Origin of the sequence: Bordetella genomosp. 1, from assembly GCF_002261335.1 — a bacterium.
Taxonomy (GTDB): Bacteria; Pseudomonadota; Gammaproteobacteria; order Burkholderiales; family Burkholderiaceae_B; genus Bordetella.
Map to the genome: position 1 here is coordinate 168,474 of NZ_NEVL01000001.1, position 222,848 is coordinate 391,321.

The 222,848-nt window shown below is 68.2% G+C and carries 206 protein-coding genes, 1 tRNA gene and 2 pseudogenes (1 of these 209 only partly in view); 93 read left to right on the plus strand and 116 right to left on the minus strand.

Annotated elements, in window-relative coordinates; genetic code table 11:
- The 4 genes from CEG14_RS00750 to petA form a co-directional block, all read right to left on the minus strand.
- Nucleotides 1–569, minus strand: the 5' portion of a protein-coding gene (locus tag CEG14_RS00750; RefSeq protein WP_094824447.1) for a glutathione S-transferase N-terminal domain-containing protein. Its footprint begins 43 nt before the window's first position; 569 of the gene's 612 nt are visible here — the first part of the coding sequence; its start codon is at nt 567–569; the stop codon falls past the left edge of the window.
- Nucleotides 570–725: 156 nt separating this feature from the next.
- Entirely contained in the window at nt 726–1,577 is an 852-nt protein-coding gene (locus CEG14_RS00755; protein ID WP_094824448.1) for a cytochrome c1, read from the minus strand.
- A 24-nt stretch (nt 1,578–1,601) separates the two neighbouring features.
- Nucleotides 1,602–2,993 (minus strand): cytochrome b, encoded by a 1,392-nt coding sequence (locus CEG14_RS00760; RefSeq protein ID WP_094824449.1) that lies wholly within the window; start codon nt 2,991–2,993, stop codon nt 1,602–1,604.
- 95 nt (nt 2,994–3,088) lie between these two features.
- Nucleotides 3,089–3,730 carry a ubiquinol-cytochrome c reductase iron-sulfur subunit gene (gene petA, locus CEG14_RS00765; protein WP_094824450.1) on the minus strand — a complete coding sequence of 214 codons (642 nt, stop codon included), beginning with the start codon at nt 3,728–3,730 and terminating at the stop codon, nt 3,089–3,091.
- Nucleotides 3,731–3,869: 139 nt separating this feature from the next.
- On the opposite strand from petA, the gene mscL reads away from it, so the two are divergent.
- The gene (gene mscL / locus CEG14_RS00770) at nt 3,870–4,337 is read left to right on the plus strand and encodes a large conductance mechanosensitive channel protein MscL (protein WP_094824451.1); all 468 of its coding nucleotides are present in this window, start codon (nt 3,870–3,872) and stop codon (nt 4,335–4,337) included.
- A 31-nt stretch (nt 4,338–4,368) separates the two neighbouring features.
- Here mscL and CEG14_RS00775 read toward each other — a convergent pair whose 3' ends face one another.
- Nucleotides 4,369–5,145: a Nif3-like dinuclear metal center hexameric protein gene (locus CEG14_RS00775; RefSeq protein WP_094824452.1), complete on the minus strand. Its 777-nt coding sequence runs from the start codon at nt 5,143–5,145 to the stop codon at nt 4,369–4,371.
- A gap of 20 nt (nt 5,146–5,165) precedes the next feature.
- Here CEG14_RS00775 and CEG14_RS00780 point away from each other — a divergent pair, with 20 nt between their 5' ends.
- A complete protein-coding gene (locus tag CEG14_RS00780) occupies nt 5,166–6,305 on the plus strand; it encodes a trypsin-like peptidase domain-containing protein (protein WP_094824453.1) in 1,140 nt (379 codons plus the stop codon).
- Between the two features lie 124 nt (nt 6,306–6,429).
- Here the strand turns inward: CEG14_RS00780 and CEG14_RS00785 are convergent, their stop codons facing one another.
- The 26 genes from CEG14_RS00785 to CEG14_RS00910 form a co-directional block, all read right to left on the minus strand.
- Entirely contained in the window at nt 6,430–6,894 is a 465-nt protein-coding gene (locus CEG14_RS00785; RefSeq protein WP_094824454.1) for a helix-turn-helix domain-containing protein, read from the minus strand.
- 129 nt (nt 6,895–7,023) lie between these two features.
- Nucleotides 7,024–7,788, minus strand: a complete 765-nt coding sequence (gene tatC / locus CEG14_RS00790) for a twin-arginine translocase subunit TatC (RefSeq protein WP_373454177.1) — start codon at nt 7,786–7,788, stop codon at nt 7,024–7,026.
- Between the two features lie 26 nt (nt 7,789–7,814).
- Nucleotides 7,815–8,384 (minus strand): Sec-independent protein translocase protein TatB, encoded by a 570-nt coding sequence (gene tatB, locus CEG14_RS00795; RefSeq protein ID WP_094824456.1) that lies wholly within the window; start codon nt 8,382–8,384, stop codon nt 7,815–7,817.
- Between the two features lie 97 nt (nt 8,385–8,481).
- Nucleotides 8,482–8,706 (minus strand): Sec-independent protein translocase subunit TatA, encoded by a 225-nt coding sequence (gene tatA / locus CEG14_RS00800; protein WP_094824457.1) that lies wholly within the window; start codon nt 8,704–8,706, stop codon nt 8,482–8,484.
- Between the two features lie 16 nt (nt 8,707–8,722).
- Nucleotides 8,723–9,091, minus strand: a complete 369-nt coding sequence (locus CEG14_RS00805) for a histidine triad nucleotide-binding protein (protein WP_094824458.1) — start codon at nt 9,089–9,091, stop codon at nt 8,723–8,725.
- Between the two features lie 14 nt (nt 9,092–9,105).
- Nucleotides 9,106–9,456, minus strand: a complete 351-nt coding sequence (locus CEG14_RS00810) for a phosphoribosyl-ATP diphosphatase (RefSeq protein ID WP_094824459.1) — start codon at nt 9,454–9,456, stop codon at nt 9,106–9,108.
- Nucleotides 9,453–9,857, minus strand: coding sequence for a phosphoribosyl-AMP cyclohydrolase (gene hisI, locus CEG14_RS00815; protein ID WP_094824460.1), 405 nt, complete (start codon nt 9,855–9,857; stop codon nt 9,453–9,455). The genes CEG14_RS00810 and hisI overlap by 4 nt, the downstream gene beginning before the upstream one ends.
- Nucleotides 9,858–9,864: 7 nt before the next feature.
- Nucleotides 9,865–10,668 (minus strand): imidazole glycerol phosphate synthase subunit HisF, encoded by an 804-nt coding sequence (gene hisF, locus CEG14_RS00820; protein ID WP_094824461.1) that lies wholly within the window; start codon nt 10,666–10,668, stop codon nt 9,865–9,867.
- Complete coding sequence (gene hisA / locus CEG14_RS00825; protein ID WP_094824462.1) at nt 10,665–11,405, minus strand: 1-(5-phosphoribosyl)-5-[(5-phosphoribosylamino)methylideneamino]imidazole-4-carboxamide isomerase; 741 nt, start codon at nt 11,403–11,405, stop codon at nt 10,665–10,667. The genes hisF and hisA overlap by 4 nt, the downstream gene beginning before the upstream one ends.
- 64 nt (nt 11,406–11,469) lie before the next feature.
- Entirely contained in the window at nt 11,470–12,156 is a 687-nt protein-coding gene (locus tag CEG14_RS00830; protein ID WP_094824463.1) for an imidazole glycerol phosphate synthase subunit HisH, read from the minus strand.
- Between the two features lie 82 nt (nt 12,157–12,238).
- Nucleotides 12,239–12,826, minus strand: a complete 588-nt coding sequence (gene hisB / locus CEG14_RS00835) for an imidazoleglycerol-phosphate dehydratase HisB (RefSeq protein ID WP_094824464.1) — start codon at nt 12,824–12,826, stop codon at nt 12,239–12,241.
- 1 nt (nt 12,827) lies between these two features.
- Nucleotides 12,828–13,943 carry a histidinol-phosphate transaminase gene (gene hisC / locus CEG14_RS00840; protein WP_094824465.1) on the minus strand — a complete coding sequence of 372 codons (1,116 nt, stop codon included), beginning with the start codon at nt 13,941–13,943 and terminating at the stop codon, nt 12,828–12,830.
- Nucleotides 13,940–15,244: a histidinol dehydrogenase gene (gene hisD / locus CEG14_RS00845; RefSeq protein ID WP_094824466.1), complete on the minus strand. Its 1,305-nt coding sequence runs from the start codon at nt 15,242–15,244 to the stop codon at nt 13,940–13,942. The genes hisC and hisD overlap by 4 nt, the downstream gene beginning before the upstream one ends.
- Nucleotides 15,245–15,267: 23 nt before the next feature.
- Complete coding sequence (hisG, locus tag CEG14_RS00850) at nt 15,268–15,942, minus strand: ATP phosphoribosyltransferase (RefSeq protein ID WP_094824467.1); 675 nt, start codon at nt 15,940–15,942, stop codon at nt 15,268–15,270.
- Nucleotides 15,939–17,207: a UDP-N-acetylglucosamine 1-carboxyvinyltransferase gene (gene murA, locus CEG14_RS00855; RefSeq protein WP_094824468.1), complete on the minus strand. Its 1,269-nt coding sequence runs from the start codon at nt 17,205–17,207 to the stop codon at nt 15,939–15,941. Before murA ends, hisG begins: the two co-directional genes overlap by 4 nt.
- On the minus strand, nt 17,207–17,452 hold the full coding sequence (locus CEG14_RS00860) for a BolA family protein (protein ID WP_094824469.1): 246 nt from the start codon (nt 17,450–17,452) through the stop codon (nt 17,207–17,209). Before CEG14_RS00860 ends, murA begins: the two co-directional genes overlap by 1 nt.
- 5 nt (nt 17,453–17,457) lie before the next feature.
- Entirely contained in the window at nt 17,458–18,261 is an 804-nt protein-coding gene (locus tag CEG14_RS00865; RefSeq protein ID WP_094824470.1) for an ABC transporter permease, read from the minus strand.
- Nucleotides 18,258–19,070 (minus strand): ABC transporter ATP-binding protein, encoded by an 813-nt coding sequence (locus CEG14_RS00870; protein WP_094824471.1) that lies wholly within the window; start codon nt 19,068–19,070, stop codon nt 18,258–18,260. The genes CEG14_RS00865 and CEG14_RS00870 overlap by 4 nt, the downstream gene beginning before the upstream one ends.
- 130 nt (nt 19,071–19,200) lie before the next feature.
- Nucleotides 19,201–19,830, minus strand: coding sequence for an MlaC/ttg2D family ABC transporter substrate-binding protein (locus CEG14_RS00875; protein ID WP_094824472.1), 630 nt, complete (start codon nt 19,828–19,830; stop codon nt 19,201–19,203).
- Nucleotides 19,831–19,865: 35 nt separating this feature from the next.
- Entirely contained in the window at nt 19,866–20,654 is a 789-nt protein-coding gene (locus tag CEG14_RS00880; protein ID WP_094824473.1) for an MlaA family lipoprotein, read from the minus strand.
- 96 nt (nt 20,655–20,750) lie between these two features.
- Complete coding sequence (gene mlaD, locus CEG14_RS00885) at nt 20,751–21,296, minus strand: outer membrane lipid asymmetry maintenance protein MlaD (RefSeq protein ID WP_094824474.1); 546 nt, start codon at nt 21,294–21,296, stop codon at nt 20,751–20,753.
- A 12-nt stretch (nt 21,297–21,308) separates the two neighbouring features.
- The gene (gene mlaE / locus CEG14_RS00890) at nt 21,309–22,097 is read right to left on the minus strand and encodes a lipid asymmetry maintenance ABC transporter permease subunit MlaE (protein WP_094824475.1); all 789 of its coding nucleotides are present in this window, start codon (nt 22,095–22,097) and stop codon (nt 21,309–21,311) included.
- Entirely contained in the window at nt 22,094–22,930 is an 837-nt protein-coding gene (locus CEG14_RS00895; RefSeq protein ID WP_094824476.1) for an ABC transporter ATP-binding protein, read from the minus strand. The genes mlaE and CEG14_RS00895 overlap by 4 nt, the downstream gene beginning before the upstream one ends.
- Nucleotides 22,931–23,134: 204 nt before the next feature.
- Nucleotides 23,135–24,118 carry a Bug family tripartite tricarboxylate transporter substrate binding protein gene (locus tag CEG14_RS00900; protein ID WP_094824477.1) on the minus strand — a complete coding sequence of 328 codons (984 nt, stop codon included), beginning with the start codon at nt 24,116–24,118 and terminating at the stop codon, nt 23,135–23,137.
- Between the two features lie 86 nt (nt 24,119–24,204).
- Entirely contained in the window at nt 24,205–24,849 is a 645-nt protein-coding gene (locus CEG14_RS00905; protein WP_094824478.1) for an OmpW/AlkL family protein, read from the minus strand.
- Nucleotides 24,850–24,969: 120 nt separating this feature from the next.
- Nucleotides 24,970–25,887, minus strand: a complete 918-nt coding sequence (locus CEG14_RS00910) for a LysR family transcriptional regulator (protein WP_094824479.1) — start codon at nt 25,885–25,887, stop codon at nt 24,970–24,972.
- A gap of 257 nt (nt 25,888–26,144) precedes the next feature.
- On the opposite strand from CEG14_RS00910, the gene CEG14_RS00915 reads away from it, so the two are divergent.
- The 6 genes and pseudogenes from CEG14_RS00915 to CEG14_RS00940 all read left to right on the plus strand — a co-directional run bounded on the left by CEG14_RS00915 (nt 26,145) and on the right by CEG14_RS00940 (nt 31,928).
- Nucleotides 26,145–26,915: a 5-oxoprolinase subunit PxpA gene (locus CEG14_RS00915; protein WP_094824480.1), complete on the plus strand. Its 771-nt coding sequence runs from the start codon at nt 26,145–26,147 to the stop codon at nt 26,913–26,915.
- Between the two features lie 37 nt (nt 26,916–26,952).
- Entirely contained in the window at nt 26,953–27,195 is a 243-nt protein-coding gene (locus CEG14_RS00920) for an acetyl-CoA carboxylase (protein ID WP_094824481.1), read from the plus strand.
- Nucleotides 27,196–27,204: 9 nt separating this feature from the next.
- Nucleotides 27,205–28,587, plus strand: coding sequence for an acetyl-CoA carboxylase biotin carboxylase subunit (locus CEG14_RS00925; RefSeq protein ID WP_373454158.1), 1,383 nt, complete (start codon nt 27,205–27,207; stop codon nt 28,585–28,587).
- The gene (locus tag CEG14_RS00930) at nt 28,584–29,459 is read left to right on the plus strand and encodes a 5-oxoprolinase subunit B family protein (protein WP_094824483.1); all 876 of its coding nucleotides are present in this window, start codon (nt 28,584–28,586) and stop codon (nt 29,457–29,459) included. The genes CEG14_RS00925 and CEG14_RS00930 overlap by 4 nt, the downstream gene beginning before the upstream one ends.
- A pseudogene (locus CEG14_RS00935) lies at nt 29,449–30,436 on the plus strand (biotin-dependent carboxyltransferase family protein). The gene CEG14_RS00930 and the pseudogene CEG14_RS00935 overlap by 11 nt, the downstream one beginning before the upstream one ends.
- Before the next feature lie 154 nt (nt 30,437–30,590).
- Entirely contained in the window at nt 30,591–31,928 is a 1,338-nt protein-coding gene (locus CEG14_RS00940; protein WP_094824484.1) for a purine-cytosine permease family protein, read from the plus strand.
- A 58-nt stretch (nt 31,929–31,986) separates the two neighbouring features.
- Here the strand turns inward: CEG14_RS00940 and CEG14_RS00945 are convergent, their stop codons facing one another.
- The 3 genes from CEG14_RS00945 to CEG14_RS00955 form a co-directional block, all read right to left on the minus strand.
- A complete protein-coding gene (locus CEG14_RS00945; RefSeq protein WP_094824485.1) occupies nt 31,987–33,453 on the minus strand; it encodes a glutamate synthase subunit beta in 1,467 nt (488 codons plus the stop codon).
- A gap of 8 nt (nt 33,454–33,461) precedes the next feature.
- Complete coding sequence (locus CEG14_RS00950) at nt 33,462–38,201, minus strand: glutamate synthase-related protein (protein WP_094824486.1); 4,740 nt, start codon at nt 38,199–38,201, stop codon at nt 33,462–33,464.
- Nucleotides 38,202–38,546: 345 nt separating this feature from the next.
- Nucleotides 38,547–39,377 (minus strand): hypothetical protein, encoded by an 831-nt coding sequence (locus tag CEG14_RS00955; RefSeq protein WP_255032062.1) that lies wholly within the window; start codon nt 39,375–39,377, stop codon nt 38,547–38,549.
- Nucleotides 39,378–39,782: 405 nt separating this feature from the next.
- On the opposite strand from CEG14_RS00955, the gene fghA reads away from it, so the two are divergent.
- Nucleotides 39,783–40,634 carry an S-formylglutathione hydrolase gene (fghA, locus tag CEG14_RS00960; protein WP_094824487.1) on the plus strand — a complete coding sequence of 284 codons (852 nt, stop codon included), beginning with the start codon at nt 39,783–39,785 and terminating at the stop codon, nt 40,632–40,634.
- A gap of 62 nt (nt 40,635–40,696) precedes the next feature.
- On the opposite strand, the gene CEG14_RS00965 is transcribed toward fghA, so the two are convergent.
- Nucleotides 40,697–41,305, minus strand: coding sequence for an FMN-dependent NADH-azoreductase (locus CEG14_RS00965; protein WP_094824488.1), 609 nt, complete (start codon nt 41,303–41,305; stop codon nt 40,697–40,699).
- A gap of 13 nt (nt 41,306–41,318) precedes the next feature.
- Complete coding sequence (locus tag CEG14_RS00970) at nt 41,319–41,753, minus strand: GNAT family N-acetyltransferase (protein ID WP_094824489.1); 435 nt, start codon at nt 41,751–41,753, stop codon at nt 41,319–41,321.
- Between the two features lie 157 nt (nt 41,754–41,910).
- On the opposite strand from CEG14_RS00970, the gene pdxR (CEG14_RS00975) reads away from it, so the two are divergent.
- Nucleotides 41,911–43,365, plus strand: coding sequence for a MocR-like pyridoxine biosynthesis transcription factor PdxR (gene pdxR, locus CEG14_RS00975; protein ID WP_094824490.1), 1,455 nt, complete (start codon nt 41,911–41,913; stop codon nt 43,363–43,365).
- A gap of 58 nt (nt 43,366–43,423) precedes the next feature.
- Here pdxR (CEG14_RS00975) and CEG14_RS00980 read toward each other — a convergent pair whose 3' ends face one another.
- Nucleotides 43,424–43,900, minus strand: a complete 477-nt coding sequence (locus CEG14_RS00980) for a carboxymuconolactone decarboxylase family protein (protein WP_094824491.1) — start codon at nt 43,898–43,900, stop codon at nt 43,424–43,426.
- A 251-nt stretch (nt 43,901–44,151) separates the two neighbouring features.
- Between CEG14_RS00980 and CEG14_RS00985 the strand changes: the two genes are divergently transcribed.
- Together CEG14_RS00985 and rpoH are read left to right on the plus strand one after the other, a co-directional pair.
- Complete coding sequence (locus CEG14_RS00985) at nt 44,152–44,838, plus strand: hypothetical protein (RefSeq protein ID WP_094824492.1); 687 nt, start codon at nt 44,152–44,154, stop codon at nt 44,836–44,838.
- A gap of 163 nt (nt 44,839–45,001) precedes the next feature.
- Complete coding sequence (gene rpoH, locus CEG14_RS00990) at nt 45,002–45,889, plus strand: RNA polymerase sigma factor RpoH (protein ID WP_094824493.1); 888 nt, start codon at nt 45,002–45,004, stop codon at nt 45,887–45,889.
- A gap of 422 nt (nt 45,890–46,311) precedes the next feature.
- Here the strand turns inward: rpoH and CEG14_RS00995 are convergent, their stop codons facing one another.
- Nucleotides 46,312–47,163, minus strand: coding sequence for a phosphodiesterase (locus CEG14_RS00995; protein ID WP_373454159.1), 852 nt, complete (start codon nt 47,161–47,163; stop codon nt 46,312–46,314).
- Nucleotides 47,164–47,336: 173 nt separating this feature from the next.
- Between CEG14_RS00995 and CEG14_RS01000 the strand changes: the two genes are divergently transcribed.
- Nucleotides 47,337–50,048: a cation:proton antiporter gene (locus CEG14_RS01000; protein WP_256985541.1), complete on the plus strand. Its 2,712-nt coding sequence runs from the start codon at nt 47,337–47,339 to the stop codon at nt 50,046–50,048.
- 70 nt (nt 50,049–50,118) lie between these two features.
- Here the strand turns inward: CEG14_RS01000 and CEG14_RS01005 are convergent, their stop codons facing one another.
- Complete coding sequence (locus CEG14_RS01005) at nt 50,119–51,147, minus strand: substrate-binding domain-containing protein (RefSeq protein ID WP_094824495.1); 1,029 nt, start codon at nt 51,145–51,147, stop codon at nt 50,119–50,121.
- A 158-nt stretch (nt 51,148–51,305) separates the two neighbouring features.
- Between CEG14_RS01005 and CEG14_RS01010 the strand changes: the two genes are divergently transcribed.
- The 4 genes from CEG14_RS01010 (at nt 51,306) to CEG14_RS01025 (ending at nt 56,087) form a co-directional block, all read left to right on the plus strand.
- Entirely contained in the window at nt 51,306–51,857 is a 552-nt protein-coding gene (locus tag CEG14_RS01010; protein ID WP_256985542.1) for a TRAP transporter small permease, read from the plus strand.
- A 24-nt stretch (nt 51,858–51,881) separates the two neighbouring features.
- Nucleotides 51,882–53,162, plus strand: coding sequence for a TRAP transporter large permease (locus CEG14_RS01015; RefSeq protein WP_094824497.1), 1,281 nt, complete (start codon nt 51,882–51,884; stop codon nt 53,160–53,162).
- Between the two features lie 49 nt (nt 53,163–53,211).
- Nucleotides 53,212–54,228, plus strand: a complete 1,017-nt coding sequence (locus CEG14_RS01020) for a TRAP transporter substrate-binding protein (RefSeq protein WP_094824498.1) — start codon at nt 53,212–53,214, stop codon at nt 54,226–54,228.
- A gap of 71 nt (nt 54,229–54,299) precedes the next feature.
- Nucleotides 54,300–56,087 carry an IlvD/Edd family dehydratase gene (locus CEG14_RS01025; RefSeq protein ID WP_094824499.1) on the plus strand — a complete coding sequence of 596 codons (1,788 nt, stop codon included), beginning with the start codon at nt 54,300–54,302 and terminating at the stop codon, nt 56,085–56,087.
- Between the two features lie 33 nt (nt 56,088–56,120).
- Here the strand turns inward: CEG14_RS01025 and CEG14_RS01030 are convergent, their stop codons facing one another.
- Complete coding sequence (locus tag CEG14_RS01030) at nt 56,121–56,951, minus strand: NUDIX hydrolase (protein ID WP_094824500.1); 831 nt, start codon at nt 56,949–56,951, stop codon at nt 56,121–56,123.
- A 279-nt stretch (nt 56,952–57,230) separates the two neighbouring features.
- Here CEG14_RS01030 and coxB point away from each other — a divergent pair, with 279 nt between their 5' ends.
- The 5 genes from coxB (at nt 57,231) to CEG14_RS01050 (ending at nt 61,391) form a co-directional block, all read left to right on the plus strand.
- Nucleotides 57,231–58,388: a cytochrome c oxidase subunit II gene (gene coxB, locus CEG14_RS01035; protein ID WP_094824501.1), complete on the plus strand. Its 1,158-nt coding sequence runs from the start codon at nt 57,231–57,233 to the stop codon at nt 58,386–58,388.
- A 96-nt stretch (nt 58,389–58,484) separates the two neighbouring features.
- Complete coding sequence (gene ctaD, locus CEG14_RS01040; RefSeq protein WP_094824502.1) at nt 58,485–60,092, plus strand: cytochrome c oxidase subunit I; 1,608 nt, start codon at nt 58,485–58,487, stop codon at nt 60,090–60,092.
- Between the two features lie 19 nt (nt 60,093–60,111).
- Nucleotides 60,112–60,237, plus strand: coding sequence for a cytochrome oxidase small assembly protein (locus CEG14_RS26195; protein WP_217904374.1), 126 nt, complete (start codon nt 60,112–60,114; stop codon nt 60,235–60,237).
- A gap of 1 nt (nt 60,238) precedes the next feature.
- Nucleotides 60,239–60,463 (plus strand): DUF2970 domain-containing protein, encoded by a 225-nt coding sequence (locus CEG14_RS01045; RefSeq protein ID WP_094824503.1) that lies wholly within the window; start codon nt 60,239–60,241, stop codon nt 60,461–60,463.
- 52 nt (nt 60,464–60,515) lie between these two features.
- Entirely contained in the window at nt 60,516–61,391 is an 876-nt protein-coding gene (locus CEG14_RS01050) for a cytochrome c oxidase subunit 3 (RefSeq protein ID WP_094824504.1), read from the plus strand.
- 12 nt (nt 61,392–61,403) lie between these two features.
- Here CEG14_RS01050 and CEG14_RS01055 read toward each other — a convergent pair whose 3' ends face one another.
- Nucleotides 61,404–61,604, minus strand: coding sequence for a twin transmembrane helix small protein (locus CEG14_RS01055; RefSeq protein WP_094824505.1), 201 nt, complete (start codon nt 61,602–61,604; stop codon nt 61,404–61,406).
- Nucleotides 61,605–61,638: 34 nt separating this feature from the next.
- On the opposite strand from CEG14_RS01055, the gene CEG14_RS01060 reads away from it, so the two are divergent.
- From CEG14_RS01060 to CEG14_RS01080, 5 genes are all read left to right on the plus strand, one after another.
- A complete protein-coding gene (locus CEG14_RS01060) occupies nt 61,639–62,415 on the plus strand; it encodes an SURF1 family protein (RefSeq protein ID WP_094824506.1) in 777 nt (258 codons plus the stop codon).
- Nucleotides 62,416–62,577: 162 nt separating this feature from the next.
- The gene (locus CEG14_RS01065; protein ID WP_094824507.1) at nt 62,578–63,189 is read left to right on the plus strand and encodes an SCO family protein; all 612 of its coding nucleotides are present in this window, start codon (nt 62,578–62,580) and stop codon (nt 63,187–63,189) included.
- 3 nt (nt 63,190–63,192) lie between these two features.
- A complete protein-coding gene (locus CEG14_RS01070) occupies nt 63,193–64,221 on the plus strand; it encodes a COX15/CtaA family protein (protein WP_094824508.1) in 1,029 nt (342 codons plus the stop codon).
- A gap of 25 nt (nt 64,222–64,246) precedes the next feature.
- A complete protein-coding gene (cyoE, locus tag CEG14_RS01075) occupies nt 64,247–65,143 on the plus strand; it encodes a heme o synthase (protein WP_094824509.1) in 897 nt (298 codons plus the stop codon).
- A gap of 27 nt (nt 65,144–65,170) precedes the next feature.
- Nucleotides 65,171–65,782 carry an SCO family protein gene (locus tag CEG14_RS01080; RefSeq protein WP_094824510.1) on the plus strand — a complete coding sequence of 204 codons (612 nt, stop codon included), beginning with the start codon at nt 65,171–65,173 and terminating at the stop codon, nt 65,780–65,782.
- 116 nt (nt 65,783–65,898) lie between these two features.
- Here CEG14_RS01080 and CEG14_RS01085 read toward each other — a convergent pair whose 3' ends face one another.
- Entirely contained in the window at nt 65,899–66,135 is a 237-nt protein-coding gene (locus tag CEG14_RS01085) for a DUF3717 domain-containing protein (protein WP_094824511.1), read from the minus strand.
- A gap of 157 nt (nt 66,136–66,292) precedes the next feature.
- On the opposite strand from CEG14_RS01085, the gene CEG14_RS01090 reads away from it, so the two are divergent.
- The 6 genes from CEG14_RS01090 to CEG14_RS01115 all read left to right on the plus strand — a co-directional run bounded on the left by CEG14_RS01090 (nt 66,293) and on the right by CEG14_RS01115 (nt 73,195).
- Entirely contained in the window at nt 66,293–66,988 is a 696-nt protein-coding gene (locus CEG14_RS01090) for a glycine zipper 2TM domain-containing protein (protein WP_255032064.1), read from the plus strand.
- Nucleotides 66,989–67,040: 52 nt separating this feature from the next.
- Entirely contained in the window at nt 67,041–67,883 is an 843-nt protein-coding gene (locus tag CEG14_RS26200) for a PhaM family polyhydroxyalkanoate granule multifunctional regulatory protein (protein WP_094824512.1), read from the plus strand.
- 67 nt (nt 67,884–67,950) lie between these two features.
- A complete protein-coding gene (gene glmU / locus CEG14_RS01100; protein WP_094824513.1) occupies nt 67,951–69,321 on the plus strand; it encodes a bifunctional UDP-N-acetylglucosamine diphosphorylase/glucosamine-1-phosphate N-acetyltransferase GlmU in 1,371 nt (456 codons plus the stop codon).
- Nucleotides 69,318–70,700, plus strand: coding sequence for an MFS transporter (locus CEG14_RS01105; RefSeq protein ID WP_255032065.1), 1,383 nt, complete (start codon nt 69,318–69,320; stop codon nt 70,698–70,700). The genes glmU and CEG14_RS01105 overlap by 4 nt, the downstream gene beginning before the upstream one ends.
- Before the next feature lie 105 nt (nt 70,701–70,805).
- Nucleotides 70,806–72,128, plus strand: a complete 1,323-nt coding sequence (locus CEG14_RS01110) for a UDP-glucose dehydrogenase family protein (RefSeq protein WP_094824514.1) — start codon at nt 70,806–70,808, stop codon at nt 72,126–72,128.
- Nucleotides 72,125–73,195, plus strand: a complete 1,071-nt coding sequence (locus CEG14_RS01115) for a glycosyltransferase family 4 protein (RefSeq protein ID WP_094824515.1) — start codon at nt 72,125–72,127, stop codon at nt 73,193–73,195. Before CEG14_RS01110 ends, CEG14_RS01115 begins: the two co-directional genes overlap by 4 nt.
- A gap of 58 nt (nt 73,196–73,253) precedes the next feature.
- Here the strand turns inward: CEG14_RS01115 and CEG14_RS01120 are convergent, their stop codons facing one another.
- The gene (locus CEG14_RS01120; RefSeq protein ID WP_094824516.1) at nt 73,254–73,775 is read right to left on the minus strand and encodes an Lrp/AsnC family transcriptional regulator; all 522 of its coding nucleotides are present in this window, start codon (nt 73,773–73,775) and stop codon (nt 73,254–73,256) included.
- Nucleotides 73,776–73,925: 150 nt separating this feature from the next.
- Between CEG14_RS01120 and glmS the strand changes: the two genes are divergently transcribed.
- Nucleotides 73,926–75,758, plus strand: coding sequence for a glutamine--fructose-6-phosphate transaminase (isomerizing) (glmS, locus tag CEG14_RS01125; protein ID WP_094824517.1), 1,833 nt, complete (start codon nt 73,926–73,928; stop codon nt 75,756–75,758).
- A gap of 379 nt (nt 75,759–76,137) precedes the next feature.
- Here glmS and CEG14_RS01130 read toward each other — a convergent pair whose 3' ends face one another.
- From CEG14_RS01130 to CEG14_RS01145, 5 genes are all read right to left on the minus strand, one after another.
- On the minus strand, nt 76,138–78,546 hold the full coding sequence (locus CEG14_RS01130) for a TonB-dependent siderophore receptor (RefSeq protein ID WP_256985543.1): 2,409 nt from the start codon (nt 78,544–78,546) through the stop codon (nt 76,138–76,140).
- 86 nt (nt 78,547–78,632) lie between these two features.
- Complete coding sequence (locus CEG14_RS26205) at nt 78,633–78,779, minus strand: hypothetical protein (RefSeq protein WP_179280520.1); 147 nt, start codon at nt 78,777–78,779, stop codon at nt 78,633–78,635.
- Complete coding sequence (locus CEG14_RS01135) at nt 78,752–79,717, minus strand: FecR domain-containing protein (RefSeq protein WP_256985544.1); 966 nt, start codon at nt 79,715–79,717, stop codon at nt 78,752–78,754. The genes CEG14_RS26205 and CEG14_RS01135 overlap by 28 nt, the downstream gene beginning before the upstream one ends.
- A gap of 67 nt (nt 79,718–79,784) precedes the next feature.
- Nucleotides 79,785–80,312 carry a sigma-70 family RNA polymerase sigma factor gene (locus CEG14_RS01140; RefSeq protein ID WP_094824520.1) on the minus strand — a complete coding sequence of 176 codons (528 nt, stop codon included), beginning with the start codon at nt 80,310–80,312 and terminating at the stop codon, nt 79,785–79,787.
- A 157-nt stretch (nt 80,313–80,469) separates the two neighbouring features.
- A complete protein-coding gene (locus CEG14_RS01145) occupies nt 80,470–81,756 on the minus strand; it encodes a hypothetical protein (protein WP_094824521.1) in 1,287 nt (428 codons plus the stop codon).
- Nucleotides 81,757–82,011: 255 nt separating this feature from the next.
- On the opposite strand from CEG14_RS01145, the gene CEG14_RS25610 reads away from it, so the two are divergent.
- The 5 genes from CEG14_RS25610 to CEG14_RS01170 all read left to right on the plus strand — a co-directional run bounded on the left by CEG14_RS25610 (nt 82,012) and on the right by CEG14_RS01170 (nt 88,899).
- Nucleotides 82,012–82,230, plus strand: coding sequence for a hypothetical protein (locus CEG14_RS25610; protein WP_143277156.1), 219 nt, complete (start codon nt 82,012–82,014; stop codon nt 82,228–82,230).
- 103 nt (nt 82,231–82,333) lie between these two features.
- On the plus strand, nt 82,334–83,218 hold the full coding sequence (locus tag CEG14_RS01155; protein ID WP_256985546.1) for a transporter: 885 nt from the start codon (nt 82,334–82,336) through the stop codon (nt 83,216–83,218).
- A gap of 30 nt (nt 83,219–83,248) precedes the next feature.
- Nucleotides 83,249–84,718, plus strand: coding sequence for a DUF1254 domain-containing protein (locus tag CEG14_RS01160; RefSeq protein ID WP_094824524.1), 1,470 nt, complete (start codon nt 83,249–83,251; stop codon nt 84,716–84,718).
- 125 nt (nt 84,719–84,843) lie between these two features.
- Complete coding sequence (locus tag CEG14_RS01165) at nt 84,844–86,316, plus strand: DUF1254 domain-containing protein (protein WP_256985547.1); 1,473 nt, start codon at nt 84,844–84,846, stop codon at nt 86,314–86,316.
- Nucleotides 86,317–86,454: 138 nt separating this feature from the next.
- The gene (locus CEG14_RS01170; RefSeq protein WP_094824526.1) at nt 86,455–88,899 is read left to right on the plus strand and encodes an arylsulfatase; all 2,445 of its coding nucleotides are present in this window, start codon (nt 86,455–86,457) and stop codon (nt 88,897–88,899) included.
- A gap of 528 nt (nt 88,900–89,427) precedes the next feature.
- Here CEG14_RS01170 and CEG14_RS01175 read toward each other — a convergent pair.
- The 4 genes from CEG14_RS01175 to CEG14_RS01190 all read right to left on the minus strand — a co-directional run bounded on the left by CEG14_RS01175 (nt 89,428) and on the right by CEG14_RS01190 (nt 92,045).
- Entirely contained in the window at nt 89,428–89,682 is a 255-nt protein-coding gene (locus CEG14_RS01175) for a hypothetical protein (protein ID WP_373454160.1), read from the minus strand.
- A gap of 52 nt (nt 89,683–89,734) precedes the next feature.
- A complete protein-coding gene (locus tag CEG14_RS01180) occupies nt 89,735–90,082 on the minus strand; it encodes a YidH family protein (protein WP_094824528.1) in 348 nt (115 codons plus the stop codon).
- A gap of 73 nt (nt 90,083–90,155) precedes the next feature.
- Nucleotides 90,156–91,040, minus strand: a complete 885-nt coding sequence (locus tag CEG14_RS01185; protein WP_094824529.1) for an MBL fold metallo-hydrolase — start codon at nt 91,038–91,040, stop codon at nt 90,156–90,158.
- A 15-nt stretch (nt 91,041–91,055) separates the two neighbouring features.
- Entirely contained in the window at nt 91,056–92,045 is a 990-nt protein-coding gene (locus tag CEG14_RS01190) for a Bug family tripartite tricarboxylate transporter substrate binding protein (protein ID WP_094824530.1), read from the minus strand.
- 104 nt (nt 92,046–92,149) lie between these two features.
- Here CEG14_RS01190 and CEG14_RS01195 point away from each other — a divergent pair, with 104 nt between their 5' ends.
- Nucleotides 92,150–93,094, plus strand: a complete 945-nt coding sequence (locus CEG14_RS01195) for a LysR family transcriptional regulator (protein ID WP_094824531.1) — start codon at nt 92,150–92,152, stop codon at nt 93,092–93,094.
- Between the two features lie 18 nt (nt 93,095–93,112).
- On the opposite strand, the gene pdxR (CEG14_RS01200) is transcribed toward CEG14_RS01195, so the two are convergent.
- Entirely contained in the window at nt 93,113–94,603 is a 1,491-nt protein-coding gene (gene pdxR / locus CEG14_RS01200) for a MocR-like pyridoxine biosynthesis transcription factor PdxR (protein WP_094824532.1), read from the minus strand.
- A 193-nt stretch (nt 94,604–94,796) separates the two neighbouring features.
- On the opposite strand from pdxR (CEG14_RS01200), the gene CEG14_RS01205 reads away from it, so the two are divergent.
- Complete coding sequence (locus CEG14_RS01205; RefSeq protein WP_094824533.1) at nt 94,797–96,005, plus strand: benzoate/H(+) symporter BenE family transporter; 1,209 nt, start codon at nt 94,797–94,799, stop codon at nt 96,003–96,005.
- Nucleotides 96,006–96,007: 2 nt separating this feature from the next.
- On the opposite strand, the gene CEG14_RS01210 is transcribed toward CEG14_RS01205, so the two are convergent.
- Both CEG14_RS01210 and CEG14_RS01215 read right to left on the minus strand, forming a co-directional pair.
- A complete protein-coding gene (locus CEG14_RS01210; RefSeq protein WP_094824534.1) occupies nt 96,008–97,318 on the minus strand; it encodes a sigma-54-dependent transcriptional regulator in 1,311 nt (436 codons plus the stop codon).
- Entirely contained in the window at nt 97,311–98,891 is a 1,581-nt protein-coding gene (locus CEG14_RS01215; RefSeq protein WP_256985548.1) for a sensor histidine kinase, read from the minus strand. Before CEG14_RS01215 ends, CEG14_RS01210 begins: the two co-directional genes overlap by 8 nt.
- Nucleotides 98,892–99,037: 146 nt before the next feature.
- Here CEG14_RS01215 and CEG14_RS01220 point away from each other — a divergent pair, with 146 nt between their 5' ends.
- From CEG14_RS01220 to CEG14_RS26210, 4 genes are all read left to right on the plus strand, one after another.
- Entirely contained in the window at nt 99,038–99,526 is a 489-nt protein-coding gene (locus tag CEG14_RS01220; protein ID WP_256985549.1) for a tripartite tricarboxylate transporter TctB family protein, read from the plus strand.
- Nucleotides 99,526–101,046 carry a tripartite tricarboxylate transporter permease gene (locus CEG14_RS01225; RefSeq protein ID WP_094824536.1) on the plus strand — a complete coding sequence of 507 codons (1,521 nt, stop codon included), beginning with the start codon at nt 99,526–99,528 and terminating at the stop codon, nt 101,044–101,046. Before CEG14_RS01220 ends, CEG14_RS01225 begins: the two co-directional genes overlap by 1 nt.
- A gap of 68 nt (nt 101,047–101,114) precedes the next feature.
- Nucleotides 101,115–101,600 carry a hypothetical protein gene (locus CEG14_RS01230; protein ID WP_094824537.1) on the plus strand — a complete coding sequence of 162 codons (486 nt, stop codon included), beginning with the start codon at nt 101,115–101,117 and terminating at the stop codon, nt 101,598–101,600.
- Nucleotides 101,601–101,663: 63 nt separating this feature from the next.
- Entirely contained in the window at nt 101,664–102,089 is a 426-nt protein-coding gene (locus tag CEG14_RS26210) for a hypothetical protein (protein WP_179280521.1), read from the plus strand.
- 93 nt (nt 102,090–102,182) lie between these two features.
- Here the strand turns inward: CEG14_RS26210 and CEG14_RS01235 are convergent, their stop codons facing one another.
- The 9 genes from CEG14_RS01235 to CEG14_RS01275 form a co-directional block, all read right to left on the minus strand.
- Nucleotides 102,183–103,442 (minus strand): cation:proton antiporter, encoded by a 1,260-nt coding sequence (locus tag CEG14_RS01235; protein WP_094824538.1) that lies wholly within the window; start codon nt 103,440–103,442, stop codon nt 102,183–102,185.
- A gap of 65 nt (nt 103,443–103,507) precedes the next feature.
- On the minus strand, nt 103,508–104,425 hold the full coding sequence (locus CEG14_RS01240) for a hypothetical protein (RefSeq protein WP_094824539.1): 918 nt from the start codon (nt 104,423–104,425) through the stop codon (nt 103,508–103,510).
- A 97-nt stretch (nt 104,426–104,522) separates the two neighbouring features.
- Nucleotides 104,523–105,290: a bestrophin-like domain gene (locus CEG14_RS01245; protein WP_094824540.1), complete on the minus strand. Its 768-nt coding sequence runs from the start codon at nt 105,288–105,290 to the stop codon at nt 104,523–104,525.
- 69 nt (nt 105,291–105,359) lie between these two features.
- A complete protein-coding gene (locus CEG14_RS01250) occupies nt 105,360–106,844 on the minus strand; it encodes a GGDEF domain-containing protein (protein ID WP_143277157.1) in 1,485 nt (494 codons plus the stop codon).
- Nucleotides 106,845–106,983: 139 nt separating this feature from the next.
- Nucleotides 106,984–108,465 carry a DUF1254 domain-containing protein gene (locus CEG14_RS01255; RefSeq protein WP_094824542.1) on the minus strand — a complete coding sequence of 494 codons (1,482 nt, stop codon included), beginning with the start codon at nt 108,463–108,465 and terminating at the stop codon, nt 106,984–106,986.
- Nucleotides 108,466–108,546: 81 nt separating this feature from the next.
- Nucleotides 108,547–110,007: a DUF1254 domain-containing protein gene (locus CEG14_RS01260; RefSeq protein ID WP_094824543.1), complete on the minus strand. Its 1,461-nt coding sequence runs from the start codon at nt 110,005–110,007 to the stop codon at nt 108,547–108,549.
- 69 nt (nt 110,008–110,076) lie between these two features.
- Nucleotides 110,077–110,829 (minus strand): DUF2950 family protein, encoded by a 753-nt coding sequence (locus tag CEG14_RS01265; protein ID WP_094824544.1) that lies wholly within the window; start codon nt 110,827–110,829, stop codon nt 110,077–110,079.
- On the minus strand, nt 110,829–112,106 hold the full coding sequence (locus CEG14_RS01270; RefSeq protein ID WP_094824545.1) for a DUF3300 domain-containing protein: 1,278 nt from the start codon (nt 112,104–112,106) through the stop codon (nt 110,829–110,831). The genes CEG14_RS01265 and CEG14_RS01270 overlap by 1 nt, the downstream gene beginning before the upstream one ends.
- A gap of 112 nt (nt 112,107–112,218) precedes the next feature.
- Nucleotides 112,219–113,319 carry a hypothetical protein gene (locus CEG14_RS01275; protein WP_256985550.1) on the minus strand — a complete coding sequence of 367 codons (1,101 nt, stop codon included), beginning with the start codon at nt 113,317–113,319 and terminating at the stop codon, nt 112,219–112,221.
- A 298-nt stretch (nt 113,320–113,617) separates the two neighbouring features.
- Between CEG14_RS01275 and CEG14_RS01280 the strand changes: the two genes are divergently transcribed.
- The 5 genes from CEG14_RS01280 (at nt 113,618) to CEG14_RS01300 (ending at nt 120,276) form a co-directional block, all read left to right on the plus strand.
- Nucleotides 113,618–114,553, plus strand: coding sequence for a helix-turn-helix domain-containing protein (locus CEG14_RS01280; RefSeq protein WP_094824547.1), 936 nt, complete (start codon nt 113,618–113,620; stop codon nt 114,551–114,553).
- Between the two features lie 607 nt (nt 114,554–115,160).
- Entirely contained in the window at nt 115,161–117,179 is a 2,019-nt protein-coding gene (locus CEG14_RS01285) for an alkyl/aryl-sulfatase (protein WP_256985580.1), read from the plus strand.
- A gap of 416 nt (nt 117,180–117,595) precedes the next feature.
- The gene (locus CEG14_RS01290; protein WP_094824549.1) at nt 117,596–118,582 is read left to right on the plus strand and encodes a DUF1852 domain-containing protein; all 987 of its coding nucleotides are present in this window, start codon (nt 117,596–117,598) and stop codon (nt 118,580–118,582) included.
- A gap of 22 nt (nt 118,583–118,604) precedes the next feature.
- Nucleotides 118,605–119,630: a methionine synthase gene (locus CEG14_RS01295; protein WP_179280522.1), complete on the plus strand. Its 1,026-nt coding sequence runs from the start codon at nt 118,605–118,607 to the stop codon at nt 119,628–119,630.
- Nucleotides 119,631–119,763: 133 nt separating this feature from the next.
- Nucleotides 119,764–120,276, plus strand: a complete 513-nt coding sequence (locus CEG14_RS01300; RefSeq protein WP_094825238.1) for a flavin reductase family protein — start codon at nt 119,764–119,766, stop codon at nt 120,274–120,276.
- A gap of 94 nt (nt 120,277–120,370) precedes the next feature.
- Here CEG14_RS01300 and CEG14_RS01305 read toward each other — a convergent pair whose 3' ends face one another.
- From CEG14_RS01305 to CEG14_RS26730, 6 genes are all read right to left on the minus strand, one after another.
- A complete protein-coding gene (locus CEG14_RS01305) occupies nt 120,371–122,827 on the minus strand; it encodes a TonB-dependent siderophore receptor (RefSeq protein WP_094824551.1) in 2,457 nt (818 codons plus the stop codon).
- 116 nt (nt 122,828–122,943) lie between these two features.
- The gene (locus CEG14_RS01310) at nt 122,944–123,945 is read right to left on the minus strand and encodes a FecR domain-containing protein (protein ID WP_179280523.1); all 1,002 of its coding nucleotides are present in this window, start codon (nt 123,943–123,945) and stop codon (nt 122,944–122,946) included.
- 11 nt (nt 123,946–123,956) lie between these two features.
- The gene (locus CEG14_RS01315; RefSeq protein ID WP_256985551.1) at nt 123,957–124,451 is read right to left on the minus strand and encodes a sigma-70 family RNA polymerase sigma factor; all 495 of its coding nucleotides are present in this window, start codon (nt 124,449–124,451) and stop codon (nt 123,957–123,959) included.
- 100 nt (nt 124,452–124,551) lie between these two features.
- Nucleotides 124,552–125,448: an oxidoreductase gene (locus tag CEG14_RS01320; RefSeq protein ID WP_094824553.1), complete on the minus strand. Its 897-nt coding sequence runs from the start codon at nt 125,446–125,448 to the stop codon at nt 124,552–124,554.
- 45 nt (nt 125,449–125,493) lie between these two features.
- Complete coding sequence (locus CEG14_RS01325; protein WP_094824554.1) at nt 125,494–125,919, minus strand: hypothetical protein; 426 nt, start codon at nt 125,917–125,919, stop codon at nt 125,494–125,496.
- Between the two features lie 161 nt (nt 125,920–126,080).
- Complete coding sequence (locus CEG14_RS26730) at nt 126,081–127,418, minus strand: methyl-accepting chemotaxis protein (RefSeq protein ID WP_094824555.1); 1,338 nt, start codon at nt 127,416–127,418, stop codon at nt 126,081–126,083.
- A 399-nt stretch (nt 127,419–127,817) separates the two neighbouring features.
- On the opposite strand from CEG14_RS26730, the gene CEG14_RS26215 reads away from it, so the two are divergent.
- The 9 genes from CEG14_RS26215 (at nt 127,818) to CEG14_RS01375 (ending at nt 136,545) form a co-directional block, all read left to right on the plus strand.
- Nucleotides 127,818–128,294 (plus strand): type III secretion system chaperone, encoded by a 477-nt coding sequence (locus CEG14_RS26215; protein ID WP_179280524.1) that lies wholly within the window; start codon nt 127,818–127,820, stop codon nt 128,292–128,294.
- A 34-nt stretch (nt 128,295–128,328) separates the two neighbouring features.
- Entirely contained in the window at nt 128,329–128,739 is a 411-nt protein-coding gene (locus tag CEG14_RS01340; protein ID WP_094824557.1) for a CesT family type III secretion system chaperone, read from the plus strand.
- A gap of 33 nt (nt 128,740–128,772) precedes the next feature.
- A complete protein-coding gene (locus CEG14_RS01345; protein ID WP_094824558.1) occupies nt 128,773–129,198 on the plus strand; it encodes a type III secretion system chaperone in 426 nt (141 codons plus the stop codon).
- Between the two features lie 16 nt (nt 129,199–129,214).
- On the plus strand, nt 129,215–131,680 hold the full coding sequence (locus tag CEG14_RS01350; protein WP_094824559.1) for a hypothetical protein: 2,466 nt from the start codon (nt 129,215–129,217) through the stop codon (nt 131,678–131,680).
- A 263-nt stretch (nt 131,681–131,943) separates the two neighbouring features.
- Nucleotides 131,944–132,372 (plus strand): DUF2231 domain-containing protein, encoded by a 429-nt coding sequence (locus CEG14_RS01355; RefSeq protein WP_094824560.1) that lies wholly within the window; start codon nt 131,944–131,946, stop codon nt 132,370–132,372.
- On the plus strand, nt 132,369–133,658 hold the full coding sequence (locus CEG14_RS01360) for a PQQ-dependent sugar dehydrogenase (RefSeq protein WP_094824561.1): 1,290 nt from the start codon (nt 132,369–132,371) through the stop codon (nt 133,656–133,658). Before CEG14_RS01355 ends, CEG14_RS01360 begins: the two co-directional genes overlap by 4 nt.
- Before the next feature lie 650 nt (nt 133,659–134,308).
- The gene (locus CEG14_RS01365) at nt 134,309–134,623 is read left to right on the plus strand and encodes a DUF4148 domain-containing protein (protein ID WP_094824562.1); all 315 of its coding nucleotides are present in this window, start codon (nt 134,309–134,311) and stop codon (nt 134,621–134,623) included.
- Between the two features lie 69 nt (nt 134,624–134,692).
- On the plus strand, nt 134,693–135,706 hold the full coding sequence (locus CEG14_RS01370; RefSeq protein ID WP_094824563.1) for an alpha/beta hydrolase: 1,014 nt from the start codon (nt 134,693–134,695) through the stop codon (nt 135,704–135,706).
- Nucleotides 135,707–135,948: 242 nt separating this feature from the next.
- A complete protein-coding gene (locus tag CEG14_RS01375; protein WP_256985552.1) occupies nt 135,949–136,545 on the plus strand; it encodes a hypothetical protein in 597 nt (198 codons plus the stop codon).
- 117 nt (nt 136,546–136,662) lie between these two features.
- On the opposite strand, the gene CEG14_RS01380 is transcribed toward CEG14_RS01375, so the two are convergent.
- On the minus strand, nt 136,663–138,240 hold the full coding sequence (locus tag CEG14_RS01380; RefSeq protein ID WP_256985553.1) for a sensor domain-containing diguanylate cyclase: 1,578 nt from the start codon (nt 138,238–138,240) through the stop codon (nt 136,663–136,665).
- 237 nt (nt 138,241–138,477) lie between these two features.
- On the minus strand, nt 138,478–139,884 hold the full coding sequence (locus CEG14_RS01385) for a GntP family permease (RefSeq protein ID WP_094824565.1): 1,407 nt from the start codon (nt 139,882–139,884) through the stop codon (nt 138,478–138,480).
- A gap of 563 nt (nt 139,885–140,447) precedes the next feature.
- On the opposite strand from CEG14_RS01385, the gene CEG14_RS01390 reads away from it, so the two are divergent.
- Nucleotides 140,448–140,855: a tautomerase family protein gene (locus CEG14_RS01390; protein ID WP_094824566.1), complete on the plus strand. Its 408-nt coding sequence runs from the start codon at nt 140,448–140,450 to the stop codon at nt 140,853–140,855.
- Between the two features lie 266 nt (nt 140,856–141,121).
- Here the strand turns inward: CEG14_RS01390 and CEG14_RS01395 are convergent, their stop codons facing one another.
- Nucleotides 141,122–141,433, minus strand: a complete 312-nt coding sequence (locus CEG14_RS01395; RefSeq protein WP_094824567.1) for a hypothetical protein — start codon at nt 141,431–141,433, stop codon at nt 141,122–141,124.
- A gap of 287 nt (nt 141,434–141,720) precedes the next feature.
- Complete coding sequence (locus CEG14_RS01400; RefSeq protein ID WP_094824568.1) at nt 141,721–142,551, minus strand: hypothetical protein; 831 nt, start codon at nt 142,549–142,551, stop codon at nt 141,721–141,723.
- Nucleotides 142,552–142,688: 137 nt separating this feature from the next.
- Between CEG14_RS01400 and CEG14_RS01405 the strand changes: the two genes are divergently transcribed.
- Complete coding sequence (locus CEG14_RS01405; RefSeq protein ID WP_094824569.1) at nt 142,689–142,952, plus strand: hypothetical protein; 264 nt, start codon at nt 142,689–142,691, stop codon at nt 142,950–142,952.
- Between the two features lie 4 nt (nt 142,953–142,956).
- Nucleotides 142,957–143,430: a YaiI/YqxD family protein gene (locus CEG14_RS01410; protein WP_094824570.1), complete on the plus strand. Its 474-nt coding sequence runs from the start codon at nt 142,957–142,959 to the stop codon at nt 143,428–143,430.
- Between the two features lie 6 nt (nt 143,431–143,436).
- On the opposite strand, the gene CEG14_RS01415 is transcribed toward CEG14_RS01410, so the two are convergent.
- Nucleotides 143,437–143,889, minus strand: coding sequence for a DUF6386 family protein (locus tag CEG14_RS01415; protein ID WP_094824571.1), 453 nt, complete (start codon nt 143,887–143,889; stop codon nt 143,437–143,439).
- A 210-nt stretch (nt 143,890–144,099) separates the two neighbouring features.
- Between CEG14_RS01415 and CEG14_RS01420 the strand changes: the two genes are divergently transcribed.
- Nucleotides 144,100–145,137 carry an alpha/beta fold hydrolase gene (locus CEG14_RS01420; RefSeq protein ID WP_094824572.1) on the plus strand — a complete coding sequence of 346 codons (1,038 nt, stop codon included), beginning with the start codon at nt 144,100–144,102 and terminating at the stop codon, nt 145,135–145,137.
- A 141-nt stretch (nt 145,138–145,278) separates the two neighbouring features.
- Here the strand turns inward: CEG14_RS01420 and CEG14_RS01425 are convergent, their stop codons facing one another.
- On the minus strand, nt 145,279–146,217 hold the full coding sequence (locus CEG14_RS01425; protein WP_094824573.1) for a LysR substrate-binding domain-containing protein: 939 nt from the start codon (nt 146,215–146,217) through the stop codon (nt 145,279–145,281).
- A gap of 175 nt (nt 146,218–146,392) precedes the next feature.
- Here CEG14_RS01425 and CEG14_RS01430 point away from each other — a divergent pair, with 175 nt between their 5' ends.
- From CEG14_RS01430 to CEG14_RS26525, 5 genes are all read left to right on the plus strand, one after another.
- A complete protein-coding gene (locus CEG14_RS01430) occupies nt 146,393–147,622 on the plus strand; it encodes a metal-dependent hydrolase family protein (RefSeq protein ID WP_094824574.1) in 1,230 nt (409 codons plus the stop codon).
- 32 nt (nt 147,623–147,654) lie between these two features.
- Nucleotides 147,655–149,007, plus strand: coding sequence for an MFS transporter (locus CEG14_RS01435; RefSeq protein ID WP_094824575.1), 1,353 nt, complete (start codon nt 147,655–147,657; stop codon nt 149,005–149,007).
- A complete protein-coding gene (locus CEG14_RS01440) occupies nt 149,007–149,546 on the plus strand; it encodes a GAF domain-containing protein (RefSeq protein ID WP_094824576.1) in 540 nt (179 codons plus the stop codon). The genes CEG14_RS01435 and CEG14_RS01440 overlap by 1 nt, the downstream gene beginning before the upstream one ends.
- Before the next feature lie 150 nt (nt 149,547–149,696).
- Nucleotides 149,697–153,440, plus strand: a complete 3,744-nt coding sequence (putA, locus tag CEG14_RS01445) for a trifunctional transcriptional regulator/proline dehydrogenase/L-glutamate gamma-semialdehyde dehydrogenase (protein WP_094824577.1) — start codon at nt 149,697–149,699, stop codon at nt 153,438–153,440.
- 181 nt (nt 153,441–153,621) lie between these two features.
- A complete protein-coding gene (locus tag CEG14_RS26525) occupies nt 153,622–153,744 on the plus strand; it encodes a hypothetical protein (RefSeq protein ID WP_255032069.1) in 123 nt (40 codons plus the stop codon).
- A 71-nt stretch (nt 153,745–153,815) separates the two neighbouring features.
- Here the strand turns inward: CEG14_RS26525 and CEG14_RS01450 are convergent, their stop codons facing one another.
- The 6 genes from CEG14_RS01450 to CEG14_RS01475 all read right to left on the minus strand — a co-directional run bounded on the left by CEG14_RS01450 (nt 153,816) and on the right by CEG14_RS01475 (nt 158,774).
- Complete coding sequence (locus CEG14_RS01450) at nt 153,816–154,541, minus strand: amino acid ABC transporter ATP-binding protein (protein ID WP_094824578.1); 726 nt, start codon at nt 154,539–154,541, stop codon at nt 153,816–153,818.
- Complete coding sequence (locus CEG14_RS01455) at nt 154,538–155,254, minus strand: amino acid ABC transporter permease (RefSeq protein ID WP_094824579.1); 717 nt, start codon at nt 155,252–155,254, stop codon at nt 154,538–154,540. The genes CEG14_RS01450 and CEG14_RS01455 overlap by 4 nt, the downstream gene beginning before the upstream one ends.
- Before the next feature lies 1 nt (nt 155,255).
- Entirely contained in the window at nt 155,256–155,957 is a 702-nt protein-coding gene (locus CEG14_RS01460) for an amino acid ABC transporter permease (protein ID WP_094824580.1), read from the minus strand.
- A 25-nt stretch (nt 155,958–155,982) separates the two neighbouring features.
- Nucleotides 155,983–156,801, minus strand: coding sequence for an ABC transporter substrate-binding protein (locus CEG14_RS01465; protein ID WP_094824581.1), 819 nt, complete (start codon nt 156,799–156,801; stop codon nt 155,983–155,985).
- 90 nt (nt 156,802–156,891) lie between these two features.
- Entirely contained in the window at nt 156,892–158,103 is a 1,212-nt protein-coding gene (locus CEG14_RS01470; protein ID WP_094824582.1) for an aminotransferase class I/II-fold pyridoxal phosphate-dependent enzyme, read from the minus strand.
- On the minus strand, nt 158,100–158,774 hold the full coding sequence (locus CEG14_RS01475; RefSeq protein ID WP_094824583.1) for an RraA family protein: 675 nt from the start codon (nt 158,772–158,774) through the stop codon (nt 158,100–158,102). Before CEG14_RS01475 ends, CEG14_RS01470 begins: the two co-directional genes overlap by 4 nt.
- Before the next feature lie 181 nt (nt 158,775–158,955).
- On the opposite strand from CEG14_RS01475, the gene CEG14_RS01480 reads away from it, so the two are divergent.
- Both CEG14_RS01480 and CEG14_RS01485 read left to right on the plus strand, forming a co-directional pair.
- A complete protein-coding gene (locus tag CEG14_RS01480) occupies nt 158,956–159,846 on the plus strand; it encodes a LysR family transcriptional regulator (RefSeq protein ID WP_094824584.1) in 891 nt (296 codons plus the stop codon).
- A 139-nt stretch (nt 159,847–159,985) separates the two neighbouring features.
- Nucleotides 159,986–160,960, plus strand: a complete 975-nt coding sequence (locus CEG14_RS01485) for a Bug family tripartite tricarboxylate transporter substrate binding protein (protein ID WP_094824585.1) — start codon at nt 159,986–159,988, stop codon at nt 160,958–160,960.
- Nucleotides 160,961–161,006: 46 nt separating this feature from the next.
- Here the strand turns inward: CEG14_RS01485 and CEG14_RS01490 are convergent, their stop codons facing one another.
- The 3 genes from CEG14_RS01490 to CEG14_RS01500 form a co-directional block, all read right to left on the minus strand.
- Complete coding sequence (locus tag CEG14_RS01490; RefSeq protein ID WP_094824586.1) at nt 161,007–162,005, minus strand: 3-hydroxybutyryl-CoA dehydrogenase; 999 nt, start codon at nt 162,003–162,005, stop codon at nt 161,007–161,009.
- Nucleotides 162,002–163,105: an NAD/NADP octopine/nopaline dehydrogenase family protein gene (locus CEG14_RS01495; RefSeq protein WP_094824587.1), complete on the minus strand. Its 1,104-nt coding sequence runs from the start codon at nt 163,103–163,105 to the stop codon at nt 162,002–162,004. Before CEG14_RS01495 ends, CEG14_RS01490 begins: the two co-directional genes overlap by 4 nt.
- Before the next feature lie 105 nt (nt 163,106–163,210).
- Nucleotides 163,211–164,194: an AraC family transcriptional regulator gene (locus CEG14_RS01500; RefSeq protein WP_094824588.1), complete on the minus strand. Its 984-nt coding sequence runs from the start codon at nt 164,192–164,194 to the stop codon at nt 163,211–163,213.
- 132 nt (nt 164,195–164,326) lie between these two features.
- Here CEG14_RS01500 and CEG14_RS01505 point away from each other — a divergent pair, with 132 nt between their 5' ends.
- Both CEG14_RS01505 and CEG14_RS01510 read left to right on the plus strand, forming a co-directional pair.
- Nucleotides 164,327–165,775, plus strand: a complete 1,449-nt coding sequence (locus tag CEG14_RS01505) for a spinster family MFS transporter (protein WP_094824589.1) — start codon at nt 164,327–164,329, stop codon at nt 165,773–165,775.
- Nucleotides 165,776–166,105: 330 nt separating this feature from the next.
- A complete protein-coding gene (locus CEG14_RS01510) occupies nt 166,106–167,281 on the plus strand; it encodes a GGDEF domain-containing protein (protein ID WP_094824590.1) in 1,176 nt (391 codons plus the stop codon).
- A 28-nt stretch (nt 167,282–167,309) separates the two neighbouring features.
- Here the strand turns inward: CEG14_RS01510 and CEG14_RS01515 are convergent, their stop codons facing one another.
- The 3 genes from CEG14_RS01515 to proP form a co-directional block, all read right to left on the minus strand.
- Nucleotides 167,310–168,011, minus strand: coding sequence for a hypothetical protein (locus CEG14_RS01515; RefSeq protein ID WP_094824591.1), 702 nt, complete (start codon nt 168,009–168,011; stop codon nt 167,310–167,312).
- 151 nt (nt 168,012–168,162) lie between these two features.
- Nucleotides 168,163–168,582, minus strand: coding sequence for a hypothetical protein (locus CEG14_RS01520; protein ID WP_094824592.1), 420 nt, complete (start codon nt 168,580–168,582; stop codon nt 168,163–168,165).
- Between the two features lie 123 nt (nt 168,583–168,705).
- Complete coding sequence (proP, locus tag CEG14_RS01525; RefSeq protein WP_094824593.1) at nt 168,706–170,241, minus strand: glycine betaine/L-proline transporter ProP; 1,536 nt, start codon at nt 170,239–170,241, stop codon at nt 168,706–168,708.
- A 293-nt stretch (nt 170,242–170,534) separates the two neighbouring features.
- On the opposite strand from proP, the gene CEG14_RS01530 reads away from it, so the two are divergent.
- The 3 genes from CEG14_RS01530 (at nt 170,535) to CEG14_RS01540 (ending at nt 174,335) form a co-directional block, all read left to right on the plus strand.
- Complete coding sequence (locus CEG14_RS01530; protein WP_094824594.1) at nt 170,535–171,464, plus strand: LysR substrate-binding domain-containing protein; 930 nt, start codon at nt 170,535–170,537, stop codon at nt 171,462–171,464.
- A gap of 269 nt (nt 171,465–171,733) precedes the next feature.
- Nucleotides 171,734–173,278 (plus strand): acetolactate synthase large subunit, encoded by a 1,545-nt coding sequence (locus CEG14_RS01535; protein ID WP_094824595.1) that lies wholly within the window; start codon nt 171,734–171,736, stop codon nt 173,276–173,278.
- Between the two features lie 64 nt (nt 173,279–173,342).
- On the plus strand, nt 173,343–174,335 hold the full coding sequence (locus CEG14_RS01540) for a Bug family tripartite tricarboxylate transporter substrate binding protein (protein WP_094824596.1): 993 nt from the start codon (nt 173,343–173,345) through the stop codon (nt 174,333–174,335).
- Here CEG14_RS01540 and CEG14_RS01545 read toward each other — a convergent pair.
- Genes CEG14_RS01545 through CEG14_RS01555 form a run of 3 tightly spaced genes read right to left on the minus strand, consistent with a single transcriptional unit; the run spans nt 174,322 to nt 180,131 of the window.
- Nucleotides 174,322–175,776, minus strand: coding sequence for an efflux transporter outer membrane subunit (locus CEG14_RS01545; RefSeq protein WP_094824597.1), 1,455 nt, complete (start codon nt 175,774–175,776; stop codon nt 174,322–174,324). The two genes, CEG14_RS01540 and CEG14_RS01545, sit on opposite strands and share 14 nt — an antisense overlap.
- Nucleotides 175,773–178,943, minus strand: coding sequence for an efflux RND transporter permease subunit (locus CEG14_RS01550; RefSeq protein ID WP_094824598.1), 3,171 nt, complete (start codon nt 178,941–178,943; stop codon nt 175,773–175,775). The genes CEG14_RS01545 and CEG14_RS01550 overlap by 4 nt, the downstream gene beginning before the upstream one ends.
- 15 nt (nt 178,944–178,958) lie before the next feature.
- Entirely contained in the window at nt 178,959–180,131 is a 1,173-nt protein-coding gene (locus CEG14_RS01555) for an efflux RND transporter periplasmic adaptor subunit (protein ID WP_094824599.1), read from the minus strand.
- Nucleotides 180,132–180,203: 72 nt separating this feature from the next.
- On the opposite strand from CEG14_RS01555, the gene soxR reads away from it, so the two are divergent.
- Nucleotides 180,204–180,680, plus strand: coding sequence for a redox-sensitive transcriptional activator SoxR (gene soxR / locus CEG14_RS01560; RefSeq protein WP_094825241.1), 477 nt, complete (start codon nt 180,204–180,206; stop codon nt 180,678–180,680).
- A 14-nt stretch (nt 180,681–180,694) separates the two neighbouring features.
- Here soxR and CEG14_RS01565 read toward each other — a convergent pair whose 3' ends face one another.
- From CEG14_RS01565 to CEG14_RS01575, 3 genes are all read right to left on the minus strand, one after another.
- Nucleotides 180,695–181,174 (minus strand): copper chaperone PCu(A)C, encoded by a 480-nt coding sequence (locus tag CEG14_RS01565; protein WP_094824600.1) that lies wholly within the window; start codon nt 181,172–181,174, stop codon nt 180,695–180,697.
- A gap of 19 nt (nt 181,175–181,193) precedes the next feature.
- On the minus strand, nt 181,194–181,808 hold the full coding sequence (locus CEG14_RS01570) for an SCO family protein (protein ID WP_094824601.1): 615 nt from the start codon (nt 181,806–181,808) through the stop codon (nt 181,194–181,196).
- Nucleotides 181,809–182,008: 200 nt separating this feature from the next.
- Nucleotides 182,009–182,413, minus strand: coding sequence for a DUF2946 domain-containing protein (locus tag CEG14_RS01575; protein WP_094824602.1), 405 nt, complete (start codon nt 182,411–182,413; stop codon nt 182,009–182,011).
- A 225-nt stretch (nt 182,414–182,638) separates the two neighbouring features.
- On the opposite strand from CEG14_RS01575, the gene copC reads away from it, so the two are divergent.
- From copC to CEG14_RS01595, 4 genes are all read left to right on the plus strand, one after another.
- A complete protein-coding gene (gene copC, locus CEG14_RS01580; RefSeq protein WP_094824603.1) occupies nt 182,639–182,992 on the plus strand; it encodes a copper homeostasis periplasmic binding protein CopC in 354 nt (117 codons plus the stop codon).
- On the plus strand, nt 182,989–183,843 hold the full coding sequence (copD, locus tag CEG14_RS01585; RefSeq protein WP_143277159.1) for a copper homeostasis membrane protein CopD: 855 nt from the start codon (nt 182,989–182,991) through the stop codon (nt 183,841–183,843). Before copC ends, copD begins: the two co-directional genes overlap by 4 nt.
- A gap of 73 nt (nt 183,844–183,916) precedes the next feature.
- Nucleotides 183,917–184,666 carry a fused MFS/spermidine synthase gene (locus CEG14_RS01590; RefSeq protein ID WP_255032070.1) on the plus strand — a complete coding sequence of 250 codons (750 nt, stop codon included), beginning with the start codon at nt 183,917–183,919 and terminating at the stop codon, nt 184,664–184,666.
- 363 nt (nt 184,667–185,029) lie between these two features.
- Nucleotides 185,030–186,640, plus strand: a complete 1,611-nt coding sequence (locus CEG14_RS01595) for a methyl-accepting chemotaxis protein (RefSeq protein WP_094824606.1) — start codon at nt 185,030–185,032, stop codon at nt 186,638–186,640.
- 141 nt (nt 186,641–186,781) lie between these two features.
- On the opposite strand, the gene ttcA is transcribed toward CEG14_RS01595, so the two are convergent.
- From ttcA to apaG, 6 genes are all read right to left on the minus strand, one after another.
- Entirely contained in the window at nt 186,782–187,690 is a 909-nt protein-coding gene (gene ttcA / locus CEG14_RS01600) for a tRNA 2-thiocytidine(32) synthetase TtcA (protein ID WP_094824607.1), read from the minus strand.
- Nucleotides 187,691–187,864: 174 nt separating this feature from the next.
- Nucleotides 187,865–188,827, minus strand: a complete 963-nt coding sequence (locus tag CEG14_RS01605; protein ID WP_094824608.1) for a D-2-hydroxyacid dehydrogenase family protein — start codon at nt 188,825–188,827, stop codon at nt 187,865–187,867.
- A 92-nt stretch (nt 188,828–188,919) separates the two neighbouring features.
- Nucleotides 188,920–189,750, minus strand: coding sequence for a DsbC family protein (locus CEG14_RS01610; RefSeq protein ID WP_094824609.1), 831 nt, complete (start codon nt 189,748–189,750; stop codon nt 188,920–188,922).
- A 73-nt stretch (nt 189,751–189,823) separates the two neighbouring features.
- Nucleotides 189,824–190,993, minus strand: coding sequence for a UbiH/UbiF family hydroxylase (locus CEG14_RS01615; protein ID WP_094824610.1), 1,170 nt, complete (start codon nt 190,991–190,993; stop codon nt 189,824–189,826).
- The gene (mltA, locus tag CEG14_RS01620) at nt 190,990–192,282 is read right to left on the minus strand and encodes a murein transglycosylase A (RefSeq protein WP_094825242.1); all 1,293 of its coding nucleotides are present in this window, start codon (nt 192,280–192,282) and stop codon (nt 190,990–190,992) included. The genes CEG14_RS01615 and mltA overlap by 4 nt, the downstream gene beginning before the upstream one ends.
- Nucleotides 192,283–192,326: 44 nt before the next feature.
- Nucleotides 192,327–192,701: a Co2+/Mg2+ efflux protein ApaG gene (apaG, locus tag CEG14_RS01625; protein WP_094824611.1), complete on the minus strand. Its 375-nt coding sequence runs from the start codon at nt 192,699–192,701 to the stop codon at nt 192,327–192,329.
- A 128-nt stretch (nt 192,702–192,829) separates the two neighbouring features.
- Between apaG and rpe the strand changes: the two genes are divergently transcribed.
- From rpe to trpC, 6 genes are all read left to right on the plus strand, one after another.
- Nucleotides 192,830–193,555 (plus strand): ribulose-phosphate 3-epimerase, encoded by a 726-nt coding sequence (gene rpe / locus CEG14_RS01630; RefSeq protein ID WP_373454161.1) that lies wholly within the window; start codon nt 192,830–192,832, stop codon nt 193,553–193,555.
- 19 nt (nt 193,556–193,574) lie between these two features.
- A complete protein-coding gene (locus CEG14_RS01635; protein ID WP_255032071.1) occupies nt 193,575–194,300 on the plus strand; it encodes a phosphoglycolate phosphatase in 726 nt (241 codons plus the stop codon).
- Between the two features lie 240 nt (nt 194,301–194,540).
- Nucleotides 194,541–196,061, plus strand: coding sequence for an anthranilate synthase component I (gene trpE, locus CEG14_RS01640; protein WP_094824613.1), 1,521 nt, complete (start codon nt 194,541–194,543; stop codon nt 196,059–196,061).
- A 55-nt stretch (nt 196,062–196,116) separates the two neighbouring features.
- Nucleotides 196,117–196,680, plus strand: coding sequence for an anthranilate synthase component II (locus CEG14_RS01645; protein WP_094824614.1), 564 nt, complete (start codon nt 196,117–196,119; stop codon nt 196,678–196,680).
- 19 nt (nt 196,681–196,699) lie between these two features.
- Complete coding sequence (gene trpD / locus CEG14_RS01650; protein WP_094824615.1) at nt 196,700–197,731, plus strand: anthranilate phosphoribosyltransferase; 1,032 nt, start codon at nt 196,700–196,702, stop codon at nt 197,729–197,731.
- Complete coding sequence (trpC, locus tag CEG14_RS01655; protein WP_094824616.1) at nt 197,728–198,519, plus strand: indole-3-glycerol phosphate synthase TrpC; 792 nt, start codon at nt 197,728–197,730, stop codon at nt 198,517–198,519. Before trpD ends, trpC begins: the two co-directional genes overlap by 4 nt.
- A 55-nt stretch (nt 198,520–198,574) precedes the next feature.
- Here the strand turns inward: trpC and CEG14_RS01660 are convergent, their stop codons facing one another.
- Nucleotides 198,575–200,452, minus strand: a complete 1,878-nt coding sequence (locus CEG14_RS01660) for a sigma-54-dependent Fis family transcriptional regulator (protein ID WP_094824617.1) — start codon at nt 200,450–200,452, stop codon at nt 198,575–198,577.
- Between the two features lie 277 nt (nt 200,453–200,729).
- Here CEG14_RS01660 and adh point away from each other — a divergent pair, with 277 nt between their 5' ends.
- From adh to CEG14_RS01675, 3 genes are all read left to right on the plus strand, one after another.
- Nucleotides 200,730–202,259, plus strand: coding sequence for an aldehyde dehydrogenase (gene adh / locus CEG14_RS01665; protein WP_094824618.1), 1,530 nt, complete (start codon nt 200,730–200,732; stop codon nt 202,257–202,259).
- Nucleotides 202,260–202,367: 108 nt separating this feature from the next.
- Complete coding sequence (adhP, locus tag CEG14_RS01670) at nt 202,368–203,402, plus strand: alcohol dehydrogenase AdhP (RefSeq protein WP_094824619.1); 1,035 nt, start codon at nt 202,368–202,370, stop codon at nt 203,400–203,402.
- 53 nt (nt 203,403–203,455) lie between these two features.
- The gene (locus CEG14_RS01675; RefSeq protein ID WP_094824620.1) at nt 203,456–203,827 is read left to right on the plus strand and encodes a DUF779 domain-containing protein; all 372 of its coding nucleotides are present in this window, start codon (nt 203,456–203,458) and stop codon (nt 203,825–203,827) included.
- Between the two features lie 5 nt (nt 203,828–203,832).
- Here CEG14_RS01675 and CEG14_RS26220 read toward each other — a convergent pair whose 3' ends face one another.
- The 4 genes from CEG14_RS26220 to CEG14_RS01690 are packed head-to-tail and all read right to left on the minus strand — an operon-like array spanning nt 203,833 to nt 205,677.
- A complete protein-coding gene (locus tag CEG14_RS26220) occupies nt 203,833–204,000 on the minus strand; it encodes a hypothetical protein (protein ID WP_176461349.1) in 168 nt (55 codons plus the stop codon).
- Nucleotides 203,997–204,752: an SDR family oxidoreductase gene (locus CEG14_RS01680; RefSeq protein WP_094824621.1), complete on the minus strand. Its 756-nt coding sequence runs from the start codon at nt 204,750–204,752 to the stop codon at nt 203,997–203,999. The genes CEG14_RS26220 and CEG14_RS01680 overlap by 4 nt, the downstream gene beginning before the upstream one ends.
- A 38-nt stretch (nt 204,753–204,790) precedes the next feature.
- On the minus strand, nt 204,791–205,384 hold the full coding sequence (locus CEG14_RS01685) for a 2-hydroxychromene-2-carboxylate isomerase (RefSeq protein WP_094825244.1): 594 nt from the start codon (nt 205,382–205,384) through the stop codon (nt 204,791–204,793).
- A gap of 26 nt (nt 205,385–205,410) precedes the next feature.
- Nucleotides 205,411–205,677, minus strand: coding sequence for a DUF2917 domain-containing protein (locus CEG14_RS01690; RefSeq protein WP_255032072.1), 267 nt, complete (start codon nt 205,675–205,677; stop codon nt 205,411–205,413).
- Nucleotides 205,678–205,807: 130 nt separating this feature from the next.
- Here CEG14_RS01690 and CEG14_RS01695 point away from each other — a divergent pair, with 130 nt between their 5' ends.
- The gene (locus CEG14_RS01695; RefSeq protein ID WP_094824622.1) at nt 205,808–206,719 is read left to right on the plus strand and encodes a LysR substrate-binding domain-containing protein; all 912 of its coding nucleotides are present in this window, start codon (nt 205,808–205,810) and stop codon (nt 206,717–206,719) included.
- Nucleotides 206,720–206,768: 49 nt separating this feature from the next.
- On the opposite strand, the gene selD is transcribed toward CEG14_RS01695, so the two are convergent.
- A complete protein-coding gene (gene selD, locus CEG14_RS01700; RefSeq protein ID WP_094824623.1) occupies nt 206,769–207,839 on the minus strand; it encodes a selenide, water dikinase SelD in 1,071 nt (356 codons plus the stop codon).
- 179 nt (nt 207,840–208,018) lie between these two features.
- On the opposite strand from selD, the gene CEG14_RS01705 reads away from it, so the two are divergent.
- Both CEG14_RS01705 and CEG14_RS01710 read left to right on the plus strand, forming a co-directional pair.
- The gene (locus tag CEG14_RS01705) at nt 208,019–209,128 is read left to right on the plus strand and encodes a transglutaminase-like domain-containing protein (RefSeq protein WP_094824624.1); all 1,110 of its coding nucleotides are present in this window, start codon (nt 208,019–208,021) and stop codon (nt 209,126–209,128) included.
- On the plus strand, nt 209,128–209,748 hold the full coding sequence (locus CEG14_RS01710) for a TlpA family protein disulfide reductase (protein WP_094824625.1): 621 nt from the start codon (nt 209,128–209,130) through the stop codon (nt 209,746–209,748). Before CEG14_RS01705 ends, CEG14_RS01710 begins: the two co-directional genes overlap by 1 nt.
- A gap of 6 nt (nt 209,749–209,754) precedes the next feature.
- Here the strand turns inward: CEG14_RS01710 and CEG14_RS01715 are convergent.
- The 7 genes from CEG14_RS01715 to fdnG form a co-directional block, all read right to left on the minus strand.
- Nucleotides 209,755–209,850: transfer RNA gene (locus CEG14_RS01715), tRNA-Sec, on the minus strand.
- 66 nt (nt 209,851–209,916) lie between these two features.
- A complete protein-coding gene (selB, locus tag CEG14_RS01720; RefSeq protein ID WP_094824626.1) occupies nt 209,917–211,842 on the minus strand; it encodes a selenocysteine-specific translation elongation factor in 1,926 nt (641 codons plus the stop codon).
- The gene (gene selA, locus CEG14_RS01725) at nt 211,839–213,281 is read right to left on the minus strand and encodes an L-seryl-tRNA(Sec) selenium transferase (RefSeq protein WP_094824627.1); all 1,443 of its coding nucleotides are present in this window, start codon (nt 213,279–213,281) and stop codon (nt 211,839–211,841) included. The genes selB and selA overlap by 4 nt, the downstream gene beginning before the upstream one ends.
- Before the next feature lie 4 nt (nt 213,282–213,285).
- Nucleotides 213,286–214,227 carry a formate dehydrogenase accessory protein FdhE gene (gene fdhE / locus CEG14_RS01730; RefSeq protein WP_094824628.1) on the minus strand — a complete coding sequence of 314 codons (942 nt, stop codon included), beginning with the start codon at nt 214,225–214,227 and terminating at the stop codon, nt 213,286–213,288.
- A 103-nt stretch (nt 214,228–214,330) separates the two neighbouring features.
- Entirely contained in the window at nt 214,331–215,032 is a 702-nt protein-coding gene (locus CEG14_RS01735) for a formate dehydrogenase subunit gamma (RefSeq protein ID WP_094824629.1), read from the minus strand.
- Complete coding sequence (fdxH, locus tag CEG14_RS01740; protein ID WP_094824630.1) at nt 215,025–215,924, minus strand: formate dehydrogenase subunit beta; 900 nt, start codon at nt 215,922–215,924, stop codon at nt 215,025–215,027. Before fdxH ends, CEG14_RS01735 begins: the two co-directional genes overlap by 8 nt.
- A gap of 16 nt (nt 215,925–215,940) precedes the next feature.
- Nucleotides 215,941–219,009 (minus strand): formate dehydrogenase-N subunit alpha, encoded by a 3,069-nt coding sequence (gene fdnG, locus CEG14_RS01745; protein WP_141243273.1) that lies wholly within the window; start codon nt 219,007–219,009, stop codon nt 215,941–215,943.
- 262 nt (nt 219,010–219,271) lie between these two features.
- On the opposite strand from fdnG, the gene CEG14_RS01755 reads away from it, so the two are divergent.
- Entirely contained in the window at nt 219,272–219,784 is a 513-nt protein-coding gene (locus CEG14_RS01755; protein ID WP_094824633.1) for an acyl-CoA thioesterase, read from the plus strand.
- Nucleotides 219,785–219,875: 91 nt separating this feature from the next.
- Here CEG14_RS01755 and CEG14_RS01760 read toward each other — a convergent pair.
- From CEG14_RS01760 to CEG14_RS01770, 3 genes and pseudogenes are all read right to left on the minus strand, one after another.
- A pseudogene (locus tag CEG14_RS01760) lies at nt 219,876–220,826 on the minus strand (sterol desaturase family protein); the annotation flags it as partial.
- 8 nt (nt 220,827–220,834) lie between these two features.
- On the minus strand, nt 220,835–221,641 hold the full coding sequence (locus CEG14_RS01765) for a polysaccharide deacetylase family protein (protein WP_094824635.1): 807 nt from the start codon (nt 221,639–221,641) through the stop codon (nt 220,835–220,837).
- Nucleotides 221,625–222,614: a YVTN family beta-propeller repeat protein gene (locus CEG14_RS01770; protein WP_094824636.1), complete on the minus strand. Its 990-nt coding sequence runs from the start codon at nt 222,612–222,614 to the stop codon at nt 221,625–221,627. Before CEG14_RS01770 ends, CEG14_RS01765 begins: the two co-directional genes overlap by 17 nt.
- Nucleotides 222,615–222,848: the final 234 nt, after the last annotated feature.

The window sequence follows — 222,848 nt, forward strand, 5'->3', positions numbered from 1 at the left end:
TAGGCCGGGCGCGAGAAGATGCGTTCGGCGTACTTCTGCAGCGGCGCGGCGTTCTTGGGCAGTTCGATGCCGTAGTGATCCAGGCGCCACAGCAGCGGGGCCACGGCCACGTCGAGCATCGAGAACTCTTCGCCGAGCATGTACTTGTTTTTGAGCAGCAGCGGGGCGAGCTGGGCCAGGCGGTCGCGGATGGCCTGGCGGGCCAGCACCATCTTCTTGTCGTCCGGCTTGGCGCTGCGGTCTTCGAGCGTCGAGACGTGCACGAACAGCTCTTTCTCGAAGTTGTACAGGAACAGGCGGGTGCGCGCGCGCATGACCGGATCGGCCGGCATCAGCTGCGGGTGCGGGAAGCGCTCGTCGATGTACTCGTTGATGATGTTCGACTCATACAGGATGAGGTCGCGCTCGACCAGGATGGGCACCTGGCCGTAGGGGTTCATCACCGCGATATCTTCCGGCTTGTTGTACAGGTCGATGTCGCGAATCTCGAAATCCATGCCCTTTTCGAACAGCACGAAGCGGCAGCGTTGCGAAAACGGGCAGGTGGTTCCGGAGTAGAGCACCATCATGGCGATAAGTCCTTCGTATTGAAATGCGAAAGGCCAGCGCTGCCTCGAGGGCGGGCGCTGGCCCCGGTTGCCAGGCGACGACAGGGGTGTAGCTTGCCGGTTTCGTCCGGCCTAATTAGGGACGGACGATGCTGGCCGGGCGTTGCGGTTTATAGGTCAGCGTACATGTTTCCAGTAGGCGGCGTTCAGGCGCCAGGCGACGACCAGGAACAGCCCCAGGAAGATCAACACGCCCACGCCGAGCTGGATGCGGAACCGCTGGACCGGCTCGGCCATCCAGGCCATGAACGCGGTCAGGTCGGCCACGTCGCGGTCGTAAGCGGTGGATTGCGCGGGGTTCAGGGCCTTGAAACGGGCCTCCGGCTTCTCGCTGCGCCCCGGGGCGGCGGTGGTGGATTCGGTCTTCGTACTGGAAAAACCTTGAGCATCATACAACGTCGTGGTCTTTTCCCATCCCTCTTTGCCGTCCGAACCCTCGGTTTTGTGGTAGCTGACGCGGGTCAGCTCGCGCGGACCCTGGCGTTCCCAGAGGGCGTGCGGCATGCCGACGCTGGGGAAAACCAGGTTGTTCCAGCCCGTTTTGGTGCTGGTGTCGCGGTAGAAGGTGCGCAGATAGGTGTAGATGTAATCGGCGCCGCTGGGGCCGGCGTTGACCGACTTGGCCCGCGCGATCACGGACAGGTCGGGCGGCATGGTTCCGAACCACTTCTTGGCGTCCGCCGGCGTCATGGCGACCTTCATCAGGTCGCCCACCTTCTCGCCCGTGAACAGCAGATTGTCGAGGATCTGCTTGTCGGTCAGGCCGATCTCCTGGAGCTTGTTGTAGCGCATCGACTGCGCGCTGTGACAGTTCAGGCAGTAGTTCACGAACAGCTTGGCGCCGTTCTGCAGCGACGCCAGGTCATTGACCTGGTTGGGCGCGCGGTCGAGGGGGAAGCCGCCCTCTGCGGCGTAGGGGGCGGTGCACGTGAGCATCAGGGCCACGGCGCCGATCAGCTTTTTGATCATGGTCGTTCCGTTTGCGTGTTGGGCTCAGTGGGGATGGAAGGTCACGCGGGCGGGCACCGGCTTGAAGGTGCCCAGGCGGCTCCACACGGGCATCAGGAAGAAGAAGCCCAGGTAGATCACCGTGCCGATCTGCGACGTGAGGTTGAACGCGTCGCTCGGCGGTTGCGTGCCCAGATAACCCAGCACCAGGAAGTTGACGATGAAGATGCCATACAGCCATTTGTGCCAGCCCGGCCGGTAGCGGATCGACTTGACCGGTGAGTGGTCGAGCCACGGCAGGAAGAACAGGATCACGACCGCGCCGCCCATCGCCACCACGCCCCAGAACTTGGCGTCGATGGTCTTGAGCAGCACCGCCACCACGATCAGCACCGCCGTGGGCAGCACGCGCACCAACAGGTTGCGCGAGCGGCTGGTGATGAACAGCGCGATGGCCCCGAGCACCGCGGCACCGGCCAGCACCCAGGTGAACTCCGAGGTGGTGGCGCGCAGCATCGAGTAGAACGGCGTGAAATACCAGACCGGTGCGATGTGCGGCGGCGTCTTGAGCGGATCGGCCGGGATGAAGTTGTTGTACTCGAGGAAGTAGCCGCCCATCTCGGGCGCGAAGAACACGATGGCGAAGAAGACGATCAGGAATCCCGCCACGCCCATGATGTCGTGCACCGTGTAGAACGGATGGAACGGGATGCCGTCGGCGGGCCGGCCGTAGCGGTCTTTCGGGCCTTCCTTGATCTCGATGCCGTCCGGGTTGTTCGAGCCGACCTCGTGCAGCGCCACCAGGTGCGCGGCCACCAGCCCGATCAGCACCAGCGGAATCGCGATCACGTGGAACGAGAAGAAGCGATTGAGCGTGGCATCGGACACGACGTAGTCGCCGCGGATCCAGATCGAGAGGTCGGGGCCGATGAACGGGATGGCGGAGAACAGGTTCACGATCACCTGCGCGCCCCAGTACGACATCTGGCCCCACGGCAGCAGATAGCCGAAGAAGGCTTCCGCCATCAGACAGAGGAAGATCGCCACGCCGAAGACCCACACCAGCTCGCGCGGCTTGCGGTACGAGCCGTAGAACAGGCCGCGCAGCATGTGCAGGTAGACCACGACGAAGAACATCGAGGCGCCGGTCGAGTGCATGTAGCGCACCAGCCAGCCCCACGGCACTTCACGCATGATGTATTCGACCGACTGGAACGCGCGTTCGGCGTCGGGCTTGTAGTGCATCACCAGGAAGATGCCGGTGACGATCTGGATCACCAGCACCAGGAGCGCGAGCGAGCCAAAGAAATACCAGAAGTTGAAATTCTTGGGGGCGTAGTACTCGGACAGGTGCGCTTTCCAGGTGGAGGTCACCGGGAAACGCCGGTCCAGCCAGCCCAACAGGCCTGTTGTCTCGACTGTTTTATCGCCAGCCATAACGGCTCCTTCTCTATTCTCTTGTACGTGGCGTATTTGCTGCGATTACGGCAAAGGCCCGATCGGATTCCGGTCGGGAAGACGGCGGAACGCGCTCAGGCCTTGTTGTCTTCGTCGACACCCACGATCAGGCGTGTGTCGCTCAAATACTGATACGGAGGAACTTCGAGATTGTCTGGCGCAGGCTTGTTTTTATAGACGCGGCCAGCGAGATCGAACGTGGAGCCATGGCAGGGGCAGAGAAAGCCGCCCTGCCAGTTGGCGGGCATGCCCGCACCGGCGCCGGATTCGAAGTGAGGGGTGGGTGAACACCCCAGATGGGTACAGATGCCGACACAGACGAACAGGTCGGGCTTGCGTGACCGGTATTCGTTCTTGGCGTAGGCGGGAGTGAAGTCGGGGCGATCGGAATCGGGATCGGCCACCAGGGCGTTCTGCGACGCGATGCTCTTGAGTTGCTCATCGGAGCGGCGCAGGATCCAGACCGGTTTACCGCGCCACTCGACGGTGCGCATCTGGCCGGGGGCCAGGTCGCCGACATCGACTTCGACGGGGGCGCCCGCGGCGCGGGCTTTTGCGGACGGAGCGAAAGTACTGACGAAGGGCACGGCCGCTGCAGCTCCGGCTACACCCCCCACCGCACAGGCGGTGGTCACCCAGAAACGTCGGGAAGGATCGGGCGGCAGATTGGGATCAACTGCACCGTCCTCGTCGTGCAACAGCGTATCCTGACTCATTTCCTATCCTTGTTGGCGCAGCATGCCCTGGAATAGCATCAGGGTTGCCGCGTCCGTTTTGCGGGGAAGATGTACAGCATAGCAACCGCGTATTATAGCCTTAGCCCAAGCCCGGGCGTGTTGTTATTAGGGGGTATGCATGAGTAAAGCCACAGGTTTCCTGAAGGAATTCCGCGATTTTGCCGTCAAGGGCAATGCTGTCGACCTCGCAGTCGGTGTGATCATCGGCGCTGCGTTCGGCAAGATCGTCGACTCGATCGTCAGGGACATCGTCATGCCGCTGGTGAGCTGGATCCTCGGCGGCCAGGTCGACTTCACCAACAAGTTCTGGGTCTTGCGCCTGCCCGAGGGCTATACCGGACCGATGACCTATGCCGACCTCACGAAGGCGGGCGCCAACGTGCTGGCCTGGGGCAACTTCCTCACGATCCTGATCAACTTCATCCTGCTGGCGTTCGTGATCTTCTGGATGGTCAAGGCCATCAACGCCGCGCGCCACAAGCCCGAGCCGGTGAAGGAAGAGAAGCCGGCCGCCCCGCCCGAAGACGTGGTGGTGCTGCGCGAAATCCGCGACCTGCTGCAGCAGAAGAAAGACACCACGCTGTAAGCACGGCGGGCCGCCCGCGCGGCCCGCGCGTTCAGACCGGGTTGTCGATGTCGACGAACTCGACGCGCACGCCGAAGGCCTCGGCCACGGCATTGCCCAGGGCCTGCACGCCGTAGCGTTCGGTGGCGTGGTGGCCGGCGCCGATGAAGCCCGTGCCCGTCTCGCGTGCGAGATGGGTGGTGGGCTCGGACGCCTCGCCGGTGATGTACACGGTCGCGCCGGCGTCGACCGCGTCGGCCATCATGCCCTGTGCCCCACCGGTGCACCACGCGACGCGCCCGACCTGCTGGTCAGGCTCGCCGACCAGCAGGGGCGCGCGGCCCAGCCGCGCCTGCACCTGTTCGGCGAGCTGGCCCAGCGTCTGCACGCCGGGCGCGCCGCCCAGCCACACCAGGTTGTCGTGGCCACAGGTCAGCGGCGTGCCGTCGTCGCGGCGCGCGGGTTCGAGCCCGAGCACGCGCGCCAGCTGTGCGTTGTTGCCCAGCGTGGGATGCGCGTCGAGCGGCAGGTGGTAGGCGAACAGGTTGAGCTCGTGCGCCAGCGTGAGCGCGAGGCGGGTACGCTTGGGCCCGCGCACGCGCGCGTCTTCGTTTTTCCAGAACCAGCCGTGGTGTACCAGCACCGCGTCGGCGCCGCGCGCGATCGCGGCGCGCAGCAAGGCCTCGCTGGCCGTCACGCCGGTGATAATGTGCTTAATTTTGTTCTTGCCCTCGACCTGCAGGCCATTCGGGCAGTAGTCGCGAAAGCGGCTTGCCTGCAGGGTGTCGTCCAGCCAGGCGGCCAGTGCGCGGGTCTCGATCGTCTTCATTGCTTGCCCTGTGGAAAGTTATGCGTCGCCTTTGGCTGATATTCGCTCAGGCCGTCACGGTCAGTCTGGCCATTTTATTCGTCGTCACCACGCTGCGCCCCGATTGGCTGCAGTTGTCGGGTCCGGGCAAGTCGGCGCCCGCCACACGGCCCAATGGCGCCGCGCCGCTGAGCTACGCCGATGGCGTGGCGCGGGCCGCGCCGGCAGTGGTCAACATCTACACCACCAAGCACGTCGACGTGCCGCTGGTGCCGCTGCCCGACGATCCCAATCTGCGCCACCTGCTCGGCCAGGTGCCGGGCTTCTCGCGGCGTGAGTCCAGCACCAGCCTCGGCTCGGGCGTGATCGTGAGCCCGCAGGGCTACGTGCTGACCAACTTCCACGTGGTCGACGCCGCGGACGCGATCGAGGTGGCGCTGGCCGATGGCCGGCAGATGGGCGCCAAGGTGGTGGGCGCCGATACCGAGACCGACCTCGCCGTGATCAAGCTCGAGGGCAAGCTCGACGCGCTGCCGGTGGCCGCCTTCTCGAGCGGGCGCCTGCGCGTGGGCGACGTGGTGCTGGCGATCGGCAATCCGTTCGGCGTGGGCCAGACCACGACCCAGGGCATCGTTTCGGCGCTGGGCCGCAATGGCCTGGGCATCAACACCTACGAAAACTTCATCCAGACCGATGCCGCGATCAACCCGGGCAACTCGGGCGGCGCGCTGATCGATGCACAGGGCAACCTCGTGGGCATCAACACCGCGATCTATTCCGAGACCGGCGGCTCGCTGGGCATCGGCTTCGCGATTCCCGCCGACAGCGCGCGCCGCGTGCTCGATGAAATCATCAAGACCGGCAAGGTCAAGCGCGGCTGGCTCGGCGTCGAGCCGCAGGACATGACGGCCGACCTGGCGCGCGCCTTCAACCTGCCGCCCGATGCCCAGGGCGTCGTGATCGCGGGCGTGATGCGCGACGGCCCCGCGGGGCGCGCCGGGCTGAAGGTGGGCGACATCGTGCAGATGGTCGACGGCCAGCCGGTGCGCGACACGATGAGCCTGCTGGGCCAGATCGCCAACCTGGCGCCGGGCCACCAGGCCACGTTCAAGCTGCTGCGCGGCGGCAAGCCCATGGAGCTCTCGGTCACGGTGGGCACGCGGCCGTCGCGGCCGCGCTGAGACAGCGACCGCGCTGCGCGGCCAGCAGAGGCCGCTGGCGCGGCGTTCGGACGCGCGGCGGGGGCGTGGGTGGGTCCAGGCGCGCGCGGTGCGCAGCGGGCCGCTGGCGGCTTCGGCGGTGGATTCAGTGCCGGGCGGGCCCGGCCGGTGCGCGTGGCGGGGCGGCGGCGTGCGTGAGCGGCTCAGCGCCCGCCTCGGCATCGCCCTGGGCGGCAGGCGGCGTGCTCACGCCATGCACCAGCATTCTCACCACCGACACCACGCGGCGCTTCGCGGCCAGGTCGAGCGGGGCGGTGAGCGCCAGCAGCTCGCGCTGGTAGCCGTCGGCCTCGGCCGCTTCGGCGGGCGAGGGATCGTGGGGCAGATCGGCAGGCGTGAGCGTGCCGACCAGGCCTTCGGCCAGCCACGCGGTGGTGGTGTCGAGGGCGGCGGCGAGGCGCTTGAGGGTATCGGTGCGCGGCGCGTAGCCGCTGCGCATGAGGATTCGGTGTATCGATGCTTGCGGCACGCCCGAGATCCGCGCCAACTGGCTCTGGCTGTGGATCCCGCGCCATCGCATCTGCTTGCGTAATCGGTCGGCCAGGCTCATGTCGGCGACTCTACGTCCGCCGGCGGGTCCGTGCGTGTGGGAAATTTCCGAAGCAAGCGTGGGACGGCGCCGAAGCGATATCCGGCCCGACCGGCCGTCCTCCGCGCAGCGCGGCGACGGCCCGTGGAATCAGTTGCGCTCGGTGAGCGAGCCGTCGGCGCTGTCGGCGCCGCCGCGTGGCGTGGGCTTGATCATGCGTGCGACCAGCAGCCCGAGCTCGTAGAGCAGGCACAGCGGCACGGCCAGCATGAACTGGCTCACCACGTCGGGCGGCGTGACGATGGCGGCGATCACGAACGCGCCCACCACCACATAGCCGCGCGCGGCGCGCAGCTTGGCCACGTCGACCAGGCCCGTCTTCACGAGCAGCACCACCGCCACCGGCACCTCGAAGGTGATGCCGAAGGCGAGGAACATGGTCATGACGAAGCTGAGATAGGCCTCGATGTCCGGGGCCGGCGTGATCGATTGCGGCGCGAAGGTCGCAATGAAGTGGAACACCGTGCGGAACACGAAGAAGTAGCAGAACGCCATGCCCAGGATGAACAGCAGCGTGCTCGAGATGATGAGCGGCATCGCCAGGCGCTTTTCGTGGCGATACAGGCCGGGCGCCACGAAGGCCCAGGCTTGGTACAGCACGATCGGCAGCGCCAGCACGAACGCCGCCATCATCGTGACCTTGACCGGCACCATGAACGGCGTGATCACGCCGGTGGCGATCATGCGCGTGCCTTCGGGCAGCGAGGCCAGCATGGGCTGGGCCAGCACGTCGTAGATGGCCGAGGCGCCGGGATAGATGAACAGCACGATGAACACGGCCAGCACGGCGCCCGCGGCGCGCAGCAGCCGGGTGCGCAGCTCCACCAGGTGGGAGATGAAGCTGTCCTGCTGCATCTCTTCTTCGTTGTTGACCTGCTGGTTCACGATTGCGTACCGGAAGACGGGTTCTTGGGCGGGAGCGCGGGCGAGGGTTCCGGCGCGGGCGTAGGTGCGGGGGCGGGCACCGGCGCCGGTGCAGGCGTAGGTGCGGGGGCAGGCACCGGCGCGGCGGCCGGCGCCGGGGGCGGCGCGATGCGGCGTTCGGGCTCGACGGCCGGGGGCGCCACGGCGGGGCTCGGCTCGGAGCTCACGATGGGACTGCCGGCGGCGGTGCCGGGCGCGGGCGTCGCGGCGCCGCTCTGGGCCACGGCGCGGGCGGTATCGTCGAGTTCGGCGCGCAGCGAGTCGCTGGTGGCGCGGAACGAATCGGAGGCCTCGCGCACCGACGATTGCACGTCGTGGGCGGCGTCGTCCATTTCGCGCTTGAACTTGCGCAGCTCGTCGAGCTCCATCTCGCGCTGGATGTCGGACTTGACGTCGTTGACGTAACGCTGCGCGCGGCCCAGCAGGTGGCCGACGGTGCGGGCCACTTTGGGCAGGCGTTCGGGGCCGATGACGACGAGCGCCACGACGCCGATCACGAGCAGTTCGGTGAAGCTGACATCAAACATGCGAGGGCCGCCAGAATGAAAGAATGCGTCCGGGGCGAAGCGTGCGCGGCGCGCTCCCTCTCACGAGGGGCGCGCCGGTGCGCACTGCGTCGGGCGATCAGGAGTTGTGCTTTTCCTTGGCCTGCACGTCGATGGTGTCGTCGGCGCGCTGCTGGGTGACCTGCTCGGCGGGCTTGTCGGCGTTGGCGTCTTTCATGCCTTCCTTGAAGCCCTTCACGGCGCCACCGAGGTCGGTGCCGATGTTGCGCAGTTTCTTGGTGCCGAAAATCAGGGCAACGATGACCAGGACGATCAACCAATGCCAAATGCTGAAGCTACCCATGTGGGATCTCCGTGGTTTACGCGTTGGGGGCCGTGCGTCCCTGCCAGGGACGCGAACCGCCGATGATGTGGAAATGCAGGTGCGGAACTTCCTGGCCGCCTTCGATGCCGGAATTGGCCAAGACACGGAAGCCGCCCTCGGGACCGGGGTTGCAGCCGTTTTCGGCTGCGAGGCGGGGAACCAGCGTCATCATTCTACCCAACCACTCCGCATCCTGCGGCGTGATGTCCTGCATCGACACCACATGGCGGCGCGGAATCAGCAGCAGGTGGACGGGGGCGGCCGGATTGATGTCCTTGAAGGCGACGAATTCGTCGTCTTCGTAGACCTTGGTGGCCGGAATGTCGCCGCGGGCGATCTTGCAGAAAAGACAGTTATCGCTCATTTCGGGTTCCGTGCTCAGCCGGCGGGACGCCGCGCTTTCTCTTCGAGCCCCGACAGACCTTCGCGCCGCGCCAGTTCGGCCAGCACGTCCTCGGGACGCAAATTGTAATGAGTCAGGGCCACCAGGCAATGGAACCACAGATCAGCGGTTTCACTGATGATGCGGTCGGGCTGGTTGTCTTTCGCGGCCATGACCAGCTCGGTGGCCTCCTCGCCGATCTTCTTGAGGAACGCGTCCGGACCCTTGGCCAGCAGCTTGGCCACGTAGGAGGACTGCGGATCGCCGCCGTTGGCGGGCCGGCGCGACTCGAGGGTGTCGGCCACGCGGGCCAGCACGTCGCCGGTGGTGAGAGGGGTATCGCTCATTTGTAGATCAGCTCGGGGTCTTTCAGGACCGGATCGACGGTGGTCCAGGCGGCCTCGCTGCCCTCGCCGTCGAGACGGCGATAGAAGCAGCTCGCGCGGCCGGTGTGGCAGGCGATGCCGCCGGCCTGGTGCACCTTGAGCAGGACCACGTCGCCATCGCAATCGAGCCGCAACTCGTGTACCTGCTGTTGGTGGCCGGATTCCTCGCCCTTGCGCCACAGGCGCTTGCGCGAACGCGACCAATACACCGCGCGGCCGGTGGCGGCGGTTTCGGCCAGGGATTCGGCATTCATCCAGGCCACCATCAGGATCTGGCCGTTTTCGGCGTCCTGGGCGATGGCGGGGATGAGGCCGTTGTCGTCGAACACGACGTCCGACAGCCAGCTGGGGGCGGTGGTCATGGGAATCTCAACAGTCGAGCCGGACTTCGATGCCGCGGGCGGACATGAATTCCTTGCATTCGCGTACGGTGTGCTGGCCGAAGTGGAAGATGCTGGCGGCCAGCACGGCGCTCGCGCGGCCGGTGGTCACGCCTTCGGCCAGGTGATCGAGGCTGCCCACGCCGCCGGAGGCGATCACGGGCACGGGGACCGCGTCGGAGACGGCGCGGGTCAGTTCGAGGTCGAAGCCGGATTTGGTGCCGTCGCGGTCCATGCTGGTGAGCAGGATCTCGCCGGCGCCGTAGGCGGCCATGCGGCGCGCCCAGGCCACGGCATCGAGGCCGGTGGCCTTGCGGCCGCCATGGGTGAACACTTCCCAGCGCGCCGGCTCGCCCTCGCCGCTCACGCGGCGGGCGTCGATCGCGACCACGATGCACTGCGAGCCGTGGTAATCGGCCGCGCCGCGCACCAGCTCGGGATTGGCCACGGCGGCGCTGTTGATGCTGATCTTGTCGGCGCCCGCGTTGAGCAGGCGCTGCACGTCGGAGACCTGGCGCACGCCGCCACCCACCGTGAGGGGGATGAACACCTGCGAGGCGACCTGCTCGATGATGGGCAGGATCAGGTCGCGGCCGTCGCTGGTGGCCGTGATGTCGAGGAACGTGAGCTCGTCGGCGCCCTGTTCGTTGTAGCGGCGCGCGATCTCGACGGGGTCGCCCGCGTCGGTGAGATTGACGAAATTCACGCCCTTGACCACGCGCCCGGCGGTCACGTCCAGGCAGGGAATGATGCGGCGGGTCAGCGCCGTGGCGCTGCTGGCGGGGAGGGTCATTGCGTCAGTTCGTCGGCCCGGGCCTGGGCGGCCTGGAAGTCGAGCGTGCCTTCGTAGATGCTGCGGCCCAGGATGGCGCCTTCGACGCCCTCGGACTCGACCGCGCACAGCGCTTCGATGTCGGGCATGCCGGCGATGCCGCCGGAGGCGTAGACGGGGATGCGGACGTGCTGGGCCAGGCGCACGGTGGCGTCGACGTTCACGCCCGACAGCATGCCGTCGCGGCCGATGTCGGTGTAGATGATGGCTTCGCAGCCGTAGTCTTCGAACTTCTTGGCCAGGTCGAGCACGTCGTGGCGGGTGAGCTTGCTCCAGCCGTCGGTGGCGATCTTGCCGTCGCGGGCGTCGAGGCCCACGATGATCTGGCCCGGGAACGCGCCGCAGGCATCGTGCAGGAAGCCGGGATTCTTCACGGCGGCCGTGCCGATGATCACGTACGAGATGCCGGCGTCGAGATAGCGCTCGATCGTGTCGAGGTCGCGGATGCCGCCGCCGATCTGCACCGGGATGTCGTCGCCCACGGCGTCGAGGATGGCCTTGATCGGGGCTTCATTGAGCGGCTTGCCGGCCACGGCGCCGTTGAGGTCGACCAGATGGAGGCGGCGCGCGCCCTGGTCGAGCCAGCGGGTGGCCATGGCGGCGGGGTCTTCGGAGAACACCGTTGCATCGTCCAGGTCTCCCTGGCGCAGGCGCACACAGCGCCCGTCTTTGAGATCGATGGCGGGGATCAGCAGCATGGTGGTCGTGAGCGTAAAAAATCGGGTTGGAAAAAAGGCCGGCCAGGGCTACGTCTTGGGACGGTTACGGCTGCCAGTCTACAAAATTGCGGTACAGGCGCAAACCGTGCGCGGCGCTCTTTTCGGGGTGGAACTGCACCGCGAAAATGTTACTGGCGGCCACGGCGCAGGTAAAGGCGAGCCCATAATCGCTTTCCCCCACGGTGAGCGCCGGATCGGCCGGCACGGCGTAATAGCTGTGGACGAAATAGAAATGGGTGTCGTCGGGAATGCCGTCCCACAGGGGATGAGAGCGCGTCTGGCGCACTTTGTTCCATCCCATGTGCGGAACCTTCAACCGCTCGGGCGCGCCGGGGGCCGGCAACGGGCCGGTGGCGCCGTCGGCATCGGCCTGCACCACGTCGGCGAACTCGGCGCCCGCGAAGCGGCGCACCTCGCCCGGAAACACCGACAGGCACGGCGTGTCGCCTTCCCGGCTGGATTCGAACAGCATCTGCTCGCCCACGCACACGCCCAGCAGCGGCTTGCTGCGGGCGGCGGCCAGCACGGCGTCGCGCAGGCCCGATTCGTTGAGGGTGCGCATGCAGTCGGGCATGGCGCCCTGGCCCGGGAACACCACGCGGTCGGCGGCGGCGATCTGGTCGGGACGATTGCAGATACGGATGTCGGCGTCGGGGGCGGCGTATTGCAGCGCGCGCGCCACGGAATGGAAATTGCCCATGCCGTAGTCGACGATGGCGATAGTGCTCACTTGGGTCTGCCTGGTGAGGAGTGGCGCTCGATGACGCGAAAGAATGGCGGCGGACGGGCGCCGGCGCGGCGCCCTGCCCCGATTACAGCACGCCCTTGGTCGACGGGATCACGTCGCCCATGCGCGGATCGACTTCCATGGCCATGCGCAGCGCGCGGCCGAAGGCCTTGAACACGGTTTCGCACTGGTGGTGGGCGTTGAAGCCGCGCAGGTTGTCGATGTGCAGGGTCATGAGGGCGTGGTTGACCAGGCCCTGGAAGAATTCGCGGGTGAGGTCGACGTCGAAGTTGCCGATGCGGGCGCGGGTGAAATCGATGTGGTATTCGAGGCCGGGACGGCCCGAGAAATCGATCACGACGCGCGACAGCGCTTCGTCGAGCGGCACGTAGGCGTGGCCGTAGCGGCGCAGGCCTGCCTTGTTGCCGATCGCCTGGGCGATGGCCATGCCGAGCGTGATGCCGACGTCTTCGACGGTGTGGTGCGCGTCGATGTGCAGGTCACCCTCGGCCTTGATGTCGAGGTCGACCAGGCCGTGGCGCGCGATCTGGTCGAGCATGTGATCGAGGAACGGCACGCCCGTATCGATGGTCTGCTTGCCGGTGCCGTCGAGGTTGATGGCCACGCGGATGCGCGTTTCGTTGGTGTTGCGGATGATTTCTGCGGTACGCATGTCAGGGCTCGGAGCTCAGGATTTCTTGCAGAGCGGCCAAGAGGGCCGCGTTCTCGTCTGGCGTGCCGACCGAGATGCGCAGGCATCCGGCCAGTAGCGGATGCGCCGCCGAGAAGTTTCTAACCAGTATTTTGCGCGTTTTCAGGGCGAGATGCACGGCGTTGCCGTCGCTGTGACCGGAAAAGCGCGCAAGAATGAAATTGCCCCCGCTCGGATACACCGTCACGCCCGGCAGCGCGGCCAGCGCGGCGGCCAGCGGGGCGCGGTCGGCGCGCAGCCGCGCGGCCTGCGCGTCGAGCACGGCCTTGTGTTCGAGCACGGTGCGCAACACGGCCTGGGTCAGCACATCGAGGTTGTACGGCGGGCGGACCTTGTCGATCTCGGCGATCCAGGCGGGATGGCCGGCCAGGTAACCGAAACGCAGGCCGGCCAGGCCGATCTTGGAGACCGTGCGCATCACCACCAGGTTGGGGTGCGCGAGCAGCTCCGGCATCCAGGTGCCGTCGGCAAACGGCTGGTAGGCCTCGTCGACCACCACCAGCCCGGGCGCCGCGTCGAGGATGGCGCGCACCTGCTCGCCGGTCCAGGCGCCGCCGGTGGGGTTGTTGGGAATGGCCAGGAACACCAGCTTGGGCTGGGTGCGGGCGATCGCCTCGAGCATGGCCGGCAGGTCGAGCGCCAGGCTGGCGGTGAGCGCCACCGGCTCGAAGCGGGCGTGGTCGAAACGCGCCGCCATGTCGAAATACACGAACGAGGGCCACGGCGACAGCACCGTGTCGCCCGGCGCGCAACAGGCCTGGATCAGCAGGTGGATCAGCTCGTCCGAGCCGTTGCCGAACAGCAGGCCGGCGCCGGCGGGCACGCCGAACGCCGCGGCCACCTGGGCCTTGAGCGCGCGCTGGTCGGCGGCGGGATAGCGGTTGAGCTCGACCTCGCGGACGGCGGCGGCGATCGCATCTCGCACGGTGTCGGGCAAGGGATAGGGGCACTCCATGGCGTCGAGCTTGATACAGCCCTCGGCCGGCGTCACCGGATAGGCCGAGAGCGCGCGGATGTCGGCCCGCACGGTGCGGGCGATGCGCGCGGCGACCGCCGTGTCGGCGGCGCCGGTGCTCATGGCTGGTCGAGCCGGTATTGGGCGCTGGCGGCGTGCGCCTGCAGGCCCTCGCCCAGCGCCAGCTCGGCCGCGATGCGTCCGAGGGTCTGGGCGCCGGCATGCGACACCTGGATCAGGCTGGAGCGCTTCTGGAAGTCGTACACGCCCAGGGGCGACGAGAAGCGCGCGGTGCGCGAGGTCGGCAGCACGTGGTTGGGACCGGCGCAGTAGTCGCCCAGCGACTCGGAGCTGTAGCGGCCCATGAAGATCGCGCCGGCGTGGCGGATCTTGGCGGTCCAGATCTCGGGGTGTTCGGTCGAGATCTCGAGGTGCTCGGGCGCGATGTCGTTGGCGATGGCGCAGGCTTCGTCGAGGTCGCGCACCAGGATGAGCGCGCCGCGGTTGGCCAGGCTGGTGCGCAGGATGTCGGCGCGCGGCATCTGCGGCAGCAGGCGCGCGATCGAGGCCTCGACCTCGGCGATGAAGTCGGCGTCGGGGCACAGCAGGATCGACTGGGCCAGCTCGTCGTGCTCGGCCTGCGAGAACAGGTCCATGGCGATCCAGTCGGCCGGCGTGTTGCCGTCGCAGATGACCAGGATTTCGCTCGGGCCGGCGATCATGTCGATGCCGACGGTGCCGTAGACGCGGCGCTTGGCGGCGGCCACGTAGGCGTTGCCGGGGCCGACGATCTTGTCGACCGCGGGCACCGTGGCGGTGCCGTAGGCCAGCGCACCCACGGCCTGGGCGCCGCCGATGGCGAAGGCGCGGTCGACGCCGGCAATGGCGGCGGCGGCCAGCACGATGGGGTTGCGCACGCCGTCGGGCGTGGGCGTGACCATGATCAGCTCGGGCACGCCGGCCACCTTGGCCGGAATCGCGTTCATCAGCACCGACGAGGGATAGGCGGCCTTGCCGCCCGGCACGTACAGGCCCACGCGGTCGAGCGGGGTGACCTGCTGGCCCAGCGTGTTGCCCTCGGGATCGGTGTAGGTCCAGGTCTCGATGCGCTGGTGCTCGTGATAGGCGCGCACGCGGTCGGCCGCCGCTTCCAGCGCGTTGCGCTGGGCGGTGGGCAGCGCGGCCAGCGCGGCCTGCCATTCGCTGCGCGGAATCTCCAGCGCGGTCACGTCGGCGGCCGGCACGCGGTCGAAGCGCTGCGTGTATTCGAGCAGCGCGGCGTCGCCGCGGCCGCGCACGTCGGCCAGGATCCCCGCGACGGCGCGGTCGATGGATTCATCCTGCGAGGCCTCGAAGGCCAGCAGCTGGGACAGGGCGGATTTGAAACCCGGGTCGCGGGAGTCGAGACGATTGATCAGAGCCATGATGTGTTCGTTCGGACGTGGGGTCAGTCGTTGCGCGCGGCGGCGCGCTCGAAGGCATCGAGCAGCGGCTGCAGGCGGTCGCCGCGCGTCTTGAGCGAGGCCTGGTTGACGATCAGCCGCGAGGAGATCTGCATGATGTCTTCGACGGCCACGAGCCCGTTGGCCTTGAGCGTGCCACCGGTCGAGACCAGGTCGACGATGGCGTCGGCCAGGCCGACCAGCGGCGCCAGCTCCATGGAGCCGTACAGCTTGATGATGTCGACGTAGACGCCCTTGCTGGCGAAGTGTTCGCGCGCCGACTGGACGTATTTGGTGGCCACGCGCAGGCGTGCGCCCTGGTGCACGGCGGCGGCGTAGTCGAAGTCGTGCCGCACGGCCACGGCGAGGCGGCACTTGGCGATGTTCAGGTCGATCGGCTGGTAGAGCCGGCCGGGCTGCTGGGCCGCGTGCTCGATCAGCACGTCCTTGCCCGCGATGCCGAAGTCGGCCGCACCGTACTGCACATAGGTCGGCACGTCGGAGGCGCGCACGATGATCAGCTGCAGGCCGGGATCGCTGGTCGGCAGGATGAGCTTGCGCGAGCTCTCGGGGTTTTCGGTGACCTCGATGCCGGCCTCGGCCAGCAGGGGCATGGTTTCTTCGAAGATGCGACCCTTGGACAAGGCCAGGGTCAGGGGACGGGCAGTCGCTTGGCTCATGCCGATTCCTTACCGGTGATACGTTGAATCCGGGCACCCAGGCTCTGGAGTTTCACTTCCATGCGGTCGTAGCCGCGGTCCAGGTGATAAATGCGTTCGATCAGGGTATCGCCCTCGGCCGCGAGGCCGGCGATCACCAGGCTGGCGGAGGCGCGCAGGTCGGTCGCCATCACGGTGGCGCCCGACAGTTGCGCGACGCCGCGCACCACGGCCGTATGGCCGTCGATGTCGATGTCGGCACCCAGGCGCACCAGCTCCTGCACGTGCATGAAGCGGTTCTCGAAGATGTTTTCGACGATGACCGCGGTGCCGGTGGCGAGCGTGTCGAGCGCCATCAGCTGGGCCTGCATGTCGGTGGCGAAGCCGGGGTATTCGTGGGTGCGCAGGCCCACCGCGCGGGGCCGGCCCGACATGCGGGCGCGGATCCAGTCGGGGCCGGTTTCGAGCTGCACGCCGGCCTCGGCCAGCTTGTCGAGCGTGGCGCCCATCGCCTCGGGCGCGGCGTCGCGCAGCAGGACGTCGCCGCCGGCAGCGCCGACTGCGCACAGGAAGGTGCCGGCCTCGATCCGATCGGGCATCACGCGATGACGGGCGCCATGCAGGCGCTCGACGCCTTCGATCACGATGCGGTCGGTGCCATGGCCGCTGATGCGGGCGCCCATCTTGATGAGCAGCTCGGCCAGGTCCACCACTTCGGGTTCGCGCGCGGCGTTCTCGAGCACCGTGGTGCCCTCGGCCAGCACGGCCGCCATGAGCAGGTTTTCGGTGCCGGTCACGGTGACCATGTCGGTGCGCACCGAGGCGCCCTTCAGGCGCTTGGCGCGGGCCACCACGAAGCCGTGCTCGATGCTGATCTCCGCGCCCAGCGCGGCCAGGCCCTTGATGTGCTGGTCGACCGGCCGCTGGCCGATCGCGCAGCCGCCGGGCAGGCTGACGCGCGCCTCGCCGTAGCGGGCCACCAGCGGGCCCAGCACGAGGATGGAGGCGCGCATGGTCTTGACCAGCTCGTACGGCGCTTCGAGGCTGTCGACCCGGTCGGCCTGCAGGATCACGGCGCCGGGGCCGGTCTGTTCGCTGCGCACGCCCATCTGGCCCAGCAGGCGCAGCATGGTCGAGACGTCGTTGAGCTGCGGCACGTTGGCCAGCTCGAGCGGCTCGGCGCTGAGCAGCGCCGCGCACAGGATGGGCAGCGCGGCATTCTTCGCGCCCGACACGGCGATCTCGCCGTGCAGCGCTGCGCCGCCCGTGATCCGGAGCTTGTCCATCAGGCGCCTGCCTTGGCGTACTCGGCGGGCGTGAGGGTGCGCATCGACAGCGCGTGGATTTCGGCCTTCATGCGATCGCCCAGCGCCGCGTACACGAGCTGGTGGCGCGCGATCAGGCGCTTGCCTTCGAAGGCCGGGCTGACGATGACCGCGTCGAAATGCGAGCCGTCGCCCTGCACCTCCAGATGATCACAGGGCAGCCCATCCGCGATGTACTGACGGACCTGTTCGGGGGTGGGTAGCATGGGGGTCAGTTCCTGAGTTTGTAGCCGCGCGCCAGCAGGCGCAGGGCGTAGAGCGACAGCACGACGAACACGCCCGCCACGACGGCGAGGCTGCGCCAGGGCGAGACATCCGAGACGGAGAAGAAGCCGTAGCGGAAGCCGTCGATCGTGTAGAAGATCGGGTTGTAGTGCGACACCGCCTGCCAGAACGGCGGCAGCGTGTGGATCGAGTAGAACACGCCCGACAGGAAGGTCGCGGGCATGATGAGGAAGTTCTGGAAGGCGGCGAGCTGGTCGAACTTCTCCGACCACAGGCCCGCGATCACGCCCAGCACGCCCATGATGCCGCAGGCCATCACGCCGAACACCAGCACCCAGAGCGGGTGCTGCGGCACCAGCGCGGCGAAGTTCAGCGCCACCAGCCAGACACAGACGCCCACGGCCAGGCCGCGCACGATCGCGGCCAGCACGTACGCGGCGAAGATGTCGCGATGCGAGAGGGGCGGCAGCAGCATGAACACCAGGTTGCCCGTGATGCGGCTCTGGATCAGCGACGACGAGGGGTTGGCGAAGGCGTTCTGCAGCATGCTCATCATCATGAGCCCGGGGATCAGGAACGCCGTGTAGGGCACGGTGTCGTAGACCGTGACCCGGCCTTCGAGCACGTGCGCGAAGACCAGCAGGTAGAGCAGCGCGGTGATGACGGGCGCGGCGATGGTCTGGAAGCTGACCTTCCAGAAGCGCAGCAGCTCCTTGCGCAGCAGGGTCGGGAACCCCGAGCCCGCATCCAGGCGCGGCTGCACGCGTTGTTCGGCGACGGGGGCGGTCACGAGCGCTCCTCCTCGGCGGTGAGCTCGGCGACCTTGGGGTCGTCCTGGTGCATGATGCGCACGAACGCGTCTTCGAGGTCGACGCCGCCCACCCGCGCGAGCAGCGCCTGGGTGGTGTCGAGCGCCACGACGCGGCCGCCCTTGAGCATGGCGATGCGATTACAGAGCGCCTCGGCCTCTTCGAGATAGTGCGTGGTGAGCATGATGGTGTGCCCCGCGCGGTTCAGGCGCGAGATGAATTCCCAGAGCGTGCGGCGCAGGTCCACGTCGACCCCGGCGGTGGGCTCGTCGAGCACGATCACCGGCGGGCGGTGCACCAGCGCCTGGGCGACCAGCACGCGCCGCTTCATGCCGCCGGACAGCGCGCGCATGTTGTTCTCGGCCTTGTCGGACAGCCCGAGATTGAACAGGATCTCGTCGATCCAGTCGTCGTTCTTGCGCAGGCCGAAATAGCCCGACTGGATGCGCAGGGTCTCGCGCACCGTGAAAAAGGGGTCGTATACCAGCTCCTGCGGCACCACGCCCAGCGAACGCCGGGCCTCCTTGTATTGCGTGACCACGTCGTAGCCGCACACGCTGGCGCTGCCGCCGCTGGCGCGGGCCAGCCCGGCCAGGATGGAGATGAGGGTGGTCTTGCCGGCGCCGTTCGGGCCCAGCAGGCCGAAGAACTCGCCGTGGCCGATCTCCAGGCTCACGTCGTTGAGCGCCTGGAAGCCGGGCGTGCCGGCGCGGCCGAACAGCCCGCGCCACCCGGCGCTGCGGGGCGGATAGGTCTTGGAGATGTGCTGGAGACTGACGGCGGCTGACATAGATGGGGCGCGGACGGCGCGGCGCCCGCAGGGCGCCGAATCGACCATTATATAAGGCGCACCCTTGCAGCCGCCTCAAAGCCCCGCCGGTCGGCAGGGGTGGCGGCCCGCGGGCGGGCCGCCGGGGGAATCAGCGGTTGCGCTGGTTCAGGGCGGCGATCAGCCCGTCGATGCCGTTCTGGTTGATCTGCTGGGCGAACTGGTTGCGGTAGTTCTCGATCAGCCAGATGCCTTCGACGTTCATGTCGTAGATGCGCCAGCCTTCGGGCGTTTTCTCGAGGCGGTAGTCGACGCCGACCGGCTGGCTGTTGCCTTGGCTGATCAGGGTGCGCACGACCACGTCGTTGGCGTTGGGATCGCCGCGCTGCGGCTGCAGCGAGACCTTGGTGTTGGCGTCGACCTTGGCGAGCGCGCCGCTGTAGGTGCGGATCAGCGTGCCGCGGAAGGCTTCGGCCAGCGCCTGCTTCTGCGCATCCGAGGCCTGGCGCCAGTAGCGGCCGGCGGCCAGGCGGGTGGTCTTGGTGAAATTGACGTACGGCAGGATGTGCTTGTCGACGACCTCGTTGATGCGCGAGAGGTTGCCGGCGCGCACGGCGCCGTCGGACTTGATGACGTCGAGCGCCTCGTTGGCCGCCTGCAGGACGAACTCGCCCGGCGCCGCCTTGGGGTCGGGCTTGGCCACGGCGATGCCGCTGGCGCCCGCCAGCAGGGCGCTGGCCAGGGCAACGCGGGACAGCAGGGCAGAAACAGAAAACCGCATGAAAACTCCTTCTTGCTACGGCGATCCGCGCCGTCTTACTTGGCGGGCGGGGTCGCCTTGTCGGCGGCCGGTGCCGTGGTGTCGGCCTCGTCGTCCTCGTAGTTCGGCAGCGAACCCTCGGCATCGACGCGGTCGCCGCGCACCATGGCGGCCCGGCGTTGCAGATAGGCATCGCGCACGAAGCTGTACGGATCCAGCGCCACGCGATCGACCGTGTCGGTCACGTCCAGCAGGCTGGCACGCGTGTCGACCACTTGCAGACCCCAGAGGGAGTTGCGCAGACGGATGTTGTCGATCGCGCCCACCGAGACGAACTGGCTTGCCTGCCAGTCGCCGGCCAGGCCGACGCCGTCGCGGATGGTGCTCGAACCGTAGATCGGCAGCACCAGGTACGGACCCGAGCCGATGCCCCACACGCCCAGCGTAACACCGAAGTCGTTAGGAATCTTTCGCGCTCCGTTAGCAGAAGCAACGTCGAAACAGCCGCCCACGCCCATGGTCGTGTTGAACAGGAAACGGCCCAGCGTGTTGATGAAATCATGGCCGCGGCCCTGCAGCATGCTGTTGGTGCCGGCCCAGATGTCGTTCACGTTGCTGAACATGTTGTGCACGCAATCGCGCACGGGCTGGGGCGTGACGTAGGTGTAGGCCTGGGCCACCGGCTTGAACAGCGCACGGTCGACCGTGTCGTTGAACTTGTAGACGCCGCGGTTGAAGCCTTCCCAGGGATCGCGCGGGTCCGGGTTCTGCGGCGCGGCGCAGCCCGCCAGGAGCGCGGTGGCCGCCGCGACGGTGGCGAATCGGGAAAGGGCTTGCTTGGTCATGGTGTCAGGCCTTCGCTTGAATACGGATCTTTTTGTGAATATCGGATGCATGCGAGAGGGCCCCTCCCTCCCCGCATGATGGCCGCGCTGCGACGCTTATTGCGCAGGGGCCGGTGCAGGCGTCTGGGCCGGCGCGGCTGCGGGCGCCGGCGCGGCAGGGGCATTCTGCGTGTCGGCGGCGCTGCCCTGCTTCTCGGCCGAGCCGTACAGGAACTTGCTGATCAGCTGCTCCAGCACGACGGCGCTTTGTGTATAGCGGATTTTGGCACCGTCGGCAAAATTTTCTTCCTCGGCGCCCGCGGTCAGGCCGACGTATTGCTCGCCCAGCAGACCCGAGGTGAGGATCGCGGCGGACGTGTCGGTCGGGAAGTGGTAGGCGTTTTCCATGTTGAGCGTGACGACCGCCTGGAAATTCTGGTCGTCGAACGCGATGTTGGACACGCGGCCCACGACCACGCCGGCGCTCTTGACCGCGGCGCGCGGCTTGAGGCCGCCGATGTTGTCGAAGTTCGCCGTCAGGGTGTAGGTGGGCGCAAACGAGAAGCTGCTGAGGTTGCCGGCGCGCAGCGCCAGGAACACCAGCGCCACCGCGCCCAGCAGCACGAACAGTCCAACCCAGAAATCGGTTTTTTCACGAGACATGATGAATCCGTATCAATTGCCAAACATCAGGGCGGTGAGCAGGAAGTCCAGGCCCAGCACGGCGAGCGAGCCCACCACCACCGTGCGTGTCGTGGCGCGCGCCACGCCTTCCGGCGTGGGCCGCGCCTGCCAGCCTTCGTAGAGCGCGACGAGCGTGACGGTGATGCCGAACACCACGCTCTTGATGACGCCGTTGGCCACGTCTTTCCAGACGTCCACGCCGCCTTGCATCTGCGACCAGAACGCGCCGGCATCGACGCCGATCATCACGACGCCGACCACCCAGCCGCCCAGGATGCCGACCATCGAGAAGACGGTGGCCAGGATCGGCATGGCGATCACGCCGCCCCAGAAGCGCGGCACCAGCACGCGCCGCATCGGGTCCACGGCCATCACTTCCATGGCCGAGAGCTGTTCTCCCGCCTTCATCAGGCCGATCTCGGCGGTGAGCGAGGTGCCGGCGCGGCCGGCGAACAGCAGCGCCGTGACCACGGGGCCGAGCTCGCGCACCAGCGACAGCGCCACCAGCAGGCCGAGCGCCTCTTCGGAGCCGTAGCGGTTGAGCGTGTAGTAGCCCTGCAGGCCCAGCACGAAACCGACGAACATCCCCGAAACTGCGATGATCAGCAGCGAATAGTTGCCAATGAAATGGATCTGTTGCGAGACCAGCCGGGGGCGTTGGAACGCCACGCCACTGCGGGCCAGCAGGCCGCCGAAGAAGCGGGTGAAGTAGCCGACCTCGCCGACCAGGCCGCGCAGCCAGCCGCCCGCCCGGGTGATGGGATTGGAGGTCGCGCTCATGGCTTGCGTCCTTCGTGTTTGGCCAGCCACGCGCGGAAGGCCGGCGTTTCGGGGTATTGGAAGGCCACCGGGCCGTCGGGTGCGCCGTCGAGGAACTGGCGCACGTAGGGATCCTGCGACGCCGACAGCTCGGCCGGCGTGCCGGCCATGGCCAGCTCGCCGCGGCCCACCAGATATACCTGGTCGGCGATGGCGAACGACTCCTGCACGTCGTGGGTGATCAGCACCGAGGCGCAGCCCAGCCGGTCGGAGAGGTGGCGGATCAGGCGCGCGGTGATGCCCAGCGAGATCGGGTCCAGGCCCGCGAACGGCTCGTCGTAGAGGATCAGCTCGGGCTCCAGCACGACGGCGCGCGCGAGCGCGACGCGGCGCGCCATGCCGCCCGAGATCTCGGCCACGCGCAGATGCGCGGCGGCGCGCAGGCCCACGGCGTCGAGCTTGTCGAGCACGCGGGCGGTCAGGGTGGCTTCGTCGTCGTTGGTGTGTTCGCGCAGCGGGAACGCCACGTTTTCGAAGACGTTGAGATCGGTGAACAGCGCGCCCTGCTGGAACAGCACGCCCATGCGCTTGCGCAGCGCCTGCAGGCCTTCGCGGTCGGTCTGGCGCAGGTCCTGCCCGAACACGCGCACGACGCCGCCCTTGGCGGCCAGCTGGCCGGTGGCCGCGCGCAGCAGCGTGGTCTTGCCGGAGCCGGAGCCGCCCATGACGGCCACGACCTGGCCGGCCTTGACCTGCATGGAAATGCCACGCAGCACCGTAAAGTCGCCGTAACCCAGGGAGACGTTCTCCAGGGATAGGGCAAGTTCCGAGCTGTTGCGGGTGGATGCAGGCATAGGCGGCGGCAGGTGCGCGCGCCCCGCTATATATAGGGGACGCTGTTACGGCGAGCGGCCATTGTAGCCCGGCGCGCAGGCGGCGCCACTATGGGCGGCGCCATGGGACAGTGTGTTCGCCCCGGCCGGAAAATCCGGCCCCGCCCCGGGGCGGATGCGCCGGGCCGGGGCGGGCGCGCGCGGCGCCCCGCCCGGCCCGGGGTTTTACTGCAGCGTGATGTTGCCGGCCTTGATGACCTGGGCCCACTTCGCCTTCTCGCTCTTGATGAAGTCGGCGAACGCCTGGGCGCTGCCGCCGCCGGCCTGGCTGCCGGTGTCGGCGATGGCCTTGACCACCTCGGGATCCTTGAGGATCTTGTTGAATTCGGCATTGAGCCGGTCGATGATGGGTTGCGGCGTGGCGGCCGGGGCGATGATGCCCTGCCAGTTGTACGACTCGAAGCCCGGCAGGCCCGATTCGGCCAGGGTCGGCACGTCGGGCAGCACGTCGAGCCGGCGCGCCGAGGTCACGGCGATCGGGTGGATCTTCTTGCCCTGGATGGCCGGCAGCGCCGAGTAGCCCATCTCGAACATCATCGAGATGTGGCCGCCCATCAGGTCGGTGGCGGCCAGGCTGCCGCCCTTGTAGGGCACGTGCACGATATCGATGTGGGCCTGCTCGCGGAACATCTCGCCCGACAGGTGATGCGCGCCGCCGACGCCCGACGAACCGAAGGTCAGCTTGCCCGGCTCCTTCTTGGCCAGCGCGATCAGCTCCTGAAGATTCTTCACCGGCAGCGTGTTGTTCACGCTCAGCACCAGCGGGCTGTTCTCGATCAGCACGACGGGCGCCAGGTCCTTGAGCGGATCGTAGGGCATGTCGGGCATCAGCGAGGGATTCACGGCCATCGGGGCCAGGTTGCCGGTGCCGATGGTGTAGCCGTCGGGGGCGGCCTTGGCCACGAGGTTGGTGCCGATCACGCCACCCGCGCCCGCCTTGTTCTCGACCACGATGGTCTGCTTCAGGTTGTCGCTGAGCTTGCGCGCCAGCAGGCGCACGCGGGTATCGGCAAAGCCGCCCGGCGCATACGGCACGATCAGGGTGATGGGCTTGCTCGGCCAGTTGTCGGCGCCTTGGGCGCGGGCCGTGCCGGTCAGGACGCAGGCGGCGGCAAGCACGCCCGCCATCAGGGGGATCAGGGGTTTCATGCGCGGACTCCTCTATACGTATTGTGTTGCGCGGCAAGACAGGCATTATGCCTCGCCGCGCACGGGAATCCGCGCCGTGCGCTCGCTCAGAAGCGGTAGCCCACCGCCACCGTCGCGACCCAGGGGTCGATGCGCGCGGTGCCGATGCGCTGGCCGTCGAGCTTCACCTTCGACGAGATGTCGATGTAGCGCAGGTCGGCGTTCATGAACCAGCGTTCGCTCAGCTTCACGTCCACGCCGAGCTGGCCGGCCAGGCCCCAGGAGTCCGACATCTTGATGTCGGAGCCCGACAGTGCGCCGTGCGTCTTGGTGTCGAAGAAGTGGGTGTAGTTCAGGCCGATGCCGACGTACGGCTGCACCGTGCTGTCGGGCAGGAAGTGGTATTGCAGGCTCAGCGTGGGCGGCAGCTGCTTGGCGCTGGCGATCTTGCCCAGGCCGTTGTTGCCGCGCACCTCGTGCTCGAAGGGCCAGGCGCCCAGCAGCTCGATGCCGATGTTGCGCGTCGCCATGTAGGTGACGGTGAACGAGGGGCGCACGTTGTTGTTGACGTCCAGCTTCACGGTGCCGTCGAGCACGCTGCCATTGTTGGACTTGGGCCGCACCTGGGTCGCGCCGACCTTCAGCAGCCAGTCGCCTTCTTCGTGGGCGACGGCGGGGGCGGCGGCCATCAGGGTGGCGCCGCAGGCAGCGGCCAGGGCCAGGGCGCGGGCGCGCCGGTACATCGCGAACATATCTTCTTCTCCGTGTTGCGTGACGATAGGAAGTCAGGTTCGCAGAGGCGGGAAAAGCGGGTCTTGACCTGCATCAAGCGGGGCGGGCCGGCGTGGCCGCGGCGCCACAGTGGCGCGCGTCTAGCGCAACGTGTCGGTGCCGCGCGGCACGGCGTAGGCGTGGCGGAAGTAGTCGCGCACCGCGCGCATGGGGCCGGTGATCTCGGCGCCCTTGCGCCATGCCAGGCCCACGTTCATGGGCGGGATCGGATCCTTGAGCTGGATGGTCTCGATGCGCCGGCCTTCGAGCGACCAGGGCCGGTAGACCATGTCCGACAGCACCGCCACGCCGCTGCCGTTGGCGACCATGCTGCGCACCGCCTCCACCGACGAGGTGCGCAGCCGCACGTCGGGCCGGAACGGGGTTTCGCTCCAGTAGCGCAGCGCCGTGTGCGCGGCCTCGTCGACGGTCAGCATGATGAAGGGCTCGCCCGCCACGTCTTCGAGCGTCACGGTGTCGCGCGCGAGCAGGGGATGGCGCGCGGGCACCCAGAGCCGGCGCGGCGAGCCGAAGAAGTGTTCGACCGCGAGCTCCGGATTCACGACATTGGAGGTGAGCAGCACGGCCATGTCGTAGCGATGCGCGATCAGGCCTTCCTCGATGGCGTTGCGGTTGAGCTCGTGCAGCTGGATGTCGAGGTTGGGATAGAGCTGCGACAGGCGCTGCAGGTGATAGGGCAGGAAATAGCCGATGACCGTGTACGAGGCGGCGAGCAGCAGCCGGCCGCTTTCGCGCGCCGCCGCGCCCGGCATGCGCAGCGCCTCGTCCACCGACGACAGGATGTTGTAGGCGTGATTGAGAAAGCCGCGGCCGGTTTCCGTGAGCGCCACGCCGCTCGCGCTGCGCACGAACAGCGGCGAGCCCACGATGTCCTCGAGCTCGCGGATGGCGGTCGTGACGGCCGATTGGGAGATGGCGAGCTGGATCGCCGCCTGGGATATCTGCCCGAGTTCGGCGGCCGCGACGAAGTATTTGAGCTGGCGGAGGGTCAGGGACATGCGCTGCGTATCTGATTAATAGATAGTTTGACCACAGGATATCTGTTTGTCCGCACCACGCGCGCGCATGGCGTTTGAGGGAAATCCCTGAACCCTCATAGAAATGGCGCGCGTGCGCCAAGTCGGTGCATCGGCATCTGTATCTGAATTTCAGATATCACCCGATCCAAAAAAAGAACTTTTTATCCCTCTGCGCCCTCGCTACTGTGCAGGCATCGAGCAGGTCATCGGCCTGCCAGCAGAGGAGACCCCGTTACATGACCCAGGCCACGATAGACCTCAACTCCGACATGGGCGAAGCCTTCGGCCCGTGGAAGATCGGCGACGACGTCGACGGCGACATCATGCCGCTCATCAGCTCGGCCAACATCGCCACCGGCTTCCATGCCGGCGATCCCAACATCATGAACCGCAGCGTGATGCTGGCGCGCGAGCACGGCATCGGCATCGGCGCCCATCCCGGCTTTCGCGACCTGGTCGGGTTCGGCCGCCGCGACCTGAACGAAAGCGCCGAGGGCCTGGTCAACGACATCGTGTATCAGCTCGGCGCGCTGCGCGAGTTCGCCCGCCGCCACGGCGTGCGCCTGCAGCACGTCAAGCCGCACGGCGCGCTCTACATGCGCGCCGCCCGCGACGAAACCCTCTCGCGCCGGCTGGTGCAGACGCTGCGCGAACTGGAGCCCACGCTGCTGCTCTACTGCATGGAAAGCTCCATCACCTGCCAGGTCGCGCGCGAGCTGGGCCAGCCCGTGGTGCGCGAGTTCTACGCCGACCGTGACTACGACGCGAGCGGTTCCATCGTGTTCACGCGCTACACCCAGGCGCTCGACCCGCAGCAGGTCGCCGACAAGGTGCTGCGTGCCTGCACCGAGGGCAAGGTGCGCACGGTGGAGGGCCGCGACATCGCCATCGGCTTCGATTCGGTCTGCATCCACAGCGACACCCCCGGCGCGCTGGCGCTGGTCCGGGCAACGCGCGCCCGGCTCGAGGGCGAGGGCATCCGGATCGCCCCGCCCCAGCTGTTCTGAACCCCCGCGAGTCCCATACCATTCCAAGGAGAAAATCATGTCGCAGCAAGAGATCCGGAGCCCCCTGCCCGGCACCTTCTATCGGCGCCCGAGCCCCGACGCCGCTCCCTTCGTCGAGGTCGGCGGCAGCGTGAAGCCGGGCGATGTGGTCGGCATCGTCGAGGTGATGAAGCAATTCAACCAGGTCGAGGCGGACGTGGGCGGCGTGGTGACCGACATCCTCGTGACCGACGGCGAGCCGGTGGATCCGGGCCAGGTCCTGATGCGGCTCGAGGGCTGAGGCATGCGCGTGACGCCCTACTATCAGCCCCGCAGGATCCGCACCCTGCTCGTGGCCAATCGCGGCGAGATCGCCGTGCGCATCATCCGCGCTGCGCGCGAGCTCGGCATGCGCACGGTGGCCGTATACAGCGACGCCGACCGCGATGCCCTCGCCGTGCAGCTGGCCGACAGCGCCGTGCACATCGGCCCCGCGCACGCCACGCGCAGCTATCTCGACATCGGCGCGGTGCTTGCCGCGGCACGCGACAGCGGCGCCGACGCGATCCATCCGGGGTATGGCTTTCTGGCCGAGAACGCCGGCTTTGCCCAGGCGGTCGCCGATGCCGGCCTGATCTTCGTCGGCCCCGACGCGCAGACCATCCGCAGCATGGGCGACAAGGCGGCGGCGCGCGCCAGCGCCCAGGCCGCCGGCCTGCCCACCGTGCCCGGCAGCGAAGGCGTGGTGGCCTCGCTCGACGAGGCGCTGAGCCATGCCGCGCAGATCGGCTATCCGCTGATGATCAAGGCGGCGGCCGGGGGCGGCGGGCGCGGCATCCGCGTGGCCGTCGACGAGGCCCAGCTGCGCGAGGCGATCCCGCTGGCGCAGGCCGAGGCCCGCGCCGCATTCGGCGATGACGGCGTCTATCTCGAACGCTACCTGCCCCGCGCGCGCCACATCGAGGTACAGGTGCTCGGCGACGGCGAGCGTGCGGTGCATCTGTTCGAGCGCGAATGCTCGCTGCAACGGCGGCGCCAGAAGATCTTCGAGGAAGCGCCGTCGCCCGCGCTCAGTCCCGCGCGGCGCCAGGCCCTGTGCGAGTCGGCGCTGCGCCTGACCGAATCGGTGGGCTACCGCGGCGCCGGCACGCTGGAGTACCTCTACGACGAGGCCAACGAGGCGTTCTACTTCATCGAGATGAACACGCGGATCCAGGTCGAGCACCCGATCACCGAGGCGATCACCGGCATCGACCTGGTGCGCGAGATGCTGCGCATCGCCGACGGCGAGCCGCTGCGGCTGCGCCAGGCCGACATCGTGATGCGCGGCGCGGCGATCGAGTGCCGTCTCAATGCCGAGGATCCGGCGCGCAAGTTCGCGCCCGGCCCCGGCACGGTCGCGCACGTGCGCTGGCCCGCGGGCCCGGGCGTGCGCATCGACTCGATGGTGTACGCCGGCAGCGTGGTGCCGCCCTACTACGATTCCTTGCTGGCCAAGCTGATCGTGTGGGACGAGGACCGGGCCGGCGCGCTGGCGCGGCTGGCCCGCGCGCTCGACGAGACCCGCTTCGAAGGCGTGCCTTCGACGCTGGCGCTGCACCGTGCGCTGGTGGCCGACCCCGGCGTCGCCGCGGGCGACTACCACACCAACTATCTCGAAACCTGGATGCAGCAGCGGGAGGCAGACCTATGAGCGTGCGCTACACCTACGGCGGCGACGAGTTCATCTTTGCCGAGATCAGCGAGTCGATGTCGCTCGCGGCCTTCTTCAAGGGCATGGCGATCACGCGGGCGCTGCGCGAGCGGGCCGTGCCGGGCGTGTCGGAGATCTGCCCGGCCAATGCCTCCTACCAGATCCGCTACGACCCGGAGCAGGTGGCGCCCGAGGCCATGCTGGCGATCCTGCGCGAACTCGAGGCGGCCATCGACCTCGACAACCTCACGCTCGATACCCGCATCATCGAGGTGCCGGTGCTCTACAACGATCCCTGGACCCACGAGACCCTGATGCGCTTTCGCGAGCGGCACCAGGATCCGGCGTCCACCGACCTGGAGTACGCGGCGCGCCTCAACGGCTATGCCGGCATCGACGAGTTCATCGGCGCGCATTCGGGCGCGCCCTGGTTCGTGTCGATGGTCGGCTTCGTGGCGGGCCTGCCGTTCATGTTCCAGATGGTGGAGCGCGAACGCCAGCTCGAGGTGCCGAAGTATCTGCGCCCGCGCACCGACACCCCCAAGCACACCGTCGGCCACGGCGGCTGCTTCGCCTGCATCTATTCCGTGCGCGGGGCCGGCGGCTATCAGATGTTCGGCGTGACGCCGGCGCCGATCTTCGAGCCGGCGCAGCGCCAGGCGCACCTGCGCGACTCGATGGTGTTCTTCCGGCCCGGCGACATCGTCAAGTTCAAGCCGATCACGCGCGCCGAGTACGACACGGCGGTGGCCGAGGTGGAGGCGGGCACGTTCCAGCTGCGCATCCGGCCGGTGTCGTTCTCGCTGTCCGAATTCCTCGCGGCGCCCTCGCAGTACAACGCCCGCCTTCTGGAGACGCTCCATGTCGCATGACGCACCGCTCATCGAAGTGATCAAGCCCGGGCTCGCCACCTCGGTCCAGGACCGCGGCCGCCAGGGCCACTACCACCTGGGCATTCCGCCCTCGGGCGCTCTCGACCAGTTCGCGCTGGCCGCGGCCAATCTGCTGGTGGGCAATGCCGAGGATGCCGCCGTGCTCGAATGCACGCTGCTCGGCCCCACCCTGCGCTTCGAGCGCGGCGCTGATCGCCGTGACCGGCGCGACCATGGTGCCCAAGATCGATGGCCAGGCGCAGGCCTGCAACACGGCGCTGGCCGTGCCCGCGGGCGCCACGCTGTCGTTCGACTTCGTGCAGGCCGGCGCGCGCGCCTGCCTGGCGATCGCCGGGGGCATCGACGTGCCCGAGGTGCTGGGCAGCCGTTCCACCTACACCCTGGGCGCGATCGGCGGCCTCGAGGGCCGCAGGCTGCAGGCGGGCGACCGCCTTCGCGTAGGCCCGCCCCGGCGGCCGGTGCGTGCGGGCCTGGCGCTGGCGGGCGAGCTCGCCGCGCCGTGCCCGAAGGAGCAGGTGCTGCGCGTGCTGCCCGGCCTGTACGACCATCGCCTCGCGCCGGAATCGGCGGCCTCTTTCTATGAAGACAGCTGGACCGTCACGTCCGAGGCCGACCGCATCGGCTATCGCTACAAGAAGGGCCGGCCGCTGCGGTTCCAGCCGCGCGAGCAGCCGTTCGGCGCCGGCGCCGATCCGTCGAACATCGTGGACGCCTGCTACCCGATCGGCTCGATCCAGGTGCCCGCCGGCGTCGAGCCCATCATCCTGCACCGCGACGCCGTGTCGGGGGGCGGCTACGCGATGATCGGCACCGTGATCAGCGCCGACCTCGACAAGGTCGGCCAGATGCAGCCCAACCAGCAGGCCCGTTTCGAGCGGGTCTCGATGGAGACGGCGCTGCAGGCCCGTAAGGATTACCGCGCCCGGCTCGAGCGCCTGCGCGCCGCGCTGGGCTAGCCCCACCCCTTCCCTTCGATCCGCCGTTGTTCTGCCTCCCGCCCGATGCCGCAGGCGGGGCGGGCGCCCCTGCGCCCGTGCCTTACGCGATGTACCCGCATTACGCCGTACTCGTCCGCACTTCGCGGTTCTTCAGCACGTCAGGAGAGCCTCCATGGCCAACCTCACCCGCAACGACTCCTCTTCCGATCGGGATACTTCCCTGAGCACCGTGGCCGATGCCGACCGCATGGGCCGCTTTCCGCTCACCATGGCCTGGTGGGCCGTCTGCAGCGCCATCTTCTACATCGTGGTGGGCGCCACGCTCGCGCTCAACTACGGCGCCCGCAACGCCATCATCGGCATGGTGCTGTCGGTGATCTCCTATGGCCTCGTCAACAGCGTGATCTCGCGCTACGCCATTCGCACCGGCCAGTCGGTGGCGCTGTTCTCGCGCCGCGTCTTCGGCACCTCGGGGGCGGCGCTCGCCACGCTGATCTTCTTCGCCACCGCGATCTACTACGCGGTATTCGAGGGCTCGGTGATGGCGGTCGCCGCGCACCACATGTTCCCGGCCGTGCCCTACTGGGCCTTCGCGCTGCTGGTGGTGATCTACAGCGTGCTGCTGATCTTCGGCAGCGTGCAGCGCTGGCTCGACAAGTTCAACGGCGTGCTGCTGCCCTTCTACCTCGGCGGGCTGCTGCTCGCGGTGGTGCTGGCCACGCGCGAGTACGGCTACAGCGACGCCTGGCTCGCATTCGGGCCGGCAAGCGGGCCGGTGGCGGGCGGCTGGTGGGACGCCTACGTGTACTACATGGGCGTCTGGATCCTGATGATGTTCACGTTCGACTACGCCCGCTTCGGCCGCCCCGAGGATGCGCGCTATCACGGCCGCTACAACTTCGGCATGCCGTTCTACCTCGTCACCTTCCTGCTCAACGGCGTGGCCGGCATCTATCTGGTGAGCGTCATCCCGGGCGACGGAGCGTTGAGCGAGGTGTCGGTGGTGCTGGCCCTGCTCAAGCTGATGGGGCTGGGCGGGCTGTTCTTCGTCTGGGTCACGCAGACCCGCATCAACACCGCCAACTACTACCTCGCCACGATCAACATGCAGGCCTTCTTCGCGCGCTTCGGCCAGACGCGCTGGCCCAAGGCCGCGTGGGCGGTGATCGTGGGGCTGGTGTCGTATGCGCTGATGCTGTTCGACGTGTTCGCCTACCTGCTCCAGGCGCTGGCCTACCAGGGCATCTTCGTGGTTGCGTGGGTCGCCGTGGCGCTGGTGCACATGCTGGCGGTTGGGGAGGGTCCCGAGACGCAAGGGCCGGTGAGCGCCTACAACCGCAGCGGCCTGAGCGCCTGGTTCGCCGGCGCGATCAGCGGCCTGGTGCTGATGCAGGTCGAGGGCGTGGCGGCCACGTTCGCGGCGCCGGCCAGCTTCGTGGTCGCGGCGCTGGTGTACTGGGCCGGCCAAGCCGCGATATCCGGTCCGCGCATGGAGGGCGACGGCGCCTGAACGAAAAAACGGCCGGCCCCTCGCGGGTGCCGGCCGTGCTTGCCGAACGCTGCGCGGATCAGCGCGGCAGTTCGGAGCTGCCCATCAGGAACTCATCCACGGCGCGGGCGCACTGGCGGCCTTCGCGGATGGCCCAGACCACCAGCGATTGACCGCGGCGCATGTCGCCGGCGGCGAACACCTTGTCGACGTTGGTGCGGTAGTCGTCGGTGTTGGCGCGGGCATTGCCGCGACCGTCGCGATCCACGCCGAAGGCGTCGAGCACGGTCTGCACCGGCGACACGAAGCCCATGGCGAGCAGCACCAGGTCGGCCTTGATCTCGAACTCGGAACCTTCGACGTCGCGCATCTTCATCTGGCCGGTGGCTTCGTCCTTGAACCACTCGACGCGGGCGCCGACCAGCTTCTCGACCTTGCCATTGCTGCCCTTGAAGGCCTTGGTGGTGACGGCCCAGTCGCGCTGGCAGCCTTCGTCGTGCGACGAGGAGGTGCGCAGCTTCAGCGGCCAGTACGGCCACACCATCGGCTTGTTCTCGCTTTCGGGCGGCTGCGGCAGCAGCTCGAATTGCGTGACCGAGGCGGCGCCGTGGCGGTTGCTGGTGCCGACGCAGTCGGAGCCGGTGTCGCCACCGCCGATCACCACCACGTGCTTGCCCTTGGCCAGGGTCTGGTCGACCAGGCGGTCACCGGCCACGGCCTTGTTCTGCTGGCGCAGGAAGTCCATGGCGTAGTAGACGCCCGACAGCTCGCGGCCCGGCACGGGCAGGTCGCGCGGGGTCTCCGAGCCGCCGCTCATCACGATGGCGTCGAAGTCGGCCTGCAGCGACTGCGGCGTGCGCACGGTCAGGCCGTCGGCGGCCGCGTCGCCCGGGTTGCCGATGTAGGTCGACGGCTGGAACTCCACGCCCTCGGCTTCCATCTGCGCCACGCGGCGGTCGATCTGGGCCTTTTCGAGCTTGAAGTCGGGGATGCCGTAACGCAGCAGGCCGCCGATGCGATCGCTCTTCTCGAACAGGGTCACGCTGTGGCCGGCGCGGGCCAGCTGCTGCGCGGCGGCCATGCCGGCCGGGCCGGAGCCCACCACGGCGACCTTCTTGCCGGTCTTGCGTGCCGGCAGTTGCGGCACCACCCAGCCTTCGGCCCAACCCTTGTCGATGATCGCGTGTTCGATCGACTTGATACCGACAGCGTCGCTGTTGATGTTCAAGGTACAGGCGGCTTCACACGGCGCCGGGCAGATGCGGCCGGTGAATTCCGGGAAGTTGTTGGTGGAGTGCAGCACGTCGAGCGCGGCACGCCAGTCCTGGCGATACACCAGGTCGTTCCAGTCCGGAATGATGTTGTTGACCGGGCAGCCGTTGTTGCAGAACGGGATGCCGCAGTCCATGCAACGCGCGGCCTGCTGCTTGGCCTGGTCGTCGCTCAGGTGCAGCACGAATTCGCGCCAGTGCTTCAGGCGCTTCGCGGGGGCTTCAGACGCCTCTTGCAGGCGCTGATATTCCATAAAGCCAGTGATCTTTCCCATGTCTTTCCTCACGCAGCCATTTGTTGCGGGTTGGCTGCACGCCACATTTCACCCAGTGCGCGGCGGTATTCCGTCGGCATGACCTTGACGAACTTGCCGCGCGACGCTTCCCAGTCGCCCAGGATCTCGCGGGCGCGGAAGCTGCCGGTGTAGCGGAAGTGCTCTTCCACCAGGCGGCGCACGATCGCCTCGTCGGTGTCGCGCTCGCCGCCGCGTTGCGCGCTGTGCCAGGTTTCCAGATTGTTCTGCGCCTGCTGTTCGGCGTGCGGCAGAATGCTTTCGAGTTCGACCATCGACAGGTTGCAGCGATGCTTGAACGTGCGGTCCGGATCGTAGACGTAGGCCACGCCGCCGGACATGCCCGCCGCGAAGTTGCGGCCGGTGCTGCCCAGCACGACGACGGTGCCGCCGGTCATGTATTCGCAGCCGTGGTCGCCGGTGCCTTCCACCACCGTCGCGGCGCCCGAGTTGCGCACCGCGAAGCGTTCGCCGGCCACGCCGTTGAAGAACGCCTCGCCCGACAGCGCGCCGTAAAGCACGGTGTTGCCGGCGATGATGTGGTCGGGGCCGAAGCCGCGGAAGTCGTTGGGCGAGCGCACGATGATGCGGCCGCCCGACAGGCCCTTGCCGACGTAGTCGTTGCCTTCGCCCACCAGATCCATCGTGATGCCGTGCGCCAGGAACGCGCCGAAGCTCTGGCCGGCGGTGCCGTTGCACTGGATGTGGATGGTGTCGTCGGGCAGGCCTTCGTGGCCGTAGCGCGCGGCCACGGCGCCGGACAGCATCGCACCGATCGTGCGGTTGCGGTTGCGCACCGGCACGATGAACGACACCTTCTCGCCACGCTCCAGGGCGGGCTTGCTGCGTTCGATCAGCTGGTGGTCGAGCGCGCCGGCCAGGCCGTGATCCTGCTCTTCGGTGTGGCGCACCGGCTCGTCGGAGACGGCGCGGTGGAACACGCGATCGAAGTCCAGGCCCTGGGCCTTCCAGTGTTCGACGCCGGCGCGCATGTCGAGCAGGTCGGTGCGGCCGATCAGGTCGTCGAACTTGCGCAGACCCAGCTGGGCCATGATTTCACGCACTTCTTCGGCGATGAAGAAGAAGAAGTTGACCACGTGCTCGGGCTTGCCCTGGAACTTCTTGCGCAGCTCGGGATCCTGCGTGGCCACGCCCACCGGGCAGGTGTTCAGGTGGCACTTGCGCATCATGATGCAGCCCTCGACCACCAGCGGCGCGGTGGCGAAGCCGAATTCGTCGGCGCCCAGCAGCGCGCCGATCACGACGTCGCGGCCGGTCTTCATCTGGCCATCGGCCTGCACGCGGATGCGGTTGCGCAGGCGGTTCAGCACCAGCGTCTGCTGCGTTTCGGCCAGGCCGAGTTCCCAGGGCGTGCCGGCGTGCTTGATCGAGGACACGGGCGAGGCGCCGGTGCCGCCGTCATGGCCGGCGATCACGACGTGGTCGGCCTTGGCCTTGGCCACGCCGGCCGCGACCGTGCCGACGCCCAGCTCGGAAACCAGCTTGACCGAGATCGACGACTTCGAATTGACGTTCTTCAGGTCGTGGATCAGCTGTGCCAGATCCTCGATCGAGTAGATGTCGTGGTGCGGCGGCGGCGAGATCAGGCCCACGCCCGGCACCGAGTAGCGCAGCTTGGCGATGTAGTCGGTGACCTTGTGGCCCGGCAGCTGGCCGCCTTCGCCCGGCTTGGCGCCCTGCGCCATCTTGATCTGGATCTGGTCCGCGCTGGCCAGGTATTCGGCGCTCACGCCGAAACGGCCCGAGGCCACCTGCTTGATGCGCGAGCGCAGCGAGTCGCCCTTCTTGAGCGGCACGTCGGCTTCGATGCGGTCGGCGCCGAGCACCGAGGCCAGCGAGTCGCCGTCCTTGATGCCGCTCTTGCCGGTGCGCATCTCGGCGCGGTAGCGCAGCTCGTCTTCGCCGCCTTCGCCGGTGTTGGACTTGCCGCCGATGCGGTTCATCGCGACGGCCAGCACCGAGTGGGCTTCGGTCGAGATCGAGCCCAGCGACATGGCGCCGGTGGCGAAACGCTTGACGATGTCCTTGGCCGGCTCGACGTCTTCGAGCGGGATGGCGCGGGCCGGATCGACGCGGAACTCGAACAGACCGCGCAGCGTCATGTGGCGCTTGCTCTGGTCGTTGATGATCTGCGCGTATTCCTTGTAGGTGCGGTAGTTGTTGGCGCGCGAAGCGTGCTGCAGCTTGGCGATCGAGTCCGGCGTCCACATGTGCTCTTCGCCACGGACGCGATAGGCGTATTCGCCGCCGGCGTCGAGGGCGTTGGCCAGGACCGGATCGTTGCCGAAGGCGGCGCGGTGCAGGCGCAGCGCTTCCTCGGCCACCTGGAAGATGCCGATGCCCTCGATGTTCGAGGTGGTGCCGGTGAAGTACTTGTCGACCAGCGTGCGTTGCAGGCCCACGGCTTCGAAGATCTGCGCGCCGCAATACGACATGTAGGTCGAGATGCCCATCTTGGACATGACCTTGTTCAGGCCCTTGCCCACGGCCTTGATGTAGTTCTTGACCGCCTTGTCGGGGTCCGGCAGGCGGCCCAGCGACTCGAGCGCGAGGTAGGGGTGGACCGCCTCGGCGCCGTAGCCGCCCAGCAGCGCGACGTGGTGCACTTCGCGCACGGAGCCGGTCTCGACGACCAGGCCGGTGTTGGTGCGCAGGCCGGCGCGGATCAGGTGCTGGTGCACCGCCGACGTGGCCAGCAGCGCGGGGATGGCCACGCGCTCGCTGTCGACCAGGCGATCCGACACGATCAGGATGTTGTAGCCGCTCTGCACCGCATCGACGGCGCGCGCGCACAGGGCGGCCACGCGGGCTTCGATGCCCTCGGAGCCCCAGGCGGCGGGGTACGTGATGTCGAGTTCGTAGCTGCGGAACTTCTTGCCGGTGACCTGTTCGATGTCACGGATCTGCGCCATGGCGGCGAAGTCCAGCACCGGCTGCGACACTTCGAGACGCAGCGGCGGATTGACGTTGTTGATGTCGAGCAGGTTGGGCTTGGGGCCGATGAACGACACCAGCGACATCACCAGTTGTTCGCGGATCGGGTCGATCGGCGGGTTGGTGACCTGGGCGAACAGCTGGCGGAAGTAGTTGTAGAACGGCTTGGCGCGGTTCGACAGCACGGCCAGCGGCGCGTCGTTGCCCATCGAGCCGATCACTTCCTCGCCCAGCGTGGCCATGGGTTCGAGGATGAACTTGTAGTCTTCCTGGGTCCAGCCGAAGGCCTGCTGGCGGTCGAGCAGCGGCACCGGGCTCTGGGTGGCCGGCGACACGTTTTTCGGCGCGGGCAGCGATTCGAGCTTGATCTGCAGGCGCTCGATCCACTGGCGGTACGGGCGGCTGTTGGCCAGCTGCAGCTTGATCTCGGCATCGTCGATGATGCGGCCCTGCTCCAGGTCGATCAGGAACATCTTGCCGGGCTGCAGGCGCCACTTCTTGACCACGCGGTTTTCCGGGATCGAGAGCGTGCCGGCCTCGGAGGCCAGGATGACCATGTCGTCGTCGGTGACGAGGTAGCGTGCGGGGCGCAGGCCGTTGCGGTCGAGCGTGGCGCCGATCTGGCGGCCGTCGGTGAAGGCCACGGCGGCCGGACCGTCCCAGGGCTCCATCATCGCTGCGTGATATTCGTAGAACGCGCGGCGGCTCTCGTCCATCTGCGTGTGCTGTTCCCAGGCTTCCGGGATCATCATCATCATCGCGTGGGCGAGCGAGTAGCCCGAGTTCACCAGCAGCTCGAGGCAGTTGTCGAACGTGGCGGTGTCGGACTGGCCTTCGTAGACGATCGGATAGAGCTTCTTCAGGTCGTCGCCGAGCACGGCCGACTGCATCATGCCTTCGCGCGCGCGCAGCCAGTTGAAGTTGCCCTTCACCGTGTTGATTTCGCCGTTGTGGGCGATCATGCGGTACGGGTGGGCGAGCGGCCAGGCCGGGAAGGTGTTGGTCGAGAAGCGCTGGTGCACCAGGGCCAGGGCCGACACGGTGCGCGGATCGGCCAGGTCGAGGTAGTAGCGGCCGACCTGGTCGGCCAGCAGCAGGCCCTTGTAGACCACGGTGCGCACCGAGGCGGACGGCACGAAGTATTCCTTGCCGTGGGCCAGGCGCATGTTCTGGATGGCGTGGCTGGCGGTCTTGCGGATCACGTACAGCTTGCGCTCGAGCGCGTCGGGCACCATCACGTCGGCGCCGCGGCCGATGAACAGCTGGCGGATCACGGGCTCGCAATCGCGCACGGCGGGCGACATCGGCATGTCGCGATCGATCGGCACGTCGCGCCAGCCCAGCACGATCTGGCCTTCGGCACGCACCGAGCGCTCCAGTTCCTGTTCACAGGCCAGGCGCGAGGCGGTTTCCTTGGGCAGGAACACCATGGCTACGCCGTATTCGCCCGGCGGGGGCAGGGTCACGCCCTGCTGCGCCATTTCGTCGCGATACAGCGTGTCGGGGATCTGGATCAGGATGCCTGCGCCGTCGCCCATGAGCTTGTCCGCGCCGACCGCGCCGCGGTGGTCGAGGTTCTCGAGGATCTTCAGGCCCTGCAGGATGATCGCGTGGCTCTTGCGCCCCTTGATATGGGCGACGAAACCCACGCCACAGGCGTCGTGTTCGTTATTGGGGTTGTAGAGACCCTGGGCCGTGGGCAGACCGATGCGGCGAGCATCGATGGGGGCCGTAACGACAGTGCGACAGGATTGGTCTTTCGAAGTTTGGGACATAACGCGCTCCGCAGTGGCCTGCGTCGTGAATGTTGCAGTGCAGGAGGCGACATTACTGCGCGCAGGGTCATCGCGCAACAGGAATTTAGGGGGTATGTCCCCAAATAATCAAATGAGAAGAATTCTTGATTAATATTGGGGCCATAGACAAATGGCTTATAAATCAGGATATTGAGATTTCACGAATTTGAACTTCATGTTGCTTTGGCGGTGAAAGTGCCATAATCCGGTTTATATGTCCCCGTTTTATGGGGCCTTATTTCTGGCCCCGGCGGTGTAAAAAACAACGCAGCAATGACAAAACCCGGCCGAGGCCGGGTTCGAGGGGGACGCGCGAGAAGGAGCTCAGCGGGAGGCGCCGCCGCTGCCGTGAGGTCCGGCACCGCCGTCGGTGGGGGCCACCGGCGGCTCCGCGCCCGGCCGGTCGAGATCGCGCGCCGGGTCGGCGGCGGCGGCGTGTTCCGGTGCGGTGTCGGCCGGGGACGCCGGCTTCTTGCGCGGCCGGCCGCGCTGACCCGGCGCCACGCGTCGGCTGGCGGTGTGGGCCAGGCTGGCGATGAAGTCGGGACCGCCCAAGGCCCATTGGCCGGACACGGCCTGCTCGATGCGCTGCGACTGGTCGCGCGAGAGGCCGTCCTGCAGGCGCTTGCGGTAATTCGCCTGGCGATCGAACGGCGTGTTGCCGCAGGCCCAGTAATCGGCATGATCGGACTGCCATTGCACCGGCGGCACCGAGGTGTTGCCGGTGTGGCTGGCGGCCGACGACCAGGGCCAGGAATCGGGATCCACCGAGGCGCCGCTGCGCACCGGGTATGTTTCGAGCCAGACCAGCGACGGCAGCACCCACACGCCCGGCTCGAGCAGCGCCGAGCGGTAGCGGCCGGCGAATACGCGGCCGCCACGCAGGCGGGCCGCGAGGTTGCGACCCAGCGTCTGCATCAGGCGCGGCAGGCCTTCCTCGTCGGCCGGCGTCGCCAGCAACAGGATGCGATCATTGGCCAGGACCCAGCCATGGACCGCGACTTTGTGGCGCTGCGCCGACTCACCAAGCCAGCCGGCCAGTTGATTCAGGATGTCGCCGGGCGCCGGTTGGGACGGCGCGGCCAGCGACTGCACGAAGTTGGCCTGCACCAGTTGGGGCAGCCCAGGGGCATACAAGCGGGGCAGTCGGGCCATAGTCGGGTCTTGCGGGACGCAAGCTCATGTAGATTGCACACACACTATAAATAGTGCCGGCGTGGTCGGCGGTCAAGCCCGGCAGACCCGAATCAAGGGTCAAATCGGTAACCGTCCTGGCAGGTTAACATCGGGAACCGATTTTCAGTACCCGCACATACACTAGGATTTCCCCGAGCCGCAGCGCTGGCGCGCCCCAGGCGCCCGTCACGGGCCGCAGCCGCGATCCGCGCCGGCCCCCCATGGGGAGGCGTTTTCCGCGTCAGGGCCCGGCAGCATCGCTTGCGTGACATTGCGTGCGCGGCGGCCCGCGGCCGGCGCGCGCGCTTTGGGGACATGTCCGGTAACACACCTGTCGCCGCGCAGGCCTGCCGGCGGTGCCGCGGGTCCCAGGAGCCAAGCAAGATGTCCGCACTCGAATTGCTGTCCCAGCACCGCGCCTTTGGCGGCTGGCAACGTTTCTACCGCCACGATTCCACCGAGATCGGCCTGCCGATGCGGTTCTCGGCCTACGTGCCGCCGCAGGCCGAGCACGGCCCCGTGCCCGTGCTGTTTTTCCTGGCCGGCCTGACCTGCACCGAAGAGACCTTCATGATCAAGGCGGGCGCGCAGCGCCTGGCCGCGGAGCTCGGGCTGATGCTGGTCACGCCCGACACCAGCCCGCGCGGCGCCAACGTGCCCGGCGAAGACGAGGACTGGGACTTCGGCACCGGCGCCGGCTTCTATCTCGATGCCACGCAGGCGCCGTGGGCCAGTCACTACCGCATGGAAAGCTACGTGGCGCGCGAGCTCTACGAGCTGGTGGGCCGCGAGCTGCCCGCCGACCTCGAGCGCGCGGGCCTGTTCGGCCATTCGATGGGCGGGCATGGCGCGCTGGTGCTGGCGCAACGGCATCCGGGCCGCTGGCGCAGCGTCTCGGCCTTCGCGCCGATCGCCGCGCCCACGCAATGCCCGTGGGGCCACAAGGCATTCGCGGGCTATCTCGGCGACGACCGCGCCGCCTGGGCCGCGCACGACGCCACCGAACTGATGCGCAAGCAGCGCGCGGCGCCCTATCCGGCCGGCATCCTGATCGACCAGGGCCTGGCCGACAACTTCCTGCCGACGCAGCTCAACCCCGAGCTGTTCGAGGCGGCATGCCGCGAGGTGGGGCAGGCGCTCACGCTGCGCCGCCACGAAGGCTACGACCACGGCTATTACTTCATCTCGACCTTCATCGCCGACCACCTCGCCTTCCACGCGGAACGCCTGAAGTAAGGTTGCGCGCGCAACAAAATCGCAGGCCCGGCATTGCCGGGCCTTTTTCATGGCTTGCGCGCTCAGGCGTTGAAGTGCGCCCGCAGCTGGTCCTGGCCGTGCGTTCTGGCGGCCTCCAGCAGCTCGGGGCCGCGGGCCGTGCCTTCGACGCTGAACACCTGCACCTGCATGAGCCCCATGGTGGCGAGCGCGTGGCGCAGATAGGGGGTGAGGAAATCGGGCTGGCGCGCGAGCGGGCCCGAGAACAGGCCGCCCGACGACACCGCCACATAGACCGGGCGGTCCGCGAGCGTGCCGATCTTGCCTTGCGGCTCGATGCGGAAGGTATGGCGTACGCGCAGCACGTGGTCGATCCAGGACTTGAGCGCCGACGGCACGGTGAAGTTGTGCATCGGCGTGGCGATCACCAGCACGTCGGCGGCGCGCAGTGCCGCGATCAGCCGGTCCGACACCGCCAGTGCGCCCGCGGCCGTGCCGTCGGGATCGGCGGGCGCGGCCAGCGCGCGCGCGTAGCCGCCATCCACGTGCAGCAGCGTGTTCGTGTCGAAGTCGGTCACCGTGATCGGTGTGCCGGCGTGGCGGCGCGACAGGTGCTCGAGGAGCTGGTCGGAGAGGCGGTGGCTTTCGGAGTCGGCGCCGCGGGCGCTGCACAGCAGTCGGAGAATGTTCATGGCGATGTCCGGGTCAAAGATCCTGGCCGAAGCGGATGGCGCTGGTGAGCAGGCCCTGGCGGAAGTAAAAGCGCTGGGCGAGGCTGTTCGACAGGCCGGTGTCGAGCACCAGCCGGGCGCAGGCATATTCGCGCGCGATGCGGGCCACCACGTCGAGCAGCTTCGCGCCCCAGCCGGCGCCGCGCTGGGGCGCGCTCACGACCAGATCGTCGACGTAGACGAACCGGCCATAGATCATGTTTTCCTGGAAACGATAGCCGGCCAGCGCCAGCGGCGCGCCGTCTTCCCACACCGCCAACAGGTGCCAGTCCTGCGCCTGCTGGCGGCGGCAACGCGCCAGGAACGCATCGGCGTCGTCGAGGTGGGGGCGCAGTTCGCGCATCAGGCCATGGCAGGCCAGCAGGTCGTTGTCGGTCGTCGCATGGACGTAGCGGGGATCGGTGGGCATGTTGCTCCCAGGGGCTCAGGGGATCGGGGCGGCCGCGGGGCCATCGGCGCCGCGGGGAACAGTCGTCATGCTACGGAGCGCATGACATAATCCAAAGGACCATATTCGGTGTTTTTGAGTGGGACATGATTCCCGCGCTCCTGCTGATTCCCCGCCCATGACCCTCGACACTCCCGCCGGCGCAGACGCCGAAGCGCCGCTGTATCGGCAGATCTACTGGCAGGTGCGGCGCGGCATCGAAGCCGGCACCCTCAAGCCGGGCGACCGCGTGCCCTCGGTGCGCGCCCTGGCCAAGGAGCTGGGCATCGCGCGCGGCACCGTCGAAACCGCGTATGCCGTGCTCAACGGCGAAGGCTGGATTCAGTCACGCGGCCAGGCCGGCACGGTGGTGTCGCCCAATCTGGCGCCCCGTCCCGCGCCCGCCCCGGTGGCCGAGTCCGCCGAGGTGGTGGCCGAGTTCGGCACCGCGCCGCCCGCCACGCCCGATGGGCCGCTGTGGATGCGGCCCAAGGTACCCATGCCGCTGCAGATGGGGCTGCCGGCGCTCGACGCGGTGCCGCGCAAGCTGTGGGCGCGGCTGGGTGCGCGCTGCCTGCGCAGCATGCGCCTGCCCGACCTGGCCTACCCGGCGCCCGCCGGCCTGGACGCGCTGCGCGAGGCCACCGCGGCCTATCTGCAGGTCTCGCGCGGGCTGCATTGCACGGCGGCACAGGTGTTCATCACCGGGGGCTATCACCAATCGATCCAGGTCGCGACCGCGACGGTGCTGGCGCCGGGCGATACGGTATGGGTCGAGGATCCGGGATACCCGCCCACGCGCGCCCTGCTGACGCAGTTCGGCATGGCATGGCAGCCGGTGCCGGTCGATGACCAGGGCATCGACGTGGACGCCGGCATCGCGCTGGCGCCGGGCGCGCGCGCCGCCGTGGTCACGCCGGCGCATCAGAGCCCGCTGTCGCTCACGCTGTCGCCGGCACGGCGGCAGGCGCTGCTGGCCTGGGCCGCCGGGCGCGAGGCCTGGCTCATCGAAGACGACTACGACGGCGAGTACCGCTACGTCAGCCGGCCGCTGCCGGCCCTGGCGAGCCGCGATACCGCCGGCCGCGTGCTCTATGCCGGCACTTTCTCGAAGGTATTGTTTCCCGGCATGCGCCTGTCTTATCTGGTGGTGCCGCCCGCGCTCGTGGGTCGCGCCGAGCGCTTGCACGCGCTGGTCGGCGCCGGGGCGCCGTGGCTGACGCAGGCGACCCTGGCGCTGTTCATGAACGAAGGGCATTTCGCGCGGCACATCCAGCGGATGCGCCGCCTGTACGCCGAGCGCCGCCTGTACCTGGCGGCGGCGCTGGACGCGGCGCTCGGGTCCACGCTGCGGGTCGAGCCGCAGCCCGGCGGCATGCACCTGGTGCTGCGCCTGCCGGCCGGCTACGACGATCGCGCGCTGGCCTCGCGGCTGCGCGAGGACGGCCTCTACATGCAGCCGCTGTCGGGCTGGTCGAGCCGGCCCGATGCGGCGCCGGGCCTGTTGATGAGCTTCACCAATGTGGCCGATCAGGAGCAGGCCGATGCGCTGGCGGCCCGCATCCGGCGCGTGTTGCGGCCAGAGGTGGTCTGAATCGGCGGGCGATGCCCGGCCGGGCGTGGTCCGAATCCGCGCCCGCCCGCGGCCGGCCTCAGGACAGGTTGGCCTTGTCCAGGCCGTACTCGGCGTCGAGCGAGCCGGGCACCGGCAGGAAGGCCACGCTGAGGCGGTTCCAGCCGTTGATGGCCACGATGGCGAACGACAGCGCGCTGAGTTCGGCTTCGGAGAAGTGCTCGCGGGCAGCGGCGTAGTCGGCATCCGAGACGCCGTGGGCCGGCAGGCGGGTCAGCAGCTCGGTCCAGGCCAGCGCCGCACGTTCGCGCGGCGAGAACAGCGGCGATTCGCGCCAGATCACGACGTGGTGCAGGCGCAGTTCGCGCTCGCCATGCAGCTTGGCCTCCTTCACGTGCATGTCCACGCAGAACGCGCAGCCGTTGATCTGCGAGGCGCGCAGCGTGACCAGCACGCCGAGTTCGCGGGCGATCGGATCCTTGTTCAGGGCCATCTGGAAGTCGCGGAACTTCTTCGCGAGTTCGGGGGCGTTTTGGTAGTAATTGACGCGGGACATGAGGCTTCCTTGTGGTGTCGGGGGCCGCGCCGGGGAGCTTGCGCGCGGTCTGTGGCAGGAATGATGCGGGAATGTGTCCTAGCCAGATAGCGGCAAGAATGGTGTTTGCGGGTGGGACATGATTTACTTCCGCGCAAGCGGTGGCGCCGGAACACATCCGGTTTCCTCCGGAATAGACGGCTTAACGTCCCGTCCCCTGCACCCTTCTATACTGCGGCTGACCCGCCAGCCTCGAAGGAGCGTCGTCCCCGATGGATGCGTTTGCCCCGTTTCTCTGGATCGCCCTGGGGGCGATCGTGGTTCTCTTGATCGGCCTGCCCCTGTTGCTCGGGCGCGGCGGCCCGCGCGACGAGATGGGCCGCAAGGTGTTCCGGCTGCGGCCGGTGCGCCGCCTGTTCGGCCTGATGCTGGTGGCGCTCGCCTGCGTGACGGGCCTGCTGTCGCTGTCGCTCGTGCAGTTCTTCCGCCTGACCGACGACGTGCCGATCGCCTCGGTGCAGGTGCGCAAGCTCGCCGAAGGCCAGTTCGACGTCGTGGCGCAGGCGCCCGGCCTCGCCGGCAAGACCTACACCCTGTTCGGCGACCAGTGGCAGATCGATGCCAAGGTGGTGCGCTGGCGCCTGCCGGCCTTGCTGGCCGGCGCGCCGCCGCTCTACCGGCTGGAGCGCCTGTCGGGCCGCTATGCCGACGCCGCCCGCGAGCAGACCGCCCAGCGCTCGGTGCACGTGCTGGACGACTGGCCCGCGCCCGACATCGGCGAGGTCAAGCGCCTGATTCCCAACTGGCTGCCCTTCGTCGACGTGCAGTTCGGCAGCGCCGCCTACATGCCGCTCATCGACGGCGCGCGCTACGAGGTGCTATTCGACCGGCGCGGCGCGCTCTTCATCCGCCCGGCCGACGACGCCACCCGCGAGGGCCTCAAGCAGGCGGGCTGGTAGGGGGAGCGCCCTCTGGAAACAAAAGGGTGACGCATCCATATCCTCGTATGACCCAGGGCGATACCGGGAACTCTGTGGCGGTGCAGCAGTCGAATTAGCACTCTCCTTGTTGGAGTGCTAAGATCAACGCATGTCTGTTCCCCGTACCCTGGAGGTCGCCCATATGATGCAAGCCAGTTCGTCTGCCCTTTCCGGCAATGCGTTGGCCCTGGCAGTGGCCAACCCCGGTGCGCTGGGCACCATCGACGCCTATATTTCGACGGTCAATCGGCTGCCGGTGCTTACCGCCGAGCAGGAATCCGCATTGGGCCGCCGTCTGCGCGACAACGACGACCTCGAAGCCGCGCGGGAACTGGTGCTGTCGCACCTGCGCCTGGTGGTTTCCGTGGCGCGCCAATACCTGGGCTATGGTCTGCCGCACGCAGACCTGATCCAGGAAGGCAATGTCGGCCTGATGAAGGCCGTCAAGCGATTCGATCCCGAGCGCGGCGTGCGCCTGGTGTCGTTCGCCGTGCACTGGATCAAAGCCGAGATCCACGAATACGTCATCCGCAACTGGCGCATGGTCAAGGTCGCCACGACCAAGGCCCAGCGCAAGCTGTTCTTCAATCTGCGCAGCATGCGTCCTGACGGCCATTCGCTGGATCCGTCGCAGGTCGATCACATCGCCGAGCAGCTCAACGTGCGCCGCGAAGACGTGAGCGAGATGGAAGTGCGCCTGTCCGGCCGCGACCTCGCGCTCGAAAACCAGGACGAAGACGACGACGCCTACGCGCCGATCGCCTACCTGTCGGACGAAGGCCGCGAAGAACCCACGCGCGTGCTGGCCCGCAAGGCCCATGATGCGTTGCAGAGCGAAGGCCTGAACGGCGCCCTCGAAGCGCTCGATGCGCGTTCGCGCCGCATCGTCGAGGCCCGCTGGCTGCAGGACGACGGCGGTTCCACGCTGCATGAGCTGGCCCAGGAGTTCGGCGTGTCCGCCGAGCGCATTCGCCAGATCGAAGCGGCCGCGTTGAAGAAGATGCGCGGTTCGCTGGCCGCGGCCGCCTGAGTCCGGCCGATGTCTCTCCAAAACGCGCCGCTTATGCGGCGCGTTTTTCTTTGTGCGCCGGGCGGCCGGGGCGGCCGTCATGAATTAATACAAATTTGTGGCAAACGCGCCCGGATTTTCCGAAACTTCAGCCGCGCCTGCCTGACTAAACATACGTAGACCGCAACTTTGGTTCTTCCAGGTCGCTGTCTTGACGTCCGTCTCGGCTTCTCCTCTTTCCCCTCCCCTATGAGACGGACGCTTACGGGGCATCTCGCATATCGATGCCCCGTTTTTTATTCTCACGCGTTGCGCCGCCTGCGCAGCGTGTACCAAGCCAGCGGGCCCGGTGATGCTTCACCGGGCCCGCTGGCTTTTGTGCGTGGATGGGGCGCCTGCGCCGCCGCGCCGACGCAGCCCGCGGGCGGGGGAGCCGCGCGCGCTCAGGCCGCGCGGGCGTCGGTCCGGGGCTGGCACACGGCCTGCCAGGCCGATGCGTCGAGGCGGCGCACGCCGCTGGCGAACGAGCCGTCGCCGTAGAGCTTGATCCAGCGATAGCCGGCCGGCTGCGGATCGATCGCGTGGCGGCCGTCGCGGATGGTGAACTGGAAGCAGGTGGACGGCGTGGCCAGCATGCGCAGGTTGTGGCGGCGGCAGTCGAACTCCTGGTGCACGTGGCCCCACAGCACCAGCCGCACGTGCGGCGAGCGCTCGACCCGGCGGAACAGGGCCAGGGGGTTGTCCACCATCATCGGATCGTGCCAGTTGGCATCGATCTGGACCAGGTTGTGATGCAGCGCCACCAGCACATGGCGGCCCTCGGCCTGGGCCGACTCGACCGCCTCGCTCAGCAGGTCGAGCTGCGTGTCGTCGAGATGGCCGCCGTCGGCGCCCGCTATCGTGGAATCCAGCGTGACGACGCGCCAGTTGGCGATGTCGGTGATGGGCGAGGTCCAGTCGCCGAGCGACTGGCGCAGCACCTCGGGGGCGTCGTGATTGCCCGGCAGGCAGCGCACCGGCCAGCCGGTGGCGGACAGATGCGCGCGCAACCGTTCATACGAGGCCGCGCTGCCGTCCTGCGACAGGTCGCCCGTGGCGAGCAGCAGGTCGGGCGTTTCGGGCTCGGCGCCGATCTGCGCCAGCACTGCGCGCAGACTGGCGTCGGTGTTGACGCCGAGCATCACGGCGGCGGGATCGTCGTACAGGTGCGCGTCGGTGAGTTGGACGAGCCGGACCGGCGCGTCGGCGGCGCGCGGCGCATGCAGCGGCAGCGTGGTGCTTCGCAGGGACGGCAAGGATCGGCTCCAGAGATCAGATGGCTGTACGTCACAGTAGCGAACAATGATGGCACACGCGCGCATGCCTTCCTAGCCATGCGTAACCAAGTGTGCGGCCATTCAGGCGGCGCGCGGGTAAAAGACGCTATTCTTTGCCTCTTTCCCGCACTGGCTCTGCCCCTCGCTGTCCCATGGATATTGGTTTGATCGTCTTCGGCCTGGCCGGGCTGCTCACGCTGGTCTGTTTCATGCCGCCGCTCGCCGGCCGCCTGAAGCTGCCCTATTCCGTGCTGCTGGCCATCGTGGGGTGTCTGCTCGGCATCGCCATCCACCTGCACGGCTGGGCGCCGCCGGTGCTGGGCGATCTGCTCGACACCATCGAGCGGTTCGAGATCTCATCCGAGACCTTCCTGATGGTGTTCCTGCCGGTCCTGCTGTTCGAGACGGCGCTGTCGATGAACGTGCGCCGCCTCATGAACGACGGCGGTCCCATCCTGATGATGGCCATCGTGGCGGTGGTGGTGTGCACCGCGGTGGTGGGCCTCACGGTCAATGCCGTGTCGCACTACGGCCTGATCGTCTGCCTGCTGCTGGGCGCCATCGTGGCCACCACCGATCCCGCGGCCGTGATCGGCATCTTCCGCGACGTGGGCGCGCCCAAGCGCCTGACCACGCTGGTCGAAGGCGAGAGCCTGTTCAACGACGCGGCCTCGATCGCCCTGTATTCGGTGCTGCTCGCCGCGCTGGGCGGCAGCGGCGAGCTGTCGTTCTCGGCGGTGTTCAACGACTTCATCGTGCACTTCATCGGGGGCGGCATCGCCGGCTACCTGATGGGCCGGCTGGCCTGCTCGCTATTCATGTGGCTGCGCGGCTTTCCCGCCGCCGAGATCACGCTCACGCTCACGCTGGCCTATCTGTCGTTCTTCATTTCCGAGCACTACCTCGGCGTGTCCGGCGTGGTGGCCACGGTGGTGGCGGGGCTGGTGGTGGGCTCGACCGGGCGCACCCGCATGTCGCCCACCACCTTCGAATACCTGTCGAGCTCGTGGGGCCAGTTCGGCTTCTGGGCCAACTCGCTGATCTTCCTGTTTGCCGCCATGCTGATCCCGCGGCTCATGGAGGCGGCCGACTGGCAGGAGCTGCTGCTGGTCGTGGTGGTGTTCTTCGCCACGCTGTTTGCGCGCGCAATCGTGGTGTTCGGCCTGTTGCCGCTGCTGCGTGTCTTCAACATCGGTGCCGAGGTCAGCAACCCCTACAAGACCGTGATGCTGTGGGGCGGGCTGCGCGGCGCCGTGTCGCTGGCGCTGGCCCTGGCCGTGACCGAGCAGACGGCGGTGCCGGAAGAGGCGCGCCAGTTCATCGCGGTGGCCACCACCGGCTTCGTGCTGGCCACGCTGTTCATCAACGGCATCACGCTGCGGCCGCTGATCCGGGTGCTGGGCCTGAACGAGCTCTCGCCGGTCGAGCGCACCATCCGCAACCAGGCGCTCGCGGTGGCGCTCGAGAGCCTGCAGGGCAAGACCGACGAGATCGCCAACGAAGACCGCGTGGCCAGCGAGGCGCGCGACCGCATCCACGCGGTGTTCGACGCCAGCATGGCGAGCGTGCACGACAGCCAGGTCGGCCGCATGAGCGTGGAGCAGCGCACCGCGGTGGGCCTGGCGATCGTGGCGCGGCGCGAAGAGGAAATGTTCTTCGACATCCTCAAGGCGCAGATCGTCGACTGGCGCATGGCCGAGGCCCTGCTGGCGCGCTCCGAGCGCCTCGAGGAAGCCATCCGCCAGGGCGGCATCGAGGGTTTCGAGCGCGGCATCGTGGCCGACGTGCGCTATTCCCGCGCGTTCCGCCTTGCGCTGCGCATGCACTACACCTTCGGCTTCCAGAGCTGGCTGGCGCGCGAGCTGTCGCAGCGTTTCGCCAATCTGCAGACCAAGCGTTCGGTGGCGCAGCGCCTGATGCAGTTCGCCAGCGACCAGATCGGCCCGCTGCTGGGCGATGACGCGGCCGAGCGCATCGTGGTGGCCCACCGGCGCCGTCTCGACCTGATCGACAGCGCGCTGCAGGCGCTCAACCTGCAATACCCCTCCTATGCGCTGTGGCTGCAGGAAAGCTATCTCGGCCGCGTCGCGCGCGAGCTGGAGCGCAATCGCTACCGCGACATGCTGGACCAGTCGCTCATCAGCGGCGAGGTCTATGCCGACCTGCTGCAGCAACTCAAGCAGCGCTGGGCCCACATCGACCGGCACCCGCCGCTCGACATCGAGCTGGGCGCGGCCGAGCTGATCAAGCGCGTGCCGCTGTTCGAGGGCCTGAGCCCCGATTCGCTGCGCGCCATCTGCAAGCTGCTCAAGCCCCGCCTGGCACTGCCCGAGCAGCCCATCCTGGGTGCCGGCCGGCATGGCGAAGAGATGTGCTTCGTCGCTTCGGGCGCCGTGACCGTGCATCTGCCCGACAGCACCACCATCGAGCTGGGCAGCGGCGAATTCTTCGGCGAGCTGGCGTTGCTGGGCGAGTCGCAGCTGACGCCGGACGTGACCTCGCTGGGCTACAGCAAGCTGTTGATGCTGTCGTCGCGCGATTTCCATGCCCTGCTGGCGCGCGATCCCGACCTGCGCGAACGCATCGAGGCGGTGGCGCGCCAGCGCCTGCGCGCCATCGAGGTGTGGAAGCAGTTTTCCGAGACCGGCGAGGTCTACCCGCCGCGCAACGGCCCGGCCGCGCCCCTGCCGCCGGCACCCGGCGTCGTGATGCCAGGCGCTGCCGCGCCGGGCGTCGCCACGCAGGGCAACGTCGCGCCGGGCGGCACCACGCCGGGCGTCGCCACGCCCGCCGCCGACGCTGCGCAGGAGAAGGACAGGCCCGGTCCGGCGGGCACGCCCGCGCCGGGCGACGTCGGCATCTGAGGCCGCATCGCACGCACGAACATCCAGGCCCCGGGCGCGACGCACCCGGGGCCTTGTCTTTTGTGAGGCCTCAGGAGGTCTGGCGCCGCACCAGCGTGAACCCCAGGTCGATGTGCGGAGACACGATGGCCGTGCCGGCCAGGTGGCGCGTCAGCAGCGTGGCGGCGGTCTTGCCGATCTCGTAGCGCGGCGTGGCGATGGTGGACAGGGGCGGCGTGGTCCAGGCGCTGCCGGCCAGGTCGTGAAAGCCCACCAGGCCGAGCTTGGCGGGCACCCGCACGCCCAGGCGCGCGCTCTGGAACACGGCGCCCTGCGCCAGGTCGTCGTTGCAGAAGAACAGGGCGTCGCAGTCGGGATGGCGGGTGAGTTGCTGCGCCAGCAGGTCCGCGCCCAGCGCGATCGAGGACTTCTGCGGCGTCATGATCTCCAGCGCCGGATCGTAGAGACCGGCCTCGCGCAGGGCCTGGCGGCAGCCCTCGCAGCGGCGCAGCGAGCGCGGATCGAGCTGCGCGCCGATGATGCCGATGCGGCGGTAGCCGCGTTCGATCAGGTGGCGCCCGGCCGCATGGCCCGAGTCGAATTGCGAAAACCCCACGCTCATGCCCGGCTCGCCGTCGGGCAGCGTCTCGATCGTGTGCACCGCCGGGATGGCGCGGCTCGCGAGCAGCTCCCACACGCCGGGGTTGTGGTCGACCCCGGTGAGGATCACGCCGTCGGGCGCGTGGCGCAGGTAGGTGCGCAGCAGCGTCTCCTCGGCATCCTGCGAATAGCCGGTCACGCCCACGAGCAGGTGGTAGTTGTGCGCGTCGAGCTGCTCCTTGATGCCCGCGATGATGTCCACGAACACCACGTTGGACAGCGACGGGATCAGCGCCACGATGATGCGTGAGCGCGCCGAGGCCAGCGCGCTGGCCGCGTGGTGCACGACGTAACCCATCTCCTTGCACAGGGCCTCGATGCGCTCGCGCAAGGCCGGCGCGACCTTGTCGGGATCGCGCAACGCGCGCGAAACCGTGATGGCGGACACGCCCGCGCGGCGGGCCACATCCTGCATGGTGACGCGGCCGTGGGGCGCGCTGCGGGGTTTGCGTGACGACATGAAAGAAAAAAGCGAAACCGGCAAAGGGGCAAGTCTGCAACAAATCGGCGCCGGATGGGATGACGCGGCGCCAACCTAGGGGCTTTACTAGGTTTACAGACGAAAAATGTTAGCGCTAACATCGCACGACTTCACAAAAAGATCAATCGGAGAGAGACATGCGGCCAGATTCATCCGCGCGTACACGGGCGCCCTGGCGGGAAGCCCTGGCGCGCGCCGCCCAATGGAGTTTCACCCTGCAGACCTGGCTGATGGTGGCCTGTCTGGTCGTGATGATGGTGCTGCTGTTCGGCAACGTCACCCTGCGCTACGTCTTCAACTCCGGCATCAACGTTTCCGACGAACTGTCGCGGCTGGCGTTCGTGTGGCTGATCTTCATCGGCGCCGTGCTGGCGCTGCGCGAGCACCAGCACCTGGGCGTGACCATGCTGGTGCAGCGCTTCGGGCCGGCGGCGCGCCGCGTCACCCACCTGGCCTGTCAGGCCCTGGTGCTGTGGGTGCTGTGGCTGATGGCCGATGGCGGCTGGCGCCAGACCGTGATCGGCATGAGCACCGACCTGCCCGTCACCGGCCTGCCCATCGCCGTGTTCAACGCCGCCGTGCTGTATGCGGCGGTGGTGATGATGGTGCTCACCGTGCTCGACATCCTCAGCGTGCTCACCGGCGGCCCCGTGCCGCTCGACGCGCAACAGGACGATCCGCTCGCCTGAGCGCCACCCCACACGCCGCAAACCATGACGCTCACTATCTTCCTGGTGGTAATGCTCGGCCTGATCGCCCTGGGCATGCCGATCGCCTTCGCCCTGATTCTTTCGGCGGTGGCGTTGATGTTCCAGCTCAACTTCTACGACGCGCAGATCCTGGCGCAGAACATGCTGTCGGGCGCAAACAGTTTCACGCTGATGGCCGTGCCGCTCTTCATGCTGGCCGGCGAGCTGATGAACGCCGGCGGCATCTCGCGCCGCATCGTCAATCTCGCCACCATGTTCGTGGGCCACATCCGTGGTGGCCTGGGCTACGTGGCGATCTTCGCCAGCGTGCTGCTGGCGGCGCTGTCCGGCTCGGCGGTGGCCGATGCCGCCGCGCTCGGCGCGCTGCTGATTCCCATGCTGCGGCGCAAGGGCTACGACGCCGCCTCGGCCTCGGGCCTGATCGCGGCGGGCGGCATCATCGCGCCCATCATCCCGCCCTCCATCGCCTTCATCATCTACGGCGTGGCCACCAATGTGTCGATCACCAAGCTGTTCTTCGCGGGCATTGCGCCGGGCCTGATGATGGGCCTCACGCTGATGGCGGTGTGGGCCTGGACGGCGCGCCGCCAGGGGCCGGCCGAGCCCGACGAGCGCCAGCCCTGGAGCGCCCGTCTGCGCGCGCTGCGGGAATCGTTCTGGGCCCTGATGCTGCCCGTCATCATCATCGGCGGCCTGCGCGGCGGCATCTTCACGCCGACCGAGGCCGCCGTCGTGGCGGCCGTCTACGCCATGGTGGTCAGCCTGCTCGTGTATCGCGAAATCAAGGTGCGCGACCTCTACAAGCTGTTCGTCAGCGCCGCCCGCACCACCGCTGTGGTGATGTTTCTGGTGGCCGCGGCGATGGTGTCGTCGTACATGATCACGCTGGCCGACGTGCCGCAGGACCTCATCGCCCTGCTCGAGCCGGTGCTGGATTCGCCCAAGCTGCTGATGTTTGCGCTGCTGATCCTGCTCACGCTGGTCGGCACCGTGATGGACCTCACGCCAACCATCCTGATCCTGGCGCCGGTGCTGATGCCGGTGGTCACCAAGGCCGGCATCGATCCCATCTACTTCGGCGTGATGTTCGTCATGGTGGGCTGCGTGGGCCTGTTGACGCCGCCGGTGGGGACCGTCCTCAACGTGGTGTGCGGTGTGGCCCGCATCAACATGGAAACGATATGCCGCGGGGTGTGGCGCTACGTGGTGGCGTACACCCTGTTGCTGGTGCTGCTGGTGATTTTCCCGGAGCTGATCACGGTTCCGGCGCGCTGGTTGCATTGAAGCAGCATCTTACCCAATGCCACGATCACAACATTCCAAGGAGACAGACATGTTCAAGCAATTCAAGACCAGCGTGCTGGTCGTGGCCGCCTTCACGGCCTGCACCCTGACCGGCGCCGCCTGGGCGCAGGACATCAAGCCGCGGCTCATCCGTTTCGGCTACGGCCTGAACGACGACAGCGTGCAGGGCCGGGCCGCGCGCCACCTGGCGCAGGAGGTCGAGAAGCTGTCGGGCGGCAAGATGAAGATGAAGACCTTCGGCTCGGCCAGCCTGGGCTCCGACGAGCAGATGCAGGGCGCGCTCGTGGGCGGCGCGCAGGAAATGATGGTGGGCTCCACCGCGCCGCTGGCCGGCATGGTGAAGGACTTCGGCATCTTCGACCTGCCCTTCCTGTTCGAGAGCGAGAAGGAGGCCGACGCGGTGCTCGACGGCCAGCTCGGCACGCGCCTGCTGGGCAAGCTCGAGCCCAAGGGTCTGGTCGGCCTGGTGTACTGGGAGAACGGTTTCCGCAACATGACCAACTCCAAGAAGCCCATCGTGCGCGCCGAAGACATGCAGGGCATCAAGCTGCGCGTGATGCAGAACCAGATCGCGCTCGGCGTGTTCAACCAGCTCGGCGCCAACGCCGTGCCGATGCCCTTCTCCGAGCTCTTCACCGCGCTCGAAACGCGCACGGTCGACGGCCAGGAGAACCCGGTCACCACGATTCAGAGCAGCAAGTTCTACGAGGTGCAGCCCTACCTCACCCTCACGCGCCACGTCTACACGCCGTGGGTGGTGATGGCCTCGAAGAAATGGTGGGACACGCTCACGCCCGATGAGCAGAAGGTGATCCGCCAGGCCGCCGCCAACTCGCGCGACTTCGAACGCAAGGACAGCCGCGCCGACTCCACCAAGGCGATGGGCGTGCTCGAGAAAGAGGGCATGAAGATCAACACGCCGAGCGCCGAAGAGATCGCGCGCATGCGCGAGAAGGTCAAGCCCGTGGTCGACAAGTACACGCAGGAGCTCGGTCCCGATCTCGTGCGCGAACTCAACGACGAAATCAAGAAAGCGCGCGGCTGAGCGCGTATCACCCCCACCGGGCGCGCCACTTGCTGCGCGCCCGTCTTTGCCCCCGCACCGGAAGCCGCATCATGTCCGACACGCCCACCCCCAAGCGCCTGCGCAGCCAGAAATGGTTCGACGATCCTTCGCACGCCGACATGACGGCGATCTATGTGGAGCGACTGCTCAACTACGGCCTCACGCGCGCCGAGCTGCAATCGGGCCGCCCCATCATCGGCATCGCCCAGACCGGCAGCGACCTCACGCCCTGCAACCGCCATCACATCGAGCTGGCCAAGCGGGTGCGCGAGGGCATCCGCGACGCGGGCGGCATCCCGATGGAGTTTCCGGTCCACCCGCTGGCCGAGCAGGGCCGGCGCCCCACCGCGGCGCTCGACCGCAACCTCGCCTATCTGGGCCTGGTGGAGATCCTGCACGGCTACCCGCTCGACGGCGTGGTGCTCACCACCGGCTGCGACAAGACCACGCCCGCCTGCCTGATGGCGGCGGCCACGCTCGACATGCCCGCCATCGTGCTCTCGGGCGGCCCCATGCTCGACGGCTGGCACGAGGGCGAGCGCGTGGGCTCGGGCACCGTGATCTGGCACGCGCGCAACCTGATGGCGGCCGGCAAGCTCGATTACAACGGCTTCATGGAGCTGGCCACGGCGTCGTCGCCCTCGGTCGGCCACTGCAACACCATGGGCACCGCGCTGTCGATGAACAGCCTGGCCGAGGCGCTCGGCATGTCGCTGCCCACCTGCGCCAGCATCCCGGCGCCGTATCGCGAGCGCGCCCAGATGGCCTACGAGACCGGCCGGCGCGCCTGTGAGCTGGTGCGCCAGGATATCCGGCCCTCGCACATCATGACGCGCGAGGCCTTCGAGAATGCGATCGTGGTGGCCTCGGCGCTGGGCGCCTCGAGCAACTGCCCGCCGCATCTGATCGCGATCGCGCGCCACATGGGCATCTCGCTGGGCCTGGAAGACTGGCAGCGCCTGGGCGAAGACGTGCCGCTGCTGGTGAACTGCATCCCGGCCGGCGAATACCTGGGCGAGGGCTTTCACCGCGCCGGCGGCGTGCCGGCGGTGCAGCACGAGCTGCATCGGGCCGGCCTGCTGCACGGCGCGGCCCGCAACGTCGGCGGCAAGACCATCGGCGAGATCGCCGAGGCCTCGCCCACGCATGACGCCAAGGTCATCAAGCCGGTGAGCGCGCCGCTCAAGGAGCGCGCCGGGTTCATCGTGCTGTCGGGCAACTTCTTCGACAGCGCGGTGATGAAGATGTCGGTGGTGGGCGAGGCGTTCCGCCGCACCTATCTCTCCACGCCCGGCGACGAGAACGCGTTCGAGGCGCGCGCCGTGGTGTTCGACGGTCCCGAGGATTACCACGCCCGCATCGAAGACCCGGCGCTCGAGATCGACGAGCACTGCCTGCTGGTGATCCGCGGCGCGGGCACGGTGGGCTATCCCGGCAGCGCCGAGGTGGTCAACATGGCGCCGCCCTCGCACCTGATCAAGCGCGGCATCGATTCACTGCCCTGCATGGGCGACGGTCGCCAGAGCGGTACCTCGGCCAGCCCCTCGATCCTGAACATGTCGCCCGAGGCGGCCGTGGGCGGCGGGCTGGCGCTGCTGCGCACCGGCGACCGCATCCGGGTCGACCTGAACCAGCGCAGCGTGACGGTGCAGCTCGACGAGGCCGAACTGGCGCGTCGGCGCGAGACCATGCACGTGGACATTCCGCCGGCGCAGACGCCGTGGCAGGAGCTCTACCGCCAGACGGTCGGGCAGCTGTCCACCGGCGGCTGCCTGGAGCCCGCCACGCTCTATCTCAAGGTGATCGAGACGCGCGGCGATCCGCGCCATTCGCACTGAGCGATGCGGCGCGCCGGATCCCGGCGGGGCGCGTCAGGCCAGGCCGTGCGCGCGCCGGTGCAGGATGTCTTCGACGATCACCAGCGCGGCTTCCAGCGTGATCTCGCTGTCTTCGATCAGCTGCACCGCGCGGCCTTCCGGCACGGCGTCGATCTCCATCACCTCGCCGTCGCGGTTGGCCGGCGCCGTGTCGGCATCGAGCACGCAGCTGCTGAGCAGCAGGTCCTCGACCTGATAGCCTTCCGGCAGGCGGCGATGCATGCGCAGCACCGTGCGCATCGGGCCGCGCGCGGTGAGCTGGTGCGGGTCCAGGCCGGCCTCTTCGCCGCATTCGCGCACCAGCGCCACGTCGAGCGGCTCGCCGCTGCCCACCAGGCCGCCCACCAGCGTGTCCCACATGCCGGGGTCGGTCGACTTGCTGAGCGAGCGGCGCGCGATCCAGAGCCTGCCGTCGGGCGTCCAGGCATTGAGATGCACGGCGCGCGTGAGCAGCCCCAGCGGCCGCATCGCGGCGCGCTCGATTACGCCCAGATGATGCTCGCCCGCGCTGACGTCGAGCAGCTCGTCGCGCCAGCCGCGCAGGCAGCGCGCGTCGCGCAGCACCTGGGCCACCTGGGCCAGGGCCGCATCGAGCTCTGGGCCGGGGGCCACGCCCGGGGCGATGCGCAGCCCGTCCGCGTCCAGATGCGCCAGGCCGGTGGGCCGCAGGGCATCACAGGCGGCCAGCGTGGCCCAACCGCAGCAGTGACCTGCGATATACAGCGGGCGGGCCAGCTCGGGCGGCTGTTGCTGGGCGAGGTCCTGCAGACGGGTATAAAGTGCCTGGAGACGCGCCAATGAAACGGAGTCTTGTGCTTCTGACATGGGCGGATTTTAGTGCAGCGCCGCACGGCCCTGCCTCAAAAAATAATCAGACAATACTAGGGGAGACGACACGCGTTAACTGGCAATCATCATAAAGACCATCAGGATTGTGTTAGTTATAATTCTGCGGTTTACGCGTTGTGAATATGTGTGGGAGCGACAGGGTCGTCTTTCCCCTGTTTCGTGACTACCGTCTAATAATTGCGCGTTCCCAGCCTCCATGCGGCCCCCCGGGTCTGCGGTGGCATTGGGCCATCTGCGCCATGTTTCGAGGTAAGCATGAAGAAGTGGAGAGGGTTGCTGGGAGCTTGTGCATTACTGGTTGGCAACGTGGCGTTCGCCCAGGTCCAAGACATGCCTGGGGGCCCGCGCGTCAATCAGCTCAACCTGCATGAAGGCGTCACGCAGATCGCGCGCGATGTCGTCTGGCTGCACTGGATGATGCTCACGATCTGTATCGTGATCTTCGTCGGCGTCTTCGGGGTGATGTTCTACTCCATGTGGGCGCACCGCAAATCGCGCGGGCACAAGCCCGCCACGTTCCACGAGCATCTGGGCGTCGAAGTCGCCTGGACCGTCGTGCCGTTCCTGATCGTGATCGCCATGGCGCTGCCGGCCACCAAGACCGTGGTCGCCATGAAAGACACGTCCAGCCCCGACCTCACCATCAAGGTCACCGGCTATCAATGGAAGTGGGGCTACGAATACCTCGACGGCGAGGCCGCCGGCCTCAAGTACCTGTCCACGCTCTCCACCCCGCGCGCGCAGATCGAGAATCGCGAGCCCAAGGGCGAGTTCTACCTGATGGAAGTCGACAAGCCGATGGTGGTGCCGGTCGGCAAGAAGGTGCGCGTGGTGCTCACCGCGGGCGACGTGATCCACAGCTGGATGGTGCCCGAGCTGGGCGTCAAGCAGGACGCCATCCCCGGCTTCCTGCGCGACACCTGGTTCAACGCCGACAAGGTCGGCACCTACCGGGGCCAGTGCGCCGAGCTCTGTGGCAAGGATCACGCCTTCATGCCCATCGTGGTCGACGTCCTGAGCCAGGCCGACTTCGACAAGTGGGCCGGCGAGCAGAAGAAGCTGCTGGCCGCCGAAGCCGATGATCCCAACAAGGAATGGACCGGTCCCGACCTGATCGCCCGTGGCGAAAAGGTGTTTGCCGCCAACTGCGTGGCCTGTCACCAGGCCAACGGCAAGGGCATCCCGGGCTCGTTCCCGCCGCTCGATGGCGACAAGGTGGTGCTCGGGCCCAAGGCCGGGCAGATCAACACGGTGCTCAAGGGCAAGCCCGGCACGGCCATGGCCGCGTTCGGCGGGCAGCTCAACGACACCGAGATCGCCGCCGTGATCACCTACACCCGCAACGCCTGGAGCAACGAGGGCAAGGGCGAGGATCCCGTGGTGCAACCCAAGGATGTGGCGGCCGCGCGCTAGTCGCGCGCTGTTTGCGAAGCTGTTTCCGTACCAAAAGATACGCCGTCGGCGCCGCGCAGAGCGCGCACCGGCGGCTTCAGCAGGAAGGAGTCGATCATGAGCAGCGTCACTGTAGACCACGTGTCGCCGGGCCAGGGGCACGGTCACGATGACCATCACCACGGCATGCCCACCGGCTGGCGCCGTTGGCTGTTTGCCACCAATCACAAAGACATCGGGACGATGTATCTCATCTTCTCGTTCGTCATGCTGCTGGAAGGGGGCACGCTGGCCCTGTTGCTGCGCACCGAGCTGTTCGAGCCCGGGCTGCAGTTCTTCCGTCCCGAGCTGTTCAACCAGTTCACCACGATGCACGGCCTGATCATGGTGTTCGGCGCGATCATGCCGGCCTTCGTCGGCTTCGCCAACTGGATGATCCCGCTGCAGATCGGCGCCTCCGACATGGCGTTCGCGCGGATGAACAACTTCAGCTTCTGGCTGCTGCCGGTGGCGGGCATCATGCTCACCACCTCGTTCTTCGTTCCGGGCGGCGCCACCGCCGCCGGCTGGACCCTCTACGCGCCGCTGTCGGCGCAGATGGGCCCCGGCATGGACCTCGCCATCTTCGCCATGCACATCATGGGCGCCTCGTCGATCATGGGCGCGATCAACGTGATCGTGACCATCCTCAACATGCGCGCGCCCGGCCTGACGCTGATGAAGATGCCGCTGTTCTGCTGGACCTGGCTGATCACGGCCTTCCTGCTGATCGCGGTGATGCCGGTGCTGGCCGCCGCCATCACGATGGTGCTCACCGACCGTCATTTCGGCACCGGCTTCTTCAACGCCGCCGCCGGCGGCGACCCGGTGCTGTACCAGCACGTGTTCTGGTTCTTCGGCCACCCCGAGGTCTACATCATGATCCTGCCCGCGTTCGGGATCGTGTCGGCCATCGTGCCCGCCTTCGCCCGCAAGCGGCTGTTCGGCTACGCCTCGATGGTGTACGCCACGGCCTCGATCGCGGTGCTGTCGTTCATCGTGTGGGCCCACCACATGTTCACCACCGGGATGCCGGTCACGGGTCAGCTCTACTTCATGTACGCGACCATGCTGATCTCGATCCCGACCGGCGTGAAGGTGTTCAACTGGGTCGCCACGATGTGGCGCGGCTCCATGACCTTCGAGACGCCGATGCTGTTCTCGATCGGCTTCATCTTCGTGTTCACGATGGGCGGCTTCACCGGCCTGATCCTGTCGGTGGCGCCGATCGACATCCAGGTGCACGACACCTACTACGTGGTGGCGCACTTCCACTACGTGCTGGTGGCGGGCTCGCTGTTCGCGCTGTTCGCCGGCACCTACTACTGGCTGCCCAAATGGACCGGCCGCATGTACAGCGAACGCCTCGGCAAGCTGCACTTCTGGTCGTCGATGCTGTCGTTCAACCTGACCTTCTTCCCGATGCACTTCATGGGCCTGGCCGGCATGCCGCGCCGCTATGTCGACTACGCGGCCCAGTTCACGACCTTCCACCAGATCGCCACCATCGGCGCGTTCTGGTTCGGCCTGTCGCAGCTGATCCTGCTGTACGCGGTGCTGCGCTGCTACATGGGCAAGGGCGAGCCCGCGCCCGCCAAGCCGTGGGAAGGCGCCGAGGGGCTCGAATGGACCGTGCCGTCGCCGGCGCCGTTCCACACCTTCGAAACGCCGCCCGAGGTGAAGTGACGCCATGCCCAAGACCGACATGACGCCCGAGCAACGCCGCCGCAACCGCATCGCAGGGCTGATCCTGCTGGTGTTCGTGCTGGCGGTGTTCGGCTGGACCTTCCTGCGCGGCGGGCCGATGCTCTCCGGCATGATGGGCAAATGACATGAGCGACGACCTGCACCGGCTCGCACAGCGCAAGCTGAGCTTCTTCCAGACGGTGCGGGCCGTGTTGTGGGCGTTCTTCGGCGTGCGCAAGGGCAAGGGCTACCAGGAAGACATCGCGCGGCTGAACCCCGTGCACCTCATCATCGCCGGGGTGCTGGCCGCCGCGGCGTTCGTGATCGTGCTGGTGATCATCGTGCGCCTGGTGGTGGCCGGCCTGTCCTGAATTCTTCGATTTCCCAACGCGCTTTCCATCATCGGCATCAGGGAGAAACATCATGAGTGCAAGTCACTCGGTACAACACAAAGAGGCGCCGTACTACTACGTGCCCGCCATGTCGGGCCATCCGGTGCGCATGGCGCTGGCGCTGCTCGCCACCGGCGTGGGCGCGGCCGGCTGGGTCAACGGCGTGCCGCACGCCATGTGGCTCACGCTGGTCGGCCTGCTCTGTGGCGTGGTGGTGCTGTATTTCTGGTTCGGCGACGCGATCGCCGAATCCGAGAGCGGGCTCAACAGCCGGCGCATCGACGCGTCGTATCGCTGGGGCATGAGCTGGTTCATCTTCTCGGAGGTGATGTTCTTCGCCGGCTTCTTCGGCGCGCTCTGGTACGTGCGCACCATCACCACGCCCTGGCTCGGTGACCTCGATCACCGCCTGCTGCTGTGGCCGGATTTCCAGGCCACCTGGCCCAACTTCGGGCCGGCCGGCGTGGTGGAATCGTTCCAGACCGTGGGGCCGTTCTGGCTGCCCACCATCAACACCGCGCTGCTGCTGACCTCGGGCGTCACGCTCACGATCTCGCACCACGCGCTGCGCGAAAACCACCGCGGCAAGGCCATCTTCTGGCTCGCCGCGACCGTGGCGCTGGGCTTTCTGTTCGTGGCCTGCCAGGCCTACGAATACATCCACGCCTATACCGAGCTGAACCTGAAGTTCAACTCGGGCGCGTACGGGTCGCTGTTTTACATGCTCACGGGCTTTCACGGCTTCCACGTGATCATGGGCGCGACCATGCTCAGCGTGATCCTGGTGCGCCTGATCCGCGGCCACTTCACCGCCGACCATCACTTCGGCTTCGAAGGCGCCGCCTGGTACTGGCACTTCGTCGACGTCGTGTGGCTGGGCCTGTATCTCTTCGTGTATTGGTTCTGAAGCGCGCCGGCCTCAACGCAGGCCGGTGCTTTCGATCCAGCCCAGGTGGTGGGCGAGCAGCACGAACAGAAACAGCGCAACCGACAGACCGATCCGCACGGTCAAGGCATTGACGGTGCGATTGGTCGAACCCTTGTCTCTCATGAGGTAGATCAGCGCCGAGCCCAGGCTGGCCAAGATCCCGATGAAAGCGACCACCACGATGATGCGCATACCGGCCTCCGGGTAAAACGAAATTATTGCAGACATGGCCTCTTCGCAGTCGCGACGCAAGACGATATTGGCGTTGATGTTGCTTGCCGTCGTCATCGCCGTCACGGTGTCGATGGGGCGCTGGCAGCTGCGCCGCGCCGACGAGCGGCGCGCCATCGCGGCCGCGATCGAGGCCGGGCGCAAGCAGGCGCCGCTGGCGCTCTCGGGCGGGCAGGACCCGGCCGTCTACGTGCCATGGCGCGCGGCCAGCGCGTCCGGGGTCTGGCGGCCCGGCATGAGCGTGTGGCTCGAAAACCGCAATCACCAGGGCCGCCCCGGCTACTGGCTCGCCACGCCGCTGGTGCTGGCCGACGGCGCGCACGCCTTGCTGGTGCTGCGCGGCTGGGTCGCGCGGCGGCCCGGTTCGCAGGAGGCGCCCGCCGTGCCGCCCGAGACGGGCCCGGCCACCGTGCAGGGCGAGCTCGCGGCCCGCGTGCCGCGGCTGTTCGAGCTGTGGTCGCTGGGCGGCGCGGGCGCCGGCCGGTTGCCGGCGCAGATGGGCGCGGGCCCGGCGCCGGTGCTGCAGAATCTCGATCTCGGCGATTATGCGAAGGCCACGGGGCTCGCGCTGCTGCCCGTGGTGTTGATGCAGACCGCGCCGCAGGATGAGGCCTTCGTGCGCGACTGGCCCCAGCCGTCGATCGATTACAACCAGAATCAGGGCTACGCGCTGCAGTGGTTCGGCTTCGCCGCCATCGCCGCCCTCGGCGGGCTGGTGGTGGCGTGGCGGGCGTGGTCGCGCGCGCGGCGCCGTCCCAACGCCCAGCCCTGATGCGCGGCGCGTGGGCAGCGGCCCGGCTGCCGCCCGCCTTGCCTGCGTCGCCCTTGTCGTATCGTGCACTGTCTTTGCGCTTTTCCGGCCCGGCTCGCGTCACCGCGGCACCGGCCCGACCCGCGACCCACTCTACGGACTCACACCTTGGCTGCCACCACCATGTCCACTCCTCCCAAGCGCTCGATCACGCCGCTCGTGCTGGTGTTTCTGTGCGCGCTGGCGCCCATCGTGGCGGCCTTCGTCGTGTACTTCAATCCGCAGTGGTGGCCGCAGGACGCGAAGAACTACGGCGCCCTGGTCGAGCCGCAGCGGCCGGTGCCGGAGGCGGCCGCGCTCGGCCTCACCACGCTCGACGGCAAGCCCTTCGACCTGCGCAGCCTGAACGGCAAGTGGGTGCTGCTCTCGGTGGACCAGGGCGCATGCCCGGAATCATGTGCGCGTAAACTCTTCGTCGCGCGCAATTCCCACGCGGCCCAGGGCAAGAATGTCGACCGGGTCGCGCGGGTGTGGATCATCACCGACGACGCGCCGGTGCCCGACAAGGTGCTGAACGCCTACCAAGGCACGGTGATGGTGCGGGCACGCCCCGACGCATTGCGGCCTTTCCTGCTCGGCACGGAGGCCGCGGGCGGCGACGCGTCCGCGCTGCTGGGCCCGATCTGGGTGGTTGACCCGCTGGGCAACCTGATGCTGCGATTCCCCGACAACGCCGATGGCGTGTCGGTGCGCAAGGACATCAGCCGGCTTTTGTACAACTCGCGTATTGGCTGATTCATGGATCGCATCAAAGAGCGTTATCGCAAGCTCGTTTTCTTCACCTGGTTCCTGACGCTGGATCTCATCATGTTCGGCGCCTTCGTGCGCCTGACCGACTCGGGCCTGGGCTGTCCGGACTGGCCCGGCTGCTACGGCAGCGTGACGCCGATCGGCGCCATGGGCGACATCCACCAGGCCTCGCAGGCCATGCCGTTCGGCCCCGTGACCCTGTCAAAGGCCTGGATCGAGATGATCCACCGCTACGTGGGCGCGTTCCTGGGCATGCTCATCATCGCCATCGTGTTCATGGCGTGGCGCCACCGCCGGGTGCTCGGCCGCACCCCCACCCTGGCCACCGTCAGCCTGGTGGCCGTCTGCATCCAGGGCGCCTTCGGCGCCTGGACCGTGACCCACAAGCTGATGCCCGCCGTGGTGACCGCCCACCTGGTGCTCGGCCTGTCGCTGCTGGCGCTGATGACCTGGCTGGCCGCGCGCGAGCGGCCGCACCTGCCCGTGCCGGCCCAGGGCATCCGCTTCCTGGCGCCCCTGGCCTTCGGGCTCGGGATCCTGGCGATCCAGGTCACCCTGGGCGGCTGGGTCAGCACCAACTACGCGGCCCTGGCCTGCATGGACTTCCCCACCTGCCATGGCGAATGGGTGCCCGACATGGACTTCCATGGCGGCTTTTCGGTGATCCGGGGCCTGGGCGAGCTGCCGTCCGGCGAGATGATCTCCCAGCACGCGCTCACGGCGATCCACTGGGTGCACCGCAATTTCGCCGCCGTGGTGCTGGTGTATCTGGGGATCCTGGCCTGGAAAATGCAGAAGGTCGACGGGGTGCGCGGCCCGGCCCGGCTGATCCTGGCGCTGCTGGCTGCGCAGCTTCTGACCGGCCTGACCACCATTTTCTTCCAGTGGCCGCTGCTGATCGCGGTGCTGCACAACGGCGGCGCGGCGGGGCTGGTGCTGGCCTGCGTGGTGGCCCTGGTGCGGCTGGCCACGGCCGGCGGCCCGCCGGTGCGACAATTTGCCCCGGCAAGTCATTGACTTGGTTGGTAAAATAGCCCGCATCATGTCCACAATCGCTGCTCCCCAACAGGGTCTGCTGCGTCAATACCTCGTGCTGACCAAGCCGCGGGTGACGCAGCTTGCCGTCTTTTGCGCCGTCATCGGCATGTTTCTCGCGGTCCCCGGTGTGCCCGACCTCAACAAGGTCGTGTTCGGCACGCTCGGGATCTGGCTGCTGGCGGCCGCGGCCTTTGCGATCAATTGCCTGATCGAGCAGGAAGTCGACGCGCGCATGGCGCGCACCGCGCGCCGCGCCACGGCGCAGGGCACGATCTCCTCGACCCAGGTGCTGGGCCTGTCGGGCCTGCTCGGCGGCGCCGGCATGCTGGTGCTCTACCACCTGGTCAATCCGCTCACGATGTGGCTCACGTTCGCCACCTTCGTGGGCTATGCCGTCATCTACACCGTCATCCTCAAGCCGCGCACGCCGCAGAACATCGTGATCGGCGGCCTGTCGGGCGCGATGCCGCCGGCGCTGGGCTGGGCCGCGGTGGCCAATGCCGTGCCGGCCGAGGCCTGGGCGCTGGTGCTGATCATCTTCATCTGGACCCCGCCGCACTTCTGGGCGCTGGCCCTGTACCGCTGCAAGGACTACGAGCAGTCGGGCCTGCCCATGCTGCCGGTCACGCACGGCAGCAAGTACACGCGCCTGCAGATCCTGCTCTACAGCTGTGCGCTGCTGGCCGTCACGCTGATTCCCTACGTGATCCGCATGAGCGGCCTGCTGTACCTGGCCGTGGCCGTGGTGCTCGGCACGATCTTCGTGGCGCACGCCTGGGGTCTCTACCGCTACTACACCGACGAACGTTCGCGCCGGTTGTTCCGTTTCTCGATCCTCTACCTGGCCGTGCTGTTTGCCGCGCTGCTGGCGGATCACTGGGTCTCGGCGCTGCTGGTCTGATCCCCCGTCCTCCGGAGGTTTTGCCCGATGTCCCTGTTGTCCCCTGTCCGCCGCCGCATCCTGTGCGCCGCGGCTGCCGCCACCGTCGCCCTGACCCTGGCCGCCTGCGGCGAAACCAAGCTGCCGTTCAAGGGCAGCGACATCACCGGCACGCAGCTGGGCAAGGGCCTGGACCTGGTCGACCATAACGGCACGCCGCGCAAGCTGGCCGACTTCTCCGGCAAGGCGCTGGTGGTGTTCTTCGGTTTCACCCAGTGCCCCGACGTCTGCCCGACCGCGCTGGCCGAACTGTCGCAGGTCATGCAGAAGCTCGGCCCGGACGCCGACCGCGTGCAGGTGCTGCTGGTGTCGGTCGATCCCGAGCGCGATACGCCCGAGATCCTGAAGCAGTATGTAACCACGTTCGATCCGCGCTTCCTGGGCCTCACCGGCACCGAAGAGCAGGTGCGCAAGACCGCGGCCTCGTTCAAGGCCTATTACGCCAAGGTGCCCAGCAAGGATGGCTCCACCTACACCATGGATCACTCGGCGGGTTTCTACCTGTTCGATCCGAAGGGCGAGTCGCGCGTGCTGGCCAACAGCACCATCGGCGTGGATGCCGTGGCCCACGATCTCAAGCTGCTGATCGACGAAAAGTAAGGCGCGGCCCGGCGGCTGCGCAGCGCCCGGACGGGCCGAAACGATGCAGGCGCCCCGTAGGGCGCCTGTTTCTTTTGTGCGCTTTGGTGAACCGGGCGAGGGCCGGGCGGACCGGGTCAGGCCCCCTTGAGCGCGCCTTCCCATTGTTGGAAAGCCGCCCGGGCGGCCTCGGACAGCGCGGCGCGCGGCAGCTCGTGCGCGTGGGCCATGATCATGTCGGCATACGGCACCGCCAGCGCGGCGGCCTCGGCGCACAGGCGGGCGTCTTCGCCCTGGGCGGGCAGACGGTTGCGCCAGTAATTGATGGCTTGCTCCAGGGCGGGCAGGGTGATGGGCGATTCGGGGTTTTGCATCCGTTCATTGTCCCAGAATGGGCCGGGCTGTCCACCCGGACCGGGACATGGACCGAAAGCGGATTTGCAAAGGGTCACCAACGCAATACGCCGAAACCGCAGCGGCGCGGCGGGGGTGCTATACAACGGGCCGTTACCGTTACGAATGGAGCGCACCATGACCAATCCGTCCATGGGATCAGCCGGACCGGGTCCGCGCCGCACCCTGCACCCGCTCTTTGCCGCCGCCGCCATCTCCGTGATCCTGCTGTGCACGGTGGCCGTCGCCGCGATCATGGGCTGGCTGCCCAACATCGGCGCGCAGCAGCGCCCGGGCGATCCCTTGCCGCAGAGCGCCGAGCAGGCCGTGCTGGCGGGCCCCGAGGCCGCGAACATGGCGCCGGCCGCGCCCAACGCCGCGGCCGGCCCGCGCGCCCAGAATGGCCTGCCCTCGCACGTGGCGCAGGCGCCGCGCACGGCCCAGGCCGCCCCGGCACCCCAGGCCGCGCCGCAGGCCGTGGCGTGCCCGAGCTGCGGCACCGTCGCCTCGATCCGCACGGTCCAGGTGGCCAAGCGCGATGACAGCAATCACATCGTCGGCACGGTGGCCGGCGGCGTCGTGGGCGGCGTGGTCGGCAACCAGTTCGGCGGCGGCCACGGCAAGGATGCGCTCACCGTGCTCGGCGCGGTGGGGGGCGCTTTGGCAGGCCGCGAAGTCGAGCGTAATATTAGGCAGCAACAGACGGTGACGCATTACGAGGCGATCGTGCGCATGGAGGATGGCAGCCAGCGCACCTTCCGTAGCGCCCAGCCGTTCGCCTTCGCCACCGGCGCGCCGGTGCGCGTCGAAAACGACCAGCTGTTGCCGCGCTGAGCCCCGCCACCCGAGCCCGCCCCGGCCATAGCGACACTGCACAGGAGACCCAATGAGCGATCCGAACACCAACCCGTTCGTGCTGCCCGGCATGGGCCAGGATTCCGACTTGTCGGGCAATCCGCTGCTCGCCAGCATGGAAATGATGCGCCAGGCCTGGGCCGGCCTGGCAGGCCCGGGCGGCCTGTCCCAGGCGCTGCCCATGACGCCGCCGCTCAACCTCGAAGACCTGGAGCGCCGCATTGCCGAACTGCGCACGGTGGAGGGCTGGCTGCGGCTCAACCTGCAGATGCTGTCCTCTACCATCCAGGGCATGGAGGTGCAGCGCGCCACCATCTCGACGCTGCGTTCGTTCGTGGGCAGCGTGTCCAGCATGCAGACGGGCGCCACGCCCGCGCCCGGCGATCCGTCGCCGCTCGAAGTGGCGCTGGGCCTGAAGCCCGCCCGCGGCCAGGCGCCGCAGGATGCGCCCGCGGCCAACGCCGCCGGCGAGCCGCCCGAGGCCGATGCCGCGGCCGAGTCGGCGTTCCAGCAGTCCGAGCGCGTGAACGCCGCCGCCACCGAGGCCTCGCAGGCCTGGTGGGGCCTGCTGCAGCAGCAGTTCAACCAGATCGCCGCGGCCACCGCCGCCACCCTGCCCCAGATGATGGGCGAGGCGGGCGGCATGCCCGGCTTCGGCACGCCCGGCACGCCCGATGCCGTCGCGGCCGCCAAGCCGCCCGCGAAGGAAGGCGCGGCCGCCAAGCCCGCGGCCAAGGCCCCCGCCAAGCCGCGCAAGCCGGCGGCCAAGAAGGCCGGCACCCGCGCCGCGCCCAAGGCCGCCAAGCCCGATGCCAAGCCCGCCGCGCGCGGCGTGGCCAAGACCTCCGTCAAACCCGCGCGCCGTTCCGCCTGAGGGCGGCGCACTTCCCCATTGAATCCCGCGGACGCCAGCGGCGTCCGCCCTCTCACTTGTTGGTTCTATGCTCAATGTAGTCATTCTCGCCGCCGGACTGGGCAAGCGCATGCAGTCCGATCTCCCCAAGGTGTTGCACACGCTGGCCGGCAAGCCCATGCTCAGCCACGTGCTCGGCAGCGCGCGCCAGCTCGATCCCGCCCGCGTGATCGTGGTGGTGGGCCACGGCGCCGAGCGCGTCCAGAGCGCCTATGCCGGCCAGGAGCTGGCCTTCGCGCTGCAACAGCCGCAGCACGGGACCGGCCACGCGGTGCAGCAGGCCGTGCCGCAACTGCTCGAGGGCGATGGCGCCGATGACGTCACCCTGGTGCTCTACGGCGACGTGCCGCTGGTGCAGCCCGAGACGCTGCGCAAGCTGCTCGAGGCGCGCGGCCAGGGCGTGGCCGTGCTCACCGAAGTGCTCGAAGACTCCACCGGCTATGGCCGCATCGTGCGCAACGACGCCGGCCAGGTGGTGGGCATCGTCGAACACAAGGACGCCAACGAAGACCAGCGCGCGATCAAGGAAGTGAACACCGGCATCCTGTGCGCGCCGACGGCGAAGCTGAAAGACTGGCTCACGCGCATCGACAACAACAACGCCCAGGGCGAGTACTACCTCACCGACATCATCAGCCTGGCCGTGGCCGACGGCGTGCCGGTCAGCGCCGCGCAACCGGGCGCCAGCTGGGAAACGCTGGGCGTGAACAGCCGCGTCCAGCAGGCCCAGCTCGAGCGCCGCTGGCAGGACGAGCAGGCGCGCCGCCAGCTCGAGGCCGGCGTGACGCTGGCCGACCCGCAGCGCTTCGATCTGCGCGGCACGCTCACCTGCGGCCGCGACGTGTTCATCGACGTGGGCTGCGTGTTCGAAGGCAATGTGGTGCTGGGCAATGGCGTGCGCGTGGGCCCGCACTGCGTGCTGCGCGACGTCACCATCGAGGCCGGCGCGCAGATCGAGGCCTTCAGCCACCTGCAGCAGGCCAAGGTGGGCGCCGATGCCCGCATCGGCCCGTATGCACGGCTGCGTCCCGGCGCCGACCTCGGTCCGCGCACCCACGTGGGCAACTTCGTCGAGATCAAGAACAGCATCGTCGCCGAAGACAGCAAGGCCAATCACCTGGCCTACATCGGCGACACCGACATCGGCGCGCGCGTGAACGTGGGCGCGGGCACCATCACCTGCAACTACGACGGCGTGAACAAGCACCGCACCGTGATCGAAGACGACGCCTTCATCGGCTCCGACACGCAGCTGGTGGCCCCCGTGCGCGTGGGCCGCGGCGCCACCCTGGCCGCCGGCACGACCCTCACCCGCGACGCGCCGGCCGACAAGCTCACGGTTTCCCGTGCCCGGCAGACCACGGTCGAAGGCTGGAAACGCCCGACCAAGAAGTCGTGACCACGGCGGGCGCGCCCAGCGGCGCACCGCCCGACGGCCTGCCCACGCCGCGGCGCTACTACGCCGCGGCGACGGTGATGGTCGGCATGAGCCTCTCGGTGCTCGATGCCACCATCGCCAACGTCGCCCTGCCCACCATCGCCACCGACCTGCACGCGCAGCCGTCGCAGGCCGTGTGGGTCATCAACGCCTACAACCTGGCGGTGGTGATGATGCTGCTGCCGATGTCGGCGCTCGCCGAGCGCATCGGCTTTCGCCGCATGTTCACGTTCGGCCTGGCCCTCTTCACGCTGGCCTCGCTGGCCTGTGCGCTGTCGCAATCGCTCTGGCAGCTCAGCATGGCGCGGGTGTTCCAGGGCGTGGGGGCGGCCACGCTGATGTGCATGTTCGGCGGGCTGGTGCGCAACATCTATCCGCTGCGCCTGCTCGGGCGCGGCATCAGCATCAACGCCACCACCGTGGCGGTGATGTCGGTGCTCGGGCCCACCATCGGCTCCTTCATCCTGACCGTGGCGCCGTGGCGCTGGATCTTCGCGGTCAACCTGCCGTTCTGCATCCTCGCCATGTTCGGCCTGCGCTTCCTGCCGGAAGTGCCGCGCAGCAAGTCGCGGCTCGACTGGGTGGCGGCGCTGTTGTGCATGGCGACCCTCGGCGTGTTCATCTCCGGCGTCGACATGCTGGGCCAGGATCCCCTGCGGGGCATCGGCCTGATCGCGATCGCCGCGGTCACCGGCTTCGTGCTGGTGCGGCGCGCCCGCGGCCAGACCGCGCCGCTGGTGCCGGTGGACCTGCTGCGGATCCGGCCGGTGGCCTTCGCGGTGGCGGCCTCTGCCTGCACCTTCGCGGCGCAGATGGCCTCCTACGTGGCGCTGCCGTTCTACTTCCAGCAGGTGCTGGGGCGGCCGCATCTCGAGGTGGGGCTGCTGATGGCGGCCTGGCCCGTGGGCACCGCGCTGGTGGCGCCCTTCGCCGGCCGGCTGTCGGACCGCTATTCGGCGGCCTCGCTCAGCGGCGTGGGCGCCGCCGCGATGGTGGTCGGCATGCTGTGGCTGACCATCCTGCCGCACAGCGCCGGCAATGCCTGGATCATGGCCGGCATGTTCATCGCCGGCTGCGGCTTCGGCTTCTTCCAGACGCCCAACAACCGCGCCATGCTGTCCTCGGCGCCGCGCGAGCGCAGCGGCGCCTCGGGCGGGCTGCAGGCCACCACCCGCGTGTTCGGCCAGAGCTTCGGCACCGCCCTGGTGGCGATCGCGTTCAGCCTGCCCACAACGCACGGCCCGACCGTGGCCCTGCTGCTGGGCACCGTCTGCGCCGGGCTGGCGGTGGTGGTGAACACCGTGCGGCGGGCCAAGAAGATCGGTCTGCCCACGGTTTGAGCGGGGGCGTGGCGGGGCCGCGTGCAGCGGCCTGTCATGCGCCCGCCTCTATAATGCGGCCTAGCGTGGCGGCGCTTTGCCGCAGATCCACAGAGGCAATAACGCATGAAAATCACGGTCGTCGGAACCGGCTACGTAGGACTGGTGTCGGGCGCTTGCATGGCCGACATGGGCAACGACGTCATGTGCCTGGACGTCGACGCGGCCAAGGTGGCGATGCTCAAGGCCGGCGAGATCCCGATCTATGAGCCCGGGCTCGACGAGCTGGTCAAGCGCAACGTGGCCGGCGGCCGCCTGCAGTTCACCGACGACGTCGCCGCCAGCGTGGCGTTCGGCGACATCCAGTTCATCGCCGTGGGCACGCCGCCCGGCGAAGACGGCTCGGCCGACCTGCAATACGTGCTGGCCGCCGCGCGCAACATCGCGCGCCACATGGACGGCCGCAAGGTGGTGGTCGACAAGTCCACCGTGCCCGTCGGCACCGCCGACCGCGTGCGCGCCGCGATGGCCGAGGTGCTGGCCGAGCGCGGCGTCGAGCTGCCGTTCACCGTCGCGTCCAATCCCGAATTCCTCAAGGAAGGCGCGGCCATCGCCGACTTCATGAGCCCCGACCGCATCGTGGTCGGCGCCGACGACCCCTACACGGTCGACGTGATGCGGCGCCTGTACGCGCCGTTCCAGCGCACCCACGAGCGCCTGATGGTGATGGACGTGCGCTCGGCCGAGCTCACCAAATACGCCGCCAACGCGATGCTGGCCACGCGCATTTCGTTCATGAACGAAATGGCCAACCTGGCCGAGAAGCTGGGCGCAGACATCGAGCAGGTGCGGCGCGGCATCGGCGCCGATCCGCGCATCGGCTATCAATTCCTCTACCCCGGCGTGGGCTATGGCGGCTCCTGCTTCCCCAAGGACGTGCAGGCGCTGTTGCGCACCGGCACCGAAGAGGGCGTGCCGATGCGGGTGATCGAGGCGGTCGAGGCCGCCAACGACGCGCAGAAGCTGCGCCTGGCCGAGAAAGTCGTCGCGCGCTTCGGCGACGATCTCTCCGGCCGCACCTTCGCCGTGTGGGGCTTGGCCTTCAAACCCAACACCGACGACATGCGCGAGGCGCCCAGCCTGTCGCTGATCGCCGAGCTCACGCGGCGCGGCGCCCGCATCAAGGCCTACGACCCGGTCGCCATGCCGCAGGCGGCCAGGTCGCTCGCCGGCAACGGCGCGGTGGCGATGGCCGCCGACATGTACGAGGCGCTGGCCGGCGCCGATGCGCTGCTGATCGTGACCGAGTGGAAGGTGTTCCGCGCGCCCGACATGGCGCGCGTGCGCAGCCTGCTGGCGCGTCCGCTCATCATCGACGGCCGCAACCTGTGGGTCCCCGCCGAGGTGCACGCGCAGGGCTTCGAATACGAAGGGATCGGCCGCCAATGAGAATCCTGCAGCTCAATTTCGAGAAGGGCTGGCGCGGCGGCGAGCGCCAGACGCTGTATTGCATGCGCGCGTTCCGCAAGGCCGGCCACGAGGTCGAGCTGCTGTGCCGCGCGGGCGGCCCGCTGGCGCAGCGCGCCGCCGAAGAGGGCTTCACGGTGCATGGCGTGCGCAACGTGCCGGCGCAGCTGGGCTTCCTGGCGCGCCACGGCGCGGGCTACGACATCCTGCACAGCCAGACGGCCAACACCAACACCTGGCTGGTGCTGACCAAGCCGCTGCATCGCCGTCCGGTGGTGTTCTCGCGCCGCACCTCGTTCGTGGTCGAGCCCAACGAGCAGTGGAAGACCGGCTTCAAGTGGCGCCACGTCGATCTGATGGTGGCGATCAGCGAGATGGCCGCGAGCGAGCCGCGTCGCCTCGGCATCGAGCCCGTGATCATCCGCAGCGCGGTCGAGCCGCACGCGATCAACCAGGCCAACGTGGCCGCGCTGGTCGAGGAATTCAAGCTCGCCGGCCGCAAGGTGCTGGCCAACACGGCCGCGCTGGTGTTCGACAAAGACCCGCTCACGCAGGTGCGCGCGGTGGGCGAACTGGCGCGCACGCGTTCCGATTTCGTGTTCGTGCACTTCGGCGCGGGCGGCGACCAGGAAGCGGCGGCGCGGGCCGAGGTGCAGCGCCTGGGCATCGAAGACGTCTATCGCTTCGCCGGCTTCCGCAAGGGCGTCGAAGACTTCTACAGCGTGATGGACGTGTTCGTGATGAGCTCGCTCGAGGAGGCCCTGGGCAGCAGCGTGCTCGACGCGTTCCTGCAGCGGGTGCCGGTGGTGTCCACCGACGCCGGCGGCCTCAAGGAAAGCCTGGCCGATGGCCGCGGCGTGCTGGTCAAGGTGGGCGACTACCAGGCCATGGCGGCCGGCATGGCGCGCTGCCTCGATGACGCGGCGTTCCGCGAGGAGGTCGTCGAGCGCGCCTATGCCTACGTCAAGACCGAGCACGACGTCACCGAAATGGGCCGGCGCTATCTGGCGCAGTTCGAGCGCCTGCTGGCGGACAATCCGCGCCGCTGAGTGCCGCGCGGCGTGCGTGCGACGGGGCGGCCTGCGGGCCGCCCTTTTCGTTGCCGCTTCAGGCCGCGGGCGGGGCCGGCGGCAGCGCGATGCGCGTCTCGAACTTGGCCCGGTGCACCGAGAAGAAGGTGCGCACGTTGCGCACGTTGGCGTGTGCCGTGAAGGCGCGGTGCGCCAGCGCGTGATAGGCCGGCATGTCGCGCACCTGCACGATCACGACGAAGTCCGGACCCGGCGAAACCCGGTAGCATTGGAGTACCGCGGGCTCGGCCATCAGGGCCGCCTCGAACTCGTCGAGGCGTTCGGCGGCCTGCACGTCGAGCGTGATCTCGACGATGGCGGTGAGCGTGCTGCCCAGCGCGGCCGGCGCCAGGATGGCCACCTGCTTCTCGATCACGCCGGTCTCGACCAGGCGCCGCACCCGGCGCAGGCAGGTGGGCGGCGAGGCGTGCACCCGCTCGGCCAGGTCCTGGTTGGTCAGCGAGCTGTCCTGTTGCAGTTGTTCCAGAATGCGGCGGTCCAGGTCGTCCAGAGCGACCGCGGCGGGCCCGGAATCGGGAGAATTCGGTTCGTTTTGCATGATTCGTTCATAAATCAGGCTGTAGAGAAATTATATTTAATCACGTTCCTGTAAGAAATTAATCTTTCAGATCGGGCTAAATATAGAAATCTAATTTCTTGATCGGGGATGCACAATGCGTCCACTTTCTCTTTCTCAGGAGCACTGCACATGTGCGGCATCGTAGGCGCCGTCGCCCAGCGCGACATCACCCCGATCTTGGTCGAAGGCCTGAAGCGGCTCGAATACCGCGGCTATGACTCCTGCGGCGTGGCCCTCCACACCGACGGCCATCTGCGCCGTACCCGCAGCACCCAACGCGTGGCCGAGCTTGCCGACCAGGTGGCCGAGGAAGGCCTGCAAGGCTTCACCGGCATCGCTCACACCCGCTGGGCCACCCATGGCGCCCCGGCCACGTACAACGCCCACCCGCACTTCTCGGCCATCGGCAAGGACGAGCCGCGCATCGCGCTGGTGCACAACGGCATCATCGAAAACTACGCCGAGCTGCGCACCGAGCTGCAGCAGGCCGGTTTCGTGTTCGAGAGCCAGACCGACACCGAAGTGATCGCGCACCTGGTGAACCATCTCTACAACGGCGACCTGTTCGAAGCCGTGCAGCAGGCCGTGCGTCGCCTGCATGGCGCCTATGCCATCGCCGTGTTCTGCCGCGACGAACCGCACCGCGTGGTCGGCGCCCGCCAGGGCTCGCCGCTGGTGGTGGGCCTGGGCAAGAACGAAAACTTCCTCGCCTCCGACGCGCTGGCGCTCGCCGGCACGACCGACCAGATCATCTATCTGGAAGACGGTGACGTGGTGGACCTGCAACTGCAGAAGGTCTGGATCGTGGACGCCGACGGCAAGCCGGTGGACCGCAAGACCAACACCGTGCACGTGCACACCGGTGCGGCCGAGCTCGGCCCCTACCGCCACTTCATGCAGAAGGAGATCTTCGAGCAGCCGCGCGCCGTGGGCGACACGCTGCAGGACATCGACGCCATCACGCCCGAGCTGTTCGGCGACCAGGCGTTCAAGATCTTCAAGGACATCGACCGCATCCTGATCCTGGCCTGCGGCACCAGCTACTACGCCGGCATGACCGCGAAGTACTGGATCGAATCGATGGCGCAGATTCCCGTGGCGGTCGAGATCGCCAGCGAATACCGCTATCGCGACAGCGTGCCGAACCCCAAGACCCTGGTGATCACGATCTCGCAATCGGGCGAGACCGCCGACACCCTGGCCGCGCTCAAGCACGCGCGCTCGCTCGGCATGAACCACACGCTCACGATCTGCAACGTGGCCACCAGCGCCATGGTGCGCGAGTGCGTGCTGTCGTACATCACGCGCGCCGGCGTCGAGATCGGCGTGGCCTCCACCAAGGCCTTCACGACGCAGCTCACCGGCCTGTATCTGCTCACGCTCACGCTGGCCCAGACGCGCGGCCTGCTGACCCCGGAGCAGGAAGCCGAATGCCTCAAGGCGCTGCGCCACCTGCCCGCCGCCATCGGCTCGGTGCTGGCGCTGGAGCCGCAGATCATCGCCTGGGCCGATCGCTTCGCGACCAAGGAAAACGCCCTGTTCCTGGGCCGCGGCATGCACTACCCGATCGCGCTCGAAGGCGCGCTCAAGCTCAAGGAAATCAGCTACATCCACGCCGAAGCCTACCCGGCCGGCGAACTCAAGCACGGCCCGCTGGCCCTGGTCACCGACCAGATGCCCGTGGTCACCATCGCGCCCAAGGACGCGCTGCTCGAGAAGCTGAAGTCCAACATGCAGGAAGTGCGCGCCCGCGGCGGCGAACTCTACGTGTTCGCCGATGCCGACAGCAAGATCAACAACGAGGAAGGCATGCACGTGATCCGCATGCCCGAGCACTACGGCATGCTCTCCCCGATCCTGCACACCGTGCCCCTGCAACTGCTGGCGTACCACACCGCCTGCGTGCGCGGCACCGACGTCGACAAGCCCCGCAACCTGGCCAAGTCGGTCACGGTGGAGTGAGGCTGGGGAGGTCGGTTCTGGCGTTGAGAACGAGAAATAAAGTCGGTCGCGCCTCGGACGCACCATACCGCAGCCGATTGAGTGGCTGAGGCGGGCTCGTGGATGCTCAGAGTGTGGGAGAGGGCCGCAAAGCGGCCCTCTTTTTTGTGCGCACGGTCAGCGCTGAGCGCGCGGTGCGCTGTCCCGGCGGTGTCAGGGATCGGGCGTCTCAGTGAACGAGGGGCTAGCGGACGTCGAAGACTGGCCGCCTTCGACCCATTTCAGACATTTGCTTCACGCAAGGGGGGCTCTGTCGCATCGGGCGGATCGACGCGCCGCTTGTTCTTCACTCTGATGCAGGCTGGCCGGCCGGTGCGACAACTTCGGCCGCTCCCGTAGATCAAAAGTCGTAGCGTAGCGTCACGGCAGCATACCGTGGCGATCCGTAGTGGCCATAGCTGCCGCCAATGCCCTGGTAGTAGGTCTTGTCGAACAAGTTGTTGATGTTCAATGTTGCCGTCAGCTTCTTATTGAACTGGTAGCGCGCCATCAGGTTCACCACCGTGTACGCATCTTGCCGGACCGTGCTGTCATAGCGGCTGAAGTACAACGAGGTCTTCGACGTCCAGTCGACGCCTCCGCCTACCGTCAGCCCGTTCCAGGCGCCGCCCAGCCGGTACGTTGTCCACAGGCGCAGCGTGTTGACCGGCAATTGGGTCAGCAGCTGCGAACCTTGTGCGTCTTCGCTCTTGGCATGGCTGAAGCCCGCATGCATGTTCCAGCCCGGCAGGATTTCACCGGCCACTTCCAGATCGATGCCCGTGGTCCTGGCGCCTTTGGCCGCCCGATAGGCCGAGTTGTCCGTTCCCGGCACAGTGTAGCCCGCGTCCAGTTCCGCGACATTGTCCTTCTGCGACCGGTATATGGCCACACTGGTGTTCAGCCGGCTGTTCAGGAATTCCCCCTTCCAGCCCACTTCGTAGTTCTTGCCCACAATCGGATCGAGGACGTTGCCGTTGCGATCCTGGGACGATTGCGGCTGGAAGATGTCGGTGTAGCTCGCATAGACCGATTGTTCGGGCGTCAGGTCATAGACGATGCCGGCGTAGGGGGTGATTTCGCCGCGCGCACGCATCTTGTAGGTTTGCAGGAAATTGTCGGTTGGGCTCTCGTAGTAGTAGTCGTAGTTGTAATCGGACCGCCGCGCACCAAGAATCAGATGCACGTCGTTGATGGGGTTAAGACGAAATGCCGCGTAGCTGCCGCTCTGGCGCGATTTCACGTTAAAGATCTCGCCGACTGTGCCGGTGTCGCCTGGCCGGGCCATGTTGTTGCCCCAGGTGTAGAAGTTGACCGTGGACACGCCCACGTCCCAGCCTTTGTGCTTGTTCTCGTAGTCCTGGAAGTTGAAGCCCGCGATGAATTCATGCGTTCGTCCACCCAGCTCAAAGGGACCTTGGATCGTAACGTCCACACCCGTTTGGGTTTGCGTCGCACCTGCCCGGTAGGCCAGCATGCCAGCGTTGCCCGTGGCCTGGTCCAGAAAGGATCGTCCGGAACCCACACGATACGAACCGTTCAGATTGGAACGGTCCACGTCCATGTAGTTGGCTGCGACCTTGAACTGCCAGTCATGTGCCAGCGCCTGTTCGAAATTCACCGTGTAATTGGTGGTCTTGAATTCGTCGTACATCCAGCGGGCGCCGGAGCTGGTCGAGCGCGTGAAGTGCGTCTGCTGGCCGTTGGTGAAAATCAGCGGAACACCCGGTGCACCCATCGCCTTGTACTGCTGGTGGTCAATGCCAAAGCGCAGCATCGTCGAATCGGTCAGGTCGGCTTCCACGACGCCATACAGCACGTCCTTGTCTTGCGTATATGCATCCATGAATGTGTGATTGTCCTGCTTGGCGGCCACGAGCCGGCCACGCAGCTTGCCGTTGCTGACCAGCGGTCCCGATATATCGGCTTCAGCGCGATACATGTCCCACGAGCCCACGCCCACCTGCGCGTACGCCTGAAACTCATGGGTGGGCCGCTTGCGGATCAGGTTGACGGTGCCGCTCGGGCTGCCCGCGCCCGTCATCAGACCGGTGGCGCCGCGCACCACTTCCACGCGGTCATAGAGCGCCATATCGAGCAACGTGCTGGGCATGGTGCGTGACTGGTTCACCTGCGTGGTCGTCACGCCATCCAGCTGGTAAGTGTCCATGGCGCTGCCGCGCGAATAGATGTTGAAGCGCTCGCCGCCGTCCTGGGACATGGTGATGCCCGGCGTCTGGTTCAGCACATCGGTCATGCTGTTGAGCTGCTGATCCTCGATCTGTTGCCGGGTGATGATGCTGATCGATTGCGGCGTTTCCTTGATCGACAGATTCATCTTCGTCGCGGTGTTGCTGACCGGTACGGTATAGCGGCCCGTGCCTTCGCTGACGTGCGCGTCGAAGTTTCCGAATACGGAGACTGGCTCCAGAATCGTCGCCGCGCTCGCGTCCGTGCTCTCCGCGCGCAAGGTGTACGCCCCATCTGCCTGCCGCACGGCTTGCAGGCCGGAACCCGTGAGCAGCGTCTGAAAGGCGGCCTGCACGGTGTAACGCCCTTGTAAACCGGGCGTGGCCTTGCCTTGGGTCAGTGTGCCGGGCGCGGTCAGAAACACGCCGGCGTCCGCGGCCAGTTGATTGAGTGCGGCGGTCAAGGGACCCGCCGGGATGGCGTAGTCGCGGACGTCGGCGGGCTGTGCGTGCGCCAAAGGCGCCCAGACCGTCGTGCCGCCGATCAAGCCGGTAGCAGCCATGTGCAGGGCGAGCGCCATGGGCCGGATCGCAAAACGCGGGGCGGGAATGAATGTGCGGTCGGTGCAGAGGTGGGTACGGCGGCGAAGCATAAGACGGAAATCCCTCAAAGCGTGGTGGTGAACAGCGAGAGGGAGGCCATCGACGTGTCGATCTGATCTTCTCTCATTCCGTAAATCGGATGAGATTCAAAAACCCGAACTGCTATTTGGAAGAAATTGGTGGTCAGCGCGCGACGATCGACGTCCACCATGGCAGCGGCCGCTGCACGCGCACGGGCAGATTGCGTTCCAGCATGGCCAGGGCGCGGTCGGAGTCGTCGGCAGGGAACACGCCCATAACGAGCATGTCGGCGATTTCTGGCGCCACGTCCAGATAGCCCTTGCGGTATCGGCCCAGTTCATCGATGAGCGCTTTCAAGGGCAGGTTGTCAGCCAGCACGACGCCCCGGCTCCACGCTTCGCGGGCGGGGTCGGCTTGCTCGGTGGACAGAATCGCTTCGGCATTGAATCGGGCCTGGCCGCCCGCAACCACATTCACCGACGCGCCGGCAGGGTTGCGTACCGCCACTTCGCCTTCATAGACGTCCAACTGGACCTGGCTTTCCGTCAGGCACACGTTGAAGCGCGTGCCCAATGCCTGCATTCGTCCAAAGCGCGACTCGACATAGAACGGCCGGTGCGCAAGGTCGGGCGCTGTTTCGATCAGGATCTCTCCTGCCCACAGCGTCAAGCGGCGCGCGGCGCCGCGGTAGTCCACATCCAGGGCACTGCGCGCGTTGAGCCAGATTCTTGATCCGTCTGCCAGCAGCAGGTCGTGCCGTTCACCGGTACCCGTGGAATAGTCGGCGGCGAACGTCAACGCCAGGCCAGGCAACGTCGTGTGACGCCAGCCCAGCCAGCCCAACACGCTCGTGCCCAATACGATGGCGCCCGTGCTTAGCAGTTGGCGCCGCTTGAGCGCAGCCTTGCGCGCCGAGGCGGCGCCCGCGAGCGCCGCCTCGGTCCCCCCTTGGCGCAGCGGCTCGAACCGCTGGCTGACAGCTTCGATGTGATGCCACGCGGTCGCGTGTTCGGCCCGTTCGTGCAGCCAGGTTCGCCACGCGGTCCTGTCCCCCTCGGTCACGCCATCTGCACGCAACAACGCGAACCAGTCGGCGGCCTGTTGCAAGCTGTCGAAATCGGCTTTCATTGCACCGACCGCCGGGGGCGGGGCCAAAATGTCGGAAGGCGAATTATGCGAGGGCGGCGCCATCCGTTCACCTGCTTACCCCGGCTTCGATCAGGGCGCATTGCAACATGCACCGGGCGACGTATTTTTGAACCATGCGCTCTGACACCTGCAGGGTTTGGGCGATGTCGCGGTAGGGCACGCCGTCCACCTGCGCCATGATGAAGGCCGTGGCGGCCTTCTGCGGTAAGCGGCTCAGCATCGTGCCAATTTCCATCAGCGTTTCGATGATCAATGCACGTTGCTCGGGAGACGGTTCGAAAGCGTCGGGGCGCGCGGCCAGGGCGTCCAGCCAGGCTTGTTCGACTTCACGCCGCCGCCAGAAGTCCGCACACAGGCCGTTGCCCATGGCTCGTAAATAGGCGCGTGCTTCCGGAAAACTCTTGAATCCTTGAGAGGCCGGCTTGCTGAGCAAGCGAAGGAAGGCGTCATGAGCCAGGTCGGCGGCGTCCGCCGCGTTGCCCAGGCGGCGGCGGAGCCATCCTTGGAGCCATTCGTGGTGATCGCAATAGATCACTGCCATGGACGGTGCCGCACCGTATCCTTCAGCCTTCATGTTCTTTTCGGCCCGCGGCGGTGGGGCCTCTCCGTCCAAGTTTTGTAAACGAAACTAATTCGTATTTCAAAATCTGAGGCGAATGATAACGCATTGGGAAATGCATGGTGTACGGCGGCAAGCGCGGGCGGGCTGTCGACCTATGGCGTGCAGGCCCTCATGCCGAGGGGTACTGCCGCCGCAGCCGCTCGATCGCCGCGCGCAGCGCGCGCTTGATGGCGAGCGCCTCCGCGTCATCGTCGGCGGGCGTGGCCTCGCGGACGTGGCGCTCGCGCACGGGTGCGGTCAGCGCTTCGAGCCGCAGGGAGACCGGTGCGTCGGGCGCGGGCTGCGTGGCGCTCACGCGCACGTCGACCGAATGGGCGATCTGCCGCACCAGTTCCCGCGCTGCGCCCGCGCGTTCTTCGTAGCTCGCCTCGTCCGCCGGACCACCGCCGAACCGCGCCGCCAGTCGTGCGGGTCCGGCGCCGCGCAGCCGCGCCGCCAGGTCTTCCAATGCCTGCGCCAACTCTTCGGCGAATCCTGCATAGACCGCGTCGATCTGCGCGCGCGAGCGCAGCAGACCCTGCGCATCCTCGATCCCGCTGAGATCGAGCGCGAGCCGCGCATGGCCGCGTGCGTCGCGGCGCAGCCGGGCGGGCGTGACGAGTTCGTCGAGCAAATGCGTGGGCGGATGAAAACGATAGCTGCGGCCGTGACGCGACATGATGCGGGCTCGATCGGGGTTGGCGTCATCGGTGGCCAGCAGGTCGATGCGAGGCGCCTCGGTCAGGCACACATCGCCGCCCGCAGCGATCAGGCACGCGGCGTCGAGGCGGCCGCGCACCAGGATGCGGCAACGGTAGTCGCGCGCCAGCAGCGTGTGCACGGCAAGGCCCGAGGTGAACGCGTGCTTGCCGGCAGGCAGCAACAGCAACGCGAGGTCGCAGGGGCCGTCCACGATCAGCCATGGGCCGCCCGCCTCGTCATGCGACGCCTCATCGTGCAGCTGCGCCGCATCGCCCACGCTGACGCGCCGCGCCTGCAGGCCGGCGCGGAAGATCCAGCCCGCCACGCGCAGCCGCGGATGGTCCGGCAGCGAGTCGGGCAGGTCCAGCGTGGCGGCGCGCACGGGCCCATTGGCGGCCAGAAACACCCACTGGCGCGTGTCGTCGAGGGGAAAGCGCGCCTGGGCAGCCTCGTCCATCAATGCATATGCCGCCGCGTTGTCGGTGTCGCGAATGCGTGCGAGCAGGCGCTGAGCCTGTTCCAGGTTGAGCACCTCGAATTCGACGCCCGCCCACGACACGCGCGCGACCGTGGGCGCCCTGCGCGCGTGGTCGGTCCACGCCCGTGCCGCGTCCGCCTGCGCCTCGAGCGCGGCGCGTTGCGTCTCGGCATCGTCCAGACGCTGCGCACGCTGCTGCGCACGCCATTGCTTGCGTGCGTCGGTCGGGCTGCCCATTACCGACCTTTGCCTGGCAGGGCCGGCATCAGCCGCGCCGGATCGTCGGCGCGGTGCAGGCACCGCGCCATCCGCGTCGCGCGCATCGCCGTTTCCCGTGGCGCGCTGGCGGCGAGCGGCGGCGCGGAGACGGGCAGAGCGGATGAGTGGCGGACGCGGGTCACGGATCGATTCCTGGTTGGCGCGGAGTCTGGCGGTATACGCGCATATTACCGGCAGCCGGGAGTCCGGCTGACGCCATTCGCGGCGCGCGCCATGGATGTGCGCGCTGATGCGAGCCTGCGCTGGATTCTGTTGCCACCGGCCGGCACGATCCGCCCCTGGGCCAGGATAGCGCTGGCGGAGCGGGTGGCCCGCTCCGCCCCCCCTTACGGCGTCACGATGTCCCACCAGAACTCGAAGTTATCGAGCGCGGCAAACATCTCGGTGATCTGTTGGCCGCGCTCGTATCAAAATGAATATTTGAAGAAGTAATGGATATTCCCGATTCCGCGAACATGTTGTACAGATAGAGTCATATTGCGACGCACGAGATTCCGTTGGACGCGGTCACCCTCCGACCTCACAAGGAGCAGTCATGTCTTCCGCTGGAACGAATTACAGAAACGTCCGGCGAGCAAGATCCCTGGCCTCCTTTTCCTGGAGTGCGTGGCGGCGGCACGGTCGTCATGCCGCTGGCTGGATAATGGCCGGATTATTTTCGGCAGTGGCAGGACCTGCCGCTGGCGCCGACAGCCAGGAGCTGGCGAAACAGCTCAGCAATCCCGTCGCGGCCCTGATCAGCATTCCTTTTCAGTACAACTATGACCGAGGTCTGGGCCCCGATGGCAACGGACACCGCAATACGCTCAACATTCAACCCGTGGTGCCCATCACGCTGAATGAAGACTGGAACCTGATTTCCCGCACCATCCTGCCCGTCACCTGGCAGAGCGGCGTCACGGCCGATGGCGCGAGCCAGAGCGGCCTCGGCGACACGGTGCAGAGCTTCTTCTTTTCGCCCGCAAAGCCCACGGCAGCGGGCACGATCTGGGGCCTGGGGCCGGCCCTGCTCGTGCCGACCGCCACCGACAGCCAGCTGGGCGGCAAGAAATGGGGCGCGGGCCCGACGGGCGTGGTGCTGCAGCAGAACGGCCCCTGGACATACGGCGGGCTCGCAAACCACATCTGGTCATATGCGGGCCAGTCCTCGCGGCCCGGCGTGTCGTCCACCTTTCTGCAGCCCTTTCTGGCCTACACGACGCCCGACGCGATCACATACGCCCTCAATACCGAATCCACGTACGACTGGAACCGCTCCGAATGGTCGGTGCCGGTCAATTTCCAGGTATCGAAAGTCACGAAAATCGCCGATCAGCCCATCAGCTTCCAGGTTGGCCTGCGTTATTGGGCGGAGTCGCCGGAGCGCGGGCCGCGCGGTTGGGGCGGGCGCTTTACCGTCACGCTGCTGTTTCCCAGGTAAGTCCATCCAGCAAGATTTTCAGGGGCAAGCATGAATACCGGTTTTCATTTTCGCGTGGCCAGGCTTTCCACCATTATCCGACGCCATGGCGCGAAGGCGGGATGGGTATGCGCGGCACTGCTCGCGAGCGTCAACCTGTCGGTGGCGGCCCCTTTTCCGGACAAACTGTTGTCCACGCCCGGCACGCCCGACGTGGTGGAAAAGGGCATGGAGGTCGACGGCTATCAGCTGGCGGTTTCCGCCTATACCTGGGGTTATCCGCTGGTGCGCATGGAACGGGCCATGCGCGAGTACACCGACGTTCCGTCGCCGAAGCCGGCCACGAGCTATCGCGCTCCCATGAATACCATTGGCTGGGCAACGGAACTGGCGTCCCCGAAAGCCAAGGACATGCCGACGGCCAACAACGACACGTACTACATGAGCGCGGTGGTACAGCTCGATGAGCCGTGGATCCTCACCGTGCCGGATACCCAGGATCGCTATTACGTGATCGACGTGTTCAACATGTACCAGGAGCTCCAGCACTACATCGGACGACGGGCCACCGGCACCAAGGCAGGTACCTTCGCGCTGGTGCCGCCGGGTTGGAAGGGCGATCTGCCCGCCGGCGCGAAGCGGCTGGACGTCAGCACCGACAAGGTGTGGCTCTGGGGCCGGCTGCGCGTCGTTCCGGGCGAAACCCCCGAGAAACTGAAAGCGGTGCAAAGTGGCTTCGAACTCGCGCCATTGAGCGCAGCCGGCAAGCCCGCCGCTCGTGCGGACCGGAAGCCGCTGGCCCCGCTGCCCGCGATCGACAACGATGAGCTCGGCTTCCTGACCCACCTCGGCCAGGCGGTGAAAGCCAACCCCATCCGCGTCGAAGACGAAGCGCTGTTCGCGCAGTTCGAACGGATCGGGCTCACCAAATCGGGCTTCGATCCGTCCAAGCTCGACCCCGCCGTGCGCAAAGGGATGATCCGCGGGCTCGACGATGCGCCGTCGGTGGCCGTGGCCTCGCTGGCCAGCACCAGCACCAAGCGCAGCGGCTGGGATTGGGTCACCGGACTCGATAGTTTCGGCTACAACTATCCGCTGCGCGCCGTCGTGGCCGGCCCCTATCTCGGGGGCAATGGCGAGAAGGAGGCGATGTACCCCATCCGCTACACCGACAGCGAAGGCAAGCCGCTGACCGGCGCCAACCAGTACACGCTGACCTTCGACACGCTGCCGCCGGTCAACGCCTTCTGGTCGCTCACCATGTACAACGCCGACGACAAGATGCTCGTTGCCAACGAGATACAACGCTACAAGGTCGGGTCGGACACCGAAGGCCTGGTCCAGGGCAAGACCGGCTCGATGACGATCCGCATCCAGCACCAGAAGCCGGCTGGCGAAGACGCTGCGAACTGGCTGCCCGCGCCCACGGGTCCCTTCTATGTGATCCTGCGCATGTATCAGCCCAACGACGACATCTTGAGCGGGAAATGGAAGATCCCGGACCTGAAACGGAGCCAATGAGCGCACCGTGACGCGACGAATCGTCGCGTCCGCAATGCACGGGGCATGCGCCTGCATGGCCTGAACGCTTTTGTGGGGGTTGCATGTCTTTTACGCGTCGCGAGTTCACCCGTTCCGGGCTTGCCGTGCTGGGCGCGCTGTCCGCCACGTCCTCGGCGTCTGTCTCCGCAGCGCCGGCCCGGGGTGCGCCCCTGGCGGTCGGCGCGGGCGATGAATCCGAGCCGCTGGGCGGGCAGCCACCGGCCGGCGCCGCGGCATCGGTCGCCGACTTCGACTACCAGATCAGATATCAGCGCGCCTTCGAGGCGGTGCTGTGGGCCATGCCCGCCGTGGCGATGTACAGCTTTCGTCGCGCCGCATTCGACGGGCTGGGCCTGAAGGACAACGACATCATTGCGTACTCGGCGACGGCCACGCCGCGGCTGGAAGCGATCACCGCGAACAGCACCACGCCGTACATCACGGCGTTCACGGACCTGCGCAACGGCCCGGTCGTGCTCGAGGTACCGCCGGCGGGACCGGACGGCAGCGTCTACGGGCAGGTCGTGGACGCGTGGCAATTCACGATCGCCGACGTCGGGCCCTCGGGCCTGGACAAAGGCAAGGGCGCCAGATTCCTGTTCACGCCGCCCGGCTACGGCGAGCGAGTGCCGGATGGCTATATCCACGTCGCGTCGCCGAACTACCGGATATCGCTGGCCTTCAGGTCGGTGCCGGCCCCCGGGAAAACCGCCGAAGACGCGTACCGCTATGCACGCAAGCTGCGCATGTATGCCCTGTCGCAGGCGCGGACGCCGCCCGAGCAACGCTTCGTCGATCCGATCGATCAACGGTATCCGACCTTGCCGTTCTACGACGAACGGCACTTCCACGACATGCATGCCATCCTGAGCGTCGAGCCGGTCAAGGAGCATGACAAGGTGATGATGGGGATGCTGGCATCGCTGGGCATCGAGCACGGCAAGCCTTTCACGCCCGACGACAAGGCGCGCAAGGCGATGCGGCAGGCGGCCATCGATGCGTGGTTCTACATGCAGCAGTGGTTCGAAAACTTCCCCGCGGAAAAACGGTATTGGCCGGACCGGCACTACGCCTCGCTGCTCCAGGCCGACCGCAATCGACGATTCACGTTCGTCTATGACGACCGGATCGATCTGATCGAGCGCGCCGCCGAGTACTTCTGGTGCACCTACATGCCGAAGGAGCTGGGCGACAACCCCGCCACCCAATACCTCATGGCCGTTGCCGACGCGGCCGGCAAGCCCCTGCAGGCCGGCAAGCGCTACCGGCTCGACGTGCCGGCGCAGATGCCGGTCAGGCAATTCTGGGCGCTGACGGTCTACGACCGCGCTACCAATGCATTCATCTACAGCAAGTCCGGGCGCACCACGTTGTCCTCCTACGACGTGGACCGCATGAAGAAGAATGCCGACGGCGGCGTGACGCTGTTCATCGGACCTTCCGCCCCGGCGGGCTACGAAAGCAACTGGATTCCCACCGAGGGCAAGCGCCCGCTGCCGGCCATGCGCTTCTATGGCCCGACGGAGGCGCTGAATACGAAGCGGTTCAAGCTGGATGATTTCGTGCTGGTCGAATGAAGTCGGTCCGGCGCCTCCGTCAGGGCCCCATCGATCCGCACACCGCGCCGAGGGGCGTCCGCGCAGCACACGCGCACGTGCATCCGCGCAGCGCAACAGTTCAGCAGTTCCCGCCATATCATTCATGAGGAAAGTGTCATGAAGAGAGCGTTTCTGAACCGGTCCGGCTGGCATAAGATCAGTGGGTTTGCCCTGATTGCCGCCATTCTTCTGGGCGCCGGCGCCCAGGCCTGGGCCCAAGCCGCGCCGGCAGGTAAAAAGGAGGCGAACACCCCGGAAGACATGTTCGACCGGACGGTCTTGCCGATATCCCCGTACCAGAAGGTGGGCAAGCTCGCCCCGACGATCAAGGGCTCCGACCCGATCAAATGGCCGGTAGAGGTGTCGGCGCCCGAAGGGGCACCCAACATCCTGCTGATCATGACCGATGACGTGGGTTTCGGTGCCACCGAGCTCTTCGGCGGCGCCATCCCCACGCCGACCTATGACCGGCTGGCAAAGAATGGCCTGAAGTACAACAACTTCTTCACGACCGCCGTCTGCTCGCCATCGCGCGCCGCCCTCATCACCGGCCGCAACCATCACGTCGCGTCGACCGGCATCATCATGGAGTTCTCCACACCGTATCCCGGTTATCACAGCCTGGTGTCCAAGAGCGTGGCGACCATCGGCGAGATCCTGACCAGCAACGGTTACGGCACCTCGTGGTTCGGCAAGAACCACAACGTGCCCGATTGGCAGACGACGCCGGCCGGCCCCTTTTATCTGTGGCCCACCGGACTCGGGTTCGAATACTTCTACGGGTTCCTCGGCGCCGACGCCCACCAGTTCCGCCCCGCGATCTACGAGGGCACCACGCCGCTCGACCCCTATCTCGGCAAGGAAGAGACCTACACCCTCAACGAGGACATGGCGGACCGCGCGATCAAATGGATCCGCACGCAGAAGGCGGTGTCGCCCGACAAGCCTTTCCTCGCCTATTACACGCCGGGCACCAACCACGCGCCGCATCACGCGCCCAAGGAATGGATCGACAAGTTCAAGGGCAAGTTCGACATGGGCTGGGACGAGCTGCGCAAGCAGACGTTCGAACGGCAGAAGAAGCTCGGCGTGATTCCGCAGAATGCGGTGCTGCCGCCCACGCCCGAGGAATACAAGCGCTGGGATTCGCTTTCTCCTGACATGAAGAAGGTCACCGCGCGGCAGATGGAGGCCTACGCCGCAGCGCTCGCGCACGCCGACTACGAGATCGGCCGCGTCATCGACACGATCGACAAGCTGGGCGAGCTCGACAACACGCTGGTGATCTATATCCAGGGCGACAACGGTTCGAGCGCGGAAGACCCGACGCCGGACGGCATCGGCATGACCAGCGAGATCGTGACGATCGTCAACAAGTTCAATGACACGCCCGAGTTCATGATCAAGAACATCGACGAGATCGGCGGCATGTGGATGCAGAATCACTTCGCCCGCGGCTGGGCGCATGCGATGAACACGCCCTATCAGTGGGACAAGAAGCTGGCCTCCCATCTGGGCGGATCCAAGACGTCGATGGTGGTGTCGTGGCCCGCGCGGATCAAGAAGACGGGCGAGATGCGCAGCCAGTTCGTCCACATCACCGACATCGTGCCGACCATACTCGAGGCCGCGCACCTGCCGACACCGAAGAAGGTGAACGGCGCCGAGCAGGTGCCCATGAATGGCACCAGCTTCCTCTACACCTTCGACGACGCGAAGGCGCCCGAGCGGCATACCACCCAGTATTTCGAGATCATCGCAAACCGCGCCATCTACCATGACGGCTGGATGGCAAGCACGACGCCGGTGATTTCTCCGTGGAGCGCGCCGCTGAGCAAGAAGCCGGATTCCGTCGAAGACTACAACTGGGAGCTCTACAACCTCAAGGAGGATTTCACCCAGTCGAAAGACCTGGCGAAGCAACATCCGGAGAAGCTCGCGGAGCTCAAGAAGCTCTTCGACAGCGAAGCCAGAAAGAACCAGGTCTACCCGCTCGATGACCGCTATGTCGAACGCGTCTTGCCGGAGAACCGACCCCAGCACAATGTCGGGCGCAACAGCTACACCTACTTCGACGGCGTGACGCGCATCACCGAAGGCATGGCGCCGAACATGAAGAACACCTCGTATTCGGTGACTGCGGAGGTCGTCGTTCCGGACGCGGGGGCGAACGGCATACTCATGACGCAGGGCGGCTACTTCGGCGGCAACGCCCTGCTGCTGATGGAAGGCAAGCCCACCTTCCTGTATGCGCGGTCGCACTATCCCGAGCACAAGTACAAGGTACAGGCGCCCGACAAGCTCGCGCCCGGCAAGCACACGGTGAAGGTCGATTTCGCCTACGACGGCGGCGGCGCCGGAAAGGGCGGCACGGCAACGATCTACGTCGACGGCAAGCAGGTGGCGCAGGGCCGCATCGATCAGACGGTGCCCGTGCGCGTGAGCGCCGACGAGACGCTGGACATCGGCGAAGACACCGGCACGCCGATCGTGCGCGACTACCAGGTGCCCTTCCGCTTCAGCGGCGAGATCGAGAAGGTGGTGATCGACCTGAAGTCGTGAGCGGCGTCGCGCAGGCAGCGCAAGGCCTGCGCGCGCCGCGCTATCCGCGGACGCCGCCGCGACCACACGGCGGCCAGCGGCAAGAGGCAAACGGTTGGCGCGGATCCGAGACCGAATCGACGGCCGCGGGTCCGTGCCACCGCCGACCGACAGGCGCGCGACCGCGGGCGCCCTGCGCGCGTGCTCGGCCCACGCCCGTGCCGCATCCGCCTGCGCCTCGAGCGGTCGGTCGGGCCGGCCATCACTGCCCTTTGCCAGGCAGGCTCGGCATGAGCCTTGCCGGGATCTCGGCAAGGCGCAGGGACGGCGCCATCCGCGTCGAGGGCATCGCCGTTGCCAACGGCGCTATCGGGGTGAGCTGCGGCATGGAGACGGGCAGGGGCGACGAGTGGCGGGCGCGTGTCACGGATCGATTCCTGATTGGCGCGGAGTCTGGCGGTATACGCGCATATTACCGTCAGCCGGCGGCCCGGCTGACGCCGTGCCCGCGGGTCAGCCACAGGGATGTGCCTTGCGCAGCCGCCAAGCCTACGGCGCAGAAAGCATGCCCATCATGGCGACCACGCAGGCACACAAACTCAATGCCGCGAGCCAGGCGTGCATGCGCCCTTTGGCCCCGCATCGAGCCGGGCCTTGGGCCGACACGACCCTCCGCCTGCACCAGACGCCCCAACAGAACGCGGACCCGCACAGCAATAGCGCGGCGGCGACCAGAAGCGCTGACCGCGGCTGTGTCCACCCGACGCGGACCAGCAACAGCGCGTTTGCGAAGAGGGCAAGCATCGTCCGCCGCCAGGCAAGAAGGGTGCGCTCGGGTTGAAGCCCGGGATCGCGGCTAGTCAAGGATTCGCAGCCCGACGAAGACCGACAGCGCCGCGAGAATGATGCAGAGGATCGCCAGCGGGGGATTGTGCGGCAGGGCGCGCTTGTTCCGCATCGCGATCTCGTTGGCTCGCCACCTGAGGTAAGCGATCACGGTGCAGAATGCGGCCAGACTCACGAGCCCGATGGCGCCCACAGCGCTGCGCGGCGCCGGATGGATACGCGTCAGGTGGTCGAGAACAATGCCCGAGGCCAGCAATGCCAGCGCAGTGCGTATCCAGGCAAGATAAGTGCGCTCGTTGGCCAGTGTGAAGCGGTAGTCGGGATCTTCTCCCTCACACTGCCACTGCGGTTTTTTCATTGCGGCTCCGGGATGCGTCGACGGATCCGTCGCGCGCCGTGGACGCGCCTCGAACCGGATCCGCCGGTTGCGGTTAATCGAGCTTGGCGACGGTCGGGCCTGCGAGGGGAATCTCCATGCAATCTTCGCCAAAGAAGATATTTCCCTTGTAGATCTCGGCCACTTCCTTGATGACGCGCTCTCGAATCCCGGGCCGGTCGAACTGCTCCGTGACATGCGAGATCACGAGGCTCTTGGCATTGGCCTCTGCCGCCGCCTGCGCCAACTCGCGATGACCCATGGTGAACGCGGCAAACGCCTTGCTCGGCGCAGTGCCCGAGTAGTAGTGGCACATGTGCACGAGGACATCGCAGTCTTTGGCAAGGGTCGTCAGGGCGCGACACGGGCCCGTGTCGCCGGAATAGACGAAAGATTGTCCGTCCGCATCGACACGGAATCCGTACGAGACCAGGTGAGGCGCAAAGTGATGCACGGGCGCCACCGTCACTTTCCAGTTCTCCGTCTCGATGACCGCGTCCTCGGCGATCTCATGCAGCACGGGGGCCGGCCTGGCACGCTGCCCTGCGCCGCCGCGGGCCTGGTAAACGTCGATGCTCGCCTGATTCTGCGTGCGCGATATCAGGTCCGGCCCGAAGACCCCATCGTCGTCGATGAGGCGCGCCGTGATCGCCTTCAGCGGTGGTGGACCGTAGACCTCCAGTTCCCTGATCTTGCCGGCGCCCTGGTCCCATCGGGTCAACAGAAGCCTGGGATAGTCACCCATGTGGTCGTAGTGATGGTGGCTGATGAACAGGTGCGAAACCTTCGTGGCCGGAATGCCCAACTCCAACAGGCGATGATGCGCACCGAACCCGTGGTCGAAAACCAGATATTCATCGTTGATGCGAGCGACGTAGCCCGAACACATGCGATGGAGGGAGGGCGTAGGTGTGCCCGTTCCCAGAAGCCAGAGCTGCATGATTACTCCTGTGAATCAATCATTACCCGTGATGCCCAGCGTCTCGATCAACGCGGCATATTTCTTTTTCTCTTGCTGCACGAATGCGGAGAATTCGGCCGAACTCATGGCGGTCGTTTCGACGCCCTGCGCCGCGAGGGTTTGCTTCACGTCGGCGGACTGCAACGCCGCCTCGATCTCCCGGTGCAGGCGCTCGAGCACGTCGCTCGGCACGCCCGCAGGCGCAAACACGCCAAACCAGCCTGCCAGATCGAGCTTGGGATACCGGGCCGCCAATGCAGGAGCCGAGGGCAGCGCAGGGCTGCTCTGTTTGGCGGCGACGCCGAGTGCGATCAACCGTCCGTCCCGCACGAGCGGCATGGCGGGTGGCATGCCCGAGAAATACACGTTGGTCACGCCGGCGGCGGTATCGGCGACGGCCTGGCTGCCCCCCTTATAGGGAATGTGCAGCATCTCGATGCCGGCTTCGCGCGCCAGGAGGGCGCCGGCAATATGCGCGGGGCTGCCGGGTCCCGCCGAGGCAAAGCTCAGGAGACCGGGATTGGCTTTTGCCGTTGCGACAAAGGCGTCCAGGGTTTTCGCCCCGGTGTTCTGGCTTGCGACCAACAGCAGCGGCGTGGAGCCGGCGAGGGCGATAGGCGTGAAGTCTTTGTCGATGGAATAGCCAATGCCCTTTTGCACGATCGGGTTGATGACCATCTCGGAGGTGTATGCGAGAAGCAGGGTGTAGCCGTCTGCCGGAGACCGGGCCACGTTGACCGTCCCGATCGAACCGGCCGCGCCGGGCTTGTTCTCGACGACGATCGGTCCACCCAGGCTGTCACCCAGTTTCCTCGCCAGCACGCGCGCAATCACATCGCCGGTGCCGCCGGGACCATACGGGACGACCAGGCGGATGGGCCGCTCTGGATAGGCCGCTGTCGCTGCGGATGACATCGCATTCGAGGCCAGGAACGCCAGCAGAACGAGCGTTCCGCGGCTGCGAAGGTACCTGCTGAGTTTCATGGATTTCCCCACTTCAAAATGCCGATCGGCACGGGATAATTTTGGATGCATCCACCCGACTGGGGGGATAACATTTTGGTTATGCTGCAGTGGTAAAAACCCCTATGAGCGTGAGTCAGCCCGCCGAAGGCGCGCCCGGCCTCTACAAATTGCGCCTGCGCGATCTGCAGCTGCTGCAGCAGATCGCCGAGCTGCGTTCGCTGACCGCCATCGCCGATATCAGAGGCATCACCCAGCCCGCGTTGAGCCGGGCGCTCAAGGACATCGAGACGGCGCTCGGGGCTCAGGTTTTCGAACGCGCGAAAAGCGCCATGCTGGTTCCGACACCGATCGGACGGCAGGTACTCGCCCGCGCCGCGCTGTTATTGGCCGACGCCGATGCGCTGCAAAGCGAACTGCATTCCTTCGAGAATGGAAGGGGAGCCCATCTGCGGCTGGGCACGATTCCGTACGTCACCACCAACCTGCTCGAAGGCGTCCTGGCCACGTTGACCCAGGAACCTTGGCAGATGTCGGTCAGCGTCACCGAGGGGACGACGGATCAATTGATCGCATTGCTGCGCCGGCAAGCGCTGGACGTGGTCATCGGCCGCCTGTCCGCGGATGTCTCGAACGATCTGTTTCGAGAGCGCCTGTTCACCCAGCAAGCCGGCATCGTTTCCAGTATCAGGCTGGGGGCCGCCCCGCTCACCTTATCGCGCCTGCTGGACCATGAATGGATACTGCCGCCTTTGCGTAGCCCGACGCGGCAGGCGTTTACCGAACTCTTCGTGGCGCATGATCTGGCAACGCCGGTCGCTCGGGTGGAGACCACGTCGCTGAACGTCATTCAGGCGGCCCTCCGGAACGACGATCGTCGTCTGGCCCTGCTGCCCGCCGACATCGGGCGGGAGCTTCAGCAACAGGGTTTGCTGGCATACCGGGATTTCCCCATCCCTTTTCCCATGCCCGCCGTCGGCATGATCTCGCTTCCCATCACCCGGTCGCTGCCATCCGTCCGCGCGTTTCGCGACGCCCTCTATCGGGTGTTGCCCCGCGTGCCCATGTGACCACGGATCGACCCCGGACTACCGGCGCCGCGTCAGGGTCCGGAGCACATTCGCCAGCTTCCGGATGGCCAGTTCCATTTCGCGCGGCGAGTAGGCCGCGAATCCCAGCAGAAAGCCCGGGCGATCGCACGCCGATGCGTGCAGCGGGGTCAATCCCAGCAGGTCCACGCCGGCCGCGCGCGCGGCTTCGACCGCCTCCTCCTCCCGGATCCCGCACGTCAGCACGCACTGCAATTGCAATCCGCCGATCGGGACCGTGGGTTCGACGAAGTCGGCGAGATGCTTGCGCACCAGGCGGACCAGGGTGTCGCGTCGCTCGACGTATACGCCGCGCATGGCGCGCACGTGCGCGCCGAAGTGTCCGCCTTCCATGAAGCGCGCCAGCGTCAATTGCGGCAGGGTGGCGCTGTGCCCGTCGAGCAGCGTGCGGGCCACCGTCATGGGCTCGACGAGCTGCGGCGGCAGCACCATGTATGCGATGCGCAGGCCCGGGAACAGGGATTTGGTGAACGTGCCGATGTAGATGCTGCGGTCATGGCTATCCAGCCCCTGCACGCACGCGGTGGGTTTGCCGGCGTAGTGGAATTCGCTGTCGTAGTCGTCTTCCAGGATCCAGGCGCGTTGCTGGTTCGCCCACTCGACAGCCGCCAGGCGGCGCTCCAGGGACAGCGTGCTTCCGGTGGGGAACTGATGCGACGGCGTCAGGAACACCGCTTTCGCGTCCTTGCCCGAGGTTTGGAGATGCTCGACGCGCATGCCCTGGCCGTCCAGCGGTATCGGCGCGCAGCGCAGCCCCGCGGCCTGGAAGGCCTTGCGCGCCCCGTAATACCCGGGATCCTCGATGCAGATCACGTCGCCGGCGTCCATCAGCACGGTCGCGCACAGCGTCAGCGCCTGCTGCGAGCTGGTCAGCACCAGCACGCGTTCCGCGGTGGCCCGCGCGCCGCGTTCGAGGCTGACGTAATCCGCGATCGCGCGCCGCAGTCTCTCCGTGCCCTGGGGCGGGCTGTGGGCCAGCGCCTGGCTGTCGTATTCCTTCAGGACCTGGCGCTCGAGTCGCTCCCAGGTCTGGAGGGGGAAGCTGCGGGTTTCGGGCACGCCCGGCGCGAACGGACGCGGCAGCGAGAACTCGCGCACGCCGCCGCCCTCCAGGATCGCCGCGCCGCGCCGGCTCAGGCTGACGGCGTCGCGGCGGGCGGGTTGCTTGCGTGCGGTGTGCCGCTTCGCCGGGAGCCGCGCCTGCTCCGAAACGAAACTGCCGCTGCCCACGCGGCGCTCGATGTAGCCCTCCAACTGCAATTGCCGGTAGGCGGATTCGATCGTGTCGCGCGACACACCCAGCGATACGGCCAGCGCACGCGACGCGGGCAGCGGTTTGCCGACGCCGATCGTGCCGTCGAGGATCAGCTCACGCAGGCCGCGCTGGATGCGCAGATGCAGGGGGTTGGCGCCGCGGGACGGGTCCTCGATCCAGGCCTTCACGGTTTCGAGCTGCGCGTGCTTGAACATACGGTTCCGACCGGTGAGTGGTGTCGCGACCGCCCGGGCGATGAGGTGGCGGACACGCCGAGCGCGACAGGCGAAGCAGAAAAAATGGTATGCCTCACTTTAAATAAATGGAGGGACAATTCCGGCCATTCTAGCTTTAAAAAGTGGCCTGTTCCGACCGCGTTGCGCCCATTCCAGGAGTTTCAGGCAGGCCATGACATCCACCACTTCCCCCGCTTCCACCGGATCGCTTCGAGCGGGCGATCTCGTCCACCCTATCGTCGCGGGGCTGATCTCCGTCATCGTCAACTATGGCGGGACCTTTGTCCTCGTTTTCCAGGCTGCCAACGTGGCGGGACTGAGCCCGTCGCTGACCGCCTCGTGGGTGTGGTCGATCTCGATCGGGGTGGGCCTGACGGGCATCCTGCTGAGCTGGGTGACGCGCGAGCCCATCATCACGGCGTGGTCGACGCCGGCGGCCGCCTTCCTGGTCACTGCCCTGGCGACGACGCCCTACGCGGAGGCCGTCGGCGCGTATCTGGTCGCGGCTGCGGCCTTCGTGATCCTGGGCCTGTCGGGCTGCTTCGAGCGCGTGATCCGGCTCATCCCGCCGGGCATCGCGGCGGGGCTGTTGGCCGGCATCCTGCTGCAATTCGGCATCGGCGCCTTCGGCAGCTTGAGCGTCGATCCGGTGCTCGCCGGATTCCTGATCCTCGCCTACCTCGTGTTCAAGCGCTTCACCGCGCGCTACGCCATCGTCGGCATTCTGGTGCTCGGGCTGGCGTTCCTGCTCGTGCAGGAACGGGTCGACCTGGCGGGCCTGTCATTGCAGCTGGCCGCGCCGGTCTTCACGATGCCGATGTTTTCGTTGAACGCGCTGCTGAGCGTGGCCCTGCCCCTGTTCCTCATCACGCTGACCGGCCAATACATGCCGGGCATGCTGGTGTTGCGCAACGACGGCTTCAAGACCAGCGCCAACCCGATCCTCACCGTCACCGGCCTGGGGTCGTTGTTGATGGCGGTGTTCGGTTCGCACGGCTTCAACGTGGCCGCCATCACGGCGGCCATCTGCACCGGCAAGGAGGCGCACGAAGACCCGTCGAAACGCTGGGTCGCCGGCGTGGCGGCGGGCGTCTTCTACATCCTGGTCGGCGTGTTCGGCGTGACCCTGGCCGCGGTCTTCATGGCCTTCCCGGCGACCTTCATCGCCACGCTGGCCGGATTGGCGCTGCTAGGCACGATCGGCGCGAGCCTGACGCTCGCCATGCAGGACGCCAGGACCCGGGAGGCATCGCTGATCACCTTTCTCGCCGCCGCCGCGAACATCAAGATGCTGGGCATCGGCGGCGCATTCTGGGGCCTGGTGATCGGGTTAATGGCCTACTGGGTTCTGCATGGCCGCCTGCTGCCCCGAGGACGGTGACGCTAGCGCTCGCCGCCCTCGTCGCGCATCGCGCGCAGCTTCTTCCACAGCGTGGTGCGCGAGATGCCCAGCGCCTTCGCCGCCAGGCCCATGTGGCCGCCGGATTCCGAGATGGCCTGCTGGATCGCGCGCTGCTCCGCATTTAGCCGTGTGGACGCCAGGGTGGCGGTGTCTTCGAGCTTGGACTCGGGGAAGATGTCGGCGGCGGACAGCGTCACGTCGTCGCTCATCACGCAGGCGCGCGTGATGCGATTCTTCAGCTCGCGCACGTTGCCGGGCCAGTCATGGGCGGCCATGGCCTGGCGGGCCTGCGCGTCGACTGCAAGGTCCGCGCGGCCCAGTTCGTCGAGCATGCAGCGCGTCAGTGCGTCGAGCGCGTCGGCACGCATGCGCAGCGGCGGCATCGCGACGCGGCCCACCGACACCCGATAGAAGAGATCGGCCCGGACCCGGCCGCCGGCGACGGCCTCCTCGACGTTGCAGCGGGTGCTCACCAGGATCCGGCAGTCCGCGTGCCGGCTCTGCGACTCGCCCAGCGGCCGGTACTCGCCATCCTCGAGCACGCGCAACAGCAGCGCCTGGGCCTTGGGGCTCAGCTCGGCGATCTCGTCGAAGTAGAGTGTGCCGCCCGAGGCCCGCGAGAACAGGCCGTCTCGGGCCGCGCTAGCGCCACTGAAGGCGCCCTTGGCGTGGCCGAACAGTTCCGCCTCGACCAGGTCGTTGGCGAGGGCGGCGCAGTTCACCGCCACGAAGGGCCCGCCCGCGCGCGGCGAGCGCAGATGGCAGTAGCGTGCCGCGCGATCCTTGCCGGCGCCGGTCTCACCCTCGATCAGCAGCGGCAGGCCGCTGGCCGCCAGGCGCTCGAGCTGGCGGGCCAGGGGCGCCGTCGAGTCGCCGGACGCCAGCGGATTGTCGAGCACGTTCGTGCCGGCGTCGCCGCCGCGATCGGACAGCAGGGCCCGGATGCGCGCGACGAGCGCGTCCGCATCGTACGGCTTGGTGAGGTAGTCGTTCGCGCCCGCCGCCACCAGCCGCACGGCCTGCGCGATGTCGCCATAGGCGGTTGCGAACACAACCGTGGTGTCTGAAAGATGCGGAATCAGGCGCCGGTAGAGATCCTCGCCCGACCCGTCGGGCAGGCGGATGTCGGCCAGCAGGAACACCGGCCGCAGGTGGGTGCGGCGAAACAGCTCCACCGCCTGGGCGCAGCTCTGCACCCACTGCGTGGCGATGCCCTCCAGCCGCAGGCGCTGCAGCAGCGCCCCACCGAGCACGGTGTCGTCTTCGATCAGCAATACCTGGATGTCATTCACGACCGGACTCCGATCCCGCAAAAGGCAGGCGCGCCGAGATGCGCGTTCCGCGCGCCGGCCGCGTCACGCGCAGCCTGCCGCCCATGCTGCGCACGAGATCGGACACCACGCGCAGGCCGATGCCGTCGCCATCGGTCTGCGCCCCGGCGAGCGCACGCAAGGCGTCGTCGGGCAGCCCCGGCCCGGCGTCGGCCACGTGCAGCATCAGCGCGTGCCGCCTGACGCGCGCAAACAGGAACACCCGCGCGCCCGACGGGGAGGCTTCGATGGCGTTCAGCATGAGGTTCAGCAGCAACTGGCGCACGCGTGCCGCCGGCAGGGGCAGCGCGCTGCTGTCCATGCCTTCGCAGTGCACGGACACCGCGATGCCGCGCTTGCCCGCCTGGGCGCTGACCAGCAATCGCACGTCCGCGATGTCCGCCTCGTTCAGGTGGGCGTCGCCCGGGCGGAAGGTATGCAGGCTGGCGTCCACGACCGCCTGCAGCGCGCGTACGCCGCGTTCGATGAAGTCGAGCGATTCGTCGCGGGCCTGGCGTTGGTCGCCGAACTGGCGCAGCGTCTGCACCGCGGTGCGCAAGCCGCCGAGCGGGTTGCGCACTTCATGGGCCAGCGTGGCGGACATCCGGCCCAGCAGGGCCTCGCGCTCGATGCGCGCGTGCCGTTCGGCCAGGGCCTCGCGTTCGGAGGCGCTTTCGGCCATCCAGTTGTAGGCGGCGATGAGCTCGGCCAGCTCCGGGTCAGAGGTGGACTCGGCGAGCCTGCGCGGCCGATCCTTGCGCGCGGCCTGCAGCGCGTGGGTCAGCGAGGTGATCGGTCGCTGCAGGCGGCGTGCCATGCCGTAGCAGACCGCCGCACCGAGCAGGCTCACCACCAGGCCGACCAGCACGAGTTCGAGGGCGAGCTCTCTGCGCTGGCGCAGGAAATCGGCCACATCGAGATTGGCCACGAGTTTGCCGAGTTCCGGCCGGCCGGCGTCCAGCAGGCGCCAGGTCCAGACGCCGTCTTCGCGCAGGCTGATCATCGTGCCGGACTGGGTGGCGATGCGCTCGAGCGGCACCGGTTCCACTTCGGGATAGCGCGCGACGTGCGCCACCAGGCGATCGTCGGGTCCGACGACGGCCAGGGTGCGGTCCACCACGCCCAGGTGCGTGTCGAGCGCCCGGTTCAGCACCTCGATCATCAGCGTCTCGTCGCCCTCTTTTACGGCGGGCAGGATCGCCGCCGACAGGCCGTCGAGATACACCTGGCCCAGGTTGGAGATCTGGCGGTCGAACTGCCGCGACACGCCATGCAGCGCCAACGAAATCAGCGCCGCCGAAATGAGCAGGAACAGGAGGGAAACCGCGAGCGGGATACGCGCGGTGATGGGCAGGCGCGGCATTGCGAGCTTCTTGGTGAAAACGAAATTATGCCCGCGTCGGTCGCAGCGGAAATTTGCAAGTTTTGGCAAGCGCGCGCCGCGCCGGAAAAATCCATGCCAGACGTGCCCATCCCCCGTAGATCGCGTCGACGTGTTCAGTTTCGTGAACATGCCGCGCTGAACGCTGTTCAGCCTGCGCGTCATCCGCAGCATGCCGCGCCGTGCCGCTCATGGTTATCCCGCACAGGGGCGGTGAAAGCGTGAAAGCGGAATGGAAGCGCCCCTCCTTAAAGTGCCCCCTCCTCGGCGCGCGACGGTGCGGGCCAGGGAGTGTCATCAACAATTAGGGGGAGCAAGCCTTGAGCAGCACCATATTCTCTAGAAAGCGCGATCTGTGGGGAGGTGCGTTCATTGCACTCTGCGGCGCGCTCACGATTCTCGAAGCCTCGTCGTATCAGGTCGGCGAACTGGCCCGCATGGGGCCGGGCTATTTCCCGTTGCTGGTCGGCTGCTTCCTGGTCGTCCTGGGCATCCTGGTGCCGCTGAGCCCGGATCCCGATGAGGTGCAGGAAGAGATGCTCGAGGAGCATCTGCCGCAACCCTCGCGCCGCGAGCGGGTGCGAGGCATGGCATGCATCGCCGCCGGTATTGCCGCGTTCATCGTGTTCGGCAGCCTGTTCGGCTTCCTGCCCGCCACGTTTGCGCTGGTGTTTCTTTCCGCCATGGGCGACACGTCCAACAGCGTGCGCTCGGCCGCCATCCTGGCGCTCGCGATGTCGCTGTTCGGCGCTGTCGTGTTTTCCTGGGCGCTGCAACTGCAGTTCCCCATGTTCCGTTGGGGGTGGTGATGGATTTGCTCGATAACATCCTGCACGGGTTCTCCGTCGCGTTCCAGTGGGAGAACCTCTGGTGGTCCTTCTTCGGCGTGTTCATGGGCAACATGATCGGCGTGCTGCCCGGCATGGGAGTGCTGGCCGCCATCTCGATCCTGCTGCCGCTCACGTATGCCATGACGCCGGTGGCAGCCCTGATGATGCTGGCCGGCATCTACTACGGTGCGCAGTACGGCGGCGGTATCACCTGCATCCTGCTGAACCTGCCCGGTACGCCCTCGCACGCGGTGACCTGCCTGGACGGCAATCCGCTGGCCCGTAAGGGCAAGTCGGGCTCGGCCCTGTTCATGCTGATTCTCGCCTCGTTCGTGGGCGCCAGCGTGGGCATCGTCATCATGATCCTGTTCTCGCCGCTGCTGGTCGAGGTCGCGTTCAAGTTCGGCCCGGCCGAGTACTTCTCCATGATGATGCTGGGCCTGTTCGCGGGCGCCACGCTGGCCAAGGGCTCCGCCATCAAGGGCGTCGCCATGGTCTTCCTGGGCCTGCTGTGCGGCGTGGTCGGCACCGACGTCAACACCGGCACCATCCGCTACGGCTTCGGCGTCATCGAACTGAGCGACGGCATCCAGCTCGTGGCCCTGGCGATGGGCCTGTTCGGCCTGGCGGACTTCTTCGCCAACGTCAACCGCATCGGCAAGGCGACCCAGGTCGACAGCGGCAAGAAGATGTCGGTGCGTCCCGAGCCCGGCGACGTGCGCCAGTCCGCCGCGCCCATCGCGCGCGGCAGCGCCATCGGCGCGGTCCTGGGCATCCTGCCCGGCACGGGCGCGACGATCGCATCGTTCATGTCGTATGCGGTGGAAAAGCGCGTGTCCAAGTCGCCCAACCGTTTCGGCAACGGCGCCATCGAGGGCATCGCCGGTCCGGAGGCCGCCAACAACTCGGCCGCCCAGACCAGCTTCATCCCGACCATGAGCCTCGGCATCCCGGGCGACTCCGTGATGGCGCTGATGCTCGGTGCCCTGATCATCCACGGCATCCAGCCGGGACCGCAGATGGTGACCGAGCATGCCGACCTGTTCTGGGGGCTGATCGCCAGCTTCTGGATCGGCAACATCATGCTGGTCATCATGAACCTGCCGCTGATCGGCATGTGGGCCAAGCTGCTGCGCGTGCCGTACAAGTATCTGTTCCCCTCGGCGCTGTTCTTCGTCTGCGTCGGCGTCTACAGCACGCAGAACAGCTTGTTCGATGTGGGCATGGTGCTCGTGATCGGCATGATCGGTTATGTGTTCCTGAAGCTGCGCTTCTCGCCCGCGCCGCTGCTGCTCGGCTTCGTGCTCGGGCCCATGGTCGAAGAGAACTTCCGCCGCGCCCTGCTGCTGTCGCGCGGCGACATGGGAGTCTTCCTCGATCGCCCGATCAGCGCCGGCTTCATCTATGCCATCTTCGCGCTCGCGATCTGGCTGGCCTATTCCACGATCCGTAACCGGAAGAAGGTCCAGGCACTGACCGAAGCACACGATCGGGCCTGAGCCACGATCTTCTCCACGGACCCGAAGCCCGGCTCGGGGTTTCGGGTCCGCACACAAGAGGTACAGCCATGGCCCGCAGGAATCAGGAGAACGCAGAATGCCCCGCCGCCACGGATGTGACGGTGGTGCGCAAGATCCCGTTCGTCGAGCTCGTCGAACTGCTGGAATTCAACCGGCTGCGATTCGACGTCGTCGGCAGCAGCAAGCGCAGCGCGCTTCTCGGGGTGCAGGAATGGCAGTGCGGGGTGTGCGACGAACAAGCGTCGCCTCCCGATGGGGTGTACGTGTGTTCGACGGTGGAAGCGTTGCAGAAGGCGGTGCTGCCGCCCGACGACACGCAGTTGCAGATCGACCTGTCCTCGAAGCGCCGCATCAAGCTGCGGGCGCTCAAGGCCCACGCGCGCGGCGGCTCGCCGCGTCCGACCAGCCTGCGCGTCGACGTGCAGGCCCTGATCAGCAAGGTGCTGGTGCCCGCGCAGGCGCCCGCCCACCTCTTCGAGATCGTCAAGCACGTCGTCGTGTCGCGTCTATGGGTGGAAGTCGCACGCGTGTAGATCCATGCGGGGCGCTTCGGGCTTGCGCGCATCCAAAGCCGCCGCCCCAAAGAACGAGGCCGCATGAGCGGCCTCTCTGCATGGAGCGCGCGCCCGGTCGAATATCCGATCAGGCCGTCTTCAGGAGCAATGCGGGCTGCCTTGCTGGCGCTTGAGCGCCTGCAGCTCCTTTTTCTTCTTGTCTTCCTTTTCTCCCTCGCGGTGCGACCTGATGGCGAGAAACATGAACGTGCCCAACACGATGAGCTTGAACGCACCGAAGATGACAGGGACCCAAAAATTCATCATTTCCTCAAACGCTGCGTGCGCAGCTACATTCCCGACGCGCGGGCCGGGCAAACACCAACGGACGACGGCTGCGACGGCGCCACACCGCTGCTACGGATGAAATTCTACCGCCAATCTCCATACAAGCAGTTGAATTGCTGGATTTGTATGGTGTTGTATGGGTTTTCGGTTGAGGAAATCCATACATCATGGCGAGCGTAGGTCATTTGACCCGTCCCCATAAAGTGGCGACGCGTGCGTGATGGGTCCGGCGGCGTCTGCGCCGACGCTGCGCGGCCGCATGGCGCGGCCGTGTCAGGGATCCTGGCGGGCCGGCGCCTCCAGCGGCGCAGCCAGGTCGTCCCGGGCGTCTGCCTGCAACCCGATCCCCACGCGCTGGGTGAAAAGCGGCGCGCCCAGCGACGTGAGCACGACCAACATCAGGATCACGTTCAGCACCGGCCCGTCCACCAGGGGCTCGCCGGCGGGGTCGAGGGTGCGGTGGGCCACGGTGGCCGCCGCCAGAGTGGCCGCCACCTGCGGCAGCGTGAGGCTCCACACCAGGCCCACCTCGCTGCGCGTGTAGCGGAACAGCGGCGCCAGCGCCATCGCGGCCAGGCCCTTGCCGCCCACTAGGGCGAATAGCAGGCCGAACGCCAGCACGGGCTGTTGCACGAACGTGAGGAGCGCGTCGATCGGGTGCAGCAGCATGCCCGTGGTCAGGAAGAACGCGGGGATCAGGAAGGTGTCGCTGATCAGCTTCATCACGCCGGCGTTGCGAGACTCGGGTGCCGCCTGCCGCACCGCGATGCCCGCGAGGAACGCGCCGACGATGCCGTCGAGTCCGAACAGCTCGGCCGCCTGGCTCGCGACCGCCACGGCCAGAAAGAAGACGATGATGCGCGACTCGTCGCGCTTCATCCGGGCGAGGATGCGCCGCAGCACCCAAGGGCCGCCGATCACGATCGCGGGGATGAAGACGGCGATCTGGAGCAGCTGCAGCTCGATTGCCTTGACCGAGAAGCCGCGCTCGTGCGTGATCAGGCAGATCGCCAGGACCAGCATCGCGGCGACATCGGTGAACACGGTCGCGCCGGAAGCCACCATGACGCTCACGCGCTGCACGATGCCGAGCCGGTTGAGGATGGGATAGGCGAGCAGCGTGTGGGAGGCGATCAGCGAGCCGATGAGCAGGGCGGCATTCACGCCGTAGCCGCACGACCGCGCGACGTAGTAGCCCATCGCCATCGGCAGGGAGAAGGTCAGCACGCCGAACACGATCACCTGCGTCCGCGCACGCTTGAGCAGCGCGAAGTCGATGTCGTAGCCCACGAAGAACAGCAGCAGCGCCACGCCCAGCTCGGCCGCGAGTTGCGCGATCGGCAGCTCCGGCTGGAGCAGGTTGAATCCGGTCGGACCCAGCAGGAAGCCCATCACCAGAAAACCCAGCACGCCCGGCACCCGCAGGCGTTCGCATATCAGCGGGAGAATCAGGAAGAAGAGCAGCCACAGCACGAATCGGGTGAAGGGTGCCAGGCTGAGAAATGCATCGACGGCCGATTGGGTCCACGTCATGGCGCTACCTTTTCTGGTGTGTCGTGCGCGGCGCTGCCGCGCGAGTCGTGATTGCCGTCGTGCGTTCAGAAGCTGACGGCCAGCCCCACGGAGAAGCCCCGCACGTTCGAGCCGAACAAGAATCGCCCGACCATCCGCGTGCGCGTGATGAAGACGTCGTAGGCACTGGAGTCCAGCTCGAGGCCGGCGCCCAGCGAGGTGAGCCTGTCGAAGCCGAGGATGCCGCGCTGGTCCCCCAGAAACTCGGAATGGGTGAGCTCGAGCACATAGCGCACGGGGCGTTGCAGCGCGGTCCAGCCGGTGGGCGCGCGATATCGCGCCCACAGATTCGCCGAGCGTGCGCTGGCGTTCCCTTTCACGGCCGCCGAGCTGTCGAAGCTCTGGAGCCGGATGTCCGAGTACCGCAGTTCCACATCGACCTCGTAGCCCGGGCGATAGTGTTCGTAGTCCAGCATCAGCGAACCGCCCAGGCCGTAGGCGTTCAAGGAGCCGCGGTCGAGAAAATCGATGTCCCGTCCGGTCTGCCTGCCGACATACCAGCTCGCCGCGCGTACGTCGCTGGACACGTTGCCGAGCGCGAAGTTGAAGATGGGCCGCAGCTTCAGCTCATCCGTCAGCTTGAAATCCCATCCGATGCCGCCGGTGGCGGAGAGGCTGTTCCATTTGGTCGGGATGGAGCGGGTCTCGGCGCCCTGGGTGGCGACGAACGTCGGGTCGTAGCGGCTCGCCGCGATCACGCCTTCGAGGTAGATCGGAACGGACTTCGAGATCGTGTCGCCGCCGCCCAGCTGGGTCATGAAAAACTCGTTCGATCCCGTGGTCGATCCGCCGCCGCTGCCGATGTTCAACGAGCTGGTCGTGATGTCGGGCACGATCGAGAACGACATCAGCGCCAGCACGCCGTTGGCGCGTTTCTGCAGATCGTCCTTGGTCAGGCGCAGGCCCTGTGCCTGCGCCGTGGAGAATGCCAGCGCGCAGAGCATGCTGGCGGCGAGCCCGATCCCCGTTCGGCATTTCCCGGACAACGCGATCATGACGATTCTCTCTGCACGTTGATGAAGGATGTCGACGTCCGTGGGCTCAGGGGTTGACCATGGACGCGCGTTGCGCGACGAGCAGCGCGTCGCTCTGGTCGATCCTGATCGTTCCGATACGTGGGAATTCGTAGTCGACGATGATGTAGAGCGCGGATGTCATGACCAGGGCGTAGACGATGGGGTGCGTGAGCCCCGTGCGTCCGGCGGCGGCGAGCGTCATGCCCACGAGGCCCGCACTCACCAGCGCCAGCAGGCCGAGGAACACGTACGTCATCATGGGCGGATGCACCTTCTGCGTGACGGTCTGCGTGGTGGCGACATCGAACATCTCGTTGACGGCGGCGACGTACGACGCCGCGAAGGGCGGCACGCTGACTTGCGCCGCCTGCATGGACCGGCGCCAGATGGATTGCTGGGCCGACGCCGCGCGCGCGGCGATGGCGTCGCGCGCATCGAAATCCGCGAGATTCCGGTAGTAGAGGATGCGCTCGTCCACGTAGCGGCGGAAGTCGTCGCGCAACGCGGGCTGCGCCTGCGGCGCCAGCAGGTCGATGCGCAGCCAGGCCGTGCCGATGGCGTTGACCTCCTGCACCAGAATGTTGCGCCGCTCCGCCATGCGTTGCGCGGCGCCCGAGAAGGTGAAGGCCAGCAGCAGGCCCAGCAGCGCGAAGACGGAGGCCTCGATGGCGGCGGCACCCGCCCGGCTCTTCTCGTCGCCGCCCTTGCCGAATCGCTTGCCGAGCGCGATGGCGCCCAGCAGCAGCAGGAAGAACGAGACGGCGAGGGCCAACAGGATCAGGGAGTAGTTCATCTTGGTTCCGGGGTCGGGCAAGGGAGGCATGCGAGCGCGTGGGGCAGGCGGGGCGGAACGTGCCGGGATTCAGGGTGCGCCCGCCCAGACCTCGATCCGGTCGCGGCCGGCCCGCTTGGCCGCATAGAGCGCTTCGTCGGCGCGCTGCACCGCAAGCCCGATATCGCCGTCGGCGGGCGTCCATCCGGCGACGCCGCCCGAGATCGACACGTGGCCCACGCCCTCGATCGCGGCGGCGGCCACGCTCTGCCGGAGCCGCTGCGCCACGTCCAGCGCGATTGCCTGCGTGGCCGTGGGCAGCAACACCAGAAACTCCTCGCCGCCCGCGCGAAACGCCACGTCCTGGGCGCGGATGGCGCGCTTGATGATGCCGGCGACCGCCACCAGCACCCGGTCGCCCGCCGCGTGGCCGTGGGTATCGTTGATGCGCTTGAAGTGATCCAGGTCGAGCGCGATGAAGGCGCCGCCCTGTCCGTCCCGGTCCCATTGCGCCAGCGCGGCGTCGAGCGCGCGGCGGTTGGCCAGGCCTGTCAGGGGATCGGTGTGGCGCTGCGCGTCGAGCCGGCTGACTTCATGGCGATGCTGGGCCAGCGTGGCCTGCGTGGCGATGCTCAGCGTCTGTGCCTCGCGATACCAGCCGCGTGGCAGCGCCTCGTCGTGGCGCCTGCCTTCCAGCACCGCCGCCAGCCGGCGCAGGGGTGCCGCCACGGCGTAGGAAAGCGCGACGACCGTCAACAGCGTGAGCAGCGCCGGCGCGAGCGCGCGGCGGACGGCCTCGCCCAGCAGGCTGCGCACGGGCGCCATGATGGCCTGCACCGGCTGCCGCGCAACCACCGTCCAGCTTTCCTTGCCCACCGCGATGGGCGCGTAGCCCACGACCAGGTCGCCGTCGCGCGACGCAACGACGCGTGCGCCGGGGCGCGCGATCGCAGCGTTCATGTCGAGCGGCAGCGGCTTCGCGCCCGCCGCGTAGAGATACAGCACGCGCGCGTCGGCGCTCTGCAGAAAGGCCTGCATGCCGGTGCCGGCGGCGGGATCGGCGATCAGGCGCTGCATGCCGCCGTCCTGCTCGAGTCCGACCTGCACGACCAGCGTCGCGCCGCCGTGCGCCGGCGCATCCGCGTCGATGCGCCGGCGCAGCGTCAGCATGGCGCGATCCGCGCTGCCGTGCGTCACCGACAAACTCGGCGTGTCTGGCGTTTGGTCGGTGGCGGGGCCCGGGGCCTCGGCAGCCGCGCCCGCGGGGCTGACCGCAAGTGTCTTGCCGTCGGCGTCGATCAACATCGCCACGAGCGAGCCGTCCACCTGGCGTCGGAGGCGTTCCAGCTCGCGCCGGGTGGCCTCGGGCGAATCGGCCTGGCGCAGCGCCTGCGCGCTCGCGTCGGCTTGCCGGTCCAATGCCGCCAGGTAGATGCCGATGGCTTGCGACAGCTTCTCCGCGTAGGCCTGGGTCTCGCGCTCGGCGTGCGCGAGCGCGCGCTCCTGCTGCACGTCGTAGCTCGCGAAGAATGCGCTGTAGAAACCGACGCCTACGCCGAGGACGGTAAGCGTCACGAGGATCGCAAGCAGGCCGGGGAGCCTGCGGGTTGCCGCTCGTCTGTGGGGCGCTGTCGCCATGCGCTGCTTCCGGTTAGGGGCCTGCGTGCCAATGGCGTCTGCCGATCTCGGCGGCAGACGCCCTCGGGCAGTCGGTTCACTTCACTTTGACGATGTCGTCCGGCCTCCAGGTCTGGTCGTAGAACGCGTTCTCCGCGCCGTAGAGTCGCAAGGTGATGAGCACGGCACGCTCGGGCACGGTCTTGATGAAGGCGGCGTCCACCACGTCCTTGGGCTTTTCCGGGCCGAACCAGATCTCGATCGACCCGTCCTTCTGCTTCGGGATGTCGTAGTAGCCGTTGGTGGAGGGCATGAGCTGGTCGGTCTCCGGCATGGTGCCGTCGGTCACGTTGTAGACCGTCACCGCCCAGAACAGGGCCGCGGGAATGCCCTCGGGAATCCGCAGCTTGTAGGTGTGCGAGCCGTTGAGCAGGTCGCCATTCGCGTCGCGCACCGTGAGGGGGTACTTGGATCCCGCGCCCGTCGTGCGCATCACCATCGCCGGCGCCGACGAATACGCCACCTGGAAGAAGGCGGCGCGCTGGTCCACGTCGAGATAGTTGTCCTGCATCCATTCGGCCGTCGCGCCGGCCCAGGTGGTCTCCCACTGCCGGTCCTTGTAGTACAGATTGCGCTTGTCGTCGCGGCCCAGCTGGCGGTGGGCCATGATCATGCGCGGCGCCGTCTCGACGGCCTTCTTGAGCAGTTCCTGCTGGCGCGGCGTGGGCTTGAAGGGCTGGCCCTTCACGATGCCGATCGAGGCGAGCACGCCGCGCAGTTCCGGATCGATGGCCGCGATCGGCTCGTAGTCGACGAACGCCTTGAGCTTGTTCCAGTACTCCTGGTCGACCGGATACATCATGTCGATGCGCTTGCCGGTGCCATCCGGAAACTCCATTGGCTTGACGTCTTTCTCGGCCGCCCACAGCGGGTAGATGCGGGTGGACTCGGCGGCCTTGACCGCGGGCGTCGGATCCGGCTTGCCGTCGCCCTTGCCCATGATGGTGCGGAAGAACAGGAACACGTTGTAGGTGGGCGACTTGAACACGAAGTAGCCGCTCGGCACGTGGCCGTCATAGTCCGGCGGCAGCAGCAGATACAGGCCGCCGCGCGCGCGGTCGGGCCCGACCGCGCCCACGTCGGTGAGCGTGCGCTGGAAGAAGTCGGTGAACATGCCGATGACGTTGGCCGGCGCATTGACGACCAGCGGACCGGTCTTCTTCAGGTCGAGGTAGTTCATGGAATAGATCACGTCGGCGTTCGGCGTGGGCACCATCGCGCGCGCATCCATGCGCTCCTTCCAGATCGGCAGCACGTTGTAGCCCGCGCCGAAGGCCTTCTCCGAGCCGTCGCGCATGCCGATCACGTTGAGCGCCGGCAGCATCGTGATGTAGGCATGGATGGCGCGCTGGTAGTAGAGCTCGTCGCGCAGGCTCTCGGCCTCCTTTTCGTCGAGCCAGTTGCCGCCATTGAGTTGCCGCACCAGCGGCGACATGGGGGCCGCGGCATTTTGCGCCACCGCGGCGGCGCAGGTGCAGGCGGCGAGCAGGGCTGCCGCGAGGGTCAGGCGAGTCTTCATGGTGTCACCGATGGGTAGGTTGTCATGCGTCGGCGCCGGTCGTCCTGATCGATCGCGGGTCGGGACGGCCGGCGCATCGGCTTACTGCACTTTCTTGATGACCGGCGGCTGCCAGGTGCCGTCCAGGATCGCCTTCTCGCCCCAGTACGCGCGCAGGTAGAGCGAGATGGGCTCGGAGGGCGACGGCAGCCAGTTGGCCTCCTTGTCCTTGCCCGGCGAGGTGGGGCCGACGTACAGCGTCAGCGAGCCGTCCTGCCCGCGCACCAGGTCGCGGTTCTTGGTGCCGAGCGAGTAGCGCTTCAGTTCGTTCTCGCTGAAGAGGTGATGCTTGTTGTAGAGCGTGAGCGACCAGAAGCCCTTGACCGGCGGCAGCTGCCCGGCGGGGAAGGTGATCTCGTAGCGCTGGCTGCCATCGAGCTGCGCGCCGGTGCCGTCGAAGTCGGTGTAGAAGTACTGGGTCTCGTTCGGCCGGTTGTCGAACATGTTCGATTTGGCCGTGCCGGTGCGATTGAAGTAGTCGAGGCCGGTCTGCGCGTTGTTGACCGAGCGGTTCCATTGATTGCCGGCCGGCTTGCCGTTGTGCTTCCAGCGGAAGAACGGCCCGATCACTTCTTCCTCGGTCTCCTTGGCGACCTGCAGCAGCGCCTCCTTGATGGCGGGATCCTTCTGTGCCGCGGCGAGCACGGCGCGGAATTGCGCGTACATGGCTTCTTCGCCCGGCAGCGGCGGCACCATCTCCAGCACCTGGGGCAGCTGGTCGAAGAATTTTTCCGGGATCACCCAGCGGGTCTCGCCGCTGCTCGCGCTCTCGGCATTGGGATTGGGGATGTCGGGCGTGGTCTTCCAGTCGATGGTCTTCATCTTCCCGTCGAACTCCTTGAGCGGATAGAAGACCATCTGGTTGATCTTGCCCTGGATGGCCGCGCGATCCGCGTCCGTGTCGTCCATGAAGATGCGGGGAATGGCATTGGCCAGCACGGTCGGGCTGCGGATGATGCCCTGCACGCCCTTGGGCTTTTCGCCTTTCCAGTTCGGCCCGACCAGCAGATAGAAGCCGGGCTTGGAGCCATAAGGCTTGCCGAGTTCGCCGAACTGGTTGGTGCGCTGGTCGTACAGGGCATAGACCCAGAAGCGGTCGCCGAAGTCCGGCACCTGGGCGATCACGGGCTCCTCGTCCAGCGAGAAAAAGCCCAGCCCATACACCACGTCCTGGTTGGGGCAGGTGACGAACGTCTCGCTCGGCGTGATGTAGTCGTGCAGCATGCCGATCTTGCCGCGCGGCGCCGCGGGCAGGATGCCGCCCAGCAGACCGGGATGGGGTGCCTGGGTGATGCGGTCGTGCCGGTTCATCATGTTCACCATCGGCCACGCCCACACATAGGCCATACGCCCGATGGTCTTGGCGTACTCAGGATGCATGACGATGTCGGGCGCGGGCATCGTCAAGGTGTCTTTGGTGGTGGAGGCGGCGTGCAGCGCGGCCGGAACGGCGGCAAGCAGCATCGAGCAGCCCAGGGACAGGGCGACGAATCGGTTCTTCATTGAACATCTCCGTGAATGACGCGCGCGGCGGCGACGGAAGGCGGCCGTCGAAGAGGGAATGCCTGGGGGCTACTGGACGTGGCGCGTCTCCTTGACCGTCCGGTCCGCCCCGATCGTGAACGTCCGCTCGCCGGATTGGCCGCGCGCCGCCGGCCAGGCGCGGAAGGCGCAGCCGCTCTCGTTCTGCGGCGTCGTCACGGCGTAGTGATAGCCATGCCAGGCGTCCGACGCCGGCGTGTCGGGCGTCATGACCAGCGCTTCGTCGCCCATCGGGCTGGGCTGCGGATCGCTGCCGGCGTCCCAATACAGTCCGTCGGTGGCGCCCTCGCGGCTCACGATGCGCGCGGCGGGGCGGCCGTGGCTCGCGCGATAGCGATCCTGCGCGGTGCAAAGCGCGACCAGCGTCTCGATCGCGGCGGCTTCGTTGCGCGCGATGCGCCGCACCCGCATCTCCTCGACGCCCGCGCGCAGATCGAACGACCAGCGGCCGTTGCGCTCGACCAGCGGTGCCGGGAAGGTCCAGTCCTGGCGGCCGACGAGCAGGGCCGCCCTGCCCGGTGCCGTCCGGGCCACCTCGTGATGCTCGTGCCACGCCGCCAGGAAGGCGTAGACGTCGTCGCGCGCGATGCTGTCGAGTGGCACGAAGTGGCGGAATTGCGGCCCCAGGCTGCGCTTCAGCGCCTCTTCGTCGCCGGTCGCGATCGCCGTCACCAGCGCGTCGGCGGCGGCCTCTGCGCTGTCGTAGCGGGCCTGGGCCAGGGCGGGCGGCGCAATGGCGACGGCCAGCGCCAGGGCCAGTCCAAAACGTTTGAGTGCTCGCATCAGCGTCTCCCGTGACTGCGTTCGATGTGGCGTCCGCCGCCACCGCCGTCGCGATGCGGCGCGGCGCGCGGGGCCTGTTGCGCCGGGCGCGGGTGCGGCGCCGCGGCGGCCTGACGTGGGCCGCCCGCACCACGCAGTGCGTTGTCGCGGTTGTTGTCGCGCGAGCGCGCCGCCGCGGCGCTGCGGGCTTCGTTGCGGCTGCGATTGGCCTGAGGCGCGGCGTTGCGCTCCGGCGTGGCGCGGTGCTGTCCCGCGCCCTGCGCGCCCGGGCGCCCGCCGGCCTGACCGCCCGGCCGTGCGCCGCCCGGCGAGCCCCGCTCGCGCATGACCTGCTGCGCATGATCGCGCCGCGCCTGCTGGGCATCGGCCGGACGCTGGGCACCCGGCAGCTGTGCGCCCTGCCCGCGCGGCGCGGTCTGCGCCGTCCGGCGTCCGGCGTCGAAGCGCTGCTGCGTCGCGCCGCCGCGGTAGGGTTGGGCGCCGCGGCGGGCCGGGTCATGGCTCCAGTTCACGTTCGCGCGGTTCGCGTCGATGCGGCGATTGACGTTGATGTTGTTGTAGCGGTTGACGTCGATGTCCACGTCGTTGTGGCCCCAGTCGAAGCCGCCCCACAGCGAATCGGCGATGGCGATGCCGGTGCCGAACGCGAGACCGCCCACCAGCGCGGAGGCGAAGGCGGAACCGGGCGGCGGCGGATAGTAGGCGGGCGGATAGGCGGGATAGGGCCAGGTCCCATAGACCGTGCCGGGGTTGTAGGTCGGCACGTACACGGTCTGCGGCGAGGCCGGCGCGACGCTGATGTAGGTGTTGCCGCCCTCGGTGCTGGTGCTGACCTTCTGCTGCGCGTTGCTCGCCAGGTTGCCGGCACGCTGCGCCTGCTGCCGCAGCCGCTGCACCGACGCCATGACGTCGTCGGGTTGATCGAGAAAGGCATTGCCCAGCGACAGCACCCAGTCGGGCTGGCGTCCCATCATGTCGATCACCGACGGAAAGCCGACGAGCGAGATCACGCTGGGATCCCAGGCCTGGTCCTGGGCCGCCTTCACCGCCGCGTCGCCCTGCAGCGAGCCGTGCTGGCTGGCCCAGGCCGCGGCGGCCTTGACGTCGTCGGGGTAGGTCGAGGCCATCAGCAACTGCGACAGCAGCGCATCGGGATAGAGCGCCACCGGCGCCAGCATCTGGTCGAGCTGTTCCTTGCCGAACGCCGCGGACTGCGGCTGCGCCGGCGCATGCGCCAGTGCCAGGACCGCGATCAGCAATACCCATATTCGCTTCATACGTCTCTCCCATGCCGATCGGACGATTGGTGAAACTTCGCGATGATGCTGGTCTTGCAGCAGGACGCCTGTGCGGGTCGGCCTGGGACTACGCGTGCGCTGGACGCGCGCTTCAGAGCAGCGTGAAAAGCAGTTTGCTCAGGGTCGTCTGGACGGGCCACTGCGTCGCGATCAGGATCAGCAGGGGCAGCGCGGCCGGCACCACGATCTTCAACAGAAGGGTCTTGCTGATCACCGCGGGCCGCATGCTCGCGACCGACTCATACAGCACCCGGATGTCGGCCACGGGGCCGAGTTCCGGCGCATCGAGGATCGGTGCGTCGGCAACGGGCTCGCGCTCGATCCAGCGGCGATGCACCGCGCGGCCGTGGCTTGCCAACAGCGCGCCGTAGTCGAGCATCGCCTGGCGCCGTGCGCGCAGCAGAAGCGGGGTGAACGCCATCAGCGGCGCCATGCCGATGAGCACCAGTACCGCCAGCAGTGCGCCGATCTGCACATACAGCGCCGGCACCGGCACGTCGTGATAGAAAACCTGGTGGGCCCACGCGCCGGCCATGACGGCGGACAGCGAGAACAGCACCGGGCCGTAGACGGCGGGCAGTCGTTCGAGAAACCCCAGTCCGCCCATGCGGTCGGGATGCTGCACCGCGAGCCGCAGCGGCAGGCGCGCGATCCGCCACAGCAGCAGGCCCAGCAGGATCAGGCGCCAGGCCCAGGCCAGCAGCAGCGTGGAGAAGATCGGCCGCGTCACGAGCAGGAACCACCACGTACCGAACTGCATGGCGGCGTTGTCGGTGGCCGACCAGCGCATCTCGTCCGGATTGGGCGATACCAGGAATGCCGCCGTCCACGTCAGCACGACGCCGAGGATGATGACCCACGGCAGCATGCGCTGCTTGATGGCGACGATGCCTTGAATGATGGCTTCGAACCTCGGGGCCAGGGCCGCATCGACGACGCCCGATTGCCTGAACTGCCGCAGACACAGCGCGACGTTGTCGCGCGCCACGCCCTCGGCCAGCACCAGCAGCGGAATGGCGACGAGGCAGCGGATATGGATGCCGAAATGGCCGAACAGCGGTTCCCCGGGCGGCTCGGCGCGCAGGCTCGTGCCGGACAGCACGGCGGCAATCACCAGCGGCAGCCACGCGACCATGGCGTAGAGCAGTGCGCGGCGCTTCAGGCCCAGCCCGGAAGCCGGAATGACGCCCATGCGACGTTGTATCCGCGAAAGCACATCGCCGTCGATGAGCGAAAACGGAACTTCCTTCCCCGATTCCAGCATGTGAGCCATCAAGCACCTTCGTGAAACGATAGAGCACTTAGGCGGGGCGGACGATTGGCGTCGCGGAGTCCGGGCGTGCCGGGTTTGCCGGCGTGTTCGTCCCCGTTTCCGGGGTGGAGGGCGTGCCCCCCATCCCGGTTGAACGCGATCAATTCTTGCTGCGCGCGCAACATAAGTCCATGCTAATTTTGGCAATATATCGTCAGAAACTTGGGGGGACTTCTCCATGGACCTGCATCGCTTTGATTCTTTCGACGAGTTCGAAGCTGCTGTGGTTGATGTCGATCTCAAGGTGCGATTACTGGGCCCGTCCGACGGGCTCTGGCATATCGGCCACGCCGACGTGGACGGCATTACCGTCCAGGCTGGCGTGGAGGCCGTTGCGAATCTGTGCGAAGCCTCCGGTTGGCCGACCCATCTCATGTTTTTGATTTCCGCCGGTCATCCCACGCCGACCTGGCTCAATGGCGAGGCCTTCGGTCCGGGGCGGCTGGGCATACTCGCCCCGAACAAGGAATTCGTGTTTCGCGCGATCGGGCCGAACGAATGGGTGACCGTTGCGATACCGCTGTCGTCCCGCCTGTTTTCGTCTGAAGACGATATGGGTCTCGTGCTGCGGCGATGGTGCCGGTCTACCGACATCGTGCCGTGTTGTCCCGCGGCGATCCGCGCACTGCGCGATGCGGCAATGATGGCGGTGGCCATGGCGCCGCACGAAAGGCCGCTGGGCCGTGCACGGATCGAGGCTGCGATCCGGGATTTGATCGCGACGCGGCGGCCCAGGCCGCCCCTGCTCGGCCGACCGCAGGTTTCGCCGCATGACCTGACGGCCACCGCAATACGGATGTTCCGCGCCTACGACCGGGGGCTCACGGCGCGAGAATATAAATTGATGGAATTGGCAGTGCGCGAGCGCGCCCGGAATGATTTCTTCCAGCGCTGCTTCGGCTTGACGCCGTCGCGTTATCTGAACCTGCGCAGGCTGCATGCGGTGCACGCAGCCCTGCGGGCGCCTGCGAACGATAAAAGCTCGGTCGCCACGCTGTTCGAGGCGGAGGGTTATACCTACTCGGCGCATTCCCTCGCGCGCTATCGGGCCATTTTCGGGGAGTCGCCCTCGGATACCCGAAATACATCACGCTCGGCGCGCCTGATCGCCTGATTGAAGCGTCTGCCGTTGAATATCGGAAGGGGCGTACGCAGCGCGACGACGGCAGTAAGCAAGGCGCACGAACCGTGCGATTCGGCGGGCAGGCGGTATCGTTTGTTAACGGTTTTGCCTGCACAGCACCATAAATTTAATATTGATTGCTCGCAAAATTACGATATTCTTTTTCCGGACGATGTCTTGCATCCGACCCAGTGTCAGGGGACGGGAACGCCACACAGGCAGCCGGGAGTCGCAATGAAGCGCACCAATCTATCTCGCTTGGACCAATCCGGCCCAAATACGGCGGCGTCCAATGCGGTGGGGCCTTTACTCAGGCCCGCGCGTGGCACGAGTGCCGTGCTCGTGCACGTGGCAATCGATTATTCAAATTCCTCGCAAACGCGGCGCCGTCGCGCGCCGCCCATGCCGGGCTTTCTCGCTACGCACGCGACCCGTTGACCGATCCTCTGCGCCACACCGCAGAAATCCAGCGGCGTAACGACCGCTGACTGGCCACGCCGGTCGATCCGATCTCCCCCATCAAGCTTCGCCTTTTTTGGCGATGTCGGCCGCTCAGTGCCGAGTCCCTCAGTAGCCCTAGATTGGAGTCGTAATCATGATGCAATATGCTCGTGTCGCACCCTCCGCTACGTCCGCGCTACGCCGTCGCCGCCACGTGGCGCCGGTTCTCTCCGTGTTGGCAGCCGCGCTCGCCATCGCCCATTCCGCCCTGGCGGCCGAAGCCACCAAGCCGGCGGAGCCGGCTACGAAGGAAGCCAACGCTGCCTTGCTGAAGGCCTTGCCCTTCACCGACAAGACTTCCTTCGAACTGGCGCACAAAGGCTTCATCGCACCCTTGCCCAAGGAAATGATCAAGGGCGAAAAGGGCAATCTGATCTGGGATCCCACCAAGTACGACTTCATCAAGGAAGGCTCCGAGGCCCCGGACACCGTCAACTCCAGCCTGTGGCGGCAGTCGCAGTTGCTGAACATCTCGGGCCTGTTCGAGGTGACCGACGGCATCTACCAGGTGCGCAACTACGACCTCTCCAACATGACGATCGTCGAAGGCAAGGAAGGCCTGACGATCATGGATCCGTTGATCTCCACGGAAACCGCCAAGGCGGCACTGGACCTGTATTTCAAGCATCGGCCGAAGAAGCCCGTCGTGGCCGTGATCTACACGCACAGCCACGTGGACCACTACGGCGGCGTGCGCGGCGTGGTGGACGAGGCGGACGTGAAGGCCGGCAAGGTCAAGATCTACGCGCCGCTGGGCTTCCTGGAACATGCGGCCGCGGAGAACGTGATGGCGGGCACCGCGATGAGCCGCCGCGCCAGCTACATGTACGGCAACCTGCTGCCGCCCAGCGCCACCGGCCAGGTCGGCGCCGGCCTCGGCACCACGACCTCGGCGGGCACGGTCACACTGATCGCGCCGACCGACATCATCGAAAAGACTGGCGAGACGCGCACCATCGACGGCCTGACCTATGAATTCCTGTACGCGCCCGGCAGCGAAGCGCCTGCCGAGATGCTGTACTACATCAAGGAGAAGAAGGCGCTCAATACCGCCGAGGATTCGAGCCACACGCTGCACAACACCTACTCGCTGCGCGGCGCCAAGATCCGGGATCCGCTGGCATGGTCGAAATACCTCAATGAAGCGTTGAAGCTGTGGGGCGACGATGTGCAGGTGATGTATGCCATGCACCACTGGCCGGTGTGGGGGCAGAAGGAAGTCAACGAGCACATCGGCCTGCAGCGCGACATGTACCGCTACATCAACGACGAAACGCTGCGTCTGGCGAACATGGGCTACAACAAGGAAGAGATCGCCGAGCAGGTGAAGCTGCCCGAGACGATCGCGACCAAGTTCTCCAACCGTGGCTACTACGGCTCGCTGAACCACAACGTGCGCGCCACCTATGTGCTGTACCTGGGCTGGTTCAACGGCAATCCCGCCACCTTGCACACGCTGCCGGTACAGGAGGCATCGAAGCGCTATGTGGAGATGATGGGCGGCACCGACGCGCTGCTGCAAAAGGCCCGGGAGTACTACAAGAAGGGCGATTACCGCTGGGTTGCCGAGGTCGTCAACTACGCCGTCTTCGCCGATCCGCAGAACCAGACGGCCAAGAACCTCCAGGCCGATGCGCTGGAGCAGATGGGCTACCAGGCCGAGAGCGGTCCGTGGCGCAACTTCTACCTCACCGGCGCCAAGGAGCTGCGCGAGGGCGTGCAGAAGCTGCCCGTGCCGGACACTGCCAGCCCGGACACGGTGCGCGCGATGACGCTCGACATGCTGTTCGACTACTTCGGCGTGCGCCTGAACCGTGAAAAGGCGGCCGGCAAGCACGTGGTGCTGAATCTCGACTTCACCGACACCAACCAGAAGTACACGTTGGAAATGGTGAACAGCGTGATCAACCACACAGAAGGCAAGCCCGCGAAGGATCCCACCGCGAGCGTGACCCTCACGCGCGAAACCCTCAATCGCATGATGCTGAGGGAGACCAACCTCAACGATGCGATTTCCAAGGGCGACGTGAAGGTGACCGGCGATCAGCAGCAGATCACCGAGATGTTTGCCGCGCTCGATAACTTCGAGTTCTGGTGGAACATCGTGACGCCCTGACGGGCATGTCCGGCGGGGCATCCGCTCCGCCGGACAACCGCGGCGACGGCCGCGGATCGGGCTTCAGAGACGGCCCTGGCCGCGCGCTCCGGCGGGCGGTGGGACAGGCGGCGGCCCGCGTGGCGGCGGCCTGTGGCCGTGGCAAGGGCGCGGATCCCGCCGCGTGCGCCCGCAAGGGCGGCGCGCCGCGCGCCAGCGCCATTCAGGAGGCTGGGCCAAGCGATAGGAACATGAGCCCGGCTAATGCTATCTGCCAAATAAATTCATTTTTATTCATGCAAAGCCTTGCCTAAAATACGGTCCGAGCAGCGACAGTGTCAAGGCTGCCAGCCCAAGAAAACCCCATAACAGGACTGGCGCAGCACTGCCGCAAAAACCGGAAACGGCTTTATCCAGAATTTGTGCGGCGGATCAAAATGAGTAAAGAGTTCACATTTGCCATCAAGAGCATTTGTTTCGACGAGGATTACCGTCCTTCCGAAAATACCCGCATCACCACGAACTTCGCCAACCTGGCGCGTGGCGAAAGCCGCCAGCAGAATCTGCGCAACACGTTCGAGATGATCAACAACCGTTTCAATGCCCTGGCGCATTGGGACAATCCCAAGGGCGATCGTTATTCGGTCAAGCTCGAGATCATTTCCGGCGAGCTGGATATCGACGGCGAGCGCAGCGGCAATGCCCTGCCCCTGATCGAGATCCTGAAAACGACCATTCTCGATCGCAAGACCGGCGAGACCATCGACGGCATCGTGGGGAACAATTTTTCCTCCTACGTGCGCGACTATGACTTCAGCGTGCTGCTGCTGGAGCACAACAAGGATCGCGCCGGTTTCAGCACGCCCGACAATTTCGGCGAGCTGCACGGCAAGCTGTTCAAGGCCTTCGTGAATTCGAGCGCCTACAAGGCGCATTTCAAGAAGCCGCCGGTCATCTGCCTGAGCGTGTCGAGCAGCAAGGTCTACCTGCGCACCGAAAACCAGCACCCGGTGCTGGGCGTCGAATACCTGCAGGACGAGTATTCGTTGACCGACGAATATTTCAAGAAAATGGGCATGAAGGTCCGTTACTTCATGCCGCCCAACAGCGCCGCGCCGCTGGCCTTCTATTTCACCGGCGATCTGCTGGGCGATTACACCAATCTCGAGCTGATCGGCACGATCAGCACGATGGACACGTTCCAGAAGATCTATCGCCCCGAGATCTACAACGCGAATTCCGCGGCGGGCCGCTCGTATCAGCCCAGCCTGAAGCATCAGGATTATTCGTTGACGCGCATCGTCTACGACCGCGAAGAACGCAGCCGGCTGGCCGTCGAGCAAGGCAAGTTCGTCGAAGAACACTTCATCAAACCGTACCAGTCGGTTCTCGAGCAGTGGTCCGCAGCTGCCCGTTTCGATTAATAAAAAAGTATCAGGTCCTATTGTGAAAAAACTGTTTCCCACTTCCACCGCCGGCAGCCTGCCCAAACCCTCCTGGCTGGCACAGCCCGAAACCCTCTGGTCTCCCTGGAAATTGCAGGATGAAGGCCTGGTCGAAGGCAAGCAGGACGCGCTGCGCCTGTCGCTGCAGGAACAACAGCATGCGGGCATCGACATCGTCAGCGACGGCGAACAGACGCGCCAGCACTTCGTGACCACGTTCATCGAGCACCTCAGCGGCGTGGACTTCGTGAATCGCAAGACCGTGCGCATCCGCGATCGCTACGACGCCAGCGTGCCCACCGTGGTCGATGCCGTCGCGCGCCAGAAGCCGGTGTTCGTCGAGGATGCCAGGTTCCTGCGCCAGCAGACCGACCAGCCGATCAAATGGGCGCTGCCCGGCCCCATGACCATGATCGACACGCTCTACGACGATCACTACAAGAGCCGCGAGAAGCTGGCCTGGGAATTCGCCAAGATCCTGAATCAGGAAGCCCGCGAGCTCGAAGCGGCGGGCGTCGACATCATTCAGTTCGACGAACCGGCATTCAACGTGTTTTTCGACGAAGTGAATGACTGGGGCGTCGCCACGCTGGAACGCGCCATCGAAGGCCTGAAATGCGAAACCGCCGTACACATCTGCTACGGCTACGGCATCAAGGCCAATACGGACTGGAAGAAGACGCTGGGCGCCGAATGGCGCCAGTACGAACAGGCGTTCCCGAAGCTGCAGAAATCCAATATCGACATCGTCTCGCTGGAATGCCAGAACTCGCACGTTCCGATGGAACTGATCGAGCTCATCCGCGGCAAGAAGGTGATGGTGGGCGCCATCGACGTGGCCACCAACACCATCGAAACGCCGGAGCAGGTGGCCGATACGCTGCGCAAGGCGCTGCGCTTCGTCGACGCCGACAAGCTCTATCCCAGCACCAACTGCGGCATGGCGCCGTTGCCCCGTGCGGTCGCGCGCGGCAAGCTGAGTGCGCTGAGCGCAGGCGCGGAGATCCTCCGCCGCGAGCTCTCCTGAGCCTGAACGCGTCGGGCCGGGGCAAGCCGCTTGCCCCGGCCCGGCTCGCCTGTTGCCGACGCCGGCAACGCCGTCGGATCCCTCCAGGCCCTATCCCATGTGTTCGCGCTGCGACCCGTATTTCTTTCCCCCCATGACTCCCCCCGCCAATACGGTCATCGAGCCTGCGCGCTTTCGCGAGTCGCTCGGGCACTACGCCTCCGGCATCACGGTGGTCACGTCGCTCATCGATGACGAGCCGGTGGGGTTCACCTGCCAGTCGTTCTACAGCGTGTCGATGAGCCCGCCGCTGGTGTCGTTCAGCGTCATGGCCGGTTCGGCCAGCTATCCGAAGATCCGCCAGGCGGGCCGATTCGCGGTCAATATCCTCACCGAAGCGCAGATCGACGTGTCCAATCAGTTCGCCCGGCGCGGCACCGACAAATGGCAGGGGATCGCGTGGCGGGAATCGCCGCTGGGCAACCCCATCATTGGCGGCAGCCTGCACTGGCTCGACTGCGAGATCTACGCCGAGCACGCCGCGGGCGATCACGTGATCGTGATCGGCGAAGTCAAGGCGCTGGATCTGCAGGACGCCGCCGCCGCGCAGCCGCTGCTGTATTTCAAGGGCCAGTATCGCAACATCGCCGCCCACGGCGGCGTGTGAGCGGCGCGGCCGCTGGCGCGGCCGCCGCCAGACCCGCCTTCACACACGAGGCGTGGACGCCGTGGCGTCCCGCCTCCTGAAGGCCTGGCCCTCTTCAAAACCGTCCGCGCACCGTCAGGATGGCCGCGCGCGGGTCGCCGTAGAAGTTCAGGAAGCCGCCGTAGCCGACGTTGCGCAGATAGGTGCGGTCGAACAGGTTGGTGACCAGCAATGACGCGTCCCAGTTGGCGTTGAAGCGGTAGCCGACGCGGGCCGAGTAGATCGCATAGCCGCCGCCGTGCTTGACGCCGCCCTGGCGCGCGCTGCTGGTGTAGATGTCGCTCTGTGCATTCACGCCGCCGCCCACGCTCCAGCCCGACAGCGCGCCACCGAAGTCCTCGGGCCCGAAGCTGTAGTTGGTCCAGAGCTTGAACATCTGCTGCGGAATCAGGTCGGCGTTGAACCGCTTGCCGACGTTGTCGGGATTGGTATCGCTCAGGTACTTGGCGCGCGAGTAGGTGTAGCCCGCCGAGATGTCCCAGTTGGGCGTGATCTTGCCCACCAGTTCCAGGTCGAGGCCGTCGCTCTGCACCTCGCCCGCCGAGCGGTAGCACGCGCCGTTGGTCGAGCCGCCGCAACCGACGTGGTCGCCATCGACCATGGAGCGGTTCTTGTCGCGGATGCGGTAGAGCGCCACGTTGAAGAACAGACGGTCGGGGACCAACTGGAGCTTCGCGCCCACCTCGGTCTGCCAACCCACGCGCGGATCGAGCACATTGCCCTGGAAATCCTCCTGCGTCTGCGGCACGAAGGTGTCGGCATAGCTGGCGTACAGCGTGACGCGATCGTTCACGTCCCAGAGCAAGCCGCCGTAGGGCGTGAACTCCTTGCTGGCCTTGCCCGCGCTGCGGACCCAGTCGGTGTTGGTGGCCGCCACCGTCCGGCTCTTGCTGCGATAGCTGGTCCAGCGGCCGCCGATCACGAGCTTGAGCGGATCCGCCAGCGCGATCTGGGCGGAGGTGTACAGGCCCGATTGCTCGGTGACGGTCTGCCGGCGCGAGGTCACGTTGTGGTCGACGAGCGCGCTGTAGTCGTGGTCATTGAAGACATCCCAGTTCTTCGCCGAGAACGAGGTGGACCCCAACAGATTGTCCGACCTCGACAGGTTGTATCCCACGGTCAGCCGGTGTCGCAGGCCGAAGGCGTCGATCGGGCCGGTGACGTTGAAGTCGGCGCTGTCCCACTTGGTCTGCTTCTGGTAGTACCCGTAGGCGCTGGAGGTGTCCGCGCGGCCGGTTGCGATGTCCACCGGCGCCGTGGTGACGATGCCGAGGTAGTCGGCGTCCAGTTCGCGATGGCTGTAGGCCGCGCGCGCGGTCCAGTCATTGGCGAAGCGATGGGTCAGGTCGGCCGACGCATCCTTGATGCGGTAGACCGAGTCCTCGTCGGAGCCCATGAAGGTGCGGCGCGACGGCAGGGTGCCGTCGCTCATCAGCGGCAGGCCCCAGAAGGTGTTGGTCGTCCACTGCGAGTAGGTGCCGGAAACGCCGAAGGTGGTGTGCGGCGTCAGGTCGTATTCCACGATGCCGTAGGCCACCTCGTCGCGGCTCTTGGCGTCGTCGTAGAACTTGTCCTCGTCGTGCCGGACCAGCACCGTGCGGGCGCGCAGGGAGCCGTCCTTGTTCAGCGGCGTGTTGAGGTCGATCTCGGCGCGGCGCCGATCGTTCGAGCCCGTGGACAAGGCCCCCGAGGCGCCCAGGTCGGCGTAGGGCCGCTTGCGCACGAAGTTGACCGTGCCGCCGGGCTCGCCGCTGCCCGTGAGCAGGCCCGAGGGGCCGCGCAGCACCTCGACGCGGTCGTACAGCGCCATGTCGGTGAAGGGATTGTTGGTCATGCCGACCACCGGCACGCCGTCGGCCTGGGCATTGGCCGTGTAGCCGCGCACCATGATCGATTCGGTCCGGTCATAGCCGGTGGTGCTGACGCCGGTCACCTGATTCAGGGCCGCCGCCGCGGTGGTCAGGTCCTGGTCGTCCATCTGCTGGCGGGTCAGCACCGACACCGACTGCGGGATGTCGCGCAGCGACGTGGCGCCCTTGAACATCGACACGTTGGGCGAGGCGTAGGAGGCCAGGCCCTCGGTCGTGACGAGGTCGGCGCTGCCGACCACGCTGACCGGCGCCAGCTCCACGGCAGCGCCCGGGCTGCGCGGGATCGGCGTCACGGTGTAGCCGCCGTTGGACAAGGCAATCGCTTCGAGGCCCGTGCCGGCGAGCAGCGTCGCAAGCGCATCCTTGGCGGCGTACCGGCCGTTCACGCCGTGACTGCGCTTGCCCGCGATGTCCTCGGCCGAATAGGAGATCATCAGGCCGCTGGCCTGGCCAAACGCGCTCAGCGCGGCCTGCAGATCGCCGGCGGCGACCGCATAGCTGCGGGTGTCCTGTGGCGGCGCGCTCTGCGCCTGCGCGCCGGGCGCGGCCAGCGCCGGCAGCAGCGTGGCCGGCACCACGGAAAATGCCGCCAGCGACATGGCGGCGGTGCGCGCTCGCGCGCGCTGCATGAATTGACCCATCAGACTTGCCTTCCCACGAAACAGAGTGATTTCTGCCTGGTATGTCACTCAGCTCGAGGAAAACCCCTCAGTTTCCGGGGCGGCACGCCCGATAAAGTTGTAACGGCCGTGCGTGGCTAGGCCTTGGCCTGCACCGTGACCCAGTAGCGGGTGCGCGTGCGCAGCTTCACCGGCAGGGTCTTGCCGAGCATGTCCAGCACGCGCTCTGTGTCGTCGACGGGAAAGATGCCGGACACGGGCAGGTCGGCGACGGCGGGATCGCAACCCAGATGGCCGCTGCGATACCGCGCCAGCTCGGCGACGAACTCGCCCAGCGGCATGCGATGGACGATGAGCATGCCGTTGGACCAGGCGCCCGTCGCCGGGTCGGCCTCGGTGTTGCCCAGCAGTTGCCGGCGATCGAAGCGCGCCTGCCGGCCGGCCGCCACCACGAAGGCGCGGGCCGGCGCGTCCAGCGGCCTGACCTCTACCGCGCCGTCCAGGACGCTGAGCTCGCAGGCGTCGTCGTACTGGCGAACGGAGAAGCGCGTGCCGAGCGCCCGCAGGACGCCCTGCGCCGTCTCGACCAGGAAGGGCGGCGCAGAGGCGGGCGGGTGGGCGCCGGTGGTGACCAGCATCTCGCCGCGAATCATCTGCAGCAGCCGGTGTTGCGCATCGAAGCGGACGTTGACCGCGCTGTCGGTATTGAGCACGACTTCGCCGCCGTCCGGCAGCGCGATGCGCTGGCGCCGGCCGACGGCGGTGTGATAGTCGGCGCGCCATGCGCGCCAGCCGGTGCTGTCCTGCAGCGCCCACACGCCGCCCGCCGACACGACGCCGCCCGCCAGCAGGCGCAGCGCGCGGCGCCGGCCCTGCTTGACCGACGCGTCCGACTCCACGAGCGTCGAGTGCGCGATGGCGGGGTGCATCTGCCGCAGGCAGAGCCCCATGGCCTGCAGGTGTTCCCAGGCGCGAGCATGCGCGCCATCGGCCTGCAGCCAGGCGCGCCATTGGTCGTGAGTCTGCTGCGTGGCCTGCGGGGCGTCGAGTGCGATGAGCCAGCGCACCGCCGCCCGGCTGACGGCAGGCGGGATGGCCGCGCCTTGCACGCGCGGCATCGGGGGGAGCTTGGCGGGCATTTCCATGAGGCTCAACCGAAACAGACCTGGTGCACGGCGCGCTCGAGGTATCGCTGCACCGTGGCCACCGATACATCCAGCGCCTGCGCGATTTCCGTCTGGGTCATGCCTTCGACCTGGTGCATCAGGAACGCCCGGCGAGCCGCCTGCTTCAGCAGCGCCAGGCGCCGGTCGATCTCGAGCAGGGTTTCGAGCAGCAGCGCGCGCGTCTCGGGGCCCGGCACCTCGGGCTCGGGCAACACGGCCAGCGTGGCGAGATAGGCTTCCTCGATCCGGCGACGCCGATAGAAGTTGGCGACCACGCGGCGCGCGATGGTGGTGAGCAGCGCCCGCGGTTCGCGAATGCTCAGGGGTTCTTCGTTGGCCAGCAGCTTCAAAAAGGTGTCCTGGGCCAGGTCCGCGGCGTCGAAGCTGTTGCCCATGCGGCCGCGCAGCCACCCGCGCAACCAGCCGTGATGCGCGCTGTAGAGCGCCTCGATTTCAAGCGTAGAACGTTGATCGCGCACGACCGCCAGCCCCGTTTCGACAACGAATAGTAATGAGAACCAATGTCGATTATGCATCATCGCGCGGAATCGCGCGCTGCGAGGGCGTGAGCGGCGCCGGTCAGCCCGGGCCGTCGCTGGCCGCTGCCAGCAGGGGTACGAGCACGTCGCTGATCGGCGTTGCGATGCCGTGGTGGCGGCCGCGGCGCGCGATGATGGCGTTGCGGATGTCCCATTCGAGCGGGCGGCCCGCGACGCGGTCGGTGAGGATGGAGGTGCCCATGTCGGCGGGGGAGGCCTGGAATTTGGCGAGGATTTCCTGCGGCACCTCGTCGCCCAGGTCCGCCCCTTCGGCGCGCGCCACGGCCAGGCATTCGCGCAGATAGGCGAGCGACAGCGCCGCCACGTCGGCGCGGCCGAACATGCCGGCGCGGCGGTGGGTGAGCGCCATGAGGCCGGCCACCGCGTTCTGCATCAGCTTGCGCCAGGCATCGGCATGGAAGTTCGTGCTGAGCTCGACGGCGCAGCGGCTGCCCTGCAACGCGTCCGCCGCGACGCGGGCGGCCGGGGTGTCCGGCAGGCTCAGCCGCGCCTGGCCGCGCAGGCGCACGGAGCCGTCGGCCTGCGCTTGCGCGGGAAACCATACGACGGCGGGCACGACCCGGGCTTGCGGGGCCAGCGCGGCGACCTGTTCCACCTGCTCCACGCCATTCTGCAACACGCACACCACGGTGTCGGGCCGGCAGAGCGCCGCGAGCCACGGGGCTGCCGCGTCGTTCTGGGTGGCCTTGACCGCGAGGAAGACGAGATCCGCCTTGTGCGCGATGCGGGCGGGCTCGGTCTGCACCGGGCCGGGCACGTCGATGCGGCGCTCGCCGTCGTGCAGCGTGAGGCCGTCGCGGTGGCTGCGGCCGCACAGCAGGGGCGTGCGGCCGCGCTCGTGCAGCGCGGCCGCGACCGTGGTGCCGATGGCGCCGGGGCCGACGATGGCGAGGGTGGTGTCTGTTGCCGTAGTCATGGAAGACGATTCCTTTGAAGCGGATGGGGCGCGGCGCGGTGCCGCTCAGCGGGGCGTCCAGGTCACGCCGTCTTTCGTGCGGAATTCCGGGGTGCCGACGCAGCAGCCCCCCGCGCCGAACGCCTGGCGGCCGAGAAAGGCCGTGACGCCGCTCTTCTCTGCGGTGATCGATTGGTTCACGCAGGAGGTGGGAAGCGGATAGGGATCACCCGCCAGCACCTGTGTCCACGTGACGTTGGCCCCGGCCGCCTCCTCGACCCGGTAGACCCGGCATTCGTAGAGGAGCAGATGGACCGGCTTGCCGGCCAGCACGCCCTGGAAGTGGTGCTCGGGCGGGGCCGCGCGCGTGGCGATCGTTTCGGCGGTGAGCGTCGAGCCGGCGGGCGGCGGCGGCAGCGTGGGATCGCAGCCCGCGAGTGCGATCGCGGTGCAAAGTGACATCGCGAGATGGCGGGCACGGCGCGTCTTCATGGCGGGGTCCGGTCGGCGGGGTGGCGGGCGGGAGCGGGAGTCGCCGAAAAGTATATCCCCGCTGCCGGCCGGCTCGCGGTGGCGCGGTGCGCGGGGGGTGAGGTTGCGCGCGCAACCAGGGCGCGGGCGCCGCGTACCGGGCGCGCGGCGCCCTGGCCGGATCAGACCTTCAAGACCGCGTTTTCCAGGCGCGCGACGGCCCGCCGCACTTCGATCAGCCGTTCGTCGTGCTGGTTCGACGCCTGCACGATGCCGTCCATGATGCTGCCCGCGCGTTGGGCCGCCGCGCGGATCTGTTCCATCATGCGGCCCGAATCGTTGACGCGGGCATGGCCGGCCTCGATGCTCTGGTTCGACGAGCCGATCACCGTCTTGATCTCCTTCGCGGCGTCGGCGCTGCGGCGGGCGAGCCCGCGCACCTCGCCCGCGACCACCGCGAAGCCGCGGCCATGCTCGCCCGCGCGGGCGGCCTCCACGGCGGCGTTCAGCGCGAGCAGGTTGGTCTGGAAGGCGATGTCGTCGATCAGGCCGACCATCTCGCCGATGCGTTTCGAATCGGTGGTGATGCGGTCCATGGCCGCCACCGCGCTGCCGAGCACGGCGTCGCCGGCCTCGGCGATCGCGGTGACCTCGCGCGTCTGCGCATCGGCGTCGCGCGCGCTGAGCGCGCTCTCGCGCATCAGCTCCTGGAGCTGCGCGAAGGCGGCCGCCACGAGCTGCGTGGCTTCGAAGCGGGCGGTGATGTCGGTGGCGTACTTCACGACCTTGAACGGGGTGCCGAACTGGTCGAGCACGGGGCTGTAGTTGGCCTCGATCCAGACGTCGTTGCCCTGCCTGCCCTTGCGCCGGAACTGGCCGCGATGGTAGTGGCCTTGCCCGAGCTTGGCCCAGAACTCGGCATATTCCCGGGTGCCGCGCTCTTCGGGCGGCATGAAGACGCTGTGGTGCTTGCCGACGAGCTCGTCTTCCGATGCGTAGCCCATCGCGTCGAGGAAGTTCTGATTGCAGCGCAGGATGTGGCCGTCGAGCGTGAACTCGATGACGGCCTGGGCGCGGCCGACGGCGGCGAGCTGGCTGGTCGCCTCGGCATCGCGCAGGACCTCGGCGGAGATGTCCATCGCATACTTGACGATGCGCACCACCCGGCCGGCGCGGTCGAGCACCGGGCTGTAGTTCGCCTGCAGCCACACCGCGCTGCCGTCGCGTTTCATGCGCTCGCAGCGGCCGACGAAGGCCTCGCCGCGCCGCAGGCGGTCCCAGAAGGCCTGGTACTCGCGCTCGTCGACGCCCGACCGGCCGAGAAAGAGCCGGTGGTGCTGGCCCTGGATGTCTGCCAGCCGGTAGCCCATCAGCTCGAGAAACTGCCGGTTTGCGGTGAGGACGTGGCCATCGGGATCGAACTCGATCACGGCCTGGGTGCGGTAGATGGCATGCAGCTGGCGCCGGATGCCGGAAGGCTTGAAGCCGAGCCTGGATAAGAGCGCTTTGGCGAAAGTCATGATCGTGAGGATGGAAACTTGGGGCGGACGGCGCGGTGCGCCCGGCCGCGGGGATGAAACGTGCCTGGCCGCGCCCATTCTGACCGAAACCGGGCGGTTCGGGGGCGATCATGCGACGACGGGGTGACCGGGCCGGCGGCGATGCCGGCTCGGCATGACGCGCCGTCCGCGCCTTCGCGCAATTTCAGTGCGCGAAACGGGCCGAAGACGACGCATGCGGCACGCGGTGAGGCGGCGGCGCGTGTGCGAATTGTGTCGGTGCACACAGGCAGGCGCGAGTCACCGGCGCGGTCGGGCATGGCGCCCCTGCACGACCGCCCCATGGAACCCGCCCGCCGCGCGCGTTACTCACCTGTGAGGTGCGCCGGTCCGGCGCGCCTTTCTGCAAGGGAGCATGCGATGCCTGATGAAGCTTACCTGGCCCTGCTGGACGCGCTGGCGCGCCGCCTGCGGGTGGATCCCGCGGGCCTCAGGCAGGCCCAGACCCTGTCGATCGGGGGGCGGCGCATCGACTTCTCCGTGGCGCGCGACGCCGACGACGCGGCCGAGGACCAGATCGTCGTGCGCTGCGGCGTGACCCGGCTGCCGGCGCCCGCCCGGGAGGACGTGTGCCGGCTGCTGCTCCAGGCCAACAATCTCTGGGCCGGCACCGCCGGCGCCTCCCTCGGCCTGCTCGGCGAGCGCGACGTGATCGCCAGCGAGGCCGTGCGCCTGGCCTCGGTCGATGCAGACCGCCTGGCCGCCCTGGTGACAGGCCTGTGCGCCCAGGCGCAGGCCTGGGAGGCGGAGCTGGAGCGCCGCTGGCCTGCCGCCGAGGCCGCCCCGCCGCGTGCCGGCACGACGCCCGCCGCCGTGCCGCTGCACCTGCGCGCCTGAACCCCCCCTCGCCTGACTTTTTCGAGATCGCATCATGACGAACGAAACCTATCGCGAGGCGCTCGCCGCGCTCGCGCTTGAAATCGGGGTGGACGCGCAGGCCCTGGCCGACCAGCAGGCGCTGGTCGTGGACGGCGTCACGCTGGGTCTGGCGCACGTGCAGACGCCGGGGGGCGAAGGCATCCAGGTGGCCTGCAAGGTGGGCCCCCTGCCGCCGAACGCCACGGCCGAGACGCTGCGCCTGCTGTTGCAGGCCAATACGCTGGGGCCCGTGACCGCCGGCGCCACGGTCGCCCTGCAGCACGGCGCCGACGACGTCGTGCTGGCCCGCCGCCATCCCCTGGACACCCCGCCGGCCGCACTGGCGCGCGCCTGCCAGGCCCAGTCCCAGGTGGCCACCCTCTGGGCCGCCGCGCTGGCGCAGGGCCTGCCTGAAGCCGCCTGACCCGCGACCCCCCCTATCCATCGGAGCACCGCCATGACCCGCTATCAGCAACTGCTCGAAGACTATGCCCGCCTGGCCGGCCTGGAGCCCGCCGAACTCGCCGTCAACCAGGAACTGCGTATCGCCGACCTGGCGGTAGGCCTGAGCGCCGAGGGCAGCGAGGACGAAGGCAATGTCGTGATCTTCACCAGCCTGGGCCCGCCCGCGCCGCAGCTGCCGCAGGAGCGGCTGATGCGCCTGATGCTCGAGGCCAACGCGCTGTGGGTCGGCACCGGCGGTTGCACGCTCGGCCTGCAGGCCGGCACCGGCGCGGCGCTGCTGAGCGCGCGCCTGCCGCTGGTCCAATGCGGCGCACAGGCGCTTTCCGGCGCGCTCGACGGCTTCGTCGACGTGGCGCTGCTGTGGCGCGAAGTCCTCCAGGGCCGCCACAGCGTCGACCTGCCGGCGCTCGCCGCCTGACGCCTGGGAGACCGCCATGACGATCAGTTCAGGCCTGCCCGGACTCTCCGGCCCCAACCCTTCCTCCCATTCCGACTCCGACGTCGACGCCTCGGTCGGCCACACCGCGCAGCGCCCGGGCAGCTCGCCCGGCACGGGTGCCATGCAGGGTTCGCTGGTGGGCGTGGGCGACGGCGGCGAGGGCACGGCCCTGCGCGAGGATGCGCAGGCGTCGCGCGGCTGGTTCGGCGGCGTGACGACGTTCCTGTCGACCTTCTGGGAGGCCGCCACCGAGTTCACCGAGCAGATGCACGGCGGCGGGCTGTACGACGACGAGCCCGACGTGACGGGTGAGCCCGAGTTGACGGACCCGCCCGAGGTGACGGGCCAGCCCGAGGTGACGGACGTGCGGGCGGGAGAACTGGACGACACGGCGCTCGATGCGTCGCGCACCGACTCGAATCAGGCCGAGAAGAATACGGCGACTGACGCGAACGCACGGGCCGGCAACGATTCGATTCCCGATTCGAATGGGCCATCCGGTGGCGACACGACGCCGCTGGCGCTCGCGGAGTCGCGCGACGACGTGCGCCTTGCACCGCTGACACTGCACAGCGAGGAGGCGCCCGAGGGGGTGCCGCCGAAAGTGGGCGAACAGGAGGCGCGTGACGAGGCCGAGACCCAGGTGCAACAGCAACAGGGCGGCTTGTGGAACCGCGTCTGCGGTGCCGTCGGCACCGTGCGAGACGCGACGGTGGGGCTGGCCAAGGGCGCGTACAACATGCTGCCCAGCATCCGGTCCGCTCCGACCGAGGTCAAGGAAAGCGCCAAGGAGATCTCCTTCTCGCAGCAGAATCTCAAGCGCGCGGAGGCGCTCAGCGCCAACATCGACCTGGCGCTCGCCAAGCTCAACCTGCAGCTCGAGGCCAAGGGCCAGAAGCTCGAGGGCATCACGCCGCAGGCCCGGCTCGATGCGCCCGAACTCACGACGCGCGATACGCTGAACCGCTGGTACCACAACGTCAAGGGCGGCTTGAGCGCGGTCGTCCCCACCCTGGGCCAGATGACGGTGGGCGCCGCGATTCCGGCGGCGGTCGGCCTCGCCACCACGCCCATGTCGATCGGGCCTACGAAGATTGCGCTCAACATGACGGCGCTGCTCGGCGGCGCCTATCTCGGCATCACCGCGCTGCGCGACTATCCGCAGCTGGCCAATGACTCGACCGTCGTCAGCCTGATCGAGGAGACGCTGCAGCAGGTCGCCACCGATTTCGCGATGGTCCAGGACATCCTGGGCCAGGAGCAGGCGCGCGGCTCGGCGTCGATCCGCACGATGCTCGCGGGGCTGGAACATCTGCCGCGCCTGGATGCCCTGCGCACGGAGCTCGGTCACGTCGAAGCGGCCCTGCGCAAGGCCGAGGCGGGCGAGACCACGCCGGTCACGCAGACCGCGCCGCGCCACGCCGTCAGCGTGGGCGATGGCGCGGCCCGCTCCGAGACCCTGGGGCTTGCGGCCCGTGCGCGCGACGCCTTCTCTTCCTTCTTCGGGACGATCGGGCGCGGGCTGGCCAGCGTCGGCCGCTTCATCGCCGACCTGCCCAACGTGCCGGGCCGCTTCCTCGAGCGCCGCGAGGCCCGCAGTGCCGAGGCCGCCGAGGTGTCGAACAACAAGATGATGTTCGTCGCACTGCGCAGCGCGGGCAGCGACAGCCGGGTCAGAACCGGCATCGACGTCGGCGCCATGCGGCGCGCGCAGGCCAATGGGGCCAGCACCGACATCAAGCAGGTGAGCGAGCGCTGCCTCATGGGCGAGAACTTGATGCGGTCGCTGCAGTCGGCGTCCGGTCAGTCGTTCGGTACGGTGCGCGTCGACGCGGGCAAACCATTGGGCGAGTTTGCCGTGCCGGCATCGCTGACGACGGCGCGCGCGCTCGGCTGGTATCTCGACGCGATCGCGGTCGATGCCACCCCCGATAGCGCGGACACGGACGACGCGGCGGTGGTGCGCAACGCCGACGGCAGCCTCACCGTGCGGGATCCGGATCGCAAACTGTACAGCTTCCTGATGAACGTGCCGGTCGCCTATACCGGCGCCATGGCCGGGACGCAGGATGGCAACGCCTCCACCTTCATGATCGACGACCATGGCCAGAACATGCCGCAAGGCATGCGCGGCATGCGCTTCGATACCGGGCTCGACGCCAAGGGCGAGCCCATGCTGAGCCTGTCGTTCACCGCCGCGCCCCAGCATCCGGTCTTCAAGCCGCTGGGCAACGAGGTGGAGCTGCTGCGCAACGCCTACGTCGAGATCCACACGCCGCGCGCGCAGCAAACCGCGATCGCGCCGGACCTGAGCGGCCTGAGCGTCGATGCGCTGCGCCAGCGCAGCGACGAACTCAACGCGGCGATCACGCGCGAGCTGTCGATGGCGCAGGCGAACAACGCGCAGGTGAAGGCGCTGGAAGACTGGAAGAATCCGGCGTTCCTGTCGGGCCGGGTCTGAGGAGGGGTTGCGGCCGGGTTTGCCAGGGAGATCGGCCGCAGGATCCTTGAGGTTGAGGCAGGGGGAGAGCCGCGGGGGCGGGCATCGCGTCGCCCTGGTTGCGCAGGCGGCTCGATACGGTTGCGCGTGCAACATGGGGCAGTCTCGTACTGCGCCGCTGCGCGGCCCCTGTAAGCGGGCACGCCACTTGCGGCGCTTGTGGCGGCTCGCCGCGTCCAGCGGGCGGGCGCCCGCTGCGCGCCACAACCCACGAGGCTCTCAACGTGACCCAACTCATCGAAAATCGGTATGCCCTGACGGTGCATCCGGTGCATGCGGTATTTCTTGCCGGGACATTCCCCTGGTTTCTCGGCGCAGCGCTGGCCGACACGGCCTATGCCCAGACGTTCGAGATCCAGTGGAACAACTTTGCGTCGTGGTTCCTGGTCGGCGGCCTGGTGTTCGGCGCGATCGCGCTCGTGCTCGGCCTGATCGATCTGTTCCGGCCGCGCCAGCGCGCCCGCGGCGTCGTGCCGTATGTGGTGGTGATGCTGTTGACCTGGGTCGTGGGCTTCTTCAACGCGTTGATCCACGCGCGTGACGCCTGGGCCAGCATGCCTACCGGCCTCATCCTCTCCATCGTCGGCGCGGTATTCGCCTGCGTGGCCATCGTGCTGGGTTTCCGCACGCCGCACATCAGGGGCACCGTATGAAGACGCTCTCCTTGCTTGCCCTCGCACCGCTGACGCTGGCGATGAGCGTGTGTGCCGCGCAGAGCGGTGCATCGCAGGTGGGCGCCACGCCCGACCTGCCCAAACCGAAGCAGGGCCTGCTGCCCGACATGGTGATCGCGAAGCCCGCGCAGTGGGGCGATCGCAAGCCGACCGTGCCGGAGGGCTACACGATCACCGCGATCGCGACCGATCTGAAGATCCCGCGCCAGACGCTGTTGCTGCCCAACGGCGACATCCTGGTGGCCGAGGGCCGCGGCGGCAGCGCCGGCAAGCTCAAGCCCAAGGACGTGATCGCCGGCATCATCAAGGCCAAGGGCACGAGCCCGGTGAAGGGCGGCAATCGCCTGACGCTGTTGCGCGACCCCGAGGGCGACGGCACCTACGAGGCCTCGGTGTTCGCCGACAATCTCAACGCGCCGTATGGCCTCGCGCTGGTCGACAACAATCTGTACGTCGCCAACCAGGATGCCGTGGTGCGCTTCGACTACCAGCCGGGGCAGACCAAGGCGAGCGGTGCGCCGCAGGTCGTGACGCCGCTGCCCGCCGAAATCAACCACCATTGGACCAAGGCCATGACGGCCAGCGCCGATGGGCAGTACCTGTATGTGGGCATCGGCTCGAACAGCAACATCACGGAACGCGGCATGGCGGCGGAGGTCGACCGTGCGCGCATCTGGCAGATCAATGCGCGCACCGGCGAATACAAGGCCTACGCCACCGGCCTGCGCAACCCCACCGCGCTCGCCATCCAGCCCGACACGGGCAAGCTGTGGGCGGTGGTCAACGAGCGTGACGAGATCGGCCCCGACCTCGTGCCGGACTACCTGACCGCCGTGCAGGAGGGCGCCTTCTACGGCTGGCCGTACAGCTATTGGGGCAAGCACGTCGACGAACGCGTGCGACCGGAAAATCCGGCCAAGGTGGCCAGCGCGATCGCACCCGACTACAGCCTGGGCGCGCACGTCGCGGCGCTGGGCGTGGACTTCTCGGTCGACGCGATGGGCGAGAAGTTTGCGAATGGCGTGTTCGTGGGCGAGCACGGCAGCTGGAATCGCAGCGACCCGGTCGGCTACAAAGTCGTGTTCGTGCCCTTTCGCGACGGCAAGCCTGCCGGCCCGCCCGTGGACTTCGTCGCCGGATTCCGCGACGCCGACGGCACGACCCGCGGCCGCCCCGTGGGCGTGACCGTCGACCCCAAGGGCGCCCTCATCGTCGCCGACGACCTCTCCAACACCATCTGGCGCATCACCCCCACCCAACGCTAAACAAAGGTGTCAGACTGCATTTTTTCCCGGACCGTTCCTCCCAGACCGGCCCAAACAAAGGTGTCAGACTGCAAATTCTTTCGGACCATACCGCCTGACAACGCCGCGCCATCTGCGCTGGCCCCAAGGTCATGGATGCCAAAACAAAGGTGTCAGACTGCATTTTCTGAGCCGGCGTCGGGCGGCCGTCGTGATTGAGAGTACGTAGAAAGGGCCGCGCACGCGGCCCTTTCCTATGGGAATTCGTCTGGCCCAAAAATGCAGTCTGACTCCTTTTAATTGCGCATTCGTCCGACAGAAAAATGCAGTCTGACTCCTTTTAGACATGGGCATTCGTCCGACAGAAAAATGCAGTCTGACTCCATTTGAACGAAGCGCGGTCAGGCGGGCGGAGTATGCAGACGACGACGGCTGCCTGAGTGCGACTTGGTCTGCCGTTGAAGCACGCGCCCTGGACCCGTGGCGGTAGCGCGGGGGAGATGGCGCCGCATCCACCTCTTCCTTTATATCGTTCTCAAAATAGAACGCTGTGAGGGATTTTCGCCATCTACCGCGGCATTGTTCCGATCTTTAAAGTTCAGTCCATCGCAGCACACAACAGCGCGCTGCAAACAACCAACCCAATCCAAAGAACTGAACCGGAACCGATCATGAACAACGTCAAAGCCCTCTTCGCCGCCGTCGCCCTCTCCGCCGCCTTCGCAGGCACCGCCCAGGCTGGCGAACTCGATTACCCCGCCGCCGACACCAGCGTGAGCACGCTGACCCGCGCCCAGGTCGTCGCCGACCTGAAGCTGGCCAAGTCGCAAGGCCTGGTCGCCGCCACGGAACAGGGCGACCCCATCGTCGCCGGCACCGAGGTCTCGCAACTGAGCCGCGCCCAGGTCCGCCGCGAGCTGTCGAGCGCCCGCGCCGCCGGCCTCGAATCCAGCGGCGAACTGGACTACCCGCCCGTCGCCGGCTGAGCGCCGTAACCGCGGCCCACGCATCTCAAGAAACCGAATAAACCAATCCGACCTCGCAGGACTCCGATCATGAAATTCCCCCGCAAATTCATCGCCGCCTCGCTTCTCGCCCTCGCCCCGCTGGCCTCGTTCGCCGCAGGCAGCGCAGGTGTCGAGCACACCACGCAGAATTTCCTGGAGGCGCTCGCCAAGGGCGGTGGGCAGCCGCTCGAAACCTTGACGCCGGCAGCCGCGCGCCAGGTGCTGGTGGGTGCGCAGGAAGGGGCCAAGCTGCCCGCCGCCGACGTGAGCCAGAAGACCATCACGGTGGACGGCAAACAGATCAAGCTGCACATCGTGCGTCCGGCCGGTGCCAAGGGTGTGTTGCCCGGATTCATCTTCGTGCACGGCGGCGGCTGGATCCTCGGTGACTTCCCGACGCACGAGCGCTTCGTGCGGGACCTGGTGGCGGATTCCGGCGCGGTCGCGATCTTCGTGGACTACACGCCTTCGCCGGAAGCGCGCTATCCGGTGGCGATCAACGAGATCTACGCGGCGACGAAGTGGGTGGCCGAGAACGGCGCCCAGATCAATGTCGACGGCAAGCGCCTCGCCATTGCGGGCAACAGCGTGGGCGGCAGCATGGCCACGGTGGTGGCGCAGATGGCCAAGGAAAAGGGCAAGCCCGCGCTGCGTGCGCAGGTGCTGTTCTGGCCGGTCACGAATGCCAACTTCGAAAACGCCTCGTACGACGAGTTTGCCGACGGCCACTTCCTGACGCGCAACATGATGAAGTGGTTCTGGGACGCGTACACCACGGATCCGAAGCAACGTCAGGACATCCACGCCTCGCCCCTGCTCGCCACGCCGGAACAGCTAAAGGGCCTGCCGCCCACGCTGATCCAGACCGCCGAGAAGGACGTGCTGCGTGACGAAGGCGAAGCGTATGGCCGCAAGCTCGACGCCGCAGGCGTGAGCGTGGTGGTGACGCGCTACAACGGCATGATCCACGACTTCGGTCTGCTCAACGTGCTGTCCGATGTGCCGGCCACGCGTTCGGCCCTGCACCAGGCGTCCGAGGAGTTGAAGGCCCGCCTGAAGTAAGCGCCGCAGCCGTGCCGTCGTGCGTAACCGCACGGCACATCAAGAGATGAAGCAGGGCCGCCATGTGCGGCCCTTCTTCATTGATGGGATGCCTGGATTGCCGACGCCGCACGCCTAGCATTACCGAGGTCGTTGCGCGCGCACCAAACGTTTCAAACTGAAAACGCGCGCGCGACGAGGCTTTTGGCGCGATCCGCGTGCCTATAATTTCGCGCGCAACCAATAGGAGTCGAGTTTTGAAGTTGAAAGCCGCGCTGATTTTTTCCGCCGTACCGGCCTTGATGGTATTGCCGGCCCACGCCGCCGCCCCGCGATCGGTCGACGCCCGCACCTTCGATGTGGCCGGCGTGAAGACGGGAATGGACATGGAAGAGGCGATTGCCGCCATCGCCAAGAATTTCCAGGTGTCGAAGAAGGACATCAGGATCGGTTATGCCTCGGATGATCCGGTGCTCAAGACCAAGACGCCGCACACCGTGAGCTACGCCAAGGATGGCGTGGAGCTGATGGTTCATTTCGAACCGCGTGTGCCGCTGGATCCGAAGCGTCCGCTGGTGGCGGCGCAGATTTCCTATGAAATGCCGTGGACCCCGGCCAACAAGCAGGCCATGGCAGACGCCGTGGTGCAGAAGTACGGCAAACAGTCGAACTTCCCCAACGACCTGAACCTCGAGTGGTGCGTGAATCCGAGCACGAACCCCGGCATGGGCTGCGGCAACGACATGAAGCAGGCCACCCTCAAGTACAGCGGTGTGTCAATCAAGCTCGTCGATCCGGCATGGATCAACGCGCGCATCGCCTACGTCGACCAGTCCAAGGCGCGCAAGCCCAGCTTCTGACGCCAACGCCGCACCCCTGAAAAGGTGTCAGACTGCATTTTTTGAAAAGGTGTCAGACTGCATTTTTCGCGTACCAACCGCGGAAAATTGCAGTCTGACACCTTTGTTTTTTGGGCATCACGTGCGTGCCAGATTGATCGCGCGGCGCGCCTGTTTGTCTGCGTACATGAGCCGGTCGGCCTCCTTCAGCGCGGCGTCGAGCGAGGTCGTTGTCGGATCGACGCTGACGATACCGAGGCTGGCGCCCGCATAGTCGAATCGGCAGTCCGCGAAGCTGTATGTGCCGACCAACAGCGGTGCCAGCCGCTGGCGCATGACGTCGACGCCCTCCTCGGCACGCGCGCCAGCGGGCGGCGTCATCAATCCGACCACGATGAATTCGTCGCCGCCCCAGCGGCCGAGCGTGTCGCCCGCCCGCAATCCCGCGGCCATGCGACGCCCGACCTCGATCAAGAAGCGGTCGCCGGTTTCGTGGCCGAAGTTGTCGTTGATGGTCTTGAATCCGTCCAGATCGATAAAGGCCACCAGCACGCGCTGCTGCGTGCGCCGCGCGATCGCGAACAATCGCTCCAGCTCGGCGAGCACGGCGCGCCGGTTCGGCAGCCCGGTGAGAGCGTCGTAGTTGGCCGCGTAGCGCTCTTCCTGCCGCCTTGCCACGATCTGGCTCGAAGCCTGGCCGGCGAGCGCAATCAGTATCACACCGACCGTCGCGACCAGGCCGGTCACCCACGCGTGTTGCTGGCGCATCGGTGCAAGATGATCGAGCTCGGCCAGGGTCAGCAGCTGATACTGCGTGCCGGCCAGCGCCTGGCGCCGCAAGAGATACGATTTTCCGTCGACGAGCCACTGGTCGGTCTGTTGCGCATCATCGAGGGCACGCACGTCCATGGCATCGCCAAGTTCTTCTTCGCCATCGGGCGGCAGAATGGTCTCCGGCGGCAGCAGCGGCGCCACGTTGCGCAACATGAACGAATCGTCCGACGCGGTGATGACGCGTCCCTGGCGATTCACGATCAGCGCCGTGTGTCGCCCGATCAGGAACATGGCCACTTCCGGCGCGTCGAATTTCACGGTCACCGAGCCGAGCGGGGCATCGTTCGCGTCCTCGATGCGGCTCGCCACGAAATACGAGGGCGACTTGTTCAGGCGCGCGATGCCGAACGAGGCGCCATTGCCCGTGCGCAGCGCGTCGATAAGATAGGGGCGGCCGGAATAGATCATGCCCACGATGCTGTCCGGCTCGGCCCAATTGCTGGCCGTGATCGTGTCGTCGGACATATTGTTCATGTAGATCCGGGCATACCGGAGATCGGTGGCGAGTTCATTCATGAAGTCGCCAACCTTGCGTACCAGCGGATCGCGGGTGAACAGTGCCGCGCGCTCCGGCCGGGTCAGTGCGGCGGCGCCGGGCGGGTCGGTGCGCAGGCGGGTGGCGAGTTCGATGACGAGCGCCTGTCGCGCCACCATATTGGCAACGCTGACCATCTCGGTAAACAGGCGATCCATGACGCGCGCGGTGGTGCGGGTTTCGTATTCGGCGCTCGCCGCCAGCCCCTCGAGCTGGGCGGCCACGATCTTGTTTGACATCCACCAGCCCGCGCAGCCGACCAGGGTGATCCAGATAATGGCCAGGCCCACTGTCGCGCGGCGTACGATGGTGCGCTTCGATCCGCGGTTATCGAGCTGCTGCAACACGTCGCTTTCTCCCCGTTGCTCATGACCTTGAGACACCTGCCGGAAATGCGTGGTGATCCTGCGCGTGCGGCGAGTATATGCGTTGTCCGCGCGATTCGAATCAGGGAGATTGCCGATAGGCCGATTGCTCGCAGTTTGGCGATTATCTGGAGTGGCAGATAAACCCCGGGATTCAAACCGGGATTCCAACGAAAAGAGGCCGCTCGCGCGGCCTCTTTCGCATTCGGAAATGCGGCGTCAGAAGCTGCCGAACAGGGTGCCGAGCGTGATCACCAGCACCAGCGCCGGCAGCGGCACGAGAATGGTCACGGTGGCGATGTCGCGATACGACTGGCGATGATTGAGCTTGCAGATCGCCAGCAGCGTGATGATGGCGCCGCAGTGCGGCAGCGTGTCCATGCCGCCGGCAGCCATCACGGCCACGCGGTGCAGCAGCTCGGGGCTGATGCCCGCCGCGTTGGCCATGGCCAGGTAATCGGCGCCCAATGTCTGGAGCGCGATGCTCAGGCCGCCCGACGACGAGCCCGTGATGCCGGCCAGGATGTTCATGGCGATGGCCTCGGAGATCAGTGGGTTGTGCGGCGAGACGTTCAGCACCGCGTCGCGGATGATGGCGAACCCGGCCAGGCTGGCGATGACGGCGCCGTAGCCCACTTCGGAGGCGGTGTTGAACAGCGGCAGCATGAAGCCGAAGATGCCCTTGTTGACGCTCTCCTTCAGGTCGGTCCAGCGGCCAAGTCGCAACAGCACGAGCGCCAGGCAGGCGACGGCCAGCGCGATGATGAGCGACCACAGGCCGACGACCTTCTGCGGATCCATGTTGGCGAAGCGTTCGCCGAGGAACGAGAAGTCGACCGACGGGAATACGACGTAGGTGAACAGCGCGTTGATGCCGACCACCAGCAGCAGCGGCAGCAGGGCCAGCGGCACGGGCATGACCGACCAGCGTCCGTGGCTGGCCGGCTGTTCGGGCTGGGCCTGTTCTTCGTGCTCCGGATGCTCGCCAAAGCCCTCGCCCTTGGCGCGCGCTTGCGCCGCGCGGCGTTGCAGCCACCACAGACCGCCCGCGAACATGAAGCAGGCGGCGATCAGGCCCAGGCCCGGCGCGGCGAAGACGTTGGTGCCGAAGTAGGGAATGGGGATGGCGTTCTGGATCGAGGGCGTGCCGGGCAGCGCCGTCATCGTGAACGTGAAGGCGCCCAGCGCGATGGTGGCGGGAATCAGGCGTTTGGGCACATTCGCGGCCTTGAACAGGCTCACCGCCACGGGATAGAGCGCGAACGCGACCACGAACAACGACACGCCGCCATAGGTGAGCAGGCTGCAGGCGACGACCACCGAGACCATGGCACGGCGTTCTCCCAGGCTCTGCACGATCCAGCGCGCCAGCGTATTGGCCGCGCCGGAGTCGGCCATCAGTTGCCCGAACAACGATCCGAGCAGAAAGATCGGCAGGAACTGCAGCACATAGCCGCTGAGCGCGGTCATGAAGGTGGAGGTGTAGATGGGAAGCAGGAAACTGCCGTCGCCCGAAAGCACCACCGCCAACAGTCCCATCACGGGCGCCAGCAGCAGCACCGTGACGCCGCGGTAGGCGAAATACATCAATAGCGCCAATGAAATGACGATGGCCAGCATACCCATCCTGCGATCCTCCTTTTTTATGTTGAAGGCAGATGATCGCAGGAATTTGCTGCAGTGCGCCAGTCGCATGTCCTGGAGCTTTGGCTGGCAATGTGCCGGTTGGCGCGAAGCCCTTGGCGAAGGGCGATCGCGACGCTCCGTTGGGCGACGGCGCAAGTCGGACGAGGCAACGACAGCCGCCCGACCCGCGCTGCCTGAGGCGAACGCCGCGACCCAGGCCCTGCCTCCTGCCCGTCGCGCCAAGCCGACCACCCATGGTGACGGCCGCCCCAGATACCGTCCTACTGGTGTCAGACTGCATTTATCCCGGGCCAGCGGTCCGTGGTGCGGCTCGGCCTGGCAGAAAAATGTAGTCTGACACCTTTGTTTAAAAATGCAGTCTGACACCTTTGTTTTCAAGCGGACCACCCATGATGACGGCCGCCTCAGATATCGTCCTACTGGTGTCAGACTGCATTTATCGCGGGCCAGCGATTCGTGGTGCGGCTCGGCCTGGCAGAAAAATGTAGTCTGACACCTTTGTTTAAAAATGCAGTCTGACACCTTTGTTTGGGAGCGCGGGTATGCCGTTGCAGCGGTTTGATGTGATCCGGGGCAGGAGCGATGCGGCGTTGCGGGCGGTGCTGGATGCCGCGCATGAGGCACTGGTCGAGGCGTTCAAGGTGCCGGCGTCGGAGCGCTATCAGTGCGTGACGCAGCATGCGCCGGGGGAGTTGGTGGTGGGCGACAGCGGTCTGGGATATCAGCGTACCGACAAGCTCGTGCTGCTGTCGGTGGTGACGCGCATGCGCACGACCACGGAGAAGGTGGCGTTCTATCGGGCGCTGGTGCGCAACCTGCAGGCGCGCTGCGGGATCGCGCCCGATGACGTGGTGGTGTCGGTGGTGGAGAACAACCACGCGGACTGGTCGTTCGGCCGCGGCCGTGCGCAATACCTCACGCACGAGGTGCGGCACGTCGACAGCGATTGACGGGTCCGGCCGCTGCGATGTGCCCGTTGCCGTATGACGGCGTCCGGCCGCTGCGATGTGCCAGTTGCCGTATGACGGGTTCGGCCGCTGCGATGTGCCAGTTGCCGCATGACGGCGTCCGGTCGCTGCGATGTGTCAATTGTCGTATGACGGCGTCGGGCAGTGGTGAGGGGCCGCTTCAGGTCGAAAGCCGGCAGACCCGCACCCAGCGCCACTCAGGCACGCAGGCCGGTGCGCAGGCCGGCGCCGCGGCCCGCCACGCCGGTTCAGGCGGCCGGATCGATGTCCTTGACGCGCAGGGTGAGCGGGCGCAGCTTCGACCACAGCCACAGGCCCAGCGCGGTGCTCGTGCCCACGATCAGCGTGACGGCGGTGGCGATGATGAAGCCGATCACGGGGCTCATCAGCAGGGCATTGAAGCCCTGCAGGGTCTGGCCGTTCCATTGGATCGAGCCCAGGCCGGCGAAGGTGCCGAGGGCGCACAGGATCGCGAACGGGATCCAGGCCAGGTACTGGCCGATGGCGATGAGCTTGAATACGGACTTGAAGCTGAGCTTGCGGATCTGGATGTCGCGCACGGCGTCTCCGGGTAATCAGGGTTGAGCAGGGGTTCGGTGCGGGCGAGTATATCGAAGCGCGCACATCGAGGCGCGGCCGCCCGACGTCTGCGCGGGCCTCGATGCCTGCGCGTGCAACCATCCCGACACACGCCGGCGCGTGCGCCCGAAGCCCTCGCGCCGCACACCGATGGATGCGCATGCGTCCATGCCGAGACGCATCGATACCCGCGGTTGCCGCCGCGATGCAGCCGATCGGTGCGCACGCAACCACCCTGCGCACCCCGGCGCGCCCGGCCGAGCGGCGCTCAGCCGCCGTCGAGCGGGCTGTCCTGCGCGACCGCGGTGATCGGGATCAGGAACTGGCCGTCCTCCAGCGGGAAGGTGTAGCGGTTCCGCTCGCGCTTGACGACGCTCTCGACGCACTTGCCGTCCTGCATCTCGGCGCGGGTTTCTTCGACGGTGTCCGTGCCTTCCATGTTGCGGCCGGCCATGGCCAGGGTCATGCGCTGGCGGATGAACTCGCCCTCGCACTGCGTGTCCCATTCGCCGCTGAAGCTCGCGACGGCGACGCCGTCGAGCACCAGCCGCAGCGTGTCGCCTTCCGGCAGGAACAGTCGCAGGCTGGTCTGCTGCATGGGGTTGGGCTGCGAGGTGTTGCTGCGCGCGATGCGCACGCCGAAGGCGCGCTTGCCGGCGACGGTGTAGCGCGCCGTGTCGAGCGTCAGCGCGTTGAGCCGGATCGCGTCCTGCGAGAGCAGGCCGGTCATGCGCAGCGAGTGCCGCACCTTCAGGGTGGCGCTGTCGAGCACATAGACGCCCAGGTCGCCGGCCCTGCTGTCGTTGCTCTCGGGCACGTCCTCCAGCAGCGGCACGGCCGCGAGCAGCAGCGATTCGTCGGCCGGCCAGACCTTGCAGACCACCGCGGGGGTGCTGTCCGACGCGCTGGCGGAGATGGGCGCCACGGTGTGGCCGTCGCCCAGCCGCACGCGGCCGTCGGGCGCGGGGGCTTCGGCGCCGGGGTAGAGGGCGCGCAGGACGTCGAAGGCCTGCGGGCAGGGATTGGCGGCCTGCGCCGCCGGCGCGGCAGCCGCGGTCAGGAGGGTGGCCAGCAACGCGGCGAGGCGGAGTCGGGTCATGACGTGGGGCTCGGTCGGGGCGATGGGCCATTTTAGGGGCGGAACGACCGGTGCGGGGGGGGGGGCTGCGACAATGGGCGGCGCGCCGGGCCGGCCCCGGATTACGCTTATGATTGCGCACCCTGTCAGGAATCCCCATGAACAAATTCGATCTTCAGAAGAACAAGGCCCTCAAGCTGGCCGGCCAGTTGAAGCAGGAAGGCACCCCCGGCCGCTTCGCCGGCGACGCCCTGCTGGACCGCCGCGAACAGCGCAAGCTGGACCAGGCCGCCGGCCTGGTGCCGTTCCCCGTCAAGCTGGCCCAGACCCAGGCCGACCGCCTGCGCGCGCTGGCGCAGGAACGCGGCATCTCCACCAATGAGCTGGTGGGCGAGCTGCTGCAGAAAGCGCTGGACGCCTGAGTCCATGCACATCTGGGTCGACGCCGACGCCTGCCCCGCGGTCATCAAGGACATTCTGTTCCGGGCCGCGCAACGCTGGCAGGTGCCGCTCACGCTGGTGGCCAACCAGATGCTGCGCACGCCGCCGTCGCCGCTGATCCGCGCGGTGCAGGTGCCGCGCGGCTTCGACGTGGCCGACGCACACATCGCGCAGCATGCCGAGGCCGGCGACCTGGTCATCACCGGCGACATCCCGCTCGCGGCCGACGTGCTCGCCAAGGGCGCGATGGCGCTGAATCCGCGCGGCGAGCGCTATTCGCCGGAAACCATCCGCGAGCGGCTCGCCGTGCGCGACATGATGGAAGAGCTGCGTGCCAGCGGCGTCGACACCGGCGGCCCCTCGGCCTTCAGCCAGGCCGATCGCAAGGCCTTCGCCAATCAGCTCGACGCCCTGCTGCTGCGCCAGTCGCGGCAGGCGCCCCGGCCGGCCGCCACCTGAAGCCGCCTAGGCCAGCCGCACCAGATCGGTGAAAGCGTTGCCGGTTGCCTGCGCAACCGGTTCCAGCGCCAGCAGCAGCGTCTGTGCCTCCAGCCTTGCGTGCACCCGGTATGCGCCCGGCGCCGCCTCGAAAAACACATTGCCATGGACCGCCTCGGGTTCCAGGCCGTCCGCGCTCATCATCTCGCCCTCGCCCAGGAAGAACCGCCCGCTGAGATTGCGCAGGTTCACCGACACCGCGGGCGCGCCCAGGGTGGCGGCATCCACCAGCGCCAGCCCGTAGCGGCCGTCGCCGGGCACGTTGAAGAAGGCGGCGTTGCCCAGGTTCACCTCGGCAAGCTCGTCCTCCGCGATCGACCACCAGTCGGCGGTGTCGGCGAGACGATGGCGCATGCACGCGGGATCGAACAGCACCAGCGTGGCGGTGTCGGTCACCACGGCGGTCGTCAGGTAATCCATGGGATGGGGCCTCCAGAGCAACAACGTCGCCCGGAATTCTGCCAGACACCTTGCGCGGCCGCTGGGGCACGGACCTTTTTGATGTCCCAATGTATCCGGCCGCAGGGGCCGTACATTGCAACACCCGCCGTCCGGCGAAGTCCTTCAGAGTCGTGTCCAGCCTTACCGACACCACGACACCAAGACACCACGACTTCAAGGAACTTCGCCATGACCGATCCCGTCAACGTCCAACGCCGCCGCCTGCTCGGCACCTCCACCACAATTGCCGGCGCCGGCCTGCTGGGCCTGGCCCTGGGCGGCAAGGCCCTCGCGCAGCCGCCGTCGCTCGCGCCCGCCGCGGCGGCGCCGGGCTTCGCAACGATCCGCCAGATCCGGGCTGGCGCGCTCGACGTGGGCTACGTCGACGCGGGGCCGGCGGACGGGCCGGTGGCCCTGCTGCTGCACGGCTGGCCCTACGACATCCACGCCTTCGTCGACGTGGTGCCGCGCCTGGTCAACGCCGGCTATCGCGTGATCGTGCCGTATCTGCGCGGCTACGGCTCGACGCGCTTCCTGGCGGCCGACACGCCGCGCAACGGCGAACAGGCCGTGGTGGCGGTGGACATGATCGCGCTGATGGACGCGCTCGGCATCCGCACGGCGGTCGTCGCCGGTTTCGACTGGGGCGGGCGCACCGCCTGCATCATGGCGGCGCTGTGGCCCGAGCGTTGCGAGGCGCTGGTGTCGGTGAGCGGCTACCTGATCGGCAGCCAGGCGGGCAATCGCAAGCCGCTGCCGCCCGCGGCCGAGCTGCAATGGTGGTATCAGTTCTATTTCGCCACCGAACGCGGCGCGGCCGGCTATGCGGCCAACGTCGACGCCTTCAACAAACTGATCTGGCAGACCGCCTCGCCGCAATGGCGCTTCGACGACGCCACCTTCGCGCGCAGCGCGCAGTCGTTCCGCAACCCCGACCACGTGGCGGTGGTGGTGCACAACTACCGCTGGCGCCTGGGCCTGGCCGAGGGCGAGCCGCAGTATGACGAGCTCGAACGCCGGCTGGCCGCGGCGCCCCGGATCCGCATCCCCACCATCACGATGGAGGGCGACGCCAACGGCGCGCCGCATCCGCCGCCCGCCGCCTATGCCAGCCAGTTTTCCGGCAAGTATCTGCACGTGGACGTGGGCGGGGGCATCGGCCACAACCTGCCGCAGGAGGCGCCGCGCGCATTCGCAGATGCCGTGCTGCGGGTCACGCGCCTGTAGCTCTCGATTAACTGCCACTGACGAAAGGGCATTATCGCGAGCGTGGCACCGCATTATCTCGACGCACGTCGGCACATTATTCGCGCGCATTGAAAAGGCCACCCGCATGGGTGGCCTGCGCGGCCCGGGTTTGCCGTGCGCTCAGGCCCGCGGTGCCGTGCCCGCCTGGCAGTAGAGGCAGTCGAGCACGCCCGCGTCGGCGGGGGCCGACGCCGCATGCGGATGGGAGCATTCGTGCGCCAGCCAGCCGCTCAGGAGCTCGTAGCTCTCCATGTTGCTGCGCCAATTGGGCGCGCACAGGTAATAACCCAGCGGACTCTCGAAGCTGCGCGCGAACACGTCCACCAGGATGCCGCTCTCGAGCTCCTTCTCGATCAGGCAATCGGGAATCAGCGCCACGCCGAAGCCGGAGGACGCCGCCTGGATGATCATGGAGAACAGGTTGAAGCCCGGGCCGAAGCGCGAGCGGTCGTAGTCTTCGAGGTAGGTCGAAAACCAGTACTCCCAGGTCAGCGGAATCTCGATGTGCTGCAGCAGCGTGCAGCGCTTGATGTCGTCGAGTTGCGTGATGTTCTGCTGCCGCAGGTAATCGGGCGAACACACCACGCGCATGTCGCGCCCGGTGAGATAGCGCGCGGTGCCGTCGGGCCAGTCGCCGTAGCCATACTGGATCGAGGCATCGAAATCGAATTCCGTGCTCTTGTAGTCGGCCACGCTGTAGCGCACGAAATTGATCGAGATGTCGGGGTGCACGTCGCGGAAGGTGCGCAGCCGCGGAAACAGCCACTGCGCCGCGAAGGTCGGCGCGGCGGACAGGTTGAGCGACTTGGCCGACTGCTGCGTCGTCATCACCTGGGAGGTCGCGCTTTCGAGCGTATTCAACGCGGGACGGATCAGGCTGAGGTAGGTCGCGCCCATGCGCGTGATCTGCAGGCCGGAATTGGTGCGCAGGAACAGCGCGTGGCCGAGATAGGTCTCGAGCGTGGCGATGTGGCGGCTGATGGCGCTCTGGGTGACGAACAGCTCCTTGGCCGCCTTGGAAAACGACAGGTGGCGGGCCGCCGCGACGAACGCATTCAATTCGGAAATGGTGGGGCAGCGGCGTCTCATAGCGGGGTATGAGTAAAAATCATAGGGCTGTTCTATTTTGTGTCGAAACCATAAGGGGAGACCCGGTATCCGACCGATTGATTGTACCGGTAGAGTTCGCCATGCCATTTTTTTACGCGTTGGCAAGCATTCAAGTGAATTATTTATGAAGCCGGTTATCGTCAAGAATTGCAAGATCCTCAATACCCGATCATTGGTCCTCGAGAGCGCGAGCAATGTGCTGATCGAAGACGGGATGATCTCCCGCATCAGCTCTGACGATCTGGCGCATCCCGACGCCGAAGTGATCGACGCCCGCGGCATGACCCTCATGCCGGGCATGATCGACTGCCACGTCCACGTGGTCGCGTCTTCGTTCAACCTGGGTCGCGTGGCCGCCCTGCCCAATGCGCTGGCGCTGCTGCGCGCGCTGCCCATCATGCAGGGCATGCTCGACCGCGGCTTCACGTCGGTGCGCGACGCCGGCGGCGCCGACTGGGCGCTGGCCGAGGCCGTTCTCGACGGCACCATCGACGGCCCGCGCCTGTTCTGCTCGGGCAAGGCCCTGTCGCAGACCGGCGGCCATGGCGACTTCCGCCAGCGCAACGACGAACTCGACCCCTGCCCCTGCTCGGTCAAGATCGGCAACATCGGCCGCGTGGTCGATGGCGTCGACAACTGCCGCCTGGCGGTGCGCGAGGAAATCATGAAGGGCGCCACCCAGATCAAGGTGATGGCCTCGGGCGGCGTGGCCTCGCCCAACGATCCGATCCAGAACCTCGGCTTCTCCGAAGCCGAGCTGGTGGCGATCGTCGAGGAAGCCAGCAACGCCAACACCTACGTGATGGCCCACGCCTACACCCCGCGCGCCATCACGCGCGCCGTGCGTTGCGGCGTGCGCACCATCGAGCACGGCAACCTGGTCGACCACGAGGCCGCCCAGGTGATGAAGGAACACGGCGCCTACATGGTGCCCACGCTCATCACCTACGAAGGCCTGGCCAACGACGGCGAGCGCTACGGCCTGCCGCTGGATTCCGTCAAGAAGATCGCCACCGTGCGCACGCACGGCCTGCGCGCGCTCGAGATCCTCGACGAGGTCGGCGTGAAGATGGGCTACGGCAGCGACCTGCTGGGCGAAACGCACTACATGCAGGCGGACGAGCTGACCCTGCGCGCCGGCGTGCTGGGCAATGGCAAGGTGATCCAGCAGGCGACCCTCATCGGCGCCGAGATCCTCAATCAGGAAGGCATGCTGGGCGAAGTCCTCGAAGGCGCGCACGCCGACCTGTTGCTGATCGATGGCAACCCGCTGGACGACATCGAACTCCTGACCCGCCCCGAGTCGATCAAGCTGATCGTCAATCGCGGCCTGCTGCACAAGAACGACTGCTGAGTCGCCCCTCTCTTTCCTGGAACTCCCTCACCATGTTTTCCGTTTCGGAACGCCTGGAACGGCTGCCGTTCAGCCGTTTTCACTTCAAGCTGCTGATGATCGGCGGCCTCGGGCTGGCCTTCGAGGCCCTCGACGCCGGCATCATCGCTTTCATCATTCCGTCGCTGCGCACGCAGTGGGGGCTGTCCACCGGCGAGATCGGCTGGATCGCCAGCAGCACCTACGTGGGCTTCCTGATCGGCGCGCTGTTCTCCGGCATCCTGGGTGACCGCTACGGCCGCAAGAAGGTCATGATGTACGCGCTGATGCTGTTCTGCGTCGCGACCTTCATCAACGCATTCGCGCGCAACTATCACGAGTTCTACATCCTGCGCATGATCGCGGGCGTCGGCATGGGCGCGGAAGGCGCCATCATCGCGCCCTATCTCGCCGAGTTCGTGAGCAGCAAGTATCGTGGCCGGTTCACGGGCGCGCTGGCCGGCTTCTTCTCGTTCGGCTTCGTGCTGTCGGCGCTGCTGGGCTACTTCATCGTGCCGATGAGCGACCAGGGCTGGCGCTACATCATGATCATCGCCTCCGTGCCGGTGATCTTCCTGCTGTGGTGGCGCAAGTCGCTGTTCGAGTCGCCGCGCTGGCTCGAGCACACCGGCCGGACCGAAGAGGCCAACCGCATCTGCACCGCGATCGAAACGCAGGTGCAGCAGCAGCTGGGCCGTCCGCTGCCCGCGCCGGTGTCGACGCGCAAGACGCCGGTCAAGCCGGGTCCGCAGCAAAGCGCCCTGGCCAAGCTGGCCACGCTGTTCTCCAAGACCTACCTCGGCACCACGGTGCTGGTCTGGGTGTTCTGGATCACGGTGCTGTTCTGCTACTACGCCTTCCTGGTGTGGATTCCCAGCCTGCTGGTGGAGCGCGGCTTCACCATCACGAAGAGCTTCTCGTACACCATCCTGATCTACCTGGCGCAGATCCCGGGCTACTTCTCCGCCGCCTATTTCAACGACAAGGTCGGCCGCAAGTACACCATCCTCGCCTACATGCTGCTGTCGTGCCTGGCCGCGCTCGGCCTGGCGTTCGCCACCGGCGAGACCCAGATCATCCTGCTGAGCATGCTGCTGTCGTTCGGCATGAATGGGGTGATCGCGGGCCAGTACACCTACACCGCCGAGATCTATCCCACCGCGATCCGTGCCACCGGCATGGGGGCCGCCTCGGCCTTCGCCCGCATCGGCTCGATCGCCTCGCCCACCATCGTCGGCGTGGCCTACCCGGTGCTCGGCTTCGGCGGTGTGTTCGCCATGATGACGGCCATCCTGCTGATCGGCGGCCTGGGCATCCTGTTCTACGGCAAGAACACCCGCGGCGTGGTGCTCGAGGAGATCCACTGATGGCCCTGTCGCTGCGTCATCTCGCCGACCACGCGCGCGTGCTGAGCCTGGCGGGCGACCGCCAGTCGCAGTGGGACACGATCTCCGCGCTGCTGGAAGAGGCCTTCGGCCACCGGCTCTTCACCTCGCTCGTCTATCTCGAAGACCTGCGCCTGATGCGCCGCCTGTACACCACCGACGAGACCATCAGCCCGCTGGGCGGCTTCAAGGCCACCGGCAACGGCCCGTGGTCGCGCCACGTGCTCGACGAGGGCAAGCTCTACGTTGCCCACGACGAGCAGGACGTGCGCACGGTGTTCTCCGAGGCCGACATGCTGATCGAGCGCGGACTGCAATCCGCGCTCAACATCCCCGTGCGCCACCAGGGCCGCGTGATCGGCTCGCTCAATCTGCTCGCCGGGCGCCACGCCTACGACGACGCCGACCTCGACATGGCGCTGGTGATCGCCGGTGTCTGCGCGCCGGTGTTCCTGCAGGAGCGCGACGCCGCGCTCGCCGAGGCCGCCAAGGTGGACCGCGCCGGCCTCGACAGCGTCTGAGGATTCTCTCTGCCCGCAGCCGCGCCGGACGCCAAAAGGGGCCCGGCGCGGCCGCGTTCCCGAACCCCCGATTTTCCCGCCATCTCTGCGACCCGCGCCCCGGCCTTCCCGCCCGGGGCGTCGTCGCGTCTCGCTTTCGACTCGCTTTTCATGAACACCGTACCGCCCTCCGCCGTGCAACCCGAACGCTTCAAGAACATCACGCCGCTGGCCGAGCAGACGCCGCTGCGCGCCGCCATCACCGCCGCCTGGCGCCGGCCCGAGCCCGTCGCCATTGCGTGGCTGCTGGAGCAGGCGCGCCTGCCCGCCGAGCTGGCCGCGCGCAGCCATGCGCTCGCGACGCGCATCGCCACCGCGCTGCGCGCGCGCAAGGCCTCGGGCGGCAAGGCGGGCCTGGTGCAGGGCCTGCTGCAGGAGTTCTCGCTGTCGTCGCAGGAAGGCATCGCGCTGATGTGCCTGGCCGAGGCGCTGCTGCGCATTCCCGACAGCGCCACGCGCGACCTGCTGATCCGCGACAAGATCAGCCGCGGCAACTGGAAGGAGCACGTCGGCCAGAGCCCGTCGATGTTCGTCAACGCGGCGGCCTGGGGCCTGATGCTGACCGGCAAGCTGGTGGCCACGCACAGCGAAGGCGGCATGAGCAGCGCGCTCACCCGCATCCTGGCCAAGGGCGGCGAGCCGCTGATCCGCAAGGGCGTGGACATGGCCATGCGCATGATGGGCGAGCAGTTCGTGACCGGCGAGACCATGGCCGACGCGCTCAGGCACGCGCAGTCGCTCGAGGCGCAGGGCTTCCGCTATTCGTACGACATGCTGGGCGAGGCCGCGCTGACGGCGGCCGACGCGCAGCGCTACTACGACGACTACGAGCAGGCGATCCACGCCATCGGCAAGGCCTCGGCCGGCCGCGGCGTGTATGAAGGCCCGGGCATCTCGATCAAGCTGTCGGCGCTGCATCCGCGCTACAGCCGCGCGCAGGTCGACCGCGTCATGACCGAGCTGTATCCGCGCGTGTATCAGCTGGCCCGCCTGGCCTGCCAGTACGACATCGGCCTGAACATCGACGCCGAGGAAACCGACCGCCTCGAGCTGTCGCTCGACCTGCTCGAGATGCTGTGCTTCGAGCCGGCGCTGCGCGGCTGGAAGGGCATCGGCTTCGTGATCCAGGCCTACCAGAAGCGCTGCCCCCACGTGATCGACTTCGTGATCGATCTCGCGCGCCGCAGCGGCCAGCGCCTCATGGTGCGCCTGGTCAAGGGCGCCTACTGGGATTCCGAGATCAAGCGCGCTCAGCTCGACGGCATGGACGACTATCCGGTCTACACGCGCAAGCCGCACACCGACCTGTCGTACATCGCCTGCGCGCGCAAGCTGCTGGCCGCGCCCGATGCGGTGTATCCGCAGTTCGCCACGCACAACGCGATGACGCTGGCCAGCGTGTACGAGCTGGCCGATCCCGAGATGTACCATGCCGGCCAATACGAGTTCCAGTGCCTGCACGGCATGGGCGAGCCGCTCTACGAGCAGGTCGTGGGCCCGGTGCGGGACGGCAAGCTGGGCCGGCCCTGCCGCATCTACGCGCCGGTCGGCACGCATGAGACGCTGCTCGCCTACCTGGTGCGTCGCCTGCTCGAAAACGGCGCCAACACCTCGTTCGTCAACCAGGTGGCCGACCACACTTACCCGATGGCGTCGCTGGTGCAGGATCCGGTCGCGCAGATCGAGCAGACGGCCGCCGCGGAGCGCGCGCTGGGCGAACCGCATCCCGGCATTCCGATGCCGCGCGAGCTCTACGGCATCGACCGTCCCAATTCGCGTGGCCTGGACCTGGCCAACGACCAGACGCTGGCCGCGCTGAGCGAAACGCTTCGGGTCGCCTCGCGCACCGCCTGCGAAGCCGCGCCGATGCTGGCGCAGACGCTGCCCGGCACCATCGCGGGCGAGCTGCGCACCAGTGCGCCGGTGCTCAATCCCTCCGCCCACACCGATCTGGTGGGCACGGTGCGCGAAGCCAGCGCCGCCGAGGTCGACGCCGCCCTGCAGGCCGCGCACGACTTCGCGCCCGCCTGGGCCGCCACCCCCGCCAGCGAACGCGCGGCCACGCTGCTGCGCGCCGCCGACGCGATGGAGGCGGAGATCGCGCCGCTGATGGGCATTCTGGTGCGCGAGGCCGGCAAGACCTACGCCAACGCCATCGCCGAGGTGCGCGAGGCGGTGGACTTCCTGCGCTACTACGCGTCGCAGGCCGGCACCGGCTTCGACAACGCCTCGCATGCCCCGCTCGGTCCGGTCACCTGCATCAGCCCGTGGAACTTCCCGCTGGCGATCTTCACCGGCCAGGTCGCGGCCGCGCTGGCGGCCGGCAACACCGTGCTGGCCAAGCCCGCCGAGCAGACGCCGCTGATCGCGGCACAGGCCGTGCGCCTGCTGTGGCTGGCCGGCGTGCCGCGGGCGGCCGTGCAGCTGCTGCCGGGCCGCGGCGAAACCGTGGGTGCGCAACTGATCGGCGACGCGCGCGTGATGGGCGCGATGTTCACCGGCTCGACCGAAGTGGCCCGTATCTTGCAGAAGACCCTGGCGCAGCGCCTCACGCCGGCCGGCGCGCCGGTGCCGCTGATCGCCGAGACCGGCGGCCAGAACGCGATGATCGTGGACTCGTCCGCGCTCACCGAGCAGGTGGTGGTGGACGTGCTGAGCTCGGCCTTCGACAGCGCCGGCCAGCGCTGCTCGGCGCTGCGCGTGCTGTGCGTGCAGGAGGAGGCCGCGGAGCGCCTGATCACGATGCTCAAGGGGGCGATGGGCGAGCTGCGGCTGGGCAATCCCGAGCAGATCGCCAACGACATCGGGCCCGTGATCGACGCCGAGGCCCAGGCCGGCATCCAGCGTCACATCGACGGGCTGCGCGCCAAGGGCCGCCCGGTGCACCAGCTGTGCCAGCGCGACGCCAGCGCGGCGCAGGGCACCTTCATTCCCCCCACGCTGATCGAGCTCAACGACATCTCCGAGTTGCAGCGCGAGGTCTTCGGGCCGGTGCTGCACGTGGTGCGCTACCGCCGCGCCGAGCTCGGCCAGCTGCTCGACCAGATCAAGGCGACCGGTTACGGCCTGACGATGGGCCTGCACACCCGCATCGACGAGACCATCGAGCGCGTGGTCGGCAGCGCGCACGCGGGCAACGTCTATGTAAACCGCAACATCGTGGGCGCCGTGGTGGGCGTGCAGCCGTTCGGGGGCGAAGGCCTGTCGGGCACCGGTCCCAAGGCCGGCGGCCCGCTCTATCTCTATCGCCTGCTCTCGACCCGGCCGGCCGGCGCGCTGGCGCGCCCGTTCGCGGTGCTGAGCGAGGCGCAGCCGCCGCTGGCCAATCCGGCCGCGGCCGCGCTGGCGCAGTGGTGCGCGGCCCAGGGCCTGCCCCTGGCCGCCCCGCAGCCCTTCTTCAGCGGCGCCGCGTACGAGCTGGCCGGCCCGACCGGCGAGCGCAATACCTATCAGGTGGCGCCGCGCGAGGCGGTCCTGTGCCTGGCTGGCAACGACGCCGACCGGCTGACCCAGCTGGCCGCCGTGCTCGCCGTGGGCAGCCGGGCCGTGTGGCCGGCCGCCGACCCCGGCGCCGCGGCGCTCTACGCCCGTCTGCCGCAGGAGGTGCGCGCCAGCATCACCCTGGCCCAGGACCTGAATCTGGCCGTGTTCGACGCGGCCATCCAGCACGGCGACGCCGCCGCGCTGCGCGAGACGCTGGCCCGCATGGCGCACCGCGCCGGCCCCATCGTGTCGGTGACCGGCCTCGCCCCGGGCGCCACCGAGGTGCCGCTGGAGCGCCTGGTCAACGAACGCGCCCTGAGCGTCAACACGGCCGCCGCCGGCGGCAATGCCAGCCTGATGACGATGGACTGAGCGGCTTGCTCCTCTCGCTCCCCGGGGCCGGGCACGCGGCTTGCTTAGGTGGGGCCAGCTCCGCGCTTGCGCGGCGCCAGCCCGCGTTGCTGGGGGGCAGCGCCCGGCGGGTCAACATGGCGCAGACGGTCCCGGTGTACGCACCGGATCGCGGCGCCCAGCCAAATCTGGGAGAGAGAGCATGGACGTTCTGGCATCCATCGCGGTCGGCGGCGCAGCCGCCGCGGGCGCGCTGGTCGTGGGCCTGGCTTCGGCCGGGCTGATGATCTGGCACGCCCTGATCGATGACGGCGACGAGTCGTAAGCGGTAAAAGTTGCGCCCACAACCTGGTGGGCGCCGACGGGAGCCGGGCGCACGCCTGGCTCCCGTGTTTTTTAGTGACGGATCTCGGCCAGGAACTTGCGGGCCCGGTCGGTCTGCGGCTGGGTAAAGAAGGTCTCCGGCGGCGCCGTCTCGACGATGCGGCCGGCGTCCATGAACCACACCATGTCGGCCACCTCGCGCGCAAACCCCATTTCGTGGGTGACGCACACCATCGTCATGCCGTCGCTGGCCAGCGACTTCATCACCTGCAGCACCTCGCCGACCATCTCGGGGTCGAGCGCGCTGGTGGGCTCGTCGAACAGCATCACCGGCGGGCGCATGGCGAGCGCGCGCGCGATCGCCACGCGCTGCTGCTGGCCGCCCGACAGCTGCGCCGGATAGGCGTCGGCCTTGTGGGCCAGCCCGACCCGTTCCAGCAGTTGCATCGCATTGCGCTGTGCCTCCGCGCGCGCCGCCCGGCCCAGCATCTGCGGCGCGAGCGTGAGGTTGTCCATCACGCTGAGATGCGGAAACAGGTTGAACTGCTGGAACACGAAACCGATGTGGCTGCGCAGCTCGTCGACGCGCAGGCCGCGGTCGTAGATGTCGCGGCCGTCGACCTCGATGGTGCCCTTCTGGATCGGCTCGAGCCGGTTCAGTGTGCGGATCAGGGTCGACTTGCCGGACCCGGACGGGCCGCACACCACGACTACTTCGCCGCGTCGCACCTGCGCGCTGACGTCGGCGAGCGCGTGGTAGTCGCCATACCATTTGTTGACGTTGGAGAGCTTGATCATTGCGTTTGCACCACGGGCGCAGCAGGACGGGCGTTGCGGCGCCGGCTGATGCGCAGCTCGACCAGGCGCACCAGCGCGGTCAGGCCGAAGTTGAGGAAGAAGTAGGTGAGCGCGAGCAGGCCGAACACCTCGAAGGGCTTGGTCAGCAGCACCGAGTTGATCTGGTTGGCGGCATACGTGAGCTCCTGCACGCTGATCACATAGGCCAGCGAGGTCTCCTTCACGGTGGAGATGAACTGGCTCAGCATGCTGGGCAGCATGTTGTAGAGCGCCTGCGGCAGGATGATGCGCCGCATGGTCTGCAGGTACGACAGCCCGAGCGCGCGGCCCGCCTCCTGCTGGCCCGGCGGCAGCGCCTGGATGCCGGCACGGATGATCTCGGCCAGGTAGGCGCTTTCGTAGCAGACCAGCGCCACCACCATGGTGGTGGTGCCCGCCACGGGCCGGCCGATGATCACGGGCACGAAGAAGTAGGCCCAGAAGATGAACATCAGCAGCGGCAGGCCGCGCACCAGGTACACGAGCGCCGTGGCCGGCACGTAGAAGATGCGCAGCGGGCTGATGCGGCCCAGCGCCAGCAGCACGCCGCAGGGCAGCGCGAGCGCCAGGCTGATGGCCGCGAGGCCGAGCGTGGCGGCCAGCCCGCCGATGGGGCCGTGCGGGTACTGGCCGATCAACAGCAGCAGCCAGTTGTCCTGAAGGATCTCGAGCATCTCAGCGCACCCCCAGCGGACGGTAGCGGCGCTGCAGCACGATGCCGGCCGCCATGATCACACCCGACAGCAGCAGGTAGATCACGGTCACCACGGCATAGGCCTCGAAGGTGCGGAACGTGGTGTTGTCGATCTCGCGGCCCACCGCGGTGAGCTCGATCACGCCCACCGCCATCGCCAGGCTGGTGTTCTTCACGAGCAGCAGCGTCTGGTTCAGGAGCGGCGGGATCGCGATGCGGAACGCCTGCGGCAACACCACCTTGCGCATGGTCTGCATGAACGACAGGCCGAGCGCGCGCGCGGCCTCGACCTGGCCGGCCGGGATGCCGCGCACCGCGCTGCGCAGGTCTTCGCAGATGTAGGCCGACATCACCAGGCCGATCGCGATGCACGACATGATGAACTCGCTGCCGTGCTGGTTGAGCCAGTCGGTGATGCCCTGGGGCAACAGCGCGGGCACGCCGAAGTACCAGAACATGATGTGCACCAGCATGGGCACGTTGCGGTGGAACGCCACGTAGAGCGCGACCACCGCGTTGGCCACGGGCGAGCCCGTGAGCCGGATCACGGCCAGCAGGCTGCCGATCGCGAAGGCCATGATCCAGGCGATCACCGCCAGCGCCAGGGTCGTGCACAGCCCCCGGATCAGCCAGTCGGTGTATTCGCCCTGGAAGATGGCGCCGAAGTTGAAGACGTATTGCATGGTGCTCTCGCGTCGGCGCGCGCGCTCAACCCTTGATCGCTTCGATGCGGAAGTCGCGCTTCATGCCATAGGGCGTGTTCGCGCCGAACCACTTGTCGAACAGTTCGTTGGCCTTGCCCGAGCTTTCCATGCCGTCGAGCACCTTGTTGACCTGCGTCAGCATGGCGGTGTCGCCCTTGCGCACGCCCACGCCCCAGGGCTCGACGAACAGCGCCGGCTCGAGGATCTTGACCGGCACCGCGCCCGTGGCGGCCTGTTGGCGCAGCTTGACCAGCATCAGCTCGGAGCCGACGAAGCCGCTGACCTTGCCCTGCTGCAGGGCCAGGAAGGCGCCGCTCGGATCCTTGAACGGCACCGGGTCGACGTTCGGGATGTGCTTGCGCGCGCCCTGCTCCGACGAGGAGCCGCGCACCGCGCTCACGCGCTTGCCGGCCAGGTCGGCGGGCGACTTGAGCGCGGTCTCGGATTCGCGCGCCAGGATCTTCTGCAGGCTGACGAAATGCTGGTGCGAGTAGTCGATCTGTTCGGCGCGTTGCGGCGTCCAGCCGAGGTTGGCGGCGACCACGTCGACGCGGCCGGCGATCAGCTCGGGAATGCGGGCCTCCACGGCGATCAGCTTGAGCTCGAGCGGCACGCCCAGGCTGTCGGCGATGGCCTGGCACACGTCGACCTCGTAGCCGACCACGGCGCGGGTCTTGGGATCCTGGAAGCTGAACGGCTCGGCGGTGCCCATGGTGCCGCAGATGAACTTGCCGCGCGCCTTGATGTCGGCCAGCGTGTCGGCGTGGGCCACCGAGGTGAGGGCCGCGCAGCTCAGTGCCAGCAGGCTGATGATTTTCTTCATGTGTTTCCCCTTGCGTTGGTGCGTGTTGGTGCGTCTGTCGGTACGGCGATGAACCGCCCGGCCGTGTCGGCGCCGGGCGGGTACTGCGGATCAGGCCAGGCGCGCGCAGGCCGCGGCGATGCGGCGGCAGCCCTCTTCGATGGTGGCCAGGTCGGTGGCGAAGCTCAGCCGCAGATACGGCGACAGGCCATAGGCGCCGCCGTCGAGCACGGCCACGCCGGCCTCGTCGAGCAGGTACATCACCACGTCGAGGTCGGTGGCGAGCGTCTGGCCCTGCGGGGTGCGCTTGCCGATCAGGCCGGCGACGCCCGGATAGACGTAGAACGCGCCCTGCGGCGCCGGGCAGCGGATGCCCGGGATCGCGTCGAGCAGGGCCACGATGCGGTCGCGCCGCTCGGCGAAGATGGCGGCGAACTCGCGCACGCAGGCCTGGTCGGCCTGCAGCGCGTGCGCCGCGGCCGCCTGGCTCACCGCGCTCACGCAGCTGGTGCTCTGCGAGATCAGCGTGGCCATGGCCTTGATGAGGGGCTGCGGGCCGCCGGCATAGCCGAGGCGCCAGCCGGTCATGGCGTAGGCCTTGGACACGCCGTTGATGGTCAGCGTGCGGTCGGCCAGCGCCGGCACGGCCGCGGCCGGCGAGACGTGGCGGGCGCCGCCGTAGGCCAGGTGTTCGTAGATCTCGTCGGTCAGCAGCCACACCTGCGGATGGCGCGCCAGCACCTCGGCCAGCGCGGCCAGCTCGGCGGCGTCGTACATGGCGCCGGTGGGATTGGAAGGCGTGTTCAGCAGCAGCCACTTGGTGCGCGGCGTGATCGCGCGTTCGAGCGCGGCGGGCGTGAGCTTGAAGCCGGTTTCCTCGCCGCAGGCCACCACCACCGGGGTGCCGTCGTTGACCAGCACCATGTCGGGGTACGACACCCAGTAGGGCGCGGGGATGATGACCTCGTCGCCCTGCTGCACCGTGGCGGCCAGCGCCGTGTAGATCAGCTGCTTGGCACCGACGCCCACGATGAGCTGGTCCAGGCCGTAGTCGAGGCCGTTCTCGCGCTTGAACTTGGCCTGCACGGCCTGCAGCAGCGCGCGCGTGCCGGTCGAAGCCGTGTAGCGCATGCCGTCGCCCTGCAGCGCGGCGACGCCAGCCTGCACGATGTGGGCCGGCGTGGGCAGGTCGGGCTCGCCCACCGTGAAGTCGGTGATGTCGCGTCCTTGCGCGCGCAACTGATCGACGCGGCTCTTGGCCGCCATGCTGGGCGAGGGCTTGATGGCGCGGGCGCGCGCCGCGAGTTCGAGCACGGCGCTCATGCCATGCCTCGCGCGGCGAAGGCGGCCTGCATCCAGCTCTGCTCGCGCGCGCCGGTGGCGATCTCCGCCATGATGCGCTCTTCCTTGGCGGCGTGGGCGCGGGCGGCGGCGATCAGGGCCTCGGCCTGCTCGGCCGGGAAGCTCACCAGCCCGTCCTCGTCGCCCACGATCAGGTCGCCCGGGTTGACCACCTGGCCGCCGATCGACACCGGCACGTTCACCTCGCCGGGGCCGTCCTTGTAGGGACCGCGATGGATGTGGCCGCGGGCATAGCAGGGGAAGCTGTCGTTCTCGAAGGCGCCCACGTCGCGGATCGCGCCGTCGACCACCACGCCGGCGCAGCCGTGCAGCTGGAGGTAGCGCTTCATGATCTCGCCCAGCACGGCGTTGGACAGGTCGCCGCCGGCGTCGATCACCAGCACGTGGCCCGGCTGCAGCTGGGTCATGGCCTTGTAGATGAGCAGGTTGTCGCCGGGGCGGGTGCGCACGGTCAGCGCGGTGCCCACCAGCTTGCCCTGGCGGTTGTAGCGATGCAGTCCGGCGATGCCTTCGCGGCGCGCAAGGTTGTCGCTCAGGTGCGGGGTGACGATGTCGGCGAGCGCGGCCAGGATGGCGGCGGGAGCCACGGGAGACGGGGGCAGGATGCGGTTGCCGTTGAGCGTAGAAGCCATGGATTCGATGCGGTCGTGAAACGTGGAATGCGCAATCGAGGGCGGCGAGCCCTCGGCCAGGACCGAATAGTGCGAGCTTTCAGGCGAGGGAAAAAGGGATTAAATTTCCGGTCGCTATATCGATTTATGGAATATAGGGGTTAGTACTTATGGGAATATTGGGAATCAAGAAGGGTCGCCGATGCTGACGTTCAAGCAGATCGAAGCGCTTTACTGGACCGTGAAACTCGGCACGTTTTCGGCCTCGGCGCAGAAGCTGCACACCACGCAGTCGGCCATCACCAAGCGCATCCAGGAGCTCGAGGCCGACTTCGACATCGCGCTGTTCGACCGCTCCGGCCATCGCGCGGAGCTGACCGCGCGCGGCCATGAGATCTATGCGATGGCCGAGGAGATGCTGGGCCACCGCGACCGCCTGCTGGTGCGGCTCAAGGGCCAGCACACGCTCACCGGCACCTTCCGCTTCGGCATCACCGAGATCACGGCGATGACCTGGCTGCCCGCGCTGATCCGGCTGCTGCGCGCGCACTATCCGCGCATCACGCTGGAGCCGCACATCGACCTCGGCGCCGATCTGCAGAAGCGCCTGCAGGCCGGCCAGCTCGACATGGCGTTCCTGCACGGCGAGTTCGCCGAGCCGCAGCTGCAGGTGGTGCCGCTGCAGCGGCTCGAGTTCGGCTGGATGGGCAGCCCCGACATGATCGACCCGAGCCGCATCTACACGCCCAAGGACATCGCGGCCCTGCCGCTGCTGCGCCAGAGCCGCGAATCGGGGCTCAACATGATCTACGACGGCTGGCTCAAGCCGCACCGGCCGTCGAGCAACCTGTTCACCATCAACAGCCTCATTGCCATGGCCGGGTTGACCGCGGCGGGCTTCGGCGTGAGCTGCCTGCCGCGCGATTACTTCGCCGGCATGGTGAGCGCGCGCCAGCTGGTGGTGGCGCGCACCAGCATCGCGCCGCCGCAGTCGCTGTATTGCGCGATGTTCCGGCGCGAGGCCGACGTCGCGTTCTGCGAAAGCGTGGCCGCGCTGGCCCAGAGCTGCTGCGATTTCTCCAACACGATGTAGCGCGCTTGATTCCCTTCGAGAATCAAGAAGGGAGAGAATTTCTCCCTATCGCAGCGCAACAAGTCTTCGTAGAGTAACGGCGATCCCGGGCCGGCCGCCGCGCCCGGGCATAGCACAAGACCCCTACGAGGAGACACCCATGCCGATGGGACACCTGCGCCGCCTGTGCGGCGCGCTGCTGCTGGCCGCGGCCGGCGCATCCGTGCCTGCGCACGCCGCCTATCCCGATCGCCCGATCAAGCTCACCGTGCCGTGGCCTCCCGGCGGCGCGACCGACGCGCTGGCGCGCATGCTCGCGCAGCAGCTCACGCTGCAGATGGGCCAGACCGTGATCGTGGACAACAAGGCAGGGGCGGGCGGCAACATCGGCACCACGTCGTTCGTGCGCGAAGCGCCCGACGGCTACACCATCCTGATGGCGACGAGCTCCACCAATGCCGCCAACCCGCACCTGTATGCGCGGCTCGGCTTCGATCCGGTGAAGGACTTCACGCCGGTGGCCTTCGTCGGCGCCATCCCCAACATCCTCGAAGTGCCGAAGGCCTCGCCCTTCAAGACGCTGGCCGAGCTGCTGGCGGGCGCGCGCGCCGCGCCGGGCAAGCTCACCTATGCCTCGGGCGGCGTGGGCTCCTCGCAGCATCTGGCAGGCTCGATGTTCAAGCACCTCACGCAGATCGATGTCCTGCACATCCCCTACAAGGGCAGCGGCCCCGCCGTGTCCGACCTGCTCGCGGGCCAGACCGACATGATGATCGACACCGGTTCGCTGTCGCAGGTGCAGGGCGGCGCCCTGCGCGCGCTGGCGGTGGCCTCGTCGGAGCGCCTGCGCGCGCTGCCGCAGGTGCCGACCTTCGAAGAGCTGGGCGTCAAGGGCATGATCGCTTCCGCCTGGTATGGCGTGGTGCTGCCCGCGGGCGCACCGCCCGAGGTGGTGGAGCGCCTGAACAAGGAGATCAACGCGGCCCTGCAGGTGCCGGCGCTGCGCGAGCGGCTGGAGGCGGTCGGCGTGCAGTTGCGCGAGCCGCAGACGCCGGCGCAGTTCGGCGCCTTCATGCAGAGCGAGATCGGCCGCTACGCCGAGATCGTGAAGATGTCGGGCGCGAAGATGGAGTGAGCGCCGGGCCCGCCGCCACGCGCGGCGGGCCCCGACCGCCGGTTGTTCAGCCCGCCGGCCGCGCGCCGTCGACGCGCGGCAGCAGGTCCATCACCTCGAGCCTGCGCACCAGCTCGCCCAGCCGCTGCAGGCGGTAGGCGCCGATGTCGCGCCCGGCGTAGTCATAGAAGCCCTGGCCGTCGCGCAGGCCGTTGCGGCCCTGCTCCATGTTGCGTTCGATCACGGCCGGTGCCTGGAAGCGCGGGCCCAGCGCGCCATCCAGGTAACGCGACGCGTAGTACAGAATGTCGTTGCCGCCCCAGTCGATGAACTCGAGCAGGCCCAGCACCGAGAAGCGCAGGCCGAAGCCGAGCCGCACGGCGGTGTCGATGTCCTCGGCGCTGGCCACGCCCTCTTCCACCATGCGCGCGGCCTCGTTCATCGCCAGCGCCTGGATGCGCGGCACGATGTAGCCGGCCGATGGCGCGCAGCGCACCGGCACCTTGCGCGCCTGGCGCAGCAGCGTCTCCACGCGCGCGAGCGCGGCGGCGCTGGTGTCGGGGCCGGGGCTCACCTCCACCAGCGGAATCAGATGCGCGGGATTGAGCCAGTGCGCGTTCAGAAAGCGGGTGGCGTCGGGCGCATGCTCGGCCAGCTGCGTGACGAGAAAGGTCGAGGTGGTGGAGGCCAGCACGCAGTCGGGGCCGGCCTGGCCGCCGATCCAGCCGAATACCTCGCGCTTGGCATCGAGCCGTTCGGGCACCGCCTCGAACACCAGCGGCGCCGCCTGCAGCGTCGGTGCGGCCGCCTGGCGCGCATGCAGCGAGACGCGCGCCAGCATGGCGTCGACCCGCTCGGCGGGCAGCAGGCCGAGCGCCGCCAGCGTGTCGAACTCCGCGCGCAGCGCCTGGCGCACGCCGTCGAAGCAGGCCTGCTGCGCGGCGGCGTCGCGCGGCTTGGCGTCCACCAGGGCCACCGGCATGCCGGCATAGGCGTACGACACGGCGATGCCGACGCCCATGCGGCCCACGCCGACCACGGCAATGCAGGCGAGCGGCGCGCTCATGCCGGCACCCCGTCGCGCAGCAGCGCGCGCATCTGCGTCGCGTCGAGCGTGTCCAGGCCCAGCGCCTCGAATGTGCGGCCTTCGGCGTAGAGGTCGCGCCCGGTCACGGCCGAGGCCAGGCTGAGCAGCCCCTGCGCCACCGGTGTCGGTACGCCGGCCCGGCGTCCGGCCGACACCAGGAACGACAGGCCCAGGCGCGTGTCTTCCAGCATGTAGCGATGCGTGTGCAGGTCGATGTGTTCGCGCCAGTCGCCGCTGTCGGTGAGCTTGCCGTGGGCGCCGCGGCCATACATCCACTCGTCGCCGCTCTTGGCATAGTGGTCCGCGAGCGGGAAATGCGGCGCGCCGTAGCCCAGCGCCTCGCGCACCGCCACGCGCTCCGCGTCGAGCGCGTCGGTCACGCTGCGGATGGCGGCCTGCGTGCCTTCGTTGTGGATGTCCCAGGCCTCGAAGTGCTGCAGCGGCCCGGCGTTCATCAGGATCAGGGGCGGGTGGATCACCGGTCCCGCGTTCATCAGCGCGCCGGCCAGCGCATCCTGGATCGGCTCGACGCTGGGATAGGCCTCGCGCAGCACCGCGAACGCGCGTTCCGACAGGCGCTGCGGCAATACCCCGGTGGGCAGGCGCGTCGCGTAGGCGCTCACCACCACCTGGTCGCCATGCTTGCGCGCCAGGTAGGGCAAGGTGCCCGTCTCGGCAAACGCCACCTCGGCGCGATTGCCGGCGGCGCGCAGGGCGCGCGCAAACAGATAGCTGCCGAAGGTGCCCGGCGGCAGGAACACGACCTGCCCGTCGCGCAGCAAGGGCGCCAGCGCGGGCGCCAGGGCCTCGTGCGTGGTGGCGGGCAGGGGCAGCACCAGCAGCTCGGCGTCGGCCACCGCGTCGGCCAGGGTGTCGCTCAGCGCGATGCGGCCCGGGCCCGCGCCCAGCGCCACGCTGCGGCTGCCGCGGAAGTCCTTGATGCCGAGCGAGCCGGCCTGGCGCAGCGGCCCGAAGGCGGCGCCGTCGCGGCGCCACCAGCGCAGTGCATGGCCCTTCTCGGCCAGTTCGGCCGCGGCCGCGTAGCAGCCGTGGCCGCCTCCGATGATGGTGATGCGCATGATGCAGATCCGTGGACAGTTGCGTTGCGGATCATGCTAGCGAGGGGCGGGGCCGGGTTCTGCCCGGAAAGCGCAAGCGGCGTTCCGAATCCGCAGCGCGCCGGCTCAGTGCGTGGCGGCGCGCAGCGTGTCGGAGGGCAGGCAGCCGTAGCGCTTGCGATAGTGGTGCGCGAAATGCCCGAAGCTGGTGACGCCATGGTCGAGCAGGATGTCGGTGACGCTCGCGCCCGCGGCTGCGGACTGCAGCGCCGCGTGCACGCGCGCGAGCCGCTGGTTGCGCATGAAGTCGCTCGGATTCTGGCCGAGGAAACGCACGAAGCCATTCTGCAGCGTGTGCACCGACACGCCGCAGTGCGCCGCCAGCTGGGCCAGCGGAATGGTGCCGTCGGCGTGCTGGTCGATGTAGTCGCGTGCGCGCCGGACGTGTGCCGGCAGCGGCTGGCGCCGGTCCTGCGCGAGCGCCTCGCTGTAGTTGTGCGGCAGTTGCATGAGCAACAGGGAGGCGAGGTAGTCGGTGAAGCCCGCCGACAGGGTCTGCGACACGCCGTCGAGGCTCGGCTGGGCGTAGAGCTGGCAGAGGTAGTCGAGCGTGGCGCGCACCGCGGTGGCGCCGGGATGTTGCGCGGGCACGTCCACGTCGAACACCAGCGGCTGGCGCAGCGGTCGTTGCAGCAGGTCTTGCAGGTGCCGCTCGAGCGTGGGGCGCTCGAGCCGCAGGATCAGGCTGCGGCAGTCCTTGCCGATGCGGATCACGCTGCGTTCGGAAGGCGAGGAGACGGTGAGGCTGCCGGCCCGCAGATCGGCGCGCCGCTCGCCCAGGCGCACCTCGCCGCTGCCCTGCAGCGTGGCGCGCACCAGGTAGCAGCTGGCGATGTCGCCCGCGTCGATCTCCACCGCGGCGCCGTAATGCAGGTCGTACAGCGCGGTGGTGCCGAAGCGCACGCCGTAGAGCCGCGAGTGCAGGTCTTCGCCCGCGCCGACCTGCATGCGATGCGACCACAGATGCTGGCTCACCTGGTCCTTGACCTCGGCGGCGTTGGCCGACTGGAGCAGGCAATGGCGGTGCAGGGGATAGCGTTCTTCGGGCATGCTTTCCTTCGCAAAGGGAACAGGCATTGCGCGCGCGGTACAGCTGCGCGGCGGGGTGGGCCGTAAAACGATGGGACGCAACAGAAGACTGGTGTACGGCATTACCGCGCCAGCTTCATACAAGGGGAAACCATGATTGCCGACACCCGCGGGAGCGCCCCGTCGAGAAGTCATGCCTACGAGTGGTACGTCGTGCTGATCTGCATGCTGGCGTACATCTTTTCGTTCGTGGACCGGCAGATCCTGGCCTTGATGATCGAACCCATCAAGCGCGACCTGCAGCTCTCGGACACGCAGTTCAGCCTGCTGCACGGGCTGGCCTTCTCGCTCTTCTATGCCGTGATGGGCCTGCCCATCGCGGTGCTGGCGGACCGCTACTCGCGGCCCCGCATCATCGCCATCGGCGTGGCCTTCTGGAGCATCGCGACCGCGGCCTGTGGCCTGTCGCGCAGCTTCGCGCACATGTTCCTGGCGCGCATCGGCGTGGGCGTGGGCGAGGCCGCGCTCTCGCCCGCCGCGTATTCGATGATGAGCGACATGTTCCCGCGCGACAAGCTCGGGCGCGCGGTCGGGGTGTATTCGATCGGCGCGTTCGTGGGCGGCGGGCTGGCGTTCCTGATCGGCGGCTACGTGATCGATCTGCTCAAGACGGTCGAGAGCGTGGCGGTGCCGTGGGGCACGATGAAGCCGTGGCAGCTGACCTTCTTCATCGTCGGGCTGCCGGGGGTGCTGGTGGCCCTGCTGATCCTGATCACCGTGCGCGATCCGGTGCGGCGCGGCCTGCGTGTCGATGCCAGCGGGCAGGCCGCGCGCCCGGGCATGGGCGTGACCATGCGCTTCCTGGGCCGCCACCGCGCCACGTTCGCCTGCCATTACCTGGGCTTCTCGTTCTACGCGATGATTCTGTTCTGCCTGCTCGGCTGGGCGCCGGCGTACTACATGCGCAACTTCGGCATGACGCCCACGCAGGTGGGCTACATGCTGGGCGTGGTGGTGCTGGTCACCAACACCGCCGGCGTGTTCTGCGGCGGCTGGCTGATGGACTGGCTGGCGCGGCGCGGACGGCGCGATGCGCCGCTGCGCGCGGGCGTGATCGGCGCCTGCGCGATGGCCGTGCCGGCGGTCGCGTTCACGCAGGTCGGCAACCTGTATGCCTCGGTGGCGCTGCTGGTGCCGGCGATGTTCTTCGCGTCGTTTCCGATGCCCACCTCGACCGCGGCCATGCAGATCCTTCCGCCCAATCAGTTGCGCGCGCAAATATCTGCGCTGTTCCTGCTGGTGTCGAACCTGATCGGCCTGGGCCTGGGCACGACGCTGGTGGCGCTGTTGACCGACCGGGTGTTTCGCACGCCCGCCGCCGTGGGCGACTCGATGGCGGTGCTGATCGCGTGTGCCACGCTGGCCTGCATCGTGCTGCTGGGTGCCGGTTGCGGCGCGTATCGCCGCAGCCTGGCGCGCGAGGGCCATGACGACGCGGCCGAGGCGCAGGCGGGGGGTGTCGGCGCGACGGCCGTGCAAGCGCCGGTGCCGGTGCCGGTGCCCGCGCCCGCGCCCGCGCCCGTTGTGGCGACGCCGCGCTGATGCCGCGTCGTCGCTGCGTGCCGCGCGCCGCCGGTTCGCTTTCGCGGCGCGACGCCTGCGGGCGTGGGCGCTCGTCGCGGCCGCGGCGCACAAGTGCATGCACATGGCAGGCCGGGTGAGCGGCCCACACGGGCATGCGGCGGGCCATGCACCCCGATCGTGCAGGGTTCGGCGGCTTGGGCGCAACATATGTTGCATTGCGCCGTGAAACTATTCATTAATTCGCGAATGTCTGCGCAACATGAAGGGTTTTCTCCATTTCCCTGACAAAAATTCAACGTAAAATCCGCGAGTGGTTGCGATGCATAGGCGCGCTGCCTTTCATCTGGGATGTACGTGGATCTCATCACCCTTTACCTCCTTGCGGTCGGAACGCTCCTGGTCAGCGCCGGCATGACGTATTGGGAACACCGCTCCAGTCCCAAGCGCAGCCGGGAGCTGCGCATTCTGGCGGCCGGTTTCGCCACCCTCGCCCTGGGTTGCGCGGCGGTGCTATACCGCCGCGACATGCCCGCGCCCTGGGGCTCCGCGATCAGCAACCTGATCGTGCTGTCCGGCTATCTGCTCATCCTGTCCGGCGTGGCCGCGCTCAGCGGCCGGCGCTATCGTCTCCTGCCCGCCGTGGTGCTGGTGGGCATGGCGCTCGTCTGGGCCATCGGCGGCAGTCGCTGGCAGGAAGTGATCTGGGCCTACATCAGCTCGGTGCCCATCGCGTTCCTCAGCGGGCTGACCGCGTGGGAGATGCTGCGCTGCCATTCGCTGCGCTCGTTCACGCCGCGCGTCATCGTGGTCGCGCTGGCCGGCATCCACACGCTCACCTACGCCGCCCGTGCGTTGATCCTGCCCTGGCTGGTGGCCGAGCATGGCGTGGCCATGCAGGCGCTCGCCAGCAAGATCACGATCTATGAGGGCGTGCTGTATTCGGTGGTGCTGCCCATGACGCTGCTCAAGCTCATCCGCGAGGAAACGCATGGCCAGCTGCTGCGCGAGTCGCAGACCGATTACCTGACCCGGCTGGGCAACCGCCGCTGGTTCTTCGAGGAAGGCTCGCGCCTGCTGCAGCTGGCGCGCGGCCGCGGCCCGATGGCCGTGCTGGTGTTCGACCTGGATCACTTCAAGCGCACCAACGATCTGTACGGCCACCAGACCGGCGACAAGGTGCTGCGCGCGTTCGCCGACATCGCGCAGGAGCTGGCGGGGCCGCGCGTGCTGCTGGCGCGCATCGGCGGCGAGGAGTTCGCGGCGCTGCTGATGGGCGAGGACGCGTTGCGCGCGCGGCTGCTGGCCGACGCGATCCGGCGCCGCTTCGCCGACACCATCCCGCTGCATCCGGACACCCAGGGCGTCTCGACCACGGTCAGCATCGGCCTGGCGCCGTTCGACGACGCGGCGCCCGCGCTGGTCGATGCGCTGGCCGCGGCCGACCGCGCGCTCTATCGCGCCAAGTCGCTGGGCGGCAATCGGGTCGAGACGGCTCAGGCGGCCGCCCAGGCCGCGGCGGCCTGACGCGCAGTTTGAGTGTGTTCGCGCCGGCTCAGCCGCCGGCGGGGGTGACCGTGGCCGGCGTGACGACGGCCGGCGCACCGATGCCGGCGCCATCCTGCAGATGCAGCACGCCGAGCAGCGCGACGAAGCCCACCGTGGCCACGAACCAGTAGCGCACGGGCCAGAACAGTCGCAGCGGCAACCGGAACAGGCCCGGCGTGGCTTCGGCGGCCGCCAGCATCGCGTCGAGACGGCCCGCCGGCAGGCGCAGCGCCAGCCACTGGGGCAGTTCGCGCTGCATGCGTTGCAGGTCCGCGGCATGGGTGTAGGCGTTCCACCAGCGCGGCCGCTTGATGCGGCGCACCTGCCGTAATGTTTCCTCGAGATCGCGACGCAGCGCGGGCGGATAGGCCGCGTGGATCTCGCCCTGGCGCTCCAGGGCATAGACGAACATCGACATGGGCCGCAGGGTGCGCCTGCTGGCGCTGATGCGTTCCCAGCCGAAGCGCTGGGCGCCGTCGGTGTAGAGCGCCAGGCGGTCGTCGGGGGCTTCCGTGAGCGCGTCCAGCAGCGCCTGCGACAGCTGCTCCTGAACTTCGGCATCCTGCAGGACCGGATCGGCGTCGATCTGGCGCCAGAGCGTGGGCAGCTCGCGCGCGTCCGCCTGCATCAGCGCGTCGCGCCAGTCGGCGATGGCCGCGTCAGGCACGGCCTGCGGCGGGTCGGAGTCGGGAGTGTGAGTCAGTGCCATGTCGGAATGCCGCAGCCCATGGCCGCCGGTTCGGTGCGATACCGGCAAACAGCTTCGGGGTGCTACGAGGTTGCGCCGGCAACGAATGGCCGGGCGCCCAACTATACCCGGCGGCGGGCCCGCGCGCCGACCGGCCGGGCCGCATTGTTGTTCAGGCGCCGCGATCCGGCCGCTTGCGCGGGCCCCGGGCGCGCGGCGGGATGCCGATGCGCGGGTCGCGCTGCCGCACGCATTCGGCCAGCCGGGCGGCGGTGGCCTCGAACGCCTCGTGGCCCTGCGGCACGTAGAGCCACTTCCCCAGCACGGGGTGCGGCTGCAGGGCGGGCAGCTCGGCCATCAGCGCCGGGTGGTGGACGTGCGCGGTGCAGACCAGCAGCCCGTCCCAGGGCTCGCCCCGGTCGGCGACGGCCAGGCAGAGGTTGCCGTCGAGATAGGCGGCCTCGCAGCCGAACATGCGGCGTTGTTCGTAGCCGGGATCGGCCGCGAGGGGCTCGAAGATCCAGAGCAGCGAGTGCGGGCGCGGGGCGCGTTGCCGGGGCGGCGCATCGAACAGTGAGGGGCGGCGGGGCATGCGGGGGATTCCAGCGGATGGGTCGGGCGGGCGGCGCGCCCCTGGGCAGGGCTCGCCGTTGCAGGCGCCCCTGGGCAGGAGCGCGCGGCCACGCCGTTTCCCGGCGTGGCCGCGCGAGGCGGGCTACTCGATGTGCGGATGCCGGTCGGCCAGGCGCTGGCGCCGTTCGCGCAGCTTGTCGAGCTGGGCTTCGAGGGTGGCGATCTCCTCGTCCACGTCCTGCACGGTCTGCTCGATGTGGTCGTAGGCCTGTTGCAGCAGGGCCTTCGCCTCGCTGCGGCTCGACGCGTTCGGCGTGTCGCCGCGCAGCGGCTTGTTGGCCGTCTCGGGCAGGAAGAACGAGGTGACGAGGCCGACCACGGCTGCGCCCATCAGATAGAACGCCGGCATCATCAGGTTGTCGGTTTCCTCGACCAGCCAGGCGGTGATGGTGGGCGTGAGGCCGGCCACGATGACGGCGATGTTGAACGAGCTCGCCAGCGCGCTGTAGCGGATGCGGGTCGGGAACAGCGCCGGCAGGGTTGAGGCCATGATGCCGATCATGCAGTTCAGGAAGATCGCGATCAGCAGCAGGCCCAGGAAGATCAGCGCGGTGTTGTTGCTGCCGATGAGGCCGAATGCGGGGATGGCGGAAATCAGCAGGCCCAGGCTGCCCACGAGCAGGAACGGCCGGCGCCCGACCTTGTCGCTCAGCAGGCCCACCACCGGCTGCACGAACAGCATGCCGACCATGACCACCACGATGATGAGCACGCCGTGCCCTTCGGTGTAGCCCAGGCTGCTGGAGAGATAGGTGGGCATGTAGGTGAGCAGCATGTAGTAGGTGATGTTGGTCACCAGCACCACGCCCACGCTGATCATCAGGGCCTTGCGGTATTTCGCGAAGATCTCGCGGAACGACACCGTGGGGCGTTCCTGGACCGCGTCGCGGTCTTCCTTTTCCATCTTCTCGAGCTGCTGCGTGAAGGCCGGCGTTTCTTCGGCCGCGTGCCGCAGGTACAGGCCCAGCAGGCCGAGCGGACCGGCCAGGAAGAACGGCAGGCGCCAGCCCCAGTCGAGGAAGGTCTGGTCGCCGAGGATGGTCTGCAGCACCACCACCAGACCGGCGCCGAGCACGAAGCCCGCGATCGACCCGAAGTCGAGCCAGCTGCCCAGGAAGCCGCGCTGCCGGTCGGGCGCGTATTCCGCCACGAAGATCGCCGCGCCGGTGTATTCGCCGCCCACCGAGAAGCCCTGCGCCAGCTTGCACAGCAGCAGCAGGATCGGGGCCCACAGGCCGATCGATTCGTAGGAGGGGATCAGCCCGATGCAGAAGGTGCTGATCGCCATGATGATGATGGTGAGCGACAGCACTTTCTGCCGCCCGAACTTGTCGCCCATCACGCCGAAGAACACCCCGCCCAGCGGCCGCACCAGGAACGGCACGGAGAAGGTGCCGAGCGCGGCGATGGTCTGGACGGCGGGCGAGGCGTCGGGAAAGAACACCTTGCCGAGCGCGAACGCCACGAAGCCGTACACGCCGAAGTCGAACCACTCCATGGCGTTGCCGAGGGCGGCGGCCGTGACGGCCTTCTTGAGTTTGCTGTTGTCGATGACCGTGATGTCGCCGATCTGCAGGGGCCGGCCCTGCTGCTGGGATGCTTGTGTTGTTTGATTCATGTTCGGGCTTCCCGTGGTATGCAAGACAATGCTGCTCGTGGACTCGAAACCACCGTGGGCTATCTTGCCTCGCGGCGGTCGCGGCGGCAACTGCCGCTGCGCCAAGCCGTTGCGCGCGCATCTACCGGTCGATCATACGTGGCCCGCGACGGCCCAGGATGACAGGCACCTGACTGAAGTGCGCGGCCGAAATACCTTGTTGCGCCTGTAGCCACCCTGCCGAAGTTCGCAGGTTTAGTAAGATTTCCCCATCCGTTCCCGGCCCTCGGCCCCCGTCAGGAATCCGCCCCATCATGCGTCGCATCCGCACGCCCAGCATGGCCGCGCTCAGCGCCTTCGAGGCCGCGGCGCGTCACGAAAGCTTCACCCTGGCCGCGCGCGAGCTGTCGCTGACCGAGAGCGCGATCTCGCGCCAGATCGGCGTGCTCGAGGAAAACCTCAACGTCTCGCTGTTCGTGCGCGTCAAACAGCGCGTGGTGCTGACCAAGTCCGGCCGGCTCTACAGCGAGCAGGTGCGCGCCGCGCTGCGCGCGCTCGAGAAGGACACGCTCTCGATCGCCGCCCACGGCAGCGGGCGCGGCAATCTCGAGCTGGCGGTGCTGCCCACCTTCGGCATCGAATGGCTGATCCCGCGCCTGGCCCGGTTCTACGCCCAGTACCCCAGCGTGCGCATCAACATGGGCGTGCGCACCCACCCGTTCTCGTTCGAGGAAGAACACTTCGACGCCGCCATCCATCACGGCAAGCCGGTCTGGCCGCACGCCACCTCCGACCTGCTGTTCGGCGAAACCATGATCGTGGTGGCGCGCGGCGCTCTGATCGGCGACCGCATCCGGGAGGCGGCCGATCTGCTCAAGTTTCCCTTGCTCTATTCCACCACCCGGCCCGAGTCCTGGCGCCAGTGGTTCGACGCCGCCGGCGTGCACGAGCCGCTCGCGCCGGCCCAGAGCGCGGGCTTCGAGCTGCAGTCGATGGTGGTGCGGGCCGCCGAGGCGGGACTCGGCATCGCGCTGGTGCCGGCCTTCTTCGTGCCCGAGTCGGCCTGGCGCAATGGCCTGGTGCGCGCGCATCCGATGGAAATGCCGGGCGATGATGCCTACCAGCTGGTCTATCCCAGCACCCTGCGCAGCAACTACGCGCTGGAATGCTTCCGCAGCTGGATCCTGGACGAGGCGCGGCGCTACGTCGAAGAGAGCGGCGCGCCCGCCGGCACGCCGGGCTAACGGCGGCGCTGGGCGGCCGCCTCGCGGGAGCGGCCGGCCGCGGTGCTCACACCCTTTCGAGCCGCGAGTTGGCGAGTTTTCTGCATCAATCGCCTCCCGGGCTTCCCTGGTATGCGCGCGACTTGATGCGTTGAGCGCATTACCTGGCAATTTTTAATCGCTTTACCGCGCGCCCCGCGGTGGAAACAATGAATGCCTGACGCCCGGCCTGCGCCGGGGCGATCCTTCGGGCCGGCGCGCCGGCCCCGCATTCCATTGGAGATTCCCGCATGAACGGCGCCAAGAGCCTGGTCCAGACCCTGCTTGCTTCCGGGGTGGACACGTGTTTTGCCAATCCCGGCACCAGCGAGATGCACTTCGTGGCCGCGCTCGACCAGATCCCTGGCATGAAATGCGTGCTCGGCCTGCAGGAAAACGTGGTCACCGGCATGGCCGACGGCTACTTCCGCATCGCGCGCAAGCCGGCCTGCACGCTGCTGCACTGCGGCCCGGGCCTGGCCAACGGCATGGGCAACCTGCACAACGCGCGCCGCGCGCGCAGCGGCATCGTCAACATCGTCGGCGACCAGGCCATCTACCATCGCCCCTACGACGCGCCGCTGACGGCCGACACCACCGGCATGGCGCAGACCGTGTCGCAGTGGGTGCGCACCGGCACCAGCGCCGGCCAGCTGGGCCGCGATGCGGCCGAGGCGGTCAGCGCGGCCCGCACCTTTCCCGGCCAGATCGCCACCCTGATCCTGCCGGCCGACGTGTCGTGGAACGAGGGCGGCGCGGTCGGCGCGCCCATCGCCCCGGCCGCGCCGCCGGCCATCGATCACAACGCCGTCGAGAACGCCGCGCGCACGCTGCGCCAGCATGGCCGCGACACGCTGATCCTGCTGGCCGGCCCGGCCGTGCAGGCCGATGCGCAACGGCTGGTCTGGCGCGTGGCCCAGGCCACCGGCGCGGCGCTGCTGGCCGACTACGTGAACGGCCACGTGGCGCGCGGCCGGGGGCGCCTGCCGCTCGAACGCGTGCCCTACACCATGGAAGCCGCGACCCGCGCGCTGCAGGATTACCGCCACATCATCCTGGTGAACGCCAAGCCGCCGGTGGGCTTCTTCGGCTATCCCGGCATGCCCTCGATCCAGTACGCGGCCGATGCCCAGCTGCAGGTGCTGTCGCGCCCCGACCAGGATCCGCTCGAGGCGCTGGACGCGCTGGTGCGTGCGCTCGACGCGCCGCAGGCCGAGATCCCCGATCCGGGCCCGCGCCCCGAGGCCGCGCGCGGCGCGCCCAGCCCCGAGGGCCTGGCGCAGACGGTCGCCGCGCTGATGCCGGACCACGCCATCGTGTCGGATGAGAGCGTGTCGTACGGCCGCGGCTTCTACAAGTTCACCCACGCCGCGCCGCCCAACGACTGGCTGCACCTGGCCGGCGGCGCGATCGGCGACGGCCTGCCGGTGGCGACCGGCGCGGCCATCGCCGCGCAGCGCCAGCGCCGCGTGATCAGCCTGCAGGCCGACGGCTCGGCCATGTATTCGCTGCAGTCGCTGTGGACCCAGGCGCGCGAACGCCTGCCGGTGACCACCATCATCCTCAACAACAGCAAATACAACATCCTCATCGGCGAGTACAAGAACGTGGGCGCGGTGCCGGGCGAGACGGCCATGAGCATGCTGGACCTCGGCAATCCCGGCATCAGCTGGACCGGGCTGGCCAATGCGATGGGCGTGGAGGCCGCGCGCGCCACCACGCTGGAGCAATGCGCCGACCTGCTGCGCGCCAGCTTCACCAAGGACGCGCCCTTCCTGATCGAACTGATGGTCTGACCGGCCAGGCTCGGAAAGAGGCACGAGTCGAAACACCGCCTCGCATAACCAAGGAGACAACCCCGTGCAGCGACCCCGGGTATTGAACATCGCCGCCGCCGCCCTCATCGGCGGCGCGGCGGCCATCGTGACGAGCGGCGCGCAGGCGCAGGCCTGGCCGGCGCGGCCGATCACCCTGATCGTGCCGTATCCGGCCGGCGGCACCGCCGACCTGGCGGCGCGCACCATCGCCCAGGCGATGGGCCCGCATCTGAAGCAGTCGATCGTGGTCGACAACCGCGCCGGCGCGGGCGGCAACATCGGCATGGGCGTGATCAAGCGCGCGGCCCCCGACGGCTACACCATCGGCCTGGGCACCATCGGCACGCAGACCATCAATGCCTTTCTGTATCCCGACATGCCGTTCGATCCGGCCCGCGACTTCACGCCGCTCAGCATGGTGTTCACCACGCCGAACGTGATCGCGGTGCGCGCCGATTCCGACATGAAGACCGTGCAGGACCTGGTGCGCAAGGCCAAGGCCAACGAGGCCAAGCCGCTGACCTATGCCTCGCCCGGCGTGGGCTCGTCGGTGCACCTGACCGGCGCCTATCTCGAGCAGGCCGCCGGCATCCGCATGCTGCACGTGCCGTTCAAGGGCGTGTCGGGCTCGATGCCGGCGCTCATCGGCGGGCAGGTCGACGTGCTGCTCGACAACCTGCCCAGCACGCTGGCCCAGCTCAAGGACGGCTCGCGCGTGCGCGCGCTCGCGGTCACCTCGGCGCAGCGTGCGCCGGCCCTGCCCGACGTGCCGACCGTGGCGGAATCGGGCCTGCCAGGCTTCGACGTGACGGCGTGGTTCGCGCTCTACGCGCCGGCCGGTACGCCGCAGGCCGTGCAGACCACGTTGATCGAGGCGGCGCAGAAGGCGCTGGCGACGCCCGCGGTCAAGGAGCAGCTCGTCGCCCTCGGCGCGGCGCCGGGGGCGCTCGCCGGCCCGCGCCTGTCGGCGTTCGAGGGGCAGGAGCGCGAGCGCTGGGGCAGGCTGGTGAAGGACCGCAACATCACGACCCAGTGAGCGCGGCCGCGCTTGCCTGCGGCGCCTGCGCTGGCGCCCAGCCGCCGGCCAGCGCGCGGTAGAGCGCCACCGCCGCGCCGGCCCGGCGCACGGCGGCATCGGCGGCCGCATCCTCCGCCTGGAGCCGGCTGCGTTCCACGTCGAGCACCTCGTCGAATCCGATCGCGCCCGCGCGCCAGCGCGCCTGGGCCAGCTCGCTGGCGCGCGTGCTGTCGGCCGCCGCCTGCTCCAGGTGGCCGCTCTCGGCGCCGATGCGCGACAGGCGCAGCAGCGCGTTCTCGGTTTCCTCGGCGGCCTGCATCACGGTCTGCTGATACATCGCCAGGCGTTCGGCCGCGCCCGCCTCGCTCTGCGCGATGCGGGCCCGCACCCGGCCGATGTCGAGAAACGACCAGTCGATGCCCAGCGCGATCAGGTGCGTGTCGCTGCCCTCGCGGAAGACGTCGTAGCTCGCCGTGCTGCTGCCCAGCAGGCCGGTGAGTGTGAAGCGCGGATACAGGCTGGCGGTGGCCACGCCGATGCGGGCGGTCGCGCCATGCAGCCTCGCCTCGGCTGCCGCGATGTCGGGCCGGCGCCGCAGCAGCTCGCCGGGCGTGCCCGGGGCGATGCGGTCGGGCAGCTGCGGCAGCGGCGCGGGCGCAGCCAGCCGCGCCACCAGCGCGGGAATGGGCTGGGCCGTGAGCACCGCGAGGCGATGCTGGTTCACGCCGATCGCGGCCTCGAACGCGGCGATGCGCGAGCGGGTCGCCTCGAGCTGGGCGCGGGCGCGCGCGGCGTCCAGGTCGGAGCCGCGCCCGGCGGCGATGCGGGCCTCCACCAGCGCATGGGTCTGCTGCTGGGTCTCGGCATTGGCCCGGCTGATGCGCAGGCGTTCCTGGGCGCCGCGCAGCTGCAGGTAGGCATCGGCCACGTCGGCCGCGATGGCGACGCGCACGGCGCGGACGTCGGCGGCGCTGGCTTGCGCGTCGGCACGCTGCGCCTCCACGCCGCGGCGCACCCGGCCGAACAGATCCAGCTCCCAGAGCGCGTCGATGCGGGCGCCGGAGGTCGGCGCGCTGCGCTCGTCGCGCGAGGCGCCGAAGGCATCGTCGCGGCTCTGCAGCTGATGGCCGATCCGGCCGCTGGCGGTGACGGTGGGGTAGCGGTCGAGCCTGGCCTGGGACAGCAGCGCGGTGGCGGCGTCGCGCCGTGCCAGCGCGGCGGCCAGGTCCTGGTTGGCGTCGTAGGCGCGGTTCACCAGCTCGGCCAGCAGCGGGTCGCCAAAGCCCTGCCAGAAGGCCTGGTCGGCGGCGGCGCTCGCGCCTGGGGCGGCGGTTGCGCGCGCAAACGAGTCCGCCAGCGCGGCGCTGTGCGGCGGCGCGTGGTCGGGGCCGACCGCGCAGGCGCCCAGCAAGAGCGCGAGGCCGAGCGGGGCCGCGAGACGGGGGAAGCGGGGCGTCATGGATGCTCTCCTTCGGGCAGCGTGGCGCCGGCCGGGTGCGCGAGCGAGCCGCCGGCCAGCTTGCGCATGAGGACGTAGAAAACCGGGGTGAGGAACAGGCCGAACAGGGTGACGCCGAGCATGCCGGCGAACACCGTGATGCCGGTGGCGTAGCGCACCTCGCTGCCGGCGCCGGTGCCGATCAGCAGCGGCACCGCGCCCGCAATGAAGGCCACCGAGGTCATGATGATGGGGCGCAGGCGCAGCTTGCACGCCTCCAATGCCGCCGGCACCGTGGCCATGCCCTTGATCTCGAGCTCGCGGGCGAACTCCACGATCAGGATCGCGTTCTTGCACGCCAGCCCCATCAGCACCACCAGCCCGACCTGCACGAACACGTTGTTGTCGCCGTGCGAGAGCCACACGCCGAACAGCGCGGCGCACATGCAGACCGGCACGATCAGGATCACGGCGAGCGGCAGCGTCCAGCTCTCGTACAGCGAGGCCAGCACCAGGAACACCAGCATCAGCGCCAGCGGAAACACGATGAGCGCGGCGTTGCTCTGCTTGACCTGCTGGTAGCTCAGGTCGCTCCACTCCAGCACGATGCCGGGCGGCAGCACCTCGCGCGCGATCTGCTCGAGTTTCGCGATGACCTGGCCGGACGAGAGTTGCTGCGGATCGGCCTCGCCGATCAGGTCGGCGGCCGGATAGCCGTTGTAGCGCATCACCGGGTCCGGCCCGAACGTGGGGCTGACCGTCACCATCGCCCCGATCGGCACCATGTCGCCTGCGGCGTTGCGCACGCGCAGCCTGGCGATGTCCTCGGCGGCCTGGCGGTGGCGGCTGTCGGCCTGCACCATCACGCGGTAGACGCGGCCGAACACGTTGAAGTCGTTCACGTAGCTCGAGCCGAGATAGACCTGCAGCGTCTGGAACAGATCGGTGAGGGACACCCCCTGCGCCTTGGCCTTGACCCGGTCCACATCGACCTGCAGCTGCGGGATGTTGGCCTGGTACGAGCTCACCGGATAGCCCATGCCGGGCGTCTGCGCGACCGCGGCACTGAAGGCGTCGATGGCCTGCTGCAGCGCGCCGTAGCCCAGCCCCGCGCGATCCTCCAGGTAGAGCGAGTAGCCCGAGCCGTTGCCCAGGCCCTGGATCGGCGGGGGCATGAGCGCGTAGGCGAAGCCGCCGCTCACGGCGGAGAAGCGCTGCGACAGCTCGGCCACGATCTCGGCGGCCGGCCGCTCGCGCTCGGCGAAGGGCTTGAGGATCACATACGAGTTCGTGATGTTGGGCGTGTTGGTCTGCTGCAGGGCGTTCAGGCCGGCAAAGCCCGACACCATGTCCACGCCGTCGGTCTCGAGCGCGATGCGCGTCATCTCGTCCATCACCGCGTTGGTGCGCGCCAGCGACGCGCCCTCGGGCAGCTTGGCGCCGGCAAACAGATAGAGCTTGTCCTGCACCGGGATGAAGCCGGTGGGGATGGTGTTGAACAGGAACGCGGTGGCACCCAGCAGCGCCGCGTACACGACGAACACCAGGCCGCGATGGCGCAACGAACGCGCCACCGTGCCGTGATAGCGCTCGGCGCTGCGCTGGAAGAAGCGGTTGAACGGCCGGAAGACCCAGCCGAAGCCGCGGTCGATGCCGCGCGTGAGCGCATCGCGCGGCGCGTCGTGCGGTCGCAGCAGCTTGGCGGCCAGCGCTGGCGAGAGCGTGAGCGAGTTGATGGTGGAGATCACGGTGGAGATCGCGATCGTGACGGCGAACTGCTTGTAGAACTGGCCGGTCACGCCGCTCATGAAGGCCATCGGCACGAACACGGCGCACAGCACCAGCATGATGGCCACGATCGGCCCGGACACTTCCTTCATGGCCTGGTGGGCGGCCGCGCGCGGACTCAGCCCGCGCGCGATGTTGCGCTCCACGTTCTCGACCACCACGATGGCGTCGTCGACCACGATGCCGATCGCCAGCACCAGCCCGAACAGCGTCAGGGTGTTGATCGAGTAGCCCAGCAGATACAGGAAGGCGAAGGTGCCGACGATCGAGACCGGCACGGCCACCAGCGGAATGATCGAGGCGCGCCAGGTCTGCAGGAACAGAATCACCACCAGCACCACCAGCACCACCGCCTCGATCAGGGTGTGCTGCACGGCCTTGATCGAATCGCGCACGAAGACGGTGGGATCCCAGACCGGCTTGTAGGTGACGCCCGGCGGGAAGCGTTCGGCCAGCGTGGCGAGCCTGGCATAGACGGCGTCGGCCACCGCCAGCGAGTTGGCGCCGGGCGACAGGAAGATGCCGACCATGGCCGCATTCTGCTCGTTGAAGAAGGCGCGCAGCGTGTAGTCGCCCGAGCCGAGTTCGATGCGCGCCACGTCGGCCAGTCGCGTGACCTGGCCATCCGGGCCGTTGCGCAGCACGATGGCGCCGAACTCGTCGGCCGTCTTCAGGCGCCCCTGGATGTTGATCGGCACCAGGAAGTCGGTGCCGCGCGGCGAGGGCTCGGCGCCGAGCTGGCCGGCCGAGACCTGCACGTTCTGCTCGCGCACCGACTGCATCACGTCGCCGGCGGTGAGGCCGCGCGCGGCCAGCCGGTCGGGGTCGAGCCAGATGCGCATCGCGTAGTCGCCCGCGCCGTACAGCCCCACGTCGCCGATGCCCGGGATGCGCGAGAGCTCGTCCTTCACATTGAGAAGCAGGTAGTTGCGCAGGTAGAGCGCATCGCGCGAGTTGTCGGGCGAATGCAGGCTCACGTACATGAGCGGCGTGGAAGACTGCTTCTGCGTGGTGACGCCGTACTGGCGCACCTCCTCGGGCAGGCGCGAGAGCGCCTGGCTCACGCGGTTCTGCACGCGCACCGCGGCCGTGTCCGCGTCCACGTCGGGCAGGAAGGTCACCACCACCTGCAGGCTGCCGTCGGAGCTGGAGACCGACTTCAGGTACATGATGCCCTCGACGCCGTTGATCGCCTCTTCCAGCGGCGCGGCCACGGATTCGGCGATCTCCTTGGGATTGGCGCCGGGGTAGGTGGTGCGCACCACCACGCTGGGCGGCACCACTTCGGGGTATTCGCCCGCCGGCAGCACCGGGATGGCGATCAGGCCGAGCGCGAAGATGATGATGGACAGGACGATGGCGAAGATCGGCCGGTCGATGAAGAATTTCGAGAAATCCATCTTGGGCGTCCGTTCCTATTGCGCCGGGCCGGCGGCACCGTCGCGCGTGGCCAGCGCCACCGGCTTCACCGGCGCGCCGGGATAAAAGATCTTCTGCATGCCGTCGGCCACCACGCGGTCGCCGGCGGCGAGCCCGCTTTCGATGATGCGTTCGCCGCCGATCTTGCGGCCGATCGTCACGTCGCGGCGCAGCGCCTTGTCGTCCGGGCCCACCACGTAGACGTACTTGCGGTTCTGGTCGGTCAGCACGGCGCGCTCGGCGACCAGGATCACGGGCCGCGGCGTGGGGGTGCCCAGCTGCACCCGGGCGTACATGCCCGGCGTGAGCGCGCCGCCGGCGTTGTCGACGCGGGCGCGCAGCCGCATGGTGCCGGTGGCGGCATCGAGCCGGTTGTCGACGAAGTCGATGACGCCGGTGTGCGGGAAGTCGGCGCCATCGGCCAGCCCGATGCGCACCTCGGCGCCGTCGAACGGGCGGCCGTCCGCCGCCGCGCGCGACTTCAGATAGCCCAGATAGCTGTGCTCGTCACTGTCGAAGTAGACGTACACGGGATCCTGCGACACCAGCGTGCCCAGCAGGGACTGGTCGGCCTGCGCCAGGTTGCCCGCCGTCATCAGCGCGCGGCCGATGCGGCCGGCGATGGGCGCGCGCACCTCCGTGAAGCTCAGCTGCAGCCGGGCGTCCGCCACGGCCGCCTGCGCCGCCTGCAGCGTGGCCTGGGCCTGCGCATGGCTGGCCGCCGCGCCGTCCAGCTCCTCCTGGGAGGTGGCGCGCGCCGCCATCAGCGTGCGCACCCGGGCGAGCTGCAGGCGGGCCAGGTTGGCCGCGGCACCGGCCTCGCGCGCCTGCGCCTCGGCGCGCGCCAGCGCATTGCGATACGGGCGGGGGTCGATCACGAACAGCAGGTCGCCCTGGCGCACGCTGTCGCCCTCCTTGAACGCCACCCGGTCGAGATAGCCGCTCACGCGCGGGCGCAGGTCGACGGCGTCGACCGCTTCGACGCGGCCGTTGTAGGCGTCGGTGAGGCGCGCGTCGCGCGGCGCGACCGCAATCACGCCGACCTCGGGCGGCGGCGGCGCGGTGTCCGCGGCGGGGCCTTTGCAGGCCGTGAGGGCGAGGAGGAGAAAACCGGCGCAAAGCCGGGCGCGAGGCGCAAAGCCCCGGGAGATGGCGCGGATGCCGTACATGATTTCAAGGGGCCGTTGTAGACTGCGCGGATGGTAGAAGTTCAAGTGAACTTCAAGTCAAGGATGCCCATCATGTCGGATCAGGAATTCATCGAAGGGCCGCTCATGGCCATCGGCGAGATCGCCAGGCGCAGCGGCGTGGCCGCCTCGGCGCTGCGCTTCTACGAATCACTGGGGCTCATCACCTCGGTGCGCGAGGGCTCGAGCCGGCGCTACTTTCCGCGTTCCTGCCTGCGCCGCATCGCGTTCATCGTGTTCGCGCAGCGCATCGGCTATTCGCTCGAGGAGATCGCCGAGCAGGTGCGCACCATCGATGCCAACAAGTCGCCGAGCCAGGAAGACTGGAAGCGCATGACGCGCGACTGGCGCGCGCGCGTGCGCCAGCGTATCGAGGAACTGGAGCGCCTCGACATGGAGCTGGATCACTGCATCGGCTGCGGCTGTCTGTCGCTCAAGCGCTGCCGCCTGAGCAACCCCGACGACCGCGCGGGGCGCGCGGGGCCGGGTGCCCGCGTGTGGCTGGGCGACACGCTGCCCAAGGGCAGATAGGCGCGCGGTGGGCGTCAGTGCTTCATCGCGGGCGTCGCGTGCGGCGTGCCGTCGCGCGCGGTGGTGAGCGGCCGCACCGTGGCATCGACCTGCTGGCTGTGGCGCTGGCCGTCGGCCGACTCCGTGATGAGCGTGAGCGGCACCACCTCGCCGGTCTTCATCTGGCGGTGCACGTCCATCAGCATGATGTGATAGCCGCCGGGCTTGAGTTCCACGGCCTCGCCGGCCGGGACCGGCACGGCCTCGACCTGCCGCATCCGCATCACGTCGCCGTCCATGCGCATCTCGTGCACCTCGGTGGAACGCGCCACCTCCGATTGCGCGCCCACCAGCCGGGTGTCGGCCTGGGCGCGCAGCGTCATGAAGGCGCCGGTCGACTTCTGGCCCGGCACGGTGGCGCGGATCCACGCGTCGTCCACGCTCAGTTGCGCGGCGGCGGGCAGGCTGGCGGCGGCCAGCAGGGCGGCGCCGAGGGTCAGGGTGATGAATTTCATGGGGGTCTCCGGTTGAGGCTCAGGCCGCCTGCGCGGGCGGCACGGCGAGTAGTTTCTGGATGTCGTTGACGTAGTCGGCCACGCTTTGCGTGTGTTTCATGATCACGCGCAGCCTGCCGTTGGGGTCGTAGAGATAGTTGAACGAGGAGTGGTCCATCGTGTAGCTGTCGCCGGTCGGGACCTTCTGGTAGAAGACCTTGAAGGCGCGTGCGGTGTCGCGGATCTCCTGGTCGCTGCCGTACAGGCCGAGAAACGCGGGGTCGAAGGCGCCGGTGTAGGCGCGCAGCACCTCGGGTGTGTCGCGTTCCGGGTCCACCGTCACGAACAGCACCTGCAAGCGGTCGCCCGCCGGGCCGAGCGCCTGCTTCACTTCCACGGCGCGTTGCAGCGCGGTGGGGCAGACGTCGGGGCACTGCGTGAAGCCGAAGAACACCATCACGGCCTTGCCGCGAAAGTCGGCCAGGCGATGGCGCTTGCCGTCGGTGCCTTGCAGCGCGAAGTCGCGGCCCAGGTCGCTTTCGCCGAGCACCAGGCCGCGCATGTCATCGAGTTCGTCGCCCTTGGAGCAGGCGGATAGCGCGGCCAGCAACGTGGCCGCGAGCGGCGCGAGCAGCAGCGCGCGTCGTGTCGTCATCGGGATCTCCCTCTTGCCTGCGCCGCGTGCGCGGCGCGTGGGCGGGGGCCGGCGCGTCAGGGCGGCGCCAGCCGGTGGCCGGCGTGGCGGGCGGCATGCGGGCCTGCCTGCCGCATCCGCCGCGCTGCATGCGCGCGAGACGGGTCGGCATGGCAGGCACACCTGCGCGCACCGTCAGGGCCGGCGTGCGTGGATGCGGATCAGGCGAGGGCGGGAGGCGCGCGTGGGCCGAGTGGCGGGCCCTGGGCGGGCAGTGCGGGCAGCGCGCGCTGCGGCGGCAGCGGCAGGACGGAAAAGGCCACGAGGGCGCCCGGCACGGGGGCCAGGCCCGCGAGCGGCAACACCGCGTGGGCGGCGACGCTGCCGAACACGCAGTGCTGCGCGGCGGCGTGCGTGTCGTTTGCGGGTGTGCCCGGCTTCTCGAGCGTGATGCGCATCGGTCCCGCGCCGTCGCACAGCGCGAGCATGACGTGGCTGGCCGCGGGCGCGGCCATGAAGCCGGCCGGCACCGCCGCACGCAACAGGAACGCGCACAGCGCCAGGCAGACGAGAATCCGCCAGGTCAGACTGCCGTGTTCGCGCGACGGGCAACGGGGCTTGGGCATGGGCGGATTCTAGTACAGCGCGCCGGGGCGCGAGGCACGCGCGGGCGGCCTGCGGCAATATGTCGCGTTTGCGCGCCGCTCCCTTTCGCCGTCACAATCGTCGGCGTGCGGCGCAGCGGCTGCCGGGCCGCGCGACCCTTTCGGGCGCGCGTCAGCGGCAGCGGCTACGCTCGCAAACACATGCGGCCGGCGCGTCTGCCGGCGTTGACTGATGGAGAGGCATCGATGAAAGCACTGACCCTGGCGCTCGCCGCGCTGGCCCTCGGCCCGCAACTGGCCTGGGCCCACGCCCACCTGAAGCAGAGCACGCCGGCGGCCGGCAGCGCCGCGGCCTCGCCCGCCGCGATCAGCGCCACCTTCACCGAAGGCCTGGAGCCGGCCTTCTCGACGCTAGCCGTCACCGGCGCCGATGGCCGCGCGGTCGATCTCGGCAAGGCGGCGCCCGCGCCGGGCGACGACAAGACGCTGGTGCTGCCCGTCAGGCAGGCCCTGCCCGCCGGCGCCTACACCGTGCAATGGCAGGTCCTGTCGAAGGACGGCCACAAGACCCGCGGCGACTGGAAATTCACGGTCAAATGACCGTGGCGGTGTTGATGGCGCTGTGCCGTTATGGCGCGGCGCTCATGCCGATGCTGATCTTCGGCGCGTGCCTGATGCGCGCGGTCGGGCGCCTGCCGTACCCGGCCGCCGCGGCCGCATGGCAGCGCCGCGCCGCGACCGTCGGCCTGCTGTGCGCGGCGGCGCTGCTGCCGCTGCAGGCCGCCACCATCGCGGGCGAGCCCGCCGCGATGGTGCAGCCCGCGCTGCTGTGGCAGGTGGCCACGCTGACCGGCTATGGCCAGGCCTGGATGGCGAAAGCCGTGCTGGCCGTGCTGCTGGTCGGCGCCGCCTGGCGCGGGGCCGGCAACACCGCGCTGCTGTGGCTGGCCGGCGGCGTGCTCGCCGCCACGGGTGCGAGCGGCCACGCCGCCATGCACGGCGGCACGATCGGCCTGCTGCACGTGTCCAACAACATCGTGCACATCCTCTGCGCGGCCTTCTGGCTCGGTGCCTTGGCGGTAGTGCTGCCCCTGCTGCATCGTTGGCCGCGCGACCAGGCCGAGGCCGGCCGCGCGCTCGCGCGCTTCTCCAGCGCGGGCCATTGGGCGGTCGCCGGCGTGATGGCGACCGGGGCGCTCAACACCTGGCTGATCCTGCGCGACGCCGGCCTGAACCTGCAATCGCCGTATCAATGGCTGCTGGCATTGAAGGCCGGCTTGGCCCTGCTGATGGCGGCGCTGGCGCTGGCCAACCGCTATTACTGGGTGCCGCGGCTGGCGCGCGGCGGGCAGGCGATGCGCGTGCTGCGGCGGCAGGCGGCGATGGTGCTGTGCGCCGGGCTGGCCGCCGTCCTGCTGGTGTCGCTGCTGGGCATGCTGTCGCCGGCGTGAGGCGCCGGCGCCCGCCGTTTGCGGCCGGCGGCCCGGGGGGTGTCTAATGGCGCGAGACCCCCGCCGAGACCCCATGTCCGACTCTTCTTCGCCTGCCGCGCCGCATCGTCCCTTCGTCCAGAATGCGGGCCCGCGCCGCACGCTGCACTTCACCGCCAAGGAAGTGCAGAGCAGCATGTCGGTGCTCAATCCCGATGCGCTCGAGATCGAGTACACCCGCATGATGATGGGGTTTCTGTTGTTCAATCCGGCGCCCGCGCACATCCTGATGGTGGGGCTGGGCGGCGGTTCGCTGCCGAAGTTCTGCCATCGCTATCTGCCGGCCACGCGCATCACGGTGGTCGAGATCGACCCCGCCGTGATCGCGCTGCGCGACACCTTCATGGTGCCGCCCGACAGCGAGCGCTTCCAGGTGATCGAGGCCGATGCGGCCGAATACATGCGCACGCAGGACCACGACGCCGACGTGATCCTGCTCGACGGCTACGTGGTGGGCGGCATTCCCGCGCCGCTCTGTACCGCCGACTTCTACGCCGACTGCCATCGCGCGCTGCGCGACGACGGCATCCTGGTCTGCAATTTCCACGTCAATCATCCCGACCATCGCAGCTATCTGGAGCGCGTGCGCGCCGCGTTCGGCAATGCGATGTTCGAGGTGGTCGACGACGACATGACCAACAGCATCGTGTTCGCCTGCACCGGCAACCTGCTCGATGATCCCGCGGCGGCCGAGCTCAAGCGCCCGCCCGCGCTGGCCAAGGAAGGCTGGCGCCAGCTGCTGCTCACGTTCCAGGTGATCGCGGCCACGCTCGAGTTGCGCTGAGTCGCGAGGTGCAGCCGGAGAGGTGGGGCCGGCGAGGTGCGGCCGGGCCGCGACAGGGGGCATTCCGGCCCCAAAATTCGACCGACCCTCCGGTCGTCCAAACCCGAAGAATTGGGCCAATTCGCGCCGCTCATCCCCTGATCCTGGGCGCGGCGGCGCGGCTAGCATTCGGCTGCCGGCATGGGATTTCCGGGATCGGGAGATCGGCCGGCGCAACCATTCATTCGAACAGCAATATTTTTGGAGGCGGATTTCCCCGGGCTGCGCATGCCTGGCTGGCCCCGCCGGCGCCGCGTGCGCCGCCGCGCACGGAGCCGCCATCATCGAGGCATGGGCGCGGCCCTGGACAGATCCGGGGCAGTCATGAAGAACTTGAAGCTGGGCACCCGACTCGCGGGTGGTTTTGCGGTATTGCTGGCCATGACCACCGTCATGTGCCTGGTGGGCCTGTATGCCTTGAGCAACATCAGCGGCGCGGTCGAGGACATGACCCAGCGCTCGCTGATCAAGGAACGCATGATCTCCGACTGGAGCCGCTACATCCATACCGGCGTGACGCGCACCACCGCCATCGCCAAGAGCTCGGATCCGAGCCTGGTGCAGTTCTTCTCGCAGGAAGCCGCCGATTCGACCAAGCGCGCTTCGCAGCTGCAGCAGCAGATCGAGCCGCTGATCCAGAGCGACGAGGAAAAACGCATCTGGGCCGATCTCGGCACGGCGCGCACCGCCTATCTCAGCTCGCGCGACCGCAGCTACAAGGCCAAGCAGGACGGCGACATCGCCGCCGCCACGCGCATCTTCGAACAGGAATACCTGCAGGCCTCGCGTCGCTTCATCGACGTCATCACGCAACTGCAGGAACTGCAGCGCAATGCCATCGACGCGCAGGCCGCGTCGATCGACAGCGCCTACCGCAGCGCCAACCTGTGGATGGTGGTGCTGGGCGTCGTCGCCGTGGTGAGCGGCCTGCTGCTGGCCGTGCTGCTCACGCGCGGCATCACCCGACCGCTGGCCCAGGCCGTGCGCGTGGCGCGCACCGTGGCGTCCAACGACCTCACCAGCCACATCACCGCCACCTCGCGCGACGAGATCGGCGAGCTGATGGGCGCGTTGCAGACGATGAACGCCAACCTCGCGGGCACCGTGACGCGGATCCGCTCGGGCGTGGAAAACATCGCTTCGGCCTCGAGCCAGATCGCGGCCGGCAACGCGGACCTGTCCTCGCGCACCGAGCAGCAGGCCGCCTCGCTCGAGGAGACCGCCGCATCGATGGAGCAACTCTCGTCGACCGTGAAGCAGAACGCGGAAAGCGCGCGCCAGGCCAATCAGCTGGCGGCCGCGGCCTCCGACACCGCCTCGCGCGGCGGCGCCACCGTGACCGAAGTGGTGGGCACCATGAGCGCCATCTCGGCCAGCTCGGTGAAGATCGCCGACATCGTGTCGGTGATCGACGGCATCGCGTTCCAGACCAACATCCTCGCGCTCAACGCGGCGGTCGAGGCCGCGCGCGCGGGCGAACAGGGCAAGGGCTTTGCGGTGGTGGCGGCGGAGGTGCGTTCGCTGGCGCAGCGCAGCGCGCAGGCCGCCAAGGAGATCAAGACCCTGATCGAGGATACGGTGCACAAGATCGGCCAGGGCTCGGACAGCGCCGAGCGCGCCGGCGCCACCATGCAGGACATCCTGTCGGCGGTGCAGCGCGTGACCGACATCATGGGCGAGATCGCCGCGGCCTCGGCCGAACAGGCCGACGGCATCGAGCAGGTGAACCGCGCCGTGGCGCAGATGGACGAGGTAACGCAGCAGAACGCGGCGCTGGTCGAGGAAGCCGCCGCGGCGGCCGGCTCGATGCAGGACCAGGCCGCCGACCTGCGCGGCGCCGTCAGCGCCTTCAAGCTGCAGGGCGGCACGCCGACGCAGGCCGACGCGCAGGCGCCCCGCCCGGGCGCTGCGCCGCTGGCCCTAGCGGCCTATTGAGGCGAGGCCGCGCGCAGGTGAGAACGCCCTGGTCGAGGCCAGGGCGTTTTGCGTGACGCCGCCCTGGTCCAAAGCCAGGGCGTTTTGCATGGTGCCGCCCTGGCTTGGACCACGGCGTGTGGCGTGGCGCTGCGCGCCGCGTCAGGCCGGGTCGGGGAGCCGCTCGGGACGCACGAACGCGATGCGGTTCTCGCTCGACTGGCCGAACACCAGCGCGCCCTGCTCATACGAGCTCTCGCCGAACAGGGCCGACTCGTCGATCTTCGCCAGGCCGGTGGCCAGGCCCTGGAAGTCGAACAGCTTGGTGTCGACCAGGTGCGAGGGCACCACGTCGGTGAGCGCGCGGAACACGTTGGCGACGCGGCCGGGGGTCTCGCGTTCCCACGCCTGCAGCATCTCCTTGACGCGCACGCGCTGCAGGTTTTCCTGCGAGCCGCACAGATTGCACGGGATGATGGGGAACGCCATGTCGCGCGCGTAGGCGGCGATGTCGGCTTCGCTGCAATAGGCCAGCGGCCGGATCACCACGTGCGCGCCGTCGTTGGTGGCGAGCTTGGGCGGCATGGCCTTCATCTTGCCGCCGAAGAACAGGTTCAGGAAGAACGTCTCGACGATGTCGTCGCGGTGGTGGCCCAGCGCGATCTTGTTGCAGCCCAGCTCCTTCGCGGTGCGATAGATCACGCCGCGCCGCAGCCGCGAACAGAGCGAACAGGTGGTCTTGCCCTCGGGCACCTTCTCCTTGACGATGGAGTAGGTGTCGGCCTCGACGATGCGGTACGGCACGCCGGTGGTCTCGAGGTAGCGCGGCAGCACGTCTTCGGGAAAGCCGGGCTGCTTCTGGTCGAGGTTCATCGCGATCAGCTCGAACTTGACCGGGGCGCGCCGCTGCAGGGCCTTGAGCACCTCCAGCATGGTGTACGAGTCCTTGCCGCCACTCATGCAGACGAGGATCTTGTCGCCGTCTTCGATCATCTTGAAATCGACGATGGCCTTGCCCGCCTCGGACTGGAGCCGATTCTCGAGGCGGTGGAAATTGTTGGAATCCTTCATGACTGCATCGGAAGCACAGGGAAAACGGTATTTTAGCCGCGCCCGGGGCGTGACCCCGGCGGGGGGCGCGCCGGCCCGTGCGGCGCCGTGCCGGGGCCGCGCGCACGAGCGCGCCGCGAGGGCGGGCCCGCCGGTGCCACCGGCCCGGACGCGCCGCGCTGCCCGGCGCCGGCCTCAGCCGTTGAGCACCTTGATCGGGGCGCCCTTGGCATAGGCCTGCACGGCCGCGAGCGCATTGCGGTAGAAGGCCTGGAAGTTTTCCTGGCTGACGTAGCCCAGGTGCGGCGTGAGGATCACGTTGTCGAGGTTGCGGATCACGTCGGTGGGCGGCAGCGGCTCCACCTCGAACACGTCCAGGCCCGCGCCGGCGATGCGGCCCTTGGCCAGCGTGTCGAGCAGCGCCTCCTGGTCGACCAGCCCGGCGCGCGAGGTGTTCACCAGGAACGCGGAGGGCTTCATGGCGGCCAGGGCGGCGGCATCCACGATGTGGCGGCTGCGCTCGCTCAGGATCAGGTGCAGGCTGATCACGTCGGCGCTCGAAAACAGCGTGTGCTTGTCCACCCGCGTCACGCCCGCCTCGGCGGCGCGCTCGTCGGTGAGGTTGGGGCTCCAGGCCACCACGTCCATGCCGAAGGCGCGGCCGACCTGCGCCACCGCCTGGCCCAGCTTGCCCAGGCCCAGCACGCCCAGGCGCTTGCCCGCCAGCGGGATCGGCATGCCGGTCTGCCACATGCCGCGGCGCATCGCGTCGTCTTCCTGCGGCAGGTGCTTGAACAGCGCGAGGATGTGGGCCCAGGCCAGCTCGGCCGTGGCCGTGTTGGCGTCGGCGCTGCCGGGCGCGCCGCACACCACGATGCCGCGCGCGCGGGCCTCGTCCATGTCGATCGCGTTGTTGCGCAGGCCGGTGGTGACCAGCAGGCGCAGGTTCGGCAGCGCGCGCAGCAGCGCGGCCGGGAACGGCGTGCGCTCGCGCATGGCCACGATCACGTCGAACTGCGCCAGCGCGTTGGCGCGCACGTCGTCGCCCTCGGGCAGCGCATTCTGGAACACCTGCACGCGCGCGTCGGGGCCCAGGCTGGACCAGTCCGCATAGCGTTCGGCCACGTCGTGATAGTCATCGAGAATCGCGATTTCCACTTTCTTGTCTCCGGAGCAATGTCGTTCGTCAGTGTGTGCGATGGCGGGCCGGGCCCGCAAAAACAAACGGCCCGCAGGTGCGGGCCGTGGAATCACTTGAGTCGTTCCTGCAGCTGGTCCAGCGGCAGGGCGCCGCTGGCGCGCGAGCCGTCGGCAAAGAACAGCGTGGGCGTGCCGCGCACCATCAGCTGGCGGCCCAGCGCCACCATCTGGTCGATCGGCGCGTCGCATTGCACCGAGGCCGGGCGCTTGCCGCGCAGCATCCAGTCGTCCCAGGACTTGCCGGGGTCGCTGGCGCACCAGATGTCGCGCACCTTGGTGGTGGAGTCGGGCGAGAGGATGGGGTAGAGGAAGGTGTAGACGGTGATGTTGTCCACGTCTTCGAGGGTGTGGCGCAGCTGCTTGCAGTAGCCGCAGTTCGGATCCTCGAAGATCGCGACCTTGCGCGAGCCGTCGCCCTTGACCTGCTTGATGGCCTGGTCGAGCGGCAGCTGGTCGAACTCGACCTGGCCGAGCTTTTCCTGGCGTTCCGAGGTCACGTCGCGGCGCGTCATGGCGTCGATCAGCGGACCTTCCATGACCCAGGTCACCTTCTCGTCGGTGTAGATCAGGTCCATGCCCACCTGCACCTCGAACAGGCCGTAGGGCGTGCGGCGCACCGTGGTCACGTCGAAGTTGGTGAAGCGCTGCTTGAAGCGCGACTTCACCTCGTCGGCCACGGGATCGGGCGGCGTGACGGAGGCGGTGCTGTAGACCTTCTCGCCCTTTTTCGCGGGCTGGCCGATGTCGTTGGTGGAGGTCACCTTGTCGCCCGCGGCCGGTGCCTGCGGGTTGGCGGTGGAATACACCTTGTCGGCGGCGTGGGCGCCCGCCGCGGCCAGCGCGAGGGCGCAGGCCAGGGGCAGGGAATGGCGGATGTTCATGCGGACTCCTGTTCGTACGGGGCGGGGCGTCGTTGCGCTCGCGGCAGGTCTGTCTGACCGTGCCGGCCCGGAATTAGTTGCGCGAGGCACCGTCGATCAGCTGACGCTTCACGAAGGGCAGTGCGTCGACCCACTGCATGCCGGCGTTGCGCAGCCACACCAGCGGCGCGGCGCGCGCGCCGAACAGCCGGTGCAGGCCGTCGGTGGCCAGGCGCATCGCCAGCACGGGCTCGGCGCGGGCGCGCTGGTAGCGGCGCAGCACGCGGATGTCGCCGGCCTCGCGGAAGGCTTCGCGCCTGGCCACGACCTCGGCCAGCGCCTGCACGTCGCCCAGGCCGAGGTTCAGGCCCTGGCCGGCGAGCGGATGCAGGCGGTGGGCCGCGTCGCCCGCCAGCGCGATGCCCGGCGCCACCATCTGGGCGCGTTCGAGGGTCAGGGGGAAGCCATGCAGCTTGCTGCGCACGCGCAGCGCGCCCAGGCGGCCGTGGGTCGCGTCGGCGAGGCGGCGCGCCAGCTCGGTGGCCTGGTCGTCGGGAGAGAGCGCCAGCAGCGCGCGCGCGGGCTCCTCGCGCATCGACCACACCATCGAGACCTGCGCGCCCGCGCTCGTGTCGGGCATGGGCAGCAGGGCCAGCACGCCGTCGTCGCGGAACCATTGCAGGGCGGTGCCCTGGTGGGCGCGCTCGGCGTCGAGGTGCACCACCAGGCCCACGTCGTGATACGAGGTGGCCTCGTGCTTCAGGCCGGCGGCCTCGCGCAGCGGCGAAGCGGCGCCGTCGGCGCCCACGAACAACTCGGCCTGCAGCACGCGATCGGCGTCGGTGCGCACCTCGCCGGCACGCCAGCTCACGCAGCGCTCCTCGATCCAGGGGATGCCGAACATCTGCACGGCCTGCGCCAGCACGCGCTCGATTTCGCCCGACTCGACGATCCAGGCCAGTTGCGGCTGGGCCGCCTGCCAGGCGTTGAGATCGACGCGGCCGTCGCCGTCGCCATGGATCTCCATGGCGGTGACCGGCGTGAGCCGCGCCTGCGGCATCGCGCCCCACACGCCCAGCTCGGCCAGGAAACGCTGGCTGGCGGGCGAGATGGCGTAGACGCGCGGGTGATAGAGGTCGGGGGTGACCGGCGCCACCGGGCTGCGCGGCGCCAGCACGGCCACGCGCTGGCCGCGGCGGGCCAGCGCCAGCGCGGTCGAGAGGCCGACGATGCCGGCGCCGAGGATCAGGACCTGGTGCTTCATCGCGCGCTCGGCTCCCCGGCCTGCTTGGGCCACAGCAGCCACATCTGGCCGCGCTGCTTCATGCGGCCCGCCTGCTGGCCGGCTTCGTCGCCGAAGCCCCAGTAGTAGTCGGCGCGCGCGGCGCCCTTGATGGCCGTGCCGGTGTCCTGCGCGAACACCAGGCGCTGCAGCGGCCGCTCCGAGGCGGGATAGGTGGTGGCCAGGAACACCGGCGTGCCGAGCGGCACGAAGGTGGGGTCGACCGCGATCGAGCGGCCGGCGGCCAGCGGAATCGCGTAGGCGCCCTTGGGACCCTGCTCGGGATCCACCACCGCCTCTTCGCGGAAGAACACCACGGCCGGGTTGGCGTTGAGCATTTCCTGCGTGCGGCCCGGATTGCGCTGGGCCCAGGCGCGGATGTTCTGCATGGAGGCCTGGTCGGCACGCAGCTCGCCGCGGTCGATCAGCCAGCGGCCGATCGACACGTAGGGCTGGCCGTTGTGGTCGGCGTAGGCCACGCGGATGGTCTTGCCGGCGTCGGGCCCGTCGGTGAGCAGCACGCGGCCCGAGCCCTGCACCTGCAGGAAGAAGTTGTCGACCGGATCATCGATCCAGGCCAGCACGGGCGGCTTGCGGTCGGAGGCCTCGAGCGCGGCGCGCGTGTCGTAGGGCACCACGCGGCGCCCGTCGAGCTTGCCGCGCACCCGCTTGCCGGCCAGGTCGGGGTAGACCGAGCCCAGATCGATGGTGAGCAGGTCGCTCGGCACCGTGTAGAGCGGCCATTGATGCTTGCCGCCCGCCACGCGCGAGCCGCGCACCAGCGGCTCGTAGTAGCCCGTGACGGTGTTGGTGGCCGGCTTGCCGTCGGCGCCGTTGACGCGCCAGGGCTGCAGCCAGGTCTGGATGAAGCGGCGCACGGCGGCGGCGTCGCCGGGGGCGGGCGCGCGGGCCGGATCGGCCGCGGCGGCGCACACCGGCTGCCAGGCGCGCGGCGTGGCGCGTGCCGGCGCGGCGAGGTTGCCGGAGGTCGGGCGCATCAGGCCCTTGCAGTTGCGGATCACCAGCGGCCACAGGCGCGACAGGTCGTCGCTGTCCCAGCCGGGCAGCTCGCTGTAGTTGACCCGCTGATAGCGGCCGGCGAGCGCGCGCGCCGGCGTGTCCGGCAGCGCCGACACCGACGGCACCGTGAGCGGGCCTTCGGCCGGCGGGGGCGTGATGCCGCCGGGCTGCTCGTCGGGCGGGATTTCCTGGGTGGTGGTGCATGCCGCCAGCAAAACCGACAGCACGGACAGACTAAGAAGGCGCTTCATGGGCGGAAAATCGGTTGCGGCCGGCGCGGGCTGCGCCGGCGGGATCAATGCAGGGTGCGGGGCATGGCCAGCACGAATTCGGTGATGGGCACTTCGAACGGGATGCCGTTCTCGCCCACGCAGTGATAGGTGCCGCGCATGGTGCCGACCGGGGTCGGCAGCGGACAGCCGCTGGTGTATTCGAAGGTTTCGCCGGGCGCCAGCAGCGGCTGCTGGCCCACCACGCCGAGGCCGCGGACCTCCTGGACGCGCTGGTTGCCGTCGGTGATGACCCAGTGGCGGCTGATGACCTGGGCCGGATTCGACCCGGTGTTGGTGATGCGCACCGTGTACGCGAACACGAATTGCTGTTGACTGGGATCGGACTGCTCCGGCACGAATCGAGGGGTCACGGATACGGTCAGATCGTAAGGTTTCACAGGCCTATCCCGGTGTGGCGCATGAGAGGGGGACGCAACGGCGGCTGGCGGCCGCCGACGCGGCGGTCCGGGGCGAAGAAGTAACCGAGCTCCCGGGCCGGGGCGTCAAGCTGCAATAATTGCACATTATGCCCCCGGAAATCCCGATCACCATGTCCACGCCGGTCACCACCCGCATCGCTCCCAGCATTCTATCCGCCGATTTCGCTCGCCTGGGCGAAGAGGTCCGCAACGTCGTCGCCGCGGGCGCCGACTGGATTCACTTCGACGTGATGGACAACCACTACGTGCCCAACCTCACCATCGGCCCGATGGTCTGTGCGGCGATCCGTCCCCATGTGAATGTCACGATCGACGTGCACCTGATGGTCGAGCCGGTGGACGAGATCGTGCCGATGTTCGCCAAGGCGGGCGCCAACATGATCACCTTCCACCCCGAGGCCAGCCGCCACGTCGACCGCACCCTCCAGCTGATCCGCGACAACGGCTGCAAGGCCGGCCTGGTGTTCAACCCGGCCACGCCGCTCTCGTACATGGACTACGTGATGGATCGCCTCGACATGGTGCTGCTGATGTCGGTGAACCCCGGCTTCGGCGGCCAGTCGTTCATCCCGTCCACGCTCACCAAGCTGCGCGAGGCGCGCGCCCGTATCGACGCCTGGACCCGGGCCGGCGGCCAGCCGATCCTGCTGGAGGTCGACGGGGGCGTGAAGGTCGACAACATCGCCGAGATCCGCGCGGCCGGCGCGGACACCTTCGTGGCCGGCTCCGCCATCTTCGGCAAGCCCGACTACAAGGCCGTGATCGACCAGATGCGCGCCGAGATCGCCCGCGCCGAAACCCTGTCCGCCTGACTCATCTAGGAAATACGCCGTGTCCGCCACGCCCCTGCTCGCCGCCCTGCTCGACCTCGACGGCACCCTGCTCGACTCCGTTCCCGATCTCGCCCACGCGGCCAACGCCATGCGGGTCGAGCTCGGCATGGCGCCGCTGCGCGAAGATGTGATCGCCACCTTCGTGGGCAAGGGCGTGGACAACCTCGTGCGCCGCACGCTGGCCGGCAGCCTCGATGCCGCGGCCCCCGACGACGCGCGCTTCGCCGAGGGCCGCGCCTCGTTCTACCGCCATTACCACCTGGTCAACGGTGACAAGGCGCGCGTGTTCGACGGCGTGATCGAAGGCCTGAAGGCGATGCGCGCCCAGGGCCTGAAGCTCGCGGTGGTCACCAACAAGCCCACCGAGTTCACGCTGCCGCTCATGCAGCGCACCGGCCTGGCCGGCTTCTTCGAGGCCGTGGTGTGCGGCGACACCTGCGAGCGCCGCAAGCCCGATCCCGACCAGGTGCTGCACGCCCTGGCCGCCTTCGGCGTCGCGCCCGAGCAGGCCGTGACCATCGGCGATTCGATCAACGACGCGCTGGCCGGCCGCCGCGCGGGTACCGCGGTGCTGGCCGTGCCCTATGGCTACAACGAAGGCATGGACGTGCGCACCCTGGACGTTGATGGTATAGTCGACACGCTGCTTGACGCCGCCCAGTGGATCGCCGATCGCAACGCCAAATCCGGCGCCGCGAAAATCGAAACCCCGGCCCAGGCCTGAACAACCCCAAGCGACACCCGATTCAATGAACGCTCGCCCCTCGAACCGAATGCGCAACGCCTCGTGGCGTTGGTGGCGTTTGTCTTCCGGGTGGCGATGATTCCCTTCCCGGCCTTGACGCGTGCACCGCGCCAACGCCGTAAGCTGTAAAAGCAGCAGCCAAGCCCGGAACCCTCACAGGACCGGGCTTTTTCACATGCGTGCCCGGTCTGTCGCAACCTACACCGACCCAGACCCGACATGACCGAAATCGAATTCAAGGCACTGGCCGCCCAGGGCTACAACCGCATCCCGCTGGTCGCCGAGACCTACGCGGACCTCGACACGCCGCTGGCCATCTACCTCAAGCTGGCCCACAGCGGCCCGCAGGGCGGGCGCATGAGCTGCCTGATGGAGTCGGTGGTGGGCGGCGAGCGCTTCGGCCGCTACTCCTTTATCGGCCTGCCGGCCCGTACCGTGATCCAGGCGCGCGGCACCCACACCGAGGTGCTGACCGACGGCAAGGTCGTCGAGACTCACGACGGCGATCCGCTGGCCTTCATCGAGGCCTACCAGGCGCGCTTCAAGGTGGCCCTGCGCCCCGGCATGCCGCGCTTCTGCGGCGGCCTGGCCGGCTACTTCGGCTACGACACGGTGCGCCACATCGAGCCGCGCCTGGGCCCGGCCGTCAAGCCGTTCCCGGCCGGCATGGACGAGGGCACGCCCGACATCATGCTGCTGCACGTCGACGAGCTCGTGATCGTCGACAACCTGGCCGGCCGCATCTACCTGATGGTCTACGCCGACCCCGCCCAGCCCGAGTCTTACAGCCGCGCCCAGCAGCGCCTGCTCGACCTGCGCGCCCGCCTGCGCCGCGCCGTCGAGATCCCCTACAGCCACGCCAGTATGCAGACCGAGGAGCGGCGCGACTTTTCCAAGGAGGATTACCTCGCCGCCGTGCGCCGCGCCAAGGAATACATCGCGGCCGGCGACCTGATGCAGGTGCAGGTGGGCCAGGTCATCGCCAAGCCGTTCCGCGACGCGCCGCTCTCGCTCTATCGCGCGCTGCGCTCGCTCAACCCCTCGCCCTACATGTACTTCTGGAACTTCGGCGACTTCCAGGTGGTGGGCGCCTCGCCCGAGATCCTGGTGCGCCAGGAGCAGGTGGTCGAGAACGGCGCGCCCAAGTCGCAGATCACGATCCGCCCGCTGGCCGGCACGCGCAAGCGCGGCGGCACGCCCGAGGAAGACCAGGCGCTGGCCGCCGAGCTGCGCGCCGATCCCAAGGAGATCGCCGAGCACGTCATGCTGATCGACCTGGCCCGCAACGACGTCGGCCGGGTGGCCGAGACCGGTTCGGTGCGGGTGAGCGACACCATGGCCATCGAGCGCTATTCGCACGTGATGCACCTGGTCTCCAACGTCACCGGCAACCTCAACCCGGGCATGAGCAGCATGGACGTGCTGCGCGCGGCCTTCCCGGCCGGCACGCTCACCGGCGCGCCCAAGGTGCGCGCCATGGAGATCATCGACGAGCTCGAGCCCGTGCGCCGCGGCATCTACGGCGGCGCGGCCGGCTACCTGAGCTATGGCGGCGAGATGGACGTGGCCATCGCGATCCGCACCGGCGTCATCAAGAACGGCACGCTGTACGTGCAGGCCGCGGCCGGCATCGTGGCCGACTCCAGCCCCGAGGCCGAATACGCCGAGACCGAGGCCAAGGCGCGCGCGGTGCTGCGCGCCGCCGAGCAGGTCCAGCACGGCCTGGACGAGCCCATCTGAGGCCCCCGACCCACACTTCCAGGCCTGCGGGCCCCACCGGATTAGCGAGACAGACATGCTGTTGATGATCGACAACTACGATTCCTTCACCTACAACCTGGTGCAGTACTTCGGCGAGCTGGGCGAAGACGTGCGCGTGGCGCGCAACGACCAGATCACGCTCGAGGAGATCGCCGCGCTCGGGCCCGACCGCATCTGCGTGTCGCCCGGCCCCTGCTCGCCGGCCGAGGCCGGCATCTCCGTGGCCGCGATCCGCGCCTTCGCCGGCAAGCTGCCCATTTTGGGCGTGTGCCTGGGCCACCAGGCCATCGGCGCCGCCTACGGCGGCGACATCGTGCGGGCGCAGCAGATCATGCACGGCAAGACCGTGAGCATCCAGCACACCGGCACCGACATCTTCACCGGCCTGCCCAGCCCCTACACCGTGATCCGCTACAACTCGCTCACGATCGATCCGGCCACCCTGCCCGACGAGCTGCAGGTCACCGCCACGGCGCCCGATGGCGACATCATGGGGGTGGCGCACAAGACCCTGCCGCTGTACGGAGTACAGTTCCATCCGGAGTCGGTGCTGAGCGAGCACGGCCACGCGATGCTGCGCAACTTCCTCAATCTCTGACCCATCCAGGAGCACCCAAGTGACGATCTCTCCCACCGAAGCGCTCGTGCGCTGCATCGAACACCGCGAAATCTTCCACGACGAGATGCTGCATCTGATGCGCATGCTGATGCGCGGCGAGATGTCGCCGCAGATCGCCAGCGCGCTGCTGATGGGCCTGCGGGTCAAGAAGGAAACCGTGGGTGAAATCACGGCGGCCGCGCAGGTGATGCGCGAGTTCGCGACGCCCGTGGTCACGCCCAATCCCGAAGACCTGCTCGACATGTGCGGCACCGGCGGCGACGGCAGCCACACCTTCAACATCTCGACCACCGCCATGTTCGTGGCCGCCGCCGCCGGGGTGCCGATCGCCAAGCACGGCAACCGCAGCGCCTCGTCGTCGTCGGGCAGCGCCGACGTGCTGGAGGCGCTGGGCGCCAACCTCACGCTCACGCCCGACGAAGTGGCCGAGTGCATCACCGCCACCGGCATCGGCTTCATGTTCGCGCCCGCCCATCACGGCGCCATGAAGAACATCGCCGCGGTCCGCAAGGAGCTGGCGGTGCGCACCATCTTCAACATCCTCGGCCCGCTGACCAATCCCGCCGGTGCGGCCAACCAGCTCATGGGCGTGTTCCATGCCGACCTGGTCGGCATCCAGGTGCGCGTGCTGCAGCGGCTCGGCTCGCGCCACGTGCTGGTGGTGCACGGCAAGGACGGCATGGACGAGGCCTCGCTGGGCGCGGCCACGCTGGTGGGCGAGCTCAAGGACGGCGAGGTGCGCGAATACGAGATCCACCCCGAGGACTACGGGCTATCCATGATGTCCAACCGCAGTATCAAGGTGTCCAATCGCGAACAGTCGCGTGAACTTGTCATCGAAGCGCTCGAGAATGTCGAAGGCGCCGCCCGGGACATCGTCGCGCTGAACGCGGGTCTGGCCATTTATGCCGGCAACAAGGCCGAGTCCATCCCCGCGGCGCTTAAACTGGCGTTCGAACTGATCTCCAACGGCGCAGCCCGCGCCAAGCTGGAGGAGTTCTGCGCTTACACCCGGAAATTCCAGAAATGAACGATATCCTCGCGAAGATCCTGGCCATCAAGGCCGAGGAAGTCGCCACCGCACGCCAGCTGCGCAGCGAATCCGAACTGCTGCGCGAAGCCCAGGCACGCCAGGACGTGCGCGGCTTTGCCCAGGCGATCGAAGACAAGATCGCCGCCGGCAAGCCCGGCGTGATCGCCGAGATCAAGAAGGCATCGCCCTCCAAGGGCGTGCTGCGCGAGAACTTCGACCCCGCCGCCATCGCGTCGAGCTATGCCGCGCACGGCGCGGCCTGCCTGTCGGTGCTCACCGACGTGCAGTTCTTCCAGGGCTCGCACGACAACCTGCGCCGCGCGCGCGCGGCCTGCCCGCTGCCGGTGCTGCGCAAAGACTTCATCATCGATCCCTACCAGATCATCTCGGCCCGCGCGATGGGCGCCGACTGCGTGCTGCTGATCGTGGCCGCGCTGTCGCCCACCCAGCTGCGCGAGTACGAGCAGGTCGCGTTCGACCTGGGCCTGGACGTGCTGGTGGAGGTGCATGACGCGGCCGAGCTCGAGGTGGCGCTCACGCTCAACACGCCACTGCTCGGCATCAACAACCGCAACCTGCGCACCTTCGAGACCAGCCTGCAGAACACGCTCGACCTGCTGCCGCGCATTCCGGCCGGCAAGCGCGTGGTCACCGAGAGCGGCATTCTCACGCCCGAAGACGTGAAGCTGATGCGCGACCACGAGGTCGATGCGTTCCTGGTGGGCGAGGCCTTCATGCGCGCGCCCGATCCGGGCGTGGAGCTCGCCCGCATCATGATGGCCTGAGGCCGCGCGGGCCCGGCCCGCGGGCGCCCCGCTGGCCGTGACCAGACCGCGCGGTTCAGGCCACGCGCTTGCGCGCGGGGCGGCCCTGGCGGCGGTACAGCGTGCTGCGATGCACGCCCAGCAGGCGCGCCGCCTGCGACACATTGCCTTCGCACTGCGCCAGCACGGCGTCGATGCGCGCGGCCGCCAGTGTCTGCAGCGTGTCGCCCGGCCCGGACTGCGTGGCCGTCGCGGCCGTGGCGACGGCCAGGCCGTCGGGCAGCATGTCGGCGCGCACCGCGCCGCTCTCCGAGGCCAGCACGGCCAGGGCGCGCAGCACCGACACCATCTGACGGAAGTTGCCCGGCCACGGCTGGGCCGCCAGCCGCGCCTCGAGCTCGGGCGGCAGCGCGATGTCCTCGGCCAGGCCGTGCCAGAGCTGGCGCACCAGCCGCGCACGGTCGCCGCGCGCGCGCAGCGGCGCCAGCGCCACCGTGTATTCGGCGATGCGGAAATACAGGTCGGGGCGCACCGGCGCGCTCGCGTCGTCGGCCGCCAGCGGCCGGTGGGTGGCGCAGATCAGGGCGAAGTCGAGCGGCACCGCCTGCGCGCCGCCGAGCGGCGTGACCTCGCGCGCCTGCAGCACCCGCAGCAGCCGCGCCTGCAGGGCCAGCGGCATGTCGCCGATCTCGTCGAGAAACAGCACGCCGCCCTCGGCCTGGCGCAGCAATCCCTTGCTGCCGTGGCGCCGCGCGCCGGTGAAGGCGCCGTCTTCGTAGCCGAACAGCTCGGCCTCGATCAGCGCCTCGGGCAGCGCCGCGCAGTTGACCGCCACGAAGGGCTTGCCGGCGCGGGCGCTGCGCGCATGCATGGCGCGCGCGAACACCTCCTTGCCGGTGCCGGTCTCGCCCTGCAGCAGCACCGCCACGCCCGCGTCCTGCATGCGCACCGCGCGCGCCAGCGCCATGCGCGTCGCGTCGTCGAACACGGCCGCAGGCTCGATGCGGGGCGAGCCCGGCGTGCGCGCCGGCGCGGCGGCGGGCGGCGTGCGGGCCGGCGCCTGCGGCAGGGGCCGCAGCGGCGCGCGCAGCCGCGCATGCCAGCGCCGGCCGTCGGGCGACTGCCGCAGCGCGAGCGCCTCGTGCAGCGCACCCTCGAACAGGTCGTGATAGCGCAGCACGCCCAGCGCGGCCGCGTCGAGCGCCAGCCAGGCCAGCGCGTGGCGATTGGCGCCGACCAGCCGCTCGCCTTCGAACGCCAGCACGGCCTCGGCCGGCGTGGCGAGGCGGGTGGGATCGCCATGCAGCCCCAGCAGCGTGCAGTGCGCGTAATCGTGTTCGAACACCGCATGCTCGGCCAGGTCGACCGCCTGCCGCACTCGCGCCAGCGTGCGCGGCATGTCGCGTGCCGGACCCGACAGGTCGAGCACGCCGAGCAGGCGGCCGCGCGCATCGCTCACGGGCACGGCCGAGCAGGTGAGGATGTGGTTGGGCTCGAAGAAATGCTCGCCGCCATGCACCGACAGCGCGCGGCCCTCGACCAGCGCGGTGCCGATCGCGTTGGTGCCGGCCATCGACTCGTCCCAGCGCGCGCCCGGCATCAGCGCCACGCGCGAGGCGCGCGACGCGAAGGCCGGATCGCCGCGCGTGTCGAGCACCAGGCCCTGCGCGTCGGTGAGGATCACCAGGCCGTCGCGCCCCTGCGGGCAGGCGGCCAGCATGTCGAGCGCGGGCCGGCACATGCGCCGCAGCGCCTCGTTGCGCTCCTGGGCCACGCGCAGCTCGGATTGGGTGATGGGCTCCTGCGGCCGCTGGGCGCGCATGTCGTGGCCGAGATCGGCGCAGCGGCGCCACGAGCGCAGGATGGGCTCGGCCACGCTGCCGCCGGGCACGGCGCCCTGTTCGGCGAACAACAACCTGGCGGTGGCCAGTCCTGGGGGCGGATTGCGGGCCATGGCGGTGTCTCCGGGGCGCGCACGCGGGCGGCCCATGGGGGTTGTGCGGCGTTCTGCGACGCCTGTCGCGCGACACTGTCGCGATTCGCGACAGCCCGCCGCGCGGCGCTGTGAGCGGCCTACTTTCGCACGCGCGATGCGCGCCTGTAAAGCCGCGTCCGGCCCTACAAAAAGGGGCGCATCGCCCGCCCGGGGCGCGTCCTGGCACAGGCTTTGCTTGATTCCCTGCAGGCACCGCGCCAGCGGCGCCGCACAGCACAACAACGGAGACAAGGACATGGACATCGCGACCCGACTCGCGCCGGACACCTACGGCACCCCGCTGGACATCAAGTCCCAATACGGCAACTTCATCGGCGGCAAGTGGGTGCCCCCGGTGGGCGAGGAGTACTTCGACAACATCACGCCGGTGACCGGCGCGGTGCTGTCGCGCCACGCGCGCTCGGGCGAGCGCGACATCGAGCTGGCGCTGGATGCTGCCCACAAGGCCGCGCCGGCCTGGGGCGCGACGCCGCCCGCCGATCGCGCGCGCGTGCTGTTCCGCATCGCCGACGCGATCGAGGCCAACCTGGAGCTGCTCGCCACCGCCGAGACCTGGGACAACGGCAAGCCGATCCGCGAGGCGCGCGCCGCCGACATTCCGCTGGCCATCGATCACTTCCGCTACTTCGCCTCGGCCATCCGCGGCCAGGAGGGCTCGCTGTCGGAGATCGATCCCGACACGGTGGCCTACCACTTCCGCGAGCCGCTCGGCGTGGTCGGCCAGATCATCCCGTGGAACTTCCCGATCCTGATGGCCGCGTGGAAGCTCGCGCCCGCCATCGCCGCCGGCAACTGCGTGGTGCTCAAGCCGGCCGAACAGACGCCGCTGGGCATCCTGATGCTGGCCGAGCTGATCGCCGACATCGTGCCGCCGGGCGTGCTCAACATCGTGACCGGCTTCGGCCTGGAGGCGGGCAAGCCGCTCGCGTCGAACAAGCGCATCGCCAAGATCGCGTTCACCGGCGAGACCACCACCGGCCGTCTCATCATGCAGTACGCCTCGCAGAACATCATCCCGGTCACGCTCGAGCTGGGCGGCAAGTCGCCCAACATCTTCTTCGAGGACGTGGGCCAGCACGACGACGACTTCTTCGACAAGGCCATCGAGGGCTTCGTGATGTTCGCGCTCAACCAGGGCGAGGTCTGCACCTGCCCGAGCCGCGCGCTGATCCACGAGTCGCTCTACGACCGCTTCATGGAGCGCGCGCTCAAGCGCGTGGCGCAAATCAAGCAGGGCAATCCGCTCGACGCCGACACCATGATCGGCGCGCAGGCCTCCAGCGAGCAGCTCGAGAAGATCCTGTCGTACCTCGACATCGGCCGGCAGGAAGGCGCCGAGGTGCTGGCGGGCGGCGCGCGCGCCACCTTCGAGGGTGCCATGCGCGAGGGCTATTACGTGCAGCCCACCGTGTTCAAGGGCGACAACCGCATGCGCGTGTTCCAGGAGGAGATCTTCGGCCCCGTGGTGGCGGTGACGACCTTCAAGAACACCGAGGAGGCGCTGTCGCTCGCCAATGACACGCTCTACGGGCTGGGCGCCGGCGTCTGGTCGCGCGACATCAACACCTGCTACCGCATGGGCCGCGCGATCAAGGCGGGGCGGGTCTGGACCAACTGCTATCACGCCTATCCCGCGCATGCGGCATTCGGCGGCTACAAGCAATCGGGCATCGGGCGCGAGACGCACAAGATGATGCTCGACCACTATCAGCAGACCAAGAACCTGCTGGTGAGCTACAGCCCGAAGAAGCTCGGCTTCTTCTGACCGTCGCTCGTGTGTGCCTGGCGCGGCGGGGTCGCCGCGCCAGCGAGGGAAGCGGCCAGGGCGCGCGCCGCGCGTCTCGCCGTGCAACGCTGACAGGAGGAACGAAGCATGGCAAACACCATGAAAGCCGCGGTCGTACGCGCGTTCGGCAAGCCCCTGAGCATCGATGAAGTGCCGATCCCCCAGCCCGGTCCGGGGCAGATCCAGGTCGCGGTGCAGGCCTCCGGCGTGTGCCACACCGATCTGCACGCGGCCGAGGGCGATTGGCCGGTCAAGCCCCAGCCGCCCTTCATCCCGGGCCATGAGGGCGTGGGGTTCGTCTCGGCCGTGGGCGCCGGCGTGAAGCACGTCAAGGAGGGCGACCGGGTCGGTGTGCCCTGGCTCTACAGCGCCTGCGGTCATTGCCGCCACTGCCTGGGCGGCTGGGAGACGCTGTGCGAGTCGCAGCAGAACACCGGCTACTCCGTGAACGGCGGCTTCGCCGAATACGTGGTCGCGGATCCCGCGTACGTGGGGCACCTGCCGGCCAACATCGGCTTCCAGGAGATCGCGCCGGTGCTGTGCGCGGGCGTGACGGTCTACAAGGGGCTCAAGGTTACCGACACCAAGCCGGGCGACTGGGTGGTGATCTCCGGCATCGGCGGCCTCGGCCACATGGCCGTGCAGTATGCGCGGGCGATGGGCCTGAACGTCGTGGCCGTCGACGTCGACGACGCCAAGCTGGACTTCGCGCGCCGCCTCGGCGCCGCCGTGACCGTGAACGCCCGCACCTCGGAAGACCCGGCCGCCGAGGTCAAGCGCGAGACGGGCGGCGGCGCGCAGGGCGCGCTCGTCACCGCGGTCTCGCCCAAGGCCTTCCAGCAGGCCATGGGCATGGTGGCGCGCGGCGGCACGATCTCGCTCAACGGCCTGCCGCCGGGCGATTTCCCGCTGCCGATCTTCGACGTGGTGCTCAGCGGCATCACGGTGCGCGGCTCGATCGTGGGCACCCGGCTGGACCTGCAGGAGTCGCTCGACTTCGCGGCCGCGGGCAAGGTGGCGGCGACGGTCAGCACGGCGTCGCTCGACGACATCAACACGGTGTTCGACAAGATGCACAAAGGCCAGATCGAAGGCCGCATCGTGCTCGACATCGGCAACTGAGCGTGCGGCCCGGCGTCCGGGCCGGGCCGCCCGTCTGCTCCAGGAGACTCGCCATGAACACGCCCCGCGTGCTGGTCACTCCGGCCGCGCTCGACCTGATCGCCACGCTGCGCGCCAAGCACGGTCCGCTGATGTTCCATCAATCCGGCGGCTGCTGCGACGGCAGCGCGCCCATGTGCTATCCGGCCGGCGAATTCCTGGTCGGCGGCGCCGACGTGCTGCTGGGCGAGATCGACGGCTGTCCGTTCTACATGAGCGCGGCGCAGTTCGAGTACTGGGAACACACCCAGCTCACGATCGATGCCGTGCCCGGCCGCGGCGGCGCCTTCTCGCTCGACAGCGCAGAAGGCCGGCGCTTCCTGGTGCGCTCGCGCCTGTATTCCGATGCGGAGTGGGCCGGCGTGGCGCCGGTGACGCGCGGCTAGCGCGCTCAGGGCTTGCGCGGCGGCGCGGGCGGCTGCGCGGCGGCCACGCCGGTCTCGCCGTCGCGGTGCTGCCAATGGAACACCACGCGCCGGATGCGCGCGGCGCGGAACTGGGGCATGGAACGGCCGCCCGGCATGGGCGCGCCGCGCAGGGCACTGATTGCGTTTTTCATCGTCCGCCTGAAACCTCGATGAAGGAGCCGGTGGAATAGCCCGCTTCATCGGAAAAGAACCACATCACGGCGCCCGCCACTTCCTCGGGCGTGCCGCCGCGTTGCAGCGGCGTCGAGTCCTTGAGACGGTCGACCCGCCCCGGCTCGCCGCCGTCCGCATGCATTTCGGTATAGATGAGGCCGGGGCGCACGCCGTTGACGCGGATGTTGTCCGCGGCCACTTCGCGCGCCAGGCCGATGGTGAGGGTGTCGAGCGCGCCCTTGGAGGCGGCGTAGTCGACGTATTCGCCGGCCGCGCCGAGCCGGGCGGCGGCCGAGGAGACGTTCACGATCGCGCCGCCCTGCCCGCCCCGGCGCGGCGCCATGCGGCGCACCGCTTCGCGTGCGCAGATCAGCGCGCCGGTCACGTTGGTGGCGAGGATGCGCGTGACACGCGCCGCGTCCATGTCTTCCACGCGCATCTGGCGATCGAGGATGCCGGCGTTGTTGATGAGGCCGTCGAGCCGGCCCCATTCCTGGTCCACCCGCTCGAACAGGGCCTCCACCTGTGCCTCGTCGGCCACGTCGGCCTGCACCGCGATGGCGGTGCCGCCCTGCGCGCGGATGGCATCCACCACGGCCAGCGCCGGCACTTCGCGTTCACGGTAGTTGACGCAGACGGCATAGCCGCGGCGCGCGGCCAGCAGCGCGCAGGCGGCGCCGATGCCGCGGCTTGCGCCGGTGATGATCATGACGGGTTGCGTGTGGGGCATGGCGGGCGGCTCGCTGGAGGGTGAAAGGCGTGAGCGTATCAGGTGCGGGCGCCCTGCCGGCCGCAGGCCCAGTCGAGCGCATCCTCGAGGCGGTCATTGCCCCAGAACATCTCGCCCTCGACCAGAAAGGTGGGCGCGCCGAAGATGCCATGCTGGCGCGCGCGGTCGACCTGGCGCCGCAGCGCCTCCTTGGTGGCTTCGGCGCGGGCCTGCGCGATCAGCGCGTCGGCGTCGAGCGCGAGCGTCTGCAGCAGCGCCCGCACCACGTCCTCGTTCTGGATGTCCTCGTCGCGGACGAAGTTGGCGTCGAACACCGCCTTGCAGAAGGCGAGGCCCCACGGCTGGGCCTGCCCGAGCAGCGCCACGCGCGCGGGCAGCACGCCGACGCGCGGGAACACCGCCGGCCGCTCATAGGGCACCCCATACTTGGCCGCCAGGCGCGCGATGTCGCGCATCATGTAGGCGCCCTTGCCCGGGAACAGGCGGAACGGCGAATCGTTCCAGCCCTGCGCCTGGAAGATGGGGCCGAGCAGGAAGGGCCGCGGCGCCACCGGCACGCCGGCGGCCTGCGCGAGCGGCTCGATGCGCGCCAGCGCCAGGTAGCTGTAGGGACTGGCAAAGTCGAACCACATTTCGACCTGGGAGGGGGCGGGCACGGTCACGGGGCAGGCTCCGTTGGGGAAAGAATCGCGACCTGCGCATCCGGCAGGCCGCCCAGAACGACGTCGCGATCGTTGTCCAGCAGCTTCGATTGGCCGGTGCCGAGCACGCAGTCGGCGGCCGGACGGATCTCCGACAGCCAGACCGTCCCGCCCAGGCACAGGATACGGGTGCCGGCCGCGCGCTTCAACACCAGGGTCGAGCGGCGGTCCAGGGTGAATCGCATTCCTGCGGTGCAGCAGATCCGGACATCTTCGAGGGCCATGCCCGTACCTCGCCGCGTGAATGCGAAGCTGCCCTGGCGGCAGGATCGCTTGAGTCGTACGGGCTATTTGACGCTCAGGGAGTAACATCGCTCAAGCGACATCTGGGCTCGCATCGCATGAGTTTGTGGAATGTCATCGTCCCTCGCCAAGCTTCCGCCTCTCGATCTCGTGCGCGGCTTCGTCGCCGTGGCGCGGCGCATGAGCATCACGCAGGCCGCGCTCGACCTGCACGTGACGCAGTCGGCCGTGAGCCGCCAGATCCGCACGCTCGAGGCCCATCTGGGCGTGACCCTGCTCAAGCGCGGCTTCCGTTCGGTGTCGCTCACCCCCGAGGGCGCGCAGCTGTTCCGGCTCGCCGATCCCTGGCTCACCGAGCTGGGCGAGCTCATCGCGCCCTGGACCGAGCCGGGCCGGCGCACGCCGGTCACCGTCACCACCACCATCGGCGTGGCCTCGCTGTGGCTGCTGCCGCGCCTGGGCGCCTTCCAGGCCGCGCATCCCGACATCGACGTGCGGGTGGCGGCCGACAACCGCGTGCTCGACCTGGAGCGTGAAGACGTGGACATCGCCATCCGCTACGCACCGCGGGCCGCGGCCGGCGACGGCGCGGTGTGGATGTTCGGCGAGTCGGTGCTGCCGGTGGCGCGCCCCGAGCTGCGCCTCGCGCGGCTGGACGCCGGCTCGCTGGCCGGCCAGGTGCTGCTCGAATTCGAAGATCCCGCGCGGCCCTGGCTGCAGTGGCCGGGATGGTTGCATGCGCACGGATTGGGCCGCGTCGCGCCGCGCGCCATGCTGCGCTTCAATCAGTACGACCAGGTGGTGCAGGCCGCGCTGGCGGGCCACGGCGTGGCGCTGGGCCGCCAGGCGCTGATCGCGCCCATGCTGGCCGACGGCCGTCTCGTGCCGGTGGGGCCGGCGCATGCGCCCGACCTGGCCTATTGGCTGGTGCGGTGCCCCGGTCGCGACAGCCGCGATTGCGCCATCGTGGCGCGCTGGCTGGCCGAAGAGGCGCGCGCTACCGCGCTGGCGCTGGCCGCATGAAAAACGCGCGGCGAGCCGCGCGTCGGGGATCGTGCAGCGCGCGGGCGCGTCAGGACACCCGCACCTCTGCCGGGCCCTCGGCCATCTCGCCGATCACGCAGGCGGCCTCGAAGCCGCCGCGCCGGAAGGTGTCGAGCACCCGCGTCACGGTATCGGGTGCGCACGCAACCAACAGCCCGCCGGAGGTCTGCGGATCGGTCAGCAGCGCGCGCGCGGCCGCGTCCACCGAATCGCCCAGCCGGATCGCGTCGCCATACGAGGCCCAGTTGCGGCCCGAGGCGCCGGTGATCACGCCTTCGGCCGCCAGCGCCTGCACGCCGGCGAGCCAGGGCAGGTCGGACAGGCACAGCTGCGCGGTGAGGCCGGCGCCGCGCGCCATCTCCAGCGTGTGGCCGAGCAGGCCGAAGCCGGTGACGTCGGTCATGGCATGCACGCCCTCGAGCTGCGCCAGCTCCGCGCCGGGGCGGTTGAGCAGCGTGGTCGCGCCGATCATGGCCGCATAGCCGGCCGCGTCGAGACGGTTTTTCTTCAGCGCCGCCGAAAGAATGCCCACGCCCAGCGGCTTGCCCAGCACCAGCACGTCGCCGGCACGCGCGTCGGCATTGCGCTTGATGCGCTTGGGGTGCACCAGGCCCATCGCGGCCAGGCCGTAGATCGGCTCGACCGAGTCGATGCTGTGGCCGCCCGCGACGGCGATGCCCGCGTCGGCACAGACCGATTCGCCGCCGCGCAGGATCTCGGCGATCACGGCGTGCGGCAACACGTTGATCGGCATGCCGACCAGCGCCAGGGCCATGATCGGCCGGCCGCCCATCGCATACACATCGGACAGCGCATTGGTGGCGGCGATGCGGCCGAAGTCGAACGGATCGTCGACGATGGGCATGAAAAAGTCGGTGGTGGCGATCAGCGCCTGCTCGTCGTTCAGGCGATAGACCGCGGCGTCATCGGCGGTCTCGGTGCCGACCAGCAGGTTGTCGTCGCGCACCGCCTGCGGCGCGAAGCCCTTGAGCAGTTCCGAGAGCACGCCCGGCGCGATCTTGCAGCCGCAGCCGCCGCCGTGCGAGAGCGAGGTCAGCCGCGGGACATCGGCGGCAGGAGAGGAGGTAGCGTCGGCCATCTGAAGGGTTCCTGGAGCGGTGAGCGTGCCGACGAGGATAGCACCCGGGGCGGCTTTGGTTCTATGATCGACGGACTGCGCCCGGCAACGCGTGCGGCGCAGCGCAGGCCTTTGCCATCCGCGCACGGCGAGCATCGTGTGCGGCCCGCCATCCGTCTCCACCGTGCGTGGGAGGAACCATGGACCGCCGTCAATTTCTCCACCTGACTTCCGCCGCCGGCGCGCTCTGCGCCACGGGCCTGGGCGCCGTCGCCCGCGCCGCCACCGGCAATCCGCTGAACTCGAGCTGGCGCTCGTTCGAACTCACCACCCAGGTCGACGTGCTCGATGCCGGCGCGCATCCGCGTCTGTGGATCCCGGTGCCCTATGCCACCGACACCGACTACCAGCGCAACGTGAAGACCACCTGGCAGGTCGAGGGCGGCGGCCAGGCCGCGCTGCACCAGGGCAGCGATCACGACGTGCAGATGCTCGGCGCCGAATGGCAGCAGGCCGCCACGGGGCCGCGCCGCATCACCGTCACGAGCACCTTCGAGACCCGCAATCGTCGCGTCGATCTCGACGCCGGGCCGTCTGCCGACGCGCCGCGCGAGCCCCGCGCCACGCTCGCCCATTACCTGGCGCCCACCTCGCTGCTGCCCACCGACGGCATCGTGAAGGAGACGGCCGACCGCATCACGCGCGGCCATCAGGGCGACATGGCGCGCGCCCGCGCCATCTACCAGTGGGTGGTCGAGAACACCTGTCGCACCGCGGCCACGCGCGGCTGCGGCATCGGCGACGTGCGCTACATGCTCACCGCCAACGACCTGAACGGCAAGTGTGCCGACATCAATTCGCTGTTCGTGGCGCTGGCGCGTGCCTCCGGCATTCCCGCGCGCGACGCCTACGGGCTGCGCGTGGCCGACTCGCAACTGGGCTACAAGAGCCTGGGCAAGGCCGGCGACGTGACGCGCGCGCAGCATTGCCGCGCCGAGTTCTATGCCGACGGCTATGGCTGGGTGCCGGTGGATCCGGCCGACGTGCGCAAGGTCATGCTGGAAGAGCCGCCGGGCGAATTGCCGCTCGGCCATCCGCAGGTGCGCGCGGCGCGCGTGATGCTGTTCGGCAACTGGGAGATGAACTGGGTCGCCTACAACCACGGCCATGACGTGGCGCTGCCCGGCTCGAAGCAGGGTCCGGTGCCGTTCCTGATGTACCCCAACGGCGAAACGGCCGACGGCAGGCTCGACAGCCTCGACCCCGATCACTTCCGCTACCGCATCACCGCGCGGCCGCTGAGCGCCTGATGGCCGACGTGGCGGCCGGACGCCGGCGCTGGCTGGCCGCGCTCGCCACGGCGCCGCTGGCCCGCGCCGGCGCCGCAACGGCAACACTCGCCGCCGCACTCGCCGCCGCACTCTCTGCCACGCGCGCCCATGCGGAGGGCGTGAGCGACGACGCGCTGCGCCGGGCCACGGGGCCCGACTGGGCGCCCTGGCGCGGCGGCGCCACGCCGGCGCTCGATCTGCCCGCGCTCGACGGCGCGGCACACACGCTGGCGCAGGCGCGCGGGCAGGTGGTGCTGCTGAGCTTCTGGGCCAGCTGGTGCGAGCCCTGCCGCGACGAGTTTCCGGAGATGGCCGCGCTGGTGCGCGCGCAGGCGGGGCGCGGCCTGCGGCTGTGGGCGGTCAACCATGGCGAGTCGCGGCCACGCATCGATGCGTTCCTGGCGCGCTTTCCGCTGCCCGACACCGTGCTGCATGATCGCAACGGCACGGCGGCGCGCGACTGGCGCGTGCTCGGCATGCCGGCGAATTATCTGGTGGATCGCAAGGGGCGCCTGCGCTATTGGCACCTGGGCGCGCTCGACTGGCGCCGGCCGGCCGTGGTGGCGGCGGTGACGAGCCTGCTCGACGAGCCGGCCTAGAGAGGATGGCGGAAGGCAGCAGGAGTCGAACCTACCTGGGAACGTCTGACGTCCCCAACTGGGTTTGAAGCCCAGCCGTGCCACCGGGCACGCATGCCTTCCGACGGTGATGCAGGCCGCGACGCGGCGCGGACCCTATGATAGCCAAGGCCCGCGGGCCTGTCTCGCTCAGTCGCCGCGCTCGAACATGTCGGCCGCGCCGCGCATCACGTGCAGGTCGCGCAGGCGCCGCGTGTAGCCCACCCGGTCGAAGAACTCCAGCACCTGCACCGCGCGCTTGCGGCCCAGGCCGGTCAGGTCGCGAAAGGCCGCGGCCTCCGCGCCGCCCTGGGTCTCGCACAGCTGGCGCACCAGCTGCGCCATGCGCCGCACGGCAAGCCGGTGATAGAACAGATCGCGCACCACCTGCGCCACGTCGCCGCGTCGCAGCAGCTTGCGCAGCAGCTGCCGCACCCGTTCCTCGGGCACCTCGTGCTGGCGCGCCAGGTCACGCACCCACGGCGGATCGAAGGCGCCGTGTTCCAGGTCGGGCAACAGGCGCTGCGCCAGCACGGACTCGTCGTCGGAGAGCGTCACGGCATGCCCCGGACGATGCAGCCAGGGGCCGTTGCGCTGGGCCAGGCCCTGCGTCTGCGCGCCCTCCACCAGCGCCTGCCACAGCGCGTCGTCGGCGCCCGGCAGCGCCATGCGGCGCAGGCGCGCGGCGTCGATCCCGGCCTCGTCGGGATTGCTCGCGTGGAAGGCATCGAGCGAGTCGGCCAGCTGGGCCAGCAGCGCCGCCCAGCGCGCGTGTGCGATCAGGGTGGGCGTGCCGCCCACGCGCGGCGCCACCCACAGCGCGCCGTCCGGCGCGGCGATCGCGGCGGCCGCCTGGCCGGTGAGATGCTGCACGGCGTCCTGCGTCAGGCCGAGCGGGGCCTGCTCCAGCAGGGGGCGCAGGCCCGCGCCGTCGAGGTAGTCGCCGACGGCGGCCAGCCAGTGCAGCCGGGCCGGGCTGCGGCGCTTGCGATCGGGCGCGTTGGCGTCGAGCACGCGGCCGCCGCCCAGCGTGCGGGTGGCCTGCGGATTGCGCACGATGCAGCGGTCGCCGGGCATCGCGCAGACGTCCGTATCGAACACCAGCTGCACCAGCCCCGTCTGGCCGGCCTCGAGCTGCTCGGGCGCGAGCGGCACGGCGTGCGCCAGATGGCGCGCCGCGCCGATGTGCACGTGCAGCGGCGTCCAGGGCCGCACGCGGGTGTCGTCGCCGGGCAGCAGGGTGAGCGCCACGTCGACGTGGCGCGAGGGCGTGAAGCAGCGCGCGTCGGCGATCCAGTCGCCGCGCGAGATGGCCTGTTTGTCGATGCCGGGCAGGTTGAGCGCGCAACGTTGTCCGGCCTGGCCGGTGGGGCTGGGCTGGTTCTGCGCGTGGATGCTGCGCACCCGCACCGGCGTGCCGGCCGGCATCAGCCGCAGGTCGGCGCCGTCGTCGCCGGCGTGGGCGCGGCCGTCGTGCACGGTGCCGGTCACGACGGTGCCGTGGCCGGCCAGCGTGAAGGCGCGGTCCACGGCGAGGCGGAACAGGCCCTCGGCCGCGGGCGCGGCGAGCGCCTGGGCCTGGCCGTGCAGCGCGGCGCGCAGGGCCTGCGTGCCGGGATCGTCGGCGTGTTGGGCCGCCACCTCGAACACCGGCGCGCCTTCCAGGAAGCCGCCCTGCACCAGCGCCGCGATCTCGCCGTGCACCGCTGCGATGCGCGCCGCGTCGGCGCGGTCGCACTTGGTGAGCGCCACCGCGCCGCGCGGCACGCCGAGCAGGCGCAGGATCGCCAGGTGTTCGCGCGTCTGCGGCATCACGCCGTCGTCGGCGGCCACCACCAGCAGGCCGAAGTCGATGCCGCTGGCGCCGGCCGCCATGGTGTGCACGAGCTTTTCGTGGCCCGGCACGTCGATGAAGCCGAGCACCGAACCATCCGGCAGCGGCGTGTAGGCGTAGCCCAGCTCGATCGAAATGCCGCGTGCCTTCTCTTCCTTGAGCCGGTCGGTGTCGACGCCGGTCAGGGCGCGCACCAGCGTGGTCTTGCCGTGGTCGATGTGACCGGCCGTGCCGATGATCATGCGAGCGGCTCCGCCAGCTGCGCCAGGAACGCGGTCTCGTCGCGCGCCTCCAGGCAGCGCAGGTCGAGCCACAGCGCGTCGGATTCGACGCGGCCGATCACGGGCCTGGGCAGGCCGCGCAGCTGCGCCTGCAGCCGCTCCAGGTGGCGTCCGGGACGACCCGGGCCGAGGTGACGGATCGCCAGGCCGGCGCTGGGCAGCTGGTCGACCGGCAGCGCGCCGCTGCCGATCTGGCTGAACATGGCGGCGATCTCGACGCCGAAGCCGGGCCCCGCGGCCAGCTGCACGCTGGCGCGCACGCGCTCGGCGGTTTCCTGGATCAGGCGCTGCGGCCGCGTCAGCAGGCGCAGCGTGGTGAGGCGCTCGGCCAGGTGCTCGGGGGCGCGGTACAGCGCCAGCACGGGCTCGAGCGCGGCCAGCGTGAGCTTGCCCACGCGCAGCGCCCGCTTGAGCGGGTTTTTCTTGATCTTGCGGATCAGGTCGGCGCGGCCGGCCAGCAGGCCGGCCTGCGGCCCGCCCAGCAGCTTGTCGCCGCTGAAGGTGACGAGGTCGGCGCCGGCGGCGATGGTCTCGCGCACGGTGTCCTCGCGCGGCAGCCCGTATTGGGTGAGGTCGATCAGCGTGCCGCTGCCCAGGTCGACCGTGGCGGGCAGGCCGCGCGCATGCGCCATGGCCGCCACCTCGGCCACGCTCACGCTCTTGGTGAAGCCGGTGACGGCGTAGTTGCTGCAATGGACCTTCATCAGCATCGCGGTGCGCGCGCCGATGGCGTTGTCGTAGTCGGCGGCGTGCGTGCGGTTGGTGGTGCCCACCTCGACCAGCCGCGCACCGGCGCGCTTCATGATGTCGGGGATGCGGAACGCGCCGCCGATCTCCACCAGCTCGCCGCGCGACACCACCACCTCGCGGCGGTCGGCCAGCGCGTTGAGCATCAGCAGCACGGCGGCGGCGTTGTTGTTGACCACGGTGGCGGCCTCCGCGCCCGTGAGCTCGCACAGCAGGTCTTCGACCAGATCGTCGCGGTCGCCGCGCGCGCCCGTGGCGAGATCGAATTCGAGGTTGGCCGGCGTGGTGAGCGCGCGCACCACTGCATTCACGGCCTCGTCGGGCAGCAGGGCCCGGCCCAGGTTGGTGTGCAGCACCGTGCCGGTGAGGTTGAACATCGCGCGCAGGCGTGGCTCGGCCGCCTGGCGCAACGCGCCGGTGACCGCATGCAGGATCGAGGCGGGCTCGGCGCGGGTATGGCCCAGGGTGCCGGCCACGGCCTCGGCACGCAGTGTGTCGAGCTCGCGCCGCAGCGCCGCCACGACCTGGGAGCGGCCGTAGGCCTGGAGCAGCGCTTCGGCGCCGTCCAGCGCGAGCACGCGGTCGAGTGCCGGCAGGTCGGCCGGGCGCGCCATGCCTTGCGGCTGGCCGGCATCGGAGGCGGGCGAACGCATGCGCTCAGGCCTCCGCTTCGCCGTGCCAGAGCAGCGGGTTGCCGCTGGCGCGGGTGTAGCCCGCCTCGCCCATCAACACGTCGAGCATCAGGCTGGCGAGGTCGTCGGCCACCGGATCGACGTGCAGGTCTTTCTCCTGGTAGAAGATCTTGCGGTAGGTGTGGCAGGACTCGCAGGCCTCCGCCTTGATGGCCTCGGAGCGGCCCTCGATCGACTGGTAGGAGATGTCCTTGGTGCTTTCGCAGTGCGAGCAGGTGACGCGCACGAGATGCCATTGGGTGGCGCACAGCGAGCAGCACAGATAGCGCAGGCCTTCGGACTTGCCGCCCACGCGCACCACGCTGGCCACCGGCATGCTGCCGCACATCGGGCATACGCCGAACGGGCTGGCCACCGGCATCTGGCGCGGGTCGAAGCGGCGCGCCAGGTCGGTGAAATAGACCTGCAGCGCGCCCATGATGAAGGGCGCGGCCGCGCTGTTGACGTCCACCTCGCGCTCGGACAGCAACGCATCGGCCTGGTCTTCGATGCTCTCGGGACTCTCGGCGATGGCGCTGCGCAGCTCGGTGCAGACGCGCACGGCCTCTTCCGGCAGGTCGGTGCGGGCCTGCAGCGCCTTCAGGATGTCGTCGAGCAGCGCGAGCCAGCGCGGATCGCGCTCCCAGCCCACCGCCTGCAGGGGCGGCATGCCGTGCGCCTGGGCCAGGTCGATGCGCGCCGGCGAGGCGCCCGGCAGGCCGGGATCGGCGATCGCCTTGAGCGTGGCCTGCTGGGCGTCGGCCAGCGCCGCCATCAGTTCGAGATAGCCGGCCACCGGGCTGTCGGCGGCCAGCGCGCGCAGGCGTGCCGCGCGGGTGGCGTAGAGATCCGACTCGGGTTGGCGCAGGCGCGGGATCGCCGTGTGTTCCAGGGATTCGATCTCACCCCGCGGAAGAATACGCTGCAATGTTCTCTCCAGATAAACAAACACGGCTGCCGCCGCGCAATGCGCGGACAGGCAGCCGTGCGGCGGGCCGGCCGGAGCCGGCGCCGGGATCGGGGTCGCAGGCCTATTTGCCGGCAGACTCCTTGCGCACGGCACGGAACCAGGCGCGATGGTGCTTCCAGGCCCATCCCCAGGTCACGGTGCCGCGCACCATGGCCCCGATCGAGCCCTTGACCCAGATCGCCGCGTAGATATGCACAATGATCGCGCAAATCAGTACGAATGCACAAACCGCGTGCAGCAGCGAGGCGGCGCGTACCGCCCAGATCGGGAAGTAGAACGAAAAATACTCGCGCCACATGACCAGCCCGCTCACCAGCAGGCCCAGCATGCACAGGATCAGGACGTAGAACAACAGCTTCTGGCCGGCGTTGTACTTGCCGACCTCGGGCAGCTTTTCCTCGCGGTTGTTGAGCACGTCGTTGATCTGCCGCAGCCACTGGTAGTCGTTCTTCGTCATCAGGTTGTTGCGCCACATGTGGATGGCGAACACGAAGAAGCAGAAGAACATCAGCAGGCCGATGAACGGGTGCAGGATGCGGGTCCAGGGGCCGCCGCCGAGCACCGCGTAGAGCGGCGAGAACGCAGGATGGAACAGCGCGAGCCCCGACAGGGCGAGCAGCACGAACGTGATGGCGATGAGCCAGTGGTTGGTGCGCTCGTTGGCGGTGTAGCGCAGGATCAGCTTGCGCCCGAACCGGTCGCGCGGCGCCTCGGGGGCGTGCGGGTGGACCGGCGGGCCGGGATCGCGGACGGGATCAGTCATGGCGAGCCTCCTCTTCGGCGCGGCGTTCGTCTTCCTCGTCGGTCTCGTTCGGGCCGACACGCACATAGTGGAAGAAGCCGGCCAGCGCCGTGAGCGCCATGACGGCCACGCTCAGCGGCTTGGTGACGCCCTTCCACAACGACACCATCGGGCTGATCTTCGGATCCTGCGGCAGCCCGTGATACAGCGTGGGCTGGTCGGCGTGGTGCAGCACGTACATGACGTGCGTGCCGCCCACGCCCTGCGGATCGTACAGGCCGGCCTTGTCGAAGCCGCGCGACTTCAGGTCTTCGATGCGTTCCGCGGCATGGTGCTTCATGTCCTCCTTGGTGCCGAACACGATGGCACCGGTGGGACAGGTCTTCACGCAGGCCGGCTCCTGTCCCACGGCCACGCGGTCGGAACACAGGGTGCACTTGTACGCCTTGTGGTCTTTCTGCGAGATGCGCGGGATGTTGAACGGGCAGCCGGTGATGCAGTAGCCGCAGCCGATGCAGTTTTCCTCGTGGAAGTCGACGATGCCGTTGTTGTACTGGATGATGGCGCCCGGCGACGGACAGGCCTTCAGGCAGCCGGGATCCTCGCAGTGCATGCAGCCGTCCTTGCGGATCAGCCACTCCAGGTTGCCGTTGGGATTCTCGTATTCGGAGAATCGCATCACGGTCCAGGAATGCTCGGTCAGGTCGGCCGGATTGTCGTACACGCCGACGTTCACGCCGACCTCGTCGCGCAGGTCGTTCCACTCCATGCACGCCACCTGGCAGGCCTTGCAGCCGATGCACTTGGAGACGTCGATCAGCTTGGCCACGCTGCCGGTGGAGGGCTCGCGCACGCCGGGGGGCGGCGTGGTGGTCGCGGAGCGCCGTTTGATGTCCAGGGATTGCATTGACATAGATTCGCTCCTCGCCCTAAGCCTTTTCGACCTTCACCAGGAACGACTTGAATTCCGGTGTCTGGCTGTTGCCATCGCCCACGAAGGGCGTCAGCGTGTTGGTCAAAAAGCCCGGCTTCGCTACGCCGACGAAGCCCCAGTGGATGGGGATGCCGACCTGGTGCACCGTGCGCCCTTCGATCGTGAGCGGCCGGATCCGCTTGGTCACGAGCGCGACCGCCTTGATGTAGCCGCGGTTCGACGACACCTTCACGCGCGAGCCGTTGGGAATGCCGAGCTCCTTGGCGAGCGCCTCGCCGATTTCCACGAACTGTTCCGGCTGCAGGATCGCGTTGAGCCTGACGTTCTTGGTCCAGTAGTGGAAGTGCTCGGTGAGGCGATAGGTGGTGGCCACGTGCGGGAACTGCTCCACCTTGCCCATGGCGGCGAGGTCGTCCTTGAACACGCGCGCCGCCGGATTGCTGGTCGCCTGCGGCACCTTGGGGTGCAGCGGGTTGTAGCCCAGCGGATTCTCGAACGGCTCGTAGTGCTCGGGGAACGGACCCTCGGCCATGCCGGCGCGCGCGAAGAAGCGCGCGACCCCTTCGGGATTCATGATGAAGGGGCCCATGCCGCCGGCCGGATCCTCGTCGCCCTTGAAGTCGGGGATGTCGGCGCCGGTCCAGGCCTTGCCGTTCCACGAGATCAGCTTGCGACGCGGGTCGAACGGCTTGCCCGCGGCATCGCAGGAGGCGCGGTTGTACAGCACGCGGCGGTTGGCCGGCCACGCCCAGGCCCAGTTCAGGGTCTGGCCGATGCCGGTGGGGTCGGTGTTGTCGCGCCGTGCCATCAGGTTGCCGGCCTCGGTCCAGGCGCCGGCGAAGATCCAGCAGCCCGACAAGGTCGAGCCATCGTCGCGCAACTCGGCGAAGCCCGAGAGCTGCTCGCCGGCCTTGCGCGTGATGCGGGTCGGATCCTTCGGGTCGACCAGGTCGGTGAGCGCGCGCCCGGTGTATTCCTTGGCCAGCTCGGCAGACGTGGGGCTTTCCGGATTGGAATACGGCCACCACAGATTGACGATCGGATCGGGATACTTGCCGCCCTCCTTCTGGTAGAGCTCGCGCATGCGGCTGAACAGCTGCGACATGATCTCGATGTCGCTCCTGGCCTCGCCCGGCGGCTCGGCGCCCTTCCAGTGCCACTGCAGCCAGCGGCCGGAGTTCACCAGCGCGCCCTCTTCCTCGGCGAAGCAGGTCGTGGGCAGGCGGAACACCTCGGTCTGGATCTTGGACGGATCCACGTCGTTGGCCTCGCCCGCGTTGCGCCAGAACTCCGAGGTCTCTGTGGCGAGCGGATCCATGATCACCAGGAACTTGAGCTTGGCGAAACCGGTGTCCAGCTTGTGCTTGTTGGGCGCGGCCGCCAGGGGGTTGAAGCCCTGGGCGATGTAGCCGTTCATCTTGCCCTGGTTCATCAGCTCATAGACCTGCAGCATGTCGTAGAGCTTGTCGAGCTTGGGCAGGTAGTCGTAGGCCCAGTTGTTCTCGACGGTCGCGGCCGGGCCCCACCAGGCCTTCATCAGGCTGACGTGGAACTTCCGGTAGTTCTGCCAGTAGCTCAGCTGGTTCTGGCGCAGCGGCTTGAGCGCACGGGTGTTGATGTACTTGTCGAAGTCCTGCTCCGGCTCGTTGGGCAGCGTCATGTAGCCCGGCAGCAGGTTCGACATCAGGCCGAGGTCGGTCAGGCCCTGGATGTTCGAGTGCCCGCGCAGCGCGTTCATGCCGCCGCCGGCGATGCCGATGTTGCCCAGCAGCAGCTGCACCATCGCGCCGGTGCGGATGATCTGCGAGCCGATCGAGTGCTGCGTCCAGCCCAGCGCGTAGAGGATCGTCGCGGCGCGGTCGGTGCCGGCCGTCGACGCGAGCGCCTCGCACACGTGCAGAAAGGCCGCCTTGGGCGTGCCGCACACGCGTTCGACCATCTCCTCGGTGTAGCGCGAGTAGTGCTTCTTCAGCAGCTGGTAGACGCAGCGCGGATGCGTGAGCGAAGGATCGGTCTTGACGAAGCCATCGTCGCCGCGCTCGTAGTCCCAGGTCGACTTGTCGTAGCTGCGCTTCTCGGCGTTGTAGCCGGAATACAGGCCGCCATCGAAGGCGAAGTCTTCGCGCACGATGAACGAAAAGTCGGTGTAGTTGCGCACGTACTCATGCTGGACCTTGTCGTTTTCCAGCAGATAACGGATCACGCCACCGAGGAAGATGATGTCGGTGCCGGTGCGTATGGGCGCGTAGAAGTCCGCCACGGACGCAGAGCGCGTGAAGCGCGGGTCCACGACGAGCAGTTTCGCCTTGTTGTGGGCTTTGGCTTCCGTGACCCATTTGAACCCGCAAGGGTGGGCCTCGGCGGCATTTCCGCCCATGATGAGAATTACATCCGCGTTCTTGATGTCGACCCAATGGTTCGTCATCGCTCCACGGCCAAACGTCGGGGCAAGACCTGCCACCGTCGGGCCATGTCAGACACGAGCCTGGTTATCGAACGCCAGCATCCCCATGCTGCGCACGACCTTGTGCGTCACGTAGGCGACCTCGTTGCTCGCGGCCGATGCGGCCAGCATGCCGGTGGTCACCCAGCGATTCACGGTCTTGCCGTCAGCGGTTTTCTCGATGAAGTTGGCGTCGCGATCGTCTTTCAACAGCTTCGCGATGCGCGTCAGCGCGTCGTTCCACGAGATGCGCTGCCACTTGTCCGAGCCCGGCGCGCGGTACTCGGGGTACTTCAGGCGGTTGGGGCTGTGGATGAAATCGATCAGGCCGGCGCCCTTCGGACAGAGCGTGCCGCGATTGACGGGGTGATCGTGATCGCCTTCGATGTGGACGATGCTGGATTCGGCGTTTTTCGCGCCGTCGCCCAGGCCATACATCAGGATCCCACAGGCGACCGAACAGTACGGACAGGTGTTGCGCGTTTCGGTCATCCGCGCGAGCTTGTACTGGCGCACTTCGGCCATGGCCTTGCCGGGAGCGACCCCGAGCAATGCCATGCTGGAGGCGGCCAGCGTGGAACCTGTCACCTTGAAGAACTGGCGGCGGTTCATGTTGAGCATGAATCACTCCCTTTCTGGTGAGTGGAGCGGGATCGGACGCGCGCCCTTTGCGGCACGTCCCATGGATCTCGCGGAATCCGCTTCAGTATAGGTTTTCGGTTACATGGCAGCAACGCCGGCGCGGGGTTATCGCCGAATTTGACGGTAGTTAGCGCGAATACTTCCCATTGACGTGAAAGTTGCGTGAAAGATGCTGCAGTGCAATGGCGCCGTTGCCGACCCGCCGGTACGATTACGCCTTTCCACTGCCGCAAGACCCACCATGGACGACGCCTTCAGCCACCAGCTTTCGATGACCATCCTGATGACGCCGGACATGGCGAATTTCTCGGGCAATGTGCACGGCGGCACCATTCTCAAATACCTGGACCAGGTGGCCTACGCCTGTGCGAGCCGGTATGCCGGCCAATACGTGGTCACGCTCTCGGTGGACCAGGTCGTGTTCCGCGAGCCCATCCACGTGGGCGAGCTGGTGACCTTCCTCGCCTCGGTCAACTACACCGGGCGCACCTCGATGGAGATCGGCATCAAGGTGGTCACCGAGGACATCCGGCGCAAGCTGGTGCGCCACACCAACAGCTGCTATTTCACGATGGTGGCGGTGGACGACAAGGGCCAGCCCACGGTGGTGCCGCAGCTCGAGCTGCGCACGCTCGAAGAGCGCCAGCGCTTCGAGGCCGCCAAGCAGCGCCGCGCGCTACGCCAGGAAATGGAAAACCGCCACGACGCGATCAAGAAGCAGGCGCACGTTCCGCAACCGGGCGTGCCGGGCTGAGCTCGGGCGCGGCCACCGCGACGACGGTGGCCCGGCCTTCGGCCGCGGGCGTGCCCGACGACGGCGGGGAGCGGTCGCCGGCGCGCGCCTGGCGGCCGAACAGGCGCTCGATGCCGCGCCACTGCTGGGCCCAGAAGCCGCGGCCGTAGTCGTAGCCGCCGTTCTCGGGCAGTTGATCGTGGATGCCGGTCGGGCCGTATTGGCCGTGAAAGCGGGCGGTGCGGCCCAGGATGTCCCAGATCGGGAACAGCGCGGCGAAGTTGTAGCCGCCCGCCGGGCCCGGCGACGAGGCGTCGTAGGCGATCGAGTGATGCTCGCGATGAAAGCGCGGGCCGACCACCAGGCGCGAGCCCCAGCGGCCGAAGCCCACGCGCAGATTGGCGTGCGACAGGCTCTCCACCAGCTGCGTGATGGCCACGATGGCCACGAACTGCGCCGGCGGCACGCCCACCAGCTGCGACACCACCACGATCACGGCATCGCGCAGCATGTCGTCGAGCAGATGGTTGCGGTTGTCGCTCCACATCGTCATCTGGCGCTGGCTGTGATGCAGCGAGTGCAGCGCCCAGAGCCAGCCGAAGCGATGCTGGGCGCGGTGGTAGAGATAATCGACCAGGTCGAACAGCAGCAGGTACAGCAGCAGGCTGGTCCAGGGGCCGTCGGTCACGCCGTGCCAGACCTGGTCGAGCTGGAACGTGGCCAGGCCCCACAGGTGGAACTGGCCGAACAGCGCGTCGAACAGCGGGTCCACGGCAAAGAACAGCGCCACGCGGAACAGGCCGAGGCGGTGCACCAGCGTGTAGATGACGTCGACGCCGATCTGCTGGCGGTCGCGCACGGCCTCGACCGGACGCAGGCGCTGCAGCGGGCCGAACACCAGCAGCAGGATCGCGACCTGGATCAGGCCGACCAGCAGCCACATGGTGGCGTCATAGGCGTCTTCGATGACGCTGGCCATCCCGAGATGGAACAGCACGGGCTGCACCACGGTCTCGAACAGCCATTGCTGGCAGGTGGAGAAGAATTGCGCCAGGGTATCCATGTCGGCACTCAATGATGCTGGGCCAGCCACGACGCATACGCGGGATGGTCGGCCAGCGTGGCAAAACAAAAACCTTTCTTCTGCAGCCCGGTGATCAGCGGCTCCAGCACGGCCGGCGCCCACGGGTCCTTGCGCGACCAGATGCCCAGGTGCGCGAGCAGGATGTCGCCCGGCTGGATGCGGCGCAGGGCCTGGTCCAGCAGCTTCGCGTTGGGGTACTTGTCGCTGGGCAGCTCGTCGCCGAGGAAGCCGGCGTCGGCCCAGCCCACGTGGGCATAACCGCACTGGCGCGCGGCCGCCAGCAGCTGGGGCGAGGTCTTGCCGCCCGGCGCGCGGTAGATCGGCAGCATGCGCTGGCCGGTCATGGCGGTGAAGCGCGTGGCCGAGCGCTTGATCTCGTCGCAATACTGCGCCGGCGTCATGGTGCTGCTCTGGTTGGCCTGCGGGCCGGCGCTGGGCCGCACCTTGAAGCCGCCGTCGGGCAGGTCGCCGCGCCAGTAGACGTGATCGTAGGTGTGCGAGCCGAAGGCGTGGCCCTCGGCCGCGCGCGCCTTCCACCAGGCGGCCCAGTGGTCGTCGAGGCTGCTGCCGTCGGTGAGCGTGCGCTCGTTGGCCAGGAAGAACGTGGCGTGCACGTGGTGGCGCTTGAGCACGTCGGCGATCAGGTCGGCCACGCCCATGTGGCCGGTGTCGAACGTGAGGTACACCGGCTTGTCGCAGGACGGCGCCGCCGCCGCGGGCAGCGCCGCGCCGGCGCCCACGGCCAGCGCGAGCGCGGCCGCGAGCGGGCGCACGATGCTAGTGCGTGGCCACATGGTTGAGGGTCCAGACGCCGTGGGGCGACTTGCCGACCTTGACCTGGTGGCTGACGGTCTTCTTCTCGAGGTCGATCACCGTCATCTTGCCGGCCCAGCGCGACGTGACCAGCAGGGTCTTGCCGTCGGCGAGGATGTCCATGCAATCAGGCCCGCCCGGCGCGGCGAACGTGTCGGTCACCTCGAGCGACTTCATGTCGATGCGGCTGATCGTGTTGGCCGTGCGGTTGCTCACGAAGAGGTGCCGGCCGTCGCCCTGGATGCGGAAGGCATGCGCGCCGGCGCCGGTCTTGATGCGCTTGACCAGCTTGGCGGGCTTGGCGGTGAGGTCGTAGGCCTCGACGTAGTTGTCGCCGGTGAGCGCGACCAGCAGGGTCTTGTCGTCGGGCGTGACGTAGACGTCGGCCGGGGTCTTGCCCACCGGCAGGGTCCAGAGCGGCGTCTGCGTGGCCAGGTCGATCGCGATGACCTGGTCGCTGTCCTGCAGCGACACGTAGGTGACGCGGCTCTTGCTGTCGATCGCGATGTGGCTCGGGGTCTTGCCGGCCGGCACGCGCTTGACCAGCTTCAGGTCGAAGGTCTTGCCGTTGGGGTGGTACGAATAGATGTCGATGTGATCGAGCCGGTTGGCCGCCGTGATGAACCACTTCATGTCGGGCGAGAAGCGCAGCTGGTACGGATCGACGATGCCGGTGAGCGTGCGCTGCACGTCGCCGGTGCGCGGGTCGAGCAGCGTGATCGTGTCGGAGGTGGCGTTGGCCACCATCAGCGATTGCTCGTCGGGCGTGAGGTAGAGGTGGTGCGGCTCCTTGCCGGTGGGCACGCGCTTGATCTCGGTGTAGGTGGCCGGATCGATGATGCTGACGTTGGCGTTCAGCGAGTTCAGCACGAAGATCGGCGCGGCGGCGGCCGACGCGCCAAGAACCATCCCCGCGCCCAGCATGGCGCAGCGGATCAGATGCAGGGGATTCAAGGTGAGCAATACCGTAAGAAAGTATCGACGCGCCCGCCCGGGGGGCGGGGCGGCCTGTGTGCGGCATGCCGGCTGCGGTCACGCTCGCGGCGCTTATTTTGTCATAGCGCCGGGCGCAAAGGGGGCTTGCTCAGGGCCCCGTCAGCAAACAGCTTCGCTTGTTGCCGCGCAGCAACAACTTCGGGCCGCAAGTCCTTGTTGTTACAAGGCTTTTGACCCGCCGGGCGGTAACGG

What these genes read in the sequence shown, in the direction of transcription:
- CEG14_RS00755 (WP_094824448.1), bottom strand. Translation starts at nt 1,577, where the DNA reads ATGATCAAAAAGCTGATCGGCGCCGTGGCCCTGATGCTCACGTGCACC.
- CEG14_RS00760 (WP_094824449.1), bottom strand. Translation starts at nt 2,993, where the DNA reads ATGGCTGGCGATAAAACAGTCGAGACAACAGGCCTGTTGGGCTGGCTG.
- petA (WP_094824450.1), bottom strand. Translation starts at nt 3,730, where the DNA reads ATGAGTCAGGATACGCTGTTGCACGACGAGGACGGTGCAGTTGATCCC.
- mscL (WP_094824451.1), top strand. Translation starts at nt 3,870, where the DNA reads ATGAGTAAAGCCACAGGTTTCCTGAAGGAATTCCGCGATTTTGCCGTC.
- CEG14_RS00775 (WP_094824452.1), bottom strand. Translation starts at nt 5,145, where the DNA reads ATGAAGACGATCGAGACCCGCGCACTGGCCGCCTGGCTGGACGACACC.
- CEG14_RS00780 (WP_094824453.1), top strand. Translation starts at nt 5,166, where the DNA reads ATGCGTCGCCTTTGGCTGATATTCGCTCAGGCCGTCACGGTCAGTCTG.
- CEG14_RS00785 (WP_094824454.1), bottom strand. Translation starts at nt 6,894, where the DNA reads ATGAGCCTGGCCGACCGATTACGCAAGCAGATGCGATGGCGCGGGATC.
- tatC (WP_373454177.1), bottom strand. Translation starts at nt 7,788, where the DNA reads ATGCAGCAGGACAGCTTCATCTCCCACCTGGTGGAGCTGCGCACCCGG.
- tatB (WP_094824456.1), bottom strand. Translation starts at nt 8,384, where the DNA reads ATGTTTGATGTCAGCTTCACCGAACTGCTCGTGATCGGCGTCGTGGCG.
- tatA (WP_094824457.1), bottom strand. Translation starts at nt 8,706, where the DNA reads ATGGGTAGCTTCAGCATTTGGCATTGGTTGATCGTCCTGGTCATCGTT.
- CEG14_RS00805 (WP_094824458.1), bottom strand. Translation starts at nt 9,091, where the DNA reads ATGAGCGATAACTGTCTTTTCTGCAAGATCGCCCGCGGCGACATTCCG.
- CEG14_RS00810 (WP_094824459.1), bottom strand. Translation starts at nt 9,456, where the DNA reads ATGAGCGATACCCCTCTCACCACCGGCGACGTGCTGGCCCGCGTGGCC.
- hisI (WP_094824460.1), bottom strand. Translation starts at nt 9,857, where the DNA reads ATGACCACCGCCCCCAGCTGGCTGTCGGACGTCGTGTTCGACGACAAC.
- hisF (WP_094824461.1), bottom strand. Translation starts at nt 10,668, where the DNA reads ATGACCCTCCCCGCCAGCAGCGCCACGGCGCTGACCCGCCGCATCATT.
- hisA (WP_094824462.1), bottom strand. Translation starts at nt 11,405, where the DNA reads ATGCTGCTGATCCCCGCCATCGATCTCAAAGACGGGCGCTGTGTGCGC.
- hisB (WP_094824464.1), bottom strand. Translation starts at nt 12,826, where the DNA reads ATGCGTACCGCAGAAATCATCCGCAACACCAACGAAACGCGCATCCGC.
- hisC (WP_094824465.1), bottom strand. Translation starts at nt 13,943, where the DNA reads ATGAGCACCGGCGCCGCCGACACGGCGGTCGCCGCGCGCATCGCCCGC.
- hisD (WP_094824466.1), bottom strand. Translation starts at nt 15,244, where the DNA reads ATGGCTCTGATCAATCGTCTCGACTCCCGCGACCCGGGTTTCAAATCC.
- hisG (WP_094824467.1), bottom strand. Translation starts at nt 15,942, where the DNA reads ATGAGCCAAGCGACTGCCCGTCCCCTGACCCTGGCCTTGTCCAAGGGT.
- murA (WP_094824468.1), bottom strand. Translation starts at nt 17,207, where the DNA reads ATGGACAAGCTCCGGATCACGGGCGGCGCAGCGCTGCACGGCGAGATC.
- CEG14_RS00860 (WP_094824469.1), bottom strand. Translation starts at nt 17,452, where the DNA reads ATGCTACCCACCCCCGAACAGGTCCGTCAGTACATCGCGGATGGGCTG.
- CEG14_RS00870 (WP_094824471.1), bottom strand. Translation starts at nt 19,070, where the DNA reads ATGTCAGCCGCCGTCAGTCTCCAGCACATCTCCAAGACCTATCCGCCC.
- CEG14_RS00875 (WP_094824472.1), bottom strand. Translation starts at nt 19,830, where the DNA reads ATGCGGTTTTCTGTTTCTGCCCTGCTGTCCCGCGTTGCCCTGGCCAGC.
- CEG14_RS00880 (WP_094824473.1), bottom strand. Translation starts at nt 20,654, where the DNA reads ATGACCAAGCAAGCCCTTTCCCGATTCGCCACCGTCGCGGCGGCCACC.
- mlaD (WP_094824474.1), bottom strand. Translation starts at nt 21,296, where the DNA reads ATGTCTCGTGAAAAAACCGATTTCTGGGTTGGACTGTTCGTGCTGCTG.
- mlaE (WP_094824475.1), bottom strand. Translation starts at nt 22,097, where the DNA reads ATGAGCGCGACCTCCAATCCCATCACCCGGGCGGGCGGCTGGCTGCGC.
- CEG14_RS00895 (WP_094824476.1), bottom strand. Translation starts at nt 22,930, where the DNA reads ATGCCTGCATCCACCCGCAACAGCTCGGAACTTGCCCTATCCCTGGAG.
- CEG14_RS00900 (WP_094824477.1), bottom strand. Translation starts at nt 24,118, where the DNA reads ATGAAACCCCTGATCCCCCTGATGGCGGGCGTGCTTGCCGCCGCCTGC.
- CEG14_RS00905 (WP_094824478.1), bottom strand. Translation starts at nt 24,849, where the DNA reads ATGTTCGCGATGTACCGGCGCGCCCGCGCCCTGGCCCTGGCCGCTGCC.
- CEG14_RS00910 (WP_094824479.1), bottom strand. Translation starts at nt 25,887, where the DNA reads ATGTCCCTGACCCTCCGCCAGCTCAAATACTTCGTCGCGGCCGCCGAA.
- CEG14_RS00915 (WP_094824480.1), top strand. Translation starts at nt 26,145, where the DNA reads ATGACCCAGGCCACGATAGACCTCAACTCCGACATGGGCGAAGCCTTC.
- CEG14_RS00920 (WP_094824481.1), top strand. Translation starts at nt 26,953, where the DNA reads ATGTCGCAGCAAGAGATCCGGAGCCCCCTGCCCGGCACCTTCTATCGG.
- CEG14_RS00930 (WP_094824483.1), top strand. Translation starts at nt 28,584, where the DNA reads ATGAGCGTGCGCTACACCTACGGCGGCGACGAGTTCATCTTTGCCGAG.
- CEG14_RS00940 (WP_094824484.1), top strand. Translation starts at nt 30,591, where the DNA reads ATGGCCAACCTCACCCGCAACGACTCCTCTTCCGATCGGGATACTTCC.
- CEG14_RS00945 (WP_094824485.1), bottom strand. Translation starts at nt 33,453, where the DNA reads ATGGGAAAGATCACTGGCTTTATGGAATATCAGCGCCTGCAAGAGGCG.
- CEG14_RS00950 (WP_094824486.1), bottom strand. Translation starts at nt 38,201, where the DNA reads ATGTCCCAAACTTCGAAAGACCAATCCTGTCGCACTGTCGTTACGGCC.
- CEG14_RS00955 (WP_255032062.1), bottom strand. Translation starts at nt 39,377, where the DNA reads ATGGCCCGACTGCCCCGCTTGTATGCCCCTGGGCTGCCCCAACTGGTG.
- fghA (WP_094824487.1), top strand. Translation starts at nt 39,783, where the DNA reads ATGTCCGCACTCGAATTGCTGTCCCAGCACCGCGCCTTTGGCGGCTGG.
- CEG14_RS00965 (WP_094824488.1), bottom strand. Translation starts at nt 41,305, where the DNA reads ATGAACATTCTCCGACTGCTGTGCAGCGCCCGCGGCGCCGACTCCGAA.
- CEG14_RS00970 (WP_094824489.1), bottom strand. Translation starts at nt 41,753, where the DNA reads ATGCCCACCGATCCCCGCTACGTCCATGCGACGACCGACAACGACCTG.
- pdxR (WP_094824490.1), top strand. Translation starts at nt 41,911, where the DNA reads ATGACCCTCGACACTCCCGCCGGCGCAGACGCCGAAGCGCCGCTGTAT.
- CEG14_RS00980 (WP_094824491.1), bottom strand. Translation starts at nt 43,900, where the DNA reads ATGTCCCGCGTCAATTACTACCAAAACGCCCCCGAACTCGCGAAGAAG.
- CEG14_RS00985 (WP_094824492.1), top strand. Translation starts at nt 44,152, where the DNA reads ATGGATGCGTTTGCCCCGTTTCTCTGGATCGCCCTGGGGGCGATCGTG.
- rpoH (WP_094824493.1), top strand. Translation starts at nt 45,002, where the DNA reads ATGATGCAAGCCAGTTCGTCTGCCCTTTCCGGCAATGCGTTGGCCCTG.
- CEG14_RS01000 (WP_256985541.1), top strand. Translation starts at nt 47,337, where the DNA reads ATGGATATTGGTTTGATCGTCTTCGGCCTGGCCGGGCTGCTCACGCTG.
- CEG14_RS01005 (WP_094824495.1), bottom strand. Translation starts at nt 51,147, where the DNA reads ATGTCGTCACGCAAACCCCGCAGCGCGCCCCACGGCCGCGTCACCATG.
- CEG14_RS01010 (WP_256985542.1), top strand. Translation starts at nt 51,306, where the DNA reads ATGCGGCCAGATTCATCCGCGCGTACACGGGCGCCCTGGCGGGAAGCC.
- CEG14_RS01015 (WP_094824497.1), top strand. Translation starts at nt 51,882, where the DNA reads ATGACGCTCACTATCTTCCTGGTGGTAATGCTCGGCCTGATCGCCCTG.
- CEG14_RS01020 (WP_094824498.1), top strand. Translation starts at nt 53,212, where the DNA reads ATGTTCAAGCAATTCAAGACCAGCGTGCTGGTCGTGGCCGCCTTCACG.
- CEG14_RS01025 (WP_094824499.1), top strand. Translation starts at nt 54,300, where the DNA reads ATGTCCGACACGCCCACCCCCAAGCGCCTGCGCAGCCAGAAATGGTTC.
- CEG14_RS01030 (WP_094824500.1), bottom strand. Translation starts at nt 56,951, where the DNA reads ATGTCAGAAGCACAAGACTCCGTTTCATTGGCGCGTCTCCAGGCACTT.
- coxB (WP_094824501.1), top strand. Translation starts at nt 57,231, where the DNA reads ATGAAGAAGTGGAGAGGGTTGCTGGGAGCTTGTGCATTACTGGTTGGC.
- ctaD (WP_094824502.1), top strand. Translation starts at nt 58,485, where the DNA reads ATGAGCAGCGTCACTGTAGACCACGTGTCGCCGGGCCAGGGGCACGGT.
- CEG14_RS26195 (WP_217904374.1), top strand. Translation starts at nt 60,112, where the DNA reads ATGACGCCCGAGCAACGCCGCCGCAACCGCATCGCAGGGCTGATCCTG.
- CEG14_RS01045 (WP_094824503.1), top strand. Translation starts at nt 60,239, where the DNA reads ATGAGCGACGACCTGCACCGGCTCGCACAGCGCAAGCTGAGCTTCTTC.
- CEG14_RS01050 (WP_094824504.1), top strand. Translation starts at nt 60,516, where the DNA reads ATGAGTGCAAGTCACTCGGTACAACACAAAGAGGCGCCGTACTACTAC.
- CEG14_RS01055 (WP_094824505.1), bottom strand. Translation starts at nt 61,604, where the DNA reads ATGCGCATCATCGTGGTGGTCGCTTTCATCGGGATCTTGGCCAGCCTG.
- CEG14_RS01060 (WP_094824506.1), top strand. Translation starts at nt 61,639, where the DNA reads ATGGCCTCTTCGCAGTCGCGACGCAAGACGATATTGGCGTTGATGTTG.
- CEG14_RS01065 (WP_094824507.1), top strand. Translation starts at nt 62,578, where the DNA reads ATGTCCACTCCTCCCAAGCGCTCGATCACGCCGCTCGTGCTGGTGTTT.
- CEG14_RS01070 (WP_094824508.1), top strand. Translation starts at nt 63,193, where the DNA reads ATGGATCGCATCAAAGAGCGTTATCGCAAGCTCGTTTTCTTCACCTGG.
- cyoE (WP_094824509.1), top strand. Translation starts at nt 64,247, where the DNA reads ATGTCCACAATCGCTGCTCCCCAACAGGGTCTGCTGCGTCAATACCTC.
- CEG14_RS01080 (WP_094824510.1), top strand. Translation starts at nt 65,171, where the DNA reads ATGTCCCTGTTGTCCCCTGTCCGCCGCCGCATCCTGTGCGCCGCGGCT.
- CEG14_RS01085 (WP_094824511.1), bottom strand. Translation starts at nt 66,135, where the DNA reads ATGCAAAACCCCGAATCGCCCATCACCCTGCCCGCCCTGGAGCAAGCC.
- CEG14_RS01090 (WP_255032064.1), top strand. Translation starts at nt 66,293, where the DNA reads ATGACCAATCCGTCCATGGGATCAGCCGGACCGGGTCCGCGCCGCACC.
- CEG14_RS26200 (WP_094824512.1), top strand. Translation starts at nt 67,041, where the DNA reads ATGAGCGATCCGAACACCAACCCGTTCGTGCTGCCCGGCATGGGCCAG.
- glmU (WP_094824513.1), top strand. Translation starts at nt 67,951, where the DNA reads ATGCTCAATGTAGTCATTCTCGCCGCCGGACTGGGCAAGCGCATGCAG.
- CEG14_RS01110 (WP_094824514.1), top strand. Translation starts at nt 70,806, where the DNA reads ATGAAAATCACGGTCGTCGGAACCGGCTACGTAGGACTGGTGTCGGGC.
- CEG14_RS01115 (WP_094824515.1), top strand. Translation starts at nt 72,125, where the DNA reads ATGAGAATCCTGCAGCTCAATTTCGAGAAGGGCTGGCGCGGCGGCGAG.
- CEG14_RS01120 (WP_094824516.1), bottom strand. Translation starts at nt 73,775, where the DNA reads ATGCAAAACGAACCGAATTCTCCCGATTCCGGGCCCGCCGCGGTCGCT.
- glmS (WP_094824517.1), top strand. Translation starts at nt 73,926, where the DNA reads ATGTGCGGCATCGTAGGCGCCGTCGCCCAGCGCGACATCACCCCGATC.
- CEG14_RS01130 (WP_256985543.1), bottom strand. Translation starts at nt 78,546, where the DNA reads ATGGCGCTCGCCCTGCACATGGCTGCTACCGGCTTGATCGGCGGCACG.
- CEG14_RS26205 (WP_179280520.1), bottom strand. Translation starts at nt 78,779, where the DNA reads ATGGTGGACGTCGATCGTCGCGCGCTGACCACCAATTTCTTCCAAATA.
- CEG14_RS01135 (WP_256985544.1), bottom strand. Translation starts at nt 79,717, where the DNA reads ATGAAAGCCGATTTCGACAGCTTGCAACAGGCCGCCGACTGGTTCGCG.
- CEG14_RS01140 (WP_094824520.1), bottom strand. Translation starts at nt 80,312, where the DNA reads ATGAAGGCTGAAGGATACGGTGCGGCACCGTCCATGGCAGTGATCTAT.
- CEG14_RS01145 (WP_094824521.1), bottom strand. Translation starts at nt 81,756, where the DNA reads ATGGGCAGCCCGACCGACGCACGCAAGCAATGGCGTGCGCAGCAGCGT.
- CEG14_RS25610 (WP_143277156.1), top strand. Translation starts at nt 82,012, where the DNA reads ATGGATGTGCGCGCTGATGCGAGCCTGCGCTGGATTCTGTTGCCACCG.
- CEG14_RS01155 (WP_256985546.1), top strand. Translation starts at nt 82,334, where the DNA reads ATGTCTTCCGCTGGAACGAATTACAGAAACGTCCGGCGAGCAAGATCC.
- CEG14_RS01160 (WP_094824524.1), top strand. Translation starts at nt 83,249, where the DNA reads ATGAATACCGGTTTTCATTTTCGCGTGGCCAGGCTTTCCACCATTATC.
- CEG14_RS01170 (WP_094824526.1), top strand. Translation starts at nt 86,455, where the DNA reads ATGAAGAGAGCGTTTCTGAACCGGTCCGGCTGGCATAAGATCAGTGGG.
- CEG14_RS01175 (WP_373454160.1), bottom strand. Translation starts at nt 89,682, where the DNA reads ATGCTTGCCCTCTTCGCAAACGCGCTGTTGCTGGTCCGCGTCGGGTGG.
- CEG14_RS01180 (WP_094824528.1), bottom strand. Translation starts at nt 90,082, where the DNA reads ATGAAAAAACCGCAGTGGCAGTGTGAGGGAGAAGATCCCGACTACCGC.
- CEG14_RS01185 (WP_094824529.1), bottom strand. Translation starts at nt 91,040, where the DNA reads ATGCAGCTCTGGCTTCTGGGAACGGGCACACCTACGCCCTCCCTCCAT.
- CEG14_RS01190 (WP_094824530.1), bottom strand. Translation starts at nt 92,045, where the DNA reads ATGAAACTCAGCAGGTACCTTCGCAGCCGCGGAACGCTCGTTCTGCTG.
- CEG14_RS01195 (WP_094824531.1), top strand. Translation starts at nt 92,150, where the DNA reads ATGAGCGTGAGTCAGCCCGCCGAAGGCGCGCCCGGCCTCTACAAATTG.
- pdxR (WP_094824532.1), bottom strand. Translation starts at nt 94,603, where the DNA reads ATGTTCAAGCACGCGCAGCTCGAAACCGTGAAGGCCTGGATCGAGGAC.
- CEG14_RS01205 (WP_094824533.1), top strand. Translation starts at nt 94,797, where the DNA reads ATGACATCCACCACTTCCCCCGCTTCCACCGGATCGCTTCGAGCGGGC.
- CEG14_RS01215 (WP_256985548.1), bottom strand. Translation starts at nt 98,891, where the DNA reads ATGCTGCGGATGACGCGCAGGCTGAACAGCGTTCAGCGCGGCATGTTC.
- CEG14_RS01225 (WP_094824536.1), top strand. Translation starts at nt 99,526, where the DNA reads ATGGATTTGCTCGATAACATCCTGCACGGGTTCTCCGTCGCGTTCCAG.
- CEG14_RS01230 (WP_094824537.1), top strand. Translation starts at nt 101,115, where the DNA reads ATGGCCCGCAGGAATCAGGAGAACGCAGAATGCCCCGCCGCCACGGAT.
- CEG14_RS26210 (WP_179280521.1), top strand. Translation starts at nt 101,664, where the DNA reads ATGAGCGGCCTCTCTGCATGGAGCGCGCGCCCGGTCGAATATCCGATC.
- CEG14_RS01235 (WP_094824538.1), bottom strand. Translation starts at nt 103,442, where the DNA reads ATGACGTGGACCCAATCGGCCGTCGATGCATTTCTCAGCCTGGCACCC.
- CEG14_RS01240 (WP_094824539.1), bottom strand. Translation starts at nt 104,425, where the DNA reads ATGCTCTGCGCGCTGGCATTCTCCACGGCGCAGGCACAGGGCCTGCGC.
- CEG14_RS01245 (WP_094824540.1), bottom strand. Translation starts at nt 105,290, where the DNA reads ATGAACTACTCCCTGATCCTGTTGGCCCTCGCCGTCTCGTTCTTCCTG.
- CEG14_RS01255 (WP_094824542.1), bottom strand. Translation starts at nt 108,465, where the DNA reads ATGAAGACTCGCCTGACCCTCGCGGCAGCCCTGCTCGCCGCCTGCACC.
- CEG14_RS01260 (WP_094824543.1), bottom strand. Translation starts at nt 110,007, where the DNA reads ATGAAGAACCGATTCGTCGCCCTGTCCCTGGGCTGCTCGATGCTGCTT.
- CEG14_RS01265 (WP_094824544.1), bottom strand. Translation starts at nt 110,829, where the DNA reads ATGCGAGCACTCAAACGTTTTGGACTGGCCCTGGCGCTGGCCGTCGCC.
- CEG14_RS01270 (WP_094824545.1), bottom strand. Translation starts at nt 112,106, where the DNA reads ATGAAGCGAATATGGGTATTGCTGATCGCGGTCCTGGCACTGGCGCAT.
- CEG14_RS01275 (WP_256985550.1), bottom strand. Translation starts at nt 113,319, where the DNA reads ATGGGCGTCATTCCGGCTTCCGGGCTGGGCCTGAAGCGCCGCGCACTG.
- CEG14_RS01280 (WP_094824547.1), top strand. Translation starts at nt 113,618, where the DNA reads ATGGACCTGCATCGCTTTGATTCTTTCGACGAGTTCGAAGCTGCTGTG.
- CEG14_RS01285 (WP_256985580.1), top strand. Translation starts at nt 115,161, where the DNA reads ATGCAATATGCTCGTGTCGCACCCTCCGCTACGTCCGCGCTACGCCGT.
- CEG14_RS01290 (WP_094824549.1), top strand. Translation starts at nt 117,596, where the DNA reads ATGAGTAAAGAGTTCACATTTGCCATCAAGAGCATTTGTTTCGACGAG.
- CEG14_RS01300 (WP_094825238.1), top strand. Translation starts at nt 119,764, where the DNA reads ATGACTCCCCCCGCCAATACGGTCATCGAGCCTGCGCGCTTTCGCGAG.
- CEG14_RS01305 (WP_094824551.1), bottom strand. Translation starts at nt 122,827, where the DNA reads ATGGGTCAATTCATGCAGCGCGCGCGAGCGCGCACCGCCGCCATGTCG.
- CEG14_RS01310 (WP_179280523.1), bottom strand. Translation starts at nt 123,945, where the DNA reads ATGCCCGCCAAGCTCCCCCCGATGCCGCGCGTGCAAGGCGCGGCCATC.
- CEG14_RS01320 (WP_094824553.1), bottom strand. Translation starts at nt 125,448, where the DNA reads ATGACTACGGCAACAGACACCACCCTCGCCATCGTCGGCCCCGGCGCC.
- CEG14_RS01325 (WP_094824554.1), bottom strand. Translation starts at nt 125,919, where the DNA reads ATGAAGACGCGCCGTGCCCGCCATCTCGCGATGTCACTTTGCACCGCG.
- CEG14_RS26730 (WP_094824555.1), bottom strand. Translation starts at nt 127,418, where the DNA reads ATGACTTTCGCCAAAGCGCTCTTATCCAGGCTCGGCTTCAAGCCTTCC.
- CEG14_RS26215 (WP_179280524.1), top strand. Translation starts at nt 127,818, where the DNA reads ATGCCTGATGAAGCTTACCTGGCCCTGCTGGACGCGCTGGCGCGCCGC.
- CEG14_RS01340 (WP_094824557.1), top strand. Translation starts at nt 128,329, where the DNA reads ATGACGAACGAAACCTATCGCGAGGCGCTCGCCGCGCTCGCGCTTGAA.
- CEG14_RS01345 (WP_094824558.1), top strand. Translation starts at nt 128,773, where the DNA reads ATGACCCGCTATCAGCAACTGCTCGAAGACTATGCCCGCCTGGCCGGC.
- CEG14_RS01350 (WP_094824559.1), top strand. Translation starts at nt 129,215, where the DNA reads ATGACGATCAGTTCAGGCCTGCCCGGACTCTCCGGCCCCAACCCTTCC.
- CEG14_RS01360 (WP_094824561.1), top strand. Translation starts at nt 132,369, where the DNA reads ATGAAGACGCTCTCCTTGCTTGCCCTCGCACCGCTGACGCTGGCGATG.
- CEG14_RS01365 (WP_094824562.1), top strand. Translation starts at nt 134,309, where the DNA reads ATGAACAACGTCAAAGCCCTCTTCGCCGCCGTCGCCCTCTCCGCCGCC.
- CEG14_RS01370 (WP_094824563.1), top strand. Translation starts at nt 134,693, where the DNA reads ATGAAATTCCCCCGCAAATTCATCGCCGCCTCGCTTCTCGCCCTCGCC.
- CEG14_RS01385 (WP_094824565.1), bottom strand. Translation starts at nt 139,884, where the DNA reads ATGGGTATGCTGGCCATCGTCATTTCATTGGCGCTATTGATGTATTTC.
- CEG14_RS01390 (WP_094824566.1), top strand. Translation starts at nt 140,448, where the DNA reads ATGCCGTTGCAGCGGTTTGATGTGATCCGGGGCAGGAGCGATGCGGCG.
- CEG14_RS01400 (WP_094824568.1), bottom strand. Translation starts at nt 142,551, where the DNA reads ATGACCCGACTCCGCCTCGCCGCGTTGCTGGCCACCCTCCTGACCGCG.
- CEG14_RS01405 (WP_094824569.1), top strand. Translation starts at nt 142,689, where the DNA reads ATGAACAAATTCGATCTTCAGAAGAACAAGGCCCTCAAGCTGGCCGGC.
- CEG14_RS01410 (WP_094824570.1), top strand. Translation starts at nt 142,957, where the DNA reads ATGCACATCTGGGTCGACGCCGACGCCTGCCCCGCGGTCATCAAGGAC.
- CEG14_RS01415 (WP_094824571.1), bottom strand. Translation starts at nt 143,889, where the DNA reads ATGGATTACCTGACGACCGCCGTGGTGACCGACACCGCCACGCTGGTG.
- CEG14_RS01420 (WP_094824572.1), top strand. Translation starts at nt 144,100, where the DNA reads ATGACCGATCCCGTCAACGTCCAACGCCGCCGCCTGCTCGGCACCTCC.
- CEG14_RS01430 (WP_094824574.1), top strand. Translation starts at nt 146,393, where the DNA reads ATGAAGCCGGTTATCGTCAAGAATTGCAAGATCCTCAATACCCGATCA.
- CEG14_RS01435 (WP_094824575.1), top strand. Translation starts at nt 147,655, where the DNA reads ATGTTTTCCGTTTCGGAACGCCTGGAACGGCTGCCGTTCAGCCGTTTT.
- CEG14_RS01440 (WP_094824576.1), top strand. Translation starts at nt 149,007, where the DNA reads ATGGCCCTGTCGCTGCGTCATCTCGCCGACCACGCGCGCGTGCTGAGC.
- putA (WP_094824577.1), top strand. Translation starts at nt 149,697, where the DNA reads ATGAACACCGTACCGCCCTCCGCCGTGCAACCCGAACGCTTCAAGAAC.
- CEG14_RS26525 (WP_255032069.1), top strand. Translation starts at nt 153,622, where the DNA reads ATGGACGTTCTGGCATCCATCGCGGTCGGCGGCGCAGCCGCCGCGGGC.
- CEG14_RS01450 (WP_094824578.1), bottom strand. Translation starts at nt 154,541, where the DNA reads ATGATCAAGCTCTCCAACGTCAACAAATGGTATGGCGACTACCACGCG.
- CEG14_RS01455 (WP_094824579.1), bottom strand. Translation starts at nt 155,254, where the DNA reads ATGCTCGAGATCCTTCAGGACAACTGGCTGCTGCTGTTGATCGGCCAG.
- CEG14_RS01460 (WP_094824580.1), bottom strand. Translation starts at nt 155,957, where the DNA reads ATGCAATACGTCTTCAACTTCGGCGCCATCTTCCAGGGCGAATACACC.
- CEG14_RS01465 (WP_094824581.1), bottom strand. Translation starts at nt 156,801, where the DNA reads ATGAAGAAAATCATCAGCCTGCTGGCACTGAGCTGCGCGGCCCTCACC.
- CEG14_RS01470 (WP_094824582.1), bottom strand. Translation starts at nt 158,103, where the DNA reads ATGAGCGCCGTGCTCGAACTCGCGGCGCGCGCCCGCGCCATCAAGCCC.
- CEG14_RS01475 (WP_094824583.1), bottom strand. Translation starts at nt 158,774, where the DNA reads ATGGCTTCTACGCTCAACGGCAACCGCATCCTGCCCCCGTCTCCCGTG.
- CEG14_RS01480 (WP_094824584.1), top strand. Translation starts at nt 158,956, where the DNA reads ATGCTGACGTTCAAGCAGATCGAAGCGCTTTACTGGACCGTGAAACTC.
- CEG14_RS01485 (WP_094824585.1), top strand. Translation starts at nt 159,986, where the DNA reads ATGCCGATGGGACACCTGCGCCGCCTGTGCGGCGCGCTGCTGCTGGCC.
- CEG14_RS01490 (WP_094824586.1), bottom strand. Translation starts at nt 162,005, where the DNA reads ATGAGCGCGCCGCTCGCCTGCATTGCCGTGGTCGGCGTGGGCCGCATG.
- CEG14_RS01495 (WP_094824587.1), bottom strand. Translation starts at nt 163,105, where the DNA reads ATGCGCATCACCATCATCGGAGGCGGCCACGGCTGCTACGCGGCCGCG.
- CEG14_RS01500 (WP_094824588.1), bottom strand. Translation starts at nt 164,194, where the DNA reads ATGCCCGAAGAACGCTATCCCCTGCACCGCCATTGCCTGCTCCAGTCG.
- CEG14_RS01505 (WP_094824589.1), top strand. Translation starts at nt 164,327, where the DNA reads ATGATTGCCGACACCCGCGGGAGCGCCCCGTCGAGAAGTCATGCCTAC.
- CEG14_RS01510 (WP_094824590.1), top strand. Translation starts at nt 166,106, where the DNA reads ATGTACGTGGATCTCATCACCCTTTACCTCCTTGCGGTCGGAACGCTC.
- CEG14_RS01515 (WP_094824591.1), bottom strand. Translation starts at nt 168,011, where the DNA reads ATGGCACTGACTCACACTCCCGACTCCGACCCGCCGCAGGCCGTGCCT.
- CEG14_RS01520 (WP_094824592.1), bottom strand. Translation starts at nt 168,582, where the DNA reads ATGCCCCGCCGCCCCTCACTGTTCGATGCGCCGCCCCGGCAACGCGCC.
- proP (WP_094824593.1), bottom strand. Translation starts at nt 170,241, where the DNA reads ATGAATCAAACAACACAAGCATCCCAGCAGCAGGGCCGGCCCCTGCAG.
- CEG14_RS01530 (WP_094824594.1), top strand. Translation starts at nt 170,535, where the DNA reads ATGCGTCGCATCCGCACGCCCAGCATGGCCGCGCTCAGCGCCTTCGAG.
- CEG14_RS01535 (WP_094824595.1), top strand. Translation starts at nt 171,734, where the DNA reads ATGAACGGCGCCAAGAGCCTGGTCCAGACCCTGCTTGCTTCCGGGGTG.
- CEG14_RS01545 (WP_094824597.1), bottom strand. Translation starts at nt 175,776, where the DNA reads ATGACGCCCCGCTTCCCCCGTCTCGCGGCCCCGCTCGGCCTCGCGCTC.
- CEG14_RS01550 (WP_094824598.1), bottom strand. Translation starts at nt 178,943, where the DNA reads ATGGATTTCTCGAAATTCTTCATCGACCGGCCGATCTTCGCCATCGTC.
- CEG14_RS01555 (WP_094824599.1), bottom strand. Translation starts at nt 180,131, where the DNA reads ATGTACGGCATCCGCGCCATCTCCCGGGGCTTTGCGCCTCGCGCCCGG.
- soxR (WP_094825241.1), top strand. Translation starts at nt 180,204, where the DNA reads ATGTCGGATCAGGAATTCATCGAAGGGCCGCTCATGGCCATCGGCGAG.
- CEG14_RS01565 (WP_094824600.1), bottom strand. Translation starts at nt 181,174, where the DNA reads ATGAAATTCATCACCCTGACCCTCGGCGCCGCCCTGCTGGCCGCCGCC.
- CEG14_RS01570 (WP_094824601.1), bottom strand. Translation starts at nt 181,808, where the DNA reads ATGACGACACGACGCGCGCTGCTGCTCGCGCCGCTCGCGGCCACGTTG.
- CEG14_RS01575 (WP_094824602.1), bottom strand. Translation starts at nt 182,413, where the DNA reads ATGCCCAAGCCCCGTTGCCCGTCGCGCGAACACGGCAGTCTGACCTGG.
- copC (WP_094824603.1), top strand. Translation starts at nt 182,639, where the DNA reads ATGAAAGCACTGACCCTGGCGCTCGCCGCGCTGGCCCTCGGCCCGCAA.
- copD (WP_143277159.1), top strand. Translation starts at nt 182,989, where the DNA reads ATGACCGTGGCGGTGTTGATGGCGCTGTGCCGTTATGGCGCGGCGCTC.
- CEG14_RS01590 (WP_255032070.1), top strand. Translation starts at nt 183,917, where the DNA reads ATGTCCGACTCTTCTTCGCCTGCCGCGCCGCATCGTCCCTTCGTCCAG.
- CEG14_RS01595 (WP_094824606.1), top strand. Translation starts at nt 185,030, where the DNA reads ATGAAGAACTTGAAGCTGGGCACCCGACTCGCGGGTGGTTTTGCGGTA.
- ttcA (WP_094824607.1), bottom strand. Translation starts at nt 187,690, where the DNA reads ATGAAGGATTCCAACAATTTCCACCGCCTCGAGAATCGGCTCCAGTCC.
- CEG14_RS01610 (WP_094824609.1), bottom strand. Translation starts at nt 189,750, where the DNA reads ATGAACATCCGCCATTCCCTGCCCCTGGCCTGCGCCCTCGCGCTGGCC.
- CEG14_RS01615 (WP_094824610.1), bottom strand. Translation starts at nt 190,993, where the DNA reads ATGAAGCACCAGGTCCTGATCCTCGGCGCCGGCATCGTCGGCCTCTCG.
- mltA (WP_094825242.1), bottom strand. Translation starts at nt 192,282, where the DNA reads ATGAAGCGCCTTCTTAGTCTGTCCGTGCTGTCGGTTTTGCTGGCGGCA.
- rpe (WP_373454161.1), top strand. Translation starts at nt 192,830, where the DNA reads ATGCCCCCGGAAATCCCGATCACCATGTCCACGCCGGTCACCACCCGC.
- trpE (WP_094824613.1), top strand. Translation starts at nt 194,541, where the DNA reads ATGACCGAAATCGAATTCAAGGCACTGGCCGCCCAGGGCTACAACCGC.
- CEG14_RS01645 (WP_094824614.1), top strand. Translation starts at nt 196,117, where the DNA reads ATGCTGTTGATGATCGACAACTACGATTCCTTCACCTACAACCTGGTG.
- trpC (WP_094824616.1), top strand. Translation starts at nt 197,728, where the DNA reads ATGAACGATATCCTCGCGAAGATCCTGGCCATCAAGGCCGAGGAAGTC.
- CEG14_RS01660 (WP_094824617.1), bottom strand. Translation starts at nt 200,452, where the DNA reads ATGGCCCGCAATCCGCCCCCAGGACTGGCCACCGCCAGGTTGTTGTTC.
- adh (WP_094824618.1), top strand. Translation starts at nt 200,730, where the DNA reads ATGGACATCGCGACCCGACTCGCGCCGGACACCTACGGCACCCCGCTG.
- adhP (WP_094824619.1), top strand. Translation starts at nt 202,368, where the DNA reads ATGGCAAACACCATGAAAGCCGCGGTCGTACGCGCGTTCGGCAAGCCC.
- CEG14_RS01675 (WP_094824620.1), top strand. Translation starts at nt 203,456, where the DNA reads ATGAACACGCCCCGCGTGCTGGTCACTCCGGCCGCGCTCGACCTGATC.
- CEG14_RS26220 (WP_176461349.1), bottom strand. Translation starts at nt 204,000, where the DNA reads ATGAAAAACGCAATCAGTGCCCTGCGCGGCGCGCCCATGCCGGGCGGC.
- CEG14_RS01680 (WP_094824621.1), bottom strand. Translation starts at nt 204,752, where the DNA reads ATGCCCCACACGCAACCCGTCATGATCATCACCGGCGCAAGCCGCGGC.
- CEG14_RS01685 (WP_094825244.1), bottom strand. Translation starts at nt 205,384, where the DNA reads ATGTGGTTCGACTTTGCCAGTCCCTACAGCTACCTGGCGCTGGCGCGC.
- CEG14_RS01690 (WP_255032072.1), bottom strand. Translation starts at nt 205,677, where the DNA reads ATGGCCCTCGAAGATGTCCGGATCTGCTGCACCGCAGGAATGCGATTC.
- CEG14_RS01695 (WP_094824622.1), top strand. Translation starts at nt 205,808, where the DNA reads ATGTCATCGTCCCTCGCCAAGCTTCCGCCTCTCGATCTCGTGCGCGGC.
- selD (WP_094824623.1), bottom strand. Translation starts at nt 207,839, where the DNA reads ATGGCCGACGCTACCTCCTCTCCTGCCGCCGATGTCCCGCGGCTGACC.
- CEG14_RS01705 (WP_094824624.1), top strand. Translation starts at nt 208,019, where the DNA reads ATGGACCGCCGTCAATTTCTCCACCTGACTTCCGCCGCCGGCGCGCTC.
- CEG14_RS01710 (WP_094824625.1), top strand. Translation starts at nt 209,128, where the DNA reads ATGGCCGACGTGGCGGCCGGACGCCGGCGCTGGCTGGCCGCGCTCGCC.
- selB (WP_094824626.1), bottom strand. Translation starts at nt 211,842, where the DNA reads ATGATCATCGGCACGGCCGGTCACATCGACCACGGCAAGACCACGCTG.
- selA (WP_094824627.1), bottom strand. Translation starts at nt 213,281, where the DNA reads ATGCGTTCGCCCGCCTCCGATGCCGGCCAGCCGCAAGGCATGGCGCGC.
- CEG14_RS01735 (WP_094824629.1), bottom strand. Translation starts at nt 215,032, where the DNA reads ATGACTGATCCCGTCCGCGATCCCGGCCCGCCGGTCCACCCGCACGCC.
- fdxH (WP_094824630.1), bottom strand. Translation starts at nt 215,924, where the DNA reads ATGTCAATGCAATCCCTGGACATCAAACGGCGCTCCGCGACCACCACG.
- CEG14_RS01755 (WP_094824633.1), top strand. Translation starts at nt 219,272, where the DNA reads ATGGACGACGCCTTCAGCCACCAGCTTTCGATGACCATCCTGATGACG.
- CEG14_RS01765 (WP_094824635.1), bottom strand. Translation starts at nt 221,641, where the DNA reads ATGTGGCCACGCACTAGCATCGTGCGCCCGCTCGCGGCCGCGCTCGCG.